This is a genomic window from Micromonospora sp. PLK6-60 (assembly GCF_019890675.1).
In the GTDB taxonomy this organism is placed as follows: Bacteria; Actinomycetota; Actinomycetes; order Mycobacteriales; family Micromonosporaceae; genus Micromonospora.
The window spans coordinates 287,475-517,501 of the sequence record NZ_JAIOAA010000002.1 but is presented as its reverse complement, the minus strand read 5'-3'; the positions used below and the strand labels follow the sequence as shown (position 1 = coordinate 517,501).

Genomic DNA, 230,027 nt, shown 5'->3' with positions numbered 1-230,027 from the left:
ATCATCGCCGCGACGAAGAAGGCCGGCCTGCCCGAGCGGGCCGCGGTCATCTCGATCGCCACCAGCCTGCAGGAGTCGAAGCTGGAGAACCTGGGCCACCTCGGCGACAAGAATGACCATGACTCGCTGGGCCTGTTCCAGCAGCGCCCGAGCTCGGGTTGGGGTACGCCGGAGCAGATCACCGACCCCGAATACTCCACCCTGGCCTTCCTGAAGGGTCTGAAGCAGGTCGACGGCTGGCAGGACATGCCCCTGACCAAGGCCGCCCAGACCGTCCAGGTGTCCGCCTACCCCGACGCGTACGCGCAGTGGGAGAAGCAGGCCACCGACCTGGTCAACCAGCACTGGAACAGCTGACCCGAAACCGAAGGCCGGCACCCCGAACCCGGGGTGCCGGCCTTCGGCGTATCCAGATCTTGGACAGTTCCCGTTCGGGTGGAACGGGAACTGTCCAAGATCTCGGCGGCGCGGGACCGACCGGGGCCGGAACAGAGAGAACCCGGCTCGATGAGCCGGGTTCCGCGAGTTCTGGTGGGCGATACTGGGTTTGAACCAGTGACCTCTTCCGTGTCAAGGAAGCGCGCTCCCACTGCGCCAATCGCCCGTGAGGTGCTGCGAGCGGACGACGGGATTCGAACCCGCGACCCTCACCTTGGCAAGGTGATGCGCTACCAGCTGCGCTACGTCCGCGTGCCACCGGCGTTCGTCGGCGACGGGACAACTGTACCCGATGGCAAGATCGTCCCCGGTCCGGCCCCCACCGCGCCTCGGGGCAGCGGTGATTGCGCTGGTCACCGATGGGGTACTGACGCTCGCGACAGCACACCACATCCACTGAAGGAGGCTGTCGTGGGAATCGGCATGAGCATCTTCCTGATCGCGGTCGGCGCGATCCTGACCTTCGCGCTGAACGCCAGCATCGGCGGGGTGAACCTCGACGTCGTCGGCTGGATCCTGATGGCCGCCGGCGTACTCGGCCTCATCATGACGACGCTGGTGTGGGGCCGCCGGCGCGAGGTGGTCACCACCGCCGAGCCGCGCGAGGTGGTCACCACCACCGAGCCGGTCGAGTACCGCCGGGTCGAGGAGCGTCGCGACGTCCCGCCGCTCTGACCACCCGACAAACCACCAGGCGCGCAAGGCCCGACCCATCAGGCGCCCGAACCACCAGTGCGCCGGACCGACAGCCGCGCCGCCCGCCCAGAATGCCGCCCCTCGGGGCGGCCGGGCTGGACAACTTCGGGGAAACTGCTGCCTCAAGCACACGGGAGGCAGCAGTTTCCCCGAAAGTGCTGCCGGGCAGGGGCGGTGGTTTCCCCGAAAGTGCTGCCGGGCAGGGGCGGTGGTGGGGCAGGGAAAGGGTGAGAGGCCGGATCACGGTGATCCGGCCTCTCTTCTGGTGGGCGATACTGGGTTTGAACCAGTGACCTCTTCCGTGTCAAGGAAGCGCGCTCCCACTGCGCCAATCGCCCGCGTCTGATCCGAGGTGGGGACGGGATTTGAACCCGCGTACACGGCTTTGCAGGCCGTTGCCTCGCCTCTCGGCCACCCCACCGAGGTTGCCCCCGTCATGCGTGGCGGCATTCTCCGAGCGGACGACGGGATTCGAACCCGCGACCCTCACCTTGGCAAGGTGATGCGCTACCAGCTGCGCTACGTCCGCGTGTCACCGCGTTCATCTGGTGACGGATGAGAACTTTAGCCCAGGGCAGGAAGGGTTGCCAAATCGGGGGGCGCTCCGGCGCGTCCGCCAACCGGAACCGCGAGGTCACCGGCGGCCGGGCGTCCCGGGCGGCGGACCGGGTGTGCGGTTCGATCAAGCCACGTCGCCGCACGGGCGGGTTGGTGACAGCCCGTGGTCAGGTCGATGGGTTACGGTAACCGGCGTGACGAGACGTGCCGCCGAGATCCGCCTGGATGCCCTGCTGCGCACGGCCTGTGACGTGATCCAGCAACGCGGCCTGGCCAACACCCGCACCGCCGACGTGGCGGAGGCCGCCGGGGTGAGCCAGGCGCTGGTCTTCTACCACTTCGCCACCAAGGACCGGCTGCTCGCCCAGGCGTTCGCCTACGCGGTGGAGCAGGATCTGGCCCGGCTGGACGCGGTGATCCGCTCCTCCGCCCCGCCGCTGGTCAAGCTGCGCCGGATCCTGCGCCTCTACACCCCCGCCGGACGGCCCACCTCCTGGTCCATGTGGATCGACGGCTGGTCGGAGTCGCTGCGTACGCCGGAGTTGGAGAAGGTGTCCCGCCGGCTGGACCTGCGGTGGCGGGAGGAGCTGGCGGCGGTCATCGCCGCCGGCGTCCGCGACGGCACCTTCGAGTGCGCCGACCCGGCGGGCGCGGCCTGGCGGATCAGCGCGGTGATGGACGGCCTCGCCGTGCAGTTGGCGGTCCACGAGCGGGTGATCTCCCGGCGGCAGTTCGCCTCCTGGATCCGGATGGTCGCCGCCCGCGAACTCGGACTGGACCCGGCCGACCTGGAGTGACCGCGCCGGGAGCCGAGGCCGAGGACCGGGACAAAACCGCCCGGACCACCCGGAGCAGCCGCGACAATCGGCGGTATGGAGCTGCTCGACGCCTATCGCCGCAGCCTGGCCGAGTTCACCGACCGGGTCGACCAGGTCGGTCCGGACCAGTGGTCGGACCCGACCCCGTGCCCGGGGTGGGACGTCCGGACGCTTGTCAACCACGTGGTGGGCGAGGACCGGTGGAGCGTCGCGCTGCTCGCCGGCCGCACCGTCGACGAGGTCGGCGACCGGTACGCCGGTGACGTGCTCGGCGACGACCCGGTCGGCACCGCCCGGGAGGCGGCGGCGCAGGCGGAGGTGGCGGCCACCAATCCGGGCGCCTCGGGTGGCGTCGTGCACCTCTCCGCCGGGGACACCCCGGTGGACGAGTACCTGCGCCAACTGGTGGCGGAGCACCTCGTACACGGGTGGGACCTGGCGGTGGCGATCGGCGCCGATCCGGCGCTCGACGCCGACGCGGTCCGGGAGTGCGCGCGGTGGTTCGCCGGCCGGGCCGAGCAGTACCGGCGGGGTGAGCTGACGCATCCCGGCCGGAGCGTGCCGGCCGACGCGGACGAGCAGGACCGGCTGATCGCCGCCTTCGGCCGCGACCCGGACTGGGCGCCGTGACGGCCGGTCAGCGGGCGGTCGACGCCGGCCGGCCGGCGTCGGGCTCGCCGTGGGACCGGGGCGGTCGCCCGCGCAGCCGGGCCCGGGCCGGCGGGTGGACGTTGGCGAGGTTCAGCTCGCCGCCGTAGTGGGCGAGGACCCGGTGGTCCATCACCCGCCGCCAGAGCGGCGGCACCAGCGCGGCCACCACCATGGTGGCGTAGCCGGCGGGCAGTTGCGGCGAGGCGTCGAAGCTGCGCAGGGTCTGGTAGCGCCGCAGCGGGTTGGCGTGGTGGTCGCTGTGCCGCTGGAGCTGGAAGAGGAAGACGTTGGTGACCGTGCGGTCGCTGTTCCAGCTGTGCCGGGGGTCGACCTTCTCGTACCGGCCGGCGGGGGTGCGCCGGCGGGCCAGCCCGTAGTGCTCGAGGTAGTTGACGACCTCCAGCAGCGAGAAGCCGACCACCGCCTGCGGCAGCAGGAAGGCCAGCACGCCGGGGCCGTACGCGGCCACCAGCAGCGCGTAGAGCGCAAGGGTCATCGCCCAGGCGTTGAGGACGTCGTTGCGCCAGGTCCACGGGCTGCGCCCGCGCAGCCGGAACCGGGCGGTCTCCAGCCGCCAGGCCGACCGCAGGCTGCCCAGGACGGTACGCGGCCAGAACGCCCAGAAGCTCTCGCCCAGCCGGGAGCTGGCCGGGTCCTGCGGGGTGGCGACCCGGGTGTGGTGGCCCCGGTTGTGCTCGACGAAGAAGTGGCCGTACCCGGTGGGCGCGAGAGCGATCTTGGACAGCCACCGTTCCAGGGTCTCCCGCTTGTGGCCCAGCTCGTGCGCGGTGTTGATGGCGATGCCGTTGACCACGCCGACGGTGGCGACCAGGCCGGCGGCGGCCGGCCAGGACAGCCCGCCCCGGGCCCAGATCGCGCAGCACAGCACCAGCGCCGCGTACTGGGCGGGCAGGTAGAGGTAGGTCAGCCAGCGGTAGTAGCCGTCGGCGGCCAGCCGGGGCACCGCCTCCTCCGGCGGGTTGCGCCGGTCGTCGCCGATCAGCAGGTCGACCGCCGGGATCAGTCCGAAGACCACCGCGGGGGTGAGCCACCAGGCCCAGGCGCCGCCGCCGGCCCGCCAGGCCGACCAGGCGAGGAAGGGCAACGCCGGGACCAGCAGGGCCAGCGGCCACAGTGGCCGGCGGGGATCCCGCCAGGCGGCGGATGGGCGGGTCAGCTCAGCGTCGGTGGCCATCGCCAGCCTCCTGTCCGAGGTGCTGCCCCCGACTGTGGCAGCGACCCCGGCGATTTACAAGAGGCTATTTTTTGTAAAGAGATCAGCGGCGGGCGGTCCGCCAGGGCCGGGTCGCCGGGGCCCGTTCCCAGGGCCGTCCGGGCGACTCCCACCCCCGGGCCGTGCCGGACTCCGCCCACTCCCGGGCCGCCCGGTCCGTCCGTGTCAGGTGCCGCAGCCGCAGCAGCAGGCCGACCCCGAGGAAGAGCAGCAGGCCACCGAGGAGGAAGGCCGCCTGCACCACGCCGAACCCGCCCGACTCCGCCACCCGGCGGCCCGGCTCCGCCCCCGGCGGCGGTGCCTGGGCGACCGGCGCACCGGCCGTCGCGCTGTCGTCCGTCGGCTCGACGGTCGGCGCCGCCTCCGGCTCCGCCGTGGGCTCGACCGTCGGCTCCGCGGGTTCGACCGTCGGCTCCACCGTGGGCGGGGCCGGCTGCACCGCCGCGCCCGCGCCGACCACGTTGCGGGTCGCCGTCTGCCGGGCCAGCAACCGCAGACCCTCGTCGTACGCCTCGGCGGCCAGGCTGATCCGCCCCCGCCCGACGTCCTCGGCGAACGCCACCCGGTAGCGGGCGGTCACCGTCCGGTCCGGACAGAGCGTGCCCGGGTCGAGCCGGCGGTCGGTCAACCGGGCGGTGTCCCCCTCGGTGCGGACGTCCACCGGGAAGGAGCCGTCGTCCTCCACCCGGTCCAGCTTCACCTGGTCCAGCCGGATGCCGTTCACGCTGAGCACCAGCGACCATCGGACCTTCAGGCAGCCGCCGCCCCGGCCGGTGCGGGACACCACCGCGGCGACGGTCTGCACCCGGTCGCCGGCGGTGAACTCGTCCGGCAACCCGCTCAGCTCGGTGGCGAAGCCCGGCGCGGCCCCGGCGGGCAGCGCCCCACCAAGGCCCGCGACCAGCACCCCGGCCAGCACCAGACCCACCCGCAGCGCATACCGCCGCACCCGCACCACCGCCTCGTCCTCCCGTCGGTCGTCCGCACCGAAGACGCTATGGGCGGTCCCGGCCACCGGGTAGACGGGTGTGTTCGCACGGTCCGCCAACTCCGGGGGCCGATCTCACGGTGGGTGGTGAACCGGTCACCGCCGCCCCGCGACACGCCCGGGACCGCCGCCGGGGACAATCACCGGGTGTCCGACATCTCCGCGGCCTTCGTCCGGCTGCACGCCCGACTGGCCCCGGTGCCGTTCGTCCCCGAGGTCCGCCTGCACCAGGCCGACGAGCCGATCGGGCTCTGGGAGCTGACCGAGGGCGAGTTCCACAGCGCCCAGCCGCCGCCGTTCTGGGCCTTCGCCTGGGCCGGCGGGCAGGGCCTGGCCCGCTACGTCACCGACCATCCCGAGGTGGTCGCCGGCCGCCGGGTGCTCGACCTGGCCGCCGGCTCCGGCCTGGTGGCCATCGCCGCCGCCCGGGCCGGCGCCGCCGCGGTCCGCGCGGTCGAGGTCGACGAGCGGGCCGTCGCGGCCGTCGCGCTCAACGCCGAGGTCAACGGGGTACGCGTCGACGCCGAGCTGGGCGACATCCTCGACGGCGACGCCGGTGACGCCGAGGTGGTGCTCGTCGGCGACGCGTTCTACAGCGAGGCGATGGCGAAGCGGATGCTGCGCTTCCTGCTGCGGGTCGCCCGGGCCGGCGCCCGGGTGCTGGTCGGCGACCCGGACCGGGCGTTCCTGCCCCGGGACCGGTTCCGCCGGCTGGCCGGCTACGACGTGCCGGTGCCGGAGGCGCTGGAGAGCGTACGGGTGAAGCACACCACCGTCTGGGAGCTGAATCCCGCCCTGCCCGGGGCCGCCCGCTAGCGTTACGCCGTGCTGTTCCGGGGCTGGGAGGAGACCGTCGACCGGCCGTGGCCGGACGTGGCCACGGTCGCCGACCACCTCGGCGTACCCCATCTGGTGGTGACCCGGCACGCGCTGGTCCGGCAGGTGCTGGCCGACCCGGTGACCTTCCGCCCGGACAACGCGCTCGACGCGGTGACCCCGCTGCCGGTCGCCGCGTTGCGGGTGCTCGCCGGGCACCGGTTCCGGCTTCCGCCCACCCTGGCCAACAACTCCGGGGCCAGTCACCCGGAGATCCGCGCGATCGTCGCCGACGCGCTGCACCCGGACCGGGTGGCCGCGCAGCGACCGTGGCTGACCGGCCTGGTCCGGCGGCGGGTGGCCGGGCTCACCGCCGCGCTCGACGCCGGCGAGCCGGCCGACCTGTACGCCGACCTCGCCGCCGACCTGCCGCTGCTGGTGCTGGCCCGGCTGGTGGAGCTGCCCGACGCGCCGGTCGGCGCGGTGAAGGACTTCGCCCGGGCGGCGCTGGAACTGTTCTGGGCGCCGCTGGACGCCGACCGTCAGCTCGCCCTCGCCGCGCAGGTGGGCCGCTTCCACACCGTGCTGCGCGACTTCGCCGCCACCGGTGGCGGGCTGGCCGCCCGGCTGCGGTCCGCCGGGCACTCCCCCGACGTGGTGGTCGGCGCGCTGTTCTTCCTGCTGGTGGCCGGGCAGGAGACCACCTCGCAGTTCCTCACCCTGCTGCTGCACCGGCTCACCGCCGAGCCGGCGGTCCGCGCCGGGCTGCGCGCCGGCACCGTCGACGTCGCCGACGTGGTCGAGGAGGGGCTGCGGCTGGAACCGCCGATCGTCACCTGGCGGCGGGTGGCCGCGGTGGACACCACGCTCGGCGGCACGGCGGTCCCGGCGGGCCGCAGCGTCGTACTCTGGCTGGCCCGCGCCGGCCGCGACCCGGCCGTGGTGCCGGCGCCCGCCGAGTTCCGCCCCGGGCAGCGCGGGTCGCGCCGGCACCTCGCCTTCGGCGCGGGCGCGCACCGCTGCGTCGGGGCGCAACTGGCCCGGCTGGAGGCGGCGGTGGTGGTCGCGGAGGCCGCGCCGCTGCTGGACGGGGTGACGGTGCTTCGCCCGCCGTGGTGCCCGGACAACCTCACCTTCCGGATGCCGGACGCCTTCGTGATCCAGCGCGCGGCGGCGGTCACGGCCAAGCCGGTCGAGGCGGCAGGGGCCGAGCCGGTCGAGGCGACAGGGGCCGGGTCGGTCGAGGCGGCAGCGGGTGGGCCGGCCGAGGCGGCAGCGGCCGGGGCGGTCGCCGGCACCTGACGAAGGTCAGGGGTGGTCCACGCCGTTCGGCAGCCGCGCGGGCGACCCGTCGCCACCTAGCGTCGACGCATGATCACATTACGTGGCTTGACCAAGCGGTTCGGGGCGGTGACCGCGGTCGACGACCTGACCGTCGACATCGCACCCGGCCGGGTCACCGGTTTCCTCGGCCCGAACGGGGCCGGCAAGTCCACCACCATGCGGATGGTCCTCGGCCTGGACCGGCCGACCGCCGGCCGGGCGCTGGTCGCCGGCCGCCCGTACCGGGAGCTGCGGCACCCGCTGCACGAGGTGGGTGCGCTGCTCGACGCCCGCGCCCTGCACCCCGCCCGGTCGGGCCGGGCCCACCTGCTGGCCACCGCCCGCAGCAACGGCATTCCCCGCCGCCGGGTCGACGAGGTGCTCGCCGTCGCCGGTCTCGACGAGCGGGCCGCCCGCAAACCCGGCCGGGCGCTCTCCCTCGGCATGGCGCAGCGGCTGGGCATCGCGGGCGCGCTGCTCGGCGACCCGCCGGTGCTGATGTTCGACGAGCCGGTCAACGGGCTCGACCCGGACGGGGTGCGGTGGATCCGCGAGCTGACCGCCGGGCTGGCCGCCGAGGGGCGCACGGTGCTCGTCTCCAGCCACCTGATGAGCGAGATGCAGCAGACCGCCCGGCACCTGGTGGTCATCGGCCGGGGCCGGTTGATCGCCGACGCCCCGGTCGAGGAGTTGCTCGCCGCCGGGCCGGCCGGTTCGGTACGCGTCCGCGGGCCGCACCCGGAGGCGCTGGCCCGACTCGCCGGCCGGCTGGCCGGTGACGGGGCGACGGTGACCGCCGACGGCCCGGCCGGCTTCACCGTCACCGGCGCCGCCGTCGAACGGGTCGGCGACCTGGCGTACGAGCTGGGGGTGGCGCTGCACGAGCTGAGCCCGGTGGCGGCCACCCTGGAGGAGGCCTTCATGGAGCTGACCGCCGACGCCGTCGAGTACGCCGGAGGTGGTTCCCGATGAGCGCCGCTCTGCTGACCCGTCCCGGCCGCCAAGGCAGCCCGCTGGCCGGCGCGGTGGCCGCCGAGTGGACGAAGCTGTGGTCGGTGCGCAGCACCTGGTGGACCCTGCTCGCCGGGGTGCTGGTGACCGCGGCGACCTCGGCCCAGCTGGCCATCTACGCGGTGAACGGCAACACCAACGACGACCCGGCCGACGACGCGGGCGTGGTCACCGTCGGCAGCGTGCTGATCGGCTCGCTGGAACTCACCCAGTACGCGGTGCTCGCCCTCGGATTGCTCACCGTCACCGCCGAGTACGCCACCGGCACGCTGCGCGGCACGCTGGCCGCCACCCCGTCCCGGGGCACCGTGCTGCTGGCCAAGGCGCTGGTGGCCGGCGCGGTCACGTTCGGCTTCGGGCTGCTGCTCGGCCTGGTCGGGGTGGCCGCCGCCGGGCCGGTGCTCGGCGAGTGGGGGCGGGCGCCGGTGGCCGGCACGGCCGGTGACCTGCTCGCGGTGGCGGCGTACCCTGCCCTGGTCGGGGTGCTGGCGCTGGGCGTCGGCGCCGTGCTGCGCGGCGCGGTGCTGAGCGTGGTCGTGCTGCTCGCGGTGCTGTACATCGTGCCGCTGTCGTTGCAGGAGCCGGACATCGCCGTGCTGAACCGGATCGCCGACGCCTTCCCCGGGATCGCCGGCGGCCACTTCCTGACCGGCGACGGAGATCCGTACCCGCCGGTGGTGGGCCTGCTGCTGCTCGCCGGCTGGGCGGGCGCGGCGCTCGCCGCCGGCCGGTGGGCGCTGCGCCGCCGGGACGCCTGAACCCCCGCCGACCGGCCGGCCCGCGTCGGGCCGGCCGGTCGTGCCGGACCCGGCCGGCGGTCCCGGCGGATGCGGGCGGCGGGCGGTCAGCCGGTCAGCCCCGCCTCGTACGCCAGGATCGCCGCCTGCACCCGGTTGCGTACCTCCAGCCGGGTGAAGATGCTGGTCAGGTAGCTCTTCACGGTGCCCTCGGTGAGGAAGAGCCGGCGGGCGATCTCGGCGTTGGACAGGCCGGCCCCGACCAGGCCGAGCACCTCCCGCTCCCGCCCGGTCAGCCCGGCCGTACGGTCCCGCGCCGCCGGCACCCGGGCCATCCGCGCACCGGTCAGCTCGATCACCCGCCGCGCCACCCGCGGCGACAGGTACGCCCCGCCGCCGGCCACCGCCCGCACCCCGGCGATCAACTCGCGCGGGTCACCCGACTTCAGCAGGAACCCGGCCGCCCCGGCGCCGAGCGCCCGGACCACGTACTCGTCCTCGCCGAACGTGGTGAGCAGCACGGTGGCCGTCCCGGGCAGCAGCCGGCCGATCTCGGCGGCGGCGGCGAGCCCGTCCAGCCTCGGCATCCGGATGTCCAGCAGGGCGACGTCCGGCCGGTGCGCGCGGGCCGCCTCCACCGCCGCCGCGCCGTCCCCGGCCTCGGCCACCACCTCGATCCCCGGATCGGTGGCCAGGATCGCCCGCACCCCGGCGCGGATCATTGCCTCGTCGTCGGCGAGCAGCACCCGGATCGTCCCGCTCATCTGTCGTAGCGCTCCTTGCTGATCAGGCGGCCGTCGGCGAAGCAGAGCCGCCAGGCCGGCCGGGCCAGGGGGAAGTTCCCGTCGGTGTAGTACTCGCAGCGCGTGCCGTCGGCGGGGACCGGGGCGTCCGGCGGCGACTCGACCTGCCGGCGGGGCAGCCCGGCCAGCTCGGGCCGGGGCGTACCCGGGCGCATCCGCTCGTAGCTGGCGCGGTCCAGCACCGCACCGGCGGTGGCCATCGGGTAGTAGACCAGCGCGAGCGCCGAGGCGGCGGCGGCCGGCGCGCCGAGCGCCACCAGCAGGCTGCGCCGCACCCCGCGCCGGGCGTCCCGCAGCCGCTGCCCGGCGACCGTCGGCCCGGACCCCGGCTCCGGCCGGCGGCCGGACGTCGCACGTCCGGTCCACGGACGCGGGACGCGGCCGGCTGCCGGACCGTCGGGCGGCAGGGCCATCGCCGGGGCGCGCCCCTCCCCCGCCGGGACCGGACCGGCGTGCTCCGGCGCCGGGAAGCGGGCGTGGACCGCGAAGCCGCCGCCGGCCGCCGGACCGGCGTCCAGCACACCGCCGGCCAGCCGGACCCGTTCGGCGAGCGCGAGCAGGCCCGAACCGTGCGACCGGGGGCCCGGCAGCGGCCCGTCCGGCGGGGCGGCGTTCGACACCTCGACGGCCACCGCGCCGGCCGGGTCCGCGTCGACGGTGACCGTCACCGGGGCGCCGGGGGCGTACCGGGCGGCGTTGGTGAGCGCCTCCCGGACCACCCGGTGCGCCGCGTGGCCGACCATCGCCGGCAGCCCCGCCGCCTCGGGCGCGAGCCGCAGGGTCACCACCATGCCTGCCTCCCGCGCCCCGTCCACCAGGTCGGCGACGCTCGCCCCGGCCGGGCCGGTGGCGGCCGGCTCCGCCGGTTCGCGGAGCACCCCGATGATCTCGTGCAGCCGCTCGGTCGCCCCCGCCACGCTGGCCCGCAGCTCCCCGGCCGCCGCCCGGTGCCGCGGGTCGAGGTCGTCGGCCAGCTCCAGGGCCGCCGCGCGCAGCGCGACGAGGCTCAGCTCGTGGCCGAGCGTGTCGTGCATGTCCCGGGCGATCCGGGCGCGTTCCCGCAGCCGCACCCGCTCGGCGGCGCCCCGCTGCTCGCGTTCCAGCGCCGCCGCGTGCTCCCAGCCGGCCAGCACCAGCGCGTGCCGCTGCCGGCGGTAGTCACCCACCAGCCAGGGGAACACCCCGGCGCCGAGCAGCACGCAGCTGAGCAGGAACCAGGTCGCCATGCCGGTGCCGAGCACCGCCAGGTGCAGCACCGTGCCGGCCACGCCCACCGCGGCGAACAACCCCACCACCCGACCGGTACGGGCACCCCGCCGGCCGGCCAGATAGCTGAAGGCCAGCAGCGCGAAGACGAAGTTGCCGTCGAGCGCCGACCCGGCCAGCGCCAGCACCACCGGCGTCAGCGGCGCCCGCCGGCCGACCACCACGGCCACCGCGAGCAGCAGCAGCGACCCGACCAGCAGCGCACCGACGTACGGCTCGTAGGGCGGGGTGAGGCGGGCGTACCCGACGGGGGCGGCGACCACCGCCCAGAGCAGCAGGTCGGACCACTCCCGACCGCTCCACCCGCGCCACCAGCCCCGCACCGGGCCAGGCTACCCACGCCGGTCCGGCGCGGGCACCGACGAAAGTCAGGTGCTCAGCTGATCTCCTCGGCCCACGCCCGCCAGTCGTCCAGCACCCCGTACAGCTCGGGGGTGAGCCAGCCCGGCGCGGACCGGCGGAACACGCCCGGGTCCATCGCCCCGGCGCCCATCGGCAGCGCGCCCAGCAGGTTCGGCACCAGATCGGTCAGGTTCGCCCAGTGCACCAGCTCCGGCTCGGCCGGCCAGGCGCCCAGCACCACCCCGGCCGGGACGCCCCGACGCTCCAACGCCTCCAGGGTCAGCGCGGTGTGGTTCAGCGTGCCCAGCCCGGCCCGGGCCACCACCACCGCGGGGATGCCCAGCGACACCGCCAGGTCGGCCACCGTCCACGGCTCGCCCGACGGTCGCAACCCCATCGGTACGAGCAGCCCGCCGGCCCCCTCCACGAGGACCAGGTCGTGCTTGTCGGCCTCGGCGCGGACCGCGTCGACGGCGGTGTACAGCTCCAGCGGTTCCAGCCCAGCCACCCGGGCCGCCGCCAGCGGGGCGAGCGGGTCCGGGAAGCTGGCCAGGGTCCGGCCGGTGAGCGGGGCGGCCAGCCGGTGCACCGAGTCGACGTCGCCGGGTTCGCCGGTGGCCGTACCCGTCTGGCCGGGTTTGATCACCGCGACCCGCATGCCGGCGGCCTGCGCCGCGGCGGCGATCGCCGCGGTCACCACGGTCTTGCCCACCTCGGTGTCGGTGCCGGTGACCAGCACCGGCCCCTTCCACGCGCTCACTGACCCACCCTCCTCACGCTCACGGTGCTGGCCTGGTTCGCGACTGCGGGGCTCGCAAACCCGGCTCACTCCTCACGCTCACGGTGCCGACCTGGTTCGCGGCTGCGGGGCTCGCAAACCCGGCTCACTCCTCACGCTCACGGTGCCGACCTGGTTCGCGACTGCGGGGCTCGCAAACCCGGCTCACTCCTCACGCTCACGGTGCGCAGGCCACGATGACGTCCAGGGCCCGTGCGAAGTCGCGCCGGGGCACACCGGCGTTGACGGTGAGCCGCAGCCGGGATCGGCTGTCCGGGGTGGACGGCGGCCGGAAGCAGCCCACCGCCACGCCCCGGTCCCGGCAGTCGGCGGCCCAGGCGGTGGCGGCCTCCGGGCCCGGCGCGGTCACCGAGACCACCGCGCCGTCCGGGTCGGAGACGGCCAACCGGGCGGCGCGCAGCCGGCCCACCGCCAGCGCCACCCGCTCGGCCAGCTCGGCGCGCAGGTCGTCGCCGGCCCGGGCCAGGCCGACGGCCGCGTGCACCCCGGCCACCACGGCCGGCGGCGGCGCGGTGTCGAAGATGAAGGTACGGCCGGTCTCGACGAGATGCCGCACGAACGGCGCCGGGCCGGCCACCACCCCACCGGCCCCGCCCAGCGCCTTGGACAGGGTGGCGGTGACCACCACGTCCGGCTGCCCGGCGAGCCCGGCGGCGGCCACCCCGCCGGCGCCGGCGGGACCGGTGACGCCGAGGCCGTGGGCGTCGTCCACCAGCAGCAGCGCGCCGTGCTCGCGGGTCACCGCGTGCAGCCGGCCCAGCGGGGCCAGGTCGCCGTCGACGGAGAACACCGACTCGGTCACCACCACGGCCGGCCGGCCGGGCGCGGCGGCCAGCGCGGCGGCCACCGCGTCGACGTCGGCGTGCGGGGTGACCAGGACCTCCGCGCCGGAGATCCGGCAGCCGTCGATCAGCGAGGCGTGGTTGTGCGCGTCGGAGACCAGCAGGGTACGGGGGCGCACCAGGCCCCGGACGGCGGCCAGATTGGCCAGGTAGCCGGAGGAGAAGACCAGCGACCGGTCGGCGCCGAGCCAGTCGGCCAGCGCGTCCTCCAGCGCGTGGTGGGCGTCGGTCGAGCCGCGCACCAGCCGCGACCCGGTCGCACCCAGCCCGTACGCGGACAGCGCCGCGGCGGCCGCGGCGGTGACCTCGGGGTGGGCGGCCAGCCCCAGGTAGTCGTTGCCGGCGAGGTCGACCACCGGGTCGCCGGCGGCCCGCGGTCGCAACTCGCGGGTCAGCCCCGCCTTGGCCCGCAGGTCGGCGCGGCGGTCCAGGGCCGCCAGCCAGTCCGCCACGTCACCGCCTCCTCCACGCCCCGCGTCATCCGCTTCCGCCGGGCGAAGTTACCACTCCGCCGGATCCCGGCCGGCGTGGCGCGAGCCGCTCGGCGCCGCCTTGACCTCAACCTCGCTTCAGCCCGAAGGCTGCCCGCATGACGAACAACCGAGCAACCCGCCTGCTGCGCCGCGCGCTGCGGCTCGCCGTACTGTTGGCCGCGGCCGACCCGGCGCTGCCACCGGCGGCGCGGATCCGGCTGGTCGACGGCCTCCCCGGCCCCGACCCGGAGGCTGATACCGCCCGTCGGCGGGCCTTGTAGGGTACGGGCCATGCCAGAGATTCTCGACCGCGCCCGCACCCAGGTGCTGGAGAACGGAGTCGGCCTCGACCAGGCCGGCGTCCTCGCCGTGCTGAACCTTCCCGACGAGGACCTGCCCGCCGCCCTCCAGCTCGCCCACGAGGTGCGGATGCGCTGGTGCGGCCCGGAGGTCGAGGTCGAGGGCATCGTGTCGCTGAAGACCGGCGGCTGCCCCGAGGACTGCCACTTCTGCTCCCAGTCGGGCCTGTTCACCTCGCCGGTGCGCTCGGTCTGGCTGGACATCCCCAACCTGGTGGCCGCGGCGAAGCAGACCGCCGCGACCGGGGCGACCGAGTTCTGCATCGTGGCCGCGGTGCGCGGCCCGGACGCCCGGCTGATGAAGCAGCTGCGCGAGGGCGTCGCCGCCATCCAGGCGGAGGTCGACATCCAGGTCGCCGCGTCGCTGGGCATGCTCACCCAGGAACAGGTCGACGAGCTGGTCGAGATGGGCGTGCACCGCTACAACCACAACCTGGAGACCTGCCGCTCGTACTTCCCGAACGTGGTCACCACGCACTCCTGGGAGGAGCGCTGGGAGACGCTGCGGATGGTCCGCGAGTCGGGCATGGAGGTCTGCTGCGGTGGCATTCTCGGCCTCGGCGAGACCGTCGAGCAGCGGGCCGAGTTCGCCGCGCAGCTCGCCGAGCTGGACCCGCACGAGGTTCCGCTGAACTTCCTCAACCCGCGCCCGGGCACCCCGCTGGGCGACCGCCCGGTGGTGGAGGGCAAGGACGCGCTGCGGGCCATCGCCGCGTTCCGGCTGGCCATGCCGCGCACCATCCTGCGCTACGCCGGTGGCCGGGAGCTCACCCTCGGCGACCTGGGCACCCGGGACGGCCTGCTCGGCGGCATCAACGCGGTCATCGTCGGCAACTACCTGACCACGCTGGGCCGGCCGGCCACCGACGACCTGAAGCTGCTCGACGACCTGAAGATGCCGGTCAAGGCGCTCTCCGCCACCCTGTGAGGCCCGCCGTGACCGAGCTTTCCCCGACCGCGCCGGCCGCGCCGTGGTGCGACCACTGCGGTACGGCCACCGGGGCCGGCGACCACGCGGCCTGCGCGGCGGCCCGGGCGCTGGAGCCGCCGCGCTACTGCGATCGGTGCCGCCGCCGGATGAAGGTGCAGGTCCTGCCGGCCGGCTGGTCCGCGCGCTGCGTCGAGCACGGCGAAATCCACGCCTGACGGAACCCCACCTGGCGGTACGGTGACGGCATGCTGGTCGATGAACCACCGAACGCCGGGCTGGTGCTGCCCGGCCGGGCCGTCACGCTGCGCCCGGCCACCGACGCGGACGTGCCGGACCTGGCGCGCATCCGCGCCCACCCGGAGGTACGCCGCTGGTGGCGCGGCGGCGACGACCTGGCCGGCGCGGTCCGGGCCGACCTCGACGACGACGAGCTGACCGTGTACGCGGTGGAGTTCGACGGCCGGGTGGTCGGCGCGATCCAGTGGTACGCCGAGCCCGACCCGGACTACCGCCACGCCAGCCTGGACCTCTTCCTCGACCCGGCGGTACGCGGCCGGGGGCTGGGCGGGGACGCGGTGCGCACCCTGGTCCGGCACCTGATCGACGAGCACGGCCACCACCGGTTCACCATCGACCCGGCGGCGGCCAACACGGCGGCCATCCGGGCGTACGCGAAGGTCGGGTTCCGGCCGGTGGGCATCCTGCGCCGCTACGAGCGCGGGCCGGACGGCCGCTGGCACGACGGCCTGCTGATGGACCTGCTCGCCGAGGAACTGGCCGACTGACTCAGCCGTCCCAGACCAGGTGGCCGTCGGAAAGCCGGCGGGCGCCCTCGGCCGGCCGGTGCGGGCTGCGCCGCCCGCCGGGCATCAGGTGCTCGACCGGTACGCCCCGGCCGAGCACCGCCACGTCCGCGATGAGCCGCCGGTGGCAGCGCCACCACACGCTCTCGCTGCACATCACCGCCGTGGTCCGCCGCGCCGCGTCGGGGAGCACCTCGGTCAGCGCCGCGTCGAACTCCGCGGTCCGGGTGTACGCGGCGTACGCCCGGAACGCGGGCACCGTCCACCAGGTGTCCGGCTCCGGTTCCCCGGCCCGGACGTGCCGGCGGCCACCGAGGCGGGGCTCCCAGCGGTAGGCGATCCCCCGCTCGGGCAGCCAGTCTTGGAGCGCCTCCCGGCGTACGTCGGGGTTGGTGCGGCTGGCCGGGTACCGCCGCACGTCCACCACCAACGCCACCCCCGCCCCGCAGAGCAGTTCCCCCAGGTCCCCCCGTCCCGCCGCCCCATGCCCCACCGTCACCAGCACCACCCCAGCATGCCCGCAATCTTGGCGAGTTGACGTTCGGTACGAACGCCAACTCGCACCGCAGCCGGCTGGCGCCCGGGAACGTGAATCTTGGCGAGTTGCCGTTCAGAGCGAACAGCAACTCGCCAAGATCGCTACTAGAGCACCGTCAGGAGGCGGTGCAGGGGGTGTTGTTGAGGGTGAAGGTGGTGGGTTTGGGGTTGGCGCCGGTGTGGGTGCCGTTGAAGCCGAAGCTGACCGACGCGCCGGGGGCCAGGGTGCCGTTGTAGGCGACGTTGGTGGCGGTCACCGCGGTGCCGGTCTGGGTGAAGTTCGCCGACCAGCCCGAGCCCACCTTCTGCCCGGTATTGGGGAAGGTGAAGGCGAGGGTCCAGCCGTTGATCGTCGTCGTACCGGTGTTGGTGACCGTGATGTTGGCGGTGAAGCCGGTGTCCCAGCCGCTGGTGACGTACCCGACGGTGCAGGTCCCGCCGGCCGGCGGGGCCGTCGTGGTGACGGTGACCGGCGCGGAGGCCGCGGAGACGTTGCCGGCCGCGTCCACCGCGACCACCGTGAAGGTGTACGTGGTGGAGGCGGTCAGCCCGGTGACGGCCAGGGTGGTGCCGGTGGTCGAGCCGACCAGGACGTTCCCGCCGCGGTAGACCCGGTAGCCGGTGACCGCCACGTTGTCGGTGGCCGGCCCCCAGGCGAGGGTGAGCCCGGTCGGGCCGACGGCCGAGGCGGTCGGGGTGCCGGGCGCGGTCGGCGCGGTGGTGTCGGGCGCGGGGGCGGCCGGGGTGGTCACCGTGACGGCCGGCGAGGCCGCCGACCGGTTGCCGGCGCCGTCGCGGGCGACCACGGTGAACTGGTACGTCCGCTGCGCCGCGAGCCCGGTCACCGCCAGGCTGTTGGTGCTGGCCGGCAGCACCACCGGGGTGGCACCGGACTCGGTGCGGGTGACCTCGTAGCCGGCGAGGCCGCTGCCGCCGCTGTCGGTGGCGGCGGCCCAGGTGAGAGTCAGGCCGGTGGCGGTGACCGCCGAGGCGACCGGGGTGCCGGGGGTGGTCGGCGGGGTGGTGTCCGGGGTGGCCGGTCCGGGCTCCTCGCCCCAGACCCGGACGCCGCCGGAATAGAGCGGCACCTTCCGGTTCGGCCCGGCGGTGGTCTGGTACGACGGGTCGTTGGTCGGGTCCCAGGTGCCGCCCTCCGGCACGCCGATCTTGAACTGCACCTCCATCCGGTGCTGTGACTGGCCGGCCGGGGCGATGGTGTAGCCGGTGCAGTCGACCTCGACGTACCAGATGTCGCCGGACAGTTGGCGGGCCGTGGACGGCGACGGGCAGCCCTGGGTGTAGCCGGGGGTGACGGTGACCGGGCCGGTGCCGTCGGGGCGGAAGTAGTAGCGGAACTTCCCGGTGGTCAGCGCGCGGGCCGGGAAGGCCGACTTGTTGTAGATGATCGCCTTGAGCCCGGTGGCCCGCGGCTCGGCCTGCATCACCGTGGTCTCCACGGTCAGCTCGTCCAGGTCCGGCCGCTCGGCCACCGGGAAGCCGGCCAGCGGGCTGCCGCCGTACTCGGACACCAGCCGGGCCACCGCGGAGGTGAAGCCGGCGTTGTAGTCGGTGGCCACCTCGTTCATCACGTAGTCCGACCGGCTGTCGGTGTACGCGTCGTTGGCCGCCGACGGGCCGCCGACCAGCGCGCCGTAGAGCACGTGCCGGGTCTCGGTGGGCACGGTCTGGCTGTCCCACCAGGAGCCGTGCGCGGTGCGGTGGTGCGGGTTCTTCGGCGAGTTGGCGCCGAACCCGATCACGTAGCTGGAGTTGCGCGGGTTCTCGCCGAGCGCGTAGTTGATCTGCCGGACGGCGAAGTCGTGGTAGCGGGTCTTCCGGGTCGCGTCGGTGGTCTTGTCGCTGTAGACCAGCGCGGCGAAGGCGGTGTTCGCGGCGTAGCGCAGCGCGCCCCAGGAGTCGAGCACCGCCATCCCGCCGGGCGAGTACGGCACCCGCTGGCCGTTGACGCCGACGGTCCAGTAGTCCAGCCACCGGTTCGCGTCGTCGACGTACTTCTGCTTGCCGGTCAGGTTGGCCAGCAGCACGTACGCGCCGAACTGCTTGTTGTCCCAGGCGATCGTCCACTTGTAGGAGCGGGTGGTCGACTGCGGCTCGGTGCCCAGCTTGTCGTACTCGCTCTCCGCCTTGGTCAGGTAGGCGGCGTCGCCGGTGGCCCGGTAGAGCCAGATCGCGCCCCAGACCAGCTCGTCCTGGTAACCGCTCCAGGACTTGTAGAAGCTGGTCGCGTCGGTGATGCACTCGTGGTAGTTCTTCCGCACCGTGTCGGCGAAGGTGTAGAGCTGCTTGGCGTGCCCGAGCAGCTTGTCGGCGTAGGCGGCGTCGGTGGGGCGGAACACCATGGACGACGCGGCCATCGCGGCCGCCGTCTCCCCCGCCAGGTCCGCGCCGCCACAGCTCGCATCGATCTTGTACGCGGGCCGCGCCATCGGCATGACCTCGGCCGGACCCCACCACTTGTGGTCGTCGTCGCCCTTGCCGACCTGCCCGTAGAGGACGTTCGGGGCGGGGTGCGCCTTGACGAAGTAGTCGTTGACGAAGCGCAGGTTGTTCAGCAGGTGCGGGAGCTGGCCGGAGGCGACGTAACCGTCGCGGTACTCGACCGCGCCCCAGGCCAGCATGGTCGCGCTGAACGCCATCGGGAAGCCGAACTTCACGTGGTCGCCCGCGTCGTACCAGCCGCCGGTGAGGTCGACGCCGGTGCCCGCGCCGTCGGTCAGCGCCGAGTCGCCGCGCCAGGAGACCCGGTTCCAGGTGGGCTTGGGGCCGGACTGCTGCGCCTCGTAGAAGAGCAGCGACTTCTGCAACGCCTCGGCGTAGTTGAACGCCGGCGCGGCGGCGGCCGGTGCGGCGGTGACCGCACCACGGGTGGTGGCCCCGGCGGGCGGGCCGGGGACGGCGCCGGCCGCGAGGGCACCTACCGCCAGGGCGGCGACCAGGCGGCGGAGCCGGGCCCGGCCGGGTGGCGGCGGAATCGGAGGGGGCATGGCGAGCTCCTGTGGGTGGTGCCGCCCGACAGCCCGACCGGATCGGACGGACGTCACGGCCAGACTGCCGGCGGCGGTGGTGGTGGGTGGCCCACGAAGGCGCGGGAGCGCTCCCATGGATGCTCGACAATGTAATGGGTACGGTGTCACCTTGGGAAGCCGGCGCGATGCGCCGACCGCCGGCCCGCAGCGTCGACCGACTCCTCCGCGTTACACCGACACGCCGTCGAATCGACCCGGATTCGGCCTCGGCGTCGGCTTCAGCCCGTCACGTTGCCGCAGGTCAGGCCGATCGTCCGATGTCGCCGGTGGGGTACCGCTGTGTGATCATGTGCCGTCACCTCTCCCCTTTTCGGAGGAATCCTCATGCCACAGCGTCGGCACGTCGCGCGCCCGGCCCTCACCGCGGTCGCCGCCACGGCCTGCCTCGCCTTCGCCACCCCGGCCTGGGCGTCGAGCACCGTACCCCTCAACCCGGCCCACCAGGGCTCGACCGCGGCCGGCTTCAACCAGGAGTGCAACGACGGTCGGTTCGCCGGCAGGGAGGCCAACCAGGACGGTTGGCACTTCGTCCTGCCGGGCGCGAGCGCCGGCAACTTCGAGACGCTCACGCTGACCTTCAGCAACGGTGCCGCCCAGGTCCAGGTCAAGATTCCCGACGCCACCGACGCGTACCCGGACCACCTCTACTCCACCGGCGGCAAGGACCCCCGGACCATCCACGCCTACCTGTTCACCCCGGCGGGCTGGACCCTGGTCGACGGCAGCGCCGTCATCAGCGGCACCGCGGCGCGGTTCAACCTGAGCCACACCTGCGCCGGCGGCACCACGCCGTCGCAGTCCCCATCGCCGTCGCCGTCCCCCTCGGAGTCGGAGTCGCCGAACCCGTCCGAGTCGCCGTCGGAGTCGGAGTCGCCGAACCCGTCCGAGTCGCCGTCGGAGTCCGAGTCGCCGGTGCCGTCCGAGTCCGCCACGACCCCGGGGGTGCCCGGCGAGTCGGAGTCGCCCACCGGCGCCCCGTCGGAGTCGGCGACCGTGCCCGGCGCGCCGGGCTCGTCGGTCGGTGGCGGCGTCGGCGGTGGCGACGAGGGTGGGCTGCCGCTCACCGGCGTGGCCGCGACCAGCATCGCGGTCACCGGCCTCGCCCTGATCGGTGGCGGAGTCGTACTGATGACGCTGCGTCGCCGCCGGGACAAGGTCCGCTTCACCAGCTGACCCCCGCACCACCCGAACCGGCCGTCGGACCCTGGGTCCGGCGGCCGGTTCCGCGTTGCCGGGCGTGGATCACATGATCGATGATCTTCGATCACTGCTTCGCATATCAGCAGCTCAGCGCAGATCAACAGGATCGCCGGTTCGCGCCAACCGGTGGACCGAGCGTCCTGGGATACGAGCGTACGGTTGCCCGGCCGATCGACGGCGCGCGACAGTACGCCACACCAGCGGTGCCATCGACGCCGCCGCTCCCCGGTCAATTCTGAGGAGATCGCGATGGCCTTGACACTCGCCGACGGCACCGCCTGGTCCGACACCCTCGCCCGCGCCACCGCCGCCACGCCCGAGGCGTTCGGCACCGGGGCCGACGGCGTCGCCACGCTGCACAACCTCGTCTCCGGGCAGTGGCGGGCGGTCGGCGCGCCGAGCCCGGTGCGTACCCCGGTCGACAACACCGTGCTGGTCAACCTGCCGCGGGTGGACGCGGACACCGCCCGGGCCGCCGTGGCGCACGCCGCCGCCACGCACCGCGACTGGGCCGCCACCACCCTCGCCGAGCGCAAGGCCCGGGTCACCGACGCCCTCGACGCGCTGACCGCCCACCGGGACCTGCTCGCCCTGCTGCTGGTCTGGGAGATCGGCAAGCCGTGGCGGCTGGCCTGCGCCGACGTGGACCGGGCCCTGGACGGCGTGCGCTGGTACGTCGGCGAGATCGACCGGATGCTCGCCGACGGCCGCGAGCCGTTGGCCGGCCCGGTCAGCAACATCGCCTCCTGGAACTACCCGATGAGCGTGCTGGTCCACGCCGAGCTGGTGCAGCTGCTCGCCGGCAACGCGGTCATCGCCAAGACCCCCTCCCAAGGCGGCGCGGTCTGCCTCACCGTGGCGCACGCGCTGATGCACCGCGCCGGGCTGCCCGCCACGCTGCTCTCCGGCAGCGGGGAGGAACTGTCCGAGGTGCTGGTCCGGGCGCCGGAGATCGGCGCGGTGGCCTTCGTCGGCGGGCGGTCCAACGGCGGCAAGGTGGCCGCCGCGCTGCTCGACACCGACAAGCGGCACTTCATCGAGCAGGAGGGCCTGAACGCCTGGGGCGTCTGGGACTTCTCCCAGTGGGACCTGCTCGCCGCGCACCTGAAGAAGGGCTTCGAGTACGGCAAGCAGCGGTGCACCGCGTACCCCCGGTTCGTGGTGCAGCGCGACCTGGTCGACCGGTTCCTCGACATGTACCTGCCGGTCGTCCGCTCGGTCCGGTTCGGGCACCCGCTCGCCGTGGAGGAAACCTGGTCCGCCGGCGACCCGCTGCCCGAGCTGGACTTCGGGCCGCTGATCAGCGCCGCCAAGGCCGACGAGCTGCGCCGCAAGGTCGACGAGGCGGTCCGCGGCGGCGCCGTACCGCTGCACCGGGGCCGGCTCGACGGCGCACCGTTCCTCGACGGGCAGGACACCTCCGCCTACGTGGCGCCGGCCGTGCTGCTCGCCCCGCCCGGCCGGTCCCGGCTGATGCACGCCGAGCCGTTCGGCCCGGTCGACACCATCGTCGTGGTGGACACCACCGACGAGCTGCTGGCCGCGATGAACGCCTCCAACGGCGCGCTGGTCGCCTCGCTCGCCTGCGACGACGAGGATCTCGCCGGGAAGCTGGCGGTCGACCTCCAGGCGTTCAAGGTGGGCATCAACAAGCCGCGCTCCCGCGGCGACCGGGACGAGCCGTTCGGCGGCCGGGGCGCGTCGTGGAAGGGGGCGTTCGTCGGCGGGGACCTGCTGGTGCAGGCGGTCACCGTAGGCGGCGACGGGCGACTCTACGGCAACTTCCCCGACTACAGCAGCTACCCGGCGACCTGATCGCGCGGCCGGCCGGGCCCGGCGGTTCTTCGGCTGACCACGGGCGGCCGAACAAGGGCAGGGCCCCCGCATCGGGGGCCCTGCCGTCGTACCGTCCCCCGCACCGGAGGTCGGCCCTGGTGTCGCCGGTGACCTCGTTGTCACCGGCGTCGGTGTGGTCCCGCCGGGCCGGCGGGACCGGGGTCTCAGTCGGCCCGGGCCGCGGCGTCGGGCTGCCGGGGCACCCGCGCCGGGTCGGCCAACGGCACCGTCACCGTGAGCAGCGAACCGTCCCGGTCGATCCGGGTCGGCCGCGCCACCCGGCGTACGGTGCGCAGCATCGCGGTGTTCTCGGCCTGGACGTGCAGCAGCACGGCGGCGACGCCGACCCGGTCGGCGTGCCCGAGCAGCCGGCGCAGCAGCGCCGAGCCGAGGCCACGCCGCTGCCAGTCGTCCCGGACCAGCAGGGCGACCTCCGCCTCGTCGCCCTCGCCCAGCAGGTTGGCCATCGCCACCACCTGCTCCGTTGCGCCGGCGCCCACGGTGGCGACCAGGGTGAGCCCCCGGGCCGGGTCCAGCAGCCGGCGCAGCCGCTCCGGCGACGGCCGGGCAGCGCCGCTCAGGTAGCGCCGCGCCACGGTGCGCGGCGAGCACCTGTCGTGCAGCTCGACCAGGCCCGGCAGGTCGTCCGGCCCGGCGGGGCGGACCACCACCTCGGCCGAGTCGGGCAGCACCAGGGTCACCCGCTCGGCGTCCCGCCGGGCGACCGCGGCCGACAGCTCGACCAGCGCCTGCGCCCGGGCGTACTCGGCCGGGGTGAAGCTCGGCTCCCGCCGGGCCAGCCGGTACGACCCGCCGGCCGGGTCGGCCAGCAGCATCGTCGACCCGCCCACCCCGGCCGACCCGCCGGCCGGCGTCGGCCGCCAGGTCACGTCGTCCGCGCCGAGCAGGGCGTGCAGCGCCGCCCCGGTCCCGTCCGGGTCCCGGACCAGCCCGCCGGCCAGGGCCAGCACCCGGGTGGGTTGGTCGACCAGCCCGCGCGCCTCGCTGCGCGCCACCCAGCAGTCCCGGCCCCGGCCCCGCTCGACAGCGGCGACCAGCTCCGCCTCGCCCAGCGAGTCGGGCGCGTCGACCAGAAAGTCGTCGACGGCTCCCACCTCGGTCGTGTGCACCTGCACGGTGAGGATGTTGACCCCACGCAGCGCGAGACTCGCCGTGAGGACCGACAGGTAACCCGGCCGGTCGTCCACGGTGGCTCGGATCCGCCACAGCGCCATGTCCGCTCCCTTCCTCACCACCGACCCTGCCGGCGGGCTGTTGCGCCCCCGTTGCCCGCGGGTGACACGGCGGGACGGGTCAGGTGACGTTGGTCACCGGCGGGGCGTCCACCAGGTCGAGCCGGTCGCCGAGGATGACCGCGCCGGCCCGGACCAGCTGGGCGAGCCGGTCGACCTCGATCGAGTGGAACGCCGCCGCGGTCAGCGGCTCGCCGTACTCCCGGGCCACCACCAGCACCAGCCCGGCCCGGCCGAACGGGGCGAGCGCGTAGTGGGTGCCGTCCGCGGCGGTCACCGTGCGGGCCCGCAGCGGGGTCACCTCGGGCAGCACCGGCGGCTGCGGCGCCCGCCAGCTCGCGTGCGCGACGCTCGCGCTGCCGCCGGACCGGGACGCCCAGTCCAGGGGTACGACCGCGGCCGCCGCCCAGTCGGCGGCGAGCAGCCCGGGCACCGCGTCGACAAGCGTGGCCACCCCGTCGGCCGGGTTCGCGGCGATCTGGGCCAGCAGCTCGGCGTCCTGCCCGGTGGTGGTCGGCGCGCCGATCGCCCGCCACACCCCGTCGACGCGCACACCGGGGATGGCGGCGAGGCCGGCCATCAGCCGCTCCACCCGGGCGGCCCCGGGCCAGACCACGGTGAAGTCGTCCACCGCCCGGCCACCCAGCCGCTCCAGGACCACCACCTGGACGATGTCCGCGCCGGACACGCCGAGGGTGCGGGCCACCTGGCCGAGCGTGCCGGGTCGATCCGGCAGGGTCACCCGAACTCGCAGCAACATGTGCGTCCCTCCGCTCGGCGGCCGGCACGGAGCGGCCGGCAGGCTGGGTCCCAGCCTGCCGGCCGCCCATTTCGTCCCTGTTGCGGTGCCGTGACCCGCCGGTCAAATCCGACCTTGACAACAAAGCTGAGCTGCCATCAACTAATCGGATGACCGATCCGGCCGTCGACGCGCTCCGGCCGGGAAACCCGCCGGCCGTCCCACGTCAGCCCGCCGCCCCGGCAGGGAAGTCGGCCGACGCGCCGCCCGACGGCTCGGCTCAAGATCAAGACCAAGCAGACGCGCCGCCCGGCGGTGCGGCTCGGGACCGGGTCGACGCGCCGCCCGCCCTCGGCGGTGGCCCGGCCGGGGAGCCGGTCGACGTGCCACCCGCCGCGCGGGGTGGCGTACCGAAGGGGCTCGACCTGGACCGGCTGACGGCATACCTGGCCGACCACCGGCCGGGGCTGGTCACCGGTCCGCTGACCGCGACGCTGATCGCCGGCGGCAAGTCCAACCTGACCTACCTGCTGCGCACCGGCGACCGGGAGCTGGTGCTGCGCCGCCCGCCGCTGGGGCACGTGCTGGCCACCGCGCACGACATGGCCCGGGAACACCGGGTGATCACCGCGCTGGCGCCGACCGCGGTGCCGGTGCCGGAGGCGCTGCTGCTCTGCGCCGACCCGGCGGTCATCGGGGCGCCGTTCTATCTGATGGCGAAGGTCGACGGCACGGTGCTGCGCAGCCGAGCGCAGACCGACCCGCTCACCGCCGGGCAGCGCCGCGAGCTGGCGATGGCGATGATGGACACGCTCGCCGCGCTGCACACGGTCGACCCGGCCGCGGTCGGGCTGGCCGACTTCGGCCGCCCCGACGGCTACCTCGGCCGGCAGGTGCGCCGCTGGGCCGGGCAGCTGGAGAAGTCGCGCAGCCGGGCCTTGCCCGGGGTGGAGAATCTGCGCGACGCGCTCGCCGACAGCGTGCCGGAGGGGGCCAACGCCGGGCGGGTCGTGCACGGCGACTACCGGCTGGACAACCTGCTGACCACGGTCGACCCGGTGGCGGTCCGGGCGGTGCTGGACTGGGAGATGGCCACCCTCGGCGACCCGCTGGCCGACCTGGGGCTGCTGCTGACCTACTGGGACGTGCTGGGTGACAGCGACCTCGCCGAGGGCAACCCGGTCGCGGATGGCCTCGGCCCGCGCGCCGGCTTCCCCACCGGGGCCGAGCTGATCGACCGGTACGCCGGCCGCAGCGACGTCGACGTCGGGCCGCTGCACTGGCACGTGGCGCTCGGCTGTTTCAAGCTCGCGGTGATCTGCGAGGGCATCCACTACCGGCACACCCTCGGGCAGACGCTCGGCGGTGGCTTCGACCGGATCGGGGAGCTGGTCGACCCGCTGGTCGAGCACGGTCTGCACGCGGTCAGGGAGCGCTGATGGACTTCGCGTACGACGCCCGCACCGAGGAGCTGCGCGAGCGGCTGTCGGCGTTCCTCGCCGAGTGCGTGTACCCGGCCGAGCCGGTGCACGCCGAGCAGGTCGCCGCCGCCGGGGACCCGTGGGCCCGGCCGCCGGTGCTGGACGAGCTGAAGGCCGAGGCGCGGGCCCGGGGGCTGTGGAACCTCTTCCTCCCCGACCCGCGCTACGGCGCCGGGCTCACCAACCTCCAGTACGCTCCGCTCGCCGAGCTGACCGGGCGCAGCCCGCACCTCGCCCCGGAGGCGTGCAACTGCGCCGCCCCGGACACCGGCAACATGGAACTGCTCGCCGAGTTCGGCTCCGAGGCGCAGCAGGACCGCTGGCTCAAGCCCCTGCTGGACGGGGAGATCCGCTCCGCCTTCTGCATGACCGAGCCGGAGGTGGCCTCCTCCGACGCCACCAACATCGCCACCCGGATCGAGCGCGACGGTGACGCGTACGTGGTCAACGGCCGCAAGTGGTGGTCCTCCGGGGCGATGGACCCGCGCTGCGAGATCCTGATCGTGATGGGCAAGACCGACCCGGGCGCCCAGCGGCACCGCCAGCAGAGCATGATCCTGGTGCCCCGGGACACCCCGGGCGTCACGGTCCGCCGGGGCATGACCGTCTTCGGTTACCGCGACGGCGCGCACGGCGGGCACGCCGAGATCGACTTCACCGACGTACGGGTGCCGGCGGAGAACCTGGTGGGCGCCGAGGGCGCCGGGTTCGCCATCGCCCAGGCGCGGCTCGGGCCGGGGCGGATCCACCACTGCATGCGGCTGATCGGGATGGCCGAGCGGGCCCTGGAGCTGATGTGCCGGCGGGCGCTGGAGCGGGTCGCGTTCGGGCGGCCCCTCGCGGAGCAGGGCGTGGTCCGGGAGTGGATCGCCGAGTCCCGGGTGCGCATCGAGCAGGCCCGGCTACTGGTGCTCAAGACCGCCTGGCTGATGGACACGGTGGGCAACAAGGGCGCGCACACCGAGATCCAGGCCATCAAGATCGCCACTCCGGCGATGGCCGAGTGGGTGATCGACAAGGCGATCCAGGTCCACGGCGGCGCCGGCGTCAGCCAGGACACCCCGCTGGCCGCCCTCTGGGCCCAGACCCGCACCCTCCGCCTGGCCGACGGCCCCGACGAGGTCCACAAATCCTCGCTAGCCAAACGCGAACTCCGCTCCCACCCCTGACGGCGCCGTTGATCATGAAGTTTGGGTCACGACACGCCGATGGCGGGCGACGCAAACTTCATGATCAACGCAACAGAAGCCGGGGTTAGGCGGAGGTGCGGTGGATGAGTTTGGTGTCCAGGAGGATGTGGGGGGTGGGGATGTCCTCGCCTCGGATCCGGGCCATCAGCAGCCGTGCCATCTGGCGGCCCATCTCCTCCACCGGCTGGAAGACGGTGGTCAGCGGTGGGTCGGCCTGCGGGGCGATCGCGGCGTCGTCGAAGCCGACCACGGCCACGTCCTCCGGCACCCGGCGGCCCAGCTCACGCAGGGTCCGCAGCGCGCCGAACGCCATCAGGTCGGAGGCGGCGAAGACGGCGTCCAGGTCCGGACGCAGTTCCAGCAGCCGCCGCATGCAGGCCGTGCCGCTGCCCTCGCTGAAGTCCCCGTACGCGATCAGGTCCGGATCCACCGGGAGCCCGGCGGCCCGCACCGCCTCCTGGTAGCCGGTCAGCCGGGCCAGGCCGGCGCCCATGTCCTGCGGGCCGGCGATGGTGGCGATCCGCCGCCGACCCTGCGCGAAGAGATGCTCGACCGCCTGCCGGCCGCCGCCGACGTTGTCCATGTCGACGTAGTACGCCGGCTGCGCGCCGGGCTTCAGCATCCGGGCCGGCCGGCCGCCCAGCACCGTGGGCAGCCCGCGCTCCTCCAGCAGGGTGGGCAGCGGGTCGGCGTCGTGCAGCGACAGCAGCAACACCCCGTCGACGTGCTGGTTGGTCAGGTGGTGCTCGACCCGCTCCCGCTCGATCGGCGACTGCACCATGGCCAGCCAGAGCTGCATCGGGGTGTCCAGCAGCCCGGAGCTGACGCCCCGGACGATGCCGGCGAAGAACGGCTCGGTGAAGACCCGCTCGCCGGACTCCGAGACCACCAGCGCCACCGAGTCGGTGCGCTGGGTGACCAGCGCCCGGGCCGCCCGGTTGGGCACGTACCCCAGCTCGGCGATGGCCTGCTGCACCGCGGCGCGGGCCTCCGGGCTCACCTGGGGCGAGCCGTTGACCACGCGGGAAACGGTGCCGCGGCCGACCCCCGCGCGGGCCGCGACCGCGTCGAGGGTCGGGCGCCCGAGCGACCGGGTGCGCTGCGTTGTCATCGTCTGCTCCTCCGACGTCGGACTGCCCGGCACCATGATCGGCGATGGCGCCGGGCCGTCCGTTACTGGTCTCCCGCCTATTGTGCGGCCAGACCGTTGCGCCGGATCACCTCGGCATACCACCGGGCGCTCGACTTGGGGATCCGGGCCTGGTCGTCGTAGTCCACCCGGACCATCCCGAACCGCTTCGTGTATCCCCACGCCCACTCGAAATTGTCCAGCAATGACCAGGCAAAATAGCCTTTGAGTGGCACCCCGGAGTCGATCGCGGCGTGCGCGGCGCGCAGGTGCGCGTCGAAGTACGCCAACCGGTCGGTGTCATCCACCCGACCGTCCACCACCTCGTCGACGAACGCCGCGCCGTTCTCGGTGACGTAGATCGGCAGGTCGGTGTACTCCCGGTGCACCCGCTGGAGGGTCTCCAGCAGCCCCGGCGCGTCGACCTCCCAGTCCATGTCGGTGACCGGGATGCCCCGGCTGACGAACCGGACGTCCTCGCTCCCCGGCCAGGGGGACGGCCCGGGCTCCGCCGGGCCGGTCCCGGCGGACACCACGTGCCGGGTGTAGTAGTTGACCCCGACCTGGTCCAGCGGGGTCGAGATGATCGCCAGGTCGCCGTCCCGGACGTGGCCGAAATCGGTCACCCCGCGCAGGTCGGCCCGCAGGTCCGTCGGGTAGGACCCGCGCAGGATCGGGTCCAGGAAGAACCGGTTCATCAGCCCGTCGATCCGCCGGGCCGCGTCCGCGTCGGCCGGCGAGTCGGTGGCCGGGGTGACCGGGTAGAGGTTGACCGTCACCCCGAGCTGCGCGCCCGGGCGGGACGCCCGCACCGCGCGTACGGCGAGCCCGTGACCGAGCATCAGGTGGTGGCCCGCGCGCAGCGCGTCCGTGCCGTTGGTGCGGCCCGGCGCGTGCACCCCCGAGCCGTACCCGAGGAACGCCGAGCACCACGGCTCGTTCAGCGTGGTGAAGTGGTTCACCCGGTCGCCGAGGGCGTCCGCGACGAGCTGGGCGTAGTCGGCGAACCGGCCGGCGGTGTCCCGCGCCGGCCAGCCGCCGGCGTCCTCCAGCGGCTGGGGCAGGTCCCAGTGGTAGAGGGTCAGCCACGGCTCGATGTCGTACGCCCGCAGTTCGTCCACCAGCCGCCGGTAGAAGTCCAGGCCGCGCTGGTTCGCCGGGCCCGCGCCGTCGGGCTGCACCCGGGACCAGGAGACCGAGAACCGGTACGACTTCAACCCCAGGTCGGCCATCAGCCGTACGTCGGCCGGCATCCGGTGGTAGTGGTCGCAGGCCACGTCGCCGGTGTGCCCGGCCACCGTCCGCCCCGGGGTGTGGCTGAACGTGTCCCAGATCGACGGGGTCCGGCCGTCCTCGGCGACCGCGCCCTCGATCTGGTACGCCGCGGTGGCCGCACCCCAGAGGAAGCCGGGCGGGAAGGTGAGGGCGGCCGGGCCCTCGTCGAGCAGACCGACACCCGGTGGGCTGGCTGGGTTACTCACGACTTGACGGCACCTTCCATGATCCCGCCGATGATCTGGCGGCCGAACAGAACGAAGACGATGAACAGCGGCAGCGTCGCGATCAAGGTACCGGCGAAGATCTGCGAGTTGTCGGCGAAGTAGGCCGTGTTCAGGCTGCGCAGCGAGATCTGCACGGTCGGGTTGGCCGGGTCGGCCAGCACCACGAACGGCCAGAAGAACTGGTTCCACTGCTCCATGAAGGTGAGCAGGCCCAGCACGGCGGCGGCCGGGCGCAGCGCCGGCACCACCACGTGCCAGTAGACCTTCCAGGTGGAGCAGCCGTCCACCCGGGCCGCCTCGATCAGCTCGTTCGGCACGGCCTGCTCGGCGTACTGCCGCATCATGAAGATGCCGAAGCCGCCGATGAGGAACGGCACGGTGACCGACGGCATGGTGTTGAGCCACTCCAGCTTGGCCATCAGGATGTAGAGCGGCAGCACGCCGAGCTGGATCGGCACCATCATCGAGGCCAGGATGATCAGCAGCAACGCGTTCTTGCCGCGGAAGCGCAGCTTGGCGAAGGCGAAGCCGGCCAGCGAGCCGAAGAACACCGTCGCCACGGTGATCGTGCCGGCGACCAGGAACGAGTTCATCAGGCCCTTGACGATGCTGGCGTCGCCGTTGGCGAGCACCCGGCTGATGTTCTCGCCGAGCTCGCCGCCGGGCAGGAACGGTGGCGGCCAGGAGTTCGCGGCGTCGTTGGTCCGGGACGCGATCACGATCATCCAGTAGAACGGGAAGAGCGAGAGGAACACCCCGAGGACGAGCCCGACGACGGTCAGCGGGCTGGCCGCCCAGAGGCGTTCCGCCCGGTGGCGGATCCGCGGCTCCTTCGCCCGTGGGACGGGCGGGTGCAGCGTGGTACTGGTCATTCGTGCGCCACCCTCACTTGTCCGAGCTGATCCGGCGGGCCAGCAGGTAGTTGATGAACGAGAAGACGGCGATCAGCAGGAACAGCATCAACGCCACCGCACCGGCGTAGCCCCAGCGGAAGCGCTGGTTCATGACGTCGAGCAGATACATGGTGATGGTCTGGAACTGTCCCTCGGAGCCACCGGCGATGGCCCCGGCGCCGCTGGTGAACATCAGCGGCTCGGTGAACAGTTGCAGGCCGCCGATGGTCGAGATGATCAGCGTGAAGATGATCGTCGGACGCAGCTGCGGGATGGTGATCGACCAGAACTGGCGCCGGCGGGAGGCGCCGTCGAGCGCCGCGGCCTCGTAGACGTCCTTGTTGATGGACTGCATGGCGGCGAGGTAGATCAGCGCGTTGTAGCCGATCCACCGCCAGTCGACCATGGTGGAGATGGCGAACCAGGAGGCGAACCGGCCGGCCCGCCAGTCGATCGGGTCGATCCCCACCAGGTCGAGCAGCCAGTTGACCAGCCCGAACTCGCGCGCGTAGATCATCGAGAAGATCAGCGCGACCACCGCGGTGGAGGTGATGATCGGCATGGCGATGGCCAGCCGGAAGAACATCTGCCCCCGGATGCGCCGGTTCAGCGCGTTGGCCAGCAGCAGCGCCAGCAGCAGCTGCGGCACGGTGGAGAGCACGAACATCCCGAAGGTGTTCGTCACCGCGTTCCAGAACTGCGGGTCGTTGGTGAGCAGCTCGACGAAGTTGTCCAGGCCGACGAAGCTGATCGTCGCGTTCAGCGGCGAGCGGTCGGTAAGCGCGATCCAGAAGGTGTAGACGATCGGATAGACGCCGAAGATCGCGAAGATGACGAAGAACGGCAGCACGAAGACGTACGGGGTGTAGCGCAGGTCCAGCCGGTTGAGGGTGCGACCGGTCTGGCGCCGCCGGTGCGCGGCCGGGGTGGCCGGCGGCCGGGACGGGCCGGGTGGGGCCGCGGTGTCGATGGGCAGGCTCATCAGAGTTCCTTCGGGTGAGTGGCGCCGACGCGACGACGCCGGATCACGGGCTCCGACGCGGGATCACGGGTGGTGCCGCCGGTGTCGGTCGGCACCACCCGTGACCGGGCGGTAGGGCCGGGCTACTTGCCGGCCGCCTCGCCGTTCTTCAGCGCTGCCTGCCACTGCTCCGCGGCGGGCTTGCCCTGCTCGACCGCGCGCAGGGTGTTCTCCACGGCGGTGCGGACCGCGTTGTTCTTCGGGCCGAGGTAGACCGGCTTCAGCTCCTTCGCACCGGCGGCGTAGATCTTGCCGGTCGGGGCGCCGCTGAAGTACTCGTTGGTGGCTCCGGCCACCGCCGGGTCCTCGAGACCCTGCGGGGACGACGGCAGGTTGCCGACCGCCTTGAACGCCTCGACCTGGCCCTTCGTGCTGGTCAGGAACTTGGCCAGGTCGGCGGCCTCCTTCGGGTGCTTGCTCGACTTCGGCACGGCCAGCCAGGAGCCGCCCCAGTTGCCGGCGGCGCCGGGGACCTTGGCGATGTCCCACTTGCCGGCCGCCCCGTCACCGGCCTGACCCTTGATGACACCGGTCATCCAGGCCGGGCAGCCGATGGTGGCGAAGCTGCCGTTTTTGAAGCCGGCGTTCCACTCGTTGGAGAACGACTGGAGGTTGTTCGACAGGCCGGCCGCGATCATCTTGGTGGAGAGGTCGTACGCCGTCTTGACGTCCGGGTTGTCCCCGATGATCAGCTTGTTGCTCTTGTCGTAGTAGGTCTGGCCGCTGCCGTTGCTGGCCGTCTGCATCAGCACGATGTTGTAGAAGTTGGTCGCCGAGTCGACGAACTTGTGCTTCTTGTCGGCGGCGGCGAACTTCTGCCCGGTGGCGATGAAGTCGTCCCAGGTCGGCCAGAGCGCGCTTACCTCTTCCCGGTCGGTGGGCAGGCCGGCGGCCTTGAACAGGTCGGTGCGGTAGCACAGCGCCATCGAGCCGACGTCGGTGCCGAGGCCGAGCACCGTGCCGTCGGGGGTGACGCCCGCCTCCCACTTCCACGGCAGGAAGTTGTCCTTGAGGTCGTTGGCGCCGTAGTCGGCCAGGTTCTCGAACTTGGCGGTCTGCGGGAAGAACTGGACGATGGTGCCCTCTTCCAGGGCCACCACGTCACCGGCCCCGGCGCCGGCGGTGATCTGCTGGGTCAGCCGGGTGTTGTAGTCGCCCAGGCCGAGGCCCTTGCCGCGCTCGGTGATCTTGATGTTCGGGTGCTCGGCCTGGTACTGCTTGTAGAGCTCCTCGTAGCCGAAGCCCTGGTCGCCGAAGACGTCGACGACCAGCGTGATCGGGTCGTCGGCGGTGCCGCCTTCCGGCGAGTCGTCGCTGCTGCAGGCGGTGGCGGCGACGAGCACCGCGACCGAGGCGAGCGCGATGGCCGCGAGCCGCCGGCGACGGATGGGGACGGTCATCTTCAGACCCCTCTTTCGATAGTGAGGCGTTGTGTGTGTGGTGGGGGGTTGCTGCACGGCGCGACCGCCCGCCGGACGACGCCGACGGCGGCATCCGGAAGGAACCTGGAGAGAGCCACGTCACCACCGGGAGCGCTCCCATGAGATTGCCGTCGGGTGTCGAGGGTGTCAATACCGACCTGGGAGCGTTCCCATTTCGTTACCGCGCGGAGGCGGGCGTTGACAGGGATGGATCGCTGGATCCCGGACATACCGGAGCGGGCAGCGGCGGATCACCGCGTCCGACTCGTCGGTCGCGCCCGTCGGGCCGGGCGCGCGCCGGTCAGCAGAGGCGGCGCAGCAGGGTGCTCACCCGGCCGGCGTCGAACGCCTCCGGCGCGAAGCGGTCACCGACGAAGCGGCGCATCGCGTCGTGCTCGGGATGCGCCGGGTCGGCCAGGGCGGCCAGCAGGAGCTGGTATCCCGGTGGCCCGCCGGCGTCCTCCGGCGGACACGCCCGGGCCCCGTCGACGCAGAACGGGTACCGCTGCTCCGGCTCCCCGGTCACCGCGTCCTCCACCAGCAGGTCGTGCTCCCACCAGTCACCGAAGTCGTACGTGTACTGGAACCGGCTGCCCTTGCCGACCACCGCGTCGAGCCGCACGTCCAGCTCGTCGCGGACCGCCAGCTCGCCGTCCGGATCGGGCTCGCCGTACTGAACGCCGTCGATGTCGAAGCAGTGCAGGTGGCAGTCCTGCCAGCCCATCGCGTACTGCACCACCCGGTGCATCCGGTCGAGGGTGAACCCACCGGGGACCAGCACCCGCCGCCAGACCGGGGGCCGCACCCCGGCCAGGGACATCTTCACCAGGAAGATCTGACGTGGCATGCTGTCCCCTCCTTCCACCGCATAGGCTGCCGGCATGATCTGCCGAGCGTGCCGGGAGCGGCGGCACGACGAATGTCCGGGCCGGAAGTGGTGCGACTGCCAGCACCGTACCCCCGAACCGACCCCGCCGGTCACGGGTCCGGCCGGCGAATGACCGTCGGAATCCCGATTTCCCGGCTCTGGCCGGCGCCCGACCCCGCGCCGCTGTCCGATCCGGAGCTGACCGCGCTCTACGGCCGGGCCGGCGGCCCCCACCTGCGGGTGAACTTCGTGTCGAGCCTCGACGGCGCGGTCACCCTCGACGGCTACTCCGAGGGGCTCTCCGGCGAGCCCGACAAGCGGGTCTTCGGCCTGCTGCGGATGCTCTGCGACGGGCTGCTGGTCGCCGCCGGCACGCTGCGCCACGAGGGCTACCGGGCGGTACGCCTCAGCGCGGCGCGCCGGGCGTGGCGGCGCGAGCACGGGCTCGCCGAGTACCCGACCCTGATCGTGGTCTCCGGCTCACTCGACCTCGACCCGGCCCAGGCGGCCTTCGCCGACGCGCCGGTGCGGCCGATCGTGCTCACCCGCGCCGGGGTGCGACCGCCACCGGGGCTGGCCGACGTCGCCGACCTCATCCGCTGCGGCGAGGAGCGGGTGGAGCTGGCCGCCGGCCTGGCCGAGCTGCGCCGGCGCGGCCTGGCCGAGCTGCTGTGCGAGGGCGGGCCACACCTGTTCGGCGCGCTGACCGCCGCCGACCTGGTCGACGAGCTCTGCCTGACCGTCGCCCCGCTGCTGGCCGGGCCCGGGCCGGGCCGGATCACCGCCGGCGCCGCCACCGTGCCCCGGCAGCTCGGGCTGCGGCACGTGCTGGCCGCCGCGGACGGGGTACTGATGCTGCGCTACACCCGCAGGGGCTGATCACGGTACGCCGCCCGCCCCGGTCGACGGCCTCCCGGCTCGGTCACGCCGCCCACCCCGGTAGGCGGCCTCCTGGCTCGGTCACGCCACCACGGCCCGGGCTGCCGACGACCGCGGTCAACTGCCGACGACTGCGGTCAACTGCCGGCGTCTGGCGTTGCACAAGCGGTCGACCGGGGGACGGCTGGTGCGGTCCAGCGCCTACCAACTTGATGACGTGAACGATTCAAGGACCCGGTGACGACACCGCGAAACGCCGGAAGTTGTCCCCGCTCTGATTCGTCTGCGACATCAAGTTGGTAGGGCCCGCACGGGCTCCCCACGGCCCGGCGGCACCACCCCGACCGCCCGGGACACCGACGCCACGCCGCCGGCCAGGGACACCGACGCCACGCCGGCCCGGGCACTCGTGCCGAAGCGCCGCGGAGGCGCATTCGCACTCCCCGTGGTCGGTCGAACCCACCCAGCGAGCGAGCACGGACGATCGGCGTGGCGTCCGCCGCGTCGCGTGGCAACCTGTCGCATCCCTCGGGCAGGATGCAGGCGTGACCGACGACCTGAGCGACAGCCCTGGTGAGCCGGTCGGCCGGGTGCTGGGCACCGCCGACGCCACCCCGTTGCAGTTCTGGACGGCCGTCTCCCCGGACAGCTACCTCCAGCTTGACGACGTGGTGGTGACCCGCCGGGAGCTGCCCGACCGGGAGCCGGTGACGATCGCCGGGGTGGTCACCCAGGTCCGGGCCCGGCACGAGGGGGCCCAGTTCGACTCGGACGTCTTCGCCATCGCCGACGGCACCCTCCCCGCCCAGGTGCAGGAGGCCGCCGAGATCACCACCACCCGGGTCGACCCGGAGTTCTACGTCCCGCCGGCGCCCGGCGCGACGGTGCACCGGGCCGAGGGCGACGCCCGGGCCCGGGCGCTGCACTTCGACCGGATGGAGCGGCGCATCCCGATGGGGATGGGCCGCGACGGCGTGCCGGTCTATCTCAACGCCGACTTCCTCGACGGCACCCGGGGCGCGCACGTCTCCATCTCCGGCATCTCCGGCGTGGCCACCAAGACCAGCTTCGCCACCTTCCTGCTCTACTCGGTGTTCCGCTCCGGCGTGCTGGGCGGCGACGCGGTCAACGCCAAGGCGCTCATCTTCAACGTCAAGGGCGAGGACCTGCTCTTCCTCGACCACCCCAACACCCGGCTCGACGACGCGACCCGCGCCGGGTACGCGAAGCTCGGCCTGTCCGCCGGCGCCTTCCCCGACGTGCGGGTGTACGCCCCGCCCCGGGTCGGCGACTCCTCCGGCACGCCGGACGTGTCCAGCCGGCTGACCGGGGTGGACAGCTTCTACTGGACCCTCGCCGAGTTCTGCGCCGACCGTCTCCTGCCGTACGTCTTCGCCGACGCCGACGACGAGCGCCAGCAGTACACGATGGTGGTCCACTCGGTCGCCGCGCACCTGGCCCGCTACGCCCAGCCCGCCGACGGCGGGGTGAGCATCGACGGGGTCCGGCTCGGCTCCTACGCCGACCTGGTCGACCACGTGGTGGAGCAGCTCAACGACGACGAGACCCGGGGCGACTGGGCCGGCAGCGCGGTGGGGCTGGGCACGGTCAACGCCTTCGCCCGCCGGCTGATCGGCAGCAAGAAGGACCTGGGCCGGCTGATCCGCGGCGACCTGGCCACCCGCCGCCCGCACAGCATCAACACCGCCGAGAGCGCCCAGGTCACCGTGGTCGACCTGCACAACCTGCCGGACCGGGCGCAGCGCTTCGTGGTGGGCGTGACGCTCAAGAGCGAGTTCGAGCGCAAGGAGAAGGCCGGCACCGCCAAGCCGCTGCTCTTCGTGGTGCTCGACGAGCTGAACAAGTACGCCCCGCGCGAGGGCTCCTCCCCCATCAAGGAGGTGCTGCTGGACATCGCCGAGCGGGGCCGGTCGCTCGGGGTGATCCTGGTCGGCGCCCAGCAGACGGCGAGCGAGGTCGAGCGGCGGATCGTCACCAACTCGGCGGTCCGGGTGGTCGGCCGGCTCGACCCGGCTGAGGCGTCCCGCCCGGAATACGGCTTCCTCCCGCCGGCCCAGCGCCAACGGGCGCTGCTGGCCAAGCCGGGCACGATGTTCGTCAACCAGCCGGACATCCCGGTCCCGCTCTGCCTGGAGTTCCCCTTCCCGGCGTGGGCGACCCGGGTCTCCGAGGCGGGCCGGGCCCCCTCGCAGACGCTGCGCTCGATCACCCAGTCGGCCGACCCGTTCGCGGTGGTCGGCTCCGGCTCCACCGACGACGACATCCCGTTCTAGTGGGGGAACCGTGAAGATCCTGCACACCTCGGACTGGCACGTCGGCAAGGTGCTCAAGGGGCAGTCCCGCCTCGACGAGCACAAGCAGGTGCTGGCCGGGGTGATCGAGATCGCCCGCGCCGAACGCCCCGACCTGGTGATCATCGCCGGTGACCTGTACGACACCGCGGCGCCGACACCGGAGGCCACCCGCCTGGTCACCCGGGCGCTGACCGCGCTGCGCCGGCTCGGCGCGGACGTGGTGGCGATCGGCGGCAACCACGACAACGGGCCGGCCCTGGACGCGCTGCGGCCGTGGGCCGAGGCGGCCGGGATCACCCTGCGCGGCAGCGTCCGGGAAGATCCGGCCGAGCACGTCATCGACGGGGTCACCGGCGACGGCGAGCGCTGGCAGCTGGCCGCGTTGCCCTTCCTCTCCCAGCGGTACGCCGTCCGCGCGGTGGAGATGTACGAGCTGACCGCCGCCGAGGCCAACCAGACCTACGCCGACCACCTGGGCCGGGTGCTCGGCCGGCTGGCCGAGGGCTTCACCGAGCCGGACCGGGTGCACCTGGTCACCGCCCACGTCACCGTGGTCGGGGCGAGCACCGGCGGCGGCGAGCGGGACGCGCACACCGTGCTGGGTTACGCCGTACCGGCGACGATCTTCCCGGGCAACGCGCACTACGTGGCGCTGGGCCACCTGCACCGGTCGCAGCGGGTGATCGGCCCCGCCCCCATCCGCTACAGCGGCAGCCCGCTCGCGGTCGACTTCGGCGAGCAGGAGAACGTCCCGTCGGTGACCCTGGTGGAGGTGACCGCCACGACCGCCGCCCAGGTCCGCGAGGTGCCGGTGCCGGCGGCGGTGCCGCTGCGTACGGTGCGCGGCACCCTGGCGCAGCTCGCCGAGATCGAGGTGCCGGAGGGCTGGCTGCGGGTGTACGTCCGCGAGCAGCCCCGGGCCGGGCTGCGCGAGGAGGTGCAGGAGCTGCTGCCCCGGGCGCTGGAGATCCGGATCGACCCGGAGCTGGTGCCGGCGCCGGGCAGCGGCACCGCCACCGCCCAGCGGGCCGGCCGCTCACCCCGCCAGCTGTTCGCCGACTACCTGGACAGCAAGGGCCACGCCGACGAGGGCGTCCGGGAGCTCTTCGACGAGCTCTTCGAGGAGGTTGACCGCTGATGCGCCCGATCCGGCTGGACCTGGCGGGCTTCACCGTCTTCCGCGAGGAGACCACCGTCGACTTCACCGACGCGGACTTCTTCGCGCTGGTCGGGCCGACCGGCTCCGGGAAGTCCACGGTGCTGGACGCGATCTGCTTCGCCCTCTATGGCACGGTGCCCCGTTGGGGCGGCACCCGGGGCATCGCCAACGCGCTGGCGCCGTCGGCGACCGAGGCCCGGGTCCGGCTGGTCTTCGAGTCGGCCGGCGACCGCTACGTCGCCACCCGGGTGGTGCGCCGGGACGGCCGGGGCAACGTCAAGACGGCGGGCGCCGGCCTGCAACTGATGCCGCCCGGCTTCGACGTGACCAAGCTGGACACCGGGCTCAGCCCGGACGATCTCGGCGAGGTGCTGGCCGGCACGGCCGCCGAGATGGATTCGGCGGTGCTGGCGGCGGTCGGGCTGCCGTACGAGCAGTTCACCAGCTGCGTGGTGCTGCCGCAGGGCCAGTTCGCCGACTTCCTGCACGCCAAGCCGGCCACCCGGCAGCAGATCCTGGTCAACCTGCTCGGGCTCGGCGTCTACGAGCGGGTGCAGAAGTTGGCCACCGAACGCGCCGGCCGGGTGGAGGCCAAGCTGGAGGAGGTCGACCGGATCCTCGCCGGGCTGGCCGACGTCGACGACGAGGCGCTGGCCGAGGCGGCCGGGCGGGTCGGGGCGATGCGGGAGCTGTCCGGGGCGGTCGAGGCCGCCGTACCGGAGCTGGAGCGGGCCCGGGCCGCGGCGCGGGAGCGGGCGGCGGAGCTGGCCGGGCTGGACGCGGAGCTGGCCGTGCTGGCCGGGGTGCGGGCACCGGACGGGATCGCGGAGCTGGCCCGGGCGGTGGCGGCGGCCCGCGCGGCGGCCGACGAGGCCGCGGCGGCGGTCGGGCTGGCCGAGGAGCGGGAGGAGAAGCTGCGCGGTGAGCTGGCCGCGGCCGGCGACGAGAGCGCGCTGCGGCTGCTGCTGCGGGCGCACGCCGACCGGGAGCGGCTGACCGGCGAGGCGGCGGCCGTGCGGGCGGCGGTGGCGGCGGCGCAGACCGAGCACGACGCGGCGGCCGAGGCGCTCGCCCAGGCCCGGGCCGCCGCCGAGCGGGCCGAGGTGGAGCTGGAGACGGCGTTCCGGGCGCACGAGGAGGCGAAGGCGACCGACCAGGCGGTGGCGCTACGGGCGCACCTGACCGCCGGCGCCCCCTGCCCGGTCTGCGAGCAGGTGGTGCCGCGGGTGCCGGCCACGCCGAAGGGCTCGGCGGTGGCCCGGGCGGTCGCCGCCGGCAAGGCGGCCCGCACGGCCAGCGAGGCGGCGAAGCGGGTCGTGCAGGAACGCGACGCCGCCGCCCGGGAGCTGGACCGGATGCTGCTGCGCGCCCGGGCCCAGGACGACCAGTTGCGCGGCCGGCTGGCCGAGCTGGACGCGCAGCTCGCCGGCGCCGCCCCGCCGGCCGCGCTGCGGGAGTCGCTGGCCGAGCACGACCGGCTGCGCCGCGCCCTAAAGGAGGCCGCCGGCGGGGTCCGGGCCGGCCGGGACGCCGCCCGCCGGGCCCGCGCGGCGCTCGACGGCGCGCAGGAGCGGCTGCGCCGCGCCTGGCGGGACTTCGACGCCACCCGGGACGGGCTGGCCCGGTTCGGGCCGCCGGCCGCCGACCGGGACGACGTCGCCGGGGCCTGGGCGGCGCTGGTGGCGTGGGCCGGCGGGCAGGCCGAGCGGCGGCGCGCCGAGCGGGTCGGCGTCGCCGCGGCGGTCACCGGGGCCGAGGCGGCGGCGGGGGTGGTGGCGGAGCGGATCGCCGGGCTGCTCGCCGGCGGTGGGCTGCCGCCCGCCGACGACCCGGTCCGCGCGGTGGCGGTGGCGGTGGAGCGGGCCGAGGCGGCGCACCGGCGGCTGGAGGAGCGCCGGGAGCAGGCCGCCGAGCTGCGTGGGCAGCGGGAGGAGCACCGGCAGCGGGCCCAGGTGGCCCGGGCCCTGGCCGGGCACCTGCGGGCCAACAACTTCGAGCGGTGGTTGCTGGCCGAGGCGCTGGACCTGCTGGTCGACGGCGCCTCCCGGATCCTGCGCGAGCTCTCCGGCGGCCAGTACGACCTGGTCCACGACAAGGGCGAGTTCGCCGTGGTGGACCACCACGACGCCGGGCTGCGCCGGGGGGTGCGCACGCTCTCCGGCGGCGAGACGTTCCAGGCGTCGCTGGCCCTGGCGCTGGCGCTGTCCGAGCAGTTGGCCGGGATGTCCACCACGGCCGCCAGCCTGGAGTCGATCGTGCTGGACGAGGGTTTCGGCACGCTGGACGCGGCCACCCTGGACACGGTGGCCGCCACCCTGGAGGGGCTCGCCGCCCGGGGCGACCGGATGGTCGGGGTGGTCACCCACGTGCCGGCGCTGGCCGAACGCATCCCGGTCCGCTTCGAGGTACGCAAGGACGCCCGGACCGCCCGGATCGAACGGACCGGCCTGTGAGCGGTCCACCACGGTATTTCGTCGACGCGTGGGATCCGGCGTACGGGGCGTCGTTCGAGGCGTCCGCCGGCGGGCCGGCGGCCCCGAGCAGCGCTCAGGTGGAGGCGGACGCCGAACTGCCCGCGGTGGACTGGCGGGCGATCGACCCCCGGCCGCAGCTGCGGGCGCCGGACGTGGTGCTGCTGGTCGACGGGGTACGCCGGATCGACGCCAGCGTGTGGACGGCCGAGGACGACGGCGCGTCCTTTCCGGGCATCGCCGCCTCGTACGCGGCCGGCGTGGTCCGCTGCGACCTGGAGCGCGGCGTGGCCGAGCTGGCCGGGGCGCGGGTGGAGCGGGGCCTGTTCACCGCCAGCCCGTCGGCGGCCGAGGTGGTCTGCGGCCAGGTCCGCTACCCGGTGCACCGGGTCGGCGGCGCCGGTGAGCTGAGCAAGCTGCCGGCGGCGGTGCAGGGGCCGCTCACCGCGCTGGAGGTGGCCGTCTCCGACGCCGCCCGCACCGACGGCGACCTGCTGGTGGTGGACGGTCCGCTGCGCAGCCGCCGGCAACTGCCGCGCACTCTGGGCTACATCAAGACCCAGCACAGCCAATACCTGGACGCCCGGCTCACCGCCGTGGTCACCGGCCTGCGCTCCGGGCAGCGCTCGCCGGTGTTCAAGCTCGGCACCGCGTGGGGTGGCTGGTCGTGGTATCTGCGGCTGCCGGTGGCGGCCGGCGCGCCCTGGGCGGGCATCGTCCGGATGGAGTGCTCGGCCGAGCTGACCGCCGCCGAGGCGATCGAGCTGGCCGACCTGTCGCTGGTCACCCTGCCCCGGTTCGCCTCCACCCCGTACAAGGACCCGCGGGCCCCGCAGAACCTGATCCCGATCGCCGGGCTGGAGCGCCGGTTGCGGGGGCTGCTGGGCGACGCACGGCTGCTGCACCGGGCGCTGACGGCCGCCGCCCGCGCCGGCGGGATGCGCCGCTGATGGGCCGCAAGCGGGCCACCGACCGGGTGGCCGAGCAGGTCGACACCGGCCGGGCCGAGCTGGTGCCGGACCCGGACCGGCCCCGGTCGTACACCTTGCTCCTGGACGGCGCGCCGCAGTCGCACGTGGACCTGGCCGACCCGACGCACCTGGAGTTCGAGTACGTCCGGCGGCTGGCCGCCGCGTTCGACCTGCTGGCCCCGGCCGGGGCGCCGCTGCGGGTGCTGCACCTGGGCGGCGGCGCGCTGACCCTGCCCCGGTACGTCGCCGCCACCCGGCCCGGCTCCACCCAGCGGGTGTCCGAGGTGGACGGCGCGCTTGTCGAGCTGGTCCGCCGGGAGCTGCCCTGGCCGGCCGACCCCCGGTTGCGGGTGCGGGTCGCCGACGCCCGGGCCACCCTGACCGCCACCCGGGATGCCGCCTTCGACGTGGTGGTCGCCGACGTCTTCGCCGGTGCCCGGACCCCGGCCCACCTGACCAGTGTGGAATACGCCACCGAGGTGGCCCGGGTGCTGCGGCCGGACGGCTGGTATCTGGCCAACATCGCCGACGGCCCGCCGCTGCGGCACGCCCGCGCGCAGGTGGCCACGGTGCGCGCGGTGCTGCCCCATGCCTGCCTGGTGAGCGACGCGGCGGTGCTGCGCGGGCGCCGCTACGGCAACCTGGTGCTGGTGGCGGGCCGGGTCGAGCCGCCGGTGCCGGAGCTGACCCGGCGGGCCGCCGGGGACTGGTTCCCCGGCCGGGTGGTGGCCGGCGCGGAGCTGGACCGGTTCGCCTCGGGTGCGGCCGTGGTGCGCGACGCCGACGCCACCGACTCCACTCCGCCGCCGCCCGGAATTTTTTCGGCCGGGCGTTGATCCGTCCGGCGGGTTGCTGCGTACCACCGGGCAGCCATGCCCGTGGGGGGCCGGCTGATGTCATTTGACACCGGAGGTCTGCATGCATGCGGTGGCGGCCGGCTGGCACGGCGACATGGCGCGGCCCGAGTGGCGATCCGCCCGGGCTCAGCCCCAGTCGCGCGCGTCCAGGTCTGGCCGGGGGGTCGACGCCCGCCCGGCGGCTCGCCAGAATGAGCCGGTGACGCCGCGACCGGCGCCCGGGCGCCATCAGGCGACGTCCACCGAGGCCAGTCATTCCGACCAGTTGATCCGGCTGCTGTACGCCGAGCACGCGGGGCCGCTGCTGGCCTTCGTGATGCGGCTGACCGGCGGTGACCGGCAGCGCGCCGAGGACATCGTGCAGGAGACCCTGCTGCGGGCCTGGCGCAACGCGCACCGGCTCGGGGTGCACGGTCAGGGGTCGCTGCGGCCCTGGCTGGTGACGGTGGCCCGGCGGATCGCGATCGACGAGCACCGCAGCGAGCAGGCCCGGCCGGCGGAGACGTACGACCGGGACCTGACCGCGTTCGCCGAGGCGGACAGCACCGAACGGGTGTTGCGCACGATGACGATGGCCGACGCGCTACGTACGCTCAGCCAGTCGCACCGGGAAATCCTGGTGGCGACGTACTTTCGAGGTCGGACGGTGCCGGAGGCGGCGGAGGAACTGGGGCTCCCGCTCGGCACCGCCAAGTCACGGGTCTACTACGCGTTGCGCGCGCTGCGTACGGCTCTGCAGGAGCGGGGGGTGACAGAATGAGCCGGGTCGACCACATGGACGTCGCCGCGTACGCGCTCGGCGTGCTGGACCAGCAGGAGGCGGAACGGTTCGAGGAGCACCTCGCCACCTGCTGGGCGTGTGCCGCCGAGCTGGAGACGATGGTGCCGGTGGTGGGGCTGCTCTCCGGCATCGACGGCGAGACGATGATGGCGCTGGAGCAGACGGCCACCGATCCGGCCCTGCTGGACCGTACCCTGGTGGCGGTCCGGGCGGACCGGCGTCGGGCCCGGATGCGGCAGGTCCTCGCCGCCGCCGCCGCGGTCGTGGTGTTCGGCGGGTTGACCGGCGTCGGGATCGCCAGCCTCACCGATTCGGCCGGCGCGCCGCAGGCGCTGCCGACCGGCCGGTCCACCGCCGGGCCGGAGCAGCCCACGCCGGGGCCGACGGTCACCGGGCCGGGGGTCGGTGGCGAGGGTCAGCTCCCGGACGGCGATCCGGTGAGCGCCACCGACCAGAGCACCGGGGTCAAGGCCGATCTGTGGCTGGCGGAGAAGGAGTTCGGCACGCTCGTCAACTTCAACCTGACCCGCCTGCCGGGGCCGCGCACCTGCCGGTTGGTGGTGGTGCGCAAGAACAACGCCACCGAGGTGGTGTCCTCCTGGTCGGTGCCGGGCACCGGGTACGGCACGAACAGCAACCCGCTGCCGTTGCAGTTGCAGGCGGCGACGGCGGTGCCCCGCAGCGACATCCGCAGGATGCAGATCGAGTCGGTGGACGCCAACGGGGTGGCCACTCCACTGGTGAAGGTGCCGTTGTAGCGGTGGGTTGACGAAGGCGCCGGTCGGCGGGTCCGACCGGCGCCTTCGTCGTGCCCGGCCGCCGGGCCCGCCCGTGGTGCCCCGCGCGGGGGCCGTCGCCTCGGGGCACGAACGATCGGGTCGGGCGGTTCAACCGATCGGATGTGAAATGAGCCACTCATCGATGTTCAACCTTGACAGCGGCCGGCCCGTACTCATTGGCGAACTGCCAAGCATCAGGAGGGCACGTGGCACAGATGAAGCGGACCGTCATCGTCGCTAGCGCGATGGTCGCGCTGACGGCCTGCGCTCCCGCAGGTTACGACCCGAACACGAGCGCGGCCGAGCCGGTCGCCGTCGCCGCGGCCGAACCCACCGCGGCGGCAGAACCCACGGCCGAGGCCGAGCCGGAGGCCAGCCAGGACGCGCCGGCCACCGACGCGGCGCCGCCGGCCAACGTGCGGCTCACCGACGAACTGCGCGGCAAGAAGGTCGCCCGGATGGGCAACGTGGTGACCGACCAGGACGGGTGGATCCTCTACCGGTTCGACAAGGACTCGGCCGACCCGCCCTCGTCCAACTGCGTGGGCAAGTGCGCCAAGGTCTGGCCGCCCGCGCTCACCGACGGCAACCCCCAGCTCAACGGGGTCTCCGACGACAAGGTCGGCACGGTCACCCGGCAGGACGGCACCCGCCAGATCACCCTCGGCGGCTGGCCGCTCTACCGCTACATCGGCGACAAGAAGCCCGGCCAGTGGAAGGGCCAGGCCGTCGGCGGCACCTGGTTCGTGGTCGCCCCGGACGGCAAGAAGAACCTGACCTGCCTGCCCAAGGGCACCCCGAAGCCGGTGGAACCGCCGGCGGACAACGCTGACGACAGCGCCGGTGGCGGCTCGGAGGACGGCGGCTACTCGTACTGACCCGGTGGCCGGTCGCCGCCGGGGAGGGCGCGACCGGCCACCGTCACCACCTGGACGCCACGCACCGGCAGCGCCCCCGCGTCCCGGGATCCGGCGCCGGCCCGCACCTGGGCCGGCGCCGCGACCCGTTCCGCCCCCGGTGCACCGGGTCGGGGGCGTTCGTCGCAGGGCCCGGCCGTGGCAGAGTGTCGGGGTGACCGAGACCGCGCCGAGCGCCCGCCGCGAGCTGCGCCCGCCACCCGGCTACCGGCTGGCCGACTCGGTCCGGCCGCTGACCTTCAGCCCGTACGATCCGTGCGCCCGGATCACGGACGGCGCGTTCTGGTGGGCCACCCGCACCCCGGACGGCCCGGCCACGCTGAGCCTGCGACCGGCGGGCGGCGCGGTGGTGGCCGACGGGTACGGCCCGGGCGGCGGCTGGGTGGTGGACCGGGCCGACGCGATCGCCGGCCTCCGCGACGACCTGACCGGGTTCGCCGACCTGGCCGCCGCGCACCCGGTGGTGGCCCGGCTCGCCGCCCGGCACCACGGGCTGCGGATGCCCGCCACCGGGCTGGTCTTCCCCCGGGTGCTGCGGGCGGTCTTCGAGCAGAAGGTCACCGGCAAGGAGGCGTACCGGGCGTACGCGGCGACGGTCCGCCACTTCGGCGAGCCGGCGCCGGGGCCCCGGCAGCCGCTGCTGCTGCCGCCGGACCCGGCAGCGGTGGCCGCCGCGCCGTACTGGACCTTCCACCCGTTCGGGGTGGAACAGCGGCGGGCCGACACGCTGCGCCGCGCCGCCGCCGTCGCCGACCGGCTGGAGCGCTGCGCCGACGCCGCCGAGGCGACCCGCCGGCTCACCGCCGTGCCCGGCATCGGCCCGTGGACCGCCGCCGAGGTGGTCCGCGTCGCGTACGGCGATCCGGACGCGGTGAGCGTCGGCGACTACCACGTGCCCAACACGGTGGCCTGGGCGCTGGCCGGCGAGGCCCGCGCCGACGACGCCCGGATGCTCGAACTGCTGGCGCCGTTCCGCGGTCACCGCGGCCGGGTCTGCGTGCTGCTGGCCGCCGCCGGCGTCCAGGCGCCCCGGTACGGGCCACGGATGCCGATCCGCTCCTTCGCCCGCTTCTGACCGGGCCGCCCGCCCGCCGCCGGCCGGGCCCGCTGCCGACCCGCTCCCCGGTCAGCCGGCCGCGCAGAGCCGGCGCAGCGTCCGCCCCAACCACCAGGCGTACGCCCGCTGGAAGGCCCGGGTGGCCGGGCCGGCGGCGCGCACGTACCAGTGCGCCGGGCGGCTGAACGCCACCACCTCGAACAGCACCGCGTCGCCGTCGCGGCGGACCAGGAACGCCTCCTCGCCGATCTCCGGGTGCCCGGGCAGGGTGCCGTAGCCGAAGCCGGCCCGGTCCGGCTCGTCCGCCACCCAGACCACCTCGGTCGGCCCCCACAACCGCAGCGGGCCGACCCCCAGGCCGGGGGTCACCCGGACGCCCACGTCGGCGCGGGGCGCCGCGGTGCGCATCGCCACCCCGGCCGCCCGGTGCAGCCGCCAGGTCAGCACCGCCCGCGCCGCGCTGGCGAAGCAGCCGTCCGGCAGCCGGACCCGGTGCCGCAGGTGGTGGTAGCCGGCCGGCAGCGGCCCCTGCCGGGTCGCCCCGACCTGCGGGTACGTCAACTCGGTCACGATGGTCACCTCCGCCGCCGCCGGACACCGCCAGCGTACGGGCGCGGCGGACGGGCCGCCCGGCGGCGCCACCGCGCGCTGTGCTGGACTGTCCCGGTGACGGCAGCGACAGTCATCGTTCCCGCGAGCGTCGACGACGCCGGCGAGATCCTCACCGTGCAGCGGGCCGCGTACCTGGTCGAGGCGCAGCGGTACGCCGACCCGTTCCTGCCGCCGCTGACCGAGACGCTGGACGAGGTGCGGGCGGTGCTCGCCGGCCCGACGGTGGTGCTGGTGGCCCGGCACGGCGCCCGGCTGGTGGGCTCGGTGCGCGCCCGGCTGGACGGCGACACCGCGCACATCGGCCGGCTGGCGGTGGCCCCCGACCGGCAGGGCTCGGGCGTCGGCAGCCGGCTGCTGGCCGCGATCGAGGCCGCCTGCCCACCGGGGACGGCGCGGTTCGCCCTGTTCACCGGCGCCAACAGCGCCGACAACCTCCGGCTCTACCACCGGCAGGGTTACCGGATCGTCGATCACCGCCCGGACGGCAACGGCCCCGGGCTGGCGATCCTGGAGAAGCCCGTGGTCAACCCCGCTCGCAGCGGCGCTTGAGGCCGTCCGCCTCCATCCGCAGGTAACGGCGCATCAGGTCGCCGCCGAGCCGGCCGACCAGCGGGGCCAGCAGTCCGGTCTGCGCCACGGACAGCACCACCCGGACCCGGCCGTCGGGCAGCGGCTCCAACCGGTGCTCGGCGAGGGTGCGGACCCCCGGGCTGCGGGAGACCCACCGGAAGTACGCCGGCGCGACCAGCTCGGTGACCCGCCAGACCGCCGGGCGCAGCCGGGGCTGTTCGAGCCGGGCCGCGGCGCCGACGGCGAACGGGCCGGAGTCCAGCCGCTCGGCCCGGCGCACCGACTCCGTCCACTCGGGCCAGCGCTCGACGTCGGTCGTCACGTCCCAGACGAGTTCCTGCGGCGCGGTCACCTCGGTCGTCGCCTCGAAGCGCATGGGGAGCCTCCTCACCGAGCCGGGCACCGGTGTCCGGGTGGGCTCGCCGCGGCAGGCCGCGCGACGCCGGGAGGCGAGCGTACCGCCGCCGGTAGCTCCGGCGCCGCCCCGACCGCTGCCCCAGCCCGACCGACGACCCGACCGGCTGCGGCCCAGCATGACCGGCCCGGCCGTTGGTCCGGGCTGTCGCGGTGGTCGGTGGCCTGGTCAGCCGGTCTGGTCAGCCGGCCTCGGGCAGGTCGGCCTCGCGCAGGTCGGCCAGGTCGGGTCCGGCGTGCCGGCGGAGCAGGTCCGCCAGCTCGGCCACGGCGCCCACCTCGCCGAGCACGTTCCAGCCGCCGCCGTGCTCGGGCCGGTAGCGGTGGGCGAGCCGGTACCGGTGCCGGCCCCGGATCAGCTCGATGCTGACCCGCCACCGCCCGCAGCACTCGCAGTACCACTCCCGCACGTCGGCGACGGTAGCGCTGAGCTGGGCAGACACGATCCGGTCCCGGGGGACGCGGGGAACGGGACGGGACACGCCCCCCACGCCCGGCGGGTGATGTGCCTCACGACTGTCGGTGCCGTCTGATTGACTGGTCGCCGTGGACCTGCCGATCACTCCGCCGGTCGAACCGATGCTGGCCAAGAGCGTGCCCCGCCTGCCCACCGCCGACGGCATGACGTACGAGCCGAAGTGGGACGGCTTCCGCCTGATCATCTTCCGCGACGGCGACGAGGTCGAGCTGGCCAGCCGGGGCGGCAAGACGATGACGCGCTATTTCCCCGAGGTGGTCGAGCAGGCGCGCCGCCAACTGCCGCCCCGGTGCGCGGTCGACGGCGAGTTGATCGTGATCCGCCGGGACGGCCCCGACGGCCAGCCCCGGCTCGACTTCGAGCTGCTCGCCCAGCGGATCCACCCGGCCGCCTCCCGGGTGAAGCTGCTCGCCGAGACCACCCCGGCCGACTTCGTCGCCTTCGACCTGCTCGCGCTGGACGACGAGCTGCTCACCGACCAGCCCTACCCGCAGCGCCGGGCCCGGCTGGAGGCGGCGCTGGCCACGGTCCGCCCGCCCGTGCACGTCACCCAGGTCACCACCGACCCGGAGACGGCCCGCCGCTGGTTCGACGTGTTCGAGGGCGCCGGGCTGGACGGGTTGATCGCCAAGCCGGCCGACCTGCCGTACGAGCCGGGCAAGCGGCTGATGTTCAAGGTCAAGCACGCCCGCACCGCCGACGTGGTGGTGGCCGGCTTCCGCTGGCACAAGTCCGGGCCGGTGGTCGGCTCGCTGCTGCTCGGCCTCTACGACGACGCCGGGGTGCTGCACCACATCGGGGTCAGCTCGTCGTTCACCGCGGCCCGCCGGCAGGAGCTGTTGACCGAGCTGGAGCCGTACCGGGACGTCGGCGCCGAGCACCCCTGGGTGCACGGCGACCACGAGCGCGGGCAGCGCATCCCGGGCGGGGTCAGCCGGTGGACCGGGGGCAAGAACCTGGAGTGGGAGCCGCTGCGGCCGGAGCTGGTGGCCGAGGTCGGCTACGACGCGATGGAGGGCGACCGGCTGCGGCACACCGCACAGTTCGTCCGCTGGCGGCCGGACCGCGATCCCCGCTCCTGCGGCTACGACCAGCTCGACCGTCCGATCCGCTACGACGTGGACCAGGTCCTGCGCGGCGACCCGGCGGCCACCGTCGAGCCCGGGCCGGGCGGCCGGGCGTAGCCTGGCCGTCGAGACGATCACCGGAGGTCGAGACGTGACCCGCTTCCCCGACCGGATCCGCCGGGCCCGGCTCACCGTGGCCGGGTTGGTCGCCGCGGCGCTGGTCGCCGCCGGCTGCACCCTGCCGGCGTTCGCGCCGCGCACGGAGGGCGCGGGCGGGGCCGCCGCGCCGGGCAACGCGCCGACCTGGCGGCCCTGCCCGGAGATCCCCGACGAGCTGGTCGGCCGGGGCGCGGCCGGCATGCGCTACGACTGCGCCACGATCGCCGTCCCGCGCGACTGGGGTTCCGGCACCGGCGCCACCGGCGGCCCGGGCACCGGCGAGACGTTCGAGATCGCCCTGCTGCGGGCCCGGTCGACGAAGCAGCGGGACCGGCTCGGCTCACTGGTCATCAACCCGGGCGGCCCGGGCGGTTCCGGCGTCGACACCGCGGTCTACCTCTCCTTCGGCCCCACCTTCGGTGGCCTCCCCACCTCGGTGACCGACCGGTTCGACATCGTCGGCTTCGACCCGCGCGGGGTGTCCCGGTCCAGCCCGGTGAAGTGCATCTCCGACGTCGACCTGGACGCCAGCTTCGGCTACGACCCCGACCCGGCGGACCAGGCGTCCTTCGACGGCTTCGTCGCGTTGAACCGTCGGATCGGCAAGGGCTGCGGCGACAAGTACGGTGACCAGCTCCCGCTCTACGGCACCGAGCAGGCCGCCCGGGACATGGACGCGGTCCGCGCCGCCGTGGGCGACGAGAAGCTCACCTACCTGGGCTACTCCTACGGCACCCTGCTCGGCGCCACCTACGCCCAGCTCTATCCGAACCGGGTCCGGGCGCTGGTGCTCGACGGCGCGGTGGATCCGCAGCAGAAGCTGATCGCGGGCTCGGAGAGCCAGGCCCGGGGCTTCGAGCGGGCGTTCGACAACTTCGACCGGTGGTGCGCGGCGAACGCCGGTCGCTGCCCGATCGCGCCCGACGCCCGGGCCGCGGTCACCACGGCCATCGACAAGGCGAAGGTCTCCCCGGTGCGGGGCGCCGACGGCCGGGAGGCCACCTCCGGCTGGGTGTTCTACGCGGTGATCTCCTCCCTCTACACCGAGTCCGGGTGGCAGGAGCTGGCCCGGGCCATCGACAAGCTGGCGGCCGGCGACCCGGCCGAGGTGTTCAAACTCGCCGACGCGTACGCCGGGCGCGGGCCGGACGGCCACTACACCAACCTGTTCGACGCCAACCTGGCGGTGAACTGCGCCGACGAGACGGAGAAGCCCACCCTGGAGCGGATCCGCCAGTTGCAGTCGCAGTGGCGCGCGACATACCCGCTGTTCGGACCCGCGCTGGCGGTGGGGATGCTGGGCTGCGCCGAGTGGCCGGGCCAGCGCGACCCGTACCCGACCGGCAAGGCGGTCGGCGCGCCGCCGATCCTGGTGGTGGGCACCACCGGTGACCCGGCGACGCCCTACGAGCAGACCCCGGCGCTGGCCTCGATGCTCGGGGTGGGGCGGGTGCTCACCTGGGAGGGCGAGGGGCACACGGCCTACCCGCAGACCAGTTGCATCACCGACGCGGTCGACGCCTACCTGATCTCGTTGACCGTGCCGCGCGACGGGCTGCGCTGCCCGGCCCGCTGACGGCGGCGCCGGGGCGGACCGCCGGCGGGCGGGCCAGCGGCATCGCCGGCAGGTCAGCGGCATACCCGGCCAGGCCAGCGGCATCTTCGGCAGGCCGGCAGGCCAGCGGCATCTTCGGCAGGTCGGCGGCATACCCGGCAGGCCGGCGGCATCGCTGCACGTCGGTGTGTCAGGCTGCCGCGATGACCGATGTGACCCTCCGCGAGGCGGTCCGGGCCGATCTGCCCGCCGTCCTCGCCCTGCTCGCCGACGACGTGCTGGGCAAGGCCCGCGACTTCACCGAGGTCGACGAGGCGTACGAGCGGGCGTTCGCGGACATCAGCGCCGACGCCCGTAACCAACTGATCGTCGCCGACCGGGGCGGGGAACTGGTCGGGTGCATGCAGATCACGTACATCCCGGGGTTGGGCCGGCACGGCGCCGAGCGGTCCCTGATCGAGTCGGTGCGGGTCCGGTCCGACCTGCGCGGCCAGGGCCTGGGCCGGCGGATGATGGCCTGGGCCGTCGCCGAGGCGCGGCGGCGCGGCTGCGGGTTGGTGCAGCTCACCACCGACAAGACCCGCACCGACGCGCACCGCTTCTATCGCGACCTCGGCTTCGTGGCCAGCCACGAGGGGATGAAGCTGGCGCTCTGACGGTCGGGCCAGAACCGGCGTCACGGTGGCGGGCCGGTCGGCCCGATGTGCGGCGTGTCGCGCTGTAAAACGGGCCCGATGGCCCGGTTGCGGCCTGTCGCGGGCGCCTTCGGCACGGACGGAACACCCACTCAGCGCGTGCGGAACGCCCGACTCGGCGCGTGCGGGCCCTTCGGCGCCCGCGGAAGGGCCCCCATGCCGCATGCGGGCCCTTCGGCGGGACGGAAGCGCCGTCTGCGGCGGGCAGGTCCGCCCGATGTGCGGCATGTCGCGGCGTAAGGCGGGCCCGATGGCCCGGTATACGGCGTCTCGCGGAGCGGCTGGCGACCGGGCCGTCGTCGGAGCCCGGCGCCCGGGCGGTCGTCGCTCCCCCGCGCCGGGGAATCGGTTCCCCGGCGGCCGGGAGGGCCGAGGCCGCGCCGCCGGCCAGGCTGGACGGGTCACCTCAGGAGGTCGCCATGTCCGTAGCCACCACGCCCGCCGTCCCCCGGGCCGGGTTCGCGCCCCGCTGGGCGGTCCGCGTCGCCCACCTCATCCCGCTGCTCGTCCTGCCGTCCGGCCTGTGGCGGATCGCCCTGGTCGTCGGGCTGCCGATCGGGGTGAGCGTGCATGGCGTGCCGATCCGCCCCGGGCTGGGCGAGAGCCTCTACATCGTGTCGCTCAGCCTGGTCTCGGAGGGGCTCGCCCTGCTCTCGCTCGGCCTGGTCCGGCCGTGGGGCCAGGTGCTCCCCCACTGGTTGCCGCTGGTCGGCGGCCGGCGGGTGCCGCCGTGGTTCGCGGTCAGCACCGCCACCACGGGCGCCGTCGCGCTCACCCTGATCTGGGGGTACGCCGCCTGGGGCGTCGCCGTCAACGGCAACGACCTGGGCCTCCCCCCGGCCGGCTTCGCCCTCCTGGCCACCTGCTACGCCCCCCTCCTCCTCTGGGGCCCCCTCCTGCTCCTCCTAGCCCTCAACCACCACCACCGCCGCCCCCACCCCCGTTGATCATGAAGTTTGCGTCACGTCACACCCGCGCGGGCGACGCAAACTTCATGATCAACGGGGCTGGCCCGGGGCACGGGGGGTCAGTCGGTGGCTAGGCGGCCGTCGCGGAGGGTTAGGGTGCGGTCGGCCAGTTCGATCAGGGCGGGGTCGTGGGTGGCGACCAAGGCGGTCATGCCCCGGGCGTGCACCACGGCCCGGAGCAGGTCCATGATGGACCGGCCGGTCTCCGAGTCGAGCTGGCCGGTGGGCTCGTCGGCGATCAGCAGGGCCGGTTCGTTGGCCAGCGCCCGGGCCACCGCCACCCGCTGCTGCTGGCCGCCGGACAGCTCGTACGGCCGCTGCTGCGCCTGCCCGCCCAGGCCCACCAGCTCCAGCAGCACCGCCACCCGCTCCTCGCGTTCCGCCGCCGGCACCCGGGCCAGCCGCAGCGGCACGCCCACGTTCTCCGCCGCCGACAGGATCGGCACCAGGCCGAAGGTCTGGAACACGAAGCCGATGGTGCCCCGACGCAACTCCAGCAACTCCCGCTCCGGGGCGCCGCTGACGTCGCGCCCGGCCACCCGCACCTGACCGGAGTCCGGCCGGTCCAGCCCGCCGACCAGGTTGAGCAGGGTGGTCTTGCCGGCACCGGACCGGCCGCGCACCACCACCAGCTCGCCCCGCCGGGCGGTCAGCGAGACGTCCCGCACCGCGTGCACCGCGTGCTCGCCCCGGCCGAAGGTGCGGTTGACCTGCTCGACCTGGACCACGTCGTCGGTCACCGCCGCGCGGCTGTCCCGCACCGCCACCTGCTCGCTCATTCCTCGTCTCCCCGTTCGCGCCGGTCACCCGGCCGGACCTCGACGTGATCCGGTTCCAGGTTCAGCCGGACCCGGTCCCGCAACGACAGCGCCTCGACGAACGGCGCGGGCAGTTGCATCCGCCCGGTCCGGTCGAGCACCGCGTACTCCTCGCTGACCAGCTCGGTGCTGCCGTCCGCGCCGATGCGCGCGGTCCGGCGTACCTCCGAGGCGGTCCGGCCGTCGCGGATCGCGACGGTCCGCCGGACCTGGCCGGCCACGGCGTGGTCGTGGGTGACCACCACGATGGTGACGCCGAGTTCGGCGTTGATGGTGCGCAGCGCGGCGAAGACCTCGGCGCCGGTGGCCTCGTCCAGCTCGCCTGTCGGCTCGTCGGCGAAGAGGATCTCCGGGTCGTTGGCGACCGCCACGGCCACCGCGCAGCGTTGCTGCTCGCCGCCGCTGAGCTGGCTCGGCTTGCGGTCGGCGAGGTGGCCCACGCCGACCAGGTCGAGCAGCTCGCGGGCGCGCTTGCGGCGGGCCCGCCCGCCGCCGCCACGCCGGGCCAGCTTCATCGGCAGCTCCACGTTCTCCAGCGCGGTCAGGTACGGCAGCAGGTTGCGGCCGGTCTGCTGCCAGACGAAGCCGACCACCTCCCGCCGGTAGGCCAGCCGCTTGCGGGCCGACAGCGACAGCAGGTCGTACTCGGCCACCCGGGCGATGCCGGCGGTGGGAGTGTCCAGGCCGGAGAGGATGTTCAGCAGGGTCGACTTGCCGGACCCGGAGGCGCCCACGATCGCCACCAGCTCACCCCGGTCGATGACCAGGTCGAGCCCCTGGAGGGCGAAGACCTCCACCCCCTCGGTCTTGAAGATGCGAACCAGGCCGTCGCAGACGATGTGCCCGCGCAGCCGGTCCTGCCCGCCGGCCCGTTCCGCGGCGCGCTGGGCGGCCCGCTGTTGCAGGGCGGCCAGGTCGGGAACGCCGGCCGCCTCGGCGGTGACTGTCATTCTCCGTTCTCCTCTCCGAGCCGGAGCGCCTCCCCGAGGCGCTGCCGGCGGTTGTTGACGGCCTCGACCGCGACGGCGAAGGCCAGGGCGATCACGGCGAGCAGCACCGCGCCGGCCACCAGCCCGGGTTCGAACGCCGCGGTCACCGGCACGCCGCCGGTGAACGCGGACAGCCCCAGCAGCGGGGTGAGCAGCAGCGGCAGCAGCGCGCCGGTGACCGCGCCGGTCAGCACCGCGACCGCCACCAGCGGCGCCAGCTCCACCAGGAGCAGCCCCCGGCCCTGCCGGCGGGACAGGCCGAGGGTGCGCAGCCGGGACAGCACCTGACCCCGGGTCCGGGCCCCGGCCAGCACGGTGAAGGCGATGGCGAGCAGGCCGAGCACCGTCCCGCCGACGGTGCCCGCGACGAAGCCGAAGGCCAGCAGGCCGTTGGCCCCGCCGGCGCCCAGCTCGGCCCGCTGCGCGGCCCAGGTCCGCACCTGCACGTCCAGCGGCTTGCGGTTGGTGCTCACCGCGCCGCTGGTCTGGTAGCGCCGCTGGCCCTCGTTGCCGATCCGGGCCAGCTCCGCGTCGTCCAGGTCGTCCCCGGCCACCAGGAAACCGGTCGGCACCACCGCGTCCCGCTGCCCGGCGGGCAGCGCCGACCAGGGCAGCACCAGGTACCGGCCGGTGTCGACCAGCGGGAAGTCCGCCGCGGTGGCGGCCACCCGGAACGGCTGCCGCCGCCCCTGCACCGGGACGAACGCGGTGGTCTCCAGTCCGGCGTCGGCGAGGTCCGCCGCCAGCTGCGGGGAGACCACCGCCGGCAGCGGTCCGGCGCCCGCCGGGGCGCGCAGCGCGTCCGGCACCGGCACCCGCACGCCGGCGGCGTCCGCCACCGCCGCGAAACCCGCGCCGTCGAGCACCAGCACCGTGACGTCGCCGAGCCGGGCGTCGGTGCCCTCGGCGTCGGTGGCGAGCCGTTGCCCGCCGCCGAGCGCCAGCGGGGTCACCGCGCGTACGCCGGCCGCCCGTTCCAGCGCCGCCGCCGTGTCCGGGGCGAGCCGGGTGCCGAGGATCGCCGCGTCGGCGGGCACCGCCCGGGTGACCGCCCGGTCCCGGCCGGCCTCGATGCCGGCGGCCACCACCCCGCAGAACGCCGCGGTGGCGATCGCCACCACCACCACGACCAGCGGCGTCGCCACCCCGGACCGGCCGGCGCTGGCGGTGCCCAGGAAGGCCACCGTGCCGCGGGCGCGGGCGGCGAACCGGCTGACCAGGCGCAGCGGCCACGGGTAGAGGCGCAGCGCGACCACCGCCGCGGCCACGGCCAGCAGCACCGGCACCGTGACCAGCAGCGGATCCACGGTGCCCGCCGCCAGCCCGCGCCGGCGCAGCAGCACGGCGGCCAGCACGGCCAGGGCGAGCAGGGACAGCTCCAGGGTGAGCCGGCGGGTGGACGGACGCATCCGCACCAGGTCCCGCCGGCCGTCGCCGCCCGCCGCGACCAGCGCGGCGACCGGCAGCGCGAGGGTGATCGCCACGCCGGCGGCCAGGGCCAGCCCGATCGAGTCGCCCGGCGCGCCGGGCACCAGCGTGCCCAGCAGCCAGCCGGCCGCCGCCGCCACGGGCACCACCAGCAGCGCCTCGGCGAGGCTGCGGGCCGGGCCGGTGGCCCGCCCGCCGCCCCGGGCGCGGAGCAGCGCGAACTCGGCCCGCCGGCGCCGCGCGGCCAGCCCCGCGGCGAGCGCCACCAGGCCGCCGAGGGTGGCCAGCACCCCGGCGGAGATGACCGCGAGCAGGGTACGGGCGGCGTCGACGGTGTCGTCGAAGCGGGTCAGCAGCACGTCGAGGCCCTGGCTGAACTCGGTGCCCGGCGGTGGTTCGCGCTGCACCTGCCGTACCCCGGCGACCAGGTCGTCCAGCTCCTGCACCTTGATCCGGTCGGCACCCACCCGGTAGCGCCAGCTGAACCGGCCGGCCCAGCCCGCCGCGACCAGCCGGTCCACCGGGCCGGCGGCGGTGAGCCCGACCAGCCCGAACGGCCCCGACTCGCCCTGCGGCTCGGACACCTTCAGCGCCTGCGGCAGGCCGTCCCAGGCCCCGTCGGCCGGGTCGCGGGGCGTGAACAGCCCGACCACCGTCACGAAGGACGGGTCCGGGTCCGGCCCCGGGCCGATCCGGTGCAGGGTCAGCCGACTGCCCACCCGCAGGTTCAGCTTGCCGGCGGCCTCGCGCGCCAGCACCACCTCGATCGGGCGGTCCTTCGGCTGGCTGGCGGCCGGCCACCGCCCCTCGGCGAGGTCGGCGGCCTGCTCGGCGCCGGGCATCGCCCGCAGGGTGAGTTCGACCTTGAGGTTGCGGGCGGCCAGGTCCGCCCCCTTGAGTTCGCCGGGGGCGGTGTCGGCCTGGTACCAGCGCTGCGCGATGGCCTGCCGGATCACCGCCGGCATCTTCTCCGGCAGCTCGTCCAGGCGCGCGGCGCGCTGCCCGGTCATCGACACCCCGTCCGCGACGGTGATCGCGTTGCCCGCGTACGTCAGGTCCCGCTGGGCGGCGGGTTGCCGGGTCAGGTAGCGGTCCAGGCCCTCCTGGGCGAGTCGGTTGCCCGTCCGGGGCATTCCGCTGACCAGGAACGCGGTGACCAGGGCGAGCACCGCCAGGAGCAGGAAGTGGCCGCCGAAGGCGCGGACCCGGCGCAGCACCGCGAACAGTCCCATCACGCCACCCCGCCCGGTTCGCCGTCGCGTACGGCCCGACCGCCCGTGTCCATCCGTCCCCTCACCGGTCTCCCCCGATCCGCAGTTGTGCTGCCGCCACCCGCTGCCGGATGCCGAGCGCGATGGCCGCGCTGAACGCGAGCGCGGTCAGCAGCAGCCCGAGCGCGGTGGCGCCGATCGGCGTCCAGGGCAGCGCGAAGGCCGCCTCGGGCACCGGCCGCCCGGCGGCCGGGGTCAGGATCAGCAGCGGCGCCATCGTCGCGCCGACCCCGGTGCCGAGCAGCAGCCCGACGCCCACCCCGATGCCGGCCAGGAACGCCTGCTCGGCCAGGAGCGCCCGGGCCAGCAGCCGGGGGGCCGCGCCCAGGGTGTTCAACACCGCGTACTCGCCGAGCCGGCGGCGGGCGGTGGCCCACACGTCGACCCCCAACCCGACCAGCGCCAGCAGGATCGAGCCGAGTGCCGCGGCCAGCAGGCCGGTGCGCGCCCCCAGCCAGTACGGGTCGCGGGCCGCCGCCTCGGCCACCGCCCGCCGGTCCGCCACCGTCACGCCGGGCAGTTCCGCCGCGGCCGTGGCGGCGGCCGCGTGGTCGCCCGGGGCCGTGGTCAGCCACCACTCCGGGGTCGGCCGTACGGTGCCCCTGGCCCGGATCAGCCAGTCCACGGCGGCCGGCAGGTCCAGCACCATGCCGGCGCCGGCGGCGGTCGGCAGCGCGTCGACCTCGCCGACCACCTGCACCTGCACGGTCGCGCCGGAGAGCGCCACGTCGAGGATGTCCCCCGTACGCAGGCTCAGCGACTCCCGTACCTGCGGGGTGATCAACGCCGGCACCGGCGGGTTCGACCCGCCGGGCACGACGGCGAAGGCGCTCGGCTGCTGGTACGCGAACTGGCCGCCGGGCAGGTAGCCCACCTCCTGCCGGGCGTCGAACCCGGCGGCGTCGCCGCTGACCCGCCCCTCCCCGCCGGCCGCGGTGGTGACCGTGACCCAGTTCCCGTCGAGGCCGACCGGCCGGGCCGCGCCGTCCGCGCCCACGGTCTTCAGGCCGCTGACCTGGAGGTGGTACGCCTGGCCGAGCGAGTCACCGGCGTCGGCGTCGAAGCCGGCCAGCCGGAGCGCGCCGGAGCCGACGTCGGGCAGGTCGACGGTGAACGGCACCGGACCGCCGGCGGACTGCCCGTCCGGCAGCGACAGCCGGTACGCGAGCCCGTCCGCGCCGGTCAGCAGGGCCGCCACCCGCACCGGGTGCGGGCGGATCGGCGCCTCGACCGGGGTGCGGAGGGTGCCGGTGAGCCGCCGGGTGCCCGGTGGCAGTTCGAGACCGGCGGGTGCTCCCCGGGCCCGGGTCAGCCGCTGCCAGAGCGCCGGGACCGGCTCGTCGGCGAGCCGCTCGTCCAGCCGTACCAGGCCGGCGGCCCGGGCGGCGTCGATGGCGACCACGGTGGTGGCCAGGTCGTTCGGGCCGAGCCGCACCTCGTCCCGCCAGGCCGGCGCCGCCTCCCGGGCGCCGTCCAGGGCCCGCAGCTCACCGGCGCGCCCGACCGGCGCGGCGCCGTTGCGCTCGGTCACCCGCAGGTCGGCGCCGACGGTGTGGTCGGCCTGGTCGACGTGGGACCGTTCGCCGGTGGTGACCAGCGACCAGGCCAGGGTGCTGCTGCCCACGGCGAGGGCGAGCAGCAGCACCGGCCCGGCGTGCGGGCGGCGCCCCGCCTGCCACATCCCGAACATGGTGGCGGTCCAGGGCCGCCGGTCGACGAACCGCTCGGCGAACCGGGTGGCCGGGGGCAGCATCCGCAGTGCCACCACCGCGCCGGCCAGCACCCCGATGGTGGGGGCGGCGACCAGCAGCGGGTCCACCCCGAGCCCGCCGCCGGCGCCGGCCAGCGGGCCGGCGTAGCCGCGCAGCTGGGTCCAGGCCAGCACGGCGAGCCCGACCAGGGCCAGGTCGATCCCGGCCCGCTGCACCAGGGCGGAGCGCTCCGGCCGGGACCGGGCCGACATCTCCGCCACGTACGTCCGGGCGGTCCGCAGGGTCGGCACCACCATCGCCACCAGGCAACCGACGGCGGTGGCCAGGGTGACCGCCCAGACCAGGGCGGCGCTGCCGGCGGGCAGGACCGGCCCGCCGCCGGCGGGGCGTACCCAGCGCAGCATCTCGTCGGCGAAGAACGGGGCGAGCAGCACCGCGGGCAGCACCACCAGGGTGGCCTCCCGGGCGGCCAGGCCGGCGAGCTGGCCACGGGCCGCACCCCGGGCGCGCAGCAGGGCGGTCTGGTCCCGGCGGTCCTCGTGCAGCAGCGCGGCGACCAGGAGCAGCGCGTACCCGCCGAGCACCAGGATCAGCAGCAGCGGGGTGAGCAGCGCGGACCGGCCCACCAGGTCGGCCCGGCCGAGCCGGTCGAGCAGCTGGTCCATGCCGGTGACGAGCTGCGCCGAGGAGCCCAACCCGGCGTCGGTGGGCAGCGTCGCGCCGGCCGCCGCCACCGCCTCGCGTACCGGGTCCAGCCGGGCCGGGTCGGCGCGGCCCAGGTCGGGCGTGACCACCCAGGACGCCGACGTGGGCCCCGGGAAGGTCCGCGCGAAGTCGGCCGGGGTGAGCGCGAACGGCCCGTACGAGGTGTCGTTGCCGGCCGTGGCGATCGCCCCCGGGGCCAGCCGCCAGTACGGCGAGGCCGGGTCGCGGGGCCGCCAGGTGCCGGCGACCACCACCTCGCTGGCCTTCTCGGTGCTCCGGTCACGCAGCGGAACCCGCTCGCCGACGGTCAGCCCCAGGGTCGCGGCGACCCGCTCCGGCACGGTCACCTGGGTCGGCGTCGCCCCGTCCACCGGCCAGGCCCCGGCGGTCAGCTCGGCGTGCCCGGCCAGGTCGTCCAGCATGGCGAGGTTGGCGAAGACCGGGTCGTCGCCCTGCCGGACCACGGTGCCCAGGTCACCGGTCAGCTCCCGGCCCGTACCGCCCCGGGAGCCGGCCACCGCGGCCGGCACGCCTCCCACACCCCGGGCGAACCAGTCGCGTACGGCCTGGTCGCGCGCGGTGAACTCGGCCTGGTCCCGACCCCCGGCGCCGCCGATCAGCAGGCTCCGCTCCTCCGCGGGCGACGCGGCCAGCACGCTGAGCTGGCCCGCCTCCACCGCGCGGCGGTTGTAGTCGGACAACCCGGTGACCAGCGCCACCGACACCAGGGCCGCGACCGTCGCGGCGACCAGCAGACCGCGTGCCGCGCGGGCCCGCCTCCACACCAACTTCATCCGACGCCTCCCCGGGCCCGGGTGGGCCGACGCCGAGAGAAAGGCGTGAGGGGGTGGGAAAGGTTCGCGCCCGTTACGTGATCGTTACCCGATGCCGGGAGGGCCGGATTTGGGGCCCGCGCTCAGTCCGTCGCCAGCTCCGGCCGGTGCTCTCTGATCCACTTCTCGACGTCGGACTTCCGCCAGATCTGCCCCATCTTCAGCACCTGATAGGGAGCCGGGAAGTCACGGCGTGAGGCGACCACCGACGCGCGGGCACGGCTTACCCCTCCGAGCAGGTCTCGGATCTCGGCGATGCCCACGAACTCGACCACAGGTTGACGGTAGGTATGTGCGGTTGTCCGATGGCCGTTAACTACGATCGGGGTTGACGATCGCTAACGATGCGGTCAGGATCGTGGGGTGACCAATGGCGGCGTTTCCCCTGCTCCTGACCGCAGCCGCCGGGCCGTCCGGCCGCACCTGCCGATGCGGCCGTTGTGGCTGTGCCGGGTGTGCGCCGGCCCCTGGCCGTGCCAGCCGGCCCGGCTGTTGCTGCTGCTGGAATACCGCCGCGACCGGGTGGGCCTCAGCGTCTACCTGGCCGGCTGCCTCTTCGACGCGGCCGGCGATCTGCTCAAGCTGAACGCCAAGCCCGAGCCGTCCCCGGCGGAACTGTTCGACCGCTTCCTGGCCTGGACGGCCCACCGCGACGACGGCACCCACAACTGACCCCACGACCTGCCGCAGTCGCCACCCGCACCCACGCCCGCTCGCCGTGAATCTTGGCAACTTGTCGTTCCCAGCGAACGACAAGTTTCCAAGATCTCCTCTCGCCGCCGTCGATCATGGAGTTAGCGGTCTCGCAAGAGATCAAACAGGCCGCTAACTCCATGATCGATCAACCGGAGGGCCGGCATGGGGACGGAAGGCGGGAACGGAGGGGCGCGGACAGGGGCCGGCGGAGGGGATGCGGTGGTGACGGCGCGGGGGGTGGGACGAGACGGGTGGGCGGGCCGGAACTCCCCGGGTGTTAACAGGGGGCCCTTCCTCTACCGAATGCGTTAACAGGGGGCCCCGCCTTACACCTCAGCGGGGGCGGTCGCGGTCGCGGGAGGGTTGGACGCGCTTGGGCTCGCCGGGCATCTTCGGGTGGTCCGGCGGATACGGCAGGTCGCCCTGGCCGGCGGCGGCGTCCCGGTCGGCCCACTCCAGCAGCGGGCTGATGTCCCACCCCGCGTGGTCGATGCCGGCGTGCGGGTCGCCCCGCTCGGCCAGCCGGGCCGGCACCGTACGCAGGTCGAAGTCGTCCGGGTCGACGTCGGCCAGCTCGTCCCAGCCGACCGGGGTGGAGACGGTGGCCCGGGCGTTGGCCCGCAGCGAGTACGCGCAGGCGATGGTGCGGTCCCGGGCCATCTGGTTGTAGTCCACGAAGACCCGCTCGCCGCGCTCCTCCTTCCACCAGGCGGTGGTGACCAGGTCGGGCCGGCGGCGTTCCAGCTCCCGGGCCAGCGCGATGGTCGCCCGGCGCACCTCGACGAACGTCCAGCGGGGCTGGATCCGCAGGTAGACGTGCACGCCCCGGCCACCGGAGGTCTTCGGCCAGCCGGGCACCCCCAGCTCGTCGAGGAGGGCGCGCAGCTCGCCGGCGGCGGTGGCCGCGTCGGCGAAGTCGGTGCCGGGCTGCGGGTCGAGATCCACCCGCAGCTCGTCGGGGTGGTCGACGTGGCCGGCCCGGACCGGCCAGGGGTGGAACACGACGGTGCCCATCTGCGCCGCCCAGGCGACGTGCGCCAGGTCGGCCGGGCAGAGCTCGTCGGCGGTGCGGCCGCTGGGGAAGCTGATCGTCGCCGTGCGCACCCAGGGCGGCACGCCCCGGGTCGGCACCCGCTTCTGGAAGAACATCTCCCCCTCGACGCCGTCGGGGAAGCGTTGCAGCGTGGTCGGGCGGTCCCGCAGCGCCCGCATGATCCCGTCGCCGACCGCGAGGTAGTAGTGGAAGACGTCCGCCTTGGTGAAGCCGCGCTGCGGGAAGATCACCCGGTCCGGGCTGCTCAACCGTACGGTCTGCCCGGCCACCTCGATCTGCTCGGCCGCGGCTTTCGTGCCACCCATTGCGCGACCATATGCGATGGCACCGACGCCCGACGTACCGTTGACGGGTGAGTCTTTCCGAGAGCGAACTGCCCACCACCGAGGACGAGTGGCGGGTGCGGCTGAGTCCCGAGGAGTTCCGGGTGCTCCGGCAGGCGGGCACCGAGCGCCCGTGGACCGGCGAGTACGTCGACACCAAGACGCCGGGCGTCTACCACTGCCGGGCGTGCGGGGCGGAGCTGTTCCGCAGCGACGCCAAGTTCGACTCGCACTGCGGTTGGCCGAGCTTCGACGACGCCATCCCGGGCGCGGTCAAGGAGATCCCCGACAACACCCTCGGCATGCGGCGTACGGAGATCCGCTGCGCCCGCTGCGACAGCCACCTCGGGCACGTGTTCGAGGGCGAGGGCTTCACCCCGAAGGACACCCGGCACTGCGTCAACTCGATCTCGATCCGGCTGGAGCCCCGCGAGGCGTGACCGACGGGCCGGGAGCGCCGGCCGGGCCGGGCCTGCGGGGTCAGAGCCGCAGCCGGCTGCCCTGCTCGTCCACCTCGTCGGCGGACTCGTCGTCGAGCCAGACGCCGCCGGTGGCCAGGTAGCGGAAGCGGTACTCGCCCGGCCCCAGCCGGACGGTGACGGTGCGGGTGCCGTCGCGCCGGGCGACCAGCTCGTGCCGGCCGGGCTGCCAGCCGTTGAAGCAGCCCACCACGCTGACCGTGCCGGGCGGGGTGTCCCGGGGCAGGCAGAAGGTGACCCGGGTCTGGCTGCCGAAGAGCTTGTTCCGCTTGATCACGTGGTCCTCCGGGGTTCGCGGGCGGTCACCGGTGCGAGGGCGCTCACCAGGGCTAACGCGCGACACGCCGGGGGCGACTCGCCGTCGAGCCGGACCAGGTTCGCCGGTTCCGGTTGCCGCGGTGTGTCCGTTCCCCGACCCTGGGATGACGGGTCCGTTTTCGGGGGGTTTCAGATGGCAACCTGTGAAGTCTGCGGCAACGACTACTGGATGACGTTCGAGGTCCGCACGGTCAGCGGTGACGTGCACACCTTCGACTCGTTCGAGTGCGCCGCGCACAAGCTCGCGCCGATCTGCGAGCACTGCCAGGTCAAGATCGTCGGCCACGGCGTGGAGGTCAACGGCCGGTTCTTCTGCTGCGGCCACTGCGCCCGCAGCGCGGTGCGCGGCGAGGGCGCCGAGATCCGCGACGCCGTCGGCGCCCGCCCCTCCTGATCCCGCCCCGCCCGTCCCTCGGCGGACGGAGTGGCGGGTCGTAGCATCGGCGGGTGCTGTCGACGAGTTCCGAGGTGCGGGTCGCGGCGTTCGACGAGCTGGACGCCCGCACCTTCCACGACCTGCTGAAGCTGCGCCTCGACGTGTTCGTCGTCGAGCAGGCCTGCCCGTACCCGGAACTCGACGGGCGGGATGTGGAACCCGGCACCCGCCATCTCTGGCTGGCCGGCGAGCGCGGACCGCTGGCGTACCTGCGGGTCCTCGCCGACCCCGACGGCGTGGCCCGGATCGGCCGGGTGGTGGTCGCGCCCGAGGCCCGGCGCGGCGGGCACGCCGGCCGGCTGATGGCCGCGGCGCTGCGGCTGGCCGGCGACCGACCCTGCGTCCTGGAGGCACAGTCCTACCTGGTCGGCTTCTATGCCCGGCACGGTTTCGTCGTCAGCGGGCCGGAATACGTCGAGGACGGCATCCCACACACGCCGATGCATCGACACATCGGCACGTGATCCCGGTGTAACGTCTCCCCGCTGGGGACCGCTTGAATCCCCAGTGACGTCACGCGGAGGGACTACGCAGTGAGATTGACGGGGATTCGCTGGAACCGCTGGACGGCGGCGACAGCCGCCGGCGCCGTGGCCGCCGCCGCGGCGGTGACCGCCACCGTGGTGGCCACCGGCCCGGACGGCACCGACGACGCGGCCCAGTGGGAGCTGGCCAGCGGCCCGGTGACCACCGCCCTGCACACCGTCGAGCTGCCGGCGGACAAGCCGACCGAGGCGGTGCTCCCGCAGCGGCGCACCGACCGGTTCAGCATGCTCGGGCTCACCTGGAAGAACCCGAAGGCCGAGCTGAACGGCACCGTCTCCGTGCGGACCCGCGCGGTCAAGACCGGTTCCTGGTCCGGCTGGAAGCAGCTCAATCTCGACGACCCCAGCGGGGTGGACCCGGGCAGCCCCGAGGACGTGCCCGGCAGGCTGCGCGGCGCCAGCAGTCCGCTCTGGGTCGGCCCCTCCGACGGGGTCGAGGTCCGCGTCCAGGCCGCCTCCGGCAAGGTCAGCGACAAGCTCCCCGCCGGGCTGCGACTGGACCTGATCGACCCCGGCGAGCAGGCCCGGGTGCGCAAACACGCCGCCGGCACCGGCGAGCGCCGGGCGCCGCGGCTGCAGCCGGTGGCGCAGGCGCGGGCGCTGGAGCCGACCGCCGACCCGGACCCCACCGAGACGCCCACCACCGATCCGACGCCCGCCGAGCCGGACCCCACCGAGCCGGCACCCACCGCGACCGCCGAGCCAGCCCCGACCGCCACCGCGCCGGCCCCCGCGCCGACCACCGCGCCCGCCCCGGCCCCCACCGCCACGACCACGGCGCCGGCACCGGCGACCACCAAGCCGCTGCCCCGGGCGACCGCCACGGCGGCCGCGGCCGGCACCACCGCAGCCAGCACCGTCCCGGCCCCGACGCTGCTCAACCGGGCGCAGTGGGGAGCGGACGAGACGCTGGTCAAGAACCCCCCGGACTACGGCACCGAGGTCCGGGGGTTCTGGGTGCACCACACCGCGACCGGCAACGACTACAACTGCGCCGACTCGGCCGCCATCGTCCGGGCCATCTTCGCCACCGACGTGAAGAGCGACGGCTACAACGACATCGGCTACAACTTCCTGGTCGACAAGTGCGGCACCATCTACGAGGGACGCAAGGGCGGCATCGACAAGCCGGTGGTCGGCGCGCAGACCAAGGGTTTCAACACGGACTACTCGTCGATCGCGGTGATCGGCACCTTCACCACCTCGGGTGTCTCGGAGACCGTGCAGAACGCGATCGCGCACGTCGCCGCGTACAAGCTCGGTCCGTACGGCTACGACGCGGCCGGGTCGTTCACCACCACCGCCGTCATCGACAACAACAAGTTCAAGGCCGGGCAGTCGGTCACGTTGAACCGCGTCCCCGGCCACCGCGACGGTGACGCCACCGTGTGCCCGGGCGACAGCCTCTACAACCAGCTGCCCACCATCCGCACCAAGGCCGCCCGGATCACCGGCCTGAAGGTGACCAGCCTGAACGCCTCGCTGAACGGCGGCACCTACTTCACCCGGCACCCGACGGTCACGGTGAACTGGACGGTGACCACGGCGTCGGCGCTGATCAACCGGTTCGAGGTGCTGCTCGACGGCCAGATCGCCGGGACCGTCCCGGGCACCGCCCGCAGCGGCAGCGCCCGCGTCACCCCCGGCCCGCACACCCTTCAGGTACGCGCCGTGCACGTCCTCGGGCACTTCACCACCACGCCCGCGCTGCAACTGTACGGCGACGCCGTCGCGCCGACCTTCACCCAGAACCCGGAGGTGGCGCTGCGCACCGGCACGCTGAGCACCACCGCCACCATGCCGGTGACCGTCACCGCCAAGGCGAACGACAACACCGCCGTGCGGTTCGTGCAGATCCTCAACTCCCCGGCCGAGATGCAGTACGCGCCGAACGGGAGCTGGGCCCGGACGGCCGCGCACAACACCGCCACCACCTGGCAGGTGAAGGCCGCCGACTGGGCCGGCAACGCGCAGACCGTGGCCAGCACCCGCACCGCCGGGCTGACCTCCGAGCGGTCGGCCACCCGCAAGGGCACCTGGAAGGACGTCAGCAGCACCTCCCACCTGGGCGGCCTGGCGACCACCTCGTCGACCAAGGGCTCGTCGCTGAAGTGGACCTTCACCGGCCGGTCGTTCGCCCTCGTCGCCGCCCGCTCGCCGCAGTCCGGGCAGGCGGACATCTACCTCGACGGGGTGAAGGCCGGCACCGTCGACCTGTACGCGGCGAACACCCCGTACCGGCAGGCGGTGTGGACGAAGAGCTGGACCGCCAGCGGCAGCCACACCGTCGAGGTGGTGGTGGTCGGCACCGCCGGCCGCCCGGCCGTCACCGTGGACGGGTTCGCCGTGGTCAAGTGACCCGCTGACCGCACGGTTCGGGCCCCGGAGGAATCCCTCCGGGGCCCGAACCGTAGGCGACGCCGGTCAGACCAGGCAGTTGACGATCTCGGCGACCGAGCGGCGGCGCCCGGTGTAGAACGGGACCTCCTCGCGGACGTGCCGACGGGCGCCGGAGGCGCGCAGGTCCCGCATCAGGTCGACGATGCGGTGCAGCTCGTCGGCCTCGAAGGCGAGCATCCACTCGTAGTCGCCGAGGGCGAACGAGGCGACCGTGTTGGCGCGTACGTCCGGGTAGCCGCGGGCCAGCCGGCCGTGCTCGGCCAGCATCTCCCGCCGCTCGGCGTCGGGCAGCAGATACCACTCGTAGGAGCGGACGAACGGATAGACGCAGAGGTAGCGGCGCGGCTCCTCACCGGCCAGGAACGCCGGGATGTGGCTCTTGTTGAACTCGGCCGGCCGGTGCAGCGCCAGCTGCGACCAGACCGGGGTGAGCGCCCGGCCCAGCGTGGTGCGCCGGAACCGCAGGTACGCGTCCTGCAGCGCGTCGCTGGAGGACGAGTGCCACCAGATCATCACGTCCGCGTCGGCGCGCAGCCCGGACACGTCGTACGTGCCGCGGACGGTGACGTCCTTGCCGGCCAGCTCGTCGAAGAGCGACTCGACCTCGCCGACGACGTTGTCCCGCAGGGACGGCAGCGGTCCGCTGGCCCGGTACACCGACCACATGGTGTAGCGGATGCTGGCGTTCAGCTCCCGCAGCCGGGCCGCGTTGGTCTGCTCGGTCATCTCCCCGATCCTTCCAGTGCTTCGATGATCTCGTCGGCCGCCGTCGCGCCGGAGCGGACGCAGACCGGGATGCCGACGCCGTCGTAGCCGGCGCCGGCCAGGACCAGCGTGGGGTACGCCGCGCGTAGCGCCGTCCGGGCCGCCGCCACCCGGTCCAGGTGGCCCGGGGTGTACTGCGGCAGCGCCCCGCCCCAGCGCTGCACGTGGCCGGCGAGCGGGGCGGGCAACGGCGTGCCGAGCACCCCGGACAGCTCCTTGTGCACGGCCGCCAGCAGGTCGTCGTCGGCGAGCTGGAGCGAGGTCTCCTCGCCGTACCGGCCGACGGAGGCGCGGACCAGGGCCACCCCGTCCGGCTGGGCCAGGTGCCCCCACTTGGTGGTGAAGAACGTCGACGCCTTGATCAGCAGCCCCTCGGTGGCCGGCACCAGGAAACCGGAGAGCCGGGGCAGGTCGGGTGCGGGCAGGGCCAGGGTGACCAGGGCGACGCTGGCGTAGTCGAGCCCGCCGACCCCGGCGGCCACCGCCGGGTCCACCTCGGCGAGCAGCCGGGCCGCCGGCCGGGCCGGCACGGCGAGCAGCACGGCGTCCGCCTCGACCAGCTCGGGGTCCCGGGTGGGTCCCACGGTCAGCCGCCAGCCGTCGGTGGTCCGGGTCAGCTCGCGCACGGTGGCGCCGGTGCGGATGGTCGCGCCGCTGGCCCGGGCCGCCGCCTCGACCAGGGTGCTCAGCCCGCCGGCCAGGGTGCCGAAGACCGGCGCGCCGGGCGTACGCGGGGCGGCGGCCTGCGCGGCGCGGACCGCGCCGACCAGGGTGTGCTCCACCCGGGCCGCCCGCGCCAGGGCCGGCATGGTGGTGGCCAGCGACAGGTCGTCGGCCCGGCCGGCGTAGACGCCGCCGAGCATCGGGTCGACCAGCCGGTCCACCACCTGGTCGCCCAGCCGGGCCCGGACCAGCGCGCCGACCGCCACGTCCTGGTCCGCGCCGAGCAGCGGCCGGCCGCCGTCGCGGTCGGCGTCCGCCGTCGGCGCCGCCACGGTCGCCACCTGCGCCAGATCCCCGGGTACGCCGACCAGGGTGCCGCCGGGCACCGGGCGCAACACGCCGTCGACGGCGAGGGCGGCCTGCCCGACGGTGGGGTGCACGATCTGCTCGGCCAGGCCGAGCCGGCGGGCCAGGGCCACCGCGGCGGACTCGCCGCCGGCCGGGTCACGCATCAGGAACGACTCGGCGCCGAACTCGACAGGTCGGCCGGCCAGCTCGCCGGTGCGCAGCTTGCCGCCGAGCGCGCCGGAACCCTCGTACACGGTGATCTCGGTGCCGGCGGGGGCGGCGTCGCGCAACCGGACCGCGGCGGCCAGCCCGGTGATGCCGCCGCCGACGATCGCGATGCGCCACGGCCGGGCCATGGTCAGCCCCGCTCCGCCGGGCGCGCGGAGACCTCGTGGACCAGCGCGACCACCCGGGTCAGCACGTCCGGGTCGGTCTCCGGCAGCACGCCGTGGCCGAGGTTGAACACGTGCCCGGGGGCGGCCCGGCCCTCGCCGAGGATCCGCCGCACCTCCGCCTCGATCACCGGCCACGGGGCGAACAGCAGCGTCGGGTCGAGGTTGCCCTGCACGGCCTTGTCCGGGCCGATCCGGCGGGTCGCGACGTCCAGCGGGGTACGCCAGTCCACGCCCACCACGTCGGCGCCGGCCTCGCCCATCGCGGCGAGCAGCTCGCCGGTGCCCACCCCGAAGTGGATCCGCGGCACGTCGGCGCCCAGCCCGGCGAGCACCTTCGCCGAGTGCGGCATGACGAAGCGGCGGTAGTCGGCCTCGGAGAGCGCCCCGGCCCACGAGTCGAACAGCTGCACCGCGGACACCCCGGCGGCGACCTGGACCCGGAGGAACTCCAGCGTCACGTCGGCCAGCCGGCCGCAGAGCGCGTGCCACAGCTCCGGGTCGCCGTGCATCAGCGCCTTGGTCTTCGCGTGGGTCCGCGACGGGCCGCCCTCGACCAGGTAGCTGGCCAGGGTGAACGGGGCGCCGGCGAAGCCGATCAGCGGGGTGCCGCCGAGCTCGGCGACGAGCAGCCGGACCGCCTCGTCCACGTACGGGACGTCGTCGCGGCCGATCGGCCGGATCCGCTGCACGTCGGCGGCGGTACGCACCGGCTCGGCGACGACCGGCCCGGTGCCGGGCACGATGTCCAGGTCCACGCCGGCGGCGGCGACCGGGACGACGATGTCGCTGAACAGGATCGCCGCGTCCACCCCGTGCCGGCGGACCGGCTGGAGGGTGATCTCGGTGACCAGCTCGGGGCGGCGGCAGGAGTCCAGCATCGCCACGTTCGCGCGGATCTCGCGGTACTCCGGCAGCGACCGGCCGGCCTGACGCATGAACCAGACCGGGGTGTGCGGGACCGGCTCGCGGCGGCAGGCCCGGACGAAGGGCGAGTTTCGGGCGGCGGCGCCCGTGCTGTCGGTGCTCATCGCGGCCATCGTGCCACGCCCCCTGAGGTGCAAGGAGGGGCCCCCTGTTAACGCATTCGGTAGAGCAGGGGCCCCCTGTTAACACCCGGGGCCGCGTCCGGCGTGCCGGACCGCCCGGGCGCGAGCCGTCGGCGTGCCGTCGCGCCCGCCCGGGCGGTACGGGCATAGGCTGCCGGCATGGCCCCCCCGATCGCGCTCCCGGAGATGTTCGCCCACGCGGTCACCGGGCTGCGGTCGGCCACCTGCCGCCCCGAGATCACGCTGGAGGAGGTCGGCGCCCCCCAGCGGCTCGCGCCGTACTCCTTCGCGCTCTCCGCCGGGGTGCACCGGGACGGCGACGAGGTGGCCACCGGGCGGCTGATCCTGCTGCACGACCCGGCCGGACACGAGGCCTGGCAGGGCACGCTGCGGCTGGTCACGTACGTGACCGCCGACCTGGAGGCCGACCTGGCCGCGGATCCGCTGCTGCCCGCCGTCGGCTGGACCTGGCTGACCGACGCGCTGGAGGCGCAGGAGGCGAGCTACCGGGCGATCGGCGGCACCGTGACGCAGACCATGTCGACCCGGTTCGGCGACCTGGCCGGGCCGCCCGCGGCCGGCGACATCGAGATCCGCGCCTCCTGGACGCCCCTCGGCGGCGACCTGGGCGCGCACCTGCTCGCCTGGTGTGCGCTGCTGGCCTCCACCGCCGGGCTGCCGCCGCCCGGGGTCACCCCGCTGCCGGAGCGCCGCCCGGCGGGCGCGGCCTGACCGGTCGGGCCCGCACCGGCACGCCGGGTGACCGACCGCAGGCGTACGGGCCGCACCGGTGACCGGCGCGGCCCGTGCCGGGGGTGCTCAGAGGTAGTTGTCCGCCTCGTTGCAGACCTTCTCCAGGCCCTTGCTGGCCGCCTCGAAGGTGGCCCGGTCGCCCCGCGACGCCGCCCCGAGAGCCGTGGTCAGCTTGTCCAGGCAACTGGCGATGATCTTCTTCTGTCGGGCCTGCTCGTCCCGGTCGTTCTTGGTGCCGGTCAGGTCCTGCTGCGTGTCGGCCAGCTTGTCCCGCAGCGACTGGAGGTCGACCTTCAGCTTGTCGATCTCCCGCTGGTTGGCGCCGATGGTGCCCTCCTGCTGGCTGACCTGCTTCTCGGCCCGGTCCAGCTTCCCGTTCGTGGTGACGTAGAGGCCGGTCATCACGCCGCCGAGGACGAAGAGCAGCCCGGCCACGACGGCGAGGACCAGAACGGTACGGCCCCGGCCGGGGCGACCCGGGCTCGACGGCCCGTACGGGGGAGCCGAGCCGGGCGGGGCCGACATCGGCTCGGGGCCGAAGCCGGGCCCGGAGACGGGTCCAAAACCGGGCCCGGAGACGGGGCCTGAACCGGGGCCTGAGCCGGGGCCGGAGACAGGTGCGAAGCCGGGGCCGGAGACAGGCCCGAAGCCCGGGCCGAAGCCCGGGCCGGAGACGGGCGGCGCCGACAACGGCTGCGGATACCCGGGCGAGGGGGCGGCAGTCGGGGCGTACTGGCCGGGAGCCGGCGGGGCGGGCGGTGGCACGGCACGCTGGGACAGCGTGGGCTCCGGCGGGGCCGGCCGGTACTGCGGGTACGGCGGCTGGGCGCCCCCGGGTGACGCGGGCGGCTGGGCCACACCGTACTGCGAGGACGCGGGCTCGGCCCGCCCGTACTGCGGGGACGCGGGCTCGACCCGCCCGTACTGCGAGGACGGCGGGGCCATGCCGTACGGCGGGGACGCGGGCTCGGGCCGCCCGTACTGGGTGGACGGCGGTTCGGCTCCCCCGGGCGGCGGGGGCGGCGGCTCGGCGCCCCCGTACGGGCTGCCGTACACGGTGCCGCCCGGCGGCTGGGCCGGATAGCGGCCCGCGCCGTTCGGTGGCTGGGACATGTCTTCCTCCAGGTTTCTGGTCCCCGTGGGCGGACCCGGGCGTTCGGGCCCGCGGGTAGGCGTGGTCGGGGCACGCCGCTGCGCGTTGCGGTTCGAGGGCTGGCCGGCGGCAGGCGCCGGTCAGCAGAGGGAGAAGGTGTCGCAGGCAGTCCTGATGGGCACAGCGAGGCCGATCCCCTCGGCGTTACGGGCCTTGGCGGTCGCGATGCCGACCACTTCCTTGGTGCCGCTGATCACCGGTCCGCCCGAGTTGCCCGGGTTGATCGAGGCGTCGAACTGGATGACCGGGCCGGCATCTCCCTCGTCCTTGCGCAGGGCGCTCACCACACCGGTGGTGACCGTGTCCTGCAGGCCCAGTGGGGCGCCGACGACGATGATCTGCTGCCCGGACCGGACCGGCTTGGCGGCCGCGACGAGTGGCTTGAAGCGGGCGGCGGTCCGCAGTTGGGCGAGGTCCTTGGTGCGGTCGACGCGCACGATGGTGGCCTCGAACCGCTGGTCGGAGCGCTCCAGGAAGACCTTCCGGCCGCCGCCGGCGTGGACCGACTCGACCACGTGGAAGTTCGTCAGCAGGGTGGTGCCTCCCCCGGCCGGGGGCTTGCCGACCGCGAACGCCGTGCCGGTGAAGTCACCGGCGCGCACCCGGAACACACTGGGCAGCACCGCACTGGCCACCGCCTCCGGGTTGAAGGCGGCACCGGCCTGCTTCTCCAGGGCGCCCGCCCGCTGCTCCAGGCCGTCCAACCGGTTGCCGGTCGCGCCCTGCGCATCGGCCAGCCGCCGGTCCGTGGCGGTGAGCCGGTCATCCAGCCGGTGGATCTGGTACGCCTGCGCGCCGGCGACCACCGCCAGCAGCCCGGCCAGCGCCAGCGCCACCACCGGCCACCGCCGCCGGGCGGCCGGGGCAGCGGACCCGGCCGGGTACGCCGGCTGCCCCGGCAGGGCGGCGCCACCCGGCTGCCCCGGCAGGGCGGCCACCGCGCCGAACCCGGAGACCGGCCGCCCCGGGTACGCGAACCCGGAGGCTGGCGGCCCGGCAGACCCGACGGTCGACTGCTCCGGGTACCCGAACCCGGTGGGCTGTCCGGGCACCGGCACGCCGCCCCGGCCCGGGCCGGTAGCGGCCTCGGCGTGCTGACCGGGGGCACCGGCCGAGGACCAGCCAGCCCGGGCGGGCGCACCGTCCCCCTGCCCACCAGCGGAACCGGCGGACGCGCCGTTCCACCGCCCACCGCCCGATCCGGCGGACGCGCCGTCCCACTGCCCGCCTCCCGAGCCGGCGGGCGCACCGTCCCACTGCCCACCCCCGGACCTGGCGGACGCGCCGTCCCATTGCCCACCGCCGGAACTGGCGGGCCAGGTGGCCCGGGGTGCCGGCACGGGTGGCTGGTCCCGCCGCTCGTACGCCGGCGCGCCGCCGACCCCGGGCGGGAAGGGCGCGCCCGCCGAGGACTGGCCGGCCGCCTCTCTCGGGTGGTCCGCCGGCGGCGCGGGAAAGCCCTCGACGCCCGGGGGCCGGACGGTGCCGGCAGCCGGGGCCGGGAAGCCACCAACCGCAGTCGGGGCCGGGAAGCCACCAACCGCGGCCGGGGCCGGGAGGCCGCCAACCGCCGGGGTGCCGGTCCACCCGGGCCCGACGGCGTGGCCGGCCGGCCGGGTGAGGCGCGGCGGCAGGGGTCCCGGGCGGTCGCCGCGCTGCGGCTCGTCCGTCCCGTCCGCGCTCTGCCCGGAGAACCCGTCACCCGCTCCGTAACCAGCCGCCATGGCCCCTCGCCCTCCCCGCCGCAACGCCGCTGCCAGGCTCAACGCGGCACGGCCCGATGGACCGTACCGGCGTGGACGGGCTTTGTCTGCCCTGTTGTCCGATCTCGTCACCTGGGTGGTGGCGGGCTCCGCCCGGACACCTGCCGGCCATCCCGCCGACACGCCCCCGACCGGCTGCGCACACCGGATCTGCCGGCGCACTAGGGTTGTCAGGTGACCGACGAACCACCCCTGCGCCGTCGGGCCGCCGAGAACCGTGCCGAAGACGTCCCCTCCCCGGCCGAGACCGAGCCCCAGGACGGGACCGACGAGCCCACCGGTGGCCCCGTCCCGCTGACCGCCCCCCGCGACGGCACGCCCGAACCGGTGGCCACACCCGGCGAACTCGACGAGGTCGTGGCCCGCTTCGCCGCCGGCACCGGCCCCGTCGCCCTCGACGCCGAGCGTGCCTCGGGCTACCGCTACAGCCAGCGGGCATACCTCGTGCAGCTGCGCCGGGCCGGCGCCGGCACCACGCTGATCGACCCGCTGCCCCTACCCGACCTCGCCGCCCTGGACGCGGCGATCGCCGACGCCGAGTGGGTGTTGCACGCGGCCAGCCAGGACCTGGCCTGCCTGGCGGAGGTGGGACTGCGACCGCGCCGGCTCTTCGACACCGAGCTGGCCGCCCGGCTGGCCGGCTTCGAGCGGGTCGGCCTCGCCGCGCTCACCGAGCAGCTGCTCGGCTACACGCTGGAGAAGCATCACTCGGCCGCCGACTGGTCCAGCCGCCCGCTGCCGGAGTCCTGGCTGACGTACGCGGCGCTGGACGTGGAGATGCTTGTCGACCTGCGCGACGCGCTGGACGAGGAGCTGACCCGGCAGGGCAAGTCCGAATGGGCGGCGGAGGAGTTTGCCGCCCTGGTGCGCAACGGCGCCCGCCCGCCCCGGGTACGCGCCGAGCCCTGGCGGCGTACCTCGGGCATCCACCGGGTCCGGGGCGCGCGGGCCCAGGCCCGGGTCCGGTCCCTCTGGTACGCCCGGGATCAGATCGCCGCGCGGCGGGACGCCGCGCCGGGGCGGGTGCTGCCGGACTCGGCGATCGTGGCCGCGGCGGAGCTGGACCCGAAGGACGAGAAGACGCTGCTGACCCTGCCCGGGTTCGGCGGCCGCTCGGTGCGCCGGCTGGCCCGGACCTGGCTGGCCGCGCTCGACGACGCCCGGCACCTGCCGGACGACGCGTTGCCGGTGACCCCGACGGTGGAGGGCCCGCCGCCGCCGCACCGCTGGGCCGAGCGGGACCCGGTGGCCGCGGCGCGGCTGGCCCGCTGCCGGGAGGTGGTGGTCCGGACCTCCGGCGCGCACCAGCTCCCCGCGGAGAACCTGATCGCGCCGGACTCGATCCGCCGCCTGGCCTGGCAACCCCCCGACGAGATCACCGACGACACGGTCGCCGAGACCCTCCGCGGCTTCGGCGCCCGCGAGTGGCAGCTAACCCTCCTCCTCCCCGCCCTAACCGAGGCCCTCCACACCCCCTGACCCCCACCCTGCACCTTGTTGATCATGAAGTTTGCGTCGGCGACACGCCGAGCCGAAGACGCAAACTTCATGATCAACGGGAGCGGAGGCCGGGTGAGGGCGGGCAGGGGTGTGGGGTGGGCCACATGGGGGGTGGTGTCGGGGTTGGTTACTGGCGAGTAGCATCCGAGGGACCCACGCCAGTGCCGGCCGACCCTTGTTCGGTTCGTGCGCGCCCCGCGGCGGCGCGGCCGAATCATGGTCGAAGAGGAGGCTCCAAGTGCCCCGTGAAGTTCGGGATGTCGTCTTCGTCGACGGCGTCCGTACCCCGTTCGGCAAGGCGGGTGGCATGTACGCCAACACCCGCGCCGACGACCTGGTGATCCGCTGCATCCGCGAGCTGATGCGGCGCAACCCCCAGCTGCCGCCGGAGCGGGTCGAGGAGGTCGCCATCGCGGCCACCACCCAGATCGGCGACCAGGGCCTGACCATCGGCCGCACCGCCGCCCTGCTGGCCGGCCTGCCCAAGACCGTGCCCGGCTTCGCCATCGACCGGATGTGCGCCGGCGCGATGACCGCGGTCACCACCGTGGCCGGCGGCATCGCCATGGGCGCGTACGACGTGGCCATCGCCGGCGGTGTCGAGCACATGGGCCGGCACCCGATGGGCGAGGGCGTCGACCCCAACCCGCGGATCGTCGCGGAGAAGCTGGTCGACCCGTCCGCCCTGGTCATGGGCGCCACCGCGGAGAACCTGCACGACCGGGTCCCGCACATCACCAAGGAGCGCACGGACGCCTTCGCGCTGGCCTCCCAGGAGAAGACCGCCAAGGCGTACGCCGACGGCAAGCTCCAGGGCGACCTGGTGTCGGTCGCCGTCCGCGACCCGGAGACCGGCTGGGGCCTGGCCACCACCGACGAGGCTCCCCGGGAGACCTCGCTGGAGAAGCTGGCCACCCTGAAGACGCCGTTCCGCCCGCACGGCAAGGTCACCGCGGGCAACGCGGCCGGCCTCAACGACGGTGCCACCGCGGCCCTGCTGGTCGCCGAGGAGACCGCCCGCGAGCTGGGCCTCCCGGTCGGCATGCGGCTGGTGTCGTACGGCTTCGTCGGCGTCGAGCCCGAGGTGATGGGCGTCGGCCCGATCCCGTCGACGGAGAAGGCGCTGCGCATCGCCGGCCTGACCATCGACGACATCGGCCTGTTCGAGCTGAACGAGGCGTTCGCCGTGCAGGTGCTCGCCTTCCTCGACCACTTCGGCATCGCCGACGACGACCCGCGGGTCAACGCGTGGGGCGGGGCGATCGCCATCGGCCACCCGCTGGCCTCCTCCGGCGTACGGCTGATGACCCAGCTGTCCCGGCAGTTCGCCGAGCACCCCGAGGTCCGCTACGGCGTCACCGCCATGTGCATCGGCATCGGCATGGGCGGCACGGTCATCTGGGAGAACCCGCACTGGACGGAGGGCAACAAGTGAGCCTCACCGCACCGAACGAGGTCGTCACGAAGGCGCTGCTGCGCCAGGTGGACGTACCGGGGCTGGACCGTCCCGCCGCCCTGATCACCCTGGACAACGGCTTCGACCACACCAAGCCGAACACCTTCGGCCCGGCCGGGCTGACCAGCCTGGACGAGGCGATCACCGCCGCGCTGGCGGCGGACCCGGCGTTCATCGCGGTCACCGGCAAGCCGTACATCTTCTGCGTGGGTGCCGACATCGTCGGCCTGCCGGCCCTCGCGGACCGCGACCAGGCGGTGGAGATCGGCCGGCTCGGCCACCGGGTCTTCGCCCGGCTCAAGGACAGCACGGTCCCCACCTTCGCCTTCGTCAACGGCGCGGCGATGGGCGGCGGCCTGGAGCTGGCCCTGCACTGCCACTACCGGACCCTGTCGGCGGGCGCGGCGGCCCTCGCGCTGCCCGAGGTCTCGCTCGGCCTGGTCCCCGGCTGGGGCGGCACCCAGCTGCTGCCGAACCTGATCGGCATCCCGGCGGCCACCCAGGTGATCATCCAGAACCCGCTGATGCAGAACAAGATGCTCAAGCCGAAGCAGGCGGCCGAGATGGGCATCGCGGACGTGCTGCTGGAGCCGGCCGACTTCCTGGAGCGGTCCCTGGAGTGGGCCGCCGGCGTGGTCCGGGGCGCGGTCACCGTGACCCGGCCCGAGGTCGACAAGGACATGTGGGCGGGCGTGCTCTACTTCGCCCGGCAGACCCTCGATGCGCGGCTGCACGGCGCGGTCCCGGCCGCGTACAAGGCGCTGGACCTGCTGGAGACGGCGAAGGACGCGGACTTCGCCACCGGCACCGCCGCCGAGGACGAGGCCCTCGCGGACCTGGTCTTCTCCGAGGAACTGCGCAGCGGCCTCTACGCCTTCGACCTGGTGCAGCGGCGGGCCAAGCGGCCGGCCGGCGCGCCGGACAAGGGGCTGGCCCGACCGGTCACCAAGGTCGGCATCGTCGGCGCCGGCCTGATGGCCAGCCAGCTCGCGCTGCTCTTCGCCCGCCGCCTCCAGGTGCCGGTCGTGCTGACCGACCTGGACCAGTCGCGGGTCGACAAGGGCGTCGGCTACGTGCACGCCCAGATCGAGAAGGCCGTCAGCAAGGGCCGGATGGACAAGGGCACCGCCGCCAAGCTGTACGGCCTGGTCAGCGGCTCGGTCGACAAGGCGGTATTCGCCGACGCCGACTTCGTCATCGAGGCCGTCTTCGAGGACCTGAACGTCAAGAAGCAGGTCTGGGCCGAGCTGGAGCAGATCGTCAAGCCGGAGGCGGTGCTCGCCACCAACACCTCCTCGCTGTCCATCACCGAGATGGCCGCCGACCTGGCCCACCCGGAGCGGGTGGTCGGCTTCCACTTCTTCAACCCGGTCGCCGTGCTGCCGCTGCTGGAGATCGTCCGGGGCGAGCGGACCGACGACGCCACCCTGGCCACCGCCTTCGCCGTCGGCAAGCAGCTGAAGAAGTCGTCGGTGCTGGTGAAGGACGCCCCGGCGTTCGTGGTGAACCGGCTGCTGACCCGCTTCCTCGGCGCCGTCTTCGCCGCCGTCGACGCCGGCACCCCGCTGGACGTGGCGAACGCCGCGCTGGACCCGCTGGGCCTGCCGATGCGGCCGCTCGCCCTGCTCCAGCTGGTCGGCCCGGCCGTGGCGTACCACGTGGGCGGCACCCTGCACGCGGCGTTCCCCGACCGGTTCGGGGTCAGCGAGAACCTGAAGCGGATCGCCGACTCCGGCCAGCCGATCGTGGTCGACGACCAGATCAACGACGAGGTGGCCAAGCTGCTCGTGGTCGGCGACCAGCCGCTCACCGAGGAGCAGGTCCGGCAGAACGCGCTCGACTCGCTGGCGCAGGAGATCCGGCTGATGCTCGACGAGGGCGTCGTCGCCGAGGCGCAGGACATCGACCTGTGCATGATCCTCGGCGCGGGCTGGCCGTTCCACCTGGGCGGCGTCACGCCGTACCTGGACCGGACCGGCACCGCCGAGCGGGTCACCGGCCGCCGGTTCCTCCCGCGCGGGGTCGCCAGCCTGCGCTGACGGATCCGGCCGGGCACACCGACCGCGCCACCCCCGCTCCCCCGCGACCGCGGTGGCCGGGCTCGTCCACACCGGACGGTCCGGCCACCGCGGTCGTCGTCTCCGGACCGGCGGCGACAGGTGAGCGACCACTGGGTACGATCACCTGTTCCTCCCTCCCCGCCTGGAGCTGATCTGATGTCCTCACCCCCGGTCGACCCCTGGTCCCGGCAGCCGGAACACCCCACCACCCCGGGCCAGTACCCGGACCCGACCGCGCCCGGCGGCTGGCCCGCCGTGCCGGGCCCCCGCGCCGGCGAGCAGCCGACCGCCGCCTACCCGGCCGTGCCGCACCCCGGCGAGCAGCCGACCACGGCGTACCCGGTCGCGCCGACGTCGGGCCACCCGCAGCAGGGGCCGGGCGCACCGGCCTGGGGTCCGCCGCAGGGCGCGCCGCCGGCTGGCAGCTGGGGTGCGCCGCAGGGCGGCTGGGGTCCGCCACCGGCCGGGGCGCAGCCGACCACGCCGTACGGGATGGCGCCCGGCGGCTTCCCGCCCGCGCCGCCGGCGAAGAAGTCCTCGCTGCCGCTGGTCCTCTCCCTCTCCCTGGTCGGCCTGCTCGTGCTCTGCCTGGGCGGCGGCGGTCTCGCCTACGTGGCCCTCTCCGGTGACGAGCAGGACACCCCGTCGGCCCGCCCGACCCCGACCGGCACGGCCGCGCCGGAGACCGCCGCCCCCAGCCCGTCCGCCACCGACGACGAGGAGCCCGAGGCGACCGAGAAGTTCCCCCGGGTCCGGCTGGTCACCCCCAAGACGCTCTCCGGCCGGGCCAAGAGCACCGACCCGGAGCTGCGGGCGCTGGCCGCCGAGATGCTCGGCGACATGAAATCCACCGTGCAGAACGAGACGGGCGCGGTCAGCGCCTTCTACGGCAGCCCGGAAAAGCGAAACCTGGTGATGGTGGCGGCGGCCTCCGGCCTGATCCTCGACCCCGAGAAGGAGCTGGACGACGCGGTCGAGGGCTTCCGCACCGAGCTGTCGGTCGAGAAGATGACGCCCGTGCCGCCCGGCCCGCTGGGCGGACGCGCCAGTTGCGGCGACGGTGAGGGCTCCGACGTCCCGATCGGCGTCTGCGTCTGGGCGGACACCGGCAGCGTCGGTGTGCTGCTCTTCTTCTTCTCCTCGGCGGCCAAGGCGAAGGCGCAGTTCGTCAAGGTCCGGGGGCAGATCGAGAAGCAGTCCTGAGCGACCGCCGCGGTCGACAGTGGACCCCTCGGGCCTGGTCCGAGCCCGCTACCATCACGTCTTTCTCGTCGAAAAACCTGGAGCTGACCCGATGTCCCAGCCGCCGGCCAATCCGTACCCCCCGCAGCCGGGTTCCGGCGCACCCTACGGCTCGTACCCGCCGCCGCAGCAGCCCGGCGGCTACCCGCCCGCGCAGGGCGGCCACCCCGGCGGGTACGGCGAGACCGCCGGCGGCTACCCGCCCCCGCAGCCCGGCTACCCGGCGCAGCCCGGCTACCCGGCGTCCGGCGGCTACCCCGGTCCGCCGCAGCCGGGCGGCTTCCCGCCCGGCGACCCGGCGTACGGGCCGCCGGCCGGACCGCCGCCGAAGAAGTCCCGGGTCGGGCGGATCCTGCTGATCGTCCTCGCCGCGGTGCTGCTGCTCTGCCTCGGCGGCGGCGCGCTCATCTGGTACGTGGTGAAGGACGACGTCAAGGAGGCCGTGGACACCACCAAGGTCCGGGTGGTCGCGCCGGACACCCTGGGCGGGCGGGCCCGGGCCACCGACCCGCAGTTCGAGCAGGGCGCCGGGCAGCTCGAGAGCGGGCTGAAGGAGTCGCTGCCGGACTCGACAAGCGCCGTCGGCGCGTTCTACGGCAGCCTGGAGGAGCGGAACCTGGTCATGGTCGCCGCGGCGTCCGGGCTGAACACCGACCCGGACAAGACCCTCGACGACAGCATCACGGGCGCGCGGAGCAGCGCCGTCGAGCTCGGTGAGATGAAGAACGTCGACCCGGGCCCGCTCGGCGGGTCGGCCAAGTGCGGCGACGCCGAGACGCAGAAGGTGCCGCTCGGCGTCTGCCTGTGGAGCGACAAGGGCAGCCTCGGCATGATCATCATGTACTTCAAGACCGGTGCCGAGGCGCAGGCCGAGCTGGCCGGCATCCGCGGCCAGATCGAGCAGAGGTAGGACCGCGACGCCGGGCCCCGGCCACCGCCACCGGCGGCCGGGGCCCGCCGCGTCTCAGCCGGAGGTGGCGGCCCGTTCGGGCGCGCTGCGCAGCACGCAGAACTCGTTGCCCTCGGGGTCGGCGAGCACCACCCAGCCGGTGCCGTCCGGGCGGGTGTGGTCGGCGACCAGGGTGGCACCGATGCCGAGCAGCCGCTCGACCTCCTCGGCCCGGGTCCGGTCGGTCGGCTCCAGGTCGAAGTGCAGCCGGTTCTTCACCGCCTTGCCCTCCGGCACGGCGAGGAAGAGCACCACCGGCCCGCCCGGCGGATCCAGCCGGGCCTCCGGGTCGCCGGGGAAGTCGTCCGGGTGCCGGGGGCAGCCCCAGACCTCGGACCAGAAGCCGGCCAGGGCGTACGTGTCCCGGCAGTCGACGCTGACGTTGTAGATCCGTGCGGTCACGGTCGTTCCTCCCGTTGCTTTGACCGGGCGAAACTGCCACGCCCCGGCAGCCCGCGCAACCGAGTTGTCGCCTGCCCCGCTCAGCTCAGCAGCCAGCCGGCGCACGCCAGGGTGGCCATCGACAGCGCGGTGCTCACCAGCACCGTCCGGCGGGCCACCGACTCGCCCTGGCCGTACTCAGCGGCGTAGGTCCAGGTGTTCTGCGCGGTGGGCAGCGCGGCACAGACCACCAGCGCGAGCAGGTCGGCCCGGCCGAGGCCGACGGCCCACCCGGCCAGGCCGGCCAGCACCGGCTGGACCAGCAGCTTCAGCCCGGACAGGGCGGCCACCTCGGCCCGCTCGCCCGGCTGCCGGGGGCCGCCGGAGGTCAGCGACAGGCCGAGCGCGACAAGCGCGGTGGGCACCGCCGCCGCGCCGAGCAACGCCAGCGGCGCGGCCACCAGCTCGGGCGGGCGCCAGTGCAGCGCGGAGCAGAGCGCGCCGAGCGCCAGCCCGGCGATCACCGGGTTGCGCAGCGGCATGCCGGCCAGGGTCGCCGGGCGCAGCGGGCGGCCGGCCGCCCGGTCCAGCGCCACCAGGATGATCGGCGTCACCACCAGCACCTGGAAGAGCAGCACCTCGGTGAGGAAGGTGGCGTTGCCCAGCACGTGCAGCGCCACCGGGATGCCGAGGTTGGCCGAGTTGACGTAGCCGGCGGCCATCGCCCCGATGGTGGCCGCGCCGAGCCCGCGGCGCAGCAGCACCGCGCAGAGGACGAAGCCGAGGGCCATGGTGAGCGCGGTGCCGGCCGCGAAGGCGCCCAGCGCGCCGGGGTGGAACACCAGCCGGCCGCGGGACAGCGTGGTGAACAGCGCGGCGGGCATCGCCAGCCGGAAGACGAAGCCGGCCAGCACCCGCTCCGCGTCGCCGCCGAGCAGCCGGTACCGCCCGGCGAGCCAGCCCAGGCCGGTGAGCACCCAGATCGGCACGAAGGCGGCGAGCACCCGGGCAGCGTACGGGCCGGGTCAGCGCGCCGATCCGTCGGCCGTGCCGGCGCGTACCGTCGGGGTCTCGACCGGGGCCGCGCCCGGCGCGGGCAGCGTGACGGTGACCTCCAGGCCGCCGCCCGGCTGGGCCACCGCGGTCACCCGCCCGCCGTGCGCGGTGCAGACGGCCCGGACGATGGACAGCCCCAGCCCGGAGCCGCGCGCGCCGGTGCGTTCCTGCCCGCCCCGCCGGAACGGCTCGAACAGCCCGGGCACGTCGGCCTGCTGCACCTCGAAGCCGGTGTTGCCGACCACCAGCCAGGAGCGCCGGCCGTCCGAGCCGGTACGCACCCACATCCGGCCCTGGAGGTGGTTGTAGCGGACCGCGTTCTCCACCAGGTTGCCGGCCAGCCGGTCCAGCAGGCCCGGGTCGCCGAGCACCGGTGCCGGTTCCAGCGAGGTCCGCACCCGCAGGCCGATCCGCTCCACCTCGCGGCGCACCGCGGACAGCGCGTTCGCCACCCCGGTGGCCAGGTCGCACTCGGTACGCCGGCCGAGCGCCCGACCGGCTTGCGCCTCGCTGCGGGCCAGCAGCAGCAGCGCGTCGACCAGGCCGTTGGCCCGTTCCGAGGCGTCCCGGACGACGGTCGCCATCCGCCGGTACTCGGCGAGATCCGCCTCGTCGTCGCTGAGCGTCACGTCGATCTCGGTCCGCATCACCGCCAGCGGGGTGCGCAGCTCGTGCGAGGCGTTGGCGACGAACCGCTTCTGCGCCTCGAACGAGTCGGCCAGCCGGTCCAGCATCGCGTCGAAGGTCTTGGCCAGCTCGGCCACCTCGTCGTCCGCGCCGGACCAGCGGATCCGCTGGTCCAGCGTGGCCTCGCCGAGCCGCTGCGCGGTGGCGGTGACCTGGTGCAGCGGCCGCAGCGCCCGGCCGGCGACCGCGTACGCCCCGGCGACGCCGACCAGGCTCACCGCCAGCAGCGCGCCCAGCCCCTCGGCCAGCAGCTCCCACGACGTGGTGTCGACCAGCCGCCGCTGCCACTGCGCGGCGTCCAGGGTGCGCCCGTCGGCGAGCGTCACGGTGGTGCCCGGCAGCAGCTCGTCGGTGGGGTGCAGCGCGTCGCGGACCAACAGCCAGGCCAGCAGCAGCAGGATCGCCCCGGCGCCCACCAGCAGCACCCCGTTGAGCAGGGTGAGCCGCAGCCGCAGCGTCGGCCGCGGCACCCTCATGCTGATCCCTCTGGTCGCGACTGCGGGGCTCGCAACACCGGCTCACTCCTCACGCTCATGATCCCTCTGGTCGCGACTGCGGGGCTCGCAACACCGGCTCACTCCTCACGCTCATGATCCCTCCCCCACCCGGTAGCCCGCGCCGACCACCGTCTCGATCAGCGGCGGGTCGCCCAGCTTCTTGCGCAGCGTCATCACCGTCACCCGGACGATGGTGGTGAACGGGTCGGTGTTGGCGTCCCAGACCCGCTCCAGCAGCTCCTCGCTGGAGACCACCGCGCCGCGCGCCTTGAGCAGCTCGCAGAGCACGCCGAACTCCTTGTTGGTCAGGTCGACCGGGACGCCGCCCCGGGTGGCGACCCGGCGGGCCGGGTCCAGCGACAGGTCGGCGACCGCCAGCACCGGCGGGGCGGCCGGGGTGGCCCGGCGGCCCAGCGCCTGCACCCGGGCGACCAGCTCGTCGAAGGCGAACGGCTTGGGCAGGTAGTCGTCCGCGCCGAGTTGCAGCCCCTCCACCCGGTCCGCGACGGTGCCGCTGGCGGTGAGCATCAGCACCCGGGTGAGGGTGCCGGAGGAGACCAGCTCGGCGCAGATCCGGTCGCCGTGCATGCCGGGCAGGTCACGGTCGAGGACCACCACGTCGTACCGGGTGACGAAGGCGGCCTCGTGCCCGCTGTCGCCGTCGTACGCGACGTCCACCGCCATGCCGCGCTTGCGCAGCCCGCGCGCGATCGCGTCGGCGAGGTTGCGCTCGTCCTCCACCACCAGTACCCGCATCCCGCCCCTCCCCACCGCCGGCCACCCCGGCTGACCTGCCCGACAACCTAGTGGCACCGCACCACCGCTCAGCGGTCGAGCCGCCAGATCCCCAGTGTGCCGTCCGGCTGCTGGCAGACCAGTGCCCGCCGGTCGTTCGCGCAGCCGTCCCACTCGCCGGCCGGCGTGTCGAGCAGCTCGGCGCTGCCGGTGGCCACGTCCAGCCGGGCCATCAGCTCCGCGCCGCCGTCCAACCGGCGCAGCCCGATCAGCGGGTAGCGGGTGGGGTCGCTGGCGGAGAGCCGCCACCGGCCGAGCGCGGCGAGCCGCCGGCCGGTGCGCTGGTCGAGCACGACGAAGTCGGCCTCCCGTTGCTCCCCGTCGGCGGCGACCAGCAACCGGTCGCCGACCGGCCACACCATCCGCCACTGGTCGGCCCGCCACCGTTCCCGCCCGGTCGCCGGGTCGATCATCCGCAGGCCGGGCTGGTCGGTGCGCAGGCAGAGCCCGTCCCCGCACGGCTCCAACAGTCGGTCCCGGTTCAGCTCCGGGGGGAGGCTCCACCGCCGGTCGAGCCGGTCCAGCCCGTACGCGGTGAGCGTGCCGGCGGGGTCGTTGATCAGCAGCAGGCCGGCCGCCACGACGACGTCCGAGCGCTGCCCGTCCACCAGGGTCGCCACCGGCACCCGGCCGGTCCGCAGCACCGCGCCGCTACCGGCATCCAGCACCTGCACCCGCCCGCCGGGGCCGATCAGCGCGAGCCGGTCGACCCCGTCGGCGCCGAACTCGTAGCCCAGCCCCTCAACGGGGATCGGCCGCGACCAGCGCAGCGCTCCGGAGCCGGCGTCGATCGCGCGGGCCAGGCCGGCACCGCCGGCCGAGGGATAGTCCTCGAAGAGCAGGACGCCGTCGCGCGCCGGCAGCGGATAGCCGGCCTGGCGCCAGCGCACCCGCCCGGTCGCCGGGTCGACCCCGACGGCGGTGAGCTCGCCTGTGCCCGGGGAACGGGTCAGGACCAGCAGCGTCGAGGCGTGGTCGGTCAGGTTGACGGGCTGTTCCCCGCGCGGCAGCGGCAGCCGCCACAGCCGGGCCCCGTCGGGCAGCCGGTACGCGACCACCTCCGAGGTGCCGTCCCAGCGGCTCGGACCGTCGCTGACGAAGAGCCGCCCGTCGGCGATCCGGTAGCCGCTCTCGCCCGGGCCGGTGATCGTCACGTGCCGCTGTCCGGCCGCTGGCGGGGCCGACGCGGCGAGGGTGAGCAGCGCCAGGATCGCCAGCAGCACCGCCCGCCCGCTGCGGGTCGGCGGGGCGGGACGACGCGGCTCCGGGTCGGGCTCGTCGCCGTGCCGCAGCTCACCCAGCTCGATCACCGACACCGCGTCACCGGTCCAGCCGCCACAGCGCGAAGCTACCGTCCTCGCGCGGGCAGAGCAGCACCGTACCGGCCTGGCAGCGGCCCTGGACGTCGGGTAGCACGTCCCAGATCCACGCCCGCCCGACGGCCAGGTCCAGCCGGGCCACGGCCAGCCGGCGCCCCTGCACCCAGCGCGTGCCGATCAGCGGCGCGTCGCGGCGGCCGGGGCTGGCCAGTTGCCAGTCGCCGAGGTCCGCGACGCCGCGCCCGGTGGCCGGGTCGAGCAGCCGCACCGGCCAGGAGGTGGCCGGCCCCGCCGCGGTCACCACCAGCCGGCCGTCCCGATCGGCGAGCAGCGTCCACCGGGGGTCGCTCCACACGGTACGGCCGGTGGCCGGGTCGAGCGCGCGCAGACCGCCGGTCGGGCCCTCCACGCAGATCAGCGCGGCGCACCGGGTCACGAAGGCCGCCTGGCCGGGCTGGACCTGCCAGCGCCGGTCCAGCTCGTCCAGCCCGTACCCGGTGACCGTCTCCCCCCGCACGACGAGCAGCAGGTCGCCGGCCACCTGGGCGCGCTGGTGCCGCGCCGGCCGGCCGGGGGTCAGCTCGGCGGCGCGCAGCCGGCGGCCGGAGTCGGCGTCCCACACCTGCGTCGGACCGTCGCCGGCCACCAGCACGACGCGGCCGGCCCGCTCCACGTCGAAGGCGAAGCGCAGCGAGTCGGACGAGACGGGCAGCGACCACAGCGGCCGCCCGGTCGCCGGGTCGAGCCGGCGGAAGGCGCCGGCCGCGCCGGTGCTGGTGCCCACGTGCACGTACAGCTTCCCGCGCCCGGTGACCGCGGCGCCGGGCTGCTGCCACCGCCGCTCCCCGGTGGCCCGGTCGAACGCCACGGTCAGGAACGTGTCGTCACCGCTGGCCGGCCCGGTCACCAGCACCGTGCCGGCCAGCTCGGTCAGCCAGACGATCTCGCCCGGCCCGGGCAGCGGGGCCCGCCACAGCACGGCGGGCCGCCGGTCGCCGTCGCCCACGCCGGCGAGCGGATACGCGATCAGTTCGTGACTGTCGCTGGCGTCGGGAACCGGCGCGGTGAGGTAGAGCCGGTCGCCGACCTGGAAGGGGGTCGCGCCGGAGGGCGCCGGTACCACACTGGGAAACCGGGCCCGGACCGGGGCCGCGCCGCCCAGGGTGGCCACGGCAACGGCCAGCACGAGCAGCAGCCGCGCCGGGCGCCCGGCTGCCCGGGGGACGGGACGGGGCGGGCCGTCGGGAGCGTCCCGCAGCTCACCCAGTTCGATGACCGTCACGGCATCCTTCCCGCCTCGACCGGGGCCGGCCGCACCGGCCGCCCGCCCCGGAGCCGGGCGAATCGACCGGGCGCCTCCCGGGCCGACAAATCCGACGCATCCCGCCTGTACGATGGCGCGTCGTGGCTGTGCCGGTGGTGGACCCCTCGCTGAACTCTCCGACCCCGACCGTCGCGGACGGCTCCGCCCCGCCCCCGGCGACCGGGTGGCGGCAGCGGCGGCCGACCCGCGCCGACGTGTTGGCCATCGGAGCCTATGTGCTCCTCGGCGTTTTCGTCTGCCTCCGATACTGGGTCGACGTCGAGCACCGGGTCTCGTCCCACCTGCCGACCGACCACACCTGGTTCGAGTGGCTCTTCTCGCACGGCGCGTACTCGGTGCGCCACCTGGAGAACCCGCTGTTCAGCACCCGGCAGAACGCCCCCGACGGGGTGAACATGATGGCCAACACCTCGCTGCTCGGGGTGACCCTGCCGCTGGCGCCGCTGACCCTGCTGCTCGGCCCGCAGGTGACCTACACGGTCTACCTGGGCGGCGCGCTGGCCGCCACCGCCGGCACGGCGTACTGGATGCTCTCCCGGCACCTGGTGCGTTCCCGGGCGGCGGCGTTCGTCGGCGGCGCGTTCCTCGGCTTCGCCCCGGGGGTGGTGCACCACGCCAACGGGCAGCCGAACTTCGCCTCGAACTTCCTGCTGCCGCTGATCGTGACCCGGGTGCTGCTGCTCGGCCGCCCCGACCGGCGGTGGCGGCGCGACGGGGTGGTGCTGGGGCTGCTAGTGGCGTACCAGGTCTTCGTCAACGAGGAGATGCTGCTGCTCACCGCGCTGGCCTGCCTGGTGCTGGTGGCCGCGTACACGGTGGCGCGGCCGCGGGCCGCCCGGGACCGGGCCGGCGGGTTCCTGGCCGCCCTCGGCCTCGGTGGCGGGCTGGCCGTGCTGCTGACCGCCTATCCGATCTGGTTCCAGTTCAACGGCCCGCAGTCCTACCGGGGCCTGCAGGGCGGGGTCTTCCACAGCTGGGGCGAGGACCTGATGGCCTTCGTCACCTTCGCCCGGGACACCCTGGCCGGCGACGAGGCGGTGGAGAAGACCATCGGCGTGACCGAGCAGAACACCTGGTTCGGCTGGCCGCTGGTGCTGCTCTCGCTGGCCGCCCTGGTGCTGCTGTGGCGCCGCCGACCCGCGGCCCGGCTGGTGGCGCTGCTCGTGGTCGTCTTCGGCGTCGCCTCGATCGGCCCGAAGGTGCGCTTCGACGGGGTGCAGACCGGCGTCGACGGCCCGTGGGCGTACATCCCGGACGATCTGCCGCTGGTCGAGATGATGATGCCGACCCGACTGGCGCTGGTGGTGGCCGGCGCGCTGGGCGTGCTGCTCGCCCTGGCCTGGGACGCGCTGACCCCGGCCCGCGCGGCCGTGCCGGCCCCGGTCGGGGCCGCCGACGGCGCACCGGCTGTCGTGCCGAGGCCGCGGGCCGCCGCCGACGACGGGCCCGCCGCCGCGACGCCGGCCGCCGGGGCCGCGCCGGCCGCCCGGTCCCGGCCGCGCTGGGTCCGCCCGGTCGGGTACGCGGCCATCGCGCTGGCCGTGCTGCCGCTGGTGCCCCGGCCGCTGCCGGCGCAGCACGTCGACCCGCCGCCGCGTTTCATCACCTCCGGCGGCTGGCGGGAGTACGTGCCGGCCGGCCGCACCCTGGTGCCGGTGCCGGTGCCGAACAACGGGTACGGGCTGGAGACGCTGCGCTGGAGCGCCCTGACCGGGCACGAGTTCCCGGTGCCGGGGGGCTACTTCATCGGCCCGAACCGCGACGGCGCGGGCGTCTTCGGCGCGCCGAACCGGCCGACCAGCACGCTGACCTACGAGACCGCGCGCACCGGCCGGGTGCCGGAACTGACCGACGCCGACCGCAGCCAGGCGGTGGCGGACCTGCGCTACTGGCGCGCCTCCGTGGTGGTGCTCGGCACCCACCGCCACGAGGCGGCGCTGCGGGACCTGCTCACCGGGCTGCTCGGCCCGGGCCGCCGGGTGGACGACGTCTGGCTCTGGGACGTCCGCCCGCTGGTGCCGTGACGGCCACCCGCCCCGCCGGACGGTAGGCCGGCCGGTCAGGGCACATGCGGCCGGTCAGAGCCGGGCCCGCCGGTCAGAGCCGGCCCCGCCGGTCAAAGCCGGGGCGGCCGGTCAAAGCCGGGCCCGCCGGTCAGGGCCGGGGCCGGCCGGGACGCCGTGGTCGCGGTGGGCGGGCGCCTCAGGGGCGGGGTGCGTCGGGGTCGGGCATGTCGGTCAGGGCCCGGACGTCCCACACCCAGACGTCCAGCTCACGCTGACCCGGCCCGGCCACCTGCTCGACGGTGCGCCGCAGTGGTTCGGCGTTCGGCTGGCCCACCGGCAGCACCATGATCGCGGCCCGCCAGTGTCGCAGCTCGTCCAGCGAGCGGCGGCGCTCCCGGTCGTCGAGGCGTACCGCCCGGCCGGTCCGGGACGCCTGCTGGAGGAGGTCGCCGAGGCCGCTCGGCCGGCCGCCGAACTTGCCCGGGTCGCCGGTGTTGGCGTTGCGCGGGGCGAGGAAGTAGCCGCCGGGGATCTTGAAGTCGAGGTTGGCGGCGGCCGCCCAGCGCATCCCGTGCGTGTTGCCCATGCTCGGCACCGGCACCGGCACCAGGGTCTGGTCCGGCCCGACGTACTCCCGCCAGCGGTCGGCGGTGATGAACTCGGGGACCGCCGGCCGGGGGACGACCGGCAACGGCATCGGCGCGATCGGCAGCAGCGCCAGGGCCAGCACCGCGCCGGTGAGCGTACGCCTGGTGCGCCGGTCCGGCACCCGCAGCGCGGCGGCGCGGTCCACGGCGAGCGCCAGCAGCACCGCCACCACCACACCGGTGATCAAGCCGAACCGGGTGGGCACCACGGCGTCCAGCAGCGGCAGCCGGACCAGCAGCTCCCACGGGCCGGCGACCAGGTCCCGGTGCCACCAGGAGATCCGCTCGCCGAGGGAGAGCACGGCGAAGAACAGCCCGGTCGCCGCGAGCGCCCGGACCAGCGGCTCCCGCCGCAGCCAGACCACGATGCCCACCACGATCAGGCTCAGGCTCCAGCCGAAGAAGGCGTTCTCCTCGGAGTAGTTCGGGGCCAGGTTGGCGTTGGCCCGGGCGTTGCCGCCGAGGGTGGCCGACCCGGGGGTGACGAAGGCGGCGATGTCGTTGCCGTAGTCCCGCACCGCGTCGCTCAGCCCGTGGTACGCCATCGGGCCGGCGAACTGGACGTAGAGCGGGTACGCCAGCAGCGCGCCGGCCAGCACGGTACAGACCGCCAGGCCGAGGCCGAGCGGGCGCCAGGCCCGGGCCCAGAGGGCGGGGCGCTGGACGACCACGGCGAGCAGGAACACCCCGCAGCCCAGGGCGGCGAAGAGCAGGATCTCCTCGTTGATGAAGGCCTGCGCGGTGACCAGCAGGGCCAGCAGCGCGCCGTCGCGCAGCGGCCGGCGGGAGCGGGTGAGCACCAGCACCCGCCAGACCACGAAGGGCAGCAGGAACTGGGAGATGATGTTCGGGTGCCAGCTCGCGTGCGAGAGCATCGCCGGTGAGAAGCCGCAGAACCAGCCGGCCACCACGGCGGCGGCCCGGGTCCGCAGCACGTGCCGGGAGAGCACGTGGTACCAGGCGGTGGCGGTGCCGGCGAGGCCGAGCGTGACCAGGGTCACGAACGACACGGCTGGTCCGAAGAGGAGGGTGATCGGCACCATCGGGATGCCGAGCGCCAGGATGGCCGTGTTGGCCATCAGGTTCACGCCGTCCGGATAGTTGAACTGGTCGGTGTAGAACGGGAACTCGCCGTGCAGCACCACCCGCACCGAGTGCGCGAGGAAGAACTGCACCTGGGCCGGGTCGCTACTGTAGAGCGACGCCACCCGGCCGGCCGGGTCGGCCCAGATCCGGCTGGTCACCCAGAGCGCGGTGAGCAGGAAGGCGGCGTACACCGCCAGGTCCCGGCGCTGCGGTCGCCAGCGGCGGGGGCGCGGCGGCGGGGCCAGCGGCGCGGCGGCCGGCTCGGGGCGGGTCTCCGCCGGTGGGGCCAGGTCGCCCAGCGGTGCGGGCGCGTCGACCAGGGTGGCGTGGGTGGCGTGGGACTCGGCGTGTCGGGCGTCGACGGCCCGCGGAGTTTTGCCACGAAGGTCGGCAGACGTCACAGTTTGGGAAGTCTACCGGGACGGAAATAATTCGCGAATGCCGCGGGGTGTCACTTGTGTTACGAACGACAGCCTTACCCTTCGACGGGCCGGCCGAAACGGATCTCTCGTACCATGGGCCGTCGACAACCGACCGCGACCTGATGGGGGCGTACAGGTGGCTCGATCCCGCCGGCACGGCACGACGGCCACCCTGCTCGCCCTGCTGCTCGCCGTCGCCGGCTGCGGCCCGGTCGCGGACCTGAAGGCCGACAGCCTGCCGGTGGGATACGACAGCCTGGACGGCAAGCTGAAGGTGTGGCCCCCGCGCGGCACGCTCGCCGGCGACCCGGCCGCCACCGCGGCCGTCACCGAGGCGGTCCGGGCCTGGCGGTCCCCTGAGGACGACCGGGCGCACCTGCCCTCCTCCGGCATCCTCTGGTCCGGTGAGGTCGACGGCGGGCCGGTGGCCCTGGTCGCCGCCGACGTGCCCGGCGACGGCGCCTCCTGGCTGCTGCAACTCACCCGCGACGGCGACCGGTACGCCGTGCACCGGGCCAGCGAGTACACCGACCCCGGCTACCTCGTCTACTCCGACGTGCTGCCGGTGCAGTCCGCCGAGGGGCGGCGCTATCTCACCTCCGGCCGGGTCGAACGGCTGCGCGGGCCGGACGGCCGGGACCTGGCCGTCACCGACGGCCTGTCCGCCCCCGTCCGGGTGCCGGCCTGCCGGGCGGTCACGGTGACCGCCACGCTGCGGCCGACCGAGTCGCTGCCCCGTGGCCGGGCCGCCGACCGGCTGCTCGACCTCGGCACGGCCACCACCGACCCGCGCTATCCGCTGGTGCGCGACGAGACCGGCGCCGGCCAGCGCGCCCTCGCCGGGCTGGACACCTGCCTGCTGGCCGGTGAGGACGGACCGTTCGGCAGCATCCCGCGCCGGATCGGCGACCGGTACGCGCCGAAGTCCGTGCCCGAGTCCTGGCCGATGGAGGCGCTGACCGTCCGGCCACTCGGCCCGGTCGCCCCGGACGGGCGCAAGCCGGGCCAGCTCAGCCAGCTGACCTGGAAGTCCGATCACGGTGAGATGACCGCCGTGCTCTACCGCCCGGCCGGCGGCGGCCCGCCGGTGTTCTCCCGGGCCGACCGGTCCAACCCGCTCCAGGCGTACGTGCTGCCGGTGCCGGAGCACCCGCTGGTGGTGCTGACCTGGCGGGCCGGCCCGGACGCCCCGCTCGCCGTGCCGCCGGGCACCCCGCGGCTGGTGGACCGGCCCGGGCTGGTCGTGGTGCCCCAGGCGGCCAACAAGCAGACGTTCAGCCTGACCAGCCCGGACAAGACGTACCAGCGGTCGGTCGGCGGTCGCTGAAGGCCCGACGAAAGGGGCGGCCCCGGGTCTCCGGAGCCGCCCCTTTCGGCGCGGTCAGTTGTTGGCGGCGGCCTGGTCCGGGCGGGCCGGCTCGACCGGCTGGGCGTCCAGGCCGGAGATCCAGCCGGTGACGTCCCGGGCCACGTCCTGCGCGGTCAGCCCCAGGTCGGCCAGGATCTGGGCGCGGGTGCCGTGCGGGTGCCAGTCGGCCGGCACACCCAGGTCCTTCAGCGGCACCCGGACGTCGGCGTCCCGCATCGCCTGGGCGAGCGCGTCGCCCACCCCGCCGACCCGTACGCCGTCCTCCACGGTGACCACCAGCCGGTGCCCGGCGGCCAGCTCGACCAGCTCCGCCGGGACCGGACGGACCCAGCGCGGGTCGACCACGGTCACCCCGTAGCCGTGCTCGGCGACCCGGGCGGCCACCTCCATGCCGAGCTGCCCGAACGAGCCGACCGCGACCAGCAGCACGTCGGTACGCGCCGACTCGGCCAGCACGTCGACCGGGCCGACCCGGCGCAGCGCGGGCAGGTCGGCGGCGACGGTGCCGGTGGGGAACCGGACGATGGTCGGGGCGTCATCGACGGCCACCGCCTCGCGCAGCTCCTCGCGCAGGGTGGCCGCGTCCCGGGGCGCGGCGATCCGCAGCCCGGGCACCACCCCGAACACCGACATGTCCCACATGCCGTAGTGGCTGGGGCCGTCGGGGCCGGTGATGCCGGCCCGGTCCAGCACGAAGGTGACCGGCAGCTTGTGCATCGCCACGTCCAGCAGGACCTGGTCGAACGCCCGGTTGAGGAAGGTGGCGTAGACCGCGACCACCGGGTGCAGGCCGCCGAGGGCCAGGCCGGCCGCCGAGGTGGCGGCGTGCTGCTCGGCGATGCCGACGTCGTACACCCGCTCCGGGTACTTGCGGGCCAGCTTGGCGATGCCGGTCGGCTCGGCCATCGCGGCGGTGATGCCCACCACGTCCGGCCGCTCGTCGGCGATGGCGACCAGCTCGTCGGCGAAGACGTGGGTCCACTTCACCGACGGGGCGGCGAGCAGCTTGCCGGTCTCGATGTCGAACGCGCTGCCCGGCCCGTGCAGGCAGTCCGCCTCGTCCTCCTCGGCCGGGCGGTAGCCGTAGCCCTTGCGGGTGACCGCGTGCACGATCACCGGCCCGCCGAAGTTCTTCGCCGCGCGCAGCGCCGACTCGACCGCGACCACGTCGTGCCCGTCGACCGGGCCCACGTACTTGATGCCGAGGTCCTCGAACATCGCCTGCGGCGCGACCGCGTCCTTGATGCCCTTCTTGACGGCGTGCAGCACCTCGTACATCGGCTTGCCGACGAACGGGGTGTTGCCGAGGGCGTCCTTGACGGTGTCGAGCACCTTCTCGTAGCCGGGGTTGAGCCGCAGCGAGGAGAGGTGGTCGGCGAGACCGCCGATGGTCGGCGAGTAGGACCGGCCGTTGTCGTTGACCACGATGACCAGCGGGTTGCCGCTGGTGGCGATGTTGTTCAACGCCTCCCAGCACATGCCGCCGGTGAGCGCGCCGTCGCCGACCACGGCCACCACGGCACGCTTCTCGCCGCGCAGCGCGTACGCCTTGGCCAGGCCGTCGGCGTAGGAGAGCGCGGTCGAGGCGTGCGAGTTCTCGATCAGGTCGTGCTCGCTCTCGGCCTGGTTGGGGTAGCCGGAGATGCCGCCGCGCTGGCGCAGCTTGTCGAAGCCGTCCTGCCGGCCCGTGACGATCTTGTGTACGTACGCCTGGTGGCCGGTGTCGAACAGAAGCCGGTCCCGGGGCGAGTCGAAGACCCGGTGCATGGCCAGGGTCAGCTCCACCACACCCAGGTTCGGGCCGACGTGCCCGCCGGTGCGGGACACCTTCGCGATCAGGAAGTCCCGGATCTCGGCCGCGAGAATGTCCAACTGCTCGCCGGACATCCGCTTGACGTCCTGCGGACCGCGCACCGTGGCCAGCAGCCGGCCCTGGTTGACCGTGTCCTCTTCAACGCTCATGAGGGCAGAGTCTATCGGCCGCCCCACACTCCGCAGCCCGGGCAAGGATCCGGGCAAGGAAGGGCACCTTGTTAACGCCTCCGGTAGAGCAGGGGCCCCCGCTCAACACCCGTCGATCACCAGCCGGCGCGGCACGACGGGCGGCGCGGCGGCCCGGGCCGGCCCGGACGGGGTCCACGAGCCCAGTACGGCGGCCCGGCGGGCGCCGGTCACCGAGGGCAGCGCCCCGGGCAGCCCGTGCCAGGACAGCCAGCCGAGCAGGGCGAACGCGTACGCCTCCTTGGCCTGGGTGGGGACGCCCAGCTCGGCGGTGGTGCGCAGCCGCCACCGCCGGGCCCCGAGGGCGGCCAGCCGGGACATCAGGGTGCGGTTGCGCACCCCGCCGCCGGCGGCGACCACCTCGACCACCCGGTGCCGGTCGCACTCGGCGGCCACCGTCCGGGCGGTCAGCTCGGTAAGCGTGGCCAGCACGTCGTCCGCCGCCACCGGCTTGCCCAGCGCGGCCAGCCGCTCGTCCAGGTAGCCGGGGTGGAACAGCTCCTTGCCGGTGGACTTGGGCGCCGGTGCGGCGTAGTACGGCTCGGCGAGCAGCAGCTCGAGCAGCGCGGGGTGCACCCGACCGGCGGCGGCCCGGGCCCCGTCGGTGTCGTGTGGCCGGCCCAGCAACCGCCGCGCGGCGGCGTCCAACAGCGCGTTGGCCGGGCCCACGTCGTACCCGAGCACCGGTGCGTCCGGCGCGACCACGGTGAGGTTGGCGATGCCGCCCAGGTTCAGCGCGGCCCGCGCCCCGCCGGCCGGGTCCAGCAGCAGCGCGTCGAAGGCCGGCACCAGCGGCGCGCCCTGCCCGCCGGCCGCCACGTCCGCCGCGCGCAGGTCGCTCAGCACCGGTACGCGCACCCGCTCCGCCACCCGGGCCGGCGCGCCGAGCTGGAGGGTGCCCCGGGTCACCCCGCCGTCGACCCAGTGGAAGACGGTCTGCCCGGGCGAGACCACCGCGTCGGCCCGCCCGCCGGCCAGCTCGACGCCCACCGCCGCCGCCTCGGCGAAGACCGCGCCGAGCCGGTTGTCCAGCCGGCAGACGGCCTCGACCGTGGTGGCCGCCGGGGGCAGCAGCGCGGCGATGGCGTCCCGCAGCTCGTCCGGGTAGGCCAGCTCACGATGGCCGAGCGGGCGTAGTCGCAGCGTGTCGGCGTGCCGGGTGAACTCGGCCGCGACCACGTCCACCCCGTCGTACGACGTTCCGGACATCAGCGCGACGAAAAGCAAGGAAGGGCCCCTTCTTAACGTATTCGGTAGCGGAAGGGCCCCCGCTTAACACCCCACCGGGGTCAGCGCGGGGGCAGCAGCAGGCCGACCAGCTCCACGTGCTGGGTCATCGGGAACAGGTCGAAGCCGCGCAGCGCGGCCAGCCGCCAGCCCGCGCCGGTGAACCCGCGCACGTCCCGGGCGAAGGCGGCCGGGTCACAGGCCACGTAGGCGACCGCACGCGGACCGGCGGCGACCACGTCCCGCACCACCCGGACGCCGGCGCCGGAGCGCGGCGGGTCGAGCACCACCAGGTCGACCGGACCGGTGACCCGCCGGCGGGCGAGCGCGGTCTCCACCCGGGCGGCGACCACCTCCACCCGCAGGTCAGCGAGGTTCGCCCGGGCCGCGGCCACGCCCGGCTCGGACGACTCGACCAGGGTGATCCGGGCGTCGCCGACCCGGCCGGCGAGCGCCGCGGCGAACAGCCCGGCCCCGCCGTACAGGTCCCAGGCGCTCTCCCCCGGACGCGGGTCGAGCAGGTCGAGCACCGCGCCGACCAGGGTGTCCGCGGCGGCCGGGTGGACCTGCCAGAAGCCGGACGCGGGCAGCGCCCAGTCCCGCCCGGCGGCCCGCTCGCGGACCGTCTCCGGCCCGCTGACCGGGGCGCTCACCCCGCCGGTGACCGCACGCACGCTCACGTCGCCGCCGGTGGTGGCGACCGTCTCGACGGCGTCCGCGTCCGGCCAGCGGTCGGCCAGCACCGGCAACCGCTGGATGGCCGGGTGGGCGATCCGGCAGCGGTCGATCGGCACCACCTCGTGCGACCGGTGCTTGAGCAGGCCGGCCCGGTCGGCCGCGTCGACCGCGTACCGGACCCGGGACCGCCAGCCCAGCGGCCCGCCGGGCAGCGCCTCGACGGTCACGCCCAGCGCGTCCACCTCGGCGTCGGTCAGGCCCGCCAGCCGGGTGAGCTGCTCGCGGACCACCGCGACCTTCCAGCCCAGCTGGGCGGCGGGGGCGACGTGCTGCAGGTCGCAACCCCCGCAAAGACCCGGCTTCGCGTACGGGCAGGGCGGCTCGACCCGGTCCGGGGAGGCGTCGAGCACCTCGACCGCGTCCGCCCGGACGAACCCGCGGTGCACCTCGGTGACCTCGGCGATCACCCGCTCCCCGGGCAGCGCGTGCCGGACGAAGACGACCTGGCCGTCGACCCGGGCCACGCAGTGCCCGCCCGGCGCGACCGCCGCCACGGTCAGCTCCACCCGCTCGGCCTCCGTCAGGCCCGGCCGCTCCCCGGCCGGACCGGCCGGGGAGCCGTCCGCGCCGGTCGACGGGGGGCCGGGACGCGTGGTCATGGGCGCTCCCCCGTGCTCGGGCCGCTCTCGCCGGGCGGCGCGGAGACCACCGGCGGCACGCTCGGCGGCAGGGTGCTGCGGGGCGCGACCCGGGGCCCGCGGGCCGGTCCCCGGCTCAGCGTGGCGTCCAGCCGGTCCAGGTTCTTGCTGGCCGTCGAGGCGAGCTGCCACGGCACGCTGGTCACCATGACGCCCGGCTCGAAGAGCAGCCGCCCCTTGAGCCGCAGCGCGCTCTGGTTGTGCAGCAGGTTCTCCCACCAGCGACCCACCACGTACTCGGGGATGAAGACCGTGACCACGTCGCGCGGCGACTCCCGGCGGACCGAGGCGACGTAGTTGAGGATCGGCCGGGTGATCTCCCGGTACGGCGAGTCGATCACGGTCAGCGGCACCGGCAGCTCCCGGCGCTCCCAGTCGTCCTGGAGGTCCCGGGTGTCCTTGTCGTCCACGTTCACCGTGACCGCGGTCAGCGTGTCCGGCCGGGTGGCCCGGGCGTACGCGACGGCCCGCAGCGTCGGCTGGTGCAGCTTGCTGACCAGCACCACGGCGTGGTTGCGGGCGGGCAGCACGGCGCGCTGCTCGGTCGGCTCCAGCTCGGCGGCGACCCGGTCGTAGTGCCGGCGGATGGCCAGCATGAGCACGTACATCACCGCCATCGCGACGATCGCGATCCAGGCGCCCAGCAGGAACTTGGTGACCAGCACGATGACCAGCACCGCGCCGGTCAGCGCCATGCCGAACGAGTTGATCGCCCGGGACCGGATCATCCGCTTGCGGGCCTCGGGGTCCCGCTCGGTACGCAGGTGCCGGTTCCAGTGCCGGATCATGCCGGCCTGGGAGAGGGTGAACGAGACGAACACCCCGACGATGTAGAGCTGGATGAGCCGGGTGACCTCGGCCTGGAAGCCCACGATCAGCACGATGGCGAAGACGGCCAGGAAGACGATGCCGTTGGAGAACGCCAGCCGGTCGCCCCGGGTGTGCAGCTGGCGGGGCAGGTAGCGGTCCTGGGCGAGGATCGAGCCGAGCACCGGGAAGCCGTTGAACGCGGTGTTCGCGGCCAGGAACAGGATCAGCGCGGTCACCCCGGCCACCACGTAGAGCAGGATCGAGCCGGAGCCGAAGACCGTCTCGCCGAGCTGGGTGGTGACGGTCTTCTGCACGTACCCCTCGGGGCCGGAGAGGATCTGCGCGGCGGGGTCCTCGACGAACTGGAGGCGGGTCAGCCGGGACAGCCAGATGATGCCCACCAGCATGGTCACCGCGACGGTGCCGAGCAGCAGCAGCGTGGTGGCCGCGTTCTTCGACTTGGGCGCCTTGAACGCCGGCACCCCGTTGGAGATCGCCTCCACCCCGGTGAGCGCGGCGCACCCGGAGGAGAACGTGCGCAGCAGCAGGAAGGCCAGCGCGAAGCCGGTCACGCTGTGCTCCGCCTGGATCTCCAGCCCGGCGCTCGGGGCCACCAGCTCGTCACCGAGCACGAAGATCCGGAACAGGCCGGTCAGGATCATGCCGACGATGACGATCATGAAGCCGTAGGTGGGGATGGCGAACGCGGTGCCCGACTCGCGCAGGCCGCGCAGGTTCATCGCGGTGAGCAGCACCACCGCGATGACCGCGATCAGCACCTTGTGGGTGGCGACGTACGGCACCACCGAACCCAGGTTGGCCACCCCGGAGGAGACCGACACGGCCACCGTGAGCACGTAGTCCACCAGCAGCGCGCTGGCCACCCCGAGCCCGGCCCGCGGCCCGAGGTTGACCGTGGCCACCTCGTAGTCGCCGCCGCCGGACGGGTAGGCGTGCACGTTCTGCCGGTAGCTGGCCACCACGGTGAGCATCACCACCACCACGGCGAGCGCGATCCACGGCGAGAAGAGGTACGCCGACGCGCCGGCGATGGAGAGCGTCAGCAGGATCTCGTCCGGGGCGTACGCCACGCTGGAGAGCGCGTCCGACGCGAAGACCGGCAGCGCGATGCGCTTCGGCAGGAGGGTGTGCTGGAGCCGGTCGGACCGGAACGGTCGACCGACGAGCAGGCGCTTCAGCAGCGAGGTGGGTCTGGCCACAAGCGCCAAGAGTACGACGACCCGGGGTTGGGCGGCGGGGGTGCCTGATCGCCGCCGTCGCGGCGGACGCGGTACGGTCGGTCCCCCGTCCGCGCCGGGGACGTGGCAGGCTCGCAGATGCGGGACGGACCGCGGCGGGCCGGCACTTGGGAGGGGACACCGTGCATGTGGTGATCATGGGCTGTGGCCGGGTCGGGTCGACCCTCGCCCACGGCCTGGAGTCCCGGGGGCACTCGGTGGCCGTCATCGACCAGGACGCCGACGCGTTCCGGCGGCTGGGCCCCGACTTCGCCGGGATCACGGTCACCGGGGCGGGCTTCGACGGGGAGGTGCTGCGCCAGGCCGGGATCGAGCGTGCCGACGCCTTCGCCGCGGTCTCCAGCGGCGACAACTCCAACATCATCTCGGCCCGGCTGGCCCGCGAGACGTTCGGCGTGTCCCGGGTCGCCGCCCGGATCTACGACCAGCGCCGCGCCCAGGTCTACGAGCGCCTCGGCATCCCCACGGTGGCCACCGTGCGGTGGACGGCCGAGCGGATGATGCGGCACCTGGTGCCCGAGGGCAACGTCGAGATCTTCCGCGACCCGACCAGCACCGTGTCGATCATCGAGGTGCCGGTGCACAAGGACTGGATCGGCCGGCCACTTCGGGCGCTGGAGGAGGCGGCGGGCGCCCGGGTGGCATACCTGATCCGCTTCGGCATCGGCACCCTGGCCACGGCCTCCACCGTCGTGCAGGAGGGTGACCAGGTCTTCATGCTGGTCACCGACGACATCAGCGCGACGGTCTCGTCGGTGGCGGCGGCGCCGCCGGAAGGAGTGCACTGAGCATGCGCATCGCCATCGCCGGCGCGGGCAACGTCGGCCGCTCGATCGCCCAGGAGCTGATCGACAACGGCCACCAGGTGATGCTGATCGAGCGGCAGCCGAAGATGCTCCGGCCGGACCGGGTGCCGGCCGCCGACTGGGTGCTGGCCGACGCCTGCGAGCTGGCCAGCCTCGACGAGGCCAACCTCGCCGGCTGCGACGTGGTGGTCGCCGCCACCGGCGACGACAAGGTCAACCTGGTGGTGTCGCTGCTGGCCAAGACCGAGTTCGCGGTGCCGCGGGTGGTGGCCCGGGTGAACCGGGCGGAGAACGAGTGGCTCTTCACCGAGCAGTGGGGCGTCGACGTCGCGGTGAGCAAGCCCCGGGTGATGGCCGCCCTGGTCGAGGAGGCGGTCACCGTCGGCGACCTGGTCCGGCTGATGACCTTCCGGCAGGGCGAGGCGAACCTCGTCGAGATCACCCTGCCACCGAGCGCGCCGCACGTCGGGCACCCGATCCACCAGGTGCCGCTGCCCCGCGACGCCGCCCTGGTGGCCATCCTGCGCGGCAAGCGGGTGCTGGTGCCCAGCCCGGACGACCCGATAGAGGCCGGCGACGAGCTGATCTTCGTCTGCACGGCCGAGGTGGAGGACGAGGTCCGGGCGGTCATCCTCGGCCCGGACAGCGTCGAGCGGACCCGCGGGATGGCCGGCTGAGCCGAGCCGCCGCGGGCGGCGGGGCTCAGGCCCCGGCGCCCGGCAGCGGCGTGACGCCCGGTTCGCGGGTCACCCGACGGACCACCCAGACGGTGATCAGCAACAGCAGGGCGTACGGCGGGTAGCCCAGGGCCAGCCGGGCCACGCCCAGCGCGGTGTCCTGGTGGGCCAGGTAGAGCCCGGCCTGCACCCCCACCTTGGCCAGCCAGACCACGCCCCAGAGCACGGTGAGCTGGGTGAACGTGCGCACCAGCTTCGGATCGTCCCGCCACTCCGAGCGGCCCTTGGCCACCAGCACCGACCAGATCCAGCCGACCAGCGGCTGCCGGATCACGGCCGACAGCAGCAGGGCCAGACCGTAGCCGATGCCGTAGAGGATGCCGGGCAGGTAGAAGTCCCGCTCGTTGCCGGTGCGCCAGGCGATGGCCGCGCCGATCGCGATGCCGAACAGCCCGTTGACCGCGTGCCGGATCGGCCGGCGCTGGGCCAACCGGACCACGGCGATCAGCACCGCCACCCCGACCGAGGCGATCACCGCGGGACGCAGCTCGCCGACGATGTTGGCGAACACGAACACCACCACCGGAATGCTGGACTCCACCAGCCCCCGCCAGCCACCGAGCTGGTCGGCCATCTGCTCGGCGACGCTGGGCAGCCGCTCTTCGTCGGCGTCGGTCGCCGGCGGGGCCGGGCGCTGCTGTCCGGTGGTCATCGTGGGGCCTCCGTCGACCGCGTCCGTGGCGTCACTTCGGCGGCTCCAGCTCGTAGTGCGGGTTGTAGATGACCTTGCGGTCGTCGCGGACGGCCATCCGGCCCCGCGCGGTCAGGTGCCGGCCGGGCTCGATCCCCGCGATGTGCCGCCGGCCCAGCCAGACCAGGGTGACCACGTCGCTGCCGTCGTACAGGTCGGCCTCCAGGGTCGGCAGGTTCGTCCGGGGCGTGTAGACCACGGTACGCAGCCGGCCGGTGACGCACACCACCTGGCCCCGCCGGCACTGCTCGGCCGGCGTGCCGCCCGAGTCGGCGCTCTCCCGGCGCAGCTCGTCCGCCTCGATCTCGGCCTCGCTCGCGGTGAGCCGGTGCAGCAGCCGCCGCAGCGACCCCCGGCTCTGGTCGGTCGTCATGACCTCCGCGCCACCCTCTCCACGCTGACCGGCGTCACCGGCACTGGGCCGACCCCGGTGCGCCGGGACCGCCCCGCCAGCGTACGCCGACGGGGCGGTCCCGGCGGAACGGCCGGGTGGCCTCAAACCTCGCGCGGCTCCTCGGCCGGGGCGGCCTGCTCGGCCATCTCCCGGGGCAGCCGCAGCGGCAGCGGCTCACGGACCGGCTTCGCCTCGTGCCCCCGGTCGACCACCAGGCCGTCCAGGCACTCGGCGAGCGGGCCGGTGGCAGCCGGATCGGTCGCGGCCCGGCCCTGGTAGACGCCGCGGACCATCCAGCGCGGGCCGTCCACGCCGACGAACCGGAGGTCGGTCGGGCCGTCCGGGGTGCGCACCCGGGCCCGCAGCTCGGTGCCGTACTCCCCCGACACCTCCTGGGCGACGGCGCCGTCGTTGAGCAGGGACTGGCGGATCTCCTCCCGCACCTCGTCCCAGATGCCCTCGCTGCGGGGCGCGGCGAAGACGCCCAGCTGCAACGCGTTGTCGCCGTGCACCAGCACCACCTGCTGGATCACGCCCTGCGGGTCGGCCTGCACCCGGACCTCGACGTCGGGCACCGCCGGGATCTGCAGGCTGCCCAGGTCGAGTCGGGGCACGTCGGCCGGCGCCTCGGAGACGTCGAACGGACCACGCGCCGGGGTCGCCGGCTCGTCGGTCCCGTACGACTCCAGGGCCTCGTCCCGGCCGTGCCGTCCGGCGTTGTCCCGCTTACGGGAGAAGATCACTGCGCCCACCCTCCGCTGTTCACACTCACCCTGTCACCTCTTCGGTCCGCCCTTCGACCCGACCCGGCTCGACGCCGCCGACCCGGGGGCCGGCCGGCGCCAGCCCGGCGTGCCCGCCGGTGGAGCCGTGCCCACCGGCGCCGCGCCGGGACCCGGGCAGCTCGGCCACCGGCCGGAACTCCGCCCGTGCGACCGGCTGGACGACGAGCTGGGCGATCCGGTCGCCACGGGAGATCCGCGCCGGGGTGGCCCGATCATGATTGATCAGGTTGACCAGGATCTCACCCCGGTAGCCGGCGTCGACCGTACCGGGCGCGTTGAGCACGGTCACGCCGAGCCTGGCCGCCAGCCCCGAACGGGGATGCACCAGGCCGACGTACCCCTCCGGCAGGGCCAGCGCGACGCCGGTGGGCACCAGCGCGCGCCCGCCGGGCGGCAGCTCGACGTCGGCGGCGGCCACCAGGTCGGCCCCGGCGTCGCCCGGATGGGCGTACGCCGGCAGCGGCAGCTCGGGATCGAGCTGCCGCACAGGTACGGGTACCACGTCCGTCACGGTCTCCCTCTTCCGTCCGGTTCCCTCTGACCCTGCCCATCCTGCCGAATCCGCCGGCCCGCGTGCGCCGTACCCTGGCAGGAGTGAGCGTGTCCCCGTCCTCCCCGCCCGCCGCCACGGTTGTCCCGTACGCCGAACGCCTCGGCCTGCCCTGGTGGTACGCGCTGGCCGGGCTCGCCACCGCGGCGCTGCTGGCCACGGAGGTGTGGCTGGGCGGCGCCGGCGTACGCGCCTGGCTGCCGTTCGCGGTGCTGCTGCCGGCGACCGCCGCTGCCCTGTGGTGGCTGGGCCGGATCCGGGTGGCGGTCCGCGACGGCGAGCTGCTGGTTGACGACGCCCGGCTGCCGCTGCGGTTCGTGGCCGACGCCGTCCCGCTGGACGCCACCGGGCGGCGTGAGGTGCTCGGCGTCGGCGCCGATCCGCTGGCCTTCGTGGTCCAGCGGCCGTGGATCGGCGGCGCCGTGCAGGTGGTGCTCGCCGACCCGGCCGACCCGACGCCGTTCTGGGTGGTCAGCTCCCGGCACCCGGTCGAGCTGGCCGACGCGATCCTGCGGGCCCGCGACGCCGGCTGAGCGGGTTCACGGCTTCAGCGGCCGGGGGCCGCGGCCCCGCTTCAGGTCGCTGCGGAGCTGATCGGCGAGCGCGCGGGTGGACCGGCGGTTGAGGTAACCGGCGACGGCGGCGCCGGTCAGGAACGGTCCGAGCGTGGTGAGGTTACGGCCGAAGCGCTTGAGCAGGCTGTCCCGCAGTTCCTTGCGGGCGGCGGTGCCGAGCACCGCGCTGACCCCGACTCCCGGCGTCATCGGGTTGATCCCCCGCTGGCCGGCCCAGGACTGGACCAGGGCGACCGCGCGCTGGGTGCCGCCGACGGGCAGCGGAACCCGGTGGATCTCGTGCAGCTCGCCGATCAGCTTCAGCTCGATCGCCACCACGACCACCGTCTCGGCGGCCAGCAGCACCGGCGCGGAGAGCAGGGTCGGGGCGACCGTCCACTCCACCGCCGCGACGCCGCCACCGGCGGCGCCCACCCCGGCGGTGGCCCGGGCGGCGTTGCGGACGAGCCGATCGGCCAGTTCCTCGTCGTCCAGCCCGGGGAAGTGGCGGCGCAGCGTGGCCAGGTCCCGGACCGGCACGTGCGGCGCGATCTCGGCCACCGTGTCGGCCATCCAGCGCAGCGCGGCCCGGGGCTTGAACAGGTCGGCGACGCCACGGCTGCGGGCCTGGCCGACCAGCCGGGTCAGCAACTGGCGCCGGCGGGCCGCCGGCAGGTCGTCGGCGGTCAGCGCGGCGACCGTGGCCCCGAGGTCGTCGTCGGGGTCCCGCCGGGCCAGCGCGGAGCCGGGCTCGTCCGCGTCGGGTCGGGCCGCCGGTCCGGGCTCCCGCCCGCCGCGCTCCGGGCGCCGCCCGGCGGCGTCCCGGGTGCCGGCGGCGTCGTCCCAGGTGCCGGCGGCGTCGTCCGGGATGTCGGCGGCCGGAGCGGCGTCGTTCGGGCCGGCCGCCGGCTCGGACCGGGCGGCCGGGTCGTCGCGGCCGGGACCGGTCGAGGCGTCGTCCGCACCGGTACGCCCCCCGCGCCACTTCACGCCGCCACCCCGTTCCGCCCGACGTCGGCAAGCGCCGCGCCGGCGGTGTCCATCCGTGCGCTCATGACGTTCGAACTCCCCGGTTCCGGTGCTCCGGAAACCACCCGACACGGGTCAGGCGGTCCACCGGCCACGGCGCCGGGCGGCTCGAACAGCGGCGGCCCCGTCCGGGAGGCCGCCGCCGGTGACTGGCGTCCTGGTCAGACGCACTCGCGGCAGATCAGCTCGCCGTTGCGCTCGGCCGCCAGCTGGCTGCGGTGGTGCACGAGGAAGCAGCGGGCGCACCGGAACTCGTCCTGCTGCATCGGAAGCACCTTGACCGTCAGCTCCTCGTCGGCGAGGTCGGCGCCGGGCAGCTCGAAGCTCTCCGCCACCTCGGCCTCGTCGACGTCCACGGCGCCGGACTGCGAGTCGACCCGGCGGGCCTTGAGCTCCTCCAGGCTGTCCTCGCCGAGGTCGACCTCATCTCGACGCGGGGCGTCGTAGTCGGTGGCCATCGGTTTCACTCTCCCATATCGATATTGTCGCTTCCCGGTTGTAACGCCGGACGACGCTGTTTCGGTTCCGCTGGCCGGCCACCATTTGTGTCGGTCTCCCGACCCGCCGACCGGCCGGATCGAGGCCGCCAGAGAAACGCCTCCAGCGAGCGCGGTACCTTACCCTCCCCCCGGGCGAGGCATGTATACCGCCCTCGTGGCAGAGATGTACGCCCCTACGCCGGAAGTTGTTCCCAATGTGACTCAGGCGACACGAAGATAGGGGTAGTACTACCTGGTTCCCGGGTGGCGCGCCGGCATGTCCGGCTGTTTCCACGCGACGGCCGGACACCCGTTAACCTCAGCGGCGTAATCGACGCCGGGCCGGCTCCGGCCCCGGCCGCCACCCACCCATCGCCCGGGGAGCGTCCAGATGAGCTTTGCGCGAGTGCGAGCACTCGTTGTCGTCGGTCTGCTGGCGGTCGTCGCCCTGGTCTTCGTGGTGGTGGCGGTGGTCCGCGACAGCCAGGGCAACGCGGTCGACGCGAAGAGCTGCCCCGACGGCTGGCCGCTGGCGGACCTGCGGCTCCGCGAGCAGAAGGACGTCAAGATCAACGTCTACAACGCGACCGACCAGCCAGGCCGGGCCGCCGACGTCGCGGACGACTTCCGCAACCGCAAGTTCCAGGTGAAGAAGGTCGGCAACGCCCCGAAGGCGGTCGACGACGTGGCGGTGCTGCGGTACGGCCCGAAGGGGGTCGGCTCGGCGCAGCTGCTCCAGGCGTACTTCCTCAGCAACGCCACCCCCGCGTACGACGCGAAGCGCAAGGACGACGTCGTCGACGTGGTGCTGGGCAGCTCGTTCCAGCAGCTGGCCACCACCACCGAGGTCAACCAGGCCCTGGGCGACCTGGGCGCGCCGGACGCGCCCGCGGGCACCTGCCCGATGCCGGTCGAGAAGTAACCGTCCCGGCGGGCGGGCCGCTCCGGGGCCGCCCGCCGCCCGGGCAGCTCGGCTGCCCCACCCCAGTCGCTCAGGGCCCCCCGCGGCCCTCCAGGGGCCCCACCCCGGCCACTCAGGCCCCACCCGGCCGTCAGGTGCCCCACCCGGTCACTCGGGCCCCACGCGGTCGCTCAGGGCCCGACGCGGTTGTTCAGGGGCCGCCGGCGGCGTCCAGCTCGGCGAGCAGGTCGTGCAGCGGCCCGAACAGCGCCGGTGGCGCGGCCACCACCAGGTCCGGTCCGGCCGCCCGGCCGGCCAACCCGGCCACCCGCAGCCCCGCCTCGGTGGCCACCAGGCCGCCGGCCGCCAGGTCCCAGGCGTTGAGCCCCTTCTCGTAGTACGCGTCCACCCGCCCCTCGGCGGCCAGGCAGAGGTCGATCGCGGCGGCGCCGAACCGGCGGATGTCCCGCACCTGCGCGATCAGCCCGGTCACCACCCGGGCCTGGTGCAGCCGGCGCTTCGCGTCGTAGCCGAACCCGGTGGCGACCAGTGCCTGCCCGAGGTCGGTCTCGGTGGAGCAGCGCAGCGGCACGCCGTCCCGGTAGGCCCCGCCACCGAGGGTGGCGGTCCACTCCTCGCCGGTGTTGATGTTGCGAACCACCCCGGCGACCACCTCGCCGGCCACCTCCGCGGCCAGCGAAACGGCCGAATTCGGCAGGCCGTACAGGTAGTTCACGGTCCCGTCGATCGGGTCGACGATCCACCGCACGCCGTCCGGGTCGGCCGGGCCGGTGTCGCCCTCGCCGTACTCCTCCCCGAGCACCGCGTCGCCGGGGCGGAGCCGGCCCAGGGCGTCCAGCACCTGGCGCTCCACCGCCCGGTCGGCCGCGGTGACCACGTCGGTCGCGGTGCTCTTCGTCGCGGCCACCGAGACCCCCTCGGCCCGCATCCGGTGGGCGGTGGCCGCCGCGTCCCGGGCGACATTGACGGCGATCTCCAACAATTCCCGCGGCGACGGCGCCGAGCGATCCATGGTTCGTCCCCTTCCCGCACGACTGGGACCTCCACGGTCGCGCGCGAGTATCATCCTTACAAAGTCCACAACTGCGCCGAATCGGCGGTCCCGATCGCCGGTACGCCGTGCGGCGCAGGATGATCGCGGCAGACGGCGTTACAATTCACCCCTACCCACGCGCCACGGACCGCCAACGACCGGCCGGCCCGGGACACGGGGGTCCCTCAACCACATCGCCCGGCGCGGTGCTCCGCGCTGCACCGGACGACCCGGCCGTGCTCGCTCTTCGCCTCCGGAAGGTCATTCGTGACAGAACCCCGCCAGAACGGCGCCGACGTTCGCTCGCTCACCGATACCCTGATCGCCCACGCGCAGAGCGCGGGCGGCCAGCTGACGTCGGCTCAGCTCGCGCGCACCGTCGAGTCCGCCGAGGTGACTCCGGCCCAGGCCAAGAAGATCCTGCGGGCGCTCTCGGAAGCGGGCGTCACCGTGGTCGTCGACGGCTCGGCGAGCACCCGCCGCCGGGTCGCGGCGGCCCGCTCGGCCACTCCGGCGTCCCGGGCCACCACCGCCAAGACCACCAAGAAGGCCGCGCCGGCCCCGAAGCAGGCGCCGGCCGCCGAGGAGGCCCCGGCCGCGCCGGCCCGCAAGGCCGCGCCGCGCAAGGCCGCCGCCACCGGCGAGGGGGCCGCCGCGCCGGCCAAGGCGACGAAGGCCACCCGGGCCACCAAGGCCACCGTGGCGGCGAAGGCCGCGGCGAAGCCGGCCGACGGCAAGGCCAAGGCCGAGGGCGCCGAGGGCGAGATCGACCCGGAGCAGCTGGCCGCCGAGATCGAGGACGTGGTGGTCGAGGAGCCGGCCGAGCTGACCCGGGCCGCCGAGACCGACGCCGCCGCCTCCGCCACCGACAACGACTTCGAGTGGGACGACGAGGAGTCCGAGGCGCTCAAGCAGGCCCGGCGGGACGCCGAGCTGACCGCCTCCGCCGACTCCGTCCGGGCCTACCTGAAGCAGATCGGCAAGGTGCCGCTGCTCAACGCCGAGCAGGAGGTCGAGCTCGCCAAGCGGATCGAGGCCGGCCTCTACGCCGCCGAGCGGCTGCGCGCCGCCGACGAGGGCGAGGAGAAGCTCACCCGCGAGATGCAGCGCGACCTGCTCTGGATCTCCCGGGACGGGGAGCGGGCCAAGAACCACCTGCTGGAGGCCAACCTCCGGCTGGTCGTCTCGCTGGCCAAGCGGTACACCGGCCGGGGCATGGCCTTCCTGGACCTGATCCAGGAGGGCAACCTGGGCCTGATCCGCGCCGTGGAGAAGTTCGACTACACCAAGGGCTACAAGTTCTCCACCTATGCCACCTGGTGGATCCGCCAGGCCATCACCCGCGCCATGGCCGACCAGGCCCGCACCATCCGCATCCCGGTGCACATGGTCGAGGTGATCAACAAGCTCGGTCGCATCCAGCGCGAGCTGCTCCAGGATCTGGGCCGTGAGCCCACCCCGGAGGAGCTGGCCAAGGAGATGGACATCACCCCGGAAAAGGTGCTGGAGATCCAGCAGTACGCCCGGGAGCCCATCTCGCTGGACCAGACCATCGGCGACGAGGGCGACAGCCAGCTCGGCGACTTCATCGAGGACTCGGAGGCCGTGGTCGCGGTCGACGCGGTCTCCTTCTCGCTGCTGCAGGACCAGCTCCAGCAGGTGCTGCAGACGCTCTCCGAGCGGGAGGCGGGCGTGGTCCGGCTACGCTTCGGCCTGACCGACGGCCAGCCGCGCACCCTGGACGAGATCGGCCAGGTGTACGGGGTGACCCGGGAGCGGATCCGGCAGATCGAGTCCAAGACCATGTCGAAGCTGCGGCACCCGTCCCGCTCCCAGGTGCTGCGCGACTACCTGGACTGACCGATTTCCGTCAACCGGCCGTGTCGCTTTGATCACCTGGCGTGCAACACCACATGGTGACCGGCCGGTTGCACGAATGTGATCGTTGACGTGGCACCCTGGGTGCACGGCACACTGTGCCTGCCATGTGTGACCTCGGTCCCCCGCGGGCACTCAGGGAAGGCAACGCCCCGCAGGGGTGTTGCAGGATAGGTGAGCAACGACCGAAGAGATTGTTCATCGGTGACGACCAGAGGAGGAAGGCGATGACCCCGACCCTCACGCCGCCGCCCGAGACGGTGGCCCCCCCGGCCGCCGATGAACGGTGCGACCGCTGCAATGCTGCCGGCAAGCTCCGCATCACTCTGGCTGGTGGTAGCGAGCTGGTGTTCTGTGGGCACCACGCGAACAAGTACGCGGAGGATCTGGTGAAGATCACCGTGCGGTACGCGACGGACCCGGAGTTCAGCTGGCGAGGCGCGGACCTGATGGCGAACTGATCCCGCGACAGCGCAAACCGACATAGTCGACCGGAGGGGCCCTTGGGCCCCTCCGGTCGACTATTTTCACCTGCCGTCCCGCGCCTCTATCGGTCGCCGCAACCCACATGCCGCACCTCGGTCGATCGCCCCGGCCGGAAAGCCCCACATGCCGCAACCCGGCCCATCACCCGGCCAGAACGCCCCACAGGCCGCAACCCGGCCCATCACCCGGGGCCGGACGGCCCAACCTGGCGCACCTCGGCCCATCGCCCCGGCCAGAACGCCCCATAGGCCGCACCCCGGCCCACCACCCCAGGCCGGAGAGCCTCACATGCCGCACCCCGGCCCATCACCCGGGCCGGACAGTCCCACATGCCGCAGCCGGGCCCACGGGGCCGGTTGGGCGGGCGCCGTCAGAGGGTCTGGACGGTGGCGATCCGTTCCTCCAGCTGCTCGATGGTCGCCTGGGCGCTCGGCGGGCCGCCGCACAGCCGCCGCAGCTCCGCGTGGATCTTGCCGTGCGGCTGCCCGGTGCGGTGGTGCCGGGCGGCCACCAGCGCGTTCAGTTGGCGCCTGAGTGCCACCCGCCGCTGGGCGGCACTCATCGGCGCCGGCGGCGGGGTCGGGGCCGCAGCGGCCGGCTCAGCGGCCCGCGCGGTCGCCCGGCGACGCTGGGCGGCGAGTTGATCGGCCTGCCGCTTGCTGAGCAGTAGGGAAACCTGGTCGGCGGTGAGTAGCCCGGGCAGGCCGAGGTATTCCTCCTCCTCCGGGGTGCCCGCCTGCGCGGCGGTGCCGAACGACGCCCCGTCGAAGATCACTTGGTCCAGCTCGGCGGTGGCGGAGAGCGCGGCGAAGCGCTTCTCCAGCTCCCCGCTGGCCTGGTCGTCGCGCTGGGCCCGCTCCAGCAGCTCGTCGTCGAAGCCCTCGCGGTCCTTCGGCTTGCCGAGCACGTGGTCCCGCTCGGCCTCCATCTCGCTGGCCAGCCCGAGCAGGTGCGGCACGCTGGGCAGGAAGACCGAGGCGGTCTCCCCCGGCTGCCGGGCCCGGACGAACCGGCCGATGGCCTGCGCGAAGTAGAGCGGGGTGCTGGCGCTGGTGGCGTAGACGCCGACCGCCAGCCGGGGGATGTCGACGCCCTCGGAGACCATCCGCACCGCGACCAGCCAGCGCTGCGTGGACGCCGCGAAGGTGGCGATCCGCGCCGAGGCGCCCTGGTCGTCGGAGAGCACCACCGCGGCCTTCTCGCCGGTCACCTGCTCGATCAGCTTCGCGTACGCGCGGGCGTTCTGCTGGTCGCTGGCGATCACCAGGCCGCCCGCGTCCGGCATGCCGGCGTTGCGCAGCACGGTGAGCCGGGCGTCGGCGGCCCGCAGCACCTGCGGCATCCAGTCGCCGGCCGGGTCGAGCGCCGTACGCCAGGCCTGGGCGACCAGGTCCTGGGTCATCGGCTCGCCCAGCCGGGCCGCCAGCTCGTCACCGGCGTTGGTGCGCCACCGGGTCTCCCCGGAGTACGCCAGGAACAGCACCGGCCGCACCACCCCGTCGCGCAGCGCGTCGGCGTAGCCGTAGACGGCGTCGGCGCGGGAACGCAGCAGCCCGTCCCCGCCCCGCTCGTAGCTGACGAACGGGATCGGGTTGTCGTCGGAGCGGAACGGCGTGCCGGTGAGCATCAGCCGGCGTACGGCGGGTTCGAAGGCCGCCTTGACCCCGTCCCCCCAGGTGCGCGAGTCGCCGGCGTGGTGGATCTCGTCGAGGACGACCAGGGTGCGCCGGGTCATCGTGCGCCGGCGGTGCACCTGCGGGGCCATCCCGACCTGCGCGTACGTCACCACGGCGCCGTGGAAGTCGGCGGCGGAGTGCAGGTCGGCGTTGCGGAACGCGGCGTCCAGCTGGATGCCGACCCGCGCGGCCGCCTCGGCCCACTGGGACTTCAGGTGTTCGGTGGGGGCGACCACGGTGACCGCCTCGACGGTGCCGTCGGCGAGCAACTCGGCGGCGATGCGCAGCGCGAAGGTGGTCTTGCCCGCGCCCGGCGTGGCGACGGCGGTGAAGTCCTCCGTCCGGCGGCGCAGGTATTCCACCATCGCCCGGCGCTGCCAGGCGCGTAGGGCCGGAAAAGTCTCGAGCACCGGCGTCCGGGCTGCCACGCGAAGGCTCCTCTCCGACCGCACCTGGCGGACCCGGGCCGAGGGCCACGGGTGCCGCCGCCCATGAAAACGCCTCCGCGCAGAAGCTGCCGCGAAGGCCGACTCAGCATAACCAGCCGAGCCCGTCCGGCCCAGGCGACGCCACGCTGGTCACCTCCGTCACACCCCGACGGGCCGTCGCCCCTCGGGGTGGCTGGCATCGGTGCCCGGCCGTCGGACTTCGGCCAACCGGACGGTGGCGGTGAGCCGGGTCGCCGGTCAGAGTTGCGGGCCGCGCGTGCCGGTGCGCGGCGGGCGCAGCGCCGGCACCGGCGCGGACCAGCGACGCCGCAGCGAGACCAGGCGCAGCAGGAAGACGCCCGCCGCCGCGGCGGTGAGCGGGCCGGTGGTCGCCTGGCCGGCCAGCTCCAGCAGGGCGACGGCGACCGCGCCCAGCAGCGCCGCCACCGCGTAGATCTCCCGCCGCAGCACCACCGGGATCTCCCCGGTGAGCAGGTCCCGGCCGAGGCCGCCGCCGATGGCGGTGATCATGCCGATCATGCAGGCGCCGACGGCCGGAACCTGGGCGTCGAGCGCCTTGAGCGTGCCGGTGACGGTGAACAGGGCGAGACCGGCGGCGTCGAGCACCAGCACGGTGGTGCGCAGCCGGGCGAGTTGGGGATGCAGCCAGAACACGGCGGCGGCGGTGGCCGCCGCGGTGGCCGCGTACCGCCAGTCGGCGAAGGCGAGCGGAGGCACCTCGTCGATCACCAGGTCCCGGAAGATCCCGCCGCCGAGGGCGGCCACCACGCCGACGAAGACGACGCCGAAGATGTCCAGCCGCTTGGCCACCGCCGCGGAGGCGCCGGACGCGGCGAAGACGGCCACCCCGGTCAGATCGGCGACGAGCAGGGCGGAGGAGGTGTTCACCGCCGAAGGGTACGTGGGCGGCCCGCGGGACCGCCCTCGATCACTCGGCCCAGGAGTCGTAGATCTCCTTGCACTTCGGGCACACCGGCGAGCCGGGCTTGGCCGCCTTGGTGACCGGGAACGTCTCGCCGCAGAGCGCGACCACGTAGGTGCCCATCACGGCGCTCTCCGCGATCTTCTCCTTGCGGACGTAGTGGAACATCTCCGGACCGGTGTCGGCGTCCTTCAGCTCGGGACGCTCGAGAACCTCTGTGCTCACCGCCACACCTCCCACTTTCTTCAACTCTCCAGTCTGACAGGCCGGCCCGGACGGGGTCCACCGGAGGCACCCACTCGCGGCGGGCCGTACGGTAACGGAGATGACCAGATTTCACATCCGCCCCGGTGGCGAGGTGGCCGCCGCCCTGCGCGACGGCCGTCCCGTCGTGGCCCTGGAGAGCACCATCGTCTCGCACGGCCTGCCCCGTCCCGACAATCTCCGGGTCGCCCGCGAGATCGAGCAGGCGGTACGCGCCGCCGGCGCGGTCCCGGCCACCATCGGGATGGTCGCCGGCGAACTGGTGGTGGGCCTCGACGACGCCCAGTTGACCCGGCTGGCCACCGCCGACGGGGTGGCCAAGCTCTCCGTACGCGATCTGGCGGTGGCCGCCGCGACCGGCGCGGACGGCGCCACCACGGTGGCCGCCACCAGCGCGGTGGCCGCCGCCGCCGGGATCGGTGTGTTCGCCACCGGCGGGCTCGGCGGGGTGCACCGGGAGGCGGCGCAGACCTTCGACGAGTCGGCCGACCTGGTCACCCTGGCCCGGACACCGATCGCGGTGGTCTGCGCCGGGGTGAAGTCGATCCTCGACGTGGGCGCCACCCTGGAGCGGCTGGAGACCCTCGGGGTGGCCGTGCTCGGCTACCGGACCCGCCGCTTCCCCGGCTTCTATCTCACCGACGCGGGCTTCGACCTGGACTGGTCGGTCGACTCGCCGGAGCAGGTCGCCGACGTCCTGGCCGCCCGCGTCCAGCAGGGTGTGCACCACGGCGGGCTGATCGTGGCCAATCCGCTCCCCGCCGACGAGCAGCTCGATCCCGCGCTGCACGACCGTACCCTGACCGAGGGGCTGGCCCGGCTGGGCCGCGACGGGGTGACCGGCAAGGCGGTGACCCCGTTCCTGCTGGCCCACTTCCACGCCGCGACCGAGGGCGCGAGCCTGGCGGTGAACGTCCGGATCATCCTGCGCAACGCCGACCTGGCCGCCCGGATCGCGGTCGCCGCGGCCCGGCGCACCGCCACCACCGCATGAGCGGAATCGGCCGCATCGTCGTCGTCGGCGACATCATCACCGACGTGGTGGCGATGCTCTCCGGCCCGCTGGCGACCGGCTCCGACACCCCGGCCCGGATCCGGTTCAGCGGCGGCGGGCAGGCGGCCAACACCGCCGCCTGGATCGCCGCGCAGGGCGCCGACGTCACCCTGGTCGGCGCGGTCGGCGACGACGAGGCAGGACGCGACCGGGTGGCCGAGCTGGAACGCGCCGGCGTGCGCTGCGTGGTGGACCGGCAGGAGGACTACCCCACCGGCACGGTGATCGTGCTCGCCACCGACGGCGAGCGGACCATGGCCAGCCAGCGGGGCGCGAACCTGCGGCTGAGCGCCGCACACGTCGACCACGCCCTGGCCGCCGCGCCGGACGCCACCCACCTGCACCTGTCCGCGTACACCCTGCTGGACGCCGGGTCGCGCGGCGCCGGCCTGCGGGCCCTGGCCGCGGCCCGCGAGCGCGGGCTGACCACCAGCGTCGACGCGGCGTCCGCGGCGCCGCTGCGGCGGGTCGGGGCGGCCTTCCTGACCTGGGTACGCGACGTCGACCTGCTGCTGGTCAACGCCGACGAGGCGACCGTACTGGCCGGCGGGCTGGACCCGGCGGCGCAGGCGCGGGCGTTGTCGGCGACGGCCCGGGCCGTGGTGGTCAAGCGGGGCGCGGCGGGCGCGCTCTGGGTGGACCGGTCGGGGCCGGTCGTCACGGCCGAGGCCCGCCGGGTGGTGGCCGTCGACGTGACCGGCGCCGGGGACGCCTTCGCCGCCGGCCTGCTCACCGCCTGGCTCGCCGGGGCGGACCGGCGCACCGCCCTGGACCGCGCCGGCGACCTGGGCGCCCTCGCCGTCACCACGGTCGGCGCCCGCCCCTCAACCTGACCCCCGGCCTGCCCGGCCGGGGCCGGCCCCGGCCGGGCAGGCCGGTCAGGGCTCGGCGTCGATGACCTTGTGCGGGCGTTCCTCCGCGGTGAGGGAATTCGGCGGGGTCTCGTCGCGCCGACGCGACTGGAACCTGCCGGCCAGGCGGTGCTCCTCCTTGGGCGGGCGGTCGTTGGCCAGCAGCACCGCGAGCCAGGGGATCAGCACCATCCCCAGGCCGCACAGGGTGAGCCAGAGCCAGAGCAGCGGCGGCCGCAACCCGACCAGGACGGCACCGACCACGATGCAGCCGACCCGGATGCCCATCATCAGCACGTACCGCTTCTGCCGGCTGGTGAGCTGGTCGTCCTGGCTGCGCGCGGCATCGGTGATCAGGATCGGCTGGTACGCCTGACGCTTCACCACGGCCTCCTCGAGGGGATCAGCCCCATCCTGTCACTCGCGGCGGTTGATCGGCGACATTCGACCCCGGCGGCTCCGTGTTACGAACGTGGTACGCTCCGGTCGTGGGCAGCCGGTTCAGCTTCACCGAAGAGGCGTTGGGCAACCTTCGGGTCTACGACGTCACACCCGGCGAGGTCTGGGAGGCGCTGCACAGCACGCGACGGGTGATCCGGCACCTGGGCGACGACGTGATGGTCGTCTATGCCGCCGCCCGCCGCGGCCGGCGGCTGGCCGTGCTGCTCGCCGAGGCCGACGGCACCGACAACGACTGGGACGTGCTCTCCGCCCGGGAGCTGACCGAGGCCGAGGCCAAGCGCTACGACGAGGCCGTGCGCAGAGCACGCCGATGAGGAGGCGGTCACCATGAACCGTGCCGAGGCGACCAAGCGGTTCCACGACGGCGGCGACGCCCTCGCCGAGCTGATCGACGAGACCCCGCCGGCGGCGCTGCCGACGCCCGACACCGACGTGCCGATGGTCAGCCGCTCGGTGCGCCTGCCGCTGGACACGTACGAGCGGGTCCGCGCCGCGGCCGACGCGCGGGGCATCGGCGTCACCACCCTGATGCGGCAGTGGATCGAGGCCGGCCTGGCCGACCTGGACGACTCGGCCACCGTCTCGCTGGCCGACGTGCGCCGGGCCCTGGCGTCGCTGTCCCGCCCGACGGCCGCCTGAACCGGCCGGCCCCCGAGCGCGCGAACCAGCCGACCGAGCCCACCCGGGCCCGGATGCCGCAGCTCGGCCCTACTCGCCGCCCAGACACCCCCGGACGCCGCGACTCGGCCCTACCTCGCCGCACCGGCCGACCACGCGAACCGGCCGGCCGAGACCGCGCGGGCGGGTGGTCAGTCCTTGCCGGCCTTCGCCGCCGCCTTGGCCGCCTGCTTGAACTCGCGCACCCGGCGCAGCGAGTCGGCGTCGGTGATGTCCGCCACCGACCGGTGGGCGCCCTCCTCGCCGTACCCGCCGGCGGCCTCCCGCCAGCCCTCCGGCCGGACGTCGTAGCGCTTGCCGAGCAGGGCGACGAAGATCTGCGCCTTCTGCCGCCCGAAGCCGGGCAGCTCACCGATCCGGCGCAGCAGCTCCCGCCCGTCGGTCACCCCGGCCCAGAGCCCGGCGGCGTCGCCGTCGTACCGGTCGACCAGCACCCGGCACATCTCCTGCACCCGGGCCGCCATCGCCTTGGGAAAGCGGTGCAGGGCGGGTGGCCGGGCGAAGACGGCGACCAGTTCCTCCGGTTCGTACCCGGCCAGCTCGCGGGCGTCCGGGTCGTGACCCAGCCGCTGGGCGAGCACGTACGGCGAGGAGAACGCCTTCTCCATCGGGATCTGCTGGTCGAGGAGCATGCCGGTGAGCAGGGCCAGCGGGCTGCGCTCCAGCAGCCGGTTGGCCTCGGGGTCGATGGGCAGCGAGAGCGTCATGGCTCCATCCTGCCCGGCGCCGCCCGGCGTACGACGTCGGCGCCCCGGTGCCGACCTCGCGTTTCTGGGTGAGGTTAGGCTGTGCTAACTTCTCGGACGAGGCGGCCGACCGGGACCGCCCGCGCCGCCGCCGAGGGAGTGTCACCGTGCCCGTCTCCGCCCGCAGGTCCACCGCGACGCTGGCCGCCGGACTGCTCTCGTTCGGCCTGGCCGCCTGCGGCTCCGGCGGGACGGAGAACGCCGACCCCGGCAAGCCCGGCGACAAGACCATCACCGTCTACAGCGGCCGCAACGAGCAGCTGGTCAAGCCGCTGCTGGACCGGTTCTCCGAGCAGACCGGCATCACCGTCAAGACCCGGTACGCCACCACCGCCCAGCTCGCCGCCCAGCTCGTCGAGGAGGGTGACCGCTCCCCCGCCGACGCGTTCTTCGCCCAGGACGCCGGGGCGCTCGGCGCGGTGACCAAGCGGAACATGTTCGCCCCCCTGCCCGCCGAGGCGGTGGCGAAGGTGCCGCAGACCTACCGCTCGCGCGGCGGCGAGTGGGTGGGCGTGAGCGCCCGCTCCCGGGTGCTGGCGTACCACGCGGACAGCGTGCCCGCCGCCGAGCTGCCGAAATCCGTCTTCGAGCTGACCGACCCGAAGTGGAAGGGCAAGATCGGCGTCGCCCCGACCAACGCCTCCTTCCAGGCGTTCGTCACCGCGATCAAGGTGCAGCACGGCGAGGCGAAGGCGAAGGAGTTCCTGACCGGCCTCGCCGCCAACGAGCCGCAGATCCGGGAGAACAACATCAAGATCGTCGAGGACGTGCACGCCGGCACCGTCCCGGTCGGCCTGGTCAACCACTACTACCTGGGCGAGGTCGCCAAGGAGCAGGGCACCACGCCGGACGCGCTCAAGGCCAAGCTGCACTTCTTCCCGGACGGCGACACCGGCGCGCTGGTCAACGTCGCCGGGGTGGGCGTGCTGAAGCGCTCCGCCGAGGACCCGGACACCCGGGCCTTCGTGGACTTCCTGCTCAGCGCCGAGTCGCAGAAGTACTTCGCCGAGCAGACCTTCGAGTACCCGGTCGTCGACGGGGTCGCCGGGCCGGTCGGCGTGCCGCCGCTGGCCGACCTGGACAGCCCGGACATCGACCTGAACGACCTGGACACCCTGGACGCCACGATCGCGCTGATCAAGGACTCCGGCCTGGTGCCCTGAGCATGACCTCCACCCTCACCGGCGCGGGGCCGGCCCGGACCGGGCCGGCCCGCTTCGGCGTACCCCGGGGGTGGCGGCGGCTCGCACCCCGCCCGGCGCTGCTCGCGGCCTCGGCCGCCGCGGTCGCCGTGGCCCTCGTCCCGCTGGTCTACCTCGGGGTACGCACCGCCGAGGCGGGCGCCGAGCGGATCGTCGACGAGCTGTGGACCTCGCGGGTCGGCCTGCTCGCCCTGCGCAGCCTCGGCCTGGCCGCCGTGGTGACCGTCGCCTGCGTCCTGCTCGGCGTGGGCGCGGCGTGGCTGGTCACCCGCACCGACCTGCCCGGCCGTCGGGCCTTCGCGGTGCTCGCCGCGCTGCCGCTGGCCGTGCCCACCTACATCGCCGCGTTCGCCTGGGTCTCCACCGTGGACCGCCTCGAAGGCTTCTGGCCGGCCGCGCTGGTGCTCACCCTCTGCTCCTACCCGTACGTCTTCCTGCCGGTCGCCGCCGCGCTGCGCGGCGCGGACCCCGCCCAGGAGGAGGTCTCCCGCTCGCTGGGCCGGGGCGGCTGGCGCACCTTCACCGACGTGACGCTGCGCCAGATCCGGCCGGCCACCGCGGCCGGTGCCCTGCTGGTGGCGCTCTACGTGCTCTCCGACTTCGGCGCGGTCTCCATCCTGCGCGCCGACACCTTCACCCGGGCCATCTTCATCGCCTTCGACCTGGGCTTCGACCGGACCGGCGCGCTGGTGCTCTCCTGCGTGCTGGTGGCGCTGACCGTGCTGCTGCTGGCCGGCGAGACGGCCACCCGCCGCCGTGGCGCCCGGTACGCCCGACTCGGCGGGGCCCGCCGGCCACCGGTCCGGCTGCGCCTCGGCGCGGCCCGGTGGCCGGCCCTGGCCGGGCTGCTCGGCGTCGCCGCGCTGGCGCTCGGCGTGCCGGCGGTCAGCCTGGGCCGGCGGCTGGCCAGCGGGGTGTCCCGCCCCGGCGCGCTCACCGAGGTACTCACCGCGACCGGCAACTCGCTCGGCTTCTCGCTGGGCGGCGCCGCGCTGACCATGCTGCTGGCGCTCCCGCTGGGGTTGCTCACCGCCCGCGCGCCCGGCCCGCTGGCCACCGCCCTGGACCGGCTGGCCTACCTCGCCCACGCGCTGCCCGGCGTGGTGATCGGGCTGTCGCTGATCTTCTTCGGGATCACCGTGGCGTACCCGCTGTACCAGACGTCGTGGCTGCTGGCGCTTGCGTACGGCACGCTCTTCCTGCCGCTGGCGGTGGGCGCGGTGGCGGGCGCCGCCGCCCAGGCCCCGCCCGGCCTGGAGGAGGTGGCCCGCTCGCTGGGGCGGGGGCCGTGGACGGTGCTGCGCACGATCACCCTGCCGCTGACCCTGCCCGCCGTGGGCGCGGGCGCGGCGCTGGTCTTCCTCAGCTGCATGAAGGAACTCCCCGCCACCCTGCTGCTGCGCCCGACCGGCACCGACACCCTGGCCACCGAGCTGTGGACGCACACCGGCGTCGGCGCGTACGCGGCGGCGGCCCCGTACGCCGCCCTGCTGGTGGCCATCGCCGCGATACCGACCTGGCTGCTGGTGGCCCGCAGCGGCCTGCTGGACAAGGAGGATCGGTGATGAGCGAGGTCGTGCTCACCGGCGTGGTCAAGCGGTACGGCCCGGTCGCCGCCCTGGACGGGGTGGACCTGACCGTCCCGGCCGGCGAACTGACCGCCGTGCTGGGCCCGTCCGGCTGCGGCAAGACCACCCTGCTGCGCTGCCTGGCCGGCTTCGAGCGGCTGGACGCCGGGGAGATCCGGCTGGACGGCCGTACGGTCGCCGGGGGCGGGCGGCACGTGCCGGCACACCGGCGGCGGATCGCCGTGGTGCCGCAGGAGGGTGCGCTCTTCCCACACCTGAGCGTGGCCGCGAACGTCAGCTACGGCCTGGACCGGTCGGCGCGGCGCGGTGACCGGATCGACGAGGTGCTGGCCCTGGTGGGCCTCGCCGGGTACGGCGACCGGATGCCGCACCAGCTCTCCGGCGGCCAGCAGCAGCGGGTCGCGGTGGCCCGGGCGCTGGCGCCCCGGCCGTCGCTGGTGCTGCTGGACGAGCCGTTCAGCGCCCTCGACGCCGGGCTGCGCGCCGGGCTGCGGCACGACATCCGGGCGGCGCTGCGCGCCGACGGGGCGACCGCCGTGCTGGTCACCCACGACCAGGGCGAGGCGCTCTCGGTGGCCGACCGGGTGGTGGTGCTGCGCACCGGCCGGGTGGTGCAGGCCGGCACGCCGACCGCGGTCTACCGCGAGCCGGCCGACCAGTGGGTCGCCGGCTTCGTCGGCGAGGCGGTGCTGCTGCCGGCGACGGCCGACGCCGGCCGGGCCGCCACCCCGCTGGGTACGCTGCCGCTCACCGGCGCCGCGCCGGACGGGCCGGTGACCGTGCTGGTCCGCCCCGAGCAGGTACGGCTGGTGCCCACCGGGCCGGGCGCGGTGACCGCCACCGTGCTGCGACACGACTTCCACGGCCACGACGCGCTGGTCGCCCTCCGGCTGGCCGACGGCACCCGGATCACCGCCCGGGTCTGGGCCGAGCGCGAACCGGTCCCGCTGGGTGCCGAGGTCGCCGTCGAGGTGGACGGGGCCGCCCGGGCCTGGCCGGCAGCGCCGATCGACGCGGCGGAGCACGACGTGCGGCAGGCCGCGCCCACCTTGACCCGGTAGAGCACGACACGCGGCAGGTCGCCCCTACCCTCCCGCCCAGCGGATCGCGACATGCGTCATGTCGCGCCCCAGGCCAGCCCGCCCCCGGACGGCGCGGCATGCCGAATATCGCGCCCACCCCGGCCCAGGACAGCGCGACATGCCGCATGCCGCGCCCATCCCGCTCCGCCCCAGGCCGGCCGGGGTGGGACGCGAGGCGGCCCGGTGGACGGGGGTGCCGTCCACCGGGCCGCGTGCGGTGCGTGCGGTCAGCTGACGAAGAGCAGCCGGTTCGGCGAGCCGGTGCCCGGGCTGGTCACCACGCCGGTGGTGGCCTTGCTGGTCAGGGTGCTGGCCACCTGCGACGGGCTGTAGGACGGGTTCGCGCCGAGCACCAGGGCGGCGGCGCCGGCCACGTGCGGGCTGGCCATCGAGGTGCCGCTGATGGTGTTGGTCGCGGTGTTGCTGTTGTACCAGGCCGACGTGATCGACGAGCCCGGCGCGAAGATGTCCAGGCAGGAGCCGTAGTTGGAGTAGGACGCGCGGGCGTCGGTGCTGGTGGTGGCGCCGACGGTGAGCGCGGCGGCGGCCCGGGCCGGCGACGAGTTGCAGGCGTTGGCGTTGGAGTTGCCCGCCGCCACCGCGTACGTCACGCCGGAGTTGATCGAGTTGGTCACCGCGTTGTCCAGCGTGGTGCTGGCCCCACCGCCGAGGCTCATGTTGGCCACGGCCGGCTTCACCGCGTTGGCGGTCACCCAGTTGACGCCGTTGATCACGCCGGTGGTGGTGCCGCTGCCGGAGCAGTTGAGCACCTTCACCGCGATCAACCGGACGCCCTTGGCGACGCCGTACGCCGCGCCGCCGACGGTGCCCGCGACGTGGGTGCCGTGGCCGTTGCAGTCGGTGTTGTTGCTGTCGACGGTGTTGGTGCCCCAGGTGGCCCGGCCACCGAAGTCGTTGTGGGTGGTCCGGATGCCGGTGTCGATGATGTACGCCCGCACGTTCGTGGCGGTGTTCGGGTACGTGTAGGAGCTGTTCAGCGGCAGGCTGCGCTGGTCGATCCGGTCCAGCCCCCAGGACGGCGGGTTGGTCTGGGTCGCCTGGACGGTGAGCACCTGGTCCTGCTCGACGTACGCCACGGCCGGGTCGGCGGCGAGCCGGCGGGCCTGCTGCTCCGACATCTTCGCGGCGAAGCCGGTGAGCGCGGCGCTGTAGGTCGCGGCGACGCTGCCGCCGTACCGCTTGGTGAGGCCGGCGGCCCGGGTCGGCACGCCGTCGCGCGCGGCGCGGGTGTTCACCGCGCCGACCGCGTCGCTCTTCAGGACGACCAGGTAGCTGCCGCTGATGGCGTTCGGGGCCGCGGCGCCGCGGATCTCCCCGGTGGGTGCCGCCAGGGCGGGGGTGGAGGCGGCGGCGGAGACGGCTGCGGCGGCGGCCGCCACCGCGAATGCGCGGATCACGCGACGTCGGGGTACGGGCACAACGGACATCGACAGACTCCCTACCGGCGCACCCGGACGGACTCGTGGCCGCCGGATGCCCCTGTCACGAACATTGCCGGAGACTTTAGCCAGCCATCGAGATTGATGAAAGGGATGAGGCTCAATTTCCTGAGCTGAGAGGCCAGATGTCGCGGGTGCCGGCCGGCGGAGGCGGTCCGGGGGGCAGGATGGCGGCGTGGACCGACACGACATGCTGCTCTCCCCCGCCGGCGTCGACGCGCTGCGCACCGCGCTGACCGAGGCGGGCTACACGTCGAACGGCATCGCCGCCCGGCTCGGCGCGCAGGCCACCGGCGGGGTGGCCCGCAACGACTTCCGGGCCGCGCTGCGGGCGACCGAGGACCGGGACCCGCTCGGCACACTGATCCGGGTGTTCATCTGCGAGCAGACCGAGCCGGAAGCGGCGGTGGCCGCCGCGCTGGCCCCGCTGGCGCTGGACGAGGCGCTCGCCGCCGGGCTGGTCGAGCGGCACGGCGACGGCCTGCGGATGGGCCTGGACCTGGAGCCGTACGCCGACGACTGGTGGGTGCTCGCCGACGTGCCGGCCAGTGCCCGCCCGGGTCGCCCGCTGCACGCCGAGCACGTGCTGGGCATCGGCGGCGCCACCCAGACGCTGATCGGCGCGACCGTCCGCCGGCCGGTGGAGACGGCGCTCGACCTGGGCACCGGCTCCGGCGTACAGGCGCTGCACCTGGCCACGCACGCGCGGCGGGTGACCGCCACCGACGTCTCCGAGCGGGCGTTGCGCTTCGCCGCCACCACGGCGGCGCTCAACGGCCAGGACTGGGAGCTGCTGCGCGGCGACATGGTCGCCCCCGTGGCCGGGCGCCGCTTCGACCTGGTGGTGAGCAACCCGCCGTTCGTGGTCGGCCCCGGCACCACCACCCACGTCTACCGCGACTCGGGCCGGGTCGGCGACGCGATCGGCGCCGAGCTGGCCGCCGCCGCGCCGGGCCTGCTCACCGAGGGCGGCACCATGCAGTACCTGGCCAACTGGGTGCACGTGGCCGGCGAGGACTGGGGCGAGCGGGTGGCCGGCTGGTTCGCCGGCACCGGGCTGGACGCCTGGGTGATCCAGCGCGAGGTCGCCGACCCGATGGCGTACGTGAACCTCTGGCTCACCGACGTCGGCGAGGCGCCCGATCCGCACCGGATGGCGGCCTGGCTGGACTGGTTCGACGCGCACAAGGTCGAGGCGATCGGGTTCGGCATCGTCTCGCTGCGCCACGGCGGGCACGCCGACCCGGTGGTCCGGGTGGAGGACCTGCGCCAGCGGGTCGAGCCGCCGATGGGCGACCGGATCGCCGCCTGGTTCGACCGCCAGGACTTCCTCCGGGTACGCGACACCGACGCGCTGCTCGCCGAGCGCTACCGGGCCGCCGACGGGCTCCAGCTGCGGCAGGAGGCCACCATGGGCGACGAGGGCTGGGCGGTGGACCGGCAGGTGCTCGCCATGCCGCACGGGCTGCGCTGGACCGAGGAGATCGACCCGCTGGTGCTCTCCCTGGTCGGCGGGGCGGACGGTCGGCTGGCCCTGCGGGACCAGTTGGCGCTGCTCGCCGCCGCGCACGACGTGGCGCCGGAGGAACTGGCCGAGGCGGCCGGCCCGATCGTGGCGCACCTGGTCGAGCGCGGCTTCATCGAGCCGGTGCGTGGCTGATGCGGGCGGTGGTGCAGACGGTCGGCCGGGCCAGCGTGACGGTCGACGGCGAGGTGGTCGGCCAGATCACCGACGGCCTGCTGGTGCTGCTCGGCGTCACCCACGAGGACACCCCGCAGGTGGCCGAGACGATGGCCCGCAAGATCCACGAGCTGCGCATCCTGGACGACGAGCGCAGCGCCGCCGACACCGGGGCGCCCGTCCTGGTGGTCAGCCAGTTCACCCTCTACGGTGACGCCCGCAAGGGTCGCCGCCCCAGCTGGACCCGGGCGGCCCCCGCCGAGCTGGCCGAACCCCTGGTCACCGCGGTCGTCGAGGCGCTGCGCGGCCGGGGCGCCAAGGTCGAGACCGGCCGCTTCCGCGCCCACATGCTGGTGGAAAGCGTCAACACCGGCCCCCGCACCCTCCTCCTGGACCTCTGACCCCCCGCCGCATCCCGCCCCCGCCCCGTTGATCATGGAGTTAGCGGCACTCAGGGAGATCGACTTCGCCGTCAACTCCATGATCAACGGGGTGAGCTTGCCGGGGTGGGGTGGGGTTAGGGGAGGGAGTTGTGGAGCCAGGAGGTCAGGTGGGGGGTCCAGTCGTGGGTGTGGGCGGTGGCGTGGTCGACGGTGAAGCGGCCGAAGTTGTCCCGGCCCTCGGTGCGCGGGCCGCCGCGCTTGTCCAGCTCCAGGATCACCTCCACCCGCTGCGGGTCCGTGACGAAGGTGAGCTCCAGTTGGTGCACCGTGTCGGCGTAGCGGGGCGCCGGGTCGAACTCGATCTCCTGGTAGAACGGCAGGTCCTGCCGTACGCCGTAGAGGTGGCCCCGCTCGACGGCCGCCCCCGCGAACCGGAAGCCCAGCCGCAGCAGCGCGTCCAGCAGCGACTCCTGCGCCGGCAGCGGGCGCACCGCCACCGGGTCCAGGTCGCCCTGGTCGACGGCGCGGGCCACCTCCAGCTCGGTGCGCAGCCCCATGGTCATGCCGGGCAGCCGCTGCCCGCAGAGGTCGGTCAGCGGCGTCTGCCACGGCACCGGGAAGCGGAACGGCACGTCGTGGCGCTGCCCCGGCGCCAGCCGGAACGACCCGGTCACCTGCTGGCGGCCGAACTCCTGGTCGGTGTCGTACGCGCCGTCGGCGCTCTCCACCTCGACCCGGGTGACCAGGCTCAGCGCCAGGTACGACACGTCGACGGGGTGGTCCCCGCCGGTCACCCGCATCCGGCCCGCCAACTGGCCGCCCGGCCGGCAGTCCGAATCGGCCAGCACGGTCTCCACCGTCGGGCCACCCTCCCCCATCGCCTGCCTGAGCCGCTTGAACACCACGCCCTCCGTTGCCTGGCGGTACGCCGATCGGCGGGCTGAAACGGTCGCCGGGCCCCTGCGGCCCCGACCGCCCACCGCTGGCACCGTAAGCACGGCGGTCGGGACTTCTCCCGCTTTTCCGCCCGGATTGCTGTCGGTTCCCCGATCGCCTCACTCCCGTCTCACGCCCAACACGGGAAGCTGTTCTCATCGGGCGCACCGCATCGGCACGCGACGCGGACCCGGTGAGCGCCACCGAAAGTGGACACGGGGAGAGACTGAGATGGTCCTGCAGATGATCGAGCACCAGTCGGGTCCGAGCGTTGCCATCGACGGGCACACCGCAACCGAGGCCCTGACCGATCTGGACGCCATTGACGAGCGCGGCGTCTCCACCGACCTGGTCCGCGCGTACCTGAACGGAATCGGCCGCACCAAGCTGCTCACCGCCGCCCAGGAGGTGGAGCTGAGCAAGCGGATCGAGGCCGGCCTCTTCGCCGAGGAGAAGCTGAGCACCTGCACCCCGGTCTCCGCCCAGCTGCGGGCCGACCTGGAACTGATCGTCGCCGAGGGCCGGGCCGCCAAGAACCACCTGCTGGAGGCCAACCTGCGGCTGGTGGTCAGCATCGCCAAGCGGTACACCGGCCGGGGCATGGCCTTCCTGGACCTGATCCAGGAGGGCAACCTGGGCCTGATCCGCGCCGTGGAGAAGTTCGACTACACCAAGGGCTACAAGTTCTCCACCTACGCCACCTGGTGGATCCGCCAGGCCATCACCCGCGCCATGGCCGACCAGGCCCGCACCATCCGCATCCCGGTGCACATGGTCGAGCAGGTCAACCGGATGGTGCGGGCCCGCCGGGACCTGGCGGTGACGCTGGGCCGGGAGCCCACCGTCGCCGAGGTGGCGAAGGCGATGGAGGTGCCCGAGTTCCAGGTCATCGAGCTGATCTCGTACGACCGGGAGCCGGTGAGCCTGGACCAGGCGGTCGGCGAGGACGGCGAGAGCGCGCTCGGTGACTTCGTGGCCGCGGCGGACCCGCGCCAGGAGGCGGGGGACGGCGAGCTGCGCAACGAGGTACGGATCGTGCTGGCCACCCTCTCCCAGCGGGAGCAGGCGGTGATCCGGCTCCGGTTCGGGCTCGACGACGGCCGCCAGCGCACCCTGGACGAGGTGGGCAAGGAGTTCGGCCTGTCCCGGGAGCGGATCCGGCAGATCGAGAAGGGCACGCTGCTCAAGCTGCGCGCCCCGGAGCACGCGCAGCGCCTGGAGGCGTACGCCTGCTGATCGGCTCTTCCTCGCGGGACCCCGGCGGTTCGCCGGGGTCCCGCGGCCTTGACCCGCGACGGCCCGGCGCGGTAGAAACCAACTGGTTATGAAACCAGGAGGTTATGAATGGTGGGCAGTGCGAGGCTGGACGCGACCTTCGCGGCGCTGGCCGATCCGACCCGGCGGGCCATCCTCGCCCGGCTCGCGGCCGGCGAGGCGACGGTGACCGAGCTGGCCGCGCCGTTCGCCATCAGCCAGCCGGCCGTCTCCAAGCACCTGCGGGTGCTCGAGGACGCGGGCCTGGTCAGCCGCCGCCGGCACGGCCCGCGCAGACCCTGCCGCCTGGAGGCCCGGCCGCTGCGCGAGGCGGTGGCCTGGCTGGCCGACTACCGCGACTACTGGGCGGAGAGCTACCAGCGCCTCGACGCCCTGCTCGACGACCTCCAGCGCGCCGGCCCCGTCGACGACGGGGTGCCCGGGTGACCGGCCCGGACGACCCGCTCGTGGTGCACGCCCCCGGCGACCGGGAGATCGTGCTCAGCCGGAGCTTCGACGCCCCCGCGCACCTGGTCTTCGCCGCGTTCACCCGCCCCGAGCTGCTGCCGCGGTGGTACGGCGCCCGCGGCTGGCAGCTGGTCGACTGCCAGGTGGACCTGCGGGTGGGCGGGCGCTGGCGGTTCGTGTCGGCGGGGCCGGACGGCGCCCGGATGGGCCAGAGCGGCGTCTACCGCGAGATCGACCCGCCCCGGCGGCTGGTCTGCACCGAGGTCTTCGACGACCAGTCCTACCCGGGCGAGACGGTGGTCAGCCACGACTTCACCGAGCTGGTCGGCCGGACCACGGTGACCACCACCCTGCGGTACGCCACGGCGCAGGGACGCGACCGGGTGCTGCGGTACCCGATGGCCCGCGGCCTCGCCGAGAGCTACACCCGGCTCGCCGCGCTGCTCAGCACACCGACCAACCCCGACGACACAGGAGGAAGCACGTGAACTGGACGCTGGAAGTGGTGGTGGTGCCGGTCTCCGACGTGGACCGGGCCAAGGAGTTCTACGCCGACCGGCTCGGCTTCCACGTCGACCACGACACCTACCTCGGCGACGACAGCGGGCTCGGCGAGGAGATCGGGATCGCCGAGGGCGCCCGGATCGTGCAGCTCACCCCGCACGGCTCCGGCTGCTCGATCGTGATCGGCCGGGGTGCGGTGCCGGAGATGCCGCCCGGCTCGCTCAAGGGGCTGCAACTGGTGGTGCCCGACCTGGAGAAGGCCCGCGCGGAGCTGGTCGAGCGGGGTGTGGCGGTCAGCGAGATTCAGGTGCTCGGGCAGAACCCGCGCCCGGTGCCGCACCCGCTGGACAACGTCGGCTTCGTCTTCTTCACCGACCCGGACGGCAACGCCTGGTCGGTCCAGCAGATCTCCAGCCGCCCCTGAGGCCGGCCCCGCGCAGCGGAGCGGGTGTTAACAGGGGGCCCCTGCTCTACCGGAGGCGTTAACAAGGGCACCCTCCTTACAGGCGGCGGGGGCCGGTGTCGGGGCGGGACGCCTCGACACCGGTGCCCAGGGTGGCGTGCAGCACGGTGAGGCCGTCGGGGCGGGCCAGCACCGGGTTCAGGGTGAGCGCCCGCACCCGGGGCTGCTCGTCGGCGAGCCGGCCGACCCGCACCAGCAGGTCGGCCAGGGCCGCCCGGTCCACCGGCGCGGCGCCCCGGTGCCCGCGCAGCAGCGGCGCCGCCCGCGGCTCGTCGACCAGCTCGGCGGCGTCCCGGTCGGTCAGCGGCACGGCCCGCCACGCCCGGTCGCCGAGCAGCTCGGTGGCCACGCCGCCGAGGCCGAAGCCGACCACCGGCCCGAACGCCGGATCCTCCCGCACCTCCACCACGCAGGCCACCCCGGGCGGGACCATCGGCTGGACCAGCACGTCCGCGCCGAACACCGGGGCCATCTCGGCGTACGCGCGGCGCAGGGCGGGCTCGTCGGCCAGGTCGAGCCGGACCGCGCCCAGGTCGAGGCGGTGCCGCAGGCCCGGGGCGGCGGCCTTCACCGCCACCGGCCAGCCGAGCCGACCCGCGGCGACCACCGCCTCGTCGGCCGAGCCCGCCGGCACCGACGCCACCATGTCGATCCCGTACGCCCGCAGCAGCGCCGCCACGTCGCCGCCGTCGGCCCGCAGCGCGGCCTGCCCGGCCGCCGCGTCGACCCGCTCCAGCGCGGGCAGCGCGCCGGGCGGGCGGCGCAGCCAGTCGGCGTACGCCGCGACCCGGCCCAGCGCCCGCACCGCCTCCTCCACGCTCGGGTACGCCGGCACGCCCGCCGGCACCCGCCCGGCCAGGAACGTCGCCACCACCGGCTTGCCCGCGGTCACCGCGTCGGGCAGCGCGGCGGTGAAGTCGCCCTCGGAGTCGGTCAGCTGGCCGGGCAGCGGCGGGGCGAACACCGCCACCACCGCGTCCACCTCGTCGTCACCGGCCGCCCCGGCGAGCGCGGCGGCGAACTCGGCGGCGCCGGCGCGCGGGCCGACGTCGACCGGATAACCGGCCGCCACGGTCAGCTCGTTGGCGGCGCAGGCGGTGGCGGCCAGCCCGGTCAGCGCCGAGGAGTTGCCCACCACGGCGACCCGCCGGCCGGCCGGCAACGGCTGGCCGGCCAGCAGCACGCCCACGTCGAGCAGCTCGGCGACGGTGTCCACCCGGATCACCCCGGACTGCGCGAAGAGCGCGCTGACCGCGGCGGCGTCCAGCGGCGGTCCCTCGCCCACCCCCACCGGCCGGGCCAGCGACGCCAGCGCCACCACCGGTTTGCTCCGGCCGATCCGCCGGGCCAGCCGGGCGAACTTGCGCGGGTTGCCGAACGTCTCCAGGTAGAGCGTGATGACGTCGGTGCCGGGGTCGTCCTGCCAGTATTGAAGTAGGTCGTTGCCGGAGACGTCGGCCCGATTGCCGGCCGAGACGAAGCTGGACAGGCCCAGCCCGCGCCGGGACGCCTCGGCCAGCAGGGCCACCCCGAACGCGCCGGACTGGCTGAACACCCCCACCCGGCCGGGGGCCGGCAGCACCGGAGCGAGGGTGGCGTTGAGGCGTACCGCCGGGTCGGTGTTGGCGACGCCGAGGCAGTTCGGGCCGACCACCCGCATGCCGGCCCGGTGCGCGGCGCGGACCAGGGCGCGCTGGGCGGCCGCCCCCGCCGGACCCGACTCGGCGAAGCCGGCCGAGATGACCACCAGGCCGTGCGCGCCGGCCGCCGCCGCGTCGGCCACCACCTCGGTCACCGCCTCCGGCGCCACCGCCACCACCGCCAGGTCGACGGGGGTCCCGGCGGCCGCCGCCGACGGGTACGCGGGCAGCCCGGCCACCACCGGGGCGCTCGGGTGCACCGGCACGATCGCCCCGGTGAAGCCGCTGTCGCGCAGGTGCCCGAGGACCGCCGCGCCGACGCCCTGGCCGGTGGCGCTGGCCCCGTACACGGCGATGGCTTGCGGGGCGAGCAGCCGGGCGATCGAGCGCGCCTCGGTGCGGTGCTCCCGGCCGCGCTGCACCTCCAGGGTGGCCTCGGTGGGGGCGATCGGGAAGCTCAGGTGCACCACGCCGTCGGCGTACTGGCGCTGGACCTGGTAGCCGAAGTCGGCGAAGACCCGCAGCATCGCCCCGTTGGCCGGGAGCACCTCGGCGACGAAGTGCACGATGCCGTACCGGCGGGCCGCGTCGGCCAGGTGCTCCAGCAACACCGAGCCGATGCCCCGGCCCTGGTAGGCGTCCTCCACCACGAACGCCACCTCGGCCTCCGGGGACTGCGGGCCGAGCCGCTCGTACCGGCCGACGGCGACGATCCGGTCGCCGGCCAGCACCACGAACGCCTCCCGGTCGCGGTGGTCGACGTGCGTGAACCGGCGCAGGTCCCGTTCCGGGATGCGCGGGTACGGCGAGAAGTAGCGCAGGTAGCGGGTGCGCTCCGAGAAGCGCGAGTGCATGGCCACGATGTCCGGGGCGTCGTCGGGGCGGATCGGTCGCAGCTGGACGGTCGTGCCGTCACTGAGCAACACGTCCACCGGTTGGTCGACGATGGTCACCGGTCGGTCCTCCCCCACCGCCGGCTCAGTCGCGCGGATCGTGCGGATCGAGCCCCAGCAGCGGGAAGACCGCCTTGCGGCTGGCCGCGATGGCCCGGTCCACCGCGTTCGGCTCGCCGGTCGGCTGCCACGGCTGGTACGCCGGGTCGACGTCGTCGGTCATCCGCAGCGGGACCTCCCGGCCGGGCAGCCGCCGCTGGGCCAGCTCCCGCCAGGCGGGCGGGGTCAGCGTGGCCGGGTCGACCGGCTCGCCGGTGGCCACGGCCAGCAGGTGCGTCCAGGCCCGGGGCACCACCTCGACCAGCGCGTACCCGCCCCCGCCGGTGGCCACCCAGCGGCCGTCGCACAGCTCGTCGGCCAGCGCCCGCAGCGCGCGGTAGGTGGCCCGCTGGCCGTCCACCGACAGGTGCAGGTCGGCCAGCGGGTCGAGCCGGTGCCCGTCGGCGCCGCACTGGGTGACCAGCAGCTGCGGCCGGAACGCCCGCAGCACCGACGGCACGATCGCGTGGAAGGCGCGCTGCCAGCCCGGGTCGCCGATGCCCGGCGGCAGGGGCACGTTCACCGCGCTCCCCTCGGCGCCCGGGCCGCCCGTCTCGTCCGGGAACCCGGTGCCCGGGAAGAGCGCCAGCGGGGTCTCGTGCAGGCTGACCGTGAGCACCCGCGGGTCGTTCCAGAAGACCTGCTGCACGCCGTCGCCGTGGTGCACGTCGACGTCCACGTACGCGATCCGCTCGGCGCCGAGGTCGAGCAGGCGGGCGATGGCCACCGCCGGGTCGTTGTAGACGCAGAACCCGGCGGCCCGGTCCGGCATGGCGTGATGCAGGCCACCGGCCACGTTGACCGCCCGCCGGGCCTCGCCCCGCCACACCGCCTCGGCGGCGGCCACGGTCGCCCCGGCGATCAGCGCGCTGGACTCGTGCATGCCGTCGAAGACGGGATTGTCCGAGGTGCCCAGCCCGTACCCGGCGAAGAGCGGGTCGCGCGGCGCGACCCGCACGGCGTCCAGGTAGCCGGGCCGGTGCACCCGGGTCAGCGTCGCGTCGTCGGCCGGCTCCGGCTTCACCAGCCGGACCCCGGGGCGGTCCAGCACGCCCAGCTCGCGGGCGAGCGCCATGGTCAGCTCGACCCGGACCGGGTCGAGTGGGTGGTCACCCATGTCGTAGGCGAGCAGGGACTCGTCCCACACCACCACCGTGTCGTCGGACATGGGGCCATCGTCGCACGCGCCCCGGTCACCGCCCAGCTGACCGGCGGTTCAGCCGCCCGGTGTCGCGCCGGTGGCCACCGGGCGGCCCGGGTCGGCCACCCACTCGCTCCACGATCCGACATAGAGCGCGGCGTCCGGCCGGCCGGCCAGGTGCAGCGCGAGCACGGCCTGCGCGGCGGTCACCCCGGAGCCGCAGTACGCCCCGACCGGTGCGTCCGGCGCGACGCCGGCGGCGGCGAACCGCTCGCGCAGCACCGCCGCGGCGGGGAACCGGCCGTCGGCGACGTACTCCGGGGCGGGCAGGTTCACCGCGCCCGGCAGGTGCCCGGCGACCGGGTCGATCGGCTCGGTCTCGCCGCGGTAGCGGGGGGCGGCGCGGACGTCGAGCAGCGTGCCGGTGTCGGCGGCGGCGAGCCGGGCGGCCGCGTTCGCGTCGAGGACGGGCAGCGCGCCCGGCACGACGGTGACGTCACCGGGGGTCGGGGCCGGCGGCTCGGTGGTGACCGGCAGGCCGGCGGCGACCCAGGCCGGGAAGCCGCCGTGCAGCAGCCGGACCGGCCGGTGCCCGGCCCAGCGCAGCGTCCACCAGGCCCGCGCGGCGGCCATGCCGTCGCCGCCGTCGTACACGACCACGGGGTGATCGGCGCGGACCCCGGCGGCCCGCAGCGCGGCCTGCAACGCGGCGGGGTCGGGCAGCGGGTGCCGGCCGGCGGCGCCCGGCGGCCCGCACAGCGCGGTGTCCAGGTCGACGAAGACCGCCGCGGGCAGGTGCCCGGCCGCGTAGTCGTCCCGGCCGGGTGGGCCGGTCAGCCGCCAGCGCACGTCGAGCAGGGTGGGCGGGTCGGGGCGGGCCAGCTCGGCGGCGAGCTGCCCGGGCTCGACCAACGGCTCGGTGGTTCCGGACATGCCGCCCAGTCAACACCATCTCCGGCCGCCGCCTCACCGTTCGGTGCCGGCCGGATGTCGGGGGCCCGAGGTAGCATCGACCCCCAGGGAGGCCGCTGACGTGAAGCATGACCTGGTCGACACGACCGAGATGTACCTGCGCACGATCCTGGAGCTGGAGGAGGAGGGCGTGCCCCCGCTCCGTGCGCGGATCGCGGAGCGGTTGCGGCAGAGTGGTCCCACCGTCAGCCAGACCGTCGCCCGGATGGAGCGCGACGGGCTGCTCACCGTCGAGGGCGACCGGCACCTGAGCCTGACCGCGCTGGGCCGCAACACCGCCGTGTCGGTGATGCGCAAGCACCGGCTGGCCGAGCTGCTGCTGGTCAACGTGATCGGGATGCCCTACGAGGAGGCCCACGAGGAGGCCTGCCGGTGGGAGCACGTGATGAGCGACGCGGTGGAGAAGCGGGTCTACGAGCTGCTCAACCGGCCGACCCGCTCGCCGTACGGCAACCCGATCCCCGGGCTGGAGGAGCTGGGCAGCGCCGAGCCCGCCGAGACGCCGGAGACCGAGCGCAACCTGGCCTTCCCCGGCCTGGCCGGCCCGGTGGTCGTCCGCCGGATCTGCGAGAGCGTGCAGACCGACTCGGACGTGCTGCGCCAGCTGCACGCGGCGGGGGTGGACCCGGGCGCCACGGTCACCGTGGCACAGGAGCGGGACGGAGTGTTCATCGACCGCTCCGGTGACCGGATCCGGCTGCCCCGCGAGGTGGCCTCCCGGGTGTTCGTCGCCGCCGGCTGAGCGGTCCCGCCGGTCAGAGTTCGCGGGTGCGCACCCCGCGGGCGAGGGGGACCAGCTTGCCGGTCAGGGTGTCCGCCGCGCTCTGCGCGGCGCCGGGGCCGAAGGTCCAGCGCAGGCTGGCCAGCCGCCCGTCGGTGGCCAGCCAGCACACCTCCGCCGCCGGGCCCTGCTTGGCGTTCTTCGCGGCGATCGTCCGGCGGTAGCCGATCTGCCCCAGCTTCGGCACGTTCGTGGCACCGCGGGGCAGGATGTCCTCGCGGAACGTCACCGCGTCGATCGACGTGTCGCTGACCGTCAGGGTCAGCTCCGGCCAGACCTTCTCGCCGCGCACCACGCAGGTGTGGGTGGGCCCGCTGGTGCTCGCCGCCGCCACCCGGAACCGGGTACCGCTGTGCTTGGCGATGATGTCGAAGTCGAGCAGCCGACAGGCTCCGCCGGACGAGGCCGCCGCCGGCTCGACCGGGACCGGCGCCGCGGCCGGCATGGCCACCGGCTCGGGCTCGCCGCCACAACCGGCCACCACGAGTACGACGGCCACCCCGGCCAGCCCGATCCGCCCTTGCACGCGCAACCTCCCGTCGTCGGCGGGGCACCCGCCGGATGTCCGTCGGACACCGTACGGGGTGGCCGGTTCTGCGCGGAAGCCCTCAATCGTCCACATACGGACAGTGGCGGCAGCCTCGCCCACAGCACGTGCCCCGGCGGGCCAGGAAACCGGCGCTGAGCACGAAGAGACCGGAGCCCGGGTCCAGGTAACCGGCCTCACCGGCGGCCAGGGCCGCCGCGTGGGCGGCGAGAATCCGGGACCGGTCGGGATGCTCCGGGGACAGCCGGGACGGGTGCGGCTCGGTCAGGGGCCGGTCCGCCAGCGGCCGTCGCTCTCCGGTCACCGGCCGAGTCTACGAAGCGACCCCCGAGCCACCGCACGGGCGGGGCGGGCCGCCGCGCGGGCGGGAAGGCGGGGGCGAGATGCCGCGTGGCGGGCCTTCCCGGGCCGCGAGGGCGCGAGGTACGGCGTGCCGGGCCTGCCGTCCGAGGGTCAGGTGCCCGGGGCGGTCGTGGCGGCGAGCACCCGGTCGAGCACGGCGACGAACTCGTCGGGCCGCTGGTACAACGAGCGGTGCCCGGCGCCCGCCAGCACCACCCGCTCTTTGCGGGGCGCCTGGAGGTCGGCGTACCACTGCTGGAGCAGGGCGAGCCGGCCGGGCACCTCGCGCTCGCCGTCGACCAGCCAGACCGGCACGTCCAGGCTCGGCACCTGGCGGCGCAGGTCGACGCCCTGCTCGGTGGGATAGAGCACGTCGATCCCGTCGAAGGTGCCACTGAGCACGTGCACCTTCTCCAGCAGGGCGTACTCGGGCACGTTCAGGTTCTCCCCCTGCCCGCCCCGACCCTCGCTGTGGTCGGTGCGGTCGAAGTCGAAGGCGCCGGTCTCGTTGGCCAGCAGCGGCTCGTAGGAGTACATGTCCCGGTACGGCGGCGCGCCCCGCGCGGTCAGCTCCCGGGCCAGCTCGTCCCGCCCGGTGCGGCGGGCCCAGGCGACGGTGTCGGCGTACTGGCTGCGGTCGGCCTCGCGCAGGTCGACCGCCTGCCCCACCCCCACGTACGCCCGGAACAGCTCCGGCCGCCGCTGCACCGCCGTCACCCCGACCAGCGACCCGCCGGAGTGCCCCATCAGGTAGATCCGGTCCTGCCGGAACCGCGTGCGCAGGTAGTCCGTCACGGCGAGCGCGTCGTCGACCTCGCTGTCCAGGGTGAACGTGGACGAGGGTGGAAACGCCGCCCAGGACTTCGACGCGCCCCGCCGGTCCAGCGTGGCCACCACGAAGCGCCGTTCCAGCCCGGCGAGGTGCCGGCGCACCGACCCGATCTCCGAGGAGCCGGGCGCCCCGGGCACGAACAGCAGCACGGGCGCGTCCGGGCGCTGCCCGCGCAGCAGCAAGCCCAGCTCCCGGTCGCCGTTGCGGACACTGGTCAGCTCGGCGACGCCGCCGGGAATCGGCGGCGTCCGGGCGGGCTGGGCGGCGGCCGCCCCGACCAGCAGCACCAGCGCGGCGAGCAGGCCGACGCCCACCCGGCCCAACCAGGTCCACACCGCCCGCCGTGGCCGGGGCCCACGGGCGAGCGCCAGATCCCGGTCGGCGCCGGACGCCGGACCGGCGGCGGACGCGGGGCGGAGCAGGCGGGCCAGGCCGGCCCCGTACGCGGCGCCGATCAGCAGCGGCAGCAGGGTGAACAGCCCGTGCAGCCCACGCCCGAACAGCAGCGCGGCGACGCCGAACGGGCTCGCGTGCGGGGCGTCCACGGTGGGGCCGCGCAGCGGCAGCCGGATCAGCTCCACGGCGAGCGCGAAGAGCACGGGCGCGGCCAGCATCGCCCACCGCGAGCGGGCCGCCCACCCGGCGAACAGGCCGACCGCGACGCTGACCACGATCGAGGTGACCGCCTCGCCGCCCGTGCCCGGGCCCCGCGGTGTCCACCAGCCGACGACGAGGCCCCAGCCGAGCGGGGCCACGGCCGCGAGGGCCAGCAGGGCGGGACGCGGCATCGACGGCTTCGCCAAAGGACACCTCACCGGACCGGAGTCACCTGGCCCCTCAGCGTAGTGAAGAGCCGCTGTAAGCGTTGTCCCCTCACTAACCGAACCAGGTGATCGCCTGCCCGTGGCCCCGGGTCCAGGCCAGCGGCCGGCCGTCGAGGGCCAACACGTTGTGCAGTCCCTCCCCCGGCGACTCGGGCAGCCCGTCGTACGGCACCACGTCGGGATCCTCGTTCGCGATCCAGTGGCCGGGCAGCCCGCGTACCAGCTCGACGAACGCCTCCCGGCGGGGTCTCGGCACCTGATAGAGCACGGAGGTGTGGAACACCACCAGGGTCGCCCCGGCCGGCGCCCGCGCGGCCAGCGCCGGCAGGTCGTCCACCAGATCACCGCGGACCAGCAGCGGCGGCTCGGCCGCGGCGAGCGCGACGGCGGCCCGCAGCCGGTCCCGCCGGTGTGTGTGCTCCGGCCAGATCAGCGCGTCGAGCCAGGCCACGTCGGCCGGGTCGGTGACGTCGAGCGGGTTGAGGTCCAGCCCGGCACGCCAGGCCACCTCCGGCAGCCGGGCCGGCACCGGCACGCCGGTCGCCGCGCAGTCCAGCACCGGCCCGCCCGTCCCGACAGCGCGCTCGCCGTAGCGGTAGGCGTACCGGTCGGGATAGAGGTTCAGCCCTGCGGACGCGCCGACCTCCAGCAGGGCGAGGGGCTGCGGCAGGGCGGCGAGCACGGGCAGCAGCACCGCACAGCGCCCGATCTCGTTGGTCTGCGTCGCCCGTACCCTCAACTGGGCCGCGACCGCCGGCCAGTTCGCCACCGCCCAGTCGCGGAAGGCAGCCGGGTCGTCGACCGGGCCGCCGAGCAGGCGTACGACGCCGAAGAGCAGGTTCGGCTGCCGCCGGGCCGCCGGCAACTCGTCGAGCAGCGCCAGCACCTCGGCGTCCCGGGAGACGGCCAGCGCCAGCCGCTCGTACGCCGGTGACACGCCGCGCGCCTCGCGGACGGCGAACCGGACGTAGCTCTCGGCGGTCGTCATGCCCCCGATCATCGTCCGGCCGGCCCGGACCCGCTGCCCCGGCCGCCGTGTCCGGCCGGTCCGCGCAGCCAGGGGGCGACCGTGGGTGCCGCCGCGATCAGGGCGACCGCCAGGCCGGTGATCACCGCCTGCCCGATCCGACCCGGGGTGACTCCCGGCGCCGCGTCCAGCACGTAGTTGGCGTATCCGTTCGCCGCCGCGTCGGTGGCGAGCACGGCGCAGCCGAGCCACAGCCCCTCGATCCGGCGCAGCGCCAGCAGCAGCGCCGCCAGCGGATCGCACACGGTCAGCGAGGTGAAGTACACCATCAACCAGGTGGGGGTGCCCGGGCCCGGGCCACCCGGCCGCACGCCGAGCAGGTCGCCCAGGTGGACCACCCCGCCGTACGCGAAGACGCAGACGGCGGCCACCACGACGGCCCGGATCCTCCGGGGCACCCCGGCCCACCGGCCGAGCGGTGTTCTCGCCGCGTCCATGGTCCCCCGTTCCGGCCGGCCGCCGGGCGACGTCAGGTCGTGGTGCAGAGGTGGAGCCGGCGGGGTGCGTCTCGCAGCCTACGAACCTGACGTCGTGAACGAATCACCGAGGCCGCGATGGTGCGAATCCCGGCGCCACGATGATTCGTCTACGTCATCAAGTTCGTAGCCTCCTGAACGACCGTCCCCGGCCGGCCGGGGCGGCGCGGTCCGCCCGAACGCCGCGAGCGCGGCAGGGAAACCCCTGCCGCGCTCGCCGAACGGACGGACGTACGTCAGCTGCAACCGCTGGTGGAGCCGCAGCCCTCGCAGACGTAGCAGCTACCGGCCGGCCGCATCTTCGTGCCGCAGGTGAAGCAGAGCGGCGCGTCCGCGGCCTTGCCGATCACGGCCTCCAGCAGCTCGGTGCTGGAACCGACCGGCGGGGCCGGCTTGGCGGCGGCGACCTCCGCCATCTCCTGCGCCGGCTGGGCGACCGGGCCGGTCTTCGGCTCCGGCGCCTCGACCGGGGCGGACGCGGCCATCGCGGTCAGGTCGGTGCCGTTCGCCTCGGCCTCCGCCTCGGCCGCGAGCTGGGCGGCCCGCTCCTTGGCGGTGAAGATGCCCAGCTCCGCGCGGCGGTCGTAGGGCAGGAAGTCCAGCGCCAGGCGACGGAAGATGTAGTCCATCACCGAGGCCGCCATCCGCACGTCCGGGTCGTCGGTCATGCCGGCCGGCTCGAAGCGCATGTTGGTGAACTTGCTGACGTACGTCTCAAGCGGGACGCCGTACTGGAGGCCGATGGAGATGGCCACCGAGAAGGCGTCCATCACGCCGGCCAGGGTCGAGCCCTGCTTCGACATCTTCAGGAAGACCTCGCCCAGGCCGTCGTCCGGGTAGGACGAGGCGGTGAGGTAGCCCTCGGCGCCGCCGACCGAGAAGGAGATGGTCTCCGACGGGCGCTTCTTCGGCAGCCGCTTGCGCACCGGGCGGTACTCGACGACCTTCTCCACGACCTTCTCGACCTCGGCCGCCGGCTCCGGCGCGGCCGTCTTCCGCTTCGCCGCGGACAGCGGCTGGCCGACCTTGCAGTTGTCCCGGTAGATCGCCAGGGCCTTCAGGCCGAGCTTCCAGCCCTCGAAGTAGATCTTCTCGACGTCCTCGACGGTGGCCTGCTCCGGCATGTTGACCGTCTTGGAGATCGCGCCGGAGATGAACGGCTGCACGGCCGCCATCATCCGCACGTGGCCCATCGGGGCGATGGACCGCTCGCCCATGGCGCAGTCGAAGACCGGGTAGTGCTCGGGCTTCAGGCCGGGGGCGTCGACCACGTGACCGTGGTCGGCGATGTGCTCGACGATCGCCTCGACCTGCTCCTCGGGGTAGCCGAGGCTGCGCAGGGCGCGCGGCACCGTCTGGTTGACGATCTGCATCGAGCCGCCGCCGACCAGCTTCTTGAACTTGACAAGCGCCAGGTCCGGCTCGACGCCGGTGGTGTCGCAGTCCATCATCAGGCCGATGGTGCCGGTCGGGGCGAGCACCGACGCCTGCGAGTTGCGCCAGCCGAACCTGTCGCCGGTCTTGTTGCCCTGCGTCCACTGCTTGGTGGCCTCGCGCTGGATCGCGGTGGCCACGGTGCCGGTCGGCTTGATCTCGTCGTTCGCGGCGGCGTGCTTGCGCATGACCCGCTTGTGCGCCTCGGCGTTGCGGGCATAGCCCTCGTACGCGCCGACGATGCCGGCCAGCTCGGCCGAGCGGCGGTACGCCGTGCCGGTCATCAGCGAGGTGATCGCCCCGGCGACCTCCCGACCCTGCGCCGAGTCGTATGGCAGGCCGGAGGCCATCAGCAGGGCGCCCAGGTTGGCGTAGCCGATGCCGAGCTGCCGGTACGCGCGGGTGGTCTCGCCGATCTTCTCGGTCGGGAAGTCGGCGAAGCAGATCGAGATGTCCATCGCGGTGATGACGAACTCGACGCTCCGGACGAACTTCTCCACCTCGAAGCCGCCGTCGGCGCGGAGGAACTTCATCAGGTTGAGCGAGGCCAGGTTGCACGAGGAGTTGTCCAGGTGCAGGTATTCCGAGCACGGGTTCGACGCGGTGATCCGCCCGGTCTCCGGGCAGGTGTGCCAGTCGTTGATGGTGTCGTCGTACTGCAGGCCCGGGTCGGCGCACTCCCAGGCGGCCTGGGAGATGGTGCGGAACAGCTTCTTGGCGTCGATCGTCTCGATGGTCTGGCCGTCGAGCCGGCCGCGCAGGTCGAAGCCGCCGCCGTTCTGCACGGCGGTCATGAACTCGTCGGAGACCCGGACCGAGTTGTTGGCGTTCTGGTACTGCACGCTGGCGATGTCGGCGCCGCCCAGGTCCATGTCGAAGCCGGCGTCGCGCAGCGCGCGGATCTTGTCCTCCTCGCGCGCCTTGGTCGCCACGAACTCCTCGATGTCCGGGTGGTCGACGTCGAGGATGACCATCTTGGCGGCCCGCCGGGTGGCGCCACCGGACTTGATGGTGCCGGCGGAGGCGTCCGCGCCGCGCATGAAGCTGACCGGGCCGGAGGCGGTGCCGCCGGAGGAGAGCAGCTCCTTGGAGGAACGGATGCGGGAGAGGTTGACCCCGGCGCCCGAGCCGCCCTGGAAGATCCGGCCCTCCTCCTTGTACCAGTCGAGGATGGAGTCCATCGAGTCGTCGACGGCCAGGATGAAGCAGGCGCTTACCTGCTGCGGGGACGGCGTGCCGACGTTGAACCAGACCGGCGAGTTGAAGCTGAACACCTGGTGCAGCAGCATCCAGGTCAGCTCGTGCGCGAAGACCTCCGCGTCGGCCGGGGTGGCGAAGTAGCCGTACTCCTCACCGGCGGTGCGGTAGGTGCCGACCACCCGGTCGATCAGCTGCTTGAGCGACCACTCCCGCTCCGGGGTCCCCACCGCGCCCCGGAAGTACTTGGTGGTCACGATGTTGGCCGCGTTGACGCTCCAGGACTCGGGGTACTCCACCCCGCGCTGCTCGAAGTTGATCGAGCCGTCCCGCCAGTTCGTCATGACGACGTCACGGCGCTCCCAGCTGACCTCGTCGTAGGGATGCACCCCCTCGGTCGTCCAGACGCGCTCGATCTTCAGCCCGGCCCCGGCCTTGTTCCGTGACTTGCTGGTCGTCACGCCCTCGCCCCCCTCGTCGGCACGGTCACCCACCGCGCCTCGTCCAAAACTGTCAGAAATCCGAATGTCAGCTGATCGCGCCGGCGGCCTCGGCCGCTCCGGCACCCGCGCGGGCCCGCGCGGCGGCCCGCAGCGTCTCGATCTCGCGCTCGAAGTCGGCGAGCGAGTCGAAGGACCGGTAGACGCTGGCGAACCGCAGGTAGGCCACCTCGTCCAGGTCGCGCAGTGGGCCCAGGATCGCCAGCCCCACCTCGTGACTGGGCAGCTCGGCGGCCCCCTTGGCCCGGACGGTCTCCTCGACCTTCTGGGCGAGCAGCGCGATCGAGTCCTCGTCGACCGGCCGCCCCTGGCACGCCTTGCGCACCCCGCCGATGATCTTGGTCCGGCTGAACGGCTCGGTCACCCCGCTGCGCTTGACCACCGCGAGGACCGCCTCCTCCACCGTGGTGAACCGCTTGCCGCACTCCGGGCAGGACCGCCGCCGCCGGATGAGCTGGCCGTCGTCGGCCTCCCGCGAGTCGACCACCCGGGAGTCGGCGTGCCGGCAGTACGGACACCGCATCGCCTGTCCTCCTTCGTCGATCGCGGGCGACCACCGGCCGCACCCGGGCACGCGACACCACGGCGGGGCCACGTCGATGGCCGCCGCCGGGCGGACGTACGGAGAAGTGCGGTCTGTAGCCGAACCCAACCTGTAGGCAACTTACGCCCATGTGACTACTACATCTAGGGGTTGAACCTATGCCGCCCGCCGACGGTGGTCAAGTTAGCCGCAGCCGGTCGGCGCGTCGGCAACGTCACGTCCTTTCGCAACCCACCGAGGAACCCAACGGGCCACCGGCCCGACGGTCACGCGGCGCGCCGATAGAACATTCGTTCGAGAGCGTCGTACCATTTATCAGAACAGGTGTTCGGAAATCCAGGATTTCGGCCCGACACGCCGAGAGAGGTCGTACAGATGTTTGAAAATGACCGATCTCACCTATACGGTCAGGATCAACCGAGCGGCACCCGAGCGGCGCAGCCGGTCGCCACACCCCCGTATGCACCACGAGCCGCCGAGGCACCCAGCGCCGACCAGGGAGGACGGACGTGACCGAGGACCGGGCCAGCCGGCCGAAGAACCCGCAGCCGATCGCCGAGGCGGGTCCGCCGGCCACTCGGCGCCGCACCGCCGCGCGCAGCCGGACGGGCCAGCCCGCCGTGCGCCCGGTCACCCCGGTGGTCAGCAGCTTTCCCGACCCCGCCACGGTCGACCTGACCGCCCGGCAGCGCCGGATCCTGGAGTTCATCCGCACCTGGGTCGAGCGGCACGGCTACCCGCCGAGCGTGCGCGAGATCGGCGAGGCGGTCGGCCTGGTGTCCCCGTCGAGCGTGGCCTACCAGCTCAAGGAGCTGGAGAAGAAGGGCTTCCTGCGGCGCGACCCCAACCGCCCCCGGGCAGTCGACGTCCGCGCGCCCGCCGACGCCCTCGACGACGAGGCGGCCCGCGCCCAGCGCCCGGCCCCGGCGTACGTGCCGATGCTGGGCCGGATCGCCGCCGGTGGCCCGATCCTGGCCGAGCAGGCGGTGGAGGACATCTTCCCGCTCCCCCGCGAGCTGGTGGGTGAGGGCGAGGTCTTCATGCTCCAGGTCAAGGGCGACTCGATGCTGGACGCGGCGATCTGCGACGGCGACTGGGTGGTGGTCCGGCAGCAGCCCAACGCCGAGGCCGGCGACATCGTCGCCGCCATGCTCGACGGCGAGGCGACCGTGAAGACCTACCGGCGCCGCGACGGTCACGTCTGGCTGATGCCGCAGAACCCGGCGTTCGACCCGATCCCCGGCGACGACGCCACCATCATGGGCCGGGTCGTCGCGGTGCTGCGCCGGATCTGACCGGCCGGTCTCCCGGGTGACCGGCCGTGCGGCGGTCACCCGGTCCGGGTCGTCAGTAGCGGTCGCCCCGGTGCTGTTCGCGACCCGAATAACCGCCGTACTGGCCGCCCCGGCCGGGGCCCGGCTCGCCGCCGCCCGGCCGGCGCTCGCCGTACGGGCGGTCCTCGCGGCGGGGCGGCTCGGCCCGGCGCGGCGGTTCGGCCCGCCCGCCGCCGTAGACCCCGCCCCGGCCGCCACCGGGCTGGCCACCACCGGGTTGACCGCCGCCGGGCTGGCCCCCGTACACGCCGCCGCCCCGGCCACCGCCGCCCTGATTGCCGCCCCGGCCACCGCCGCCCTCGGCCGGGCGGGCACCGCCACCGCCGTACACGCCACCACCGCCGGCCGGTCGGCCGCCGCCGTACACCCCGCCGCCAGCGGGCGCCCCGGCCCGGCCCGGCGCGCTGCCGTTCACCGCGCCACCGGGACGTCCGGCGGGCGGCCCTCCCGCGCCGTAGACCCCGCCGGCCGGGGCCGCGCCGCCGTACACGCCGCCGCGCGGGCGGTCGCCGCCCAGCTCGTCCCCCGTGTCGTCGCGCTCCGGCTGGTCGACGTCGTCGGCGCCGCCCCGGCCGGCGGCGCGCTGCTTGCGCGCCCGCAGGATGCCGAAGATCCCCGCACCCACCAGCAGCGCGCCGAGCACGCCGACCGCCGCGATCAGGTAGGTGATGTCGTCCAGGGTCAGCGTCGAGAACCAGGACTTCTCGGCCTTGGGCTTGGTGGCGGGCCCCGCCGCCGGGTCGAGCGCCTCCGCGCCCTTGGTCGACGGGGTGTAGGCCAGGATGTCGATGGCGTCGTCGGGGGCCAGCTCCCCGCCGTCGGAGACGGTGACGAAGAGCTTGCCGTCCGGGGTGTAGGAGATCGCCTCGCCGAACGGGTCGGCCAGCGGGGTGACCCGGGGCTTGCCGGTGGTCAGCGCGCCGACGATGTCGCCGCCGGCCACGTCGTACTCGAAGGCGTCGGCGTAGGTGCGCAGCACCACCTTCGCGCCGTCCGGTGAGCGGGCGGCGCCGGTGATGGAGACCCGGCCGAAGACCCCCAGCCGGTTGTCGGTGTTGGTCTTGGGCAGGGTGATCTGCCCGACCTTCTTCATCGGCACCGGCTCGGTGTCGCCGGTCTTCAGCTTGGCCGACGGGGTGAAGATCTCGGCCGCGCCGCTGGGCACCTTGGTGATCACCAGCGGCAGGTTGTCCGCGCCGACGAGCAGCGCCTCGGCGTCGCGCGGCTTGCCGTCCGGGTACGCCATCCGGTGCAGCTTCGGCTGTGCCGACCCGTCCACCGGCATGGTCCACACCGCGACCCGGGGCCGCTTGCGGTCGTTGTCGCCGATGTCACCGATGAACAGGGTCGTGCCGTCCGAGGAGAGCGCCAGGTCCTCGGTGTCCAGCGGCCCCTGGCCGGTGTAGCGCACCGGGTCCTTGGCGATCTCGCACTTGGTGTCGAGGAAGAAGACCCGCTTGCGGCTGTCCTTGTCGCTGCCGTCGTTGATGACGACGTAGCCCGACTTGGTGGCCACCAGCCCGGACAGCTCACGCAGCCGCTCGTCGGTGACCGTGCAGCGCTTCTTGCCGGGCGCGGGGGCGGAGGACGCCGGTGCCGCCGCCTGGACGGCACCGGAGAACGCCACGGTCACCCCGAGCAGGCCGAGGGCAACCGTGACCGAGGAAACAGCGCGGCGCATTCGCCAAGTGTCGCATGCCCGCTCCGGCAACCGGTGACACCGCAGCGCGTCACCGACCGCCGGCGACGACCTCCGCCTCGGCGGCCCGGAAGGGGGCCAGCTCGGCGGCGAGCGCCTCGTTGACCCGTACGTGCAGCAGGGTGCCCTCCGGCAGGTGGGCGGTGCTCAGCACCTCGCCCTGCCGGTGCAGCCGGGCCACCAGGTCACCCCGGTCGTACGGCAGCACGGCGCGGACCTCCACCGCCGGGCGCGGCAGCCGCTGCTCGACGGCCTCGCGCAGCCCGTCGACCCCCCGGCCGGAGCGGGCCGAGACGAAGACCGCCTCCGGCCAGAGTCGCTTCAGCCGGAGCAGCTCGTCCTCGTTCGCCGCGTCGGTCTTGTTGACCACCAGCAGCTCGGGCAGCCGGTCGGCGCCGACCTCGGCCAGCACCTCGCGCACCGCGCGGACCTGCTCCTCCGGGTCGGGGTGGGTGCCGTCCACGACGTGTACCACCAGGTCCGCCTCGGCGACCTCCTCCAGCGTCGAGCGGAACGCCTCGACGATCTGGTGCGGCAGGTGCCGGACGAAGCCCACCGTGTCGGAGAACGTGTAGAGCCGCCCGTCGGCCGTGGTGGCCCGGCGGGTGGTCGGGTCGAGCGTGGCAAACAGCGCGTTCTCCACCAGCACACCCGCTCCGGTGAGCCGGTTGAGCAGGCTGGACTTGCCGGCGTTGGTGTAGCCGGCGATGGCCACCGCGGGCACCGCGTTGCGGGAGCGTCGGGCGCGCTTGGTCTGGCGTACCGTCCGCATGGCCTTGATCTCGCGGCGCAGCCGGGCGATGCGGTGCCGGATCCGGCGCCGGTCGGTCTCCAGCTTGGTCTCACCGGGACCACGCAGGCCCACGCCGCCGCCGGCGCCGCCGCCTCGACCGGAACCGCCGGTCTGCCGGGACAGCGTCTCGCCCCAGCCGCGCAGCCGGGGCAGCAGGTATTCGAGCTGGGCCAGCTCGACCTGGGCCTTGCCTTCCTTGCTCTTGGCGTGCTGGGCGAAGATGTCCAGGATCAGCGCCGTCCGGTCGACCACCTTGACCTTGGTGCGCTGCTCCAGGTTGCGCAGCTGCGACGGGGACAGCTCACCGTCGCAGATCACCGTGTCGGCCCCGGTGGCGAGGACCACCGCGCCCAGGTCGTCGACCTTGCCCCGGCCGACGTAGGTGGCCGGGTCGGGGCGGTTGCGGCGCTGGATCAACCCTTCGAGCACCTGCGAGCCGGCCGTCTCGGCCAGCTGGGCCAGCTCGGTGAGGGAGTTGTCGGCGTCCGCCTGGGTGCCCTCGGTCCAGACCCCGACGAGCACGACCCGCTCCAGCCGGAGCTGGCGGTATTCCACCTCGGTGATGTCGGTGAGCTCGGTGGAGAGACCGGGGACCCGCCGAAGTGCCTGCCGTTCGGAGAGCTCGTACTCGCCGGTGGTGGCGTCGAGCTCGTCGTCGGTGGGGGTGAGGTAGGTCTCCTCGTCGCGCAAACCGCGTCTCCTGTCAGTTATGTCCGCTCCCGCGTGAATTCGGGCGCGTATCAGCAATCCTGACATGTGGCAACGCCAGGCGCACCTGCTATATGCCCGTGGCCGTACCCACCGGTAGCGGGGGCGGCTACCGGGCGTGTCCAGGGGGCGAGTAGAAATGCTGCGAGCCGCTCAGCGTTGACGGAGGGATTTATCCGTGGCCATCACCCGACTGCCGAGTGCCGGATTCTCGATCACGATCCGGATCGCGGTGCCCGCGGACGCGTCCTCGATCGGCCGGCTCACCACCGCCGTCGGCGAGGCCGGCGCGATCGTCACCGCCCTGGACGTGGTCGACTCCGACCCCGCCAACGTGATCGTCGACCTGACCTGCGACACCGCCGACGCCAGCCACGCCGACCAGGTGGTCGACACGCTCACCGCGCTGGACGGGGTGGACGTCCGCAAGGTCTCCGACCGCACCTTCCTGCTGCACCTGGGCGGCAAGATCGAGGTGCACTCCAAGGTGTCCCTGCGGACCCGGGACGAGCTGTCCCGCGCGTACACCCCGGGGGTGGCCCGGGTCTGCCAGGCGATCGCGGAGAACCCGGCGGACGCCCGCCGGCTCACCATCAAGCGCAACACCGTCGCGGTGGTCAGTGACGGCTCGGCGGTGCTCGGCCTGGGCAACCTCGGGCCTGCCGCCTCGCTGCCGGTGATGGAGGGCAAGGCGGCGCTGTTCAAGCGCTTCGGCGGGGTGGACGCCTGGCCGGTGGTGCTGGACACCCAGGACACCGACGAGATCGTCGCCATCGTCAAGGCCATCGCGCCCGCGTACGGCGGGATCAACCTGGAGGACATCGCCGCGCCGCGCTGCTTCGAGATCGAGGCCAAGCTGCGCGAGGCGCTGGACATCCCGGTCTTCCACGACGACCAGCACGGCACCGCCATCTGCGTGCTGGCGGCGCTCACCAACGCCCTGCGCGTCGTGGGCAAGCAGCTGGCGGACGTCCGGGTGGTCGTCTCCGGCGCCGGCGCCGCCGGCACCGCGATCATGAAGCTGCTGCTGCGCCAGGGCGTGGGCGACATCATCGCGTACGACCGGCAGGGCGCCCTGCACCGCGGCCTGACCGGGCTCAACCCGGCCTGGCAGTGGCTGGCCGACAACACCAACAAGGACGGCTACGCCGGCGACCTGGCCGGGGCGATCCGCGGCGCGGACGTGTTCATCGGGGTGAGCGCGCCAAACCTGCTCCGTGGGGACGACATCGCCGCCATGGCCAAGGACGCGATCGTCTTCGCGCTGGCCAACCCGGACCCGGAGGTGGACCCGCGGGAGGCGCGCAAGCACGCCGCCATCGTGGCCACCGGCCGGTCCGACCAGCCGAACCAGATCAACAACGTGCTCGCCTTCCCGGGCGTGTTCCGGGGCATGCTCGACGCGCACGCCGAGGAGTTCACCGAGGAGATGGCCCTCGCGGCCGCCCGGGCGATCGCCGACGTGGTGGGCGAGGAAAAGATCAACCCGACGGTGATCGTGCCGAGCGTCTTCGACTCCCGGGTCGCCCCCGCGGTCGCCGCGGCGGTCCGCGCCGCCGCGCAGAACCCGGCCACCGCCCCCAACCTCACCGACACCCCCGCCCCCGCGACCACCCCCGACCCCCCCGCCGACCTCCCCGAGATCGCCGCCGAAGCCTCCGCCACCCCCTAACCCCCGCCCGGCCCGTCCCGGGCCGCACTAGTTGATCATGAAGTTTGCGTCGAGAATCTGGCCCGGGCTGACCCAAACTTCATGATCGACGCGGTCCTGGGGTCGGGTCAGGTCAGGTCAGGGCGGTGGGGGTGAGGGTGCCGGTGGCTACCAGGAGGGCGGGGCCGGCGAGCCAGCAGGAGTCGTCGGTGACCGTCACCGTGAGGCGGCCGCCGGGGACGTCCACCGTGATCGTGCCGGTGTTCCGGCCCTGGTCGCGCAGGGCCACGGCGGCGACCGCGCAGGCGCCGGTGCCGCAGGAGAGGGTCTCGGCGGAGCCGCGCTCGTAGACCCGCATCAGCACGTGGCCGTCGGTGCCGTCGACCGGCTCGGCCGGGGTGGTGAACTCGACGTTCACCCCGGCCGGGAAGACCGTGGGGTCGTAGCCGGGAGCCCGGGTCAGGTCCAGCGCGGCCAGTTCCAGGCCGGCCGGCAGCGGGCAGACCAGGTGCGGGTTGCCGGCGTCGACCGCGGTGCCGGGCAGGCTGAGCCCGCCGAGGGCGGCGGCCGAGGCGTCGTACAGCCGGGGGCGGCGCATCTCGACGGCGACGGTCTCCCCCTCGACCCGCGCCCGCACGACGCCGGCCCGGGTGCCCACCGGCAGCGCCGCGCCGGACGGGACGGCCAGGCCGGTCTCCAGCAGGTAGCGGACGAAGACCCGGGCCCCGTTGCCGCACATCTCCGCCAGCGACCCGTCGGAGTTCCAGTAGTCCATGAACCACTCGGCCTCGCCCGCCAGGGCCGCGCCCTCCGGGTGCTTGGCCGCGCGCACCACCCGCAGCACGCCGTCGGCGCCGATCCCGCGGCGGCGGTCGCAGAGCGCCGCAACCAGCGCGGGGGTCAGCTCGAGCGCGCCGTCCGGGTCGGGCAGGATGACGAAGTCGTTGCCGGTGCCATGGCCCTTGGTGAACTCCACACCCCCATCATCGCCGATGGTCGGCGACCATCCGCAGGGCAGTGTCGAGGAACGCGGGCGCGGCCGAGTCCAGCCAGTGGATCCGCGGGTCCCGGCGGAACCAGGACCGCTGCCGCCGGACAAACCGCCGGGTGGCCCGCACGGTCTCGTCGCGCGCCTCGGCCTCGGTCAGCTCGCCGGCCAGCAGGCGCAGCACCTGCTGGTAGCCCAGCGCCCGGCTGGCCGTACGCCCCTCGGCCAGGCCCTGGCCGGCCAGCTCGCGGGTCTCCGCGACCAGGCCGTCGGCCCACATCCGGTCCACCCGCCGGGCGATCCGCTCGTCCAGCAGCGCGGTGTCCAGGTCGACCCCGAGCTGGACGGACGGGTAGAAAGGTGTCGGCTCGGGCAGGGCGGCGGTGAACGGCGCCCCGGTCAGCTCGATCACCTCCAGCGCCCGGACGATCCGCCGGCCGTTGCCGGGCAGGATGCCGGCCGCCGCGACCGGGTCCGCCGCGCGCAGCCGGGCGTACAGCGGCGCCGGGCCGACCGCGGCCAGCTCCGCCTCCAGCCGCTCCCGCACCACCGGGTCGGTGCCGGGGAACTCGAACTGCTCCAGCACCGCCCGGACGTACAGGCCGGACCCGCCGACCAGCAGCGGCACCCGGCCCCGGGCCAGGATGTCGTCGACCGCGGCGCGGGCCAGCCGCTGGTACTCGGCGACGCTGGCCGGCTCGGTCACCGCCCAGATGTCGAGCAGGTGGTGCGGCACGCCCTCCCGCTCGGCCGGGGTGAGCTTGGCGGTGCCGATGTCCAGGCCCCGGTAGAGCTGCATCGAGTCGGCGTTGACCACCTCGCCGTCGAGGGCGTGCGCCAGGGCGATGCTCAGCGCCGACTTGCCCGCCGCGGTCGGCCCGACCACGGCGACGACGGTGCTCATGAACTCACCCAGTTCGCCACGAAGTAGGCAACGCCGTAGGGGGCCCGGTGGTAGCTCAGCTGGCCCCGCCAGTCGCCGCCGGCCGCCCGGACCGCGCCGGCCAGCACCTGCCACGGCGCCCGGCCGGCGACCTTCAGCGCCGCCGACAGCACCGGGTCCAGGCCGAGCAAAGCCGCGACGTCCGCGCCGGCCAGGGCCCGGGCAACCCCCTCGTCGTACGCCTCGGCGCGCGGGTCGTGGTAGCCGGGCGCCCGCACGCCACGGCAGGCCGACCCGTCCCCCAGCACCAGCAGGGCGGTGCGCCGCGCCGGTCGGCCGGCCAGCCGGGCGCCGAGCGCGACGCACTCCGCCGGCGGGGCGTCCACGGCGACCGCCTCGGCGGCCCGGGGCACGTCGGCGCGGCCGACCAGCCACGCGCCGATGGTCAGGCTCAGCGGGAGGGCGTCCGGGACGCCCGCGCCGGGGGCCGGCCCGACCTGGACGGCCAGGTCGACGCCGTAGGGACGCAGCGAGCCACGGTCGGCGGCACCGAACCCGGTCGTCCGTGGGCCGGCACCGACCAGGACGATCTCGTCCGGCGCGGCGGCGAGCAGCGCGGTGAGCGCGGCGGCGCAGGCGGCCCGGAGGTCGTCCAGCTCCGGTGCGGCGGCGCCGGCCACCTCCGGGACGAGCAGCGGCGGGTGCGGGCAGACGGCGGCGGCGACCAGTGACACGGGGCAACCGTATCGGTCGCCCGGGCCGGGCCATCCCGGACGTCGCCGCACCCGCCATCCCGAACGTCGCCGCACCCGCCAACCCGGACGTCGCCGCACCCGCCGGCCCGGACGGGCGGTGGGTCAGCCGGCCTGGCCGCCCCACCCGCCTTGGACCATGGTCTGGAACCGCCACTTCCCGCCCGACCGGACCAGCAGGTCGGCGTAGCGGACCCGCTGCTTCACCCCGTCGACGGTGAACTCGGCGTCGGTGAAGACCACGACCAGGCTGCGGGTGAGGAAGTAGGGCGTGCGCCGCGACTCCATGGTGAGGTCGCCGCCGCCGCTGAGCACCCCGCCCATCATCTCCAGGTACGCCGCCCGGTCGAGCTGCCGGGCCGAGCCCTCCCCGGCGGCGTCGTCGGTGACCGCGTTGAGCGGAAACATCGCCAGGTCGGCGGTGGCCGCCACGTCGCCGGCCTCGGCCAGCGCGTCGTAGTCGCGGAACCACGCATCCAGTTCGGCCAGGTCGGCGGGGTCGGGGACGAAGCCCGGGTCGACCGGGGGCAGGAGCTGGGTACGGGACTGGGTCATCGGGCGTCCTCCTTGGTCGGGCACAGGCGCCGGCCGGCGCGTGCCGTACGCACTACCGTACACGGTACGCTAACTTCCGACACACCCGTCGTCCTGGCGGTCCGCGGCAGATACGACACCGTATGGTCACGGTCGACGACAGGCGCTCGACACGGACCGGGTCGGACCTGTGACAATGCCGGGAGTAACTTGGCTGCGCCGTGGCGGCGATCGCGGGAGTGTCCCGTCGACGCCGGGAGAACGAGGATGGGCACATGAGCGACTGGACTGCCTTCGGACGGGTGGACGCGGACGGCACCGTCTACGTCAAGACGGCCGAGGGCGAGCGGGTGGTCGGGTCCTGGCAGGCAGGGGCCCCGGAGGAGGGGTTGGCCCACTTCGCCCGCCGCTACGCCGACCTGGTGACCGAGGTGGATCTGACCGAGGCCCGGCTCAACTCGGGCGCGGCGGACGCCGGCCACTCGCTGACCACGATCCGGCGGATCCGCGCCTCGCTGCCCGAGGCGCACGTGGTCGGCGACATCGACGCCCTGGCCGCCCGGCTGGACAAGCTCGCCACCGTCGCCGAGGAGAAGGCCGGGGAGGCGCGCGCCGCCCGCGACGCCGCCCGGGTCGAGGCCGTGGCCCGCAAGACCGCGCTGGTCGAGGAGGCGGAGAAGCTGGCCGCCGAGTCGACCGGCTGGAAGACCGCCGGTGACCGGCTCAAGGAGATCCTCGACGAGTGGAAGACCATCCGCGGGGTCGACAAGAAGACCGACGGTGAGCTGTGGAAGCGGTTCGCCGCCGCGCGGGACGGCTTCACCCGGCGCCGGGGCGCCCACTTCGCCTCCCTGGACCAGCAGCGCAAGCAGGCGCAGGGGGTCAAGGAGGAGCTGGTCGCCGAGGCCGAGAAGCTGAAGGACTCCACCGACTGGGCGGCCACCGCCAACCAGCTCAAGGACCTGATGAACCAGTGGAAGGCCGCGCCGCGGGCGTCCAAGGAGGCCGAGCAGAAGCTCTGGGAGAGGTTCCGCGCCGCACAGGACGGGTTCTTCAGCCGCCGCAGCGAGGTCTTCTCCGCCCGGGACAACGAGCAGCGGGCCAACCTGGAGCGCAAGCAGGCGCTGCTGGTCGAGGCCGAGGCGCTGGACGTCGACGGCGACCCGAAGGGCGCCCAGGCCAAGCTGCGGGAGATCCAGGCGCAGTGGCACGAGGCGGGCCGGGTGCCGCGGGAGGCCGCCGCCGGCCTGGAGCGCCGGCTGCGCGCCGTGGACGACAAGGTCCGCGAGGTGATGGACTCGGCGTGGCGGCGCACCACCAAGGAGGACAACCCGCTGCTGGCCCAGATGCGGGCGCAGGTCGCCGAGGCCGAGGAGCGGCTCGCCCGGGCCCAGGCCGCCGGCGACGCCCGCCGGGTCAAGGAGGCCGAGCAGGCGCTCGCCTCCAAGCGGCAGTTCCTCCAGCTGGCCGAGCAGTCCAGCTGACCTGATCCACCCCGGAAGCCCCCGGTCCCCGCGCGGGATCGGGGGCTTCCGCGCGTCCACCCGTTGACGCATCGACGTCAGCTGATCAGAATGGGCGACGGAGCTGAGATCCGGCACCGGCACGAGGGCACCGGCGGCGTGTTGCCGCCGACCGTCGCCGGCGCTGCCCGCGATGGCCGTCCACACGTCACGGCCCGATGCGCCCTGTCCGCGTACTCGATGAGGAGCGGGCCGTCTCCCCTGGGTCTCACCGCCCGCGGCGGCTGCGCCGCGCGGGCATCCGAAGTGGAGCTCCGATGCACCGACCCACCGCTCTCGGCGGCGCGCTCGCCGCACTCGCCACCGCCGCGGCCGGCGTCCTCGTCGCCGCCGCCGTCAGCACCTCCCCGGCCGCCGCCGCCAGCGGCGGAACCGGCACCGGCTACCTGCACACCAGCGGCAACAAGATCGTCGACAGTACGGGCGCCACCGTCCGGCTCACCGGCATCAACTGGTTCGGCATGGAAACCGACAACAAGACCTTCCACGGCCTGTGGTCGAGCAACCCGTGGCGCGGCCAGCTCGACACCATGGCCCGGCTGGGCTACAACACGCTGCGCATCCCGTACTCGAACGACGCGTTGAAGCCGGGCGCGACGGCCACCGGGATCAACGACTTCGTCAACCCGGACCTGGTCGGCCTCTCCCCGTTGCAGATCCTGGACAAGGTGATCGACTACGCGGGCGGCAAGGGGATGCGGGTCATCCTGGACCGGCACCGGCCGACCGCGGCCGGCCAGTCGCCGCTCTGGTACACCTCGACGGTCTCCGAGGCGACCTGGATCGCCGACTGGAAGATGCTCGCCCAGCGGTACGCGAACAACCCGACGGTGATCGGCGCGGACCTGCACAACGAGCCGCACGCCGAGGGGACGAACCCGGCGGCCACCGGCGCCTGCTGGGGCTGCGGCGACACCGCCCGGGACTGGCGGCTGGCCGCCGAGCGGGCCGGCAACGCGATCCTCGGGGTGCAGCCGAACTGGCTGATCTTCGTGGAGGGGGTGAGCTGCCCCAGCGGTGGCCTGTCGAACGTCTGGGACAACGACCCCAGCAACGACGAGGACTGCGGCTGGTGGGGCGGCAACCTCTCCAAGGCCGGGCAGTTCCCGGTCCGGCTGAACGTGGCCAACCGGCTGGTCTACTCGCCGCACGAGTACGCCACCAGCGTCTACGAGCAGACCTGGTTCAAGGACCCGAGCTACCCGGCGAACCTGCCGGCGATCTGGGACAAGTACTGGGGCTACCTGTACAAGCAGAACATCGCGCCGATCATGATGGGTGAGTTCGGCAGCACCCTCGCCGACCCGCGCGACAAGGTGTGGTTGCAGAACCTGATGGCCTACACCGGCACCGGGGTCACCGGCATGTCCTTCACCTACTGGTCGTGGAACCCGAACTCGGGCGACACCGGCGGCATCGCGCTGGACGACTGGACGAACATCAACACCACCAAGCAGGCGATCCTCCAGCCGTACCTGATCGCGCCGGTGGGCGGCGGCGGCCCCGGCCCCACGCCGACCGGCACCGGCTCGCCGTCGCCCACCAACCCGCCCCCGTCCGGGGCCTGCACGGCGACGTACAAGCAGGTCAACGCCTGGGCGGGCGGTTTCCAGGGTGAGCTGACCGTGAAGAACACCGGCACCGGCGCGGTCAACCCGTGGTCCGTCACCTGGACCTGGCCGTCCGGGGTGACGCTGGCCAGCGGCTGGAACGCCACCGTCACCCAGTCCGGCGGCACGGTGACCGCCGCCGCCCCCGAGTGGTCGCGGACCCTCGCCGCCGGCGCCTCCGTGACGATCGGTTTCACCGCCAACGGCACGGCCGCCGCCCCGGCCTCGGTCAAGCTCGCCGGCACCGCCTGCTGAACCCCGGCACCACCTCCAGATCGGGAGCGGCCCGTGGCCGACGCCGACGGCCACGGGCCGCCTCCCACCTCCAGCGGAGAGGAACAGACCATGCACGCCACCCCGCGTCGTCAGACGCTGATCACCGCCACCGCCACCGCCGCGCTGCTCGTCACCGGGGTGCTGACCGCCGTCACCGCGCACGCCGCCACCGGCTGCACGGTCACCTACTCGGTCGGCGGCCAGTGGTCCGGCGGCTTCACCGGCAACGTCACCGTCACCAACCTGGGCGACCCGATCTCCGGCTGGACGCTGCGCTGGTCGTTCGCGGCCGGCCAGCGGGCCACCGACGCGTGGAACGCCACCGTGACCCAGAACGGGAGCGACGTCACCGCCACCGACGTCGGCTACAACGCCAGCCTGCCCACCGGGGCGAGCACGTCCTTCGGCTTCAACGGGACCTGGAACAACACCAGCAACCCGGCGCCGACCAGCTTCACGCTCAACGGGGTGACCTGCACCGGCGGCACCACCCCGACCAGCGGCCCGACCAGCGGCCCGCCGCCGTCCCAGTCGCCGCCGCCCGTCCCGCCGCCGAGCGGCCTGGTGGGTTGGGCCACCCAGAACGGCGGCACCACCGGCGGGAGCGGCGGGCCGACCACCACCGTCACCAGCGCGAGCGCGCTCAGCAGCGCGCTCGGGGCCACCGGGGCGGCGGTCATCCGGGTCTCCGGCACCATCTCCTGCACCGGCATGCTGCGGGTCCGGTCGAACAAGACCATTCTCGGCAACGCGGGCGCGACAATCGTCGGCTGCGGCCTCAACATCAGCGGGGACCGCAACGTCATCATCCGCAACCTGACCTTCCGGGGCTGGAACGACGACGCCGTCAACGTCCAGGAGTCGGCCACCAACATCTGGATCGACCACAACACCTTCAGCCAGGGGTACGACGGCGCGGTCGACATCAAGCGTGGCTCGGACTTCGTCACCGTGTCCTGGAACCGGGTGTTCAACCACGACAAGTCGATGCTGCTGGGGCACAGCGACGACAACGGCGGGCAGGACGCCGGTCACCTGCGGGTGACCTACCACCACAACTGGTTCGACGCCAGCACCCAGCGCCACCCCCGGGTCCGCTTCGGCAACCCGGTGCACGTCTACAACAACTACTACTACGCCAACAGCGGCTACGGGGTGGCGTCCACCATGAACGCCGGGGTCCTGGTCGAGGGCAACTACTTCGAGAACGTCAAGGACCCGTACCACCTCGGTGAGGGCAGCTCCGGGCCGGGCAGCCTGGTCGCCCGGAACAACCACTTCGTCAACTCGGGCGGCGGGCAGACCGGCGGCAGCGTGGCGGGCATCCCGTACCCGTACACCCTGGACGGCGCGAGCAGCGTCAAGTCGATCGTGACCGGCGGCGCGGGCGCCGGGCGGATCACCGTCTGAGGTGTAAGGAGGGGCCCCTTATTAACAGACGTCTGTTAATAAGGGGCCCCTCCTTACACCTCAGTGCGCGGCGCAGCCGGTGGCGGGGGTGGGTGCCGCGGCCGGCGCGCCGACCGTGGGCAGCCCGAGCAGCACCCCCGGGGTACGCGGGGCCCGCCCCGCCTCGGCCGCGTCGCCGGCCCGGGTACGCCGGTGCGACAGCGGCGCGCCGTCGGCGTTGAGGTGGTGCGGGGCGGCGTACGTGATGGTGGTGTGCACGATGTCGCCGGGGCGGATCGACCCGGCCAGGTCGCCGGTCGCGAAGTGCACGAGCCGGCCGTCCCGGGCCCGGCCGGACATCCGGCCGGTGCGCTCGTCCTTGCGCCCCTCGCCGACGGCGACCAGCACCTCGACGGTCTCCCCCAGCAGCCGCTTGTTCTCCGCCCAGGTGATCTCCTCGACGCAGGCGATCAGCCGGTCGTAGCGCTCCTGCACGACCTGCTTGGGCAGTTGGCCGTCCATCGTCGCGGCCGGGGTGCCGGGGCGCTTGGAGTACTGGAAGGTGAACGCCGAGGAGAACCGGGCCGCGCGGACCACGTCGAGGGTCCTGGCGAAGTCGGCCTCGGTCTCGCCGGGGAAGCCGACGATGATGTCGGTGGTGATCGCCGCGTCCGGCATCGCCGCCCGCACCTTCTCGATGATGCCCAGGTATTTCTCCGACCGGTACGAGCGGCGCATCGCGCGCAGCACGTCGTCGGAGCCGGACTGCAACGGCATGTGCAGCGAGTGGCAGACGTTCGGGGTCTCGGCCATCGCGGCGATCACGTCGTCGGTGAAGTCCTTCGGGTGCGGGCTGGTGAACCGGACCCGCTCCAGCCCGTCGATCTCCCCGCAGGCGCGCAGCAGCTTGCCGAAGGCGTACCGGTCGCCGAACTCCACCCCGTAGGAGTTGACGTTCTGGCCGAGCAGGGTCACCTCGAGCACGCCCTCGTCGACAAGCGCGCGCACCTCGGAGAGGATGTCGCCGGGGCGGCGGTCGCGCTCCTTGCCGCGCAGCGACGGCACAATGCAGAAGGTGCAGGTGTTGTTGCAGCCGACGGAGATCGACACCCAGCCGGCGTACGTCGACTCGCGGCGGGTCGGCAGCGTGGAGGGGAAGACGTCGAGGGACTCGAGGATCTCCACCTCGGCGGCGGCGTTGTGCCGGGCGCGCTCCAGCAGCACCGGCAGCGAACCGATGTTGTGGGTGCCGAAGACCACGTCCACCCAGGGCGCCTTGCGGACGATCTCGCCACGGTCCTTCTGGGCCAGGCAGCCGCCCACGGCGATCTGCATGTCGCGGTGCTTGTCCTTGACCGGGCGCAGCCGGCCGAGGTTGCCGTAGAGCCGGTTGTCGGCGTTCTCCCGGACCGCGCAGGTGTTGAAGACCACCACGTCCGGGGTCTCCTCGCCGGCGGGGGCACGCTCGTATCCGGCCCGCTCCAGCAGGCCGGAGATGCGCTCGGAGTCGTGCACGTTCATCTGGCAGCCGTACGTCACGACGTTGTAGGTCCTAGCCACCTGCTCGGCGCCCCTTTCCTCGGGCTACCAGGGTAGCGGCCCGGTCGGCCGGGCCCGCCGGCCGGCATTGGCCCGCCGGCCCATGGCGGGGGCACACGCCGGGCAGTACGCTGCACAGCAGGACTGTGTTCTGGGCGGTTTCGGGGGCTTTGCGCCACCGATGCGCGTCTCCGCTTCGGGGGAGCACATGACGAACCCGCGGGAGGCCACCGTGACGCTGGAAAACGACGCGCAGCGCACCGTCGTCACCCCCGACGGGCGGCGACTCGCGGTGGAGACCTCCGGCGCGCCCGACGGGCCCGCGGTGTTCCTGCTGCACGGCACTCCCGGCAGCCGCAGCGGCCCCCGCCCCCGCCCGGTCGTCCTCTACCGGCTCGGGGTGCACCTGGTCTGCTACGACCGGCCCGGCTACGGCGACTCGGACCGGCGGGAGGGTCGCCGGGTGGCCGACGCGGCGGCCGACGTGGCCGCGATCGCCGACGACCTGGGCCTCGAGCGGTTCGCCGTGGTGGGCCGCTCGGGCGGCGGCCCGCACGCCCTGGCCTGCGCCGCGCTGCTGCCGGAGCGGGTGACCCGGGCCGCGGTGCTGGTCGGGCTCGCCCCCGCCGGCTCCCCCGACCTCGACTGGTACGCCGGCATGGCCGACGCGAACGTCGACGACTTCGGCCTGGCCGACGAGGACGCCGCCGAGTTACGGCTGTCGCTGACCCTGCGCGCCCAGGACGCCCAGCGGGACCCGGTCACCCTGCTGGAGTTCCTCCGCCCGCAGCTCACCGAGCCGGACATCCGGGTGGTGGACGACGTGACGATCCGCCGCCTGCTGGCCGCCATGTACGCGGAGGCGCTGCGGCACGGCCCGGACGGCTGGATCGACGACGTGCTCGCCCTGCGCCGGGGCTGGGGTTTCGACCTCGGCGCCATCCGGGCGCCGGTGCGGCTGTGGCACGGCGAGCAGGACCGCTTCACCCCGGTGGCGCACTCCCGGTGGCTCGCCGACCGCATCACCAACGCCGAGGTCCAGGTGCAGCCCGGCGCGGCGCACTTCGGCGCGGTGGAGATCCTGCCGCAGACCCTCGCCTGGCTGACCACCCCCGAACTGGCCGACGTCCGGCGCCGCTGAGACCGGCCGGGCCGGTGTCGCTGAGACCGGCCGGGCCGGTGCCGCTGAGACCGGCCGGGCCGGTGCCGCTGAGACCGGCCGGGCCGGTGCCGGGCGAACCGCGCCCGGCGAGCGGCGCGACGACGGTCAGAACGGGTTCGGGTCGATCACCCGGACCACCAGCCGGCGCTCCCGCAACGTCTGCACGCTCGGGTGGTCCTGCCCGATCACGTCGGCCAGCCGGTCGGCCGCGGCCGCGTCGTCCGCCTCCGGCCCGCCGCCCCCGGCCCGCCGGGTGACCAGGGCCAGGTCGCCGAGGCAGCGCAGCGTGTCCGGGTGGCCCGCGCCGACCGCGCGGGCGAGCCGCTCCGCGACGTCGCGCAGCCGGTCCCGGGCCTGCTCCCAGTCGCCGTCCTCGGCCAGGCAGACCGCGTGGTTGACCTCCGCGGCCAGGGTGTGCGGGTGGTCCGTGCCGAGCACCTTGCGCAGCTCCTCCGCGGCCCGGCCGGCGGTGGCCCGGGCCGCGGAACGGCGGCCCAGGGCACGCTCGGCGGCGGAGCGGTTGCTCAGCGTCGCCAGCGTGTGCGGGTGCGTCGGGCCGAGGCGCAGCACCTCCTCGTACGCCCGGGCCACCACGTTCATCTCGGCCAGCGCCCGGGCCTCGTCCTGCACGGCCAGCAGGTTCGCCGCCCGGCTGGACCGGCAGGCCACCGTGTCCGGGTTGTGCGGCCCGAACCGGTCGACGAGCGTCCGGTAGGCGGCCTCGAACATCGGCGCGGCCTCCGCGGGCCGGCCCACGCTGCGCATCGACACCGCGAGGTTCACCTGCGCGGTCAGGGTCTGCTGGTCCTCCGCGCCGAGCACCTGCACGAAGCTGTCCAGCACCCCGCGCAGCAGCGCCACCGACTTCTCGTACTCGCCGGCCTCGCGCAGGTCCGTACCGAGCCGGACCGCGGAGATCAGGGTGTACGGGTTGGTCGGGCCGAGCACCAGCCGCCGCCGCTGGTGCACCTCGTCGTCCCAGCGCCGGGCCGCCCGGTAGTCGCCGACCAGCCGGTACGACACGGCGAGGTTGTTGGCAGCGCTCAACGTCCGGCGGTCGTCCTCACCGAGCACCTGCACCCAGGAGGCGTAGGTGGCCCGGTCCCGGTCCAGCGCCTCGCCGTACCGGCCGAGGGCCCGCAGGTCCCCGGCGAGGCTGCCGGCCGTCATCAGGGTGTGCGGGTGCAGCTCGCCGAGCACCCGGCGCTGCTCGGCGAGGACCGCCTCGTCGAGTTCCCGGGCCTCGGCGAACCGGCCCAGGCTGCGCAGGATGTTCGCCCGGTTGAACCGCAGGTGCAGCAGCTGCCGCGGCAACGCCCCGCCGCCGTCCGGCCCGTCGAGCTGCCCCGACCAGAGCTCGTCCACCTGCTGGCTGAACTCCTCGGCCTGGGTCAGGCCGCCGCGCTGCCACAGGTAACGGACCCGGTCGATGAGCAGTTGGCGCACCGACTCCTCCGGGCAGGTGACCGCCTCGGACACCTCCAGGTGCGGCCAGAGCATCCGCAGCCGGGGCCACGTCGCGGGGTCGTCCACGTCGCCGCGCGGCCGGGACGCCGCCAGCACCAGGTGGACCTGGTGCCGGGCCTCGGCGATCTCCTCCGGGGTCATCCGGTCCCGGACCACCGCCTGCAACAGCCGGTGCACCTGGATCCGGCCGCCCTGCACGTCGAGCTTGAGCAGCGCCAGCCGGTTGATCTGCTGGACCAGGGCGCCGCGCACCAGCCGCTCGGAGACCGACGGGTCGTACGCCACCAGCGCGCCGGCCATCTCGTCGCTGTAGATGAGGTCCAGGGCGATCTCCGGCGCCAGCACCGAGCAGAGCTGCAACAGCCGGTAGGCGGCCGGGGCCTGGTCCCGCAGCCGGTTGAGCGACAGGTCCCAGGTGGCCTCCACCGACAGGGCGCTGGGCCCGTGCCGTTCGATCAGCCGCAGGTAGTCGGGGACCGGCGTGCCCGTCTCGGCCAGCCAGGCGCCCGCCGCGGCGACCGCGATCGGCAGGTCGCCGAGCGCCTCGGCGACCCGGTCCGCCTCCTCCGGGCTGATCGCCGGGACCCGCTGGGTGAGGTGGGCGACGCTCTCCGCCCGGTCGAAGACGTCCACCTGGATCGGGTTGGCCCGCTCCCCCCACGCCCGGTTGCGCGAGGTCAGCAGCACGTGCCCGGAGCCCTGCGGGAGGAACTGCTCGATGTGTTCGAGCTCCTCGGCGTTGTCGAAGACGACGAGCCACCGCTCGTACGGCTCGCCGCGGCCGAGCGCCTGGAGCACGGTCTGCACGGTGTCCGGCAGCGTCGGCCCGGTGGGCAGGTCCAGCCGCGGCGCCAGGTCGGCCACCGAGGTGTCGACGAACTGCGGCGGGTCCGCCACGATCCACCAGACCAGGTCGTACGCGGACCGGAAGCGGTGCACGTATTCCAGTGCCACCTGGGTCTTGCCGACGCCGCCCATGCCCTGCAGGGCGACGGGCAGCACCACCGCGCTGCCCCCGCTCTGCAACTGCCGGCGCAGCTCCGCCAGGTCGTCCTCGCGGCCGGTGAACCGGGCGTTGCGGTTCGGCGCGTTGAAGATCGCCGGCTCCGCGCCGGGATAGCGGGCGGCGCCGGCCGGCGCGCCCTGGGCGGCCGGCGGCACGGGCCGGCCGACCAGCCGCAGCACCCGTTCCACGGCGGTCTCCGCGCTGACGTTGACCAGCTGGGCGGAGGCCTGCGCCGGGAACTCCGCCAGCGGTCGCAGGTCGGCCACGTAGGCGGCGAGGGCCGTCGAGCCGGTGCTCGGCTCCCGCGGCGGCAGGCTGCCGGCGGGCGTGGCCAGGTAGGCCGGCGAGACCACGGTCAGCGTCCGCGGCGCCGGGCTGGCCGCCGAGCCGACCGCGGCGGCCGGTTCGACCACCCGCAGCCCGGCCGCGGTGAGCACCCGCTCCAGCCACTCCGCCCAGACCGCGTCCTCGGGGGCGTACCGGAGCACGATCTGGTCGTCGACCGCCTCGGTCCGGCGCCGGAAGCGGGCCTTGCCCCGTTCCCGGACCGACTCGTCCATCACCGGCAGCGCGGTGACCTCGCCGTCGGTGAGGATCCCGGTCAGCGTCTCGAACGCGGCCAGCAGCGAGGTCGGTGAGCCGGGCGGGTCGCCGAAGGTCGCCAGCGTCTCCTCGTACGCGTAGAACGGCCGGTACGGCACCTCCACCGCGGCCCAGTACCGCCGGCGTTCCGCCTCGGTCATCCCGGTCGGCAGCCCGGCGAACCGGCGCATGGCCAGCGAGCGGCCGGCCTCGGCCTTCTCCTTCTCGGCCTGGTCGACGCGCATCGGCACCGGCAGGATGCGGATGTCGCGGCGGCGGAACCGGTCCCGCACCGAGTGCGCGACCCGGGCCGCCCCCTCGATGCCCTGGTCGCTGAGGGTGAAGCAGTCCACCAGGGTGTCCGGCAGGTGCAGCGTGCAGATGTCGGCGACGTCGCTGAGGCCGGTGCGACTGTCGATCAGGGTGTAGTCGTACTCGCGCCGCAGGTCCGCCCGCAGCGCCTCGAAGAACTGCGCGCCGCCCAGCCGGTTGTAGAAGTTGTCCCAGTCCAGGCCGCTCACCGACACCGCGTAGTCGCTGTTCTGCCGGCCGGCGGAGAGGAAGTCCAGGCTGCCGCCGTCCGGGAAGGTCCAGCGCAGCGAGAAGGCGTGCCGGCCGACCCGGGCGAACTGCTCGACCCAGCGGTCCGGCCGGTCGACGGTCCGGGTGGTCTCCCACTCGTAGTCGCGGATCATGTCGATGACCCCGCTGGTGTTCTGGATCGCCTCGGCGTCGAGGAACGGGTGGAAGAACCGGTGCAGGCCGGGGGATTCCAGGTCCCAGTCGGCGACCAGCACCCGCCGGCCGTTGGCGGCCAGGATCCAGGCGACGTTGGCCAGGGCCATCGTCCGGCCCGTCCCGCCCTTGAACGAGTAGAACGTGACGACCTGACCTTCGCGATCGTTGCTCATCGGTTCTCTCCATGGGGGAACGGTGACGCCGGGTCGTCGTGGGCTTCCGTCTGCTCGGCCCGGTCGGGCCGGGGCCGGGGCCCGTCCCGGAGGCTGGGCGGTGGCTCCGGCGGCTCGGGGAACTCCGTCACCGGGCCGTGTTTCAGGTATTGGCGGCGGGCCTCGTCGACCAGCGCGGGGGTGAGCGCGACGAACTCCCGCACGCTGCCCGCCCGCTTGACCTGCGCTACGCCCGCATTCTGCAACATCGTGGTGACGTCACCGGCGAGCCGCGCGCCGCTCTGCGGGTCGTCCGCGTCGGTAATCACCACGGGCACCACCCAGGGCCGCAGGCCCCGCACGGCCGCGACGAGCGCGCCCACCGCGCCGGGCGCCGCCGCCACCCACGGGTCGATCAGCAGGACGGCGGGCCGACGGTCGAGCAGGTCACCCGCGGCGTCGAAGTCGACCGGACGGGCCGACAGGCCCAGCCGCTCGGCGGTGCTGACCGCGTACTCGGCCGCCGGCAGCTTCTGCTGGTCGCCGAAGGGGCGCCAGCCGCGGCTGGTGGCGGCGTACCGGCTGGCGCCGCGGCCGGCGGGCAGCCGGTCCCGGGTGGGTGCCAGCACGGCCACCGCCAGGTCCGGGTCGGCCGGCGCCGGCCGGGCCACCTCGTCCAGCCCGGGTGCCCGGGACGGGGCGAGCGGGTGACGTTCGGCCGCGTCCACGATCCGGCCGGCCAGCCGGGCCAGCAGGGCGGCGTACTGGTCGTGGTAGACGTCCAGCATGCACAGCGCCCGCGCCCCGTCCTCGGCATAGCGGGGCAGCCCCTCCCCGAGCGCCCGCGCGGGCACCAGGTCGGGGTGCAGCTCCCAGGTGGGGGACGGGATCCAGAGCACCGGCGCCAGATGGATCGACGGGTCGGCGCCCGGGGCGACGGCCAGCCGGCCCCGGAAGGACGCCTGCTCCCCCTGCGCCCACGACTGGCGGAAGTAGCCCGGGGAGTACAGCGGCACGAAGACCTGGGCGCGGCCGAGCGCCTCGGCCAACGCGGCCTTCCAGTCCGCGCCGAGCGGGATCTCCTGGTCGTAGAAGCCGATCCCCATCCCGGCCGCCGGCCGGGCCAGCCGGGAGACCTCCGCCGACAGGTCGGCGAAGAACCGGTTCACCCAGGTGTCGGTGTCGGTGTGCCCGCCGTGCGGCGGCACCGAGTGGGCGTAGCTGAGGAAGAAGTACGTCCCGCGCCGGGTGGCCGCCGCGCCGGCCCGCCGGCTCATCCCCGCCCCCCGGCGAAGAGGTTGCGCAGCTCGCCGACGCCCGCCGGCACCAGGGGCTCGATCCGGCACGCCCGGTGGATCGCGACGATGCGCTGGGCGAGCCGCCAGACCACCGCCCGGTACTCGTTCTCCAACCGCAGGGTCAGCAATCCGTAGACTCCTTCCCGCTCGTACTTGCCCACCACGTCGGCGGGCATCGGGGTCGGCGAGAACCGCTGGATGTCGCGGACCACCTTGGGCAGGTCCGTCTCATGGGTCGGTGACCAGTTGACCGGCACGATCGCCGTCTCGTGGGCCGAGAAGCCGGGGCTGCGCGACAGCACCCGGCGGCGGGAGAAGGCGTGCCACTCCCGGCCGCACCAGTCGCTGCCGAGCAGCGCGCTGGACAGCAGGGGCACGAAGACCTGGCAGGTGCCGGCGGCGCGGAGCAGCTCCGGGGTCCAGCGCTGCCCGCCGGACATGGTGCTGTCCATGAAGCCCGGATCCACGCCGGGCTCCGGGCCGACCAGCTCGCTGACGTGGACCGACAGGTCCTCGAAGAACTGCGGCACGTAGTCGAACGGGCCACCGGCCGCCCGGTGCGGCCGGGAGTAGCTCAGGAAGAACAGCGGCGCCGGCACCCCCACCGGACTGTCCACTGTGCTCACCGATGCGCCTCCGCCCTCCCCACGCGGCCGGACCATCAGCGTAGTCCCCACGTCAACGCCCGAAACCCGGCCGGTGGGCGGTGAACCACTCGACCGCGCGGTCCACCGTGTCACGTACCGGCAGCAGCCGGGCCCCGGTGTCGCCGACCCGACCGACGCGGACGAACGGGGCGCTGTCCAGGGCCGCGCCGACCCGCGGGAAGTCGCTGTCGTCCAGGTCGGCCGCCTCGAACTCCAGGCTGACCCGCCGTCCGTCGACCAGCCGATAGCAGTGGTAGCGGCGGCGCGGCGGCGGCACCGGCAGCCGGTACTCGGCCAGGTGCAGCGCGGTGCAGGCCGCGTAGCCGACGCCGAGCAGCAGGATCTGGCCGCCGGCGGCGTAGAGCCGGCCCAGCGGGGACCGCTCGCCCAGGTGGCAGTCCAGCTCGTGGCCGTCGGTGAACTCGCGGGCGCGGGGGCCCAGCGCGGTGAACGAGGTCTGCGGGTGGTCGCTGCGCACCGCGCCCGGGGTCAGCCGGATGTGCTCGGCGAACGCCCCGGTGCCCGCCGAGGGGGTGGTGGCCCGGTCCCAACCGGGCATCGCCGCGTGGTAGGCGGCGAGTTCCCGCGCGTCCAGGTCGCGGGTGGCCGCCCGGTAGGCCCGGGAGGTCGTCGAGTTGCCGGCGTTCTCGGTGGGCACGAGCAGCGTGCCGGCCGGGCCGATGACCTCCCGCAGCGCGGCCGCCAGGGTGGCCGGGCCGCCCACCGGGCGCACCCGGCGCAGCGAGCTGTGCACCAGCACGTCGTCGCCGGCGCGCAGGCCCAGCGCCCGCAGCTGCCCGACGAGGCGGACGCGGTGCGGCGTGAGCGGGGCCAGCTCAGTCTCCGCCGGCATCCGGGCCCTCCACCGCCTGCCGCAGCCGCCGCACGAAGCGCTCGCCGAGGTCGGTGAGGCCGTCGCCGGCGAGCAGCGCGTCCGCCGCCGTCCTGGTCCAGTCCCGGTAGCGGGTGGCGTGCGCCCGGGCGGCCGCCGCGTCGGCTCCGCCGGCCGTCGCCCGGGCACGCCACACCTCGGCCACCGCCAGGTGCGCGTACGTGCCCTGGAGCACCCCCTCGACGGGGCGCGGATCGGGCCGCCAGGCCACCCGGATCCGGTGCGCCGACACCGGATCGACCAGGTCGTAGAGGTCGAGCAGCGCACCGAGCTTGGCGTGCTGCCACTCGTGCACCAGCAGCACGGCCATCGTCTCCGGCCCGGGCACCGGAGTCACCGCGACCGCGCCGTACGCCTGCCGGGCGGTGGCGCTGCGCAGCGGCGCGGCCGGGTCCGCCGCCAGCGGCACCACGCAGCGCAGCCCGGCGTCGAGCGCCGCACCATGCGCGGGCACGTCGCGGTGCACCGACCGCCAGGCCCCGGCGAGGGTACGCCCCAGCGCGTGCGCGGCGGCGCCGGCGAGCCGTGGCGCGACGGGCTGGTCGTAGCAGTCCCGTTCCGGATCGGTGTCCTCGACGGCGACCTCCCCGCCGGCCACCGGGACCCGCCGGACCGGCTGCCACCCGGCCGGCGGCGGATCGCCGGCGTCGCCCGCCGGCACGCGTTCGGCCGTCCGGGGCGACGGCGGCGCACCGCCGCTGCCCGCCGTCACGCGTTCGGTCGCAGCCGGCGGTGGCGGGCCGGCGTTCAGCGGCACCGCGCGTTCGAGCGCGGGGGGCGGTGGCGGGCCGGCGGTCAGCGGCACCACGCGTTCGAGCGCGGGGGGCGGTGGCGGGCCGGCGGTCAGCGGCACCACGCGATCGGTCGGGCCGGCCCGGATCCGGAAGCCGCCCGGCACGGCGGTCACCAGCGCGCCGGACGGGCCGGTCACCGGCAGCCGGCCCAGCGTGGGCAGCAGCACCGCGCCGGCCCGCACCGGCACCGTCACCGGTGCCGCCACGCCGGCCCGGACGGCGGCCGCGGCGGCCAGCGCCGGCAGCAGGTCGGCGCCGGGCGTGCCGGGGCGCTCCAGCCGGCGGACCAGCCACGGGCGGACGAACGGATGCGCCAGCACCGCGCCGACCGTGGCGGGGGCGGTGGCGTCGAGGTCGGCGAGCAGTTCCCAGGCGGCGCTGCCCCCGGCGACGTCCCGCCAGGTGGCCAGCAGCGCCCGGGTGATGGAGAGCTGGGTCTCGTCGAGCAGCCGCAGCGCCGCGGGGCCACCGTGGCCGGTGGCCAGCTCGTCCAGCAGCCACTGCGCGTCCGGGCCCGGCTGCCCGTCCCCGGCCGGCTGGTCGACCGCTGCCGCCCGCCCGCTCCCGGGCCGCTCCCCGGCCCGGCCATCGACGAGTTGCCCGTTCCTGGGCCGCGTCTCGGGCCGCGTCTCGGACCGCGTCTCGGACCGCGTCTCGGACCGCGTCTCGGGCTGCGTCTCGGGCCGCATCTGGGGCTGCTCCGCGGGCCGGGTCTCGGGCCGCTCCTCGAGCCGGGTCTCGGGCCGGGTCTCGGCGATCGGGTCCGCCGGCCGGCGGGCGGCGCGGCCTCGGTCACCGTTGACCGTCGCGGCGGCGGCCGCTGGACGGCGGTCCAGGGTGGCGATCAGGGTCCACAGGTCGGCGCAGTAGACGGACGGGTTGTCGAAGCCGCGCCCAGACCGCCAGCGGTGCGCGTACAGCCCGCCGCCGCAGCGCTCCACCACGGGGCAGCCGCGGCAGGTGGCGCAGAGCCCGGCCGCCCCCGACTGGCGGACCGCGACGCCGGGGTGCCGGGCGGCCTCGTCGACCGGGTGGGCGAAGACGTCCAGGTCGGTGCCGGCCGCGCCGTGGAAGGCGACCTTCAACGAGTCGACCTGTTCCCAACTGCCGTCGGTCTCCACCACCAGCAGGTCGGCCGGGGCGAGCCCGACCGCCTCGGTCCCACCGGCGGCGGAGCCGCCGGGGGCCAGGGCGTCGAAGAGCCGGATCGGCACCGGCCGCCCGTCGGCCACCCAGCGCCGGTGGATCCGGCCGAGCCAGTCGGCGTACGGGGTGCCGGCCCCCGCCGGTCGCCACGGTGGCCGGTCCCAGGTGGCGTGCGGCAGCAGCAGGTCGATCCGGGGCGGGCGCTCGGCCAGCAGCGCGGCGTAGACCCGGTCGGGGTCGTTACGGATGTCGACGGTGCAGAGGATGCCGGCGTAGCTGGCCCGGTGCGCGGGCTCGCGGAGCAGGGCCAGGGCCCGGCGGGTGTGGGCGTGGCTGCCGCCGCCGTGCGCGAAGATCCGGTGCCGGTCGTGGGCGGCGCGGTCGCCGTCCAGCGACACCCCGACCCTGACGCCGTACGCCACCAGCAGCCGGCACAGCCCGGCGTCCAACAGCACACCGTTGGTCTGCATCCGCAGGTCGAGGGCGGTCCATGGGTCGAGGGTCGCGCGCAGGGTGGCCAACACCTCGCGCAGCCCGTCCGCGCCGAGCAACAGCGGCTCACCGCCGTGCAGCACGACGTGCACGGCGGGCAGGGCGTGCGCGCGGACGTGCTCGGCGATCCGGTCGGCGGCCGCGCGGACGGTCTCCGGCGCCATCCGGGCCGGCCTGGTCCGCCAGGTCTGGTCCGCCTCCTGATAGACGTAGCAGTGGTCGCAGCTCAGGTCACAGCGGCTGTGCACCTTGAGGACGAACTGGCTGATCGGGCGGCACGGGTCCGGGTCGGCGGCACCGCACCGGCACGCCATCCCTCAGATGGCGGAGTTGAAGCAGGCGACGGGGACGGTGACCGGCGGCGTGGCGGCCTGCGGCAGGACCCGCAGGCGGACCAGCGCGAGGGCGTCGGGGTGCTCGGTGGCGACCCGGCCGAGCGGGGTGCGCAGGCTGCGCGTCAGGGCGTCGAGGGACGGAGGGGTCGGACGGGTGGGCGTCTGGTCCACAATGAGTCTCCGGGGGCCCGGGGCGCGGGAGCGCGAGCGGCGGCGTGGCTCGAAGGGCTGCGATCCGTGACCAGAATAGACAACTCTCGACCGGTTGTCACCGTCGGTGCGGCTTCGGGCACCGCCCGTGGGGACCATATTGGACGGTGCCGACCGCCGCCGTCGCGTCCCGGCCGGATCAGCCGGCGGCGCGCGGCGGCGGTCCGTTGGTGTGGTCGGGCCGTCAGGCGGCGGCGAGCACCGGGGCGACCGAGTCGGGCGCCCAGCGCGAGCGCTGACACCGGGACCAGCCCCGACACCGCGGGTCGGCCAAGGTGCACAACCGCTGATTGCTCAGCACCTCGCCGTCGTCGGTCTCCGCCACGTCGAAGTGGACCGGGCGGACCGTGCCGTCCGGCGCGACGAGCAGGTGCCGGCCGGCGTCCAGGGTGTCGTCGGGGAGCAGGCAGTCCCGCCCCAGCAGCCGGGCGAGCGCCGCGATCGACGCGTGCTCGGAGAGCCGCTCGGGCACCCCGTAGCTGTCCACCACGGTGCCGAACCTGCCGGGCGCCTCCCAGACGTCGCAGACCACCGCGTACGCGGGCAGCCGCGCCGGGTCGGCCGCGGCGAGGGGCATCACCACCCGGCCGAGCGCCTCGGCCAGCGCCGGGTACACCACCGCCGGGCGTGCCCCGTCGATTCTCCAGTTCCACAGCTCGGTCATGCCGCCTCCTCGCTGTGCTCGTCCCACCGGCCTCCGGATCGGGCCTTAAAACGATGGTGGGGTGCATATGACCGCAGCCGGGGGCAAGTTACCGGTCTGTGACCATTCCGGGCAAAAAATCCTGGAGCACCGTTGCTCCGAGTAGCGGGAAGATGACAGTTTATCGGGTATGGTGCCCCGGCCGGCGCAAGGCCACGCCAGGCGCGCCGACCGATGGCGTCGCGCCCGGTCACCTTGCGCAAACCGGGGTGTCGCAGGCCAAGGTGGGCAGGTCGCGCCGCGACTCGCGCTCTCCCCAGCGGGGTGGGCACGTCTTGCCGCGCCTCGCGCTCTCCCCAGCGGGGGTGGGAGCGTCTTGCCGGAAGTCGGGGGCGGCAGGGCCACCCGGCTCAGCGAAGCACCACCAGGTGCTCGCCCCGGGGCAGCAGCTCGCCGATCACCGGCGCGCCCGGCAGCTCCCCGGCGACCAGCAGCCCGCCCGAGGTCTGGGCGTCGGCGAGCAGCAGCCGCTCGGCGTCCGAGGCGGCCCCGAAGTCCGTCCACGGGGTCACCCAGTCGAGGTTGCGCCGGCTGCCGCCGCTGACGTACCCGTCACGGACCGCCTCCCGCGCCCCCGGCAGGTACGGCACCGCGGCGGTGTCGACGGCGACCGTGAGGCCGCTGGCCCGGGCCAGCTTCGAGGCGTGGCCGAGCAGCCCGAAGCCGGTCACGTCGGTGCCGCAGCGCACCCCGGCCGCGACGGCCGCCCGCGCGGCGTCCCGGTTCAGCGCGCTCATCGTGGCGACCGCCTCGGCGAACACCTCGCCGGTGGCCTTGTGCCGGGTGTTCAGCACGCCCACCCCGAGCGGCTTGGTCAGCGACAGCGGCAGCCCGGCCCGACCCGCGTCCAGGGTGATCAGTTCCTCCGGGCGTACCACGCCGGTGACGGCCAGCCCGTACTTCGGCCCGTCGTCGTCGACGCTGTGCCCGCCGGCCAGGTGGCAGGCGGCCTCCCGGGCCACGTCCTGACCGCCGCGCAGCACCTCCCGGGCCAGCTCCATCGGCAGCACCTCACGCGGCCAGCAGAGAAGGTTGAGCGCGACGAGCGGGGTGCCGCCCATGGCGTACACGTCGGAGAGGGCGTTCGCGGCGGCGATCCGGCCCCAGTCGTACGGGTCGTCGACCACCGGGGTGAAGAAGTCGGCGGTGCTCACCAGCCCGGTCCGTTCGTCCAGCCGGACCACCGCGGCGTCGTCGCCGTTCTCCAGCCCGACCAGCAGCTCGGCCGTCCCGGTCGCCGGGCTCAGGCCGGCCACCATCGCCTCCAGCTCACCGGGCGGGATCTTGCACGCGCAGCCACCGCCGCGGGCGTGCTCCGTCAGGCGTACGCGTGTGGTCATCCCCATATGATCTCCACTCGGCTCCGACCGCGCCACCGGGACCCGGTCCCACCGGGTCACCGGCGCGCCCGCAGCACCCGGGCGGCCAGGGCGACCGCGGCGGGCCAGCGCCGCCAGGGCACCAGCAGCGCGGCGTGCCACCAGAGCCGAAGGCCCGCCACCGCACGGACCCGGTCCCCCGGCCCGACGAGCACCAGCACCGGTCGGCGGCACGGCGGGCCGGGGACTGTCGACGCGGGCCCCCAGTCGGGCCGGGGGTCACGACACGATCGAAGGGCGACCGGGACGGCGAAGAGGGCCGCCGCCCGCGACGCGATCCCCGCGCAGTCGCCGCAGGCGCTGTCGTAGATCAGATACAGCCGCAGCGGCGTCGCCGCGGTGAACGTGCGCGTCGTCACCACGTCACCCGAGCCCCACCACCCCCGCCAGCGCGATGGAGAGGGTCAACGTCCCGGCCAGCAGGCGACGATGAGCGTCCCAGACCTCGCTCCAGTAACCGTCCTCGTCGTAGTGGACACTGGCCGCCGCCATCACCCACCGGCCGAGGGCGAAGCCCGCCGCCGCCAGCAGCGCACCGCCGAACGGGACCACCAGCACCAGCCCGGCCAGCACCAGGTGCGGCAACGCGGACGGCGAATAGGTACGCATCCCCGTGCCCATCTCGAAACCGAACTGGAAAGCCCCCAACTCGGCACCGCGATACGTCACGGATTCGGGCACCAGGCGACGGTTCTCCGGAATTCGAAAGGACACCAGGCCCAACTCCCTGGCAAATATGGGGACGGCAACGGCGGCCATGAGCGACCACCGCAGAACGGACGGAACGCTCGCCTGAACAATGCCACCGACAATTGCGGAGACAACGGCGACCGCGGTCGCGCCGACCCACAGGCCAACCCCGAAGTAACGAAGTGCGCTTTGTCCGCGCCAGACCGACGCGGTCAGCAGGAACGCTGAGTTGTGGCTTCAAGTGGAGCCGGAGTTCGCGTAGCCGGCCACGGTCCCGGCCAGCAGCAGCGCCACGACGGGTGCCGCCGGCGTGCCGATCGCGACCACACAGCCCACCGCCGCCAGGAAGATGGCGAACCCGATGACGCGCGGGTCCAGCAGGGCCCGACGCCGGGATCGCCCCGGCGTCGGGCCGCTGGTCGCCTCAGCCGACATCGACCGTCAGAGCCCACACTGGGCGATGGTCAGTGCCGTGTACCGCTCGCCGCTGTTCCACACGCATGTGGTGTTCGCGTCCGAGCAGCGGTACGAGCGCCCGCTGTACGTCCACCGCCACGCGTTGCGGCCGCCGCAGGTGGTGACCCGGTTGGAGGTGTAGCCCTCGTCGCTGTAGGACCGGAACCCCTCGAAGTGGTAGCCGCTGGCGCAGGGGTACGAGCCACGCCGCCAGCCGCCGTAGCAGATGGCCGGGCCGCTCCACCAGTTCGCGGCCTGTTCCGTGTAACTGGACGGCGAGCAGGAGGTGAATTCGCTCGTCGGACCGGCGGCCCGGGCGGCACGCCGCTCGATGAACCAGTCCAGCGGGACGAGGGCACTGGCCATGGCGGAGGCCAGCAGCCCCTTGAAGATCAGCCGTCGCGGTGGGCTGGCGCTGCGCAGGGCGGCCACCAGAGTGCTCGGCGCCGCGCCGGCGGGAGCGGTGTCCGCGGAGGGGATCAGATTCAGGTTCACGATGCCTCCAGGGTGGCTACCTGCCCGGCGAGCCCGCGACCTCGGTCACGCGCCTCGGCCAGCAGGGCGGTCATGTCGTTGTCGGCGTACACGAAGCGGCGGTGGACGGTGGTTCCGGCGGCGTCGACGACCGTCACGGTCGGCGTGTAACCCTCGTAGACGGCGGCCCAGGTGTCCGGGTCGACGACGGTCTCCAGCCCCGGGGTGGCGGCGTGCCGGTCCCGGGCGGCCGCGCTGCTGAAGAGCCGGACCACGCGCAGCCCGGACCAGTCGGAGGCCGCCGCCGCGCGGGCCAGCTCGTGACAGGTGGGGCACTCGCCGTCCAGGGTCAGCAGCACGCTGGCGGGCACGCCGGGCCCGGGCCGCAGGGACTCGGGCAGCGACCGCCGGTCGGAGCCGAAGGTGAGATCGGCGATGACCCGTTCGGCCTGCCGCAGCCGGGCGTAGACGGCGAGCACCGCCAGCAGGGCGAACGCCGCCACCACGATGGCCAGCAGGGCGAGGGCCACCGGGAGGGAGACGCTCACGCACCGCTCCAGCTCACTCGGAGCCCGTCCACCAGGGCCGCCGCCCTGCGGTCCGCGTCGTCGCGGAGACCGGCCGGCCGCAGCGGGCTGCCCGGCGGGTGCAGGGTCACCTCCGCCACCGAGTCGGGGCCCGCGATGAGGTAACGCCACTCGTACGCGGTGCCGGTGAGTTGCGCCCGCTCGGCATCCTCCAGGCCGCGCTGTCCGCGCCAGATCTCCCGGTCACCGCTGGTCATCCCCCGCCAGTCCGGCAGCACCCCGGCGCCCTCGGCGGCGCTGCGTACGGCGAGCCAGGCCCACTCGCTCCACCCGGTCAGCACCGTGCCGTGCTGTTGCGTCAGCCGGGGAGAGGTGGATGTCAGCCGCGCCCCGTCCGGGGCGTCCTCGTAGCGAATCAGGTTGATCAGCGAGGCGACGAGGTCGGGGCGCGGGGCCGCGGCGCCGAACCAGGTCGTCGCCTCGTGGTAGGGCCCGACCCAGACCAGGCAGCTGTCGGTGCGATCGGCCGCCTCGTAGAGCAGGACGTCGTATCCGCGTCGGACGAAGGTCCGGACGGAGGCGCCGGGCAGCAACTTGGTCGGAATGAGTCGGTACTGCCCGACCGGCGCGATATGGAAGTCACGTTGGATACGAGGCCCCGCGAGTCGCGTGATCCCGTACCAAACAGCTTCGCCGAATTCCTGGGGAATGTGCACCTGCACTCGCGCACCATCCGGCGCGATACGGACGACCATCCGGGACCCCCGCTCTATTGAGGATTCGCAACTACGTGTATCGATGACCTTACCGACGGATGCCGGCCCCTCACAAGCATCGAGCTCCTCCTATAAGGCAGATTGGACGGAAGGCCGATAAGCAAAGCCGCCGAATATCGGACAGACTGCCGAAACGGTAGGCGGGTCCGGGGCGTCGGCGACGGACGCGGTGGCGCCCATGCGGCACCGGGACGATCGGCGCAATCGGCGCGACCGGCGCGACGCGGGGCCACACCGCCCTCGGTGTTACCGCTCCGTGACCAACCAGGTTGCGTTCCGCCACGTCAGGCCGCCTAGAGTTGCCGGACCGGGGGTCGAGCGACCCACGACGCGAGCAAGCGACAGGACGGTGGACGACGTGACGACGGGCGAACCGCTCATCGTGCTGGACGGGGTCAACAAGTGGTTCGGCCCGCTGCACGTGCTGGACGACGTGTCACTCTCCGTGGGCAGGGGCGAGGTCGTCGTGGTGATCGGCCCGTCCGGGTCCGGCAAGTCGACGCTCTGCCGGACGATCAACCGGCTGGAGCCGATCAACTCCGGCACGATCACCTTCGACGGGCAGCCGCTGCCGGCCGAGGGCAAGCCGCTGGCCAAGCTGCGCAGCGAGGTCGGCATGGTGTTCCAGTCGTTCAACCTCTTCGCGCACAAGACGATCCTGGAGAACGTCACCCTCGGCCCGATCAAGGTGCGCAAGGAGAAGCCCGCCGCCGCCCGCGAGCGCGGCCTGGCCCTGCTCGACCGGGTCGGCATCGCCAACCAGGCCGACAAGTACCCGGCGCAGCTCTCCGGCGGCCAGCAGCAGCGGGCGGCGATCGCCCGCGCGCTGGCCATGCAGCCCAAGGCGATGCTCTTCGACGAGCCGACCAGCGCGCTGGACCCGGAGATGGTCGGCGAGGTGCTGGACGTGATGACCTCGCTGGCCCGCGAGGGCATGACCATGGTGGTGGTCACCCACGAGATGGGCTTCGCCCGGCACGCGGCCAACCGGGTCATCTTCATGGCCGACGGGCAACTCGTGGAGGACGCCCCGCCGACCGAGTTCTTCGCCAACCCGCGCAGCGAGCGGGCGAGGGACTTCCTCTCCAAGATCCTCACTCACTAGGCGTCCGAAATGGAGCGCGCCGCAACCCGGCGGGTTCCGTCGAAGAAGGAGAAATGTATGCGGTTCAAGCGCGTGGCAGCGGTCGCGGCCGCGGCGACCCTGGCTTTCGGCCTCGCCGCCTGCGGTGGCGACTCGGAGGAGGGCGGCGACACCGGCTCCGGCAGCAAGACCTTCGCCGCCGGCAGCACCATGGAGCGGCTGAACAAGGCCCAGAAGATCAAGGTCGGCACCAAGTTCGACCAGCCGGGCTTCGGCCAGAAGGGCCTGTCGGGCAAGCCCGAGGGCTTCGACGTCGAGATCGCCAAGCTCATCGTCAAGGAGCTCGGCATCCCCGAGGACAAGATCGAGTTCGTCGAGACGCCGTCGAAGGTCCGTGAGGACGTCATCGCCAACGGCACCGTCGACCTGGTCGCGGCGACCTACACGATCAAGGACGAGCGCAAGGAGCGGATCTCCTTCGCCGGGCCGTACTACGAGGCCGGCCAGAACATCATGGTCAAGAAGGACGACTCCGCGATCACCGGTCCGGACTCGTTCAAGGACGGCACCAAGAAGGTCTGCTCGGTGACCGGCTCCACCCCGGCCGAGGAGATCAAGAAGTACGTCAAGGACGTCGCCACCCAGCTGGTGCTCTTCGACACCTACGACAAGTGCCGTGACGCCCTCAAGGGCGGTCAGGTCGACGCGGTGACCACCGACAACGTCATCCTGCTCGGCTACATCGCCAAGGACGAGGCGTCCTTCAAGATGGCCGGCCAGAACTTCACCAAGGAGCCGTACGGCATCGGCGTGAAGAAGGACGACACCGACTTCCGCAACTTCATCAACGACATCCTCGAGAAGTCGTACTCGGACGGCAGCTGGAAGAAGGCCTGGGACGACACCGCCGGCAAGTTCGGCGCGGAGCTGGGCAACCCGCCGACCATCGAGCGCTACTGACCGACCGCTGATCTGGAGGGTGGGGAGGACAACCGACCCGTGAACGTGCTCATCGACAAGTTCGACGTCTTTGCGGGTGGATTCTGGCTCACCCTCCAGATCTGCGTGCTCGCCGCGATCGGCGCCCTGCTCCTGGGCGCCGTCGTGGCGGTGCTGCGCATCTCGCCGGTGCCGCCGCTGCGCGCCGTCGGCACCGCCTACGTCAACATCTTCCGGAACATGCCGCTGACGGTGGTGCTGTTCTTCGCCGCGTTCGGCCTGCCGGCGCTCGGCTCGAACGCGGACTTCCTGCGCATCCCCGGGCTGGACGCGATCTTCAGCCGGCTCGGCACCGACCTGCCGTACTTCCGCTTCGGCCTGATCGCCCTGGTGCTCTACACCGCGGCGTTCGTCTGCGAGGCGCTGCGCTCCGGCGTGAACGCGGTGCCCGCCGGGCAGGCCGAGGCCGCGCGCTCGCTCGGGCTGACCTTCGGGCAGAACCTGCGCCACGTCGTACTGCCGCAGTCCTGGAAGGCCTCGGTCGTGCCACTCGGTTCGGTGATCATCGCGATGATCAAGAACTCCGCGCTGGTCGGCTTCTTCGGGGTGGTCGGCGACCTCGCCCAGACCGCCGACCAGCTCACGTCGGCCGGGGGCTACGCGTTCATCCCGGTCGCCATCGGTATCTCCGTCGGGTATCTGATCATGACCGTGCCGCTCGGCGCCCTGCTGGACCGGCTGGAGAAGCGACAGGCGGTGGCCCGGTGAGCCAGCAGAACACCGTCCTCTACGACGTACCGGGTCCGCGCCAGCGCCGGATCACCCTGATCAGCAGCATCGTCGCCACGGTGGTGCTGCTCGTCGGGGCGTACTTCCTGATCTACCGGCCGCTGGAGGAGAAGGGCCAGTTCTCGATGGAGCTGTGGGGGCCGCTGGTCGACCCCTCCAACGAGAGCTTCTCGCAGGTCTGGGACCGGCTCGGCCTCGGCCTGAAGAACACCCTCACCGCGGCGGCGCTGGCCATCGTCTCGTCGCTGGTGGTGGGCACCCTGCTCGCCGTGCTGCGGATCCAGCTCAAGAGCCTCGCCCGGCGGCGGTTCACCGGGCTGGCCACGCCGCTGTCGTACCTGCTGCGCGGCCTGAGCACGGTGCTGTCGGCGGTCACCCGGGTCTGCGTCGAGGTGTTCCGGGGGCTGCCCGTCGTCATCACCATCTTCTTCGTGGCTCGCGGCTTCCCGGAGTTCGGCGTCACCTTCGACACGCTCTGGTACCTGGTCATCGGCCTCACCATCTACAACTCCGTGGTGATCGCCGAGATCCTCCGCTCCGGCATGGAGGGGCTCCCCGGCGGCCAGGGCGAGGCCGCCGCCGCGATCGGGCTCTCCCCGCTGCAGTCCACCCGGATGATCCTGCTGCCGCAGGCGTTCCGGATCATGCTGCCGGCACTGATCAGCCAGCTCGTCGTGGTGCTCAAGGACACCTCGCTCGGCTTCATCATCAGCTACGAGGAGACCCTCAGCATCGGCAAGCAGATCATCGGCGTGCTGGACAACCCGATCCAGGTCTACGTGGTGATCGCCGCCATCTTCATCGCGGTCAACTACTCACTGTCGAAGCTGGCCCAGTACGTGCAGCACCGCCTCTCCCGGGGCCGCAAGTCCGCTCCTCGGACCGGTGCGGCCGACACCGAGCTGGGCACCGAGGCGGTCGCCGGCACGACCACCTGACGACAACCGTGTGTACCGCCGTCAGGGCCGGCCCAGGACTCACCTGGACCGGCCCTGAAGCGGTTGACCGTCAGCGGGCGATCTCGGTGACCCGGGACTCGCGGACCACCGTCACCCGGATCTGACCGGGGTAGGTCAGCTCCTCCTCGATCTGCTTCGCCACGTCCCGGGCCAGCACCGCCGCGCCGATGTCGTCGACGTCGTCCGGCTTGACCATCACCCGGATCTCCCGGCCCGCCTGCATGGCGAAGACCTTCTCCACGCCCAGCTTGCCGGCCGCGATCTCCTCGATCCGCTCCAGCCGCTTGACGTACGCCTCCAGGCTCTCCCGCCGCGCGCCCGGCCGCCCGCCGGAGCAGGCGTCGGAGGCCTGGGTGAGCACCGCCTCGATGGTCTGTGGCGGCACCTCGTTGTGGTGCGCCTCGATGGCGTGCACCACGTCCTCGCTCTCGCCGTACTTGCGGGCCAGGTCGGCGCCGATGATGGCGTGGCTGCCCTCCACCTCGTGGGTGAGCGCCTTGCCGATGTCGTGCAGGAACGCGCAGCGCTTGATGGTCGGCACGTCCAGCCGCAGCTCCGCGGCCATGATGCCGGCGATGTGCGCGGTCTCCACCAGGTGCTTGAGCACGTTCTGCCCGTACGAGGTGCGGTAGCGCAGCCGGCCGAGCAGGTCGACCAGCTCCGGGTGGATCTCGGTGATGCCGACCTCGACCAGCGCGTCCTCGGCGGCCCGGTGGCAGAGCTCCTCCACCTCCTGCCGGGCCAGGTCGTGCACCTCCTCGATCCGGTGCGGGTGGATCCGCCCGTCGAGGACCAGCTTCTCCAGGGTGAGCCGGCCGACCTCCCGGCGTACCGGGTCGAAGCAGGAGAGCAGGACGGCCTCGGGGGTGTCGTCGATGATCAGGTTGACTCCGGTGACCGACTCGAAGGCGCGGATGTTGCGGCCCTCCCGGCCGATGATCCGCCCCTTCATCTCGTCGCCGGGCAGGTGCAGCACGCTGACCACGCTCTCCGCGGTCTGCTCGCTGGCCACCCGCTGGATGGCGTCCACCACGATGTGCCGGGCGCGCTGCTCCGCGGTGCCCCGGGCGTCGGACTCGATGTCCCGCACCAGCAGCGCGGCCTCCCGCTTGGCCTGCGTCTCGATCGCCTCGATCAGCTCGGCCCGGGCCGTGTCGGCGGTCAGCCCCGCCACCCGCTCCAGCTCCCGGCGGCGCTGCTCCTCGGCCTCGGTCAGCGCCTGCTCCCGTTCCGCCAGCGCCGACTCCCGGGCGGCGAGGGCGGCGCTGGCGGCGGTGAGCTGCCGCTCCCGCTCGGCGAGCCGCTCCACCTCCTCGGTGTGCAGCCGTTCCCGCTCGTCCATCCGGGCGGCCCGCCGCTCCACCTCGGCGGCCTGCTCCCGGGTGGTCGCGGCCAGCACGGCCACTTCGCGTTCCCCGCTGCGCCGGGCGGCGGTGCGCAACTGCTCGGCGTCCAGCTCGGCCTGCTTGTGCGCCCGCTCCAGGATGGTGTCCGCCTCGGCGCGGGCGTCGTCGAGCACCCGACGGGCCTCGGCCCGGGCCGACTTGGCCTCGGCCTTGGCGGCGGCCGCCTCCGTCCGGGCCGCCGCCGCGGCCGACTTCGCCACGTCGATGGTGCTGTTCACCTCGTCGGCGGCGCTGCGCAGCGCGGCGAGGGACTGCTCCTGCCGGTCCTTCTCGGCGATGTAGGCGGGATCCTCCGGCCGTGGCGCCACGCTGATCCGGCGCAGGGTGCGCACCCCGACCAGCACCGCGCCGACCACCACGACCGCCAGGATCACCACGACCGCCAGGATCAGCACGTCGAAGGCGTTCATGCCGGGACTCCCGGTCGCGGCGGGGAGAGCCGCCGGCGCGGATCCGCCCGCCAACCGATGCGTGTGCCTCGTGGGGGACCACCGGTGATTCTGTGCCGACCCGCCATGGCCGCCTCCCCTGAACGTCGGGGCCGCAGCGACCGTGCCGATGGCACGTACCCTGCGGCTGTGAACGCCCGACCGAGCGCGGCTGGCCGTGGGTAGGTCTCCACCAGCGACGCCCGCACGGACGCCACCGGTGGCCGGATGCAGTTATCCGTCAGCGCCGGACCGGCCAGTCCAGAGCTGTCGCCGCCGGCCGGCAGCACCGCCGGCCGAAAGTGATGCTGTTCTGTTACGCGATCTATGTTGTGCGCTTAGCCTGCGCTGGTCGGGCAAAGTGAGCCTTTAAGGCGAGGCTAGGTCTCCGAGTGCCGTTCGGTCAAGAACTCATGATCAAACCCCCCGAACGGAGAGAGTTTGTCTCATCACGCACCGCTCATATTGGGCCGGACAACGCCGGACAATCCCCACGCCCGTCCCGCCGCACGACAGCAACCGTCCACCCGACCCGACCCACCGCCGCCCTCGACGCCGGCCGCACGACTTCCCCATTACCCGCATCCGGCCCCATCCCCGGCCGGCACCACGCCGGACACCCCCATCCCGGCCCGCCCGCGCCCCAGATACTCGCGACGTGCCGCATCCCGGCCCATCCTCGCCGCCGGACACCGCGCTACGCCGTATCCCGGCCCATCGCCGCCACCGGACAGCCCCAACGGACCGCATGGCGGTCCGTCCGTAGGGGGCGGGGTCGGTCAGCGGGCGCCGAGGGCAATCGCCGCGGCCACCAGCGCGGCGTTGTCCGCGGCCGGTGAGCCGTCCGGCAGCCGCACGGTGTCCTCCAGGCCGATCCGGGTGGGCAGACCACGGCGGACCGCCTCGGCGAGCACCGACCAGACCGCGTCGCCCTCGGCGTGCAGCAGCACCGGCACGTCCCCCGGTACCAGGTCCAGCAGCACCGCCGCGTCGGCCAGCGCCCGGTCGGGCTCCTGCGCCATGCACTCCACCAGGATCCGGACGACCGGCACCCGCCACCGCCGGAACGCCGCCACCGCCGGTGGCGTCCAGAGCCCGGCCTCCACCGCGACGCCGCGCGCGTGCAGCGCCTCGGCGACCGCGTCGGCGCCCTCCTCGTGCGCGTTGACCGACGCGAAGTCGGGCAACACCGTCCAGTCGCGTACGGCGGCGACCCGGGCCGCCGGATCCGGCTCGATCCAGGCGCCGGTGCTCACCCCCACCGGCAGGCCGGGGTGAGCCGCCCGGATCGCGGTCACCGCCGCGGCGATCACGTCCGGGGCGAGGGACTCGACGCCGGCGGTGTCCCGCGGGTGGACGTGCACCGCCGCCGCGCCGGACGCGGCGCACCGGGCGGCGTCGGCCGCCAACTCGGCCGGAGTGACCGGGACGGCGGGATGCTCGTCGCGGGACCGGCTCCCGTTCAGACACGCCTTCAACATCGGACCATCTTCGCCCCCGCCGTCGCACCCCACCCACCGGCCGGGAATCAGTCGAGGCCGCGGGCGTCCCGGTCGAGTTCGCCCTCCGCCTCGGCGAGGGCGTCGGCGTCGATGTGCTCGGCGAACTCGGCCGCCTCGGCGCTCTGCGCGGCCAGCGCGTCCTTCACCGCCCGGATGGCCACCCCCGGCGGATAGCCCTTGCGCGCCAGCATCCCGACCAGCCGGCGGAAGACAGCGTCGGGCTCCCCTCGGGCCGACCGCAGCTTCCGCTCGACCAGTGCGCGGGCCGTCTCCGCCTCGGTCTCCTCGTCGAGCTCGCCGAGGGCCTCGGTGGCCACCTCGCCGTCCACGCCGCGCTGGCGCAGCTCGTTGGCGAGCGCCCGCCGGGCCAGCCCCCGGCCGGCGTGCCGGGTGGAGATCCACGCCCGGGCGAAGGCGGCGTCGTCGATGATGCCGACCTCGTCGTACCGGTCGAGAACCTGGCCGGCCACCTCCTCGGAGATGCCCCGCCGGGCGAGCGCGCCGGCCAGCTCCGCCCGGGTACGCGGCCGCACCGCCAGCTGGCGGAGGCAGATCTCGCGCGCCACCTCGGCCTCGTCGCGCGGCGGGGCCGGCGCCTCGCCGCCCAGCCGGGCCGCTGCCTCCGGCTCGGTGCCGTCGGCACGGCCACGGCGCGCCCGGCGCGGTCTGGCGTCACCCGCACGAGGCGGGCTGGCATCCCAGCCCCGCCCCGCACGGGCGCGTCGTCCTGCCACGCGGATCAGAAGTCGACCGGCGGCAGCTCCGGGCCACCGGCTGCGTCACCGGCACCACCCATGCCGACGCCGAGCTTCTCCAGGATCTTCTTCTCGATCTCGGCCGCGACGTCCGGGTTCTCCCGGAGGAACTCGCGGGCCTTCTCCTTGCCCTGGCCGAGCTGGTCGCCGTCGTAGGTGTACCAGGCGCCGGACTTGCGGATGATCGCCTGCTCGACACCGACGTCGATCAGCGAACCCTCACGGGAGATGCCCTTGCCGTACATGATGTCGAACTCGGCCTGCTTGAACGGCGCGGCGACCTTGTTCTTCACGACCTTGACCCGGGTGCGGTTACCGACGACGTCGGTGCCGTCCTTGAGGCTCTCGATGCGGCGCACGTCGAGCCGGACCGAGGCGTAGAACTTCAGCGCCCGACCACCGGTGGTCGTCTCGGGGCTGCCGAACATCACGCCGATCTTCTCGCGGAGCTGGTTGATGAAGATCGCCGTGGTGCCGGTGTTGTTGAGCACACCAGTGATCTTCCGCAGCGCCTGGCTCATCAGCCGGGCCTGGAGGCCCACGTGGCTGTCGCCCATCTCGCCCTCGATCTCGGCGCGCGGCACCAGGGCGGCGACCGAGTCGATGACGATGATGTCGATCGCGCCGGAGCGGACCAGCATGTCCGCGATCTCCAGCGCCTGCTCACCGGTGTCCGGCTGGGAGACCAGCAGGGCGTCGGTGTCGACGCCGAGGGCCTTCGCGTATTCCGGGTCGAGCGCGTGCTCGGCGTCGATGAACGCGGCGATGCCGCCGGCCCGCTGGGCGTTGGCCACCGCGTGCAGGGCGACCGTGGTCTTACCGCTGGACTCCGGACCGTAGACCTCGACGACCCGGCCGCGGGGCAGACCACCCACGCCGAGCGCCACATCGAGCGCGATGGAACCGGTCGGGATGACCGCCGTCTGGACGACGGGCCGCTCCCCCAGCCGCATCACCGAACCCTTGCCGAACTGCTTGTCGATCTGAGCGAGAGCAAGGTCTAGCGCCTTCTCCCGGTCAGGCCCTGCCGCCATCGTTGCCACCCCTGCCTTCGCCGGCGTCTTTCCTGAGCTTCGCGTCACGTGGGACACGCTAGGCGCTGGGTCCGACAGAAAACCAGCCGACGGGCCGCGAGCTGTGGACGAGCACCCCGCTGTGGACAATAGCCGAACACCTGTACGAGCGGGCAAGCGACACGCGGGATCGACGAAAAGGCTGCTCAGCGTAGCCGCGCGGGCACCCGGTCGGGGTAGGCGGCGACCACCGCCCGCCACACCACGTGCGTCTCCTCACCCGCCGCGAGGGCCTGCTCGACGGTCCGCCCGCCGAGCTGGGGCAGCACCTGATCGCTGGCGATGCTGGCCGCGTAGCCCGGCCCGAACGCCTCCTCCAGGCGGGCCCAGAAGTCGGTCAGCCGCACGTGATCACTCCTCCTCGACGGGCACCCGCTCGGGCACCCGACGCAACGCTAGCGCCACCAGCGGCACGGTCGCGATCGCGGCCAGCAGGGTCAGCGTCGGATAACCCGCCGCCCGCATGACGAACCCGCTGGCCGCCGCCGCACTGGCCCCGGCCAACCCCATGATCAGGTCGGACAGCCCCTGCACGCTCGGCCGCACCCCGGGCGGCACCGACTCGGAGAGCAGGGTGGAGCCGGCCACCATGGTGCCCGACCAGCCCAGACCGAGCAGGGTCAGCCCGACCGAGAGCTCCGGGGTGTGGTGCCCGGCGGTGCCGGCCACCGCGCAGGCGACCAGCAGCACCGCCACCCCGCCGAGGATCACCGCCCGCCGGCCGAAGCGGTCGGTCAGCCAGCCCACCACCGGGGAGAACGCGTACATGCCGGCGATGTGCAGGCTGAGCACCAGGCCGACCACCCGCAGCACGTCGGCGTCGTCGTGGAACTCGCCGAGGCGTACCGGGGTCATCGCCATCACGGCGACCATCACCACGTGGCCGACGGCCAGCGCGGCGACGCCGAGGCGGGCCGCCGGGCGGGCGCGTACCATCCGCCAGGCCGCGGCCATGCCCGTGCCGTGCGGGTGCTCGTCGCGCGCCGCGGCGCCGTCGGCGGCCGGCGCGGCCGCCGCCAGCCGGCGCGCGGTGACCAGCGGGTCCGGCCGCATCAGTATCAGCAGTACGATCGAGGTCAGCGCGAACGCGGCCGAACTGAACGCGAACGGGCCGGCCAGCGGGGGCAGGCCCCAACTGCGGGTGAGCTGTTCGGCGACGCCGGCGAGGTTCGGCGCCGCGACCGCGCCGATGGTGGTGGCCCAGACGATGATCGAGAGCTGCCGTCCCCGACGGGCCGGCTCGGCCAGGTCCACCGCGGCGTACCGGGCCTGGAGGTTGGCCGCGGTGCCGCCACCGAAGAACAGCATGCCGACGAAGAGCAGCGGCACCTGGCGGGTCGCCGTCGCGACCACCACCAGCACGCCACCGACCGCCCCGACCAGGTACGCCACGATCAGCCCGGGCCGCCGGCCGCGACTGGTCATGATGCGGGTGACCGGTACGGCGAGCAGCGCCGCGCCCACCACCGCGGCGCTCTGCGCCACCCCGGCCAGCGCCGTGCCGGCGACCCGGGCGGCGAGCAGGCCACCGACCGCGACCCCGATGGTGACCCCGACCCCGGCGACGATCTGGGTGCTGAAGAGCAGCCGCATCGTCCGGCGCTGGATCGGCGCCACCTGGGTCGGGGTGGGCTTCGGGGCGGTCAGGTCGGTGGTCATCGGCGCTCCGGGGTGGGGGTCGGTGGGCTGGCTCATCCTTGCCCAACCGTCCCGCCGACGGCTTGGTTTCTGCCGACGGCCGAGCGGCTTTTGCCCCGCCCTGCGTTCAGAGGCCGAGGCCGCGGCCGATGATCTCCTTCATGATCTCAGTGGTGCCGCCGTAGATGGTCTGCACCCGGCTGTCCAGCCAGGCCTTCGCCACCGGGTACTCCAGCATGAAGCCGTAGCCGCCGTGCAGCTGCACGCACCGGTCGGCCACCTTGTTCTGGAGTTCGGTGGTCCACCACTTGGCCTTCGCCGCGTCGGTCACCGACAGCCGGCCGGCGTTGTACTCGGCGACGCAGTGGTTGACGAAGGTCCGCGCGATGGTCAGCTCGGTGTCCAGCTCGGCGAGGAGAAACCGGTTGTGCTGGAACTTCCCGATCGGCCGGCCGAACGCCTGCCGGGAGCGGGCGTACTCCAGGGTGAGCGCGAGCAGCTTCTCGCCGGCCGCCACCGCGGCGACGGCGATGCTCAGCCGCTCCCGGGGCAGGTTGGCCATCAGGTGGTAGAAGCCGTGGTTCTCGGTGCCGATCAGGTTCTCCGCCGGGATCCGGCAGTCGTCGAAGAAGAGCTCGGCGGTGTCGTTGGCCTTCAGGCCGACCTTGGCCAGCCGCCGGCCCCGGCTGAAGCCGGGGGTGCCGGTCTCCACCACGACCAGGCTCACCCCGTGCGCGCCCTGGTCCGGGGCGGTCCGCACGACCACCACCACCAGATCGGCCAGCTCGCCGTTGGTGATGAACGTCTTCTGCCCGTTGAGCACGTACGTGTCGCCGTCGCGCACCGCGGAGGTGCGGACGCCGGCCAGGTCGCTGCCGGCCCCCGGCTCGCTCATCGCGATCGCGGTGACCAGGTCGCCGGAGCAGAAGCCGGGCAGCCAACGCTTGCGCTGCTCGTCGCTGGTCAGCTCGGTCAGGTAGGGCGCCACCACGTCGTTGTGCAGCCCGAAGCCCAGCCCCGAGCAGCCCGCCGCGATGATCTCCTCGTCCAGCACCGCGTTGAACCGGAAGTCCCGCTGACCCCCTCCGCCGAGTTCGGTGTCGACGTCCATGCCGAGCAGCCCGGCCGCGCCCGCCTTGCGCCACACCTCCCGGTCGACGATCCCGTCGGCCTCCCAGCGCGCGTGGTGCGGCACGGCCTCCCGGGCCAGGAACTCCCGGCACAGGTCGCGGAACTCCTCGTGGACGGGCTGGTAGAGATGCTGCTCCATGCGGGCCAGTCTGGCACCGCTCAACCCCGCTGCCCAGGGGCCGCCGCAGCGTTCGTCTCGGCGCCGGGGGCCGTCACCGCGGGGCGCCCCGCCAGCCGGCGGACCCGGGTGAGGGTCAGCGCGGCGGTGGCGGCGGCGAGCCCGGCGACCACCCCGAAGACCATCGGCCACCAACCGCCCACGGCGGGCAGGGTGAGCACGGCGAAGAGGCTCAGCCCGACGCAGTACGCCAGGATCAGCGCCAGCCCCAGCAGGGTGCCCCGCCGCTGCCGCCGAAGGAATGCCGGCAGTTCGGCGCGGGCACCGGCGCCGGCCGGCGGCTCCCCGTCGCGCAGGGCCCGGCGCAGGGCCGTCCCGTCCTGGTCCCGGGACTGGTGATGCCCCTCGGTGAGCCGCCGGGAGAGCCACATCGCCGGCCCGAGCCAGGCCAGGTTGAAGGCCGCCCCGACCAACGCCTGGTCGAGTGGCTCGGCGCGGTCGAAGAGCCACCGCATCGGCAGCGCCACCAGCACGGTCATCGGCGCCCAGAGGGCACCGAAGAGCAGCAGGACCGGCGACCGGTCTAGTGCGCGGGCGCGGCGGGCACGGGCGTCGGACATGGCATCGCTCCCGGTTAGTTGGTGTCGAGGTCGGCCCGGGTCCGGCGGACCCGGGTCAGCGTGCGGGCGGCCACGGCGACGACGCCGACGAGGCAGAGTCCGAAGAGGACGGCCGAGCCGGGCCGGTCGACCTCGACGGCGGCCCCGGTGAGCGCCGCGAAGAGGGGCACCCCCGCCGCCAGGCCGAGCCGGGCGCCGCGCCGCAACTCGGGCAGGTGTCCGGCCAGCAGCCGGCGCTCACCCTCGTCGGAGGGTGCCGTGCCGCGCCGGAGCGCCGCCCCCGCCCGCAACCACGACTCGTCCCGGGGCTCGGTCGGCCGGAAGGTCGCGAGCAGCCGCGCGGCCACCGCCGAGCCGACCGCCCACAGCCCGGCCCGGGCTGCGGTCAGCGCCCAGGACGCGGCCGGGTCCTCGTACCAGCGGACGGGATACCAGAGCAGGGCGCCGAGCCAGGCGAGGACCACGAACGGGCCGGGCGCGCCCAGCCGTACCCGTGGAAGCCACACCCGGCAGCCTTACCCCCACCGCCCCCGCCCCACTCCTGTGTGGAGGGTTGCGCCAGCAAGATCGTGCTCGTTCCTGGAAGTAGTGCGCTCCGCGCGGGCGGATGGCCACTGTTTCCCGGTTCGAGCGTGATCTTCGCGGTCCCGCGCGGCGGGGTCAGCCGGCGAGGGCGCGGGCGGCGACCTTCAGGTCCGCGACCAGCCCGTCGTACGCCACGTCCTGGTTGTCGGCGCGCAGCACGGCGGACGGGTGGATGGTGGCCAGCAGCCGGGCCGGCGGGGCGTCGGCCACCTTGCCGGTGTCGTCCACCGGCACCCGGGCGAAATCCTCCGGGCGCTGCGCGGCGGCGGGCCACGGCATCAGCTCGCCGCGCTGCTTGGTCACCCGGAAGCTCGGGCCGAGCAGCGCCTTGGCGGCGGTCGCGCCGAGCACCACCACCAGGTCGGGGCGGAGCCGGGCGAACTCGGCGACCAGCCAGGGCCGGCAGGCGGTGATGTGCACCCGGTCCGGGGTCTGGTGGATGCGCCGCTTGCCCCGCAACTCGAACCGGAAGTGCTTGACGGCGTTGGTCAGATAGATGTGGCCGGGGTCGATGCCCGCGTCGTCGACGGCCCGGCGCAGCACCCGACCGGCCGGCCCGACGAACGGCAGGCCCTTCTGGTCCTCCAGGTCGCCGGGCTGCTCGCCGACGAAGACCACCCGGGCGCTCTCGTCGCCCCGACCGAAGACCGTCTGCGACGCGTCCCGGTACAGCTCGCAGCCCCGGCAGCCGGTCGCGGCGGCGCGCAACTGGTCGATGGTGTCGGCCTGCGGCGGGATGAACTGCTGAGCGCCGGGCGCGATCTCTATCTCGGCCATGCCGCCCGTTCTACCCGCTCCACCGCGCCCTACGCGACCCGCCACGCACCCCTCCGCCACGCGGGCCTCGACAACTTCGGGGAAGTTGCTGCCTCAGGTCGGTGGGAGGCAGCAACTTCCCCGAAGTTGCGCACAGGGGCCGGGGCGGGTCAGGCGGTGAAGATGTTTGGCGGGGTGGGGCGTACGGCGCGGGCCACGGCGTCGGCCAGCGGGAGGAGGTCGGCGTCGTCGAGCGAGCTGACGGTGATCCGGATGGCGGGTGGGGCGCCGAGCCGGAACAGCGCGCCGGGGGCCACCGCCCAGCCCGCGTCGCGCAGCGCGGTGACCGCCGCGGTCTCGTCGGGCACCGGGAGCCAGACGTTGATGCCGGACCGGCCGTGGCCGGTCAGCCCCCGGGCGGCGAGGGCGGTGAGCAGGCCGGTGCGCCGCCGCTCGTAGCTCTCCCCCGCCCGGTGCACCAGCGCCGTGGTGGCCGGGTCGCGCCACAGCGCCAGCACCAGGCGTTGCAGCACGCCGGAGACCCAGCCGGCGCCGACCCGGGCCCGGCCGGCCACCCGGGCCACGGTGGCCTCGTCGCCGGTCAGCACGGCCAGCCGCAGGTCGGGGCCGTAGGGCTTGCTCACCGACCGGACGAAGGCCCAGGTCGGGGTCGCGCCGGCGAGCGGGTGCAGCGGGATGTCCGCCAGCTCGGCGGCGTGGTCGTCCTCGATCAGCAGCAGGTCGGGCCGGCCGGCGAGCAGGGCGCGCAGCGCGCCGGCCCGGTCGGCGCCGACCGCGGCGCCGGTCGGGTTCTGGGCGCGGCTGGTGACGATCAGTGCCCGCGCCCCGAGAAAGAGGGCGTCGCGCACCCCGGTCTCGGTGGGCCCCTCCGCGTCGACCGGCACGCCGATCGGTCGCAGCCCGAGCGCGGCGACGAGGTCGAGCAGGTTGGCCCAGCCCGGGTCCTCCACCGCGACCGCGTCGCCGGGGCGCAGGTGGGCGGCGAGCAGGCGCTCGATGCCGTCCAAAGCGCCGCCGGTCACGGTGAGCTCACCGGCCGGTACGCCGTCGGCGGCGAGCCGGTCCCGGGCCGCCTCGGCGAGCGCCGGGTGCACGGCGGTGGTGGCGTACCCGGTGGGTGGGCCGACCTCGGCGGCGAGCGCGGCCAGGTGCGGGCCCAGCGGTGGCAGCAGCCGCGGGTCGGGCTCACCGAGGGCGAGGTCGCGGATGCCCGGCGCGGGCGGCGGGTGCAGCGCGGAGCGGGCGGCGACCGGCGGGCGGGGACGGACCCGGGTGCCGTGCCGCCCGGCGGTGGCGACCAGGCCACGCCGGCGCAGGTCCTGGTACGCCTTGGCGACGGTGGCCGGGCTGACCCCGAGCTCGACGGCGAGGGTGCGGACCGCGGGCAGCGCGGCGCCCGGCGGCAGGGCCCCGCCGCGGATGCCGCTTTCCACACTGGCCGAAATCGCGGCGGACGACGAACCGGTGATCTGATAATGTGCTACCACAGTTCGGTTATTGTACTAGAACAAAGGTGGGATGTCACATGTACCCGCGTACCGAACGGACCACCGCCACCCGCACCCGGGACCGGATGAGCTATGACCGGGACACCGCGCACGCCCTGCTCGACGAGGCGTACCACTGCGCGCTGGGGTTCGTCGTGGACGGTGCGCCGCGGGTGCTGCCCACCCTGCACGTCCGCGTCGACGACACCCTCTACCTGCACGGCTCCACCGGCAGCCGGCCGCTGCTGGCCGCCCGGGGCGGGGCCGGGCTGCCGGTCTGCGTGACGGTGACCCACCTCGACGGCCTGGTCTTCGCCCGTTCCCAGTTCCACCACAGCGCCAACTACCGATCGGTGGTCGCGCACGGCACCGCCCGGCTGGTCACCGACGAGGCCGAGCGGGCCCGGGTGCTGACCGCGCTGGTGGACAAGGTGGCGACCGGGCGCAGCGCGGACAGCCGGCCGCCGAACCGGCGCGAGCTGGCCGAGACCGCCGTGCTGGCGCTGCCGCTGCGCGACGTGTCGGTCCGGGTGCGCGCGGGCGGGGTCAGCGAGGAGGCGGCCGACCTGGCGCTGCCGTACTGGGCGGGGGTGGTGCCGCTGCGGGTGACCGCCGGGCCGCCCGAGCCGGACGCCGGGGTGGTCGCGCCGGTGCCGGCGTACCTGCGGCCGGCGGGCTCGCCGTGGCGGGAGCCGGTGGTGCTGCGCGGCGACCACGTGGTGCTGGAGCCGCTGGCGGAGGCGCACGCCGAAGAGCTGTACGCCGCGCTGGACGACGAGGAGGTCTGGCGGTATGTGGGCGGCGTGCGCCCCCGGTCGGTGGCCGGGATGGCCGACAACATCCGGTCCGCCCTGACGGCCCACCACCGCGACGCGCGGGTGCCCTGGGTGCAGCGCTGCGCGGTGACGGGGGCGGTGGTGGGCACCACCTCGTACTACCAACCCGACGCGGACCTGCGCACGGTGGAGATCGGGTTCACCCAGCTGGGCCGGCCGTGGTGGCGCAGCGGGATCAACACCGAGGCGAAGCTGTTGCTGCTCACCCGCGCCTTCGAGGAGTTGGGCGCGGTCCGGGTGACCTGGCAGACGAACGTGGACAACGCGCGGTCCCGGCAGGCGATCGAGCGGCTGGGCGCCACCCGGGAGGGCACGCTGCGGGCCAACCGGCGGCGGGCCGACGGCACCTGGCGGGACTCCGCGCTCTACTCGATGCTCGCCCAGGAGTGGCCAGAAGCACAGGTCAGACTGCGGGAAAGGCTTCGTCCGGCGGCACCGGTGGGGCGATGATGTCCGGCGTGCTGGGCATCACCGACATCTGGACGTACGTGCTCGGGACGGTGGCGATCGTGCTGCTGCCCGGGCCGAATTCACTCTTCGTGCTCTCCACCGCCGCCCGCCGCGGGGTGGGGGCCGGCTACCGGGCCGCGGGCGGGGTGTTCGTCGGCGACTCGGTGCTGATGATCCTCTCCGCCGCCGGGGTGGCGTCGCTGCTCAAGGCGTACCCGCCGCTCTTCCTGGTGATCAAGTACGCCGGCGCGGCGTACCTCGGGTATGTCGGCCTGATGATGCTGCGCGGCGCGTGGCGGCGCTGGCGCGACCGCAACGACCCGACCACGCCGCGGCTGATCGATGCCGCGGACCCGGCGGCGACGCGCGACCCGTTCCGGCGGGCGCTGGTGGTCAGCCTGCTCAACCCCAAGGCGATCCTCTTCTTCATCTCCTTCTTCATCCAGTTCGTCGACCCGGGGTACGCCTGGCCGGCGCTGTCGTTCCTGCTGCTCGGGCTGATCGCCCAGGTGACCAGCGCGCTCTACCTGACCGCGCTGATCTTCACCGGCACCTTCCTGGCCGCCCAGTTCCGGCAGCGCCGCCGGCTGGCGGCCGGCGCCACCACCGGCGTCGCCGCGCTCTTCCTGGGCTTCAGCATCAAGCTGGCCACCGCCTCGCTCTGACACCTCGGCTCGGGCGGCTCAGGTCCCGTCGCCGCCCCCGCCGCCGACACCACCGCTGCCGGCGGTGCCGCCCAGTCCGAAGCCGGGCCGGACCGGCTCGTCCGGAGGGCGGCTGACGTGCGCGGACTCGGTGATCCGGGCGGACCAGTCGGTGTGCGCGGCGGCCGCCGCGTGCCGGTTGACCGCGGCGCGCAGCCACCCGTCCAGTACGGCCACCCAGTCCCGCTGGTCGGCCCCGGTGTGCCACACCCGGAACCGGCTGACGCTCTGGTGGGTGATCCCGGCGAGCGAGAGCCGACGGTCCAGCCAGAGGATCACCTCCAGGCCGGCCGAGTTCGCCACGAAGATCACCTCCAGTTCGGTGATCGGCCCGGCGTAGAGCGGCGCCACCCAGAAGCCGAGCCGCTCGTGCACCGGCAGGGTCTGCTCCACCCCGGGCAGCCGGCCCCGTTGGAGGCCGGCCTGACGCATGACGAACCCGAGGGTGTCCAGCGCCGCCAGGATGTGCTGCTGGACGGGGAGCGGATGGACGAAGACCGGCACCATCGCGCCCTGCTCGAAGTCCGGGTCGACCCGGACCGCCGTCCGCAGGCCCAGCCGCAGGCTCATCAGCGGCACCCCGCCGAAGATGGTCACCGGGGTCTCCCACGGCAGCGGCAGCGCGAAGTCCACCGCCCGCCGCCGCCCGGCCGGCACCACGAACCGGCCGCCGATCGGCACCTCGAGGAACTGCGCCAGCCGCTTCGGCGCGTCCGGGTCCTCCGGTTCGACCTGGGCGACCAGGCCGAGTCGCAGGTCGCGTACCGGGACGTCGTCGCGGCCGGCGGCGAGGGTCACCCGCCCCGGCAGGCGCAGGCCGGGCCGGGTGCTCGGGTTGGCCACGGTGGTGTGCACCGTCAGCCCGGTCCAGCCGGACTCCCGGGCCACCCCGGTCAGCCGCATCCGCTCCCCCGTCCCCCGCCGGTCACCGGCCGCTTTCCCGGCCCGACCCGTTCCGAACCCGGGCGAACCAGCGGGACCGGCGCTGCCGCCCAGCGGGACCGGCGCCCGCACGGCCCACCGCGGGCCGGGAGCCACCGCGGAAACGGCGCTGCCGCACCGGGTGGCCGGTGCGGCAGCGTGGGTGGGACGGGGATCAGGCCAGCCGGCGGCCGCGCGGCACCGGGTCGGTCTCGTCGTCGAACTCGCCGATGACCTCCTCCAGCAGGTCCTCCAGGGCGACGAAGCCGATCGGCCGGGTCGGGCCGCCACCGTTGCGCACCAGCGCGAGCTGGGACTGTCGGGCCCGCATCGCGGCCACCGCCTCGGTCACCGAGGCGGTCGCCGGCAGCGTGAACGACGGGGTCATCAGCTCCCCCGCGGTGGCCACCCGACCGGTGGTCACCGCCCGGACCGCCTCCCGTACGTGCACCAGGCCGCAGACCTCGCCGCCCGGGTCCACCACGGCCAGCCGGGACCGGCCGCTCTCCCGGGACACGTGCTCGATCCGCTCGGCCGGCTCGTGCCGGCCCACCGTGACGATCCGGTCGAACGGCTCCATCACGTCGGCCACCGTGGTGGCCTGCAACTGCAGCATGCTGGTCAGCATCTGGTGCTGCTCGGCCTCCAGCAGGCCGTGCTCGCGGGACTGCTCCAGCAGGATGCGCAGCTCGCTCGGGCCGTGCACCTGGGCGAGCTGGTCCTGCTGCTGCACGCCGACCAGCCGCAGGATGGCGTTGGCCAGCCCGTTGAGCAGCGACAGCACCGGCCGGGCGACCCGGGCGAAGGCCCGGAACGGCAGCGCCAGCAGCGTCGCCGAGCGTTCCGCGTCGGTGATCGCCCACGACTTCGGGGCCATCTCACCGACCACCAGGTGCAGGAAGGTGACCAGGCCCAGCGCGAACACCAGCGCCACCACGTGGCTGGCCGCGGCGGGCAGCCCCACCGCGTGCAGCAGCGGGCTGAGCAGGTGCTCGATCGCCGGTTCGGCGAGCGCACCCAGGCCCAGCGTGCACAGGGTGATGCCGAGCTGCGCGCCGGCCAGCATCAGGGACAGCTCGCGTACGCCGTCCAGCGCGGCCTTCGCCGCGCGCCCGCCACCGGCCGCGGCCTGTTCCAGGCGGTAGCGCTTCGAGGCGACCAGGGCGAACTCGGCGGCCACGAAGAACCCGTTGAGGGCGAGCAGCAGGATCGAGACCAGCAGGGCGATTCCGGGGCTCACGCGGTCACCTCCCCGCCGGTGGCCCGCAGCCGCACCGAGTCGGCCACGTGCCGGTCCACCGCCAGCACCTCCACCAGCACCTTCGGCTGCCGCCGCTCCTCGCCGTCGGGCGTCAGCTCGATCTCCAGCAGGTCACCCACCTCGGGCACCCGGCCCAGCTCGCGCATCACCAGCCCGGAGAGGGTGTCGTACTCGGGGGCCTCGGGCAGCGCGATGCCGGTGCTGTCCGCGACCTCGTCGATCCGCCAGCGGGCCGGCACCACCCAGGAGCCGTCGTCCTGCCGGGCCGGGGCCCGCTCCGGCGGGTCGTCCTCGTCCCGGATCGGGCCGACCAGTTCCTCGGCGATGTCCTCCAGGGTGATCACCCCGGCGAACCCGCCGTACTCGTCGACCACGCAGGCGAGCTGCCGGTGCCCGGAGCGGAGCCGGTCCAGCACCGTGGGCAGCGGCAGGGTCTCCGGCACCAGCAGCGGCGGTACGGCCACCGCGCTGACCGGGGTGGTCGCCCGCCGGGCCGGCGGCACCCCGAGCACGTCGGCGATGCCGACGACGCCGACCAGGTCGTCGACGCCCTCGGCGCCGCGCACGGGGAAGCGGGAGTGGCCGGTGTCGAGCATCTCCACCACCCGGCTGACCGGATCGTGCGCCCGTACGGTGTGCACGTCGACCCGGGGCACCATGGCCTCCCCGGCGGTCAGCTGCCGGAAGTCCAGCCCCCGGTCGAGCAGGTCGGACATCTCGGCGTCGAGGTGCCCCTCCTCCCGGGACTCGGCGATGATCTGCTCGAGGTCCTCCGGGGTGGCGCCGCTGGGCAGCTCCTCGATCGGCTCGATGCCGACCCGGCGCAGCAGCCGCACCGCCGCCCGGTCGAACAGCTTGATCAGCGGACCGGCGACCTTCAGGTAGATCAGGGTGGAGCTGGCCAGCGCCCGGGCCAGCGGCTCGGCGCGGGCGATGGCCAGGTTCTTGGGGGCCAGCTCGCCGAGGACCATCTGCACCACGGTGGCGATGAGCAGGGCCAGCGCCACCGACAGCGGCAGGCTGACCGCGGTGGAGACGCCGGCGCCGCCGAGCAGCTCGGCGAGCCCCGCGCCCAGGTACGGCTGGGCGGCGTAACCGACCAGCAGGGCGGTCACGGTGATGCCGAGCTGGGCGCCGGAGAGCATGAAGGAGAGCCGACCGGTGACCTGGAGGGCCCGGGCGGCCTTCTCGTCACCCCCGTCGGCCAGCTGTTGGAGCTTGCCGCGGTCCACCGCGACGTAGCCGAACTCCTGGGCCACGAAGTAGCCCGTGGCGGCGGTGAGGACGATGATGAGGACAAGACCGACGACGATCAACACGGGACGCTCAGGGCTCCCGGGGTCGTCGGGCGGAGGGGATGCCGGGTACGACCCGGCCGGCTACTGCTGCCCTCCTGGGCAGAAGAGTCGATCATCCGGCAATTCTACCGGCGCTGGCTTGACGTCCGCTGAAGGTGGGGGCAACGCACCCGTCGTCCGGTTACCGGCCGGCCCGCGGCGGCTGGTTGCCGGCGAGTTCGTCGGTGTCCAGCAGGGTGCGGTCCACCCGGCCGGACCGGTACGCGGCCCGGCCGATCATCTGGGCCGCCACCGGGGCGGTGGCGAGCTGGAAGACGGCGACCAGGGCGATCATCCCCAGGTCCATCGGGCCGCGCAGCCGCAGCGCCAGCCCGAGCAGCAGGAGCAGCACCCCCAGCACCTGGGGTTTGGTGGCGGCGTGCATCCGGTCCAGCACGTCCGGGAAGCGCAGCACCCCGATCCCGGCGGCCAGGCTGAGCAGCGCGCCGGCCAGCAACGCGACCGCGCCCAGCACGTCGGCGACGGTGCTCAGGGTGCTGCCTCCGGCCGCGACCGTGCCCAGGGCGGCGGCGACGGCCCTCACGCCTCCTCCCGGGCGGCGAAGCGGACCAGGGCCACCGAGCCGACGAACCCGAGCAGCGAGAGCACCACCAGCACCGGCAGGGTGGTGGCGTGCCCGGTCACCGCCGCCTCCGCGCCGACCGCGCCGAGCATGGTGGCCAGCAGCAGGTCGGCGGCGATCACCCGGTCCAGCAGGGACGGGCCGCGGTACATCCGGGCCAGGGCGAGCAGCGCGGTGACTGACAGCAGCACGGTCAGCGCGACGGCCAGGACGACGGTCACGGGACACCTCCGGTCGAGCGTGGGTCGGCGAGCTGGCGTACCTCGGCGGCGGAGCCGACCGCCCGGACGATCCGCTCCTCGACGCCGAGGACGCGGTCCCGGGAGCCGGTCAGGTCCGCCGGCCCGCGCACGTCGAGTACGTGCACGTAGAGCACGCCGGCGTCCCGGTCCACCTCCACGATCAGGGTGCCCGGGACCAGCGAGAGCAGTTCGGCGGTGAGCGCCAGGTTCAGGTCGGTGCGCACCCGCAGCCGGACCCCGATGATCGCGCCGCGCGGCCGGTAGCCGGGGCGTACGGCGATCGCGGCGACGTGCACGCTGGCGGCGACCAGCTCGACGACGAAGGTCCCGGCCAGCACCAGCAGCCCGCGGGGGCGCAGCCGGCCGCCGAAGGAGACCGGCGGCAGCGGAAAGAACAGCAGCACCGCCCCGCCCACCAGCACCCCGCCCACCAGGTTGCCGAGGGAGAACCGGCCCCAGAGCAGGTTCCACACCAGCACCAGCCAGCCGAGCGCGATCAGCTTGTCCCGGCGGCGGCCGTACCGGCGGGCGGTGGCGGGGCCGGTCACGGCGGGCCCCCGGGCAGCACGGCGCGCACGTACGGGGTGCGCTCGCGCAGGTCGATCGCGGCGTCGGCGGTGACCCGGAACAGCGGTGCGGCCACCACGGTCAGCGCCAGGCCGAGCACCACCAGGGCGGCGGTGGCGCCGACCATCAGGGCGGGCAGCCGGGTCACCGGCTGGGCGGTGCCCGGCTGCGGCGCCCGCCAGAACGCGATGTTCCACACCCGGGAGGCGGCGTAGAGGGTGAGCAGGCTGGTCACCGTCCCCGCTGCCACCAGCACCCAGGCCAGCGGGCCGCCGGCGGCCACTCCGGCCTGGAGCAGGCCCACCTTGCCCAGGAAGCCGGAGAACGGCGGGATGCCGGCCAGGTTCATCGCCGGCACGAAGAAGAGCACCGCCAGCAGCGGGGCGACCCGGGCCAGCCCGCCGAGCCGGCGCAGGTCGGTGCTGCCGGCCCGCTCCTCGACCAGGCCGGCGACGAGGAAGAGGGTGGTCTGGATGGTGATGTGGTGCACCACGTAGAAGATCGCGCCGGAGAGCGCGGCGGTGGTGCTCAACGCCACCCCGAAGATCATGTAGCCGATGTGGCTGACCAGGGTGAACGAGAAGAGCCGCTTCAGGTCCGACTGCGCCACCGCGCCGAGCACCCCGACCAGCATGGTCAGCGCGGCCACCACCATCAGCAGGCCGCCGACCGCGCCGCCGGGGAAGAGCAGCGTCTCGGTCCGGATGATCGCGTAGACGCCGACCTTGGTGAGCAGGCCGGCGAAGACGGCGGTCACCGGCGCGGGGGCCGTCGGATAGCTGTCCGGCAACCAGGCGGAGAGCGGGAAGACCGCCGCCTTGATGCCGAAGGCCAGCAGCAGCATCAGCTGCAACCCGAGGCGTACGCCGTCCGGCAGCGCGTCCAGCCGGGTGGCGAGCTGGGCCATGTTGAGGGTGCCGGTGGCCGCGTACACCAGGCCGACGCCGGCCAGGAAGATCATCGAGGAGAGCACGCTGACCACGACGTACGTGCTGCCGGTGCGGATCCGGGTCGCGGTGCCGCCCAGCGTGATCAGCACGAAGCTCGCCGCCAGCAGGATCTCGAAGCCGACGAAGAGGTTGAACAGGTCGCCGGCGAGGAACGCGTTCGTGATGCCGGCGGTCAGCACCAGGTAGGTCGGGTGGAAGATGCTCACCGGCGCGGACTCGCCGGTCTCGCTGCGGCCCTGCCCGATGGAATAGAGCAGCACGCACAGCGTCACCGCCGAGGAGACCAGCACCATCAGCGCCGCCAGCTGGTCGGCGACCAGCACGATCCCCACCGGCGCCGGCCAGCCGCCGATCTGCGTCACCACCGGCCCCACCCGGTACGCCCGCACCAGCAGCAGCGACGCGACCACCAGGTTGGTGCCCAGCGCCACCACGCTGACCGTCCGCTGCGCCAGCGGCCAGCGCGGCAGCAGCAGCGTCAGCGCGGCGCCGAGCAGCGGCACCACCACCGGCAGCGGCAGCAGCTCGTTCACTGCTCGTCCGCCCGCCGCAGCCGGCGCCGGGCCGGCCCGGGGTCGACCTGCTCCGGGTCGTCGCCGGGGCCCTCGCCGCCGAGGTCGGCGTTGGTCACCTCGTTGTGCTCGGCGAGCCGCACGACCTGCCGGTCCTCCAGGTCGTCCTGCACCTCGTCGTCGCCGGTGAGATACCAGCTCCGGTAGGCGATCGCGGCGAGGAAGGCGGTCAGCCCGAAGGTGATCACGATGGCGGTGAGCACCATCGCCTGCGGCAGCGGGTCGCTCATCGAGCCCGGCCGGGCGCCGTCCACCAGCGGCGCCGTCCCCGACCGGCCGCCGACCAGGATCAGCAGGTTCACCCCGTTGCCGAGCAGCACCACGCCGAGCAGGATCCGGGTCAGGCTGCGCTCCAGCAGCAGCGTCACCCCGGTGGCGGCCAGCACCCCGACGACGAGCACCAGCACCAGGTTGAGGCCGGGGCCGCTGTGCGTCACGTCGGCCCTCCCTCCCGGTCGACCACCAGTCCCCGCTCCGCCTTGCCGGCGGCCTCGACGTGCCGGTCCACCTCGGCGCCGAGGCTGCGCAGGATGTCCAGCATCAAGCCGACCACGATCAGGTAGACGCCGATGTCGAAGAAGACCGACGTCACCAGATAGGGCCCGCCCAGCCAGGGCAGCGGCAGGTCCACCTTGGTGCTCTGCAGCACCGAGCCGGTGGTCAGCAGGCCGACCACCCCGCTGCCGACGGACACGGCCAGTCCGACGCCGAGCACCGTGCCGGCGCCGACGGGCGCCGCCTCGGCCAGCTCGTACCGGCCGCCGGCCAGGTAGCGCAGGGCCAGCGCCAGGCTCGCCACCAGGCCGCCGGCGAAGCCGCCGCCCGGCGCGTTGTGCCCGGAGAAGAGCAGGAACAGCGAGAAGAGCACCACGGTGTGGAAGATCAGCCGGGTGACCACCTCGAACACGATGGAGCGGCGCCGCGCGTGCAGCGTCGCCCCGCCGCGCAGCCAGACCGTCCGGTGGTCGGTGCGCGGCCGGACCGGCTCGCGGCGCGGCCGGGGGCCGGTGCGCGAGCGCTCGAAGATCAGGCTGGCCACCCCGGTCGCCGTCACCACCAGCACCGAGAGCTCCCCCATGGTGTCCCAGGCGCGGATGTCGACGAGGACCACGTTCACCACGTTCCGCCCGTAGCCCTGGGCCACCGCGAGGCCGGGGAAGGCGGTGGAGATCGGCTCGGCGGTGCGGGCGGCGCCGGCCACCACCGCCAGGCCGGCCAGCACCACCCCGACCCCGACGCCGATCGCCCGGCGTACCCAGCGGCTGCGGCGCAGCGGCCGGGCCGAGAACCGCTCCGGCAGCCGGCGCAGCACCAGCACGAACACCGTGATGGTCGCCGTCTCCACCAGGAACTGGGTAAGCGCCAGGTCCGGCGCGCCGTACAGGACGAACATCATCGCGGTGCCGTAGCCGGTCACCCCGACCAGCAGCATCGCGGTCAGCCGCCGCCGGGCGCCCACCGCGAGCAGCGCCGCGACGACGACCACCACGCCGACCACCAGTTGCAGCGGGGTGTCCCAGGCGGCGATCCGGGCCCGCCACGGCGCCACGCTCAGCAACGCCCAGCCGGGCACCAGCACCAGGGCCAGCAGGATCACGCCCAGGTACTGCGGCAGGGCGCCCCGCTGGGTGGCGCCGGTGACCTCGATGGCCACCCGGTCGAAGCGGCGGGTGACCCACTCGTACCCCTGGTTGCCGCCCACCGGCGAGCGGAACCGGGCCAGCGCGGGGGCGAGCGGGCCGCGCACCCGGTGCAGCAGGTACCCGCCGGCGAGCGCCAGCGCGGAGAGCCCCAGCGCCGGCGTGAGGCCGTGCCAGAGCGCCAGCTTCTCGTGCGGGGCGCCGAACAGCTCCGCGTACGGGCGCAGCAGGCCGTCCAGCCCGGCGGCGGCGGGCCCGGCGACCAGTCCGGCCACCGCGAGCAGCGCCGGGGGCACCAGCAGCGGCGCCGCCGGGTGGCCGGCGTCGGCCTGCGGGACCCCCGGCCGGACGCCGAACGCCCCCCAGACGAACCGGATGCTGTACGCCACGGTGAGCACGGTGCCGGCGACCAGCCCGGCGAGGACCACCGGTTGGTCGGCGAGGGCGGTGAAGACCGCCTCCTTGGCGACGAAACCGAGCAGCGGCGGCACCCCGGCCATCGAGGCGGCGGCCAGCGTGCCGACGCCGGCCAGCAGCGGGGCGTGCCGGCCGAGACCGCTGAGTTCCCGCAGGTCGCGGGTGCCGACGTCGTGGTCGATGATGCCCACCACGAGAAAGAGCGCGGCCTTGAACAGGGCGTGCGCCAGCAGCATCGCCACCCCGGCGAGCGCCGCGTCGGCGGTGCCGGCGCCGATCACCACCGCCAGCAGGCCGAGCTGGCTGACCGTCCCGTACGCCAGCAGCAGCTTCAGGTCGCACTGGCGCAGCGCCGCCCAGCCACCGGCCAGCATGGTGACCAGGCCGAGGGTGAGCAGCACCGGCCGCCACCCGCCGGCGCCGGCCAGCACCGGCCCGAGCAGCCCGATCAGATAGACCCCGGCCTTGACCATGGCGGCGGCGTGCAGGTAAGCGCTGACCGGGGTGGGCGCCGCCATCGCCACCGGCAGCCAGGCGTTGAACGGCACGATCGCCGACTTGGCCAGCGCGCCGGTCAGGATCAGCAGCACCGCGACCACCAGCGGGGCGCCGCCGGGCAGCGGCGCGGCGGCGATCGCCGACCAGCGGTAGCTGCCGGCGTGCCCACCGAGGATCAGGAACCCGACAAGCATGGCCAGGCCGCCGAGGGTGGTGACGGTCAACGCCTGGGCGGCCGCCCACCGGCTGGACCGCCGTTCGGTGCTGTGCCCGATCAGCAGGTAGGAGAAGACGGTGGTGAGTTCCCAGAAGACGTAGAGCAGCAGCAGGTCGTCGGAGACGACCAGGCCGAACATCGCGCCAGCGAAGGCGACCAGCACCGCCACGAACCGGGCCAGCCCGACCGAGTCCCGGTCGAAGTACCGGCCACAGTAGACCAGCACCAGCGCGCCCACCCCGCCGACCAGCAGGACCATCAGCCAGGAGAGGGTGGTCATCCGCAGCGCCACCGCGAGGTGGAGCTGGCCGATCCACCCGTACGTCTCGACGACCGCGCCCCCGTCGCGGACCGCCGGGGTGCGGGTCACCGCCCAGCCGGCGGCGGCGGCCGGCACCAGCGCGAGGCAGTAGCAGGCCCGCGGCCCCCACCAGCGGACCAGCACCGGGGCGACGAGGGCCGCGAGCAGGTGGAGGAGCAGCAGTACGAGCACCCGTCCTCCCCCGTCGAGCCGGCGGCGCGCCGGGCGGGAAAGTCCGGCCACGAACGATCAGACGGGAATTCGCGTGCCGACGGGCGGTTTTCGCCAGATTGGCCACCGACCGGTTCCGGGCGCTGACTGGCCTCCGCCTGCTCGGGTCCACGCCGCGCCATGATCGTTGGCAGGTGAGCAGTACTGCTCTCGGCGTGTCGAGTGGCTCAGCAGCCGATGATCATCGCCGAGGCCGGCCGGCGCGGGTCAGCGCCGGGCGGTGTCGCCGGTGGAGAGCGCCGCCCCGCGGGTCGGGCGGACCTCGACGGCGAGGTCGGGCCGGTCGAGCTGGTGGGCCACCCGGTTCACCACCCGCTGGGCCGCGGCCAGCGAACGCACCGACAGCAGCCGGCCCCGGCTCTCCCGCCGCAGGACGAAGAAGTGCACGGCGGCCCGCACCTGGCCCCGGTCGGCGGCGCTGGCCTGCGCGGTGCCGACGACCAGCTCCTTGAGGCAGTCGGCGAGCCGCTCGGCCAGCTCCAGCTCGGCGCCGCGCAGGGTGGCGCGGAGCGCGGCGAGATGACCGTCGACCTTGCGGATGAGCACGTCGGTGCCGGGCGTGAAGCGAGCCTCCTCGACCGCCATCCGCATTCCTCCACCCGATGCCCCGTTGCGGAAGAAGTTACTTTATGTTGCGGGCGGCTAGCAAGCTGTTAAGTAAGACTTAACACATCAACCATCTTGATCTGGCATGTAAGGGCCCACAGTCGGACAGGTCGCTCGCGCGGACCGGTCGACTGTCGGACCGGCGGGGCAGGATGGAGGCGTGACGGATCAGGCAGGCGCCAACGACGGCCTCCCCGGCCGGGACGCCCCGACTGCGGCCCCGGCCGAGGGTCCGACCTTGGCCGAGGGCGCGACCCCCGCCGAGGGTCCGACCCTGGCCGAGGGCGCGACCCCCGCCGAGGGTCCGACCCTGGCCGAGGGCGCGACCCCCGCCGAGGGCGCGACCCCCGCCGAGGGTCCGACCGCGGTCGAGGGCGCGATGTGCGGCATGTGGGGCCTTCCGGTCTCGCCGATGGCGCGACGTGCCGCACGTCGGGGCCTCCCGCGTGCGGTGCGGGGTGCAGGGCCTTCCCCGCGCCGTTGGCGGCGGGCAGCGGCCCGGCGGGCGGGAGAGTGCCGTTGGCGGCGGGCGGCGGCCCGGCGGGCGGGAGCGCGGCGGTGACCACCGAGTTCGGCCCGGCGACCCGGGAGTGGTTCGCCGCGGCCTTCGCGGCGCCCACGCCCGCCCAGGTGGGCGCGTGGCAGGCGGTGGCCGCCGGGCGCAACGCGCTGGTGGTCGCGCCGACCGGCTCCGGCAAGACCCTCGCCGCCTTCCTCTGGTCGCTCGACCGGCTGGCCCAGGAGCCGCCGCCGGCCGACGCCCGGCGACGCTGCCGGGTGCTCTACGTCAGCCCGCTCAAGGCGCTCGCGGTCGATGTCGAGCGCAACCTGCGCGCCCCGCTGGCCGGCATCCGCCAGGCCGCCACCCGGCTCGGCATCGCCCCGCCCGGGATCACCGTCGGCATGCGCACCGGCGACACCCCGGCCGACGAGCGGCGGGCCTTCGCCCGCACCCCGCCGGACATCCTCATCACCACCCCCGAGTCGCTGTTCCTGCTGCTCACCTCCGCGGCACGGGACTCGCTGCGCGGGGTCGAGACGGTGATCGTGGACGAGGTGCACGCCGTCGCCGGCACGAAGCGCGGCGCCCACCTGGCGCTCTCCCTGGAACGCCTCGACGCGCTGCTGGAGCGGCCCGCCCAGCGGATCGGGCTGTCGGCCACGGTCCGCCCGATCGACGGCTGCGCCCGCTTCCTCGGCGGCGCCCGCCCGGTCGAGGTGGTCCAGCCGCCCAGCGACAAGACCATCGAGGTAAGCGTCCAGGTGCCGGTGGAGGACATGACCCGGCTGGACGAGCAGGACGAGCCCGAGGACGATCTCGGTGGTCCGGGCCCCCGGCGCGCCTCGATCTGGCCGGCCGTCGAGGAGCGGGTCCTCGCGCTGATCCGGTCCCACCGCTCGACGATCGTCTTCACCAACTCGCGGCGCAGCGCCGAGCGGCTCTGCGCCCGGCTCAACGAGCTGGCCGCCGAGGAGCTGAGCGCCGAGGAGCTGAGCGCCGACGAGCTGAGCGCCGACGGGCTGAGCGCCGACGAGCCGGGCCAGGTCGGGCCGCTGCGGGCCCCCCGCCCACCCGCCGAGGTGATGGCCCAGTCCGGTGCGGCGGCCGGCGCCGCGCCGGTGATCGCCCGGGCCCACCACGGCAGCGTCTCCCGCGAGGAGCGCAAGCACATCGAGGAGGCGCTCAAGTCCGGTCAGCTGCCGGCCGTGGTGGCCACCTCCAGCCTGGAGCTGGGCATCGACATGGGCGCGGTCGACCTGGTCGTGCAGATCGAGGCGCCGCCCAGCGTGGCCGCCGGGCTGCAACGCGTCGGCCGGGCCGGGCACCAGGTGGGCGCGGTCTCCCGTGGGGTGGTCTTCCCGAAGCACCGGGGCGACCTGCTCTCCTGCACCGTGGTGGCCGAGCGGATGGGGGCCGGCGCGATCGAGGAACTGCACTATCCGCGCAACCCGCTCGACGTACTCGCCCAGCAGATCGTGGCGATGGTGGCGCTCGAACCGTGGCGGGTCGGCGACCTGGCCGCGGTCGTCCGCCGGGCCGCGCCCTTCGCCGAGCTGCCCGACTCGGCGCTGCACGCGGTGCTGGACATGCTCTCCGGCCGTTACCCGTCCACCGCCTTCGCCGAGCTGCGTCCCCGGCTGGTCTGGGACCGGGCGGCCGACGTGCTCACCGGCCGGCCCGGCGCCCAGCGGCTCGCCGTGACCAGCGGCGGCACCATCCCCGACCGGGGGCTCTTCGGGGTCTTCCTGGCCGGCGCGGAGCGCGCCGCCCGGGTCGGCGAGCTGGACGAGGAGATGGTCTACGAGTCGCGGGTGGGCGACGTCTTCCTGCTCGGCTCGTCGTCCTGGCGGATCGAGGAGATCACCCCCGACCGGGTGCTGGTCTCCCCCGCCCCCGGCCAGGCCGCCCGGATGCCGTTCTGGAAGGGCGACCAGCTCGGCCGGCCGGTGGAGCTGGGCCGGGCGATCGGCGCCCGGGTCCGGGGGCTGCTGCGGCTGAGCGACGCCGACGCGGTCACCGCGCTGCGCGCCGGCGGGCTGGACGACTGGGCGGCCGGAAACCTGCTGGCCTACCTGCGGGAGCAGCAGGCCGCCACCCGGTCGCTGCCCGACGACCGGACGGTGGTGGTCGAGCGGTTCCGCGACGAGCTGGGCGACTGGCGACTCGCCGTGCACTCGGTGCTCGGCGCCCGGGTGAACGGCCCGTGGGCGCTCGCGATCGGCCGCCGGCTCGCCGAGCGGTACGGCGTGGACGCCCAGGTGATGCCCTCCGACGACGGCATCGTGGTCCGGCTCCCCGACACGGCCGACGAGCCGCCCGGCGCGGACGTGGTGGTCTTCGAGCCCGACGAGATCGCCCAGCTGGTCGAGGAGTCCGTCGGGACGTCCGCGCTGTTCGCCAGCCGGTTCCGGGAGTGCGCGGCCCGCTCGCTGCTGCTGCCCCGCCGCGACCCGCGCCGCCGCCAGCCGCTGTGGCAGCAACGCCAGCGCGCCGCCCAACTGCTCGACGTCGCCCGGGAGTACGCCGACTTCCCGGTCACCCTGGAGGCGGCCCGGGAATGCCTCCAGGACGTCTTCGACCAGCCCGCCCTGGCCGCGTTGATGCGTGACCTGGGCAGCCGCAAGGTGCGCCTGGTCGAGGTGGAGTCCGAACGCCCGTCGCCGTTCGCCCGCTCGCTGCTGTTCGGCTATGTCGGGGCGTTCCTCTACGAGGGGGACGCGCCGCTGGCCGAGCGCCGCGCCGCCGCGCTGGCCCTCGACTCGGCCCTGCTCGGTGAGCTGCTCGGCCGGGTCGACCTGCGCGAGCTGCTGGACCCGGCGGTGCTCGCCGAGACCGAACGGCAGTTGCGTTGGCGCACCGAGCAACGCCGGCCCCGCGACGCCGAGGACGTGGTCGAGCTGCTCCGGGTGGTCGGCGACCTGAGCGAGGCGGAGCTGGCCGAGCGGGGCGTACCGGTCGGGTGGCTGACCGAGCTGGCCGCGGCCCGCCGGGTGCTGCCGGTCCGGATCGCCGGCGAGGAGCGCTGGGTGGGCGTGGAGGACGCCGGCCGGCTGCGTGACGCGCTCGGTGCCGCCCTGCCGGTCGGGGTGGCCGAGGCGTACCTGACGCCGGTGGCCGACCCGCTCGGCGACCTGGTCGCCCGGTACGCCCGGACCCACGGCCCGTTCGCCGCGGCCAGCTGCGCCGCCCGGTTCGGGCTCGGGGTCTTCGTCGTCGAGCAGGCGCTGCGCCGGCTCGCGGCCACCGGGCGGGTGGTCTCCGGCGAGTTCGCCCCGGACAGCGTCGGCACCCAGTGGTGCGACGCCGAGGTGCTGAGGCTGCTGCGCCGCCGCTCGCTGGCCGCGCTGCGCCGGGAGATCGAGCCGGTGCCGCCGCGGGCGCTTGCCACGTTCCTGCCGCGCTGGCAGCAGGTCGGCTCGTCCGCCCGGGGCGTCGAGGCGGTCGCCGCCACCGTCGAGCAGTTGCAGGGCGTCGCGCTGCCCGCCTCCGCCCTGGAGCGCCTGGTGCTGCCCGCCCGGGTGGCCGACTACTCCCCCGCCCAGCTCGACGAGCTCTGCGCCGGCGGCGAGGTGGTCTGGGCCGGGTCCGGCGCGATCTCCGGCGGCGACGGGTGGGTCACCCTGGCGTACGCGGACACCGCGCCGCTGCTGCTCCCCCCGCCGGACGACGCGGCGGCCCGGACGCCGCTGCACGAGGCGGTCCTCGACGCGCTCGCCGACGGGCAGGCGCTCTTCTTCCGCTCGCTGGCCGACCGGGTCGGGTCCACCGACGACACCGCGCTGACCGCCGCGATCTGGGACCTGGTCTGGGCCGGTCAGCTCACCAACGACACCCTGGCGCCGCTGCGGGCGGCGCTCGGTGGTGGTGGCGCACACCGGTCCCGGCCGGCCGCCCCGCGCACCCGCTACCGCCGCCCCGGGCGGGTGGCGCTGCCCAGCCGGGGCGGCCCGCCGACCGTCGCCGGCCGCTGGTCCCGGCTGCCCGAGCGCGACCTCGACCCCACCCGCCGGGCCGCCGCGCTGGCCGACCTGCTGCTGGAGCGGCACGGCGTGGTGACCCGGGGCGCGGTCGTGGCCGAGCAGGTGACCGGCGGGTTCGCCGCGGTCTACCCGGTGCTGTCCGCGCTGGAGGAGCGCGGCGCGGCCCGCCGGGGCTACTTCGTCGAGGGCCTGGGGGCGGCCCAGTTCGCGGTGCCCGGGGCGGTGGACCGGCTCCGCGCCCTGGCCGACCCGGGTGAGGGTGTCCGGGGCCGGGGCGGGCCGACGCTGGTGCTGGCGGCCACCGACCCGGCGAACCCGTACGGCGCCGCGCTGCCCTGGCCGGAGCGGGTGGTCGACTCCGGCGACGGCGCCGCGCCGGCCACCGGGCACCGGGCCGGCCGCAAGGCCGGGGCGCTGGTCGTGCTGGTCGAGGGCGAGCTGGCGCTCTACGTCGAGCGGGGCGGGCGGACCCTGCTCTCCTTCACCGACGACCCGGACGCGCTCACCGCCGCCGGCAAGGCGCTCGCCGACGCGGTGCACTCCGGCGCCTTGGGCGCGATGTCGGTGGAGCGGGCCGACGGCGAGGCGGTGGGTTCCTCGCCGCTGCGCGACGCGCTGACCGCGGCCGGCTTCCGGGCCACCCCGCGCGGCCTGCGGCTGCGCGGCTGACCCCGCCGCGCCGGCCACAGCGGCGGGTGGCCGTGGCGCGGGGAGGACCGGTGCCGAGGCCGTGGCGCGGGGGCGACCGGCCGGTCGGGGCTCAGCCGAGTTTGGCGAGGACCGCGGCGTAGCGCTGCCGCTCGGCGGTGGGGGTGCGGGTGCCCAGGTAGTTCAGCACCACCGCGCCCGACCGGTGCGCGTCGCTGCCCCACATGTCGGTCTGGTTGGTCGCGGTCGCCTCGTCGGGGAAGACGTACACGGTGACGGCGTCGGTGGCGACCAGCTGGGCGCAGCCGATGCCCAGGCCGTCCGGCCCGCAGTCCCGGGTCCGGTCGCGGACGTTCGGCACGCTCAGGCCGGCCGCCCGGAACGCGTCGACGACGGCGCGTGCGGACGGCGTTTTCGCGGCCTTGGTGGGCATGGTGAACGGCGGGGTGGACGGGCTCTCGGTGGGCCGGCGCTGGGTGGGCGCAGCGTCCTTGGTGGACTTTGCCGTGGGCGCGGCGGCCGGGGCGGTCGGCGCGGGCGCGGCGGCCGCGCTGCTGGTCGGGGCCGGGGACCGGCCGTCCGCCCAGGAGCCGGTGTCGGGGTCCGCGGCGTCCTTCCCACAGGCGCTCAGGCCGAAGGCGAGCAGGACGGCGGCGGCGGTCGACATCATGCGAAGGCGTTTCGTCACTCCGGCAGTCTGCCCGAGCGGCCGCGCGGGCAGGCACCGGCCGGTCGGCCGATCGAGGGTGTCGATCCGTGGCGCCCCCGTCAACCGCTACCCTTCCGGCATGCCGCCGACCGGTTGGATCTCGCTGACCACCGACTACGGCCTGACCGACGGTTTCGTGGCGGCCTGCCACGGGGTGATCGCCCGCCTCGCGCCCGAGGTCCGGGTGCTCGACGTGACCCATCAGGTGCCTCCCGCCGACGTCCGCCGGGGCGCCGCGGTGCTCGCCCAGACCGTGCCGTACCTGCCGGCCGCGGTGCACGTCGCCGTGGTGGACCCGGGGGTGGGCACCGACCGCCGCGGCGTCGCCCTGGACACCCCGGGCGGCCTGCTGGTGGGTCCGGACAACGGCCTGCTGCTCGACGCGGCCACCGCCCTCGGCGGGATCACCGCCGCGGTGGAGCTGACCAACCCGGCGTGGCTGGCGCCGCTGGTGTCCCGGACCTTCCACGGCCGGGACGTGTTCGCCCCGGTCGCGGCCCGGCTGGCCCGGGGCGGGCGGCTGGCCGATGCCGGCCCGGCGGTGCCCGCCGAGCACCTGGTCCGGCTGCCCGACCCGGTGGTACGCCGTACCGGCGACGGTTTCACCGCCGAGGTGCTGACGGTGGACCACTTCGGCAACGTGCAGCTCGCCGCGCCGGCCGGGCTGCTGGCCGGGCTGCCCGGCTCGGTCCGGGTGGCGGGGCACGTCGCGGCGCACGGCGCGACGTTCGGCGACACCCCGGCCGGGGGCCTGGTGGTCTATGCCGACTCCGCCGGCCTGGTGGCGGTGGCGGTCAACGGCGGTCGGGCCGTCGACCTGCTGGCGGCCGGCCCCGGCGAGCTGCTCACCGTCACCGCCGACCGGTGACGTACCGGCCCGGTGCCGGGAACCGGGCCGTTCGCCGGCTGCTTCACGGCGTCCGGTGTGGAATGCTTCTCTGGTGGGTGAGCTCGAGGTTCCCGTCGCCTGTCCCTGCTGCGCCGCCCTGACCGGCGGCGGCACCTGCCCGGTCTGCTTCTGGACCGACGACGGGCAGGCCGAGGCCGACGCCGACGTGGTGCGCGGCGGCCCGAACGGCGACCTGAGCCTCGCCCACGCCCGGCTCAACTTCGCCGTCTACGGCGCCAGCCACCCCCGCTACCAGGACCTGGTCCGCCCGGCCCGCCCCGACGAACGCCCCTGACGAAGGGGACAATGGGCACGTGCCCGAAGGCGACACCGTCTGGAACACGGCCCGCGTGCTGCACCGCGCGCTGGCCGGCGCCACCCTGACCGGCTCGGACTTCCGGGTGCCGCAGCTGGCGACGACCGACCTGACCGGCTGGACGGTCCGCGAGTCGGCGAGCCGGGGCAAGCACCTGCTGCTCCGGCTCAGCGCCCCGGACGGCGACCGCCGCACCCTCCACTCCCACCTGCGGATGGACGGCGCCTGGCGGGCGTACGCCCCGGGCGAGCGTTGGACGGGCCGGCCGGCGCACCTGATCCGGGTGGTGCTGCGCAGCCCCGGCGCGGTGGCGGTCGGCTACCACCTGCACGAGCTGGCCCTGGTGCCGACTGCGGAGGAGGAGTCCCTGGTCGGGCACCTCGGGCCGGATCTGCTCGGCCCGGACTGGGACCCGGACGAGGCGGTCCGCCGGCTCGCCGCCCAGCCCGCGGCGACCGTCGCCGACGCCCTGCTGGACCAGCGCAACCTGGCCGGGGTGGGCAACCTCTACAAGTGCGAGGTGCTCTTCCTGCGCGGGGTCTCCCCGTGGACGCCGGTCGGCGACGTGCCGGACCTGCCGGGCACGGTGGCCCTGGCGCAGCGGCTGCTGGCGGCCAACCGGGGCCGGTGGACGCAGAGCACCACCGGCTCGCTGCACCGCGGGGCGACCAGCTACGTCTACGGCCGGCGGGCGCAGCCCTGCCGGCGGTGCGGCACCGCGATCCGCAAGGCGGAGCTCGGCGAGCGGGTCACCTACTGGTGTCCGGCCTGCCAGCCCGGTCCGCAGCCGGCGGGCTGAGCGGGCCCCGCTGTTCGGCGCGGCGCCGGCCCGCTGCGGCCTTCGGCCCCGCCCTGAAGCGGTGCGCGGCCGGCACGACCTGGGGCGACCCTTGCCCCGGCGCGCAACCCGGCGGTGCTCGGCAGGGCCGAGGGTCGGCCTTTCCTGCCGCACGCCCCCGACGGCGGTCGGTGGGCACAACCGAGGGCGAACCCCGCCTGCCGCACACCCCCGACGGCGCCCGGTCGACACGACCGAGGGCGAACCTGCCTGCCGCACACCCCTGGCGGTGCCCGGTCGGCAGCCTACGAACTTGATGTCACAAACGAATCAGCCGGGCGGCGGGATGCCGCACCATCGCCCCATCACACCGGCGGAGTGATTCGTTCACGTCATCAAGTTGGTAGGCCACGGAACGGGCCCCGGCGTCGGGGCCGCGCGGCCGTGGACCGGCGGCCCCCACCCGTCGGCAGGAGGTCCGGAGCCAGGCGGACGCGTCGGCGGTCCGAGCGCGAGCGGCGCACGGGCGGCGGCGCCCCGGACCGGCGGGCCTTCCGTACCCGGAAGACATAGAACTTCCACGAAACGGCAAGATCGTCCGAGATACGGACGAATGGGTACTTCCCCGCCGGCCCCTTCGCACCGCATGCTGCGGTGGCACGCTCACCGACCGTCAGCAGCGCGGACGCCCACCACGTCGGGGTGGTGGCCGTCGCGCCCCGGCACCGGGGAGAGCCATGGTGCTGTTCCGCAGACTCCGGCCGAACCGGGTGGACCACGAGGTCCCGGCCCGTGACCAGCTCGCCGTGCCCGGCGCGCGTACCCCCGACGAGGCCCCGCCCGTGCCGGCCAGTCTCGACCCGACGGCCGTGCCCCGGCTGTTCGGGCCGGTGCCGAACGTCGCTGGCAGCCCGCTGCCGGTGCTCGACCCGGCCGGGCGGGTGGTGCCCGGCACCGGCCTCCGCAAGTTCGTCGCGCCGCTGCCGGTACCGGCGTCCGACGCGCCCGCCACCGACGACGATCCGGCCGGGCGGGCGGCGTCGCTGCCGGTCGCGGTGCCGGACACGATCAGCTGGCCGGGCTGCGACTACTACGAGATCGCGCTCCAGGAGTACGCGCACCGCCTGCACCCGGACCTGCCGGCCACCCGGCTGCGCGGCTACCGCCAGCTCAACCTGGGCACCGACCCGTCCGGGCACAACACGGTCGCCCCGCCGGCCCGGCCCAGCCCGACCGGCCCGCTGATCGTCGCCCGGCGCGGCCGGCCGGTCCGGGTCAAGTTCATCAACCGGCTGCCCACCGGCCAGGCCGGGGAGCTCTTCCTCCCGGTCGACGCCAGCCTGGACGGGGCGGCGGTCGGCCCGCTGGACGGGCCCGCCCCGCTGCCGCAGAACCGGGCGGTGCCGCACCTGCACGGGGCGCAGACCGGCTGGATCAGCGCCGGCAACCCCACCCAGTGGGTCACCCCGGCCGGCGAGATCACCCCGTACCCGGCCGGGCCGGGCCTGACGGCGGTGCCGGACATGCCGGACCCGGGGGCCGGCGCCACCACCCTGTACTGGCCGAACGAGCAGAGCGGCCGGCTGATGTGGCTGCACGACAACACCCTCGGGCTGTCCCGGCTCACCACCTACTCCGGCCAGCTGGCCCCCTACCTGCTCACCGACCCGGCCGAGGAACGCCTCGTCGCCGACGGGGTGCTGCCCGCCGAGCAGCTGCCGCTGGTCATCCAGGACGCGACGTTCGTGCCGGACGACGCGCAGCTCGCCGCCCAGGACCCGACCTGGGACCGGGACCGCTGGGGCGCCAAGGGCAGCCTCTGGTGGCCGCACGTCTACCAGCCCCGGCAGAACCCGTGGCGGGCCGGCGGCCGCAACCCGACCGGCCGCTGGGAGTACGGGCCCTGGTCCCACGGCCCCCGACCCGAGGCCGGGCCGGTGCCCAACCCGCACCACGATCCGGTGGCCGCCCCGGACGAGCCGCCGCTGGCCCCGGACCTGCCGCACCCGTCGGCGGTGCCCGGGGCGTACGGGGACACCCCGCTGGTGAACGGGGTGGCCTACCCGTACCTGACGGTGCGGCCCCGGGCGTACCGGTTCCGGATCCTCAACGCCTGCGCGGACCGCAGCCTCAACCTCCAGCTCTACCGGGCCGGCTCGGACGCGCCGATGTGGCACCCCGACGGCAGCCTCGCCGACCCGGACGCCGGTGAGGTGCCGATGGTCGAGGCGGTACGCGCCCCCGACCGCCCCGCCGGGTGGCCGACCGACGGCCGGGAGGAGGGCGTGCCCGATCCGGCGACCGCCGGACCGGACCTGATCCAGATCGGCAACGAGTGCGGGCTGCTGCCCGCCCCGGTGGTGGTGCCGAGCCGCCCGGTCGGCTACCGGTACGACCGGACCGACCCGACCGTGCTCAACGTCGACGGCCACGCCCTGCTGCTCTCCCCCGGCGAACGGGCCGACGTGCTCGTCGACTTCTCCCGGGTGCCGCCGGGCGGCACGCTGATCCTGTACAACGACTGCCCGGCGCCGCTGCCCGGCGCGGACCCGCGCCACGACCACCACACCGGCGCACCCGACCGGAGCCCGGCCGGCGGCTCGCCGGGCACCCGCCCCGGGTACGGCCCGAACACCCGCACGCTGCTCCAGTTCCGGGTGGCCGGCGCGCCCGCCGAGCCGTACGACCTGGACCGCCTCGTCGAGCGCCTGCCCGGGGCGTACGCGCAGAGCCAGCGACCGCCGATCGTGCCGCAACCGGCGTACGACCGGGCGTTCGGTGGCCGGACGGCGCGGGAGACGGTGGTCTCCGCGCACGCCACCACGGTCAGCTTCACCCCGGCCGGGGCGGCCGGCCCGGTCACCCTGCCGCTGGCGGTGAAGGCGGTGGAGCAGGTCTTCGAACCGCGGCACGGCCGGCTGGTGGGCCGGCTCGGGGTGGGCCACCCGTACGCCGGGCCGCTGACCCCGGCCACCCTGCCGCTCGGCCCCACCGACCCGGCGACCGAGGTGCTGGTGGTGGCCGACCCGGCGGCCGGGCCGGGCGAGCCCGGCGACGGCACCCAGCTCTGGCGGATCAGCGGCAACAGCCGGCAGACCGAGGCGGTGCACCTGGCCGGCTGCGACGTGCAGGTCGTCAACCGGGTCGGCTGGGACGGCACCACCCGGGCGCCCGAGCCGGCGGAGCTGGGCTGGAAGGAGACGCTGCGGGTCAACCCGCGGGAGGACGTGGTGGTGGCGCTGCGCCCGGTCGTGCCGGCCCTGCCGTTCAAGATCGGCGACAGCGTACGGCTGCTCGACCCGACCCGCCCGGCCGGCGCGCGGACCGGCGCCACCCCGATCAGCCCGGTCGACGGCCGCCCCGCGACGGTCACCAACCAGCTGGTCAACCTGGGCTGGGAGTACCGCTGGCAGAGCCAGTCCGGCAGCCACCGCGACCAGGGCATGAGCCGTCCGCTGGTGCTGCGGGTGTCACCGAAGGCGCCGACCGGGCTCACCGCCACCCCGGCGCCGGGCTCGGCCACCGCCCTGCCGGCGATCGTGCTGGCCTGGACGGGAAACGGGTCCCGGCCCGCCGCGACCAGCCACCAGCTCCAGCGGGCCACCGAGCCCGGGTTCACCTCCGGGGTCACCACGATCAGCGTGGCCGGCGCCGCGACCCGGTACACCGACGCGAGCGTCACCCCCGGCGTCACCTACCACTACCGGATCCGCGCCGAAAACGCGGCGAGCTGCTCGGCCTGGTCGAACAGCGTGCCCGCCTCGGTGGGGCTGGCCGCACCGGCCGGGCTGACCGCCGCGATCCCGGCCGCCGCGCCGCTGCGGATCGCGCTGCGCTGGACCAACCGCTCCTTCGCCACCGGGATAGACGTGCAGCGGGCCACCAACCCGACCTTCACCAGCGGGCCGGGCACCACCGCGATCCCGGTCGGCGACCACCACCTCGACCCGGCGGTGGCCCCGGACACCCGCTACTACTACCGGGTCCGGACCACCTATCTGGGTGCCGCGTCACCGTGGTCGACCGTCGCCTCGGTCGCCACCCCGCCCGCCCCCGGGACGCCCACCGCCGTGGTGGCCGCCGCCGGCGCGCCCGGCCCGGACACCGCGACCGTCACGCTGAGCTGGGCGGCCAGTACCCCACCGGGGCCCGGCGCGGGGTTCGTCGTGCAGCGGGCCGCCGATCCCGCGTTCACCCGGGAGCTGGCCACCTTCACCGTGACCGGGCGCGGCTTCACCAACACCGGGCTGGCCCGCGGGGTGACCTACCACTACCGGATCCGGTCGTACAACGTGGTGGGCAGCTCGCCGTTCACCGGCCCGGTGCCGGTGACCACCCCGGCCTGACCGCGGTCAGTGACCGGCGCGCAGCGGGCCGGCCGAGCCCCAGTGGTCGGTGGCCGGGGCGGCAGCCAGCGGGTCCGTCGCGGCCCACGGGTCGGCCGCCGGGCCGCGCGGCGGCTCGCCGCCCACCGGCGGCCAGGATGCGGCGGCCGGGGCGCGCCGCGGGTCGTCGACGCCGCGCAGCTCGGCCAGCGCGGCGGTCACCCCGTGCAGCAGGTCGGTGGCCTCGACCAGCCGGGCCGCGGACGGGTGCTCGCCGCTCGGGCGGGCGTCCTCGGCGACGTAGCCGGCCGCCGCGACGACCAGCCCCTCGTACGCGGTCACCCCGCTGTCCAGCTGCTCGGCCAGCTCCCGGTGCGCCTCGGCCAGCGACGGCCGGGCCTGCGCCGGGGCCAGCCGCAGGGCGCGTTCCACCCCGGCCACCCGGAACGCCAGATCGCGTAGCGACCCGTCGGCGGTGGCCGCCTCGCGTACCGCCGGCTCGGCCGGGCCGGTCAGCCGGCCGGCCATCCCGGCCAGGGTCAGCGCGGCCCGGTCCAGCCGGGCGAACGGTTCCGCCGCCCCGGTGCCGCGCAGCGCCATCCGGGACCGGACCCGGCGCACCTCGGCCAGCACCCCGGGGCCCACCGGCAGACGCTCCACCGCGGCCACCAGCCGGGCCCGGTTGCGGGCCGCGACCTCGGCCGGGTTCAGCTCGGGCGGGGCCGGCTGGGCGGCGAGCGCACGCAGGTCGGCCCAGCGCCAGGCGGCCAGTGCCAGCGCGCCGCCCGCCGCGCCCGCCCAGGCCGCGTCCCCCAGCCCGATCCCCGCGTACGGGGTGAGCACGGCGGCGGCCCCGCCGAGCCCGCCGGCCAGCACGCTCCACCGTCGTGCCGAGCGGCGCAGCCGCCGCAGTCGGCGGAAGTGTTTCGCCCGCTCGTCCGCCATGCGTACCTCCTCGACCGGCCGGCTCAGCCGGTGGCTGTGGTGTCCCCCGTGTTGCGCTCCCGCGACATGCTGGCCCGCAGCTCGTCGAGCCGGGCGGCGGCGGCCGGGTCGGCGGCCGGCGTCGCGGACCCGGTGCGCTGCTGCTCCATGGCGGGCTGTTCCTGCCGGCCGGCGAGCTGCTCACCGGCCATGCTGGCCCGGATCTGCTCCAGCCGGGACGAGCCGGCGGTGTCCAGGCTGGCCTTCTGGATCTCCAGCATCCGGCCCTCGACGGAGTTGCCGGCCAGCTCGGCCCGGCCCATCGCGTTGGCGTAGCGGCGCTCGATGCGGTCCCGCACCTCGTCCAGCGAGGGGGTGTTGCCGGGGGCGGTCAGCGCCGACATCGACTCCAGCGAGGAGGCCACGCTCTCCTGCATCTTGGCCTGCTCCAGTTGGCTGAGCAGCTTGGTGCGCTCGGCGAGCTTCTGCTGGAGGATCATCGAGTTGTTCTCCACCGCGCGGCGGGCCTGCGCGGCGGCGCCGAGCGCCTGGTCGTGCAGGGTCTTCAGGTCCTCGGTGGCCTGCTCGGCGGAGACCAGCTGGGTGGCCAGGGTCTGCGCGGACTGCTCGTACCGCCCGGCCTCGGCGTCGTCGCCCTTGGCGCGGTTCTGGTCGGCCAGGACCAGCGCCTGCCGGGCCATCGACTGGAGCCGCTCGACCTCGGACATCTGCCGGGACAGCTTCATCTCGAGCTGACGCTGGTTGCCGATCACCGCCGCGGCCTGCTGGACGAGCGCCTGGTGCTGGCGCTGCGCCTCCTCGACGGCCTGCTGGATCTGCACCTTGGGATCGGCGTGTTCGTCGATCCGGGCACCGAAGAGCGCCATCAGGTACTTCCAACCCTTGACGAACGGGTTCGCCATCTCCGCGGTATCCCCTCAGTAGCGTCGCTCGGCCTCGCCGGCCAGTCGGACCGGCCGCCCGCGATGCGTCCATCGTCCCAGGCCGACGCCAGGGCGGCATCCGTACCCGGGGAGCGGAGACGTCGCAGCGGCTGCGATCAACCGTACGCGGTCGGCACCAGCGCGGCCACGAGGCGCGGGTGGATCAGGCGGCGCACACCACGTCGCGGTCGGCCGGGCGCACCCGGCTGCTGCGCAGGGTGGCCTTGAGCGGCGATTCCTGCCGCACCGAGACCGCGACCTTGCCGTCCGAGCTGACCTGGCGCACGCTCCGGTTGGTGGCCTTGGCCACGACCGGCGCGGTCTCGACCGGCTCGTCCTGCACGGGCAGCAGCACCCCCGGCATCTGCTCGGCGAGCGCGACCGTGTCGCTGACCTCGCGCAGCAGCTCGGACAGGCGGGCGCCCAGGGCGTCGCAGATGGCGGCCAGCAGCTCGCTGGAGGGCTCCTTCTGGCCGCGCTCGATCTCGGAGAGGTAACCGAGGCTGACGTTGGCGGCGGAGGAGACCTCACGCAGGGTGCGGTGCTGCCCCTGGCGCCGGGCCCGCAGCGCGTCCCCGATCACACGGCGTAGCAGGACCATTGCACCTCCCCCTGACGGGTCTCGCCGCGCCGCAGCCGGGCCGGACGCGGCGGACCGCTCCGGCGCCGAACTGATCGGCGGAGCCTTCCCGCAACCGTACCCGGTGCCGGCCCCGTCGACATCCCACCCCGCCCCTCCGGTTTGCCGGGCGCCCGCATCCGCCGGCCTACCGGCGGCCCGCGCCGGCCGACGCGGCACGGCCGTCGGGAGCGTCCGCCGCCGGGGGTTCGGCGGCCGGGTCGGGCCCGTGGAGCTGCTCGCCGAGCAGCCGCAGCGCCTCGATCACCGCCGCGGCGCGGATGTGATCCCGGCCGCCGTCCAGGTCCAGCCGGCGCACGGTGCTGCCGGTGGGACCGGCCGCGGCCACGTAGACCAGCCCGACCGGCTTGCCGTCCTGCGGCTCCGGCCCGGCCACCCCGGTGGTGGCGAGCCCCCAGTCGGCCCCGCACCGGCGGCGCCCGCCCTCGGCGAGCGCCACGGCGACGTCCGGATCCACCGGCCCGCGCTCGGCCAGCAGGTCGCCCGGCACGCCGGCCAGCTCGGCCTTCAGCTCGGTGGCGTAGGTGACCAGACCACCCCGGTAGACGCCGCTCACCCCGGCGATCTCCACGATCGCGGCGGCGAGCAGGCCGCCGGTGAGCGACTCGACCGTGGCCAGCGTCTTGTGCCGTTCCGCCAGGCTGTGCACCACCCCGGCCGCCGGGCTGCCGGCGGGCCGTCGGTGGTTCGCGTCCGTCTCCATGGCCTGCTTCCCTTCCCCGCCGCCCTCCCCATCCTGGCAGCCGCGCGGCCCGGGGATCAGGCGACCGGCCGGCGCAGGCGCCACGCCTGGACGAGGTAGTCGACGCCGGTGGCCAGCGTGACCAGGACGGCGGCCCCCATGATCCACGGACCGACCGGGACCAGGGCGGCCGGCATCGGCCACAGGTACCAGACGATCGCCAGGACCTGGAGCGCCGTCTTGACCTTGCCGCCGCGGCTGGCGGCGATCACCCCGAGCCGGATCACCCAGAACCGCAGCGCGGTGATGCCCAGCTCGCGGGCCAGGATCACCACGGTCACCCACCAGGGCAGCACGTCGTGCAGCGACAGCAGCACCAGCGCGGCGCCGGTGAGGGCCTTGTCGGCGATCGGGTCGGCCACCTTGCCGACCGAGGTGACCAGGCCGAACCGGCGGGCGATCCAGCCGTCAACCAGGTCGGTGAACGAGGCCACCACGAAGACCAGGCAGGCCGCGACCCGCCAGCCCGGGTGAGTCATCGCGGAGACGGCCACCAGCGCCACGAAGACCGGCACCAGCACCAACCGCAGCAGGGTGAGCCCGTTGGCGGCGTTGAACACCGGCACCGGGGGCACGGCGGAGTCCGTCGCCCCGGTCATCGGGGCACCCTCGCCCGGCCGCCGTGGCGAATCCGGCACCGCACCACGTGGCTCCCCCGCTCCGTCCGGGCCCGCCGTCACCGGGTCGCGCCGGGCGCCGCCGAGATCATCTCATCCGGCACCGCCACCAGGTCCACACCCTCGGTGCCGGTGACCGTCGCCCGGACCAGGTCGCCCGGGCGCAGCGCGGCCAGGTCGACCCCGCCGCCCACCGGCGCGACAAGCGTGGTCGAGCCGTCCACCTCCGGCGCCTGGTGCGCCGCCCGGCCCTCCACCACGCCGTCGGCGACCGAGTCGACAAGCACCTCGACCGTCGAGCCGAGCCGCTCCTCGGCCCGCTGCGAGCAGAGCTCGTCGGCGAGCGCGGCGAGCCGGTCGTACCGGCGCTTGACGGTGGCGGCGGAGACCTTGCCGGGCAGCCCGGCGGCCTCCGTGCCGTCCTCGTCGCTGTAGTCGAACACGCCGATCGCGTCCAGCCGCGCCTCGGTCAGGAACCGGACCAGCTCGGCCACGTCCTGCTTCGTCTCGCCGGGGAAGCCGACGATGAAGTTGCTCCGGGCGCCCGCCTCCGGGGCCAGCGCCCGGGCCGAGGCGAGCAGCTCCAGGAACCGGTCGGTGGAGCCGAACCGGCGCATCCGGCGCAGCACCGGCTCGCTGGAGTGCTGGAACGACAGGTCGAAGTAGGCCGCCACGCCGGGCGTGGTGGCGATCACCTCGACCAGGCCGGGCCGGGTCTCGGCGGGCTGGAGGTAGCTGGCCCGCACCCGCACGATGCCGTCGATCGCGGCGAGCTGCGGCAGCAGCTTCTCCAGCGCCCGCGGGTCGCCCAGGTCCTTGCCGTACGACGTGGAGTTCTCGCTGACCAGCACCAGCTCGCGGACGCCGGTCTTGGCCAGCCACTCCGCCTCGGCGAGCAGCTCGTCCGGGGTACGCGACACGAACGCCCCGCGGAACGCCGGGATGGCACAGAACGCGCAGCGCCGGTCGCAGCCGCTGGCCAGCTTCAGCGAGGCCACCGGACCGGTGTCCAGCCGGTGCCGCAGCACCTGGCGCAGGTGCGCCGGGGTGTGCTCGTCGGTCTCCGGGGCGACCCGGGTGGGGGTGCCGTGCCCGGGCAGCGACACGGCGGCGTCCCGCCGCTTGACCGGGGTCAGCGGCAGCAGCTCACGCCGGTCGCGCGGGGTGTGCGCGTCGATCGCCTCGCCGGCCACCACCGCGTCGAGCCGGGCCGCGATGTCCGGGTAGTCGTCGAAGCTCAGCACCGCCTGCGCCTCGGGCAGGCTGTCGGCCAGCTCCCGGCCGTAGCGCTCGGCCATGCAGCCGGCGGCGACCACCTTGGCGCCGGTGTCGGCGGCGGCGAGCAGCGTCTGGATCGAGTCCTGCTTGGCCTTCTCCACGAAGCCGCAGGTGTTCACCACCACCACGTCGGCGCCCTCGCCGTCGGTGGTCACCTGCCAACCGTCGGCGTGCAGCCGGGCGGCCAACTCCTCCGAGTCGACCTCGTTACGGGCGCAGCCCAGGGTCAGCAGGGCGACGCGACGGCCGTCGGGGGTGGCAGGGGAGGTGGCAGACACCACCCGAGGGTACCGGGCCGCCCCGCACCCCCCGGCGAGGCCCGGGTGGAAGGAGGGTGCCCTTGTTAACGCATTCGGTAGCGGAAGGGCCCCCTGTTAACACTTCGGGCGCGGGCCGGTGCGACGGCGGTCACCGCGCCGGGGCGGTGCGGCGGGCCAGCCGGTCGAGCAGGAAGACCTCCGTGCCGGCCAGGCCGGTGGAGCAGAACACCGAGATCTGGTCCGCGCCGGTCCGGCCCGGCACCGCCCCCGCCAGCACCGCGCCCAGGTCGCGCAGCCGCCCGGCGTACGGCTCGACGGCGGCCAGCATCGGCGGGACGTACCCGGCCGCCTGCGCCGGCGAGTCGGTGACCAGCAGGTCGGCGGCGTCCAGCAGGTCGGGGCCGAACTCGTGCCGGTCGACCTGCTTGAAGCCGACCGCGTTGAGGTGGGTGCCGGGGGCGAGGTCGGCGGCGGCCAGCACCGGGGTGACGCTGGTGGTGGCGAGCACCACCACGTCCCGGTCCCGGACCGCCTCGGCTGCCGTGCCGACCGCGCGGGCCGGCACGCCCAGCTCAGACCGGACCCGGGCGGCGAACGCCTCCCGGCGCGCCGCCGAGCGGCTGTGCACGGTCACCTCGCGCAGCGGGCGGACCGCGGCGGCGGCCCAGACCTGGGTCCACGCCTGCCGCCCGGAGCCGACCACGCCGAGGGTCGCCGCGTCCGGGCGGGCCAGCGCGTCCACCGCCACCCCGCCCAGTCCCCCGGTACGCCGGGAGCCGAGTTCCTCGCCCACCGCGATGGCCCGTACCGCGCCGCTGCCGGCGTCGTGCAGCACCACCAGCTGCTCGCCGTACGGGTGCCCGAAGGTGTCGTACGAGCGGAAGCCGTACCACTCGCCGGTGAGGTGACCGGCGGTGAGCACCAGCCGGCCCCCGCCCAGCGGGGCGGCGGCGCGGGGCGGGGCGATCAGCCGCCCCTCGTACGCGGCGAGCAGGGCGTCGCGCATGGCGGCCACGGCGAGCGGGGCGTCGACCGCGGCGGTGACGTCCTCGTCGGAGAGGAACAGGGTCATGCCGCCCATGGTGCAACCTGAAGTTCGCGTTAACTCCACCCGAGGTGGGCTTCGTCACCGCACCGCAGGCCGGCGTCGGTGCTAGCTTCGCCAGTGGCGACGGTGTTCGCCCCGGACGAGTGGTGGCGTACCCGGTCAGGCCAAGACGCCCCGGTGTGACCACCCGTCCCGGCCCCGGTGGCCGGGCCTGTCCCGTCAGGGGTGATTCGTGATGGCCTGGATCGTGCTCGTGCTCTCCGGACTGCTGGAGACCGTGTGGGCGATCGCCCTGGACCGCAGCGCCGGCTTCAGCCGCCCGGTCCCCACCGCCGTCTTCGGCGTCTCGCTGGTGGCCAGCATGGCCGGCCTGGCGTACGCGCTGCGCGACATCCCGGTCGGCACCGGCTACGCGGTCTGGGTCGGCATCGGGGCGGTCGGCACCGCGCTGGTCGGCATGCTGGCCCTGGGTGAGCCCGCCAACCTGCCCCGGATCGCCTGCCTGGCCCTGGTGGTGGCCGGGGTGGTCGGGCTCAAGCTGTTCCACTGAGTCCGGTAGCCGCCCCGATGGGGTGTATCGGAACGGATGCGTAGCGCGAGGCCGCAGTGGGTAGTGATCGCCCCGACCCACCATCACAAGGCTCTCGATCCACGGAGGACGTCATGGCCGACATGCACACCACCGCCCGCCCGCGCAGCAACGCCGCCCGGATCTGCACCATCGTGGGCTTCGTCTTCGCGGCGCTCGCGATCTTCATCTCCCCGCTGATCTTCGGCGTGCTCGGCGTGATCCTCGGCGTCGTCGGCGCCGTCCTCGGCGACAAGCCGCTGGGCTGGTACGCCGCCGCCGCGAGCGTGGTGGGCGCGGTGATCGGCATCGCCCTGGCCGCCGCGATCCTGAACAACTGAGCGGCACCGCACTCCGCGAGGGCCCGCCGGGAAACCGGCGGGCCCTCGCGTCGCTCATCCGGTCAGACCGGCCGGGCCGCCAGCAGCGCCCGGCTGCCGTCCGGGTCGGCCACGACCGCCGTCCGCTCGCCGTCACTCATCGGCGCCGCGCAGGCCGGCCAGGACCTCCTCCAGCTCGTCCGGCTTGACCAGCACGTCGCGGGCCTTGGAACCCTCGGACGGGCCGACCACGCCCCGGGTCTCCATCAGGTCCATCAGCCGGCCCGCCTTGGCGAAGCCGACCCGCAGCTTGCGCTGGAGCATCGAGGTCGAGCCGAACTGCGAGGTGACCACCAGCTCGACGGCCTGCACGAGCAGGTCCAGGTCGTCGCCGATGTCCTCGTCGATCTTCTTCTTGCTGTCCTGCGCGACGGTCAGCACGTCCTGGCGGAACTCCGGTTCGCGCTGGTCCTTGCAGAACTTCACCACATCGGTGATCTCGCGCTCGGTCACCCAGGCGCCCTGGATCCGGATCGGCTTCGACGCGCCCATCGGCAGGAAGAGGCCGTCGCCGCGGCCGAGCAGCTTCTCCGCGCCGGGCTGGTCGAGGATGACCCGGGAGTCCGCCAGCGAGGAGGTGGCGAAGGCCAGCCGGGACGGCACGTTCGCCTTGATCAGGCCGGTCACCACGTCGACCGAGGGACGCTGGGTGGCCAGCACCAGGTGGATGCCGGCGGCCCGGGCCAGCTGGGTGATCCGGACGATGGAGTCCTCCACGTCGCGCGGCGCGACCATCATCAGGTCGGCCAGCTCGTCCACGATCACCAGCAGGTACGGGTACGGGCGCAGCTCCCGCTCGCTGCCCGGCGGCGCCTTGATCTCGCCGTTGCGCACCTTGCGGTTGAAGTCGTCGATGTGCCGGACCCCGTTGGCGGCGAGGTCGTCGTAGCGCATGTCCATCTCGCGGACGACCCATTCGAGGGAGTCCGCCGCCTTCTTGGCGTTTGTCACGATCGGCGTGACCAGGTGCGGGATGCCCTCGTAGCCGGTCATCTCGACCCGCTTCGGGTCGATCAGCAGCAGCCGCACCTCGTCCGGCGTGGCCCGGGTCAGGATGGAGACCAGCAGCGAGTTCAGGCAGCTCGACTTGCCCGCGCCGGTGGCGCCCGCGATCAGGATGTGCGGCATCTTCGCGAGGTTGGCCACCACGAAGCCACCCTCGATGTCCTTGCCGAGCGCCACCACCATCGGGTGGTGGTCGCTGGTGGCGGCCCGCGAGCGCAGCACGTCGCCGAGGGACACGTTCTCCGGGTCGGTGTTCGGGATCTCCACGCCCACCGCGCTCTTGCCCGGGATGGGGCTGAGGATCCGCACGTCCGGCGACTTCACCGCGTACGCGATGTTGCGGGAGAGCTGGGTGATCCGCTCGACCTTGACGCCCGGACCCAGCTCGACCTCGTAGCGGGTGACCGTGGGACCGCGGGTGAAGCCGGTGACCGCGGCGTCCACGTCGAACTGGTCGAACACGCCGGTCAGCGCGGCGATCACCTCGTCGTTGGCCTTGCTGCGGGTCTTCGGCGCGGCCCCGGTGCCGAGGATGTTGGCCGGCGGCAGCGTGTAGTCACCGGCGAGGCCGGTGAGCGCGAGCTGCTCGGCCCGGGTGGGCAGCGGCGAGTGCTCCGGCGGCTCCGCCGGTTTGCGGGCGGCCGGGACCCGCTTGCGGGGCAGCGGCAGGGTGTCCTGGAGGTCGATCTCCTCGCCGGACAGGTCGTCGGGGTCGTCCAGGTCGACCGGGGGCGGCAGCCGCTTGGCCGGCCGGCGGCGGGCCGGCTTCTCGACCGGCTCCGCCGTCTCGGCGCCGGCCGTCCCGTCCGGGGCGACAAGCGTGCCGGCCAGCATGCCGAGCCGCTCGGGGATCTTGTTGATCGGGGTGGCGGTGACCACCAGCAGGCCGAAGACCAGCAGCAGGATCAGCAGCGGCATGGCGACCCAGGCGGTGATCGCCCCCGCCAGCAGGTCACCGACGCCGGCGCCGATCAGGCCGCCCGCGTAGTCCCGCTGCACCTGGTCCACCGGGTGCTGCCCGATGTGCAGCATCGCGGCGGTGGCGACCAGCATGGAACCCCAGCCGACCAGGCCGCGACCGCGGTGCTCCGGGTCGGGGGCGGCGCGCATCAGCCGCCAGGCGCCGATCATCAGCAGCACCGGCACCACCACGGCGATGGCGCCGAGGAAGAGCCGTACCGTGTCGGCCAGGCGGGCGCCGAGCGGGCCCGCGCCGGAGAACCAGATCGCCACCGCGCTGAGGATGGCCAGGCCGAACAGGAGCAGCCCACCGCCGTCGCGGCGGTGCTCCGGGTCCAGGTCCCGGGCGGACGCGGCCTGCCGGCCGGCGGCGCGCACCGCCCAGCCGACGCCGTGGGCCAGCCCCATCCACAGTGCGCCGACCGCGCGTCCGACGTAGACGGCCGGCCCCGGCCGGGCCGCCGGCCGCCGCCGGGCGTTGGCCCGGGTGGCCTTCTTCGCCGGGGTGCGGGCACGGCTGTTCGTGTTGCGCGACGACGCGCCGCGCCGCCGGCTCGCCTGAGAGGTACGGCCCGCCATAGAGTCACCGTAACGGCGGCACCCGGTGGATCGCCGCTATCCGGGTCGTGTCCGCGTGTCGCAGCACGGTTTGCGCCGCCCGTTGTGTTATTCGCCTCAGAAGGGGTGCCCGATGGCCTCTCCGGAGTTCGAGGACGGTCCCGACGGCCCGCTGGCCGGGCCGGTCCAGGCCCTGCGTCCACTGACCCGGGAGCTGCTCACCGCCGTGCTCGGGGCCCGGGGACACCTGGTGACGACCGACGCCGACGGTGACCTGGTGGGCCGCTGGGACGACAGCCTGATCTGGTTCCTGCGCCTCGGCGAGGCCGGTGAGCTGCTCCAGGTCCGCGCCGTGGCCGCCGCGGCCTTCCCGATCGAACGGGTCCCCGACCTGTACGCGTTCTGCAACGCCTGGAACCACGACCGGCTCTGGCCCAAGGCGTACGTGCACGTCGGCGACGACGGCCGGGCGGTGGTCTGCGGTGAGACCGTCACCGACCTGGAGGCCGGGGTGACGGCGCACCAGCTCGGCCAGTTGCTGGACCGGGGCGTCACCGCCGGCTGCCAGCTGGCCGCGGCGGTCGACGGGCTGCCGGGCGGGACCCGCCCGTGATCCCGCCCCGCGACCGGGGACCGGTCGAGGCACTCGCCGACGCCCGCGACCAGCCGGACGGGCCGGCCCGGCAGGCCGCGCTGGAGCGCCTCGCCACCCGGGCCGACGCGCAGGGCGACGCGCGTACCGCCCTGGCGGCCCGGCTCGCACTGATCGAGACCCACCTGCACCACGGCGAGTGGTGGCGGCTGCCCGACCTGGTACGCCGCTGCCTGACGGCCGTCGACCGGGCGCCCGGGCTGCTGGGCGACGCGCCCGCCGACGCCGGCACGCTGCGCCGCTACCAGCGGTACGCGATCGAGGGCGCGTTCGGCAGCCCGCGCGCCGGCCTGGACGCGGCCCGGTCCCTGCTGGACGACCTGGCCCGGCGCTCCGAGCCGGACTCCGCGCTGGTCGCCGAGCTGCGCTGCCGGCTCGCCGACCACCTCGGCGACGAGCCGACCGCCCGGCGCGAGTACGCCCGCTGGCGGCGGCACCGCTCGGGCGCCGCACGGCTGCCCACCGACCCGAACCGAGCGGCCGGCGAACCGGCCGGCGGCTGCCCGGCCTGTGGACTGGTCCGCCAGGCGCAACTGGTGGCGGGCTGGGGTGACCCGGCCGGTGCGCTGGACACGCTGCGGCCGGTGCTCGACGGGGAGCTGTCCTGCACCGACCAGCCCGAGCAGGCCCTGGCGGTGGGGCTGCTGCCGTGGCTGCGTGCCGGCGCGGCGGATCAGGCGGCGCGGGCCCACGTCCGGGCGTACCGGCGGCATCGGCGGGAGCGGGCCGGGCTGCCGCACCTCGCCGCCCACCTGCGGTTCTGCGCGCTCGGCGGGCACCTGGAGCGGGGGTTGGACATCCTCGCCGAGCAGTTGCCCCGGCTGGCCGACAGCCCCGACGACCTGGTGGCGATGGAGTTCGCCGCGGCCGGCGCGCTGCTCTGCGGGCTGGCGGTCGAGGCGGGCCTGGGCGGGCGACCGGTGCCGGGAGCCGGCGCGCGGCGGGGCGTCGACGTGGCCACGCTCGGCGCCGAGCTGGCGGCCCGGGCCACCCGGCTGGCCGGCAGCTTCGACGCCCGCAACGGCACCGGCCACCAGTCCGGACGGATCGCCGCCTGGCTGGCCGCCCGGCCGCTCGCCGCCCCGGTGCCGCTGCCCGCCGAGAATCCGGCCGGGGACCTGCGCCCGGACGAGGAGCCGGACGAGCCGGCCGGGGTGACGCCGCTGAGCCTGGCGATGATCGGCGCCGCGCTGGACCGCCGGGGCGACGACTGGACCTCCGACGGCGGGACCGTGACCGGGCGGTGGGGGGCGGCGACGATCCGGTTCCGGCCAGCCGGCCCGGGCGGGGAGGTGCTGCACGCCCGGGTGGTCGCCGACCGGCGGCTGGCCGCCGCGCGGCGGGCCGAGGCGTACGCGTTCTGCAACGCCTGGAACCACGACCGGCTGCTGCCCAAGGCGTACGTGCACGAGCACGACGGCGAGCTGGTGCTGGCCGGTGACGTCACCGTCGACCTGGCGTACGGGGTGGCGCCGGCCCAGTTGGCCGTGCTGCTCACCGCCGCCGTCACCACCGGAACGGGCTACGCGGAGGCGGTCGCCGCGCTGCCCTGAGCGGGACCCGTCCGCCGGCCGGGCGGCAGGGTTGCGGTGACCGGACGCACCGCCTCCGGGGTGCCTGGCCCCGCGTCCGTCGGCTCGGGCGGGTGGCTGTCGGGCGGAGGGCTGTCGGGCGCGGGGCTGCCGGGCGCGGGGCTGCCGGGCGCGGGGCCGCCGGGCGGGTCATCGCCGGGACCGGGGGGGTGCTCCTCGCGCCCTACCAACTTGATGTCGTGAACGAATCACTCGCTGGCTCGGTTGCGCCGGTTTGCGGCAAAGAACGGGGTCGGTGATTCGTTTGTGAGGTCAAGTTGGTAGGGCGCGGACGAGGGTCGGCCGGCTCCTGGCCGGCGCGCCCGCCGCCGGCCGGCATTCCGAGCCGGCGGGCTCAGCGGCGGCTCAGTGGCCTTCCAGGCCGTGGCCCGCGATGGGGCGAGCCTTCCCGGACCCTGGACCCGCGATGGGGCGAGCCTTCCCGGACCGTGGCCCCGCGGTGGGGCGGGCCTTCCCGGACCGTGGCCCCGCGGTGGGGCGGGCCTTCCCGGACCGTGGCCCCGCGGTGGGGCGGGCCTTCCCGGGCCGGCGGGTCTCGCGCCCGGCCCGGCTCGGGGCCAGTGCCGCCGCAGCCGGCCGGCCCTCCGGGCCAGCGCACCCCGGGGCGGGGCGACTTCACATCGTCGTGCGGTCACCCGACCAGCCCTCCGCGGCGCGGCCCCGCCCCGGGCGATGGGGAACGGGGCCGCGGTCCGCAGCCGGGTCAGCCGGCGGAGAACGCCAGGGTGTACGCGCCCGCGCCGGCCAGCCCGACCACCCGGTAGCGGTAGGCGCCGGCCGGGACGTCGGCGGTCAGCCGGGCCGGGCCGGCGCTGGTGTCGGCGCGGGCGACGGTCCGGAACGAGCTGCCGGTGAAGCGTTGCAGCTCCACCTCGGCCAGCACGCCGTCCGGCGCGGAGACGCAGGCCCGCAGGCCGCCGCCGGAGGTCCGGAAGAATCGGCCGTCCGGCTGGACCTGCACCCGTCCGGCGGCGATCCGGCCGGACCGGCTCACCTGGCCGGTGCATTCGGCCGCGTCGCCGGCCGGCGGGGTGCTGGCGGCCGGCGGGGTGCTGGCGGCCGGCGGGGCGGTGGCTCCACCGCCAGCCGGCGGGTCGGCGGGCGGGGCCTGGCCGGCCGCGGTGACCAGGGTGAGGTTGTTGCGCTGGAGGATCTCGGTGACCGGCTGGAAGAACGTCACCCCGCCGCGGGTGCAGTCACCCGAGCCGCCCGAGGTGACCCCCTGCGCCTGGTCGCCGGAGAGCCAGGCGCCGCCCGAGTCGCCCGGCTCGGCGCAGACGTTCGTGCGGGTCAGCCCGGTGACCGTGCCCTCCGGGTAGTTGACCGTGGCGTTCTTCGCCTGGATCACCCCGCACCGGGTGCCGGTGGTCGAGCCGGACCGGCAGACCGACGCGCCGACCGGCGCCTCGGTGGCCCCGTTCACCGGCACCGTGCCGCCGTTGAAGTCGTTCACCACGCCCTGCGGCGTCCAGTCGCCGTTGACCTCGACCACGGCCCAGTCGTCGCCGGGGAAGGACGACGCACGGAAGGTGCCCTGGGCGACCCGGTTCGCCCCGGTGGTGCGGTCCCCCGGCCGGCCGCAGTGCCCGGCGGTGACGAAGCCGCCGACCACCGAGAAGCCGACCGAGCACCGGCCGGCGTTGTTGATGAAGTACGCGTCGCCGCCGCGCACGTCGAACAGCAGCCGGGGCGCCTCCGTGGAGGGCGCCACCCGGACGGCGTCGCCGGATCCGCCGCCCGCCGCGGCGAACCGGCGGCCCGACGACTCGGCGCCCGGCCGGGCCAGCACCACCACCGCGTTGTCGGCCACGTCGACGTACCAGCCGGCCACGTCGGGGCTGGCCGTCGCGCCCGCCGCGTCGAGCCGGCGCTTGATCGCGTCCAACTCGGCCACCCCACGGGCCACCTGCCGGGGCACTGCCCCGGCGGCCCGTACCCGCTCCGCCCCGGCCGCGTCGGTCACCGCGACGGTGAGGGTGGCGCCGTCGTCGCCGAGCCAGCTCCCCCCGTAGCCGGCGCCGAGTTCGGCGCGCAGCTTCCCGACCGTGCCGGCCGCCCACCGTTCCCGGGCCAGCCGGCGCACCGCCTGCTCCCGGGTCAGCGACAGGTCACGCCGCAGCGCCGCCACCACCTCGGGGGCGTCCTCGGCGACCGCGCCGGCCCGGTCACCGGCCGGCGGCGCGGCGCGCTCACCGGCGAAGGTCGGCAGGGTCACCGCCGCCGTCAGTCCCGCCGCCGCCAGTACGACGCCGATGGCTGTCATCCGTCTGCGGTCCATCCGCCACGCTCCTCCCGGCCCGCGCGGGCACGCCGGCCGGACCGGAGTACGGAGACGGACGCCGATCGGTTGAGCAGGGGCCGGCGGTTTCGGCGGAGCGTGTCGGGGCGTACCCGGAAAGCGACGACGCCGGCCCACCGCGGACGGTGGACCGGCGTGCGCGGCGGTGGAAGGTCAGACCTCGACGACCGTCGGGACGATCATCGGCCGCCGCCGGTACTTGTCGTTGACCCAACGTCCCACGGTGCGCCGGACGATCTGCTGGAGCTGGTGCGGGTCGGTGATGCCGTCCGCGGCGGCCCGGTTGAGCGCCTCGGTGACCAGCGGGACCACCGGGTTGAACGCCTCCGGGTCCTCGGAGAAGCCCTTCGCCGAGACGGTCGGGCCGCCGACCACCTTGCCGGTGACCGAGTCGACCACCACGGTGGTGGCGATGAAGCCGCCGTCGCCGAGGATGCGCCGCTCGGTCAGCAGCGACTCGCTGACGTCGCCGACGGCGAGCCCGTCGACGTAGACGTAGCGGCTCTTCACGTGCCCGACCAGGCTGGCCCGGCCCTCGACCAGGTCGACCACGTCGCCGTCCTCGCACAGCACCACCCGGTCCGCGGCGACGCCGGACTCGATGCCGAGCCGGGCGTGCGCGCGCAGGTGCCGCCACTCGCCGTGCACCGGCATCAGGTTGCTCGGCCGGGTCACGTTGAGCAGGTAGAGCAGCTCCCCCGCCGGGGCGTGCCCGGAGACGTGCACCTTGGCCACGTCCTTGTGCACCACCACCGCGCCGGCCCGGGCCAGCCGGTTGATCACCCGGTAGACCGAGGTCTCGTTGCCGGGGACCAGCGAGCTGGCCAGCACCACGGTGTCGCCGGGGGCGATGGTGATGTGCCGGTGGTCGCCGCTGGCCATCCGGCCCAGGGCGCTCATCGGCTCGCCCTGCGAGCCGGTGGACATCAGCACGATCTGCTCGGGCGGGAGGGTGGTGGCCTCCTCGATCCCGATCACCAGGCCCGGCGGGATGTTCAGCAGGCCCAGGTCACGCGCGATGCCCATGTTGCGGACCATCGACCGGCCGATCAGGGCGACCTTGCGGCCGTGCTCGACCGCCGAGTCGAAGACCTGCTGCACCCGGTGCACGTGCGAGGCGAACGAGGCGACGATGATCCGCCCCTTGGCCTTCGCGAAGATCGAGTCGAGCACCGGCCCGATCTCCCGCTCCGGGGTGACGAAGCCGGGGATCTCCGCGTTCGTCGAGTCCGACAGCAGCAGGTCGACGCCCTCGGCGCCGAGCCGGGCGAAGCCGGCCAGGTCGGTGATCCGGCCGTCCAGCGGGAGCTGGTCCATCTTGAAGTCGCCGGTGTGCAGCACCAGGCCGGCCCCGGTCCGGATGGCCACCGCGAGGGCGTCCGGGATCGAGTGGTTGACCGCGAAGAACTCGCACTCGAACGGGCCGAGCCGCTCCCGGCCGCCCTCCCGGACGGTCAGCGTGTACGGCTGGATCCGCCGCTCGGCCAGCTTCGCCTCGACCAGGGCCAGGGTGAACTGGGAGCCGACCAGCGGGATGTCCGGTTTGTGGGCGAGCAGGTACGGTACGGCGCCGATGTGGTCCTCGTGCCCATGGGTGAGCACGATCGCCTGCACGTCGCCGAGCCGGTCCAGGATCGGCCCGAAGTCGGGCAGGATCAGGTCCACGCCGGGCTGCTCGACGTCGGGGAAGAGCACCCCGCAGTCGACGATCAGCAGCTTGCCGTCGTATTCGAAGACGGTCATGTTCCGGCCGATGGCGCCGAGTCCGCCGAGCGGAATGATCCGCAGGCCGCCCTCCGGCAGCGGCGGGGGAAGTTCACCCTCGAAGTGCGCCTCGGTCACGCGTCCACCTCATTCTGCGACGCCGTCACCCGGCGTCCGTCGTGTCGTTTGATCATTCAGGAAGTGCCAGGCCCGCCGCGGCGCAGTCGGCGCGCAGCTGGGCCAGTTCGTCCGCGGTGGCGTCCACCAGGGGCGGGCGCACCGGGCCGGACGGCAGCCCGTGGGCGGCCAGTCCCGCCTTCACCAGGATGATGCCCTGGGTGCGGAAGATGCCGGTGTACAGCGGCAGCAGCCGCTGGTGCAGGGCCAGCGCACCGGCCATGTCGCCGACCTCGTACGCCTCGATCATCCGCAGGGTGTCCAGGCCGCTGAAGTGGGTGGAGGTGCCCACCACGCCGACCGCGCCGACCGCCAGCAGCGGCAGGGTCAGCGAATCCTCGCCGCTGTAGACCGCCAGGTCGCTGCGGCTGGTCACCCAGGAGGTCGCGGTCAGGTCGCCCTTGGCGTCCTTGAGCGCGACGATCCGGTCGTGCTCGGCCAGGCGCACCAGGGTGTCGGTGGCGATGGCCACCCCGGACCGGCCGGGGATGTCGTACAGCATGATCGGCAGCCCGGCGGCGTCGGCCACGGCCGTGAAGTGCCGCAGCAACCCGCTCTGCGGCGGCTTGTTGTAATACGGAGTCACCACCAGCAGCCCGTGCGCGCCGGCCTTCTCGGCGGCGGCGGCCAGCTCGATGGTGTGCCGGGTGTCGTTGGTGCCCACCCCGGCCACCACCTGCGCGCGGTCCCCGACCGCCTCCACCACCGTACGGATCAGGCGCTCCTTCTCCGCGTCGGTGGTGGTGGGCGACTCGCCGGTGGTGCCGTTGACGACCAGCGCGTCGTTGCCCTGCTCGTCGACGAGGTGGGCGGCGAGCCGGGCGGCGCCGTCGAGGTCGAGCGAACCGTCGGCCGTGAACGGGGTCGCCATCGCCGTGATCACTCGTCCGAACGGACGCGACACGCCTCGTTGCGAAGCGGCAGGGTGGTCGTGCGTCATGTCATCAACCTAGCGGACGACCGTCGGGCGGCCGGTGGGGAAGGTTCAGGAGTCACTCGGCGTGCGGGCTGGCCGCGACCTCGGTGCCGTCGGGCAGCTTGCTGATCACGAAGTCGGCGAAGACGTTCGGCGCCACGCGTGAGAGCTGACGCAGGCACTCCACGGCCAGCTCGCGGATCTCCACGTCGGCGTGCTCGGTGGCGCGCATCTTGACGAAGTGCCGCCAGGCCCGATAGTTGCCGGTGACCACGATCCGGGTCTCGGTGGCGTTGGGCAGCACCGCCCGGGCCGCCTGCCGGGCCTGCTTGCGGCGCAGCGTCGGGTTGGGCTCGTCGGTGAACCGGGCCTCCAGGCCCGCCAGCAGCTCGGTGTACGCCCGGACCGCCGCCTCGGTCGCCTCGACGAACTTCTTGTGCAGCTCCGGGTCGTCGGCGATCACCCCCGGCTCGACCATCGCCGCGTCCCGCTCCGGCACGTACCGCTGGGAGAGCTGGGAGTACGAGAAGTGCCGGTGCCGGATCAGCTCGTGGGTGAAGGACCGGGAGACGCCGGAGAAGTAGAAGGTCACCGAGCCG

At 74.6% G+C, this 230,027-nt stretch carries 206 protein-coding genes, 5 tRNA genes, 2 pseudogenes and 1 riboswitch (2 of these 214 cut by a window edge); of the genes and pseudogenes, 86 read left to right on the top strand and 127 right to left on the bottom strand.

The genetic code is table 11. The annotated features are described in order from the left end of the window. Positions 1-357: the 3' portion of a hypothetical protein gene (locus tag K7640_RS05370; RefSeq protein WP_222953553.1), read on the top strand. The gene continues 195 nt to the left of window position 1, outside the view; only the last 357 of its 552 coding nucleotides appear in the window; its start codon lies beyond the left edge, outside the window; the stop codon is at positions 355-357. 172 nt (positions 358-529) lie between these two features. Here K7640_RS05370 and K7640_RS05365 read toward each other — a convergent pair. Further along, positions 530-604 (bottom strand) — tRNA-Val (locus K7640_RS05365). Positions 605-617: 13 nt separating this feature from the next. Then, positions 618-690, bottom strand: a tRNA-Gly gene (locus K7640_RS05360). A 159-nt stretch (positions 691-849) separates the two neighbouring features. Between K7640_RS05360 and K7640_RS05355 the strand changes: the two genes are divergently transcribed. Next, complete coding sequence (locus K7640_RS05355) at positions 850-1,113, top strand: DUF6458 family protein (RefSeq protein WP_222953552.1); 264 nt, start codon at positions 850-852, stop codon at positions 1,111-1,113. 284 nt (positions 1,114-1,397) lie between these two features. Here the strand turns inward: K7640_RS05355 and K7640_RS05350 are convergent. The 3 genes from K7640_RS05350 to K7640_RS05340 all read right to left on the bottom strand — a co-directional run bounded on the left by K7640_RS05350 (position 1,398) and on the right by K7640_RS05340 (position 1,663). Then, positions 1,398-1,472, bottom strand: a tRNA-Val gene (locus K7640_RS05350). Positions 1,473-1,484: 12 nt separating this feature from the next. Then, positions 1,485-1,555, bottom strand: a tRNA-Cys gene (locus K7640_RS05345). A 35-nt stretch (positions 1,556-1,590) separates the two neighbouring features. Continuing rightward, positions 1,591-1,663 (bottom strand) — tRNA-Gly (locus K7640_RS05340). Between the two features lie 223 nt (positions 1,664-1,886). Here K7640_RS05340 and K7640_RS05335 point away from each other — a divergent pair. Together K7640_RS05335 and K7640_RS05330 are read left to right on the top strand one after the other, a co-directional pair. Further along, complete coding sequence (locus K7640_RS05335; RefSeq protein ID WP_222953551.1) at positions 1,887-2,489, top strand: TetR/AcrR family transcriptional regulator; 603 nt, start codon at positions 1,887-1,889, stop codon at positions 2,487-2,489. Positions 2,490-2,564: 75 nt separating this feature from the next. Further along, positions 2,565-3,140 carry a TIGR03086 family metal-binding protein gene (locus tag K7640_RS05330; RefSeq protein WP_222953550.1) on the top strand — a complete coding sequence of 192 codons (576 nt, stop codon included), beginning with the start codon at positions 2,565-2,567 and terminating at the stop codon, positions 3,138-3,140. Between the two features lie 7 nt (positions 3,141-3,147). Here the strand turns inward: K7640_RS05330 and K7640_RS05325 are convergent, their stop codons facing one another. Together K7640_RS05325 and K7640_RS05320 are read right to left on the bottom strand one after the other, a co-directional pair. Then, entirely contained in the window at positions 3,148-4,356 is a 1,209-nt protein-coding gene (locus tag K7640_RS05325) for an alkane 1-monooxygenase (RefSeq protein WP_222953549.1), read from the bottom strand. 82 nt (positions 4,357-4,438) lie between these two features. Next, positions 4,439-5,410 carry a PT domain-containing protein gene (locus K7640_RS05320; RefSeq protein WP_222953548.1) on the bottom strand — a complete coding sequence of 324 codons (972 nt, stop codon included), beginning with the start codon at positions 5,408-5,410 and terminating at the stop codon, positions 4,439-4,441. 120 nt (positions 5,411-5,530) lie between these two features. Between K7640_RS05320 and K7640_RS05315 the strand changes: the two genes are divergently transcribed. From K7640_RS05315 to K7640_RS05300, 4 genes and pseudogenes are all read left to right on the top strand, one after another. After that, positions 5,531-6,199, top strand: coding sequence for a methyltransferase (locus K7640_RS05315; protein WP_222953547.1), 669 nt, complete (start codon positions 5,531-5,533; stop codon positions 6,197-6,199). Then, positions 6,171-7,366, top strand: a pseudogene (locus K7640_RS05310) (cytochrome P450); the annotation flags it as partial. The gene K7640_RS05315 and the pseudogene K7640_RS05310, both read left to right, overlap by 29 nt. Before the next feature lie 204 nt (positions 7,367-7,570). Next, complete coding sequence (locus K7640_RS05305; RefSeq protein ID WP_222953545.1) at positions 7,571-8,494, top strand: ABC transporter ATP-binding protein; 924 nt, start codon at positions 7,571-7,573, stop codon at positions 8,492-8,494. Next, positions 8,491-9,291 (top strand): ABC transporter permease, encoded by an 801-nt coding sequence (locus K7640_RS05300; protein ID WP_222953544.1) that lies wholly within the window; start codon positions 8,491-8,493, stop codon positions 9,289-9,291. Before K7640_RS05305 ends, K7640_RS05300 begins: the two co-directional genes overlap by 4 nt. A gap of 86 nt (positions 9,292-9,377) precedes the next feature. Here the strand turns inward: K7640_RS05300 and K7640_RS05295 are convergent, their stop codons facing one another. From K7640_RS05295 to K7640_RS05280, 4 genes are all read right to left on the bottom strand, one after another. Next, positions 9,378-10,034 (bottom strand): response regulator transcription factor, encoded by a 657-nt coding sequence (locus K7640_RS05295; RefSeq protein WP_222953543.1) that lies wholly within the window; start codon positions 10,032-10,034, stop codon positions 9,378-9,380. Next, on the bottom strand, positions 10,031-11,662 hold the full coding sequence (locus K7640_RS05290) for a histidine kinase (RefSeq protein WP_222953542.1): 1,632 nt from the start codon (positions 11,660-11,662) through the stop codon (positions 10,031-10,033). Before K7640_RS05290 ends, K7640_RS05295 begins: the two co-directional genes overlap by 4 nt. 53 nt (positions 11,663-11,715) lie before the next feature. Then, positions 11,716-12,420 carry a dethiobiotin synthase gene (gene bioD, locus K7640_RS05285; protein ID WP_222953736.1) on the bottom strand — a complete coding sequence of 235 codons (705 nt, stop codon included), beginning with the start codon at positions 12,418-12,420 and terminating at the stop codon, positions 11,716-11,718. 217 nt (positions 12,421-12,637) lie between these two features. Then, positions 12,638-13,774, bottom strand: a complete 1,137-nt coding sequence (locus tag K7640_RS05280) for an 8-amino-7-oxononanoate synthase (protein ID WP_222953541.1) — start codon at positions 13,772-13,774, stop codon at positions 12,638-12,640. A 137-nt stretch (positions 13,775-13,911) separates the two neighbouring features. Here K7640_RS05280 and K7640_RS05275 point away from each other — a divergent pair, with 137 nt between their 5' ends. Genes K7640_RS05275 through K7640_RS05260 form a run of 4 tightly spaced genes read left to right on the top strand, consistent with a single transcriptional unit; the run spans position 13,912 to position 15,870 of the window. Then, positions 13,912-14,076, top strand: a complete 165-nt coding sequence (locus tag K7640_RS05275; RefSeq protein WP_222953540.1) for a hypothetical protein — start codon at positions 13,912-13,914, stop codon at positions 14,074-14,076. Between the two features lie 10 nt (positions 14,077-14,086). Beyond that, positions 14,087-15,082 carry a biotin synthase BioB gene (gene bioB / locus K7640_RS05270; protein WP_222953539.1) on the top strand — a complete coding sequence of 332 codons (996 nt, stop codon included), beginning with the start codon at positions 14,087-14,089 and terminating at the stop codon, positions 15,080-15,082. Between the two features lie 8 nt (positions 15,083-15,090). After that, on the top strand, positions 15,091-15,300 hold the full coding sequence (locus K7640_RS05265; RefSeq protein ID WP_222953538.1) for a hypothetical protein: 210 nt from the start codon (positions 15,091-15,093) through the stop codon (positions 15,298-15,300). Between the two features lie 60 nt (positions 15,301-15,360). Next, on the top strand, positions 15,361-15,870 hold the full coding sequence (locus K7640_RS05260; protein WP_374198060.1) for a GNAT family N-acetyltransferase: 510 nt from the start codon (positions 15,361-15,363) through the stop codon (positions 15,868-15,870). Position 15,871: 1 nt separating this feature from the next. On the opposite strand, the gene K7640_RS05255 is transcribed toward K7640_RS05260, so the two are convergent. From K7640_RS05255 to K7640_RS30945, 3 genes are all read right to left on the bottom strand, one after another. Further along, positions 15,872-16,387: a DUF488 domain-containing protein gene (locus K7640_RS05255; RefSeq protein ID WP_308042460.1), complete on the bottom strand. Its 516-nt coding sequence runs from the start codon at positions 16,385-16,387 to the stop codon at positions 15,872-15,874. A gap of 154 nt (positions 16,388-16,541) precedes the next feature. Continuing rightward, positions 16,542-19,430, bottom strand: a complete 2,889-nt coding sequence (locus K7640_RS05250) for a glycoside hydrolase family 9 protein (protein ID WP_222953536.1) — start codon at positions 19,428-19,430, stop codon at positions 16,542-16,544. Positions 19,431-20,155: 725 nt separating this feature from the next. Then, entirely contained in the window at positions 20,156-20,557 is a 402-nt protein-coding gene (locus K7640_RS30945) for a hypothetical protein (protein WP_374198055.1), read from the bottom strand. On the opposite strand from K7640_RS30945, the gene K7640_RS30940 reads away from it, so the two are divergent. Both K7640_RS30940 and K7640_RS05240 read left to right on the top strand, forming a co-directional pair. Next, the gene (locus K7640_RS30940) at positions 20,541-20,645 is read left to right on the top strand and encodes an LPXTG cell wall anchor domain-containing protein (protein WP_374198054.1); all 105 of its coding nucleotides are present in this window, start codon (positions 20,541-20,543) and stop codon (positions 20,643-20,645) included. The genes K7640_RS30945 and K7640_RS30940 overlap by 17 nt on opposite strands. Before the next feature lie 276 nt (positions 20,646-20,921). Beyond that, positions 20,922-22,487, top strand: coding sequence for an aldehyde dehydrogenase family protein (locus K7640_RS05240; RefSeq protein ID WP_222953534.1), 1,566 nt, complete (start codon positions 20,922-20,924; stop codon positions 22,485-22,487). Between the two features lie 185 nt (positions 22,488-22,672). On the opposite strand, the gene K7640_RS05235 is transcribed toward K7640_RS05240, so the two are convergent. Then, the gene (locus K7640_RS05235; RefSeq protein WP_222953533.1) at positions 22,673-23,743 is read right to left on the bottom strand and encodes a GNAT family N-acetyltransferase; all 1,071 of its coding nucleotides are present in this window, start codon (positions 23,741-23,743) and stop codon (positions 22,673-22,675) included. Positions 23,744-23,822: 79 nt separating this feature from the next. After that, positions 23,823-24,521 carry an amino acid-binding protein gene (locus K7640_RS05230; RefSeq protein WP_222953532.1) on the bottom strand — a complete coding sequence of 233 codons (699 nt, stop codon included), beginning with the start codon at positions 24,519-24,521 and terminating at the stop codon, positions 23,823-23,825. A 149-nt stretch (positions 24,522-24,670) separates the two neighbouring features. Between K7640_RS05230 and K7640_RS05225 the strand changes: the two genes are divergently transcribed. Together K7640_RS05225 and K7640_RS05220 are read left to right on the top strand one after the other, a co-directional pair. Further along, complete coding sequence (locus K7640_RS05225) at positions 24,671-25,939, top strand: phosphotransferase family protein (protein WP_255608060.1); 1,269 nt, start codon at positions 24,671-24,673, stop codon at positions 25,937-25,939. Continuing rightward, the gene (locus K7640_RS05220; RefSeq protein ID WP_222953531.1) at positions 25,939-27,150 is read left to right on the top strand and encodes an acyl-CoA dehydrogenase family protein; all 1,212 of its coding nucleotides are present in this window, start codon (positions 25,939-25,941) and stop codon (positions 27,148-27,150) included. Before K7640_RS05225 ends, K7640_RS05220 begins: the two co-directional genes overlap by 1 nt. An 85-nt stretch (positions 27,151-27,235) precedes the next feature. Here K7640_RS05220 and K7640_RS05215 read toward each other — a convergent pair whose 3' ends face one another. From K7640_RS05215 to K7640_RS05190, 6 genes are all read right to left on the bottom strand, one after another. Beyond that, entirely contained in the window at positions 27,236-28,282 is a 1,047-nt protein-coding gene (locus tag K7640_RS05215; protein ID WP_222953530.1) for a LacI family DNA-binding transcriptional regulator, read from the bottom strand. Between the two features lie 77 nt (positions 28,283-28,359). Beyond that, positions 28,360-29,781 (bottom strand): GH1 family beta-glucosidase, encoded by a 1,422-nt coding sequence (locus K7640_RS05210; RefSeq protein WP_222953529.1) that lies wholly within the window; start codon positions 29,779-29,781, stop codon positions 28,360-28,362. After that, positions 29,778-30,674, bottom strand: coding sequence for a carbohydrate ABC transporter permease (locus K7640_RS05205; RefSeq protein ID WP_255608059.1), 897 nt, complete (start codon positions 30,672-30,674; stop codon positions 29,778-29,780). The genes K7640_RS05210 and K7640_RS05205 overlap by 4 nt, the downstream gene beginning before the upstream one ends. Before the next feature lie 13 nt (positions 30,675-30,687). Continuing rightward, positions 30,688-31,677 (bottom strand): carbohydrate ABC transporter permease, encoded by a 990-nt coding sequence (locus K7640_RS05200; RefSeq protein ID WP_222953528.1) that lies wholly within the window; start codon positions 31,675-31,677, stop codon positions 30,688-30,690. Positions 31,678-31,799: 122 nt separating this feature from the next. Next, entirely contained in the window at positions 31,800-33,116 is a 1,317-nt protein-coding gene (locus tag K7640_RS05195) for an ABC transporter substrate-binding protein (RefSeq protein WP_222953527.1), read from the bottom strand. 322 nt (positions 33,117-33,438) lie between these two features. Further along, positions 33,439-33,984: a plasmid pRiA4b ORF-3 family protein gene (locus K7640_RS05190; protein WP_222953526.1), complete on the bottom strand. Its 546-nt coding sequence runs from the start codon at positions 33,982-33,984 to the stop codon at positions 33,439-33,441. Between the two features lie 150 nt (positions 33,985-34,134). Between K7640_RS05190 and K7640_RS05185 the strand changes: the two genes are divergently transcribed. The 10 genes from K7640_RS05185 to K7640_RS05140 all read left to right on the top strand — a co-directional run bounded on the left by K7640_RS05185 (position 34,135) and on the right by K7640_RS05140 (position 46,209). Beyond that, positions 34,135-34,884, top strand: a complete 750-nt coding sequence (locus K7640_RS05185; RefSeq protein WP_222953525.1) for a pyrimidine reductase family protein — start codon at positions 34,135-34,137, stop codon at positions 34,882-34,884. A 545-nt stretch (positions 34,885-35,429) separates the two neighbouring features. Beyond that, positions 35,430-37,178: an ATP-binding protein gene (locus K7640_RS05180; RefSeq protein ID WP_222953524.1), complete on the top strand. Its 1,749-nt coding sequence runs from the start codon at positions 35,430-35,432 to the stop codon at positions 37,176-37,178. Between the two features lie 10 nt (positions 37,179-37,188). Beyond that, on the top strand, positions 37,189-38,337 hold the full coding sequence (locus K7640_RS05175; RefSeq protein ID WP_222953523.1) for an exonuclease SbcCD subunit D: 1,149 nt from the start codon (positions 37,189-37,191) through the stop codon (positions 38,335-38,337). Further along, positions 38,337-40,811: an AAA family ATPase gene (locus tag K7640_RS05170; protein ID WP_222953522.1), complete on the top strand. Its 2,475-nt coding sequence runs from the start codon at positions 38,337-38,339 to the stop codon at positions 40,809-40,811. The genes K7640_RS05175 and K7640_RS05170 overlap by 1 nt, the downstream gene beginning before the upstream one ends. Next, positions 40,808-41,779 carry a hypothetical protein gene (locus K7640_RS05165; RefSeq protein ID WP_222953521.1) on the top strand — a complete coding sequence of 324 codons (972 nt, stop codon included), beginning with the start codon at positions 40,808-40,810 and terminating at the stop codon, positions 41,777-41,779. Before K7640_RS05170 ends, K7640_RS05165 begins: the two co-directional genes overlap by 4 nt. Then, positions 41,779-42,636 carry a spermidine synthase gene (locus K7640_RS05160; protein WP_222953520.1) on the top strand — a complete coding sequence of 286 codons (858 nt, stop codon included), beginning with the start codon at positions 41,779-41,781 and terminating at the stop codon, positions 42,634-42,636. The genes K7640_RS05165 and K7640_RS05160 overlap by 1 nt, the downstream gene beginning before the upstream one ends. Positions 42,637-42,718: 82 nt before the next feature. After that, entirely contained in the window at positions 42,719-43,417 is a 699-nt protein-coding gene (locus K7640_RS05155; RefSeq protein WP_222953519.1) for a sigma-70 family RNA polymerase sigma factor, read from the top strand. Then, entirely contained in the window at positions 43,414-44,196 is a 783-nt protein-coding gene (locus tag K7640_RS05150) for an anti-sigma factor (protein ID WP_222953518.1), read from the top strand. Before K7640_RS05155 ends, K7640_RS05150 begins: the two co-directional genes overlap by 4 nt. 227 nt (positions 44,197-44,423) lie before the next feature. Beyond that, positions 44,424-45,095, top strand: coding sequence for a hypothetical protein (locus K7640_RS05145; protein ID WP_222953517.1), 672 nt, complete (start codon positions 44,424-44,426; stop codon positions 45,093-45,095). A gap of 193 nt (positions 45,096-45,288) precedes the next feature. Continuing rightward, positions 45,289-46,209, top strand: coding sequence for a DNA-3-methyladenine glycosylase (locus K7640_RS05140; protein WP_222953516.1), 921 nt, complete (start codon positions 45,289-45,291; stop codon positions 46,207-46,209). Between the two features lie 51 nt (positions 46,210-46,260). On the opposite strand, the gene K7640_RS05135 is transcribed toward K7640_RS05140, so the two are convergent. Next, positions 46,261-46,761 carry a DUF1990 family protein gene (locus K7640_RS05135; protein ID WP_222953515.1) on the bottom strand — a complete coding sequence of 167 codons (501 nt, stop codon included), beginning with the start codon at positions 46,759-46,761 and terminating at the stop codon, positions 46,261-46,263. A gap of 96 nt (positions 46,762-46,857) precedes the next feature. Between K7640_RS05135 and K7640_RS05130 the strand changes: the two genes are divergently transcribed. Then, positions 46,858-47,352, top strand: coding sequence for a GNAT family N-acetyltransferase (locus K7640_RS05130; RefSeq protein ID WP_222953514.1), 495 nt, complete (start codon positions 46,858-46,860; stop codon positions 47,350-47,352). Here K7640_RS05130 and K7640_RS05125 read toward each other — a convergent pair. Beyond that, positions 47,327-47,749, bottom strand: a complete 423-nt coding sequence (locus K7640_RS05125) for an SRPBCC family protein (protein ID WP_222953513.1) — start codon at positions 47,747-47,749, stop codon at positions 47,327-47,329. The genes K7640_RS05130 and K7640_RS05125 overlap by 26 nt on opposite strands. A gap of 220 nt (positions 47,750-47,969) precedes the next feature. After that, positions 47,970-48,197 (bottom strand): hypothetical protein, encoded by a 228-nt coding sequence (locus K7640_RS05120; protein WP_222953732.1) that lies wholly within the window; start codon positions 48,195-48,197, stop codon positions 47,970-47,972. A gap of 136 nt (positions 48,198-48,333) precedes the next feature. On the opposite strand from K7640_RS05120, the gene K7640_RS05115 reads away from it, so the two are divergent. From K7640_RS05115 to K7640_RS05100, 4 genes are all read left to right on the top strand, one after another. Continuing rightward, positions 48,334-49,449 carry an ATP-dependent DNA ligase gene (locus K7640_RS05115; protein WP_222953512.1) on the top strand — a complete coding sequence of 372 codons (1,116 nt, stop codon included), beginning with the start codon at positions 48,334-48,336 and terminating at the stop codon, positions 49,447-49,449. A 55-nt stretch (positions 49,450-49,504) separates the two neighbouring features. Beyond that, complete coding sequence (locus tag K7640_RS05110; protein WP_374198059.1) at positions 49,505-51,067, top strand: alpha/beta hydrolase; 1,563 nt, start codon at positions 49,505-49,507, stop codon at positions 51,065-51,067. A 182-nt stretch (positions 51,068-51,249) separates the two neighbouring features. Further along, positions 51,250-51,702 carry a GNAT family N-acetyltransferase gene (locus tag K7640_RS05105; protein ID WP_222953510.1) on the top strand — a complete coding sequence of 151 codons (453 nt, stop codon included), beginning with the start codon at positions 51,250-51,252 and terminating at the stop codon, positions 51,700-51,702. A 458-nt stretch (positions 51,703-52,160) separates the two neighbouring features. After that, the gene (locus K7640_RS05100) at positions 52,161-52,688 is read left to right on the top strand and encodes a hypothetical protein (RefSeq protein WP_222953509.1); all 528 of its coding nucleotides are present in this window, start codon (positions 52,161-52,163) and stop codon (positions 52,686-52,688) included. A gap of 80 nt (positions 52,689-52,768) precedes the next feature. On the opposite strand, the gene K7640_RS05095 is transcribed toward K7640_RS05100, so the two are convergent. From K7640_RS05095 to K7640_RS05075, 5 genes are all read right to left on the bottom strand, one after another. Beyond that, positions 52,769-53,488: an ABC transporter ATP-binding protein gene (locus K7640_RS05095; protein WP_222953508.1), complete on the bottom strand. Its 720-nt coding sequence runs from the start codon at positions 53,486-53,488 to the stop codon at positions 52,769-52,771. Next, the gene (locus K7640_RS05090; RefSeq protein ID WP_222953507.1) at positions 53,485-54,477 is read right to left on the bottom strand and encodes an ABC transporter ATP-binding protein; all 993 of its coding nucleotides are present in this window, start codon (positions 54,475-54,477) and stop codon (positions 53,485-53,487) included. The genes K7640_RS05095 and K7640_RS05090 overlap by 4 nt, the downstream gene beginning before the upstream one ends. Next, entirely contained in the window at positions 54,474-57,176 is a 2,703-nt protein-coding gene (locus tag K7640_RS05085; RefSeq protein ID WP_222953506.1) for an FtsX-like permease family protein, read from the bottom strand. The genes K7640_RS05090 and K7640_RS05085 overlap by 4 nt, the downstream gene beginning before the upstream one ends. 61 nt (positions 57,177-57,237) lie before the next feature. Next, positions 57,238-60,426, bottom strand: coding sequence for an FtsX-like permease family protein (locus K7640_RS05080; protein ID WP_222953505.1), 3,189 nt, complete (start codon positions 60,424-60,426; stop codon positions 57,238-57,240). 122 nt (positions 60,427-60,548) lie between these two features. Further along, on the bottom strand, positions 60,549-60,740 hold the full coding sequence (locus K7640_RS05075) for a hypothetical protein (RefSeq protein WP_255608334.1): 192 nt from the start codon (positions 60,738-60,740) through the stop codon (positions 60,549-60,551). A 154-nt stretch (positions 60,741-60,894) separates the two neighbouring features. On the opposite strand from K7640_RS05075, the gene K7640_RS05070 reads away from it, so the two are divergent. Continuing rightward, on the top strand, positions 60,895-61,137 hold the full coding sequence (locus K7640_RS05070) for a hypothetical protein (protein ID WP_222953504.1): 243 nt from the start codon (positions 60,895-60,897) through the stop codon (positions 61,135-61,137). A 357-nt stretch (positions 61,138-61,494) separates the two neighbouring features. On the opposite strand, the gene ligD is transcribed toward K7640_RS05070, so the two are convergent. Beyond that, on the bottom strand, positions 61,495-62,520 hold the full coding sequence (gene ligD, locus K7640_RS05065; RefSeq protein ID WP_222953503.1) for a non-homologous end-joining DNA ligase: 1,026 nt from the start codon (positions 62,518-62,520) through the stop codon (positions 61,495-61,497). 47 nt (positions 62,521-62,567) lie between these two features. On the opposite strand from ligD, the gene msrB reads away from it, so the two are divergent. Then, the gene (gene msrB / locus K7640_RS05060) at positions 62,568-62,978 is read left to right on the top strand and encodes a peptide-methionine (R)-S-oxide reductase MsrB (protein WP_222953502.1); all 411 of its coding nucleotides are present in this window, start codon (positions 62,568-62,570) and stop codon (positions 62,976-62,978) included. Between the two features lie 40 nt (positions 62,979-63,018). Here the strand turns inward: msrB and K7640_RS05055 are convergent, their stop codons facing one another. Continuing rightward, positions 63,019-63,294, bottom strand: a complete 276-nt coding sequence (locus K7640_RS05055) for an isoamylase early set domain-containing protein (protein ID WP_222953501.1) — start codon at positions 63,292-63,294, stop codon at positions 63,019-63,021. Positions 63,295-63,468: 174 nt separating this feature from the next. On the opposite strand from K7640_RS05055, the gene K7640_RS05050 reads away from it, so the two are divergent. The 3 genes from K7640_RS05050 to K7640_RS05040 all read left to right on the top strand — a co-directional run bounded on the left by K7640_RS05050 (position 63,469) and on the right by K7640_RS05040 (position 66,674). Further along, positions 63,469-63,729 (top strand): Prokaryotic metallothionein, encoded by a 261-nt coding sequence (locus K7640_RS05050; protein ID WP_222953500.1) that lies wholly within the window; start codon positions 63,469-63,471, stop codon positions 63,727-63,729. A 56-nt stretch (positions 63,730-63,785) separates the two neighbouring features. Next, positions 63,786-64,235: a GNAT family N-acetyltransferase gene (locus K7640_RS05045; RefSeq protein WP_222953730.1), complete on the top strand. Its 450-nt coding sequence runs from the start codon at positions 63,786-63,788 to the stop codon at positions 64,233-64,235. Between the two features lie 75 nt (positions 64,236-64,310). Beyond that, complete coding sequence (locus tag K7640_RS05040; RefSeq protein WP_222953499.1) at positions 64,311-66,674, top strand: N-acetylmuramoyl-L-alanine amidase; 2,364 nt, start codon at positions 64,311-64,313, stop codon at positions 66,672-66,674. 66 nt (positions 66,675-66,740) lie between these two features. Here the strand turns inward: K7640_RS05040 and hemQ are convergent, their stop codons facing one another. The 3 genes from hemQ to hemE are packed head-to-tail and all read right to left on the bottom strand — an operon-like array spanning position 66,741 to position 69,924. Then, positions 66,741-67,442, bottom strand: coding sequence for a hydrogen peroxide-dependent heme synthase (gene hemQ / locus K7640_RS05035; protein WP_222953498.1), 702 nt, complete (start codon positions 67,440-67,442; stop codon positions 66,741-66,743). Continuing rightward, positions 67,439-68,848 (bottom strand): protoporphyrinogen oxidase, encoded by a 1,410-nt coding sequence (gene hemG / locus K7640_RS05030; protein ID WP_222953497.1) that lies wholly within the window; start codon positions 68,846-68,848, stop codon positions 67,439-67,441. Before hemG ends, hemQ begins: the two co-directional genes overlap by 4 nt. Before the next feature lie 2 nt (positions 68,849-68,850). Continuing rightward, the gene (gene hemE, locus K7640_RS05025) at positions 68,851-69,924 is read right to left on the bottom strand and encodes a uroporphyrinogen decarboxylase (RefSeq protein ID WP_222953496.1); all 1,074 of its coding nucleotides are present in this window, start codon (positions 69,922-69,924) and stop codon (positions 68,851-68,853) included. 168 nt (positions 69,925-70,092) lie between these two features. Between hemE and K7640_RS05020 the strand changes: the two genes are divergently transcribed. Next, on the top strand, positions 70,093-70,665 hold the full coding sequence (locus K7640_RS05020) for a DUF3000 domain-containing protein (RefSeq protein ID WP_222953495.1): 573 nt from the start codon (positions 70,093-70,095) through the stop codon (positions 70,663-70,665). An 87-nt stretch (positions 70,666-70,752) separates the two neighbouring features. On the opposite strand, the gene K7640_RS05015 is transcribed toward K7640_RS05020, so the two are convergent. After that, complete coding sequence (locus K7640_RS05015; RefSeq protein ID WP_222953494.1) at positions 70,753-71,121, bottom strand: hypothetical protein; 369 nt, start codon at positions 71,119-71,121, stop codon at positions 70,753-70,755. 346 nt (positions 71,122-71,467) lie between these two features. Here K7640_RS05015 and K7640_RS05010 point away from each other — a divergent pair, with 346 nt between their 5' ends. Beyond that, the gene (locus K7640_RS05010; RefSeq protein ID WP_222953493.1) at positions 71,468-71,770 is read left to right on the top strand and encodes a hypothetical protein; all 303 of its coding nucleotides are present in this window, start codon (positions 71,468-71,470) and stop codon (positions 71,768-71,770) included. 149 nt (positions 71,771-71,919) lie between these two features. On the opposite strand, the gene K7640_RS05005 is transcribed toward K7640_RS05010, so the two are convergent. Then, on the bottom strand, positions 71,920-72,891 hold the full coding sequence (locus K7640_RS05005; RefSeq protein WP_374198053.1) for a S1C family serine protease: 972 nt from the start codon (positions 72,889-72,891) through the stop codon (positions 71,920-71,922). 885 nt (positions 72,892-73,776) lie between these two features. Between K7640_RS05005 and K7640_RS05000 the strand changes: the two genes are divergently transcribed. The 5 genes from K7640_RS05000 to K7640_RS04980 all read left to right on the top strand — a co-directional run bounded on the left by K7640_RS05000 (position 73,777) and on the right by K7640_RS04980 (position 80,770). Then, the gene (locus K7640_RS05000; protein ID WP_222953491.1) at positions 73,777-75,081 is read left to right on the top strand and encodes a ribonuclease D; all 1,305 of its coding nucleotides are present in this window, start codon (positions 73,777-73,779) and stop codon (positions 75,079-75,081) included. 259 nt (positions 75,082-75,340) lie between these two features. Continuing rightward, complete coding sequence (locus K7640_RS04995; RefSeq protein ID WP_222953490.1) at positions 75,341-76,537, top strand: thiolase family protein; 1,197 nt, start codon at positions 75,341-75,343, stop codon at positions 76,535-76,537. Then, on the top strand, positions 76,534-78,597 hold the full coding sequence (locus K7640_RS04990) for a 3-hydroxyacyl-CoA dehydrogenase NAD-binding domain-containing protein (protein ID WP_222953489.1): 2,064 nt from the start codon (positions 76,534-76,536) through the stop codon (positions 78,595-78,597). Before K7640_RS04995 ends, K7640_RS04990 begins: the two co-directional genes overlap by 4 nt. Before the next feature lie 177 nt (positions 78,598-78,774). Further along, positions 78,775-79,821 carry a hypothetical protein gene (locus K7640_RS04985; protein WP_222953488.1) on the top strand — a complete coding sequence of 349 codons (1,047 nt, stop codon included), beginning with the start codon at positions 78,775-78,777 and terminating at the stop codon, positions 79,819-79,821. A gap of 91 nt (positions 79,822-79,912) precedes the next feature. Next, positions 79,913-80,770 (top strand): hypothetical protein, encoded by an 858-nt coding sequence (locus K7640_RS04980; RefSeq protein WP_222953487.1) that lies wholly within the window; start codon positions 79,913-79,915, stop codon positions 80,768-80,770. A gap of 54 nt (positions 80,771-80,824) precedes the next feature. Here K7640_RS04980 and K7640_RS04975 read toward each other — a convergent pair whose 3' ends face one another. The 6 genes from K7640_RS04975 to K7640_RS04950 form a co-directional block, all read right to left on the bottom strand. Further along, the gene (locus K7640_RS04975; RefSeq protein ID WP_222953486.1) at positions 80,825-81,211 is read right to left on the bottom strand and encodes a VOC family protein; all 387 of its coding nucleotides are present in this window, start codon (positions 81,209-81,211) and stop codon (positions 80,825-80,827) included. Between the two features lie 80 nt (positions 81,212-81,291). Continuing rightward, complete coding sequence (locus tag K7640_RS30725; RefSeq protein ID WP_222953485.1) at positions 81,292-82,194, bottom strand: AEC family transporter; 903 nt, start codon at positions 82,192-82,194, stop codon at positions 81,292-81,294. Positions 82,195-82,215: 21 nt separating this feature from the next. Beyond that, a complete protein-coding gene (locus K7640_RS04965; RefSeq protein ID WP_222953484.1) occupies positions 82,216-83,409 on the bottom strand; it encodes a cell wall metabolism sensor histidine kinase WalK in 1,194 nt (397 codons plus the stop codon). Between the two features lie 111 nt (positions 83,410-83,520). Next, complete coding sequence (locus K7640_RS04960; RefSeq protein WP_222953483.1) at positions 83,521-84,186, bottom strand: response regulator transcription factor; 666 nt, start codon at positions 84,184-84,186, stop codon at positions 83,521-83,523. 68 nt (positions 84,187-84,254) lie between these two features. Next, the gene (locus K7640_RS04955) at positions 84,255-85,541 is read right to left on the bottom strand and encodes a PQQ-binding-like beta-propeller repeat protein (RefSeq protein ID WP_222953482.1); all 1,287 of its coding nucleotides are present in this window, start codon (positions 85,539-85,541) and stop codon (positions 84,255-84,257) included. 4 nt (positions 85,542-85,545) lie between these two features. Beyond that, on the bottom strand, positions 85,546-86,826 hold the full coding sequence (locus K7640_RS04950) for a PQQ-binding-like beta-propeller repeat protein (RefSeq protein WP_222953481.1): 1,281 nt from the start codon (positions 86,824-86,826) through the stop codon (positions 85,546-85,548). 134 nt (positions 86,827-86,960) lie between these two features. Here K7640_RS04950 and K7640_RS04945 point away from each other — a divergent pair, with 134 nt between their 5' ends. Then, a complete protein-coding gene (locus K7640_RS04945; protein WP_374198058.1) occupies positions 86,961-88,892 on the top strand; it encodes a DUF6541 family protein in 1,932 nt (643 codons plus the stop codon). Positions 88,893-89,070: 178 nt separating this feature from the next. On the opposite strand, the gene K7640_RS04940 is transcribed toward K7640_RS04945, so the two are convergent. Then, complete coding sequence (locus K7640_RS04940; protein ID WP_255608247.1) at positions 89,071-90,852, bottom strand: hypothetical protein; 1,782 nt, start codon at positions 90,850-90,852, stop codon at positions 89,071-89,073. 313 nt (positions 90,853-91,165) lie between these two features. Here K7640_RS04940 and K7640_RS04935 point away from each other — a divergent pair, with 313 nt between their 5' ends. After that, complete coding sequence (locus K7640_RS04935) at positions 91,166-92,356, top strand: hypothetical protein (protein ID WP_222953479.1); 1,191 nt, start codon at positions 91,166-91,168, stop codon at positions 92,354-92,356. Positions 92,357-92,410: 54 nt separating this feature from the next. Here K7640_RS04935 and dxs read toward each other — a convergent pair whose 3' ends face one another. The 4 genes from dxs to K7640_RS04915 all read right to left on the bottom strand — a co-directional run bounded on the left by dxs (position 92,411) and on the right by K7640_RS04915 (position 99,032). Then, positions 92,411-94,360, bottom strand: a complete 1,950-nt coding sequence (gene dxs, locus K7640_RS04930) for a 1-deoxy-D-xylulose-5-phosphate synthase (RefSeq protein WP_222953478.1) — start codon at positions 94,358-94,360, stop codon at positions 92,411-92,413. Positions 94,361-94,462: 102 nt separating this feature from the next. Next, positions 94,463-95,626: an anhydro-N-acetylmuramic acid kinase gene (locus K7640_RS04925; RefSeq protein ID WP_222953477.1), complete on the bottom strand. Its 1,164-nt coding sequence runs from the start codon at positions 95,624-95,626 to the stop codon at positions 94,463-94,465. Between the two features lie 62 nt (positions 95,627-95,688). Further along, positions 95,689-96,963 carry a class I SAM-dependent RNA methyltransferase gene (locus K7640_RS04920; RefSeq protein ID WP_222953476.1) on the bottom strand — a complete coding sequence of 425 codons (1,275 nt, stop codon included), beginning with the start codon at positions 96,961-96,963 and terminating at the stop codon, positions 95,689-95,691. Beyond that, positions 96,960-99,032, bottom strand: a complete 2,073-nt coding sequence (locus tag K7640_RS04915) for an APC family permease (protein WP_222953475.1) — start codon at positions 99,030-99,032, stop codon at positions 96,960-96,962. Before K7640_RS04915 ends, K7640_RS04920 begins: the two co-directional genes overlap by 4 nt. Before the next feature lie 161 nt (positions 99,033-99,193). On the opposite strand from K7640_RS04915, the gene K7640_RS04910 reads away from it, so the two are divergent. Then, complete coding sequence (locus K7640_RS04910) at positions 99,194-99,859, top strand: TrkA family potassium uptake protein (RefSeq protein ID WP_222953474.1); 666 nt, start codon at positions 99,194-99,196, stop codon at positions 99,857-99,859. After that, complete coding sequence (locus K7640_RS04905) at positions 99,856-100,554, top strand: TrkA family potassium uptake protein (RefSeq protein ID WP_222953728.1); 699 nt, start codon at positions 99,856-99,858, stop codon at positions 100,552-100,554. Before K7640_RS04910 ends, K7640_RS04905 begins: the two co-directional genes overlap by 4 nt. Positions 100,555-100,579: 25 nt before the next feature. Here the strand turns inward: K7640_RS04905 and K7640_RS04900 are convergent, their stop codons facing one another. From K7640_RS04900 to dut, 4 genes are all read right to left on the bottom strand, one after another. Then, positions 100,580-101,266 (bottom strand): DUF3159 domain-containing protein, encoded by a 687-nt coding sequence (locus tag K7640_RS04900; protein WP_222953473.1) that lies wholly within the window; start codon positions 101,264-101,266, stop codon positions 100,580-100,582. A gap of 31 nt (positions 101,267-101,297) precedes the next feature. Further along, positions 101,298-101,678 (bottom strand): OB-fold nucleic acid binding domain-containing protein, encoded by a 381-nt coding sequence (locus K7640_RS04895; RefSeq protein ID WP_222953472.1) that lies wholly within the window; start codon positions 101,676-101,678, stop codon positions 101,298-101,300. Between the two features lie 122 nt (positions 101,679-101,800). Next, complete coding sequence (locus tag K7640_RS04890) at positions 101,801-102,442, bottom strand: DUF3710 domain-containing protein (protein ID WP_222953471.1); 642 nt, start codon at positions 102,440-102,442, stop codon at positions 101,801-101,803. A 25-nt stretch (positions 102,443-102,467) separates the two neighbouring features. After that, entirely contained in the window at positions 102,468-102,995 is a 528-nt protein-coding gene (gene dut, locus K7640_RS04885; protein ID WP_222953470.1) for a dUTP diphosphatase, read from the bottom strand. Between the two features lie 89 nt (positions 102,996-103,084). Between dut and K7640_RS04880 the strand changes: the two genes are divergently transcribed. Continuing rightward, complete coding sequence (locus K7640_RS04880) at positions 103,085-103,567, top strand: DUF3093 domain-containing protein (RefSeq protein ID WP_222953727.1); 483 nt, start codon at positions 103,085-103,087, stop codon at positions 103,565-103,567. A 6-nt stretch (positions 103,568-103,573) separates the two neighbouring features. Here the strand turns inward: K7640_RS04880 and K7640_RS04875 are convergent, their stop codons facing one another. Both K7640_RS04875 and K7640_RS04870 read right to left on the bottom strand, forming a co-directional pair. After that, positions 103,574-104,326, bottom strand: coding sequence for a hypothetical protein (locus K7640_RS04875; RefSeq protein WP_222953726.1), 753 nt, complete (start codon positions 104,324-104,326; stop codon positions 103,574-103,576). A 452-nt stretch (positions 104,327-104,778) separates the two neighbouring features. Then, positions 104,779-105,075, bottom strand: a complete 297-nt coding sequence (locus K7640_RS04870) for a DUF4193 domain-containing protein (RefSeq protein ID WP_222953469.1) — start codon at positions 105,073-105,075, stop codon at positions 104,779-104,781. A gap of 427 nt (positions 105,076-105,502) precedes the next feature. Here K7640_RS04870 and K7640_RS04865 point away from each other — a divergent pair, with 427 nt between their 5' ends. Then, positions 105,503-106,018: a LytR C-terminal domain-containing protein gene (locus K7640_RS04865; protein ID WP_222953725.1), complete on the top strand. Its 516-nt coding sequence runs from the start codon at positions 105,503-105,505 to the stop codon at positions 106,016-106,018. Positions 106,019-106,208: 190 nt separating this feature from the next. Here the strand turns inward: K7640_RS04865 and K7640_RS04860 are convergent, their stop codons facing one another. After that, a complete protein-coding gene (locus K7640_RS04860; protein ID WP_222953468.1) occupies positions 106,209-107,030 on the bottom strand; it encodes an inositol monophosphatase family protein in 822 nt (273 codons plus the stop codon). A 288-nt stretch (positions 107,031-107,318) separates the two neighbouring features. On the opposite strand from K7640_RS04860, the gene K7640_RS04855 reads away from it, so the two are divergent. Both K7640_RS04855 and K7640_RS04850 read left to right on the top strand, forming a co-directional pair. Then, complete coding sequence (locus K7640_RS04855) at positions 107,319-108,911, top strand: RNA polymerase sigma factor (protein ID WP_222953467.1); 1,593 nt, start codon at positions 107,319-107,321, stop codon at positions 108,909-108,911. Between the two features lie 245 nt (positions 108,912-109,156). Beyond that, positions 109,157-109,390 carry a hypothetical protein gene (locus tag K7640_RS04850; RefSeq protein WP_036374862.1) on the top strand — a complete coding sequence of 78 codons (234 nt, stop codon included), beginning with the start codon at positions 109,157-109,159 and terminating at the stop codon, positions 109,388-109,390. Positions 109,391-109,785: 395 nt separating this feature from the next. On the opposite strand, the gene K7640_RS04845 is transcribed toward K7640_RS04850, so the two are convergent. The 3 genes from K7640_RS04845 to K7640_RS04835 form a co-directional block, all read right to left on the bottom strand. After that, positions 109,786-111,519, bottom strand: coding sequence for a DEAD/DEAH box helicase (locus K7640_RS04845; RefSeq protein ID WP_222953466.1), 1,734 nt, complete (start codon positions 111,517-111,519; stop codon positions 109,786-109,788). Positions 111,520-111,777: 258 nt separating this feature from the next. Continuing rightward, positions 111,778-112,428 carry a trimeric intracellular cation channel family protein gene (locus K7640_RS04840; protein WP_222953465.1) on the bottom strand — a complete coding sequence of 217 codons (651 nt, stop codon included), beginning with the start codon at positions 112,426-112,428 and terminating at the stop codon, positions 111,778-111,780. Between the two features lie 40 nt (positions 112,429-112,468). After that, the gene (locus K7640_RS04835; RefSeq protein WP_222953464.1) at positions 112,469-112,693 is read right to left on the bottom strand and encodes a DUF3039 domain-containing protein; all 225 of its coding nucleotides are present in this window, start codon (positions 112,691-112,693) and stop codon (positions 112,469-112,471) included. A gap of 94 nt (positions 112,694-112,787) precedes the next feature. Here K7640_RS04835 and K7640_RS04830 point away from each other — a divergent pair, with 94 nt between their 5' ends. Then, positions 112,788-113,720: a pseudouridine-5'-phosphate glycosidase gene (locus K7640_RS04830; RefSeq protein WP_222953463.1), complete on the top strand. Its 933-nt coding sequence runs from the start codon at positions 112,788-112,790 to the stop codon at positions 113,718-113,720. Further along, positions 113,717-114,613: a carbohydrate kinase family protein gene (locus K7640_RS04825; protein ID WP_222953462.1), complete on the top strand. Its 897-nt coding sequence runs from the start codon at positions 113,717-113,719 to the stop codon at positions 114,611-114,613. Before K7640_RS04830 ends, K7640_RS04825 begins: the two co-directional genes overlap by 4 nt. Before the next feature lie 45 nt (positions 114,614-114,658). Here K7640_RS04825 and K7640_RS04820 read toward each other — a convergent pair whose 3' ends face one another. After that, positions 114,659-115,015 carry a DUF3099 domain-containing protein gene (locus tag K7640_RS04820; protein ID WP_222953461.1) on the bottom strand — a complete coding sequence of 119 codons (357 nt, stop codon included), beginning with the start codon at positions 115,013-115,015 and terminating at the stop codon, positions 114,659-114,661. Positions 115,016-115,119: 104 nt separating this feature from the next. On the opposite strand from K7640_RS04820, the gene K7640_RS04815 reads away from it, so the two are divergent. Beyond that, entirely contained in the window at positions 115,120-115,407 is a 288-nt protein-coding gene (locus K7640_RS04815; RefSeq protein WP_308042459.1) for a hypothetical protein, read from the top strand. A 13-nt stretch (positions 115,408-115,420) separates the two neighbouring features. Beyond that, positions 115,421-115,732 (top strand): BrnA antitoxin family protein, encoded by a 312-nt coding sequence (locus K7640_RS04810; RefSeq protein WP_222953459.1) that lies wholly within the window; start codon positions 115,421-115,423, stop codon positions 115,730-115,732. 170 nt (positions 115,733-115,902) lie between these two features. Here the strand turns inward: K7640_RS04810 and K7640_RS04805 are convergent, their stop codons facing one another. Beyond that, complete coding sequence (locus K7640_RS04805; protein WP_222953458.1) at positions 115,903-116,478, bottom strand: HhH-GPD-type base excision DNA repair protein; 576 nt, start codon at positions 116,476-116,478, stop codon at positions 115,903-115,905. A 146-nt stretch (positions 116,479-116,624) separates the two neighbouring features. Between K7640_RS04805 and K7640_RS04800 the strand changes: the two genes are divergently transcribed. Genes K7640_RS04800 through K7640_RS04790 form a run of 3 tightly spaced genes read left to right on the top strand, consistent with a single transcriptional unit; the run spans position 116,625 to position 120,369 of the window. Next, positions 116,625-117,680: an iron ABC transporter substrate-binding protein gene (locus K7640_RS04800; protein WP_222953457.1), complete on the top strand. Its 1,056-nt coding sequence runs from the start codon at positions 116,625-116,627 to the stop codon at positions 117,678-117,680. A gap of 2 nt (positions 117,681-117,682) precedes the next feature. Further along, positions 117,683-119,284: an iron ABC transporter permease gene (locus tag K7640_RS04795; RefSeq protein ID WP_222953456.1), complete on the top strand. Its 1,602-nt coding sequence runs from the start codon at positions 117,683-117,685 to the stop codon at positions 119,282-119,284. Continuing rightward, a complete protein-coding gene (locus K7640_RS04790; RefSeq protein ID WP_222953455.1) occupies positions 119,284-120,369 on the top strand; it encodes an ABC transporter ATP-binding protein in 1,086 nt (361 codons plus the stop codon). Before K7640_RS04795 ends, K7640_RS04790 begins: the two co-directional genes overlap by 1 nt. A 248-nt stretch (positions 120,370-120,617) precedes the next feature. Here K7640_RS04790 and K7640_RS04785 read toward each other — a convergent pair whose 3' ends face one another. Further along, complete coding sequence (locus tag K7640_RS04785) at positions 120,618-121,808, bottom strand: S8 family peptidase (protein ID WP_308042458.1); 1,191 nt, start codon at positions 121,806-121,808, stop codon at positions 120,618-120,620. A 217-nt stretch (positions 121,809-122,025) separates the two neighbouring features. Here K7640_RS04785 and K7640_RS04780 point away from each other — a divergent pair, with 217 nt between their 5' ends. Then, positions 122,026-123,510: a methyltransferase gene (locus tag K7640_RS04780; RefSeq protein WP_222953453.1), complete on the top strand. Its 1,485-nt coding sequence runs from the start codon at positions 122,026-122,028 to the stop codon at positions 123,508-123,510. Next, positions 123,510-123,932 carry a D-aminoacyl-tRNA deacylase gene (gene dtd / locus K7640_RS04775; RefSeq protein WP_222953452.1) on the top strand — a complete coding sequence of 141 codons (423 nt, stop codon included), beginning with the start codon at positions 123,510-123,512 and terminating at the stop codon, positions 123,930-123,932. The genes K7640_RS04780 and dtd overlap by 1 nt, the downstream gene beginning before the upstream one ends. A gap of 116 nt (positions 123,933-124,048) precedes the next feature. Here dtd and K7640_RS04770 read toward each other — a convergent pair whose 3' ends face one another. Then, positions 124,049-124,819 carry a sporulation protein gene (locus K7640_RS04770; RefSeq protein ID WP_222953451.1) on the bottom strand — a complete coding sequence of 257 codons (771 nt, stop codon included), beginning with the start codon at positions 124,817-124,819 and terminating at the stop codon, positions 124,049-124,051. Between the two features lie 262 nt (positions 124,820-125,081). Between K7640_RS04770 and sigB the strand changes: the two genes are divergently transcribed. From sigB to K7640_RS04750, 4 genes are all read left to right on the top strand, one after another. Then, the gene (gene sigB, locus K7640_RS04765; protein WP_374198052.1) at positions 125,082-126,086 is read left to right on the top strand and encodes an RNA polymerase sigma factor SigB; all 1,005 of its coding nucleotides are present in this window, start codon (positions 125,082-125,084) and stop codon (positions 126,084-126,086) included. Positions 126,087-126,197: 111 nt separating this feature from the next. Continuing rightward, positions 126,198-126,551: a metalloregulator ArsR/SmtB family transcription factor gene (locus K7640_RS04760; protein WP_308042457.1), complete on the top strand. Its 354-nt coding sequence runs from the start codon at positions 126,198-126,200 to the stop codon at positions 126,549-126,551. Continuing rightward, entirely contained in the window at positions 126,548-127,060 is a 513-nt protein-coding gene (locus K7640_RS04755; protein WP_308042456.1) for an SRPBCC family protein, read from the top strand. The genes K7640_RS04760 and K7640_RS04755 overlap by 4 nt, the downstream gene beginning before the upstream one ends. Further along, complete coding sequence (locus K7640_RS04750; RefSeq protein ID WP_222953449.1) at positions 127,057-127,500, top strand: VOC family protein; 444 nt, start codon at positions 127,057-127,059, stop codon at positions 127,498-127,500. The genes K7640_RS04755 and K7640_RS04750 overlap by 4 nt, the downstream gene beginning before the upstream one ends. A 76-nt stretch (positions 127,501-127,576) precedes the next feature. Here the strand turns inward: K7640_RS04750 and K7640_RS04745 are convergent, their stop codons facing one another. From K7640_RS04745 to K7640_RS04735, 3 genes are read right to left on the bottom strand one after another with little or no spacing between them, the layout of a single operon-like run. Further along, positions 127,577-130,132 (bottom strand): bifunctional GNAT family N-acetyltransferase/acetate--CoA ligase family protein, encoded by a 2,556-nt coding sequence (locus K7640_RS04745; protein WP_222953448.1) that lies wholly within the window; start codon positions 130,130-130,132, stop codon positions 127,577-127,579. Between the two features lie 25 nt (positions 130,133-130,157). Further along, positions 130,158-131,339 (bottom strand): acetoin utilization protein AcuC, encoded by a 1,182-nt coding sequence (locus K7640_RS04740; RefSeq protein WP_222953447.1) that lies wholly within the window; start codon positions 131,337-131,339, stop codon positions 130,158-130,160. A 48-nt stretch (positions 131,340-131,387) separates the two neighbouring features. Beyond that, the gene (locus tag K7640_RS04735) at positions 131,388-132,245 is read right to left on the bottom strand and encodes a sulfurtransferase (RefSeq protein WP_222953446.1); all 858 of its coding nucleotides are present in this window, start codon (positions 132,243-132,245) and stop codon (positions 131,388-131,390) included. A 100-nt stretch (positions 132,246-132,345) separates the two neighbouring features. Here K7640_RS04735 and K7640_RS04730 point away from each other — a divergent pair, with 100 nt between their 5' ends. Then, entirely contained in the window at positions 132,346-133,026 is a 681-nt protein-coding gene (locus K7640_RS04730) for a metal-dependent transcriptional regulator (RefSeq protein WP_222953445.1), read from the top strand. A 13-nt stretch (positions 133,027-133,039) separates the two neighbouring features. On the opposite strand, the gene K7640_RS04725 is transcribed toward K7640_RS04730, so the two are convergent. From K7640_RS04725 to nrdR, 7 genes are all read right to left on the bottom strand, one after another. After that, the gene (locus tag K7640_RS04725) at positions 133,040-133,591 is read right to left on the bottom strand and encodes a hypothetical protein (protein ID WP_222953444.1); all 552 of its coding nucleotides are present in this window, start codon (positions 133,589-133,591) and stop codon (positions 133,040-133,042) included. Positions 133,592-133,673: 82 nt separating this feature from the next. After that, complete coding sequence (locus tag K7640_RS04720) at positions 133,674-133,916, bottom strand: DUF5522 domain-containing protein (RefSeq protein WP_222953443.1); 243 nt, start codon at positions 133,914-133,916, stop codon at positions 133,674-133,676. A 149-nt stretch (positions 133,917-134,065) separates the two neighbouring features. Then, a complete protein-coding gene (locus K7640_RS04715) occupies positions 134,066-135,574 on the bottom strand; it encodes an alpha/beta fold hydrolase (protein ID WP_222953442.1) in 1,509 nt (502 codons plus the stop codon). A gap of 88 nt (positions 135,575-135,662) precedes the next feature. After that, complete coding sequence (locus K7640_RS04710; protein ID WP_222953441.1) at positions 135,663-136,598, bottom strand: DUF2332 domain-containing protein; 936 nt, start codon at positions 136,596-136,598, stop codon at positions 135,663-135,665. 8 nt (positions 136,599-136,606) lie between these two features. Continuing rightward, entirely contained in the window at positions 136,607-137,074 is a 468-nt protein-coding gene (locus tag K7640_RS04705) for a hypothetical protein (protein WP_222953440.1), read from the bottom strand. Positions 137,075-137,349: 275 nt separating this feature from the next. Then, positions 137,350-140,238: a vitamin B12-dependent ribonucleotide reductase gene (locus K7640_RS04700; protein WP_222953439.1), complete on the bottom strand. Its 2,889-nt coding sequence runs from the start codon at positions 140,236-140,238 to the stop codon at positions 137,350-137,352. Between the two features lie 34 nt (positions 140,239-140,272). Continuing rightward, positions 140,273-140,767 (bottom strand): transcriptional regulator NrdR, encoded by a 495-nt coding sequence (nrdR, locus tag K7640_RS04695; RefSeq protein ID WP_222953438.1) that lies wholly within the window; start codon positions 140,765-140,767, stop codon positions 140,273-140,275. A 530-nt stretch (positions 140,768-141,297) separates the two neighbouring features. Between nrdR and lexA the strand changes: the two genes are divergently transcribed. Next, the gene (gene lexA, locus K7640_RS04690; RefSeq protein WP_222953437.1) at positions 141,298-142,083 is read left to right on the top strand and encodes a transcriptional repressor LexA; all 786 of its coding nucleotides are present in this window, start codon (positions 141,298-141,300) and stop codon (positions 142,081-142,083) included. Positions 142,084-142,135: 52 nt separating this feature from the next. Here the strand turns inward: lexA and K7640_RS04685 are convergent, their stop codons facing one another. Continuing rightward, complete coding sequence (locus K7640_RS04685) at positions 142,136-143,803, bottom strand: hypothetical protein (protein ID WP_222953436.1); 1,668 nt, start codon at positions 143,801-143,803, stop codon at positions 142,136-142,138. A gap of 49 nt (positions 143,804-143,852) precedes the next feature. After that, positions 143,853-145,304, bottom strand: coding sequence for a GTPase HflX (gene hflX, locus K7640_RS04680; RefSeq protein ID WP_222953435.1), 1,452 nt, complete (start codon positions 145,302-145,304; stop codon positions 143,853-143,855). A gap of 196 nt (positions 145,305-145,500) precedes the next feature. Between hflX and K7640_RS04675 the strand changes: the two genes are divergently transcribed. Further along, positions 145,501-146,994, top strand: a complete 1,494-nt coding sequence (locus K7640_RS04675; protein ID WP_222953434.1) for an NAD-dependent malic enzyme — start codon at positions 145,501-145,503, stop codon at positions 146,992-146,994. Between the two features lie 112 nt (positions 146,995-147,106). On the opposite strand, the gene dapF is transcribed toward K7640_RS04675, so the two are convergent. The 4 genes from dapF to K7640_RS04655 all read right to left on the bottom strand — a co-directional run bounded on the left by dapF (position 147,107) and on the right by K7640_RS04655 (position 150,151). Next, positions 147,107-147,949, bottom strand: coding sequence for a diaminopimelate epimerase (gene dapF / locus K7640_RS04670; RefSeq protein ID WP_222953433.1), 843 nt, complete (start codon positions 147,947-147,949; stop codon positions 147,107-147,109). 7 nt (positions 147,950-147,956) lie between these two features. After that, on the bottom strand, positions 147,957-148,865 hold the full coding sequence (gene miaA / locus K7640_RS04665; RefSeq protein ID WP_222953432.1) for a tRNA (adenosine(37)-N6)-dimethylallyltransferase MiaA: 909 nt from the start codon (positions 148,863-148,865) through the stop codon (positions 147,957-147,959). Next, entirely contained in the window at positions 148,862-149,578 is a 717-nt protein-coding gene (locus K7640_RS04660) for a class III extradiol dioxygenase subunit B-like domain-containing protein (protein ID WP_222953431.1), read from the bottom strand. The genes miaA and K7640_RS04660 overlap by 4 nt, the downstream gene beginning before the upstream one ends. 123 nt (positions 149,579-149,701) lie before the next feature. Then, entirely contained in the window at positions 149,702-150,151 is a 450-nt protein-coding gene (locus tag K7640_RS04655) for a hypothetical protein (protein WP_222953430.1), read from the bottom strand. Between the two features lie 254 nt (positions 150,152-150,405). Here K7640_RS04655 and K7640_RS04650 point away from each other — a divergent pair, with 254 nt between their 5' ends. The 3 genes from K7640_RS04650 to K7640_RS04640 all read left to right on the top strand — a co-directional run bounded on the left by K7640_RS04650 (position 150,406) and on the right by K7640_RS04640 (position 154,949). Beyond that, positions 150,406-151,614, top strand: a complete 1,209-nt coding sequence (locus K7640_RS04650; protein WP_222953429.1) for a DUF349 domain-containing protein — start codon at positions 150,406-150,408, stop codon at positions 151,612-151,614. Positions 151,615-151,910: 296 nt separating this feature from the next. Then, the gene (locus K7640_RS04645) at positions 151,911-153,518 is read left to right on the top strand and encodes a cellulase family glycosylhydrolase (protein ID WP_222953428.1); all 1,608 of its coding nucleotides are present in this window, start codon (positions 151,911-151,913) and stop codon (positions 153,516-153,518) included. 33 nt (positions 153,519-153,551) lie between these two features. Further along, positions 153,552-154,949 (top strand): cellulose binding domain-containing protein, encoded by a 1,398-nt coding sequence (locus tag K7640_RS04640; RefSeq protein WP_374198051.1) that lies wholly within the window; start codon positions 153,552-153,554, stop codon positions 154,947-154,949. A 60-nt stretch (positions 154,950-155,009) separates the two neighbouring features. On the opposite strand, the gene miaB is transcribed toward K7640_RS04640, so the two are convergent. Then, the gene (gene miaB, locus K7640_RS04635; protein ID WP_222953427.1) at positions 155,010-156,488 is read right to left on the bottom strand and encodes a tRNA (N6-isopentenyl adenosine(37)-C2)-methylthiotransferase MiaB; all 1,479 of its coding nucleotides are present in this window, start codon (positions 156,486-156,488) and stop codon (positions 155,010-155,012) included. Between the two features lie 211 nt (positions 156,489-156,699). On the opposite strand from miaB, the gene K7640_RS04630 reads away from it, so the two are divergent. Continuing rightward, positions 156,700-157,608: an alpha/beta hydrolase gene (locus K7640_RS04630; RefSeq protein WP_308042455.1), complete on the top strand. Its 909-nt coding sequence runs from the start codon at positions 156,700-156,702 to the stop codon at positions 157,606-157,608. A gap of 126 nt (positions 157,609-157,734) precedes the next feature. On the opposite strand, the gene fxsT is transcribed toward K7640_RS04630, so the two are convergent. The 14 genes from fxsT to K7640_RS04555 form a co-directional block, all read right to left on the bottom strand. Then, the gene (fxsT, locus tag K7640_RS04625) at positions 157,735-161,595 is read right to left on the bottom strand and encodes an FxSxx-COOH system tetratricopeptide repeat protein (RefSeq protein WP_222953425.1); all 3,861 of its coding nucleotides are present in this window, start codon (positions 161,593-161,595) and stop codon (positions 157,735-157,737) included. After that, positions 161,592-162,851 carry a TIR-like protein FxsC gene (locus K7640_RS04620; protein ID WP_222953424.1) on the bottom strand — a complete coding sequence of 420 codons (1,260 nt, stop codon included), beginning with the start codon at positions 162,849-162,851 and terminating at the stop codon, positions 161,592-161,594. The genes fxsT and K7640_RS04620 overlap by 4 nt, the downstream gene beginning before the upstream one ends. Continuing rightward, entirely contained in the window at positions 162,848-163,498 is a 651-nt protein-coding gene (locus K7640_RS04615; RefSeq protein WP_222953423.1) for a TIR-like protein FxsC, read from the bottom strand. The genes K7640_RS04620 and K7640_RS04615 overlap by 4 nt, the downstream gene beginning before the upstream one ends. Positions 163,499-163,550: 52 nt before the next feature. After that, positions 163,551-164,372, bottom strand: coding sequence for an aminoglycoside N(3)-acetyltransferase (locus tag K7640_RS04610; RefSeq protein ID WP_222953422.1), 822 nt, complete (start codon positions 164,370-164,372; stop codon positions 163,551-163,553). Further along, positions 164,356-167,157, bottom strand: coding sequence for an FxsB family cyclophane-forming radical SAM/SPASM peptide maturase (locus K7640_RS30935; protein ID WP_255608042.1), 2,802 nt, complete (start codon positions 167,155-167,157; stop codon positions 164,356-164,358). The genes K7640_RS04610 and K7640_RS30935 overlap by 17 nt, the downstream gene beginning before the upstream one ends. A 3-nt stretch (positions 167,158-167,160) precedes the next feature. Next, entirely contained in the window at positions 167,161-167,349 is a 189-nt protein-coding gene (locus K7640_RS04595; RefSeq protein WP_222953421.1) for a hypothetical protein, read from the bottom strand. A gap of 223 nt (positions 167,350-167,572) precedes the next feature. Continuing rightward, complete coding sequence (locus K7640_RS04590; RefSeq protein ID WP_222953420.1) at positions 167,573-168,052, bottom strand: hypothetical protein; 480 nt, start codon at positions 168,050-168,052, stop codon at positions 167,573-167,575. A 389-nt stretch (positions 168,053-168,441) separates the two neighbouring features. Next, positions 168,442-169,431, bottom strand: a complete 990-nt coding sequence (gene selD, locus K7640_RS04585; protein ID WP_222953419.1) for a selenide, water dikinase SelD — start codon at positions 169,429-169,431, stop codon at positions 168,442-168,444. Between the two features lie 56 nt (positions 169,432-169,487). After that, positions 169,488-169,829, bottom strand: a complete 342-nt coding sequence (locus K7640_RS04580) for a hypothetical protein (RefSeq protein ID WP_222953418.1) — start codon at positions 169,827-169,829, stop codon at positions 169,488-169,490. 4 nt (positions 169,830-169,833) lie between these two features. Next, positions 169,834-170,151: a hypothetical protein gene (locus K7640_RS04575; RefSeq protein ID WP_222953417.1), complete on the bottom strand. Its 318-nt coding sequence runs from the start codon at positions 170,149-170,151 to the stop codon at positions 169,834-169,836. 246 nt (positions 170,152-170,397) lie between these two features. Further along, positions 170,398-170,595, bottom strand: coding sequence for a hypothetical protein (locus tag K7640_RS04570; RefSeq protein ID WP_222953416.1), 198 nt, complete (start codon positions 170,593-170,595; stop codon positions 170,398-170,400). Between the two features lie 6 nt (positions 170,596-170,601). Then, a complete protein-coding gene (locus K7640_RS04565; RefSeq protein WP_222953415.1) occupies positions 170,602-171,111 on the bottom strand; it encodes a hypothetical protein in 510 nt (169 codons plus the stop codon). Further along, positions 171,108-171,638 carry a hypothetical protein gene (locus K7640_RS04560; RefSeq protein WP_222953414.1) on the bottom strand — a complete coding sequence of 177 codons (531 nt, stop codon included), beginning with the start codon at positions 171,636-171,638 and terminating at the stop codon, positions 171,108-171,110. Before K7640_RS04560 ends, K7640_RS04565 begins: the two co-directional genes overlap by 4 nt. Continuing rightward, positions 171,635-172,210 carry a hypothetical protein gene (locus K7640_RS04555; protein WP_222953413.1) on the bottom strand — a complete coding sequence of 192 codons (576 nt, stop codon included), beginning with the start codon at positions 172,208-172,210 and terminating at the stop codon, positions 171,635-171,637. The genes K7640_RS04560 and K7640_RS04555 overlap by 4 nt, the downstream gene beginning before the upstream one ends. Positions 172,211-172,742: 532 nt before the next feature. Here K7640_RS04555 and K7640_RS04550 point away from each other — a divergent pair. From K7640_RS04550 to K7640_RS04535, 4 genes are read left to right on the top strand one after another with little or no spacing between them, the layout of a single operon-like run. Beyond that, complete coding sequence (locus K7640_RS04550; RefSeq protein WP_222953412.1) at positions 172,743-173,498, top strand: amino acid ABC transporter ATP-binding protein; 756 nt, start codon at positions 172,743-172,745, stop codon at positions 173,496-173,498. Positions 173,499-173,555: 57 nt separating this feature from the next. Then, positions 173,556-174,437: a glutamate ABC transporter substrate-binding protein gene (locus K7640_RS04545; RefSeq protein WP_222953411.1), complete on the top strand. Its 882-nt coding sequence runs from the start codon at positions 173,556-173,558 to the stop codon at positions 174,435-174,437. Positions 174,438-174,476: 39 nt separating this feature from the next. Next, the gene (locus tag K7640_RS04540) at positions 174,477-175,184 is read left to right on the top strand and encodes an amino acid ABC transporter permease (RefSeq protein ID WP_222953410.1); all 708 of its coding nucleotides are present in this window, start codon (positions 174,477-174,479) and stop codon (positions 175,182-175,184) included. Continuing rightward, positions 175,181-176,143, top strand: a complete 963-nt coding sequence (locus tag K7640_RS04535) for an amino acid ABC transporter permease (protein ID WP_222953409.1) — start codon at positions 175,181-175,183, stop codon at positions 176,141-176,143. The genes K7640_RS04540 and K7640_RS04535 overlap by 4 nt, the downstream gene beginning before the upstream one ends. 70 nt (positions 176,144-176,213) lie before the next feature. Here the strand turns inward: K7640_RS04535 and rny are convergent, their stop codons facing one another. From rny to K7640_RS04480, 11 genes are all read right to left on the bottom strand, one after another. Next, complete coding sequence (gene rny / locus K7640_RS04530) at positions 176,214-177,980, bottom strand: ribonuclease Y (protein WP_222953408.1); 1,767 nt, start codon at positions 177,978-177,980, stop codon at positions 176,214-176,216. A 797-nt stretch (positions 177,981-178,777) separates the two neighbouring features. Beyond that, a complete protein-coding gene (locus tag K7640_RS04525; protein WP_222953407.1) occupies positions 178,778-179,479 on the bottom strand; it encodes a 3-keto-5-aminohexanoate cleavage protein in 702 nt (233 codons plus the stop codon). A gap of 47 nt (positions 179,480-179,526) precedes the next feature. Continuing rightward, positions 179,527-180,234, bottom strand: a complete 708-nt coding sequence (locus K7640_RS04520) for a regulatory protein RecX (protein WP_222953406.1) — start codon at positions 180,232-180,234, stop codon at positions 179,527-179,529. A 5-nt stretch (positions 180,235-180,239) separates the two neighbouring features. After that, the gene (gene recA, locus K7640_RS04515; protein WP_222953405.1) at positions 180,240-181,289 is read right to left on the bottom strand and encodes a recombinase RecA; all 1,050 of its coding nucleotides are present in this window, start codon (positions 181,287-181,289) and stop codon (positions 180,240-180,242) included. Positions 181,290-181,474: 185 nt separating this feature from the next. After that, positions 181,475-181,675 (bottom strand): DUF3046 domain-containing protein, encoded by a 201-nt coding sequence (locus K7640_RS04510; RefSeq protein WP_222953404.1) that lies wholly within the window; start codon positions 181,673-181,675, stop codon positions 181,475-181,477. Positions 181,676-181,679: 4 nt separating this feature from the next. Next, a complete protein-coding gene (locus K7640_RS04505) occupies positions 181,680-182,987 on the bottom strand; it encodes an MFS transporter (RefSeq protein ID WP_222953403.1) in 1,308 nt (435 codons plus the stop codon). Positions 182,988-183,093: 106 nt separating this feature from the next. Next, positions 183,094-184,236, bottom strand: a complete 1,143-nt coding sequence (locus tag K7640_RS04500; RefSeq protein WP_222953402.1) for an acyl-CoA dehydrogenase family protein — start codon at positions 184,234-184,236, stop codon at positions 183,094-183,096. A gap of 20 nt (positions 184,237-184,256) precedes the next feature. Beyond that, the gene (locus K7640_RS04495; protein WP_222953401.1) at positions 184,257-184,835 is read right to left on the bottom strand and encodes a hypothetical protein; all 579 of its coding nucleotides are present in this window, start codon (positions 184,833-184,835) and stop codon (positions 184,257-184,259) included. Between the two features lie 14 nt (positions 184,836-184,849). Continuing rightward, complete coding sequence (locus tag K7640_RS04490) at positions 184,850-185,341, bottom strand: hypothetical protein (protein WP_222953400.1); 492 nt, start codon at positions 185,339-185,341, stop codon at positions 184,850-184,852. A 154-nt stretch (positions 185,342-185,495) separates the two neighbouring features. Then, positions 185,496-186,197 carry a UdgX family uracil-DNA binding protein gene (locus tag K7640_RS04485; RefSeq protein WP_222953399.1) on the bottom strand — a complete coding sequence of 234 codons (702 nt, stop codon included), beginning with the start codon at positions 186,195-186,197 and terminating at the stop codon, positions 185,496-185,498. A 149-nt stretch (positions 186,198-186,346) separates the two neighbouring features. Further along, positions 186,347-187,684 (bottom strand): aminotransferase class I/II-fold pyridoxal phosphate-dependent enzyme, encoded by a 1,338-nt coding sequence (locus tag K7640_RS04480; protein WP_222953398.1) that lies wholly within the window; start codon positions 187,682-187,684, stop codon positions 186,347-186,349. Positions 187,685-187,722: 38 nt separating this feature from the next. Between K7640_RS04480 and K7640_RS04475 the strand changes: the two genes are divergently transcribed. Then, entirely contained in the window at positions 187,723-188,970 is a 1,248-nt protein-coding gene (locus K7640_RS04475) for a bifunctional pyridoxamine 5'-phosphate oxidase family protein/GNAT family N-acetyltransferase (protein ID WP_222953397.1), read from the top strand. Then, on the top strand, positions 188,967-189,635 hold the full coding sequence (gene leuE / locus K7640_RS04470; RefSeq protein WP_222953396.1) for a leucine efflux protein LeuE: 669 nt from the start codon (positions 188,967-188,969) through the stop codon (positions 189,633-189,635). The genes K7640_RS04475 and leuE overlap by 4 nt, the downstream gene beginning before the upstream one ends. 18 nt (positions 189,636-189,653) lie before the next feature. Here the strand turns inward: leuE and K7640_RS04465 are convergent, their stop codons facing one another. The 10 genes from K7640_RS04465 to K7640_RS04420 all read right to left on the bottom strand — a co-directional run bounded on the left by K7640_RS04465 (position 189,654) and on the right by K7640_RS04420 (position 199,996). After that, on the bottom strand, positions 189,654-190,577 hold the full coding sequence (locus tag K7640_RS04465; RefSeq protein WP_222953395.1) for a sporulation protein: 924 nt from the start codon (positions 190,575-190,577) through the stop codon (positions 189,654-189,656). A 193-nt stretch (positions 190,578-190,770) separates the two neighbouring features. Beyond that, on the bottom strand, positions 190,771-191,835 hold the full coding sequence (locus K7640_RS04460) for a hemolysin family protein (protein ID WP_222953394.1): 1,065 nt from the start codon (positions 191,833-191,835) through the stop codon (positions 190,771-190,773). Further along, a complete protein-coding gene (locus K7640_RS04455) occupies positions 191,832-193,175 on the bottom strand; it encodes a hemolysin family protein (RefSeq protein WP_222953393.1) in 1,344 nt (447 codons plus the stop codon). The genes K7640_RS04460 and K7640_RS04455 overlap by 4 nt, the downstream gene beginning before the upstream one ends. A 160-nt stretch (positions 193,176-193,335) precedes the next feature. Continuing rightward, on the bottom strand, positions 193,336-193,686 hold the full coding sequence (gene mnhG, locus K7640_RS04450; RefSeq protein ID WP_222953720.1) for a monovalent cation/H(+) antiporter subunit G: 351 nt from the start codon (positions 193,684-193,686) through the stop codon (positions 193,336-193,338). 47 nt (positions 193,687-193,733) lie between these two features. Beyond that, on the bottom strand, positions 193,734-193,997 hold the full coding sequence (locus tag K7640_RS04445; protein ID WP_222953392.1) for a monovalent cation/H+ antiporter complex subunit F: 264 nt from the start codon (positions 193,995-193,997) through the stop codon (positions 193,734-193,736). Next, positions 193,994-194,566: a Na+/H+ antiporter subunit E gene (locus K7640_RS04440; RefSeq protein WP_222953391.1), complete on the bottom strand. Its 573-nt coding sequence runs from the start codon at positions 194,564-194,566 to the stop codon at positions 193,994-193,996. The genes K7640_RS04445 and K7640_RS04440 overlap by 4 nt, the downstream gene beginning before the upstream one ends. After that, the gene (locus tag K7640_RS04435) at positions 194,563-196,068 is read right to left on the bottom strand and encodes a Na+/H+ antiporter subunit D (RefSeq protein WP_222953390.1); all 1,506 of its coding nucleotides are present in this window, start codon (positions 196,066-196,068) and stop codon (positions 194,563-194,565) included. The genes K7640_RS04440 and K7640_RS04435 overlap by 4 nt, the downstream gene beginning before the upstream one ends. Then, positions 196,065-196,544: a Na(+)/H(+) antiporter subunit C gene (locus K7640_RS04430; protein ID WP_308042454.1), complete on the bottom strand. Its 480-nt coding sequence runs from the start codon at positions 196,542-196,544 to the stop codon at positions 196,065-196,067. Before K7640_RS04430 ends, K7640_RS04435 begins: the two co-directional genes overlap by 4 nt. Continuing rightward, complete coding sequence (locus tag K7640_RS04425; protein WP_222953389.1) at positions 196,541-199,372, bottom strand: Na+/H+ antiporter subunit A; 2,832 nt, start codon at positions 199,370-199,372, stop codon at positions 196,541-196,543. Before K7640_RS04425 ends, K7640_RS04430 begins: the two co-directional genes overlap by 4 nt. Positions 199,373-199,618: 246 nt before the next feature. Beyond that, positions 199,619-199,996: a hypothetical protein gene (locus tag K7640_RS04420; RefSeq protein WP_222953388.1), complete on the bottom strand. Its 378-nt coding sequence runs from the start codon at positions 199,994-199,996 to the stop codon at positions 199,619-199,621. A 534-nt stretch (positions 199,997-200,530) separates the two neighbouring features. Here K7640_RS04420 and K7640_RS04415 point away from each other — a divergent pair. After that, positions 200,531-205,168, top strand: a complete 4,638-nt coding sequence (locus K7640_RS04415) for an ATP-dependent helicase (RefSeq protein WP_308042453.1) — start codon at positions 200,531-200,533, stop codon at positions 205,166-205,168. A gap of 91 nt (positions 205,169-205,259) precedes the next feature. On the opposite strand, the gene K7640_RS04410 is transcribed toward K7640_RS04415, so the two are convergent. Beyond that, the gene (locus tag K7640_RS04410) at positions 205,260-205,835 is read right to left on the bottom strand and encodes a hypothetical protein (protein WP_222953386.1); all 576 of its coding nucleotides are present in this window, start codon (positions 205,833-205,835) and stop codon (positions 205,260-205,262) included. A 100-nt stretch (positions 205,836-205,935) separates the two neighbouring features. Here K7640_RS04410 and K7640_RS04405 point away from each other — a divergent pair, with 100 nt between their 5' ends. From K7640_RS04405 to K7640_RS04390, 4 genes are all read left to right on the top strand, one after another. Continuing rightward, the gene (locus K7640_RS04405) at positions 205,936-206,724 is read left to right on the top strand and encodes an S-adenosyl-l-methionine hydroxide adenosyltransferase family protein (protein WP_222953385.1); all 789 of its coding nucleotides are present in this window, start codon (positions 205,936-205,938) and stop codon (positions 206,722-206,724) included. 73 nt (positions 206,725-206,797) lie between these two features. Next, positions 206,798-207,040, top strand: coding sequence for a CPCC family cysteine-rich protein (locus K7640_RS30710; RefSeq protein WP_222953384.1), 243 nt, complete (start codon positions 206,798-206,800; stop codon positions 207,038-207,040). Between the two features lie 19 nt (positions 207,041-207,059). After that, positions 207,060-207,860, top strand: coding sequence for a DNA-formamidopyrimidine glycosylase family protein (locus tag K7640_RS04395; protein ID WP_222953383.1), 801 nt, complete (start codon positions 207,060-207,062; stop codon positions 207,858-207,860). Positions 207,861-208,576: 716 nt separating this feature from the next. Further along, positions 208,577-212,185 (top strand): hypothetical protein, encoded by a 3,609-nt coding sequence (locus K7640_RS04390; protein WP_222953382.1) that lies wholly within the window; start codon positions 208,577-208,579, stop codon positions 212,183-212,185. 165 nt (positions 212,186-212,350) lie between these two features. Here K7640_RS04390 and K7640_RS04385 read toward each other — a convergent pair. The 7 genes and pseudogenes from K7640_RS04385 to K7640_RS04355 form a co-directional block, all read right to left on the bottom strand. Further along, a pseudogene (locus K7640_RS04385) lies at positions 212,351-213,109 on the bottom strand (hypothetical protein); the annotation flags it as partial. 23 nt (positions 213,110-213,132) lie between these two features. Beyond that, positions 213,133-214,011, bottom strand: coding sequence for a PspA/IM30 family protein (locus tag K7640_RS04380; protein ID WP_222953381.1), 879 nt, complete (start codon positions 214,009-214,011; stop codon positions 213,133-213,135). Between the two features lie 184 nt (positions 214,012-214,195). Continuing rightward, the gene (locus K7640_RS04375) at positions 214,196-214,633 is read right to left on the bottom strand and encodes a helix-turn-helix domain-containing protein (protein ID WP_222953380.1); all 438 of its coding nucleotides are present in this window, start codon (positions 214,631-214,633) and stop codon (positions 214,196-214,198) included. Positions 214,634-214,799: 166 nt separating this feature from the next. After that, positions 214,800-215,375 (bottom strand): CinA family protein, encoded by a 576-nt coding sequence (locus K7640_RS04370; protein WP_222953379.1) that lies wholly within the window; start codon positions 215,373-215,375, stop codon positions 214,800-214,802. 56 nt (positions 215,376-215,431) lie between these two features. Next, positions 215,432-216,013 carry a CDP-diacylglycerol--glycerol-3-phosphate 3-phosphatidyltransferase gene (gene pgsA / locus K7640_RS04365; protein ID WP_222953378.1) on the bottom strand — a complete coding sequence of 194 codons (582 nt, stop codon included), beginning with the start codon at positions 216,011-216,013 and terminating at the stop codon, positions 215,432-215,434. Between the two features lie 77 nt (positions 216,014-216,090). Continuing rightward, on the bottom strand, positions 216,091-217,590 hold the full coding sequence (gene rimO, locus K7640_RS04360) for a 30S ribosomal protein S12 methylthiotransferase RimO (protein WP_222953377.1): 1,500 nt from the start codon (positions 217,588-217,590) through the stop codon (positions 216,091-216,093). 127 nt (positions 217,591-217,717) lie between these two features. Beyond that, the gene (locus tag K7640_RS04355; RefSeq protein ID WP_222953376.1) at positions 217,718-218,641 is read right to left on the bottom strand and encodes an ornithine cyclodeaminase family protein; all 924 of its coding nucleotides are present in this window, start codon (positions 218,639-218,641) and stop codon (positions 217,718-217,720) included. A gap of 90 nt (positions 218,642-218,731) precedes the next feature. Beyond that, positions 218,732-218,796: riboswitch (guanidine-III (ykkC-III) riboswitch) on the top strand. Positions 218,797-218,852: 56 nt separating this feature from the next. Between K7640_RS04355 and K7640_RS04350 the strand changes: the two genes are divergently transcribed. Both K7640_RS04350 and K7640_RS04345 read left to right on the top strand, forming a co-directional pair. Next, positions 218,853-219,167, top strand: coding sequence for a multidrug efflux SMR transporter (locus K7640_RS04350; protein WP_222953375.1), 315 nt, complete (start codon positions 218,853-218,855; stop codon positions 219,165-219,167). 113 nt (positions 219,168-219,280) lie between these two features. After that, positions 219,281-219,526, top strand: coding sequence for a hypothetical protein (locus K7640_RS04345; RefSeq protein ID WP_222953374.1), 246 nt, complete (start codon positions 219,281-219,283; stop codon positions 219,524-219,526). A 132-nt stretch (positions 219,527-219,658) separates the two neighbouring features. Here the strand turns inward: K7640_RS04345 and K7640_RS04340 are convergent, their stop codons facing one another. Beyond that, complete coding sequence (locus K7640_RS04340) at positions 219,659-222,109, bottom strand: DNA translocase FtsK (RefSeq protein ID WP_222953373.1); 2,451 nt, start codon at positions 222,107-222,109, stop codon at positions 219,659-219,661. A 112-nt stretch (positions 222,110-222,221) separates the two neighbouring features. On the opposite strand from K7640_RS04340, the gene K7640_RS04335 reads away from it, so the two are divergent. After that, the gene (locus K7640_RS04335; protein ID WP_222953372.1) at positions 222,222-222,701 is read left to right on the top strand and encodes a YbjN domain-containing protein; all 480 of its coding nucleotides are present in this window, start codon (positions 222,222-222,224) and stop codon (positions 222,699-222,701) included. Continuing rightward, positions 222,698-224,293, top strand: coding sequence for a YbjN domain-containing protein (locus tag K7640_RS04330; RefSeq protein ID WP_222953371.1), 1,596 nt, complete (start codon positions 222,698-222,700; stop codon positions 224,291-224,293). Before K7640_RS04335 ends, K7640_RS04330 begins: the two co-directional genes overlap by 4 nt. Before the next feature lie 742 nt (positions 224,294-225,035). Here K7640_RS04330 and K7640_RS04325 read toward each other — a convergent pair. The 4 genes from K7640_RS04325 to thyX form a co-directional block, all read right to left on the bottom strand. Then, positions 225,036-226,610 (bottom strand): S1 family peptidase, encoded by a 1,575-nt coding sequence (locus K7640_RS04325; RefSeq protein WP_222953370.1) that lies wholly within the window; start codon positions 226,608-226,610, stop codon positions 225,036-225,038. A 174-nt stretch (positions 226,611-226,784) separates the two neighbouring features. Next, entirely contained in the window at positions 226,785-228,473 is a 1,689-nt protein-coding gene (locus K7640_RS04320) for a ribonuclease J (protein WP_222953369.1), read from the bottom strand. A 52-nt stretch (positions 228,474-228,525) separates the two neighbouring features. Next, positions 228,526-229,452 (bottom strand): 4-hydroxy-tetrahydrodipicolinate synthase, encoded by a 927-nt coding sequence (gene dapA / locus K7640_RS04315; protein WP_222953368.1) that lies wholly within the window; start codon positions 229,450-229,452, stop codon positions 228,526-228,528. A gap of 52 nt (positions 229,453-229,504) precedes the next feature. Further along, positions 229,505-230,027, bottom strand: the 3' portion of a protein-coding gene (thyX, locus tag K7640_RS04310) for an FAD-dependent thymidylate synthase (RefSeq protein WP_222953718.1). 215 nt of this gene lie beyond the right edge of the window; the window shows 523 of its 738 coding nt (coding positions 216-738); its start codon lies beyond the right edge, outside the window; it ends in the stop codon at positions 229,505-229,507.

Excerpts from the sequence above, each read along its gene's own strand:
- K7640_RS05330 (WP_222953550.1), top strand. The coding sequence starts at position 2,565 with ATGGAGCTGCTCGACGCCTATCGCCGCAGCCTGGCCGAGTTCACCGAC.
- K7640_RS05325 (WP_222953549.1), bottom strand. The coding sequence starts at position 4,356 with ATGGCCACCGACGCTGAGCTGACCCGCCCATCCGCCGCCTGGCGGGAT.
- K7640_RS05305 (WP_222953545.1), top strand. The coding sequence starts at position 7,571 with ATGATCACATTACGTGGCTTGACCAAGCGGTTCGGGGCGGTGACCGCG.
- K7640_RS05300 (WP_222953544.1), top strand. The coding sequence starts at position 8,491 with ATGAGCGCCGCTCTGCTGACCCGTCCCGGCCGCCAAGGCAGCCCGCTG.
- K7640_RS05295 (WP_222953543.1), bottom strand. The coding sequence starts at position 10,034 with ATGAGCGGGACGATCCGGGTGCTGCTCGCCGACGACGAGGCAATGATC.
- K7640_RS05275 (WP_222953540.1), top strand. The coding sequence starts at position 13,912 with ATGACGAACAACCGAGCAACCCGCCTGCTGCGCCGCGCGCTGCGGCTC.
- bioB (WP_222953539.1), top strand. The coding sequence starts at position 14,087 with ATGCCAGAGATTCTCGACCGCGCCCGCACCCAGGTGCTGGAGAACGGA.
- K7640_RS05250 (WP_222953536.1), bottom strand. The coding sequence starts at position 19,430 with ATGCCCCCTCCGATTCCGCCGCCACCCGGCCGGGCCCGGCTCCGCCGC.
- K7640_RS30945 (WP_374198055.1), bottom strand. The coding sequence starts at position 20,557 with ATGCTGGTCGCGGCCACGCCGGTGAGCGGCAGCCCACCCTCGTCGCCA.
- K7640_RS05240 (WP_222953534.1), top strand. The coding sequence starts at position 20,922 with ATGGCCTTGACACTCGCCGACGGCACCGCCTGGTCCGACACCCTCGCC.
- K7640_RS05235 (WP_222953533.1), bottom strand. The coding sequence starts at position 23,743 with ATGGCGCTGTGGCGGATCCGAGCCACCGTGGACGACCGGCCGGGTTAC.
- K7640_RS05230 (WP_222953532.1), bottom strand. The coding sequence starts at position 24,521 with ATGTTGCTGCGAGTTCGGGTGACCCTGCCGGATCGACCCGGCACGCTC.
- K7640_RS05225 (WP_255608060.1), top strand. The coding sequence starts at position 24,671 with ATGACCGATCCGGCCGTCGACGCGCTCCGGCCGGGAAACCCGCCGGCC.
- K7640_RS05220 (WP_222953531.1), top strand. The coding sequence starts at position 25,939 with ATGGACTTCGCGTACGACGCCCGCACCGAGGAGCTGCGCGAGCGGCTG.
- K7640_RS05215 (WP_222953530.1), bottom strand. The coding sequence starts at position 28,282 with ATGACAACGCAGCGCACCCGGTCGCTCGGGCGCCCGACCCTCGACGCG.
- K7640_RS05205 (WP_255608059.1), bottom strand. The coding sequence starts at position 30,674 with ATGACCAGTACCACGCTGCACCCGCCCGTCCCACGGGCGAAGGAGCCG.
- K7640_RS05200 (WP_222953528.1), bottom strand. The coding sequence starts at position 31,677 with ATGAGCCTGCCCATCGACACCGCGGCCCCACCCGGCCCGTCCCGGCCG.
- K7640_RS05195 (WP_222953527.1), bottom strand. The coding sequence starts at position 33,116 with ATGACCGTCCCCATCCGTCGCCGGCGGCTCGCGGCCATCGCGCTCGCC.
- K7640_RS05190 (WP_222953526.1), bottom strand. The coding sequence starts at position 33,984 with ATGCCACGTCAGATCTTCCTGGTGAAGATGTCCCTGGCCGGGGTGCGG.
- K7640_RS05185 (WP_222953525.1), top strand. The coding sequence starts at position 34,135 with ATGACCGTCGGAATCCCGATTTCCCGGCTCTGGCCGGCGCCCGACCCC.
- K7640_RS05170 (WP_222953522.1), top strand. The coding sequence starts at position 38,337 with ATGCGCCCGATCCGGCTGGACCTGGCGGGCTTCACCGTCTTCCGCGAG.
- K7640_RS05160 (WP_222953520.1), top strand. The coding sequence starts at position 41,779 with ATGGGCCGCAAGCGGGCCACCGACCGGGTGGCCGAGCAGGTCGACACC.
- K7640_RS05155 (WP_222953519.1), top strand. The coding sequence starts at position 42,719 with ATGCATGCGGTGGCGGCCGGCTGGCACGGCGACATGGCGCGGCCCGAG.
- K7640_RS05150 (WP_222953518.1), top strand. The coding sequence starts at position 43,414 with ATGAGCCGGGTCGACCACATGGACGTCGCCGCGTACGCGCTCGGCGTG.
- K7640_RS05125 (WP_222953513.1), bottom strand. The coding sequence starts at position 47,749 with ATGCGCTTCGAGGCGACGACCGAGGTGACCGCGCCGCAGGAACTCGTC.
- K7640_RS05105 (WP_222953510.1), top strand. The coding sequence starts at position 51,250 with ATGACCGATGTGACCCTCCGCGAGGCGGTCCGGGCCGATCTGCCCGCC.
- K7640_RS05100 (WP_222953509.1), top strand. The coding sequence starts at position 52,161 with ATGTCCGTAGCCACCACGCCCGCCGTCCCCCGGGCCGGGTTCGCGCCC.
- K7640_RS05095 (WP_222953508.1), bottom strand. The coding sequence starts at position 53,488 with ATGAGCGAGCAGGTGGCGGTGCGGGACAGCCGCGCGGCGGTGACCGAC.
- K7640_RS05090 (WP_222953507.1), bottom strand. The coding sequence starts at position 54,477 with ATGACAGTCACCGCCGAGGCGGCCGGCGTTCCCGACCTGGCCGCCCTG.
- K7640_RS05085 (WP_222953506.1), bottom strand. The coding sequence starts at position 57,176 with ATGGGACTGTTCGCGGTGCTGCGCCGGGTCCGCGCCTTCGGCGGCCAC.
- K7640_RS05080 (WP_222953505.1), bottom strand. The coding sequence starts at position 60,426 with ATGAAGTTGGTGTGGAGGCGGGCCCGCGCGGCACGCGGTCTGCTGGTC.
- K7640_RS05070 (WP_222953504.1), top strand. The coding sequence starts at position 60,895 with ATGCGGCCGTTGTGGCTGTGCCGGGTGTGCGCCGGCCCCTGGCCGTGC.
- ligD (WP_222953503.1), bottom strand. The coding sequence starts at position 62,520 with ATGGGTGGCACGAAAGCCGCGGCCGAGCAGATCGAGGTGGCCGGGCAG.
- K7640_RS05050 (WP_222953500.1), top strand. The coding sequence starts at position 63,469 with ATGGCAACCTGTGAAGTCTGCGGCAACGACTACTGGATGACGTTCGAG.
- hemQ (WP_222953498.1), bottom strand. The coding sequence starts at position 67,442 with ATGACCGAGCAGACCAACGCGGCCCGGCTGCGGGAGCTGAACGCCAGC.
- hemG (WP_222953497.1), bottom strand. The coding sequence starts at position 68,848 with ATGGCCCGGCCGTGGCGCATCGCGATCGTCGGCGGCGGCATCACCGGG.
- hemE (WP_222953496.1), bottom strand. The coding sequence starts at position 69,924 with ATGGCCGCGATGAGCACCGACAGCACGGGCGCCGCCGCCCGAAACTCG.
- K7640_RS05020 (WP_222953495.1), top strand. The coding sequence starts at position 70,093 with ATGGCCCCCCCGATCGCGCTCCCGGAGATGTTCGCCCACGCGGTCACC.
- K7640_RS04985 (WP_222953488.1), top strand. The coding sequence starts at position 78,775 with ATGTCCTCACCCCCGGTCGACCCCTGGTCCCGGCAGCCGGAACACCCC.
- K7640_RS04980 (WP_222953487.1), top strand. The coding sequence starts at position 79,913 with ATGTCCCAGCCGCCGGCCAATCCGTACCCCCCGCAGCCGGGTTCCGGC.
- K7640_RS04965 (WP_222953484.1), bottom strand. The coding sequence starts at position 83,409 with ATGAGGGTGCCGCGGCCGACGCTGCGGCTGCGGCTCACCCTGCTCAAC.
- K7640_RS04960 (WP_222953483.1), bottom strand. The coding sequence starts at position 84,186 with ATGCGGGTACTGGTGGTGGAGGACGAGCGCAACCTCGCCGACGCGATC.
- dxs (WP_222953478.1), bottom strand. The coding sequence starts at position 94,360 with ATGAGCGTTGAAGAGGACACGGTCAACCAGGGCCGGCTGCTGGCCACG.
- K7640_RS04920 (WP_222953476.1), bottom strand. The coding sequence starts at position 96,963 with ATGACCACGCGTCCCGGCCCCCCGTCGACCGGCGCGGACGGCTCCCCG.
- K7640_RS04900 (WP_222953473.1), bottom strand. The coding sequence starts at position 101,266 with ATGACCACCGGACAGCAGCGCCCGGCCCCGCCGGCGACCGACGCCGAC.
- K7640_RS04895 (WP_222953472.1), bottom strand. The coding sequence starts at position 101,678 with ATGACGACCGACCAGAGCCGGGGGTCGCTGCGGCGGCTGCTGCACCGG.
- K7640_RS04870 (WP_222953469.1), bottom strand. The coding sequence starts at position 105,075 with ATGGCCACCGACTACGACGCCCCGCGTCGAGATGAGGTCGACCTCGGC.
- K7640_RS04860 (WP_222953468.1), bottom strand. The coding sequence starts at position 107,030 with ATGGATCGCTCGGCGCCGTCGCCGCGGGAATTGTTGGAGATCGCCGTC.
- K7640_RS04850 (WP_036374862.1), top strand. The coding sequence starts at position 109,157 with ATGACCCCGACCCTCACGCCGCCGCCCGAGACGGTGGCCCCCCCGGCC.
- K7640_RS04830 (WP_222953463.1), top strand. The coding sequence starts at position 112,788 with ATGACCAGATTTCACATCCGCCCCGGTGGCGAGGTGGCCGCCGCCCTG.
- K7640_RS04825 (WP_222953462.1), top strand. The coding sequence starts at position 113,717 with ATGAGCGGAATCGGCCGCATCGTCGTCGTCGGCGACATCATCACCGAC.
- K7640_RS04810 (WP_222953459.1), top strand. The coding sequence starts at position 115,421 with ATGAACCGTGCCGAGGCGACCAAGCGGTTCCACGACGGCGGCGACGCC.
- K7640_RS04805 (WP_222953458.1), bottom strand. The coding sequence starts at position 116,478 with ATGACGCTCTCGCTGCCCATCGACCCCGAGGCCAACCGGCTGCTGGAG.
- K7640_RS04795 (WP_222953456.1), top strand. The coding sequence starts at position 117,683 with ATGACCTCCACCCTCACCGGCGCGGGGCCGGCCCGGACCGGGCCGGCC.
- K7640_RS04790 (WP_222953455.1), top strand. The coding sequence starts at position 119,284 with ATGAGCGAGGTCGTGCTCACCGGCGTGGTCAAGCGGTACGGCCCGGTC.
- dtd (WP_222953452.1), top strand. The coding sequence starts at position 123,510 with ATGCGGGCGGTGGTGCAGACGGTCGGCCGGGCCAGCGTGACGGTCGAC.
- sigB (WP_374198052.1), top strand. The coding sequence starts at position 125,082 with ATGGTCCTGCAGATGATCGAGCACCAGTCGGGTCCGAGCGTTGCCATC.
- K7640_RS04740 (WP_222953447.1), bottom strand. The coding sequence starts at position 131,339 with ATGTCCGACGACACGGTGGTGGTGTGGGACGAGTCCCTGCTCGCCTAC.
- K7640_RS04735 (WP_222953446.1), bottom strand. The coding sequence starts at position 132,245 with ATGTCCGGAACCACCGAGCCGTTGGTCGAGCCCGGGCAGCTCGCCGCC.
- K7640_RS04715 (WP_222953442.1), bottom strand. The coding sequence starts at position 135,574 with ATGCCGCGTCCCGCCCTGCTGGCCCTCGCGGCCGTGGCCCCGCTCGGC.
- K7640_RS04710 (WP_222953441.1), bottom strand. The coding sequence starts at position 136,598 with ATGACGACCGCCGAGAGCTACGTCCGGTTCGCCGTCCGCGAGGCGCGC.
- K7640_RS04705 (WP_222953440.1), bottom strand. The coding sequence starts at position 137,074 with ATGGACGCGGCGAGAACACCGCTCGGCCGGTGGGCCGGGGTGCCCCGG.
- nrdR (WP_222953438.1), bottom strand. The coding sequence starts at position 140,767 with ATGCGGTGTCCGTACTGCCGGCACGCCGACTCCCGGGTGGTCGACTCG.
- K7640_RS04685 (WP_222953436.1), bottom strand. The coding sequence starts at position 143,803 with ATGCGCCGCGCTGTTTCCTCGGTCACGGTTGCCCTCGGCCTGCTCGGG.
- miaA (WP_222953432.1), bottom strand. The coding sequence starts at position 148,865 with ATGAGCACCGTCGTCGCCGTGGTCGGGCCGACCGCGGCGGGCAAGTCG.
- K7640_RS04655 (WP_222953430.1), bottom strand. The coding sequence starts at position 150,151 with ATGACCCAGTCCCGTACCCAGCTCCTGCCCCCGGTCGACCCGGGCTTC.
- K7640_RS04650 (WP_222953429.1), top strand. The coding sequence starts at position 150,406 with ATGAGCGACTGGACTGCCTTCGGACGGGTGGACGCGGACGGCACCGTC.
- K7640_RS04645 (WP_222953428.1), top strand. The coding sequence starts at position 151,911 with ATGCACCGACCCACCGCTCTCGGCGGCGCGCTCGCCGCACTCGCCACC.
- fxsT (WP_222953425.1), bottom strand. The coding sequence starts at position 161,595 with ATGAGCAACGATCGCGAAGGTCAGGTCGTCACGTTCTACTCGTTCAAG.
- K7640_RS04620 (WP_222953424.1), bottom strand. The coding sequence starts at position 162,851 with ATGAGCCGGCGGGCCGGCGCGGCGGCCACCCGGCGCGGGACGTACTTC.
- K7640_RS04610 (WP_222953422.1), bottom strand. The coding sequence starts at position 164,372 with ATGCCGGCGGAGACTGAGCTGGCCCCGCTCACGCCGCACCGCGTCCGC.
- K7640_RS30935 (WP_255608042.1), bottom strand. The coding sequence starts at position 167,157 with ATGGCGTGCCGGTGCGGTGCCGCCGACCCGGACCCGTGCCGCCCGATC.
- K7640_RS04590 (WP_222953420.1), bottom strand. The coding sequence starts at position 168,052 with ATGACCGAGCTGTGGAACTGGAGAATCGACGGGGCACGCCCGGCGGTG.
- selD (WP_222953419.1), bottom strand. The coding sequence starts at position 169,431 with ATGACCACACGCGTACGCCTGACGGAGCACGCCCGCGGCGGTGGCTGC.
- K7640_RS04570 (WP_222953416.1), bottom strand. The coding sequence starts at position 170,595 with ATGTCGGCTGAGGCGACCAGCGGCCCGACGCCGGGGCGATCCCGGCGT.
- K7640_RS04545 (WP_222953411.1), top strand. The coding sequence starts at position 173,556 with ATGCGGTTCAAGCGCGTGGCAGCGGTCGCGGCCGCGGCGACCCTGGCT.
- rny (WP_222953408.1), bottom strand. The coding sequence starts at position 177,980 with ATGAACGCCTTCGACGTGCTGATCCTGGCGGTCGTGGTGATCCTGGCG.
- K7640_RS04525 (WP_222953407.1), bottom strand. The coding sequence starts at position 179,479 with ATGTTGAAGGCGTGTCTGAACGGGAGCCGGTCCCGCGACGAGCATCCC.
- recA (WP_222953405.1), bottom strand. The coding sequence starts at position 181,289 with ATGGCGGCAGGGCCTGACCGGGAGAAGGCGCTAGACCTTGCTCTCGCT.
- K7640_RS04505 (WP_222953403.1), bottom strand. The coding sequence starts at position 182,987 with ATGACCACCGACCTGACCGCCCCGAAGCCCACCCCGACCCAGGTGGCG.
- K7640_RS04500 (WP_222953402.1), bottom strand. The coding sequence starts at position 184,236 with ATGGAGCAGCATCTCTACCAGCCCGTCCACGAGGAGTTCCGCGACCTG.
- K7640_RS04495 (WP_222953401.1), bottom strand. The coding sequence starts at position 184,835 with ATGTCCGACGCCCGTGCCCGCCGCGCCCGCGCACTAGACCGGTCGCCG.
- K7640_RS04485 (WP_222953399.1), bottom strand. The coding sequence starts at position 186,197 with ATGGCCGAGATAGAGATCGCGCCCGGCGCTCAGCAGTTCATCCCGCCG.
- K7640_RS04475 (WP_222953397.1), top strand. The coding sequence starts at position 187,723 with ATGTACCCGCGTACCGAACGGACCACCGCCACCCGCACCCGGGACCGG.
- leuE (WP_222953396.1), top strand. The coding sequence starts at position 188,967 with ATGATGTCCGGCGTGCTGGGCATCACCGACATCTGGACGTACGTGCTC.
- K7640_RS04465 (WP_222953395.1), bottom strand. The coding sequence starts at position 190,577 with ATGCGGCTGACCGGGGTGGCCCGGGAGTCCGGCTGGACCGGGCTGACG.
- K7640_RS04420 (WP_222953388.1), bottom strand. The coding sequence starts at position 199,996 with ATGGCGGTCGAGGAGGCTCGCTTCACGCCCGGCACCGACGTGCTCATC.
- K7640_RS04405 (WP_222953385.1), top strand. The coding sequence starts at position 205,936 with ATGCCGCCGACCGGTTGGATCTCGCTGACCACCGACTACGGCCTGACC.
- K7640_RS04390 (WP_222953382.1), top strand. The coding sequence starts at position 208,577 with ATGGTGCTGTTCCGCAGACTCCGGCCGAACCGGGTGGACCACGAGGTC.
- K7640_RS04380 (WP_222953381.1), bottom strand. The coding sequence starts at position 214,011 with ATGGCGAACCCGTTCGTCAAGGGTTGGAAGTACCTGATGGCGCTCTTC.
- K7640_RS04375 (WP_222953380.1), bottom strand. The coding sequence starts at position 214,633 with ATGGTCCTGCTACGCCGTGTGATCGGGGACGCGCTGCGGGCCCGGCGC.
- K7640_RS04370 (WP_222953379.1), bottom strand. The coding sequence starts at position 215,375 with ATGGAGACGGACGCGAACCACCGACGGCCCGCCGGCAGCCCGGCGGCC.
- pgsA (WP_222953378.1), bottom strand. The coding sequence starts at position 216,013 with ATGACCGGGGCGACGGACTCCGCCGTGCCCCCGGTGCCGGTGTTCAAC.
- K7640_RS04355 (WP_222953376.1), bottom strand. The coding sequence starts at position 218,641 with ATGACCCTGTTCCTCTCCGACGAGGACGTCACCGCCGCGGTCGACGCC.
- K7640_RS04350 (WP_222953375.1), top strand. The coding sequence starts at position 218,853 with ATGGCCTGGATCGTGCTCGTGCTCTCCGGACTGCTGGAGACCGTGTGG.
- K7640_RS04345 (WP_222953374.1), top strand. The coding sequence starts at position 219,281 with ATGGCCGACATGCACACCACCGCCCGCCCGCGCAGCAACGCCGCCCGG.
- K7640_RS04340 (WP_222953373.1), bottom strand. The coding sequence starts at position 222,109 with ATGGCGGGCCGTACCTCTCAGGCGAGCCGGCGGCGCGGCGCGTCGTCG.
- K7640_RS04335 (WP_222953372.1), top strand. The coding sequence starts at position 222,222 with ATGGCCTCTCCGGAGTTCGAGGACGGTCCCGACGGCCCGCTGGCCGGG.
- K7640_RS04325 (WP_222953370.1), bottom strand. The coding sequence starts at position 226,610 with ATGGACCGCAGACGGATGACAGCCATCGGCGTCGTACTGGCGGCGGCG.
- dapA (WP_222953368.1), bottom strand. The coding sequence starts at position 229,452 with ATGACGCACGACCACCCTGCCGCTTCGCAACGAGGCGTGTCGCGTCCG.